This window comes from Azospirillum sp. B510, from assembly GCF_000010725.1.
GTDB lineage: Bacteria > Pseudomonadota > Alphaproteobacteria > Azospirillales > Azospirillaceae > Azospirillum > Azospirillum lipoferum_B.
The window spans coordinates 1,992,340-2,220,905 of the sequence record NC_013854.1; the positions used below are offsets into that span (position 1 = coordinate 1,992,340).

At 67.9% G+C, this 228,566-nt stretch carries 210 protein-coding genes, 3 tRNA genes, 1 other RNA gene and 2 pseudogenes (2 of these 216 only partly in view); 103 read left to right on the top strand and 113 right to left on the bottom strand.

Annotated features, from left to right (window positions below; translation table 11 throughout):
• Together AZL_RS09230 and fumC are read right to left on the bottom strand one after the other, a co-directional pair.
• On the bottom strand, positions 1-98 hold the beginning of the coding sequence (locus AZL_RS09230) for a ribbon-helix-helix domain-containing protein (protein WP_042442868.1). It extends 109 nt beyond the left edge of the window; the window shows 98 of its 207 coding nt (coding positions 1-98); it begins with the start codon at positions 96-98; the stop codon falls past the left edge of the window.
• A gap of 72 nt (positions 99-170) precedes the next feature.
• The gene (fumC, locus tag AZL_RS09235) at positions 171-1,562 is read right to left on the bottom strand and encodes a class II fumarate hydratase (protein ID WP_042442870.1); all 1,392 of its coding nucleotides are present in this window, start codon (positions 1,560-1,562) and stop codon (positions 171-173) included.
• A 281-nt stretch (positions 1,563-1,843) separates the two neighbouring features.
• Between fumC and AZL_RS09240 the strand changes: the two genes are divergently transcribed.
• On the top strand, positions 1,844-2,092 hold the full coding sequence (locus tag AZL_RS09240) for a hypothetical protein (protein ID WP_042442872.1): 249 nt from the start codon (positions 1,844-1,846) through the stop codon (positions 2,090-2,092).
• A 383-nt stretch (positions 2,093-2,475) separates the two neighbouring features.
• A complete protein-coding gene (locus tag AZL_RS09245; protein ID WP_148219267.1) occupies positions 2,476-2,691 on the top strand; it encodes a hypothetical protein in 216 nt (71 codons plus the stop codon).
• A gap of 56 nt (positions 2,692-2,747) precedes the next feature.
• Here AZL_RS09245 and AZL_RS09250 read toward each other — a convergent pair whose 3' ends face one another.
• Together AZL_RS09250 and AZL_RS09255 are read right to left on the bottom strand one after the other, a co-directional pair.
• The gene (locus AZL_RS09250) at positions 2,748-3,242 is read right to left on the bottom strand and encodes a GNAT family N-acetyltransferase (protein WP_012974366.1); all 495 of its coding nucleotides are present in this window, start codon (positions 3,240-3,242) and stop codon (positions 2,748-2,750) included.
• 141 nt (positions 3,243-3,383) lie between these two features.
• Positions 3,384-4,451, bottom strand: a complete 1,068-nt coding sequence (locus AZL_RS09255; protein WP_012974367.1) for a glycosyltransferase family protein — start codon at positions 4,449-4,451, stop codon at positions 3,384-3,386.
• A 286-nt stretch (positions 4,452-4,737) separates the two neighbouring features.
• Between AZL_RS09255 and AZL_RS09260 the strand changes: the two genes are divergently transcribed.
• Entirely contained in the window at positions 4,738-6,015 is a 1,278-nt protein-coding gene (locus tag AZL_RS09260; RefSeq protein ID WP_012974368.1) for a lytic murein transglycosylase, read from the top strand.
• Between the two features lie 54 nt (positions 6,016-6,069).
• Here AZL_RS09260 and AZL_RS09265 read toward each other — a convergent pair whose 3' ends face one another.
• Complete coding sequence (locus AZL_RS09265) at positions 6,070-6,729, bottom strand: hypothetical protein (RefSeq protein WP_012974369.1); 660 nt, start codon at positions 6,727-6,729, stop codon at positions 6,070-6,072.
• 279 nt (positions 6,730-7,008) lie between these two features.
• Between AZL_RS09265 and AZL_RS09270 the strand changes: the two genes are divergently transcribed.
• Both AZL_RS09270 and AZL_RS09275 read left to right on the top strand, forming a co-directional pair.
• Positions 7,009-8,001: a response regulator gene (locus AZL_RS09270; protein WP_012974370.1), complete on the top strand. Its 993-nt coding sequence runs from the start codon at positions 7,009-7,011 to the stop codon at positions 7,999-8,001.
• A 272-nt stretch (positions 8,002-8,273) separates the two neighbouring features.
• Positions 8,274-11,792 carry an indolepyruvate ferredoxin oxidoreductase family protein gene (locus AZL_RS09275; RefSeq protein ID WP_012974371.1) on the top strand — a complete coding sequence of 1,173 codons (3,519 nt, stop codon included), beginning with the start codon at positions 8,274-8,276 and terminating at the stop codon, positions 11,790-11,792.
• 82 nt (positions 11,793-11,874) lie between these two features.
• On the opposite strand, the gene AZL_RS09280 is transcribed toward AZL_RS09275, so the two are convergent.
• Positions 11,875-12,087: a hypothetical protein gene (locus tag AZL_RS09280; RefSeq protein ID WP_042442875.1), complete on the bottom strand. Its 213-nt coding sequence runs from the start codon at positions 12,085-12,087 to the stop codon at positions 11,875-11,877.
• Positions 12,088-12,362: 275 nt separating this feature from the next.
• Positions 12,363-14,342 (bottom strand): PAS-domain containing protein, encoded by a 1,980-nt coding sequence (locus AZL_RS09285; RefSeq protein ID WP_247894184.1) that lies wholly within the window; start codon positions 14,340-14,342, stop codon positions 12,363-12,365.
• 391 nt (positions 14,343-14,733) lie between these two features.
• On the opposite strand from AZL_RS09285, the gene AZL_RS09290 reads away from it, so the two are divergent.
• Positions 14,734-15,162, top strand: coding sequence for a hypothetical protein (locus AZL_RS09290; protein ID WP_012974374.1), 429 nt, complete (start codon positions 14,734-14,736; stop codon positions 15,160-15,162).
• Positions 15,163-15,227: 65 nt separating this feature from the next.
• On the opposite strand, the gene AZL_RS09295 is transcribed toward AZL_RS09290, so the two are convergent.
• The 24 genes from AZL_RS09295 to AZL_RS09410 form a co-directional block, all read right to left on the bottom strand.
• A complete protein-coding gene (locus AZL_RS09295) occupies positions 15,228-18,362 on the bottom strand; it encodes an efflux RND transporter permease subunit (RefSeq protein WP_012974375.1) in 3,135 nt (1,044 codons plus the stop codon).
• Positions 18,359-19,654, bottom strand: a complete 1,296-nt coding sequence (locus AZL_RS09300; RefSeq protein ID WP_012974376.1) for an efflux RND transporter periplasmic adaptor subunit — start codon at positions 19,652-19,654, stop codon at positions 18,359-18,361. Before AZL_RS09300 ends, AZL_RS09295 begins: the two co-directional genes overlap by 4 nt.
• A 42-nt stretch (positions 19,655-19,696) precedes the next feature.
• On the bottom strand, positions 19,697-20,305 hold the full coding sequence (locus AZL_RS09305; RefSeq protein ID WP_012974377.1) for a TetR/AcrR family transcriptional regulator: 609 nt from the start codon (positions 20,303-20,305) through the stop codon (positions 19,697-19,699).
• A gap of 358 nt (positions 20,306-20,663) precedes the next feature.
• Positions 20,664-21,629: a TRAP transporter substrate-binding protein gene (locus tag AZL_RS09310; RefSeq protein ID WP_012974378.1), complete on the bottom strand. Its 966-nt coding sequence runs from the start codon at positions 21,627-21,629 to the stop codon at positions 20,664-20,666.
• A gap of 46 nt (positions 21,630-21,675) precedes the next feature.
• Positions 21,676-23,676 carry a methyl-accepting chemotaxis protein gene (locus tag AZL_RS09315; RefSeq protein WP_012974379.1) on the bottom strand — a complete coding sequence of 667 codons (2,001 nt, stop codon included), beginning with the start codon at positions 23,674-23,676 and terminating at the stop codon, positions 21,676-21,678.
• Between the two features lie 447 nt (positions 23,677-24,123).
• Entirely contained in the window at positions 24,124-25,377 is a 1,254-nt protein-coding gene (locus AZL_RS09320) for a BON domain-containing protein (RefSeq protein ID WP_012974380.1), read from the bottom strand.
• A gap of 268 nt (positions 25,378-25,645) precedes the next feature.
• Positions 25,646-26,032, bottom strand: a complete 387-nt coding sequence (locus AZL_RS09325) for a response regulator (RefSeq protein ID WP_042442879.1) — start codon at positions 26,030-26,032, stop codon at positions 25,646-25,648.
• Positions 26,033-26,127: 95 nt separating this feature from the next.
• A complete protein-coding gene (locus AZL_RS09330) occupies positions 26,128-26,466 on the bottom strand; it encodes an STAS domain-containing protein (RefSeq protein ID WP_012974382.1) in 339 nt (112 codons plus the stop codon).
• A gap of 34 nt (positions 26,467-26,500) precedes the next feature.
• Positions 26,501-28,753, bottom strand: coding sequence for a PP2C family protein-serine/threonine phosphatase (locus AZL_RS09335; RefSeq protein ID WP_012974383.1), 2,253 nt, complete (start codon positions 28,751-28,753; stop codon positions 26,501-26,503).
• A 9-nt stretch (positions 28,754-28,762) separates the two neighbouring features.
• Positions 28,763-30,208 carry a HAMP domain-containing protein gene (locus AZL_RS09340; protein WP_063828222.1) on the bottom strand — a complete coding sequence of 482 codons (1,446 nt, stop codon included), beginning with the start codon at positions 30,206-30,208 and terminating at the stop codon, positions 28,763-28,765.
• On the bottom strand, positions 30,205-31,050 hold the full coding sequence (locus tag AZL_RS09345; RefSeq protein ID WP_148219270.1) for a hypothetical protein: 846 nt from the start codon (positions 31,048-31,050) through the stop codon (positions 30,205-30,207). The genes AZL_RS09340 and AZL_RS09345 overlap by 4 nt, the downstream gene beginning before the upstream one ends.
• A gap of 28 nt (positions 31,051-31,078) precedes the next feature.
• Entirely contained in the window at positions 31,079-31,936 is an 858-nt protein-coding gene (locus AZL_RS09350; RefSeq protein ID WP_012974386.1) for a GNAT family N-acetyltransferase, read from the bottom strand.
• Between the two features lie 10 nt (positions 31,937-31,946).
• The gene (locus AZL_RS09355; RefSeq protein ID WP_012974387.1) at positions 31,947-33,014 is read right to left on the bottom strand and encodes an ABC transporter substrate-binding protein; all 1,068 of its coding nucleotides are present in this window, start codon (positions 33,012-33,014) and stop codon (positions 31,947-31,949) included.
• Between the two features lie 5 nt (positions 33,015-33,019).
• On the bottom strand, positions 33,020-35,191 hold the full coding sequence (locus tag AZL_RS37395) for an MFS transporter (protein WP_012974388.1): 2,172 nt from the start codon (positions 35,189-35,191) through the stop codon (positions 33,020-33,022).
• Positions 35,188-35,961, bottom strand: coding sequence for a hypothetical protein (locus AZL_RS09365; RefSeq protein ID WP_012974389.1), 774 nt, complete (start codon positions 35,959-35,961; stop codon positions 35,188-35,190). The genes AZL_RS37395 and AZL_RS09365 overlap by 4 nt, the downstream gene beginning before the upstream one ends.
• A gap of 30 nt (positions 35,962-35,991) precedes the next feature.
• Positions 35,992-37,326: a type VI secretion system baseplate subunit TssK gene (tssK, locus tag AZL_RS09370; RefSeq protein WP_012974390.1), complete on the bottom strand. Its 1,335-nt coding sequence runs from the start codon at positions 37,324-37,326 to the stop codon at positions 35,992-35,994.
• Positions 37,327-37,370: 44 nt separating this feature from the next.
• Entirely contained in the window at positions 37,371-38,537 is a 1,167-nt protein-coding gene (locus tag AZL_RS09375; protein ID WP_012974391.1) for a type VI secretion system-associated FHA domain protein, read from the bottom strand.
• A 4-nt stretch (positions 38,538-38,541) separates the two neighbouring features.
• Positions 38,542-39,126, bottom strand: a complete 585-nt coding sequence (locus tag AZL_RS09380) for a DUF6931 family protein (RefSeq protein WP_012974392.1) — start codon at positions 39,124-39,126, stop codon at positions 38,542-38,544.
• A gap of 60 nt (positions 39,127-39,186) precedes the next feature.
• Entirely contained in the window at positions 39,187-41,307 is a 2,121-nt protein-coding gene (locus tag AZL_RS09385) for a type VI secretion system Vgr family protein (protein WP_012974393.1), read from the bottom strand.
• Between the two features lie 122 nt (positions 41,308-41,429).
• Positions 41,430-41,906 carry an Hcp family type VI secretion system effector gene (locus tag AZL_RS09390; protein WP_012974394.1) on the bottom strand — a complete coding sequence of 159 codons (477 nt, stop codon included), beginning with the start codon at positions 41,904-41,906 and terminating at the stop codon, positions 41,430-41,432.
• A gap of 170 nt (positions 41,907-42,076) precedes the next feature.
• The gene (gene tssH / locus AZL_RS09395; RefSeq protein WP_012974395.1) at positions 42,077-44,764 is read right to left on the bottom strand and encodes a type VI secretion system ATPase TssH; all 2,688 of its coding nucleotides are present in this window, start codon (positions 44,762-44,764) and stop codon (positions 42,077-42,079) included.
• A gap of 190 nt (positions 44,765-44,954) precedes the next feature.
• The gene (locus AZL_RS09400; RefSeq protein ID WP_012974396.1) at positions 44,955-46,022 is read right to left on the bottom strand and encodes a methyltransferase domain-containing protein; all 1,068 of its coding nucleotides are present in this window, start codon (positions 46,020-46,022) and stop codon (positions 44,955-44,957) included.
• Positions 46,023-46,026: 4 nt separating this feature from the next.
• Positions 46,027-46,410, bottom strand: a complete 384-nt coding sequence (locus AZL_RS09405; RefSeq protein WP_012974397.1) for a PAAR domain-containing protein — start codon at positions 46,408-46,410, stop codon at positions 46,027-46,029.
• 19 nt (positions 46,411-46,429) lie between these two features.
• Complete coding sequence (locus AZL_RS09410) at positions 46,430-46,645, bottom strand: hypothetical protein (RefSeq protein WP_042442883.1); 216 nt, start codon at positions 46,643-46,645, stop codon at positions 46,430-46,432.
• Between the two features lie 332 nt (positions 46,646-46,977).
• Between AZL_RS09410 and tssA the strand changes: the two genes are divergently transcribed.
• From tssA to AZL_RS09455, 9 genes are all read left to right on the top strand, one after another.
• Positions 46,978-48,111 (top strand): type VI secretion system protein TssA, encoded by a 1,134-nt coding sequence (gene tssA / locus AZL_RS09415; protein WP_012974399.1) that lies wholly within the window; start codon positions 46,978-46,980, stop codon positions 48,109-48,111.
• 44 nt (positions 48,112-48,155) lie between these two features.
• Positions 48,156-48,662, top strand: coding sequence for a type VI secretion system contractile sheath small subunit (tssB, locus tag AZL_RS09420; RefSeq protein ID WP_012974400.1), 507 nt, complete (start codon positions 48,156-48,158; stop codon positions 48,660-48,662).
• A gap of 4 nt (positions 48,663-48,666) precedes the next feature.
• The gene (gene tssC / locus AZL_RS09425; protein ID WP_012974401.1) at positions 48,667-50,160 is read left to right on the top strand and encodes a type VI secretion system contractile sheath large subunit; all 1,494 of its coding nucleotides are present in this window, start codon (positions 48,667-48,669) and stop codon (positions 50,158-50,160) included.
• 21 nt (positions 50,161-50,181) lie between these two features.
• Positions 50,182-51,738: a type VI secretion system contractile sheath large subunit gene (gene tssC, locus AZL_RS09430; RefSeq protein WP_012974402.1), complete on the top strand. Its 1,557-nt coding sequence runs from the start codon at positions 50,182-50,184 to the stop codon at positions 51,736-51,738.
• A gap of 37 nt (positions 51,739-51,775) precedes the next feature.
• On the top strand, positions 51,776-52,573 hold the full coding sequence (locus tag AZL_RS09435) for a type VI secretion system accessory protein TagJ (protein WP_012974403.1): 798 nt from the start codon (positions 51,776-51,778) through the stop codon (positions 52,571-52,573).
• A gap of 87 nt (positions 52,574-52,660) precedes the next feature.
• The gene (gene tssE, locus AZL_RS09440; RefSeq protein ID WP_012974404.1) at positions 52,661-53,137 is read left to right on the top strand and encodes a type VI secretion system baseplate subunit TssE; all 477 of its coding nucleotides are present in this window, start codon (positions 52,661-52,663) and stop codon (positions 53,135-53,137) included.
• Positions 53,130-54,962: a type VI secretion system baseplate subunit TssF gene (tssF, locus tag AZL_RS09445; protein ID WP_012974405.1), complete on the top strand. Its 1,833-nt coding sequence runs from the start codon at positions 53,130-53,132 to the stop codon at positions 54,960-54,962. Before tssE ends, tssF begins: the two co-directional genes overlap by 8 nt.
• Positions 54,926-56,011 (top strand): type VI secretion system baseplate subunit TssG, encoded by a 1,086-nt coding sequence (gene tssG / locus AZL_RS09450; protein ID WP_012974406.1) that lies wholly within the window; start codon positions 54,926-54,928, stop codon positions 56,009-56,011. The genes tssF and tssG overlap by 37 nt, the downstream gene beginning before the upstream one ends.
• A 41-nt stretch (positions 56,012-56,052) precedes the next feature.
• Complete coding sequence (locus tag AZL_RS09455) at positions 56,053-57,594, top strand: class I SAM-dependent methyltransferase (protein WP_012974407.1); 1,542 nt, start codon at positions 56,053-56,055, stop codon at positions 57,592-57,594.
• 37 nt (positions 57,595-57,631) lie between these two features.
• Here the strand turns inward: AZL_RS09455 and AZL_RS09460 are convergent, their stop codons facing one another.
• Positions 57,632-58,372, bottom strand: a complete 741-nt coding sequence (locus tag AZL_RS09460) for a tetratricopeptide repeat protein (RefSeq protein ID WP_042442885.1) — start codon at positions 58,370-58,372, stop codon at positions 57,632-57,634.
• Positions 58,373-58,648: 276 nt separating this feature from the next.
• Between AZL_RS09460 and tssJ the strand changes: the two genes are divergently transcribed.
• The 6 genes from tssJ to AZL_RS37400 all read left to right on the top strand — a co-directional run bounded on the left by tssJ (position 58,649) and on the right by AZL_RS37400 (position 67,542).
• On the top strand, positions 58,649-59,275 hold the full coding sequence (gene tssJ / locus AZL_RS09465) for a type VI secretion system lipoprotein TssJ (RefSeq protein ID WP_012974409.1): 627 nt from the start codon (positions 58,649-58,651) through the stop codon (positions 59,273-59,275).
• On the top strand, positions 59,272-60,780 hold the full coding sequence (gene icmH / locus AZL_RS09470) for a type IVB secretion system protein IcmH/DotU (RefSeq protein WP_012974410.1): 1,509 nt from the start codon (positions 59,272-59,274) through the stop codon (positions 60,778-60,780). Before tssJ ends, icmH begins: the two co-directional genes overlap by 4 nt.
• A gap of 3 nt (positions 60,781-60,783) precedes the next feature.
• Positions 60,784-64,470, top strand: a complete 3,687-nt coding sequence (gene tssM / locus AZL_RS09475) for a type VI secretion system membrane subunit TssM (protein ID WP_012974411.1) — start codon at positions 60,784-60,786, stop codon at positions 64,468-64,470.
• Positions 64,452-66,497, top strand: coding sequence for a serine/threonine-protein kinase (locus tag AZL_RS09480; protein ID WP_012974412.1), 2,046 nt, complete (start codon positions 64,452-64,454; stop codon positions 66,495-66,497). The genes tssM and AZL_RS09480 overlap by 19 nt, the downstream gene beginning before the upstream one ends.
• Positions 66,498-66,540: 43 nt before the next feature.
• Positions 66,541-66,972 (top strand): ATP-binding protein, encoded by a 432-nt coding sequence (locus tag AZL_RS09485; protein WP_158305971.1) that lies wholly within the window; start codon positions 66,541-66,543, stop codon positions 66,970-66,972.
• Between the two features lie 438 nt (positions 66,973-67,410).
• Entirely contained in the window at positions 67,411-67,542 is a 132-nt protein-coding gene (locus tag AZL_RS37400) for a hypothetical protein (protein WP_256373220.1), read from the top strand.
• 85 nt (positions 67,543-67,627) lie between these two features.
• Here AZL_RS37400 and AZL_RS33345 read toward each other — a convergent pair whose 3' ends face one another.
• The 7 genes from AZL_RS33345 to betB all read right to left on the bottom strand — a co-directional run bounded on the left by AZL_RS33345 (position 67,628) and on the right by betB (position 77,624).
• Positions 67,628-69,520, bottom strand: a complete 1,893-nt coding sequence (locus AZL_RS33345) for a response regulator (protein ID WP_247894186.1) — start codon at positions 69,518-69,520, stop codon at positions 67,628-67,630.
• 50 nt (positions 69,521-69,570) lie between these two features.
• On the bottom strand, positions 69,571-71,781 hold the full coding sequence (locus AZL_RS09500; protein ID WP_012974416.1) for a response regulator: 2,211 nt from the start codon (positions 71,779-71,781) through the stop codon (positions 69,571-69,573).
• Positions 71,782-71,906: 125 nt separating this feature from the next.
• Positions 71,907-72,419, bottom strand: coding sequence for a hypothetical protein (locus AZL_RS09505; RefSeq protein ID WP_012974417.1), 513 nt, complete (start codon positions 72,417-72,419; stop codon positions 71,907-71,909).
• Between the two features lie 172 nt (positions 72,420-72,591).
• Positions 72,592-73,014: a nucleoside-diphosphate kinase gene (gene ndk, locus AZL_RS09510; RefSeq protein WP_012974418.1), complete on the bottom strand. Its 423-nt coding sequence runs from the start codon at positions 73,012-73,014 to the stop codon at positions 72,592-72,594.
• 239 nt (positions 73,015-73,253) lie between these two features.
• A complete protein-coding gene (locus AZL_RS09515) occupies positions 73,254-74,261 on the bottom strand; it encodes a choline ABC transporter substrate-binding protein (RefSeq protein WP_012974419.1) in 1,008 nt (335 codons plus the stop codon).
• Between the two features lie 73 nt (positions 74,262-74,334).
• Positions 74,335-76,047 (bottom strand): choline dehydrogenase, encoded by a 1,713-nt coding sequence (gene betA / locus AZL_RS09520; RefSeq protein ID WP_012974420.1) that lies wholly within the window; start codon positions 76,045-76,047, stop codon positions 74,335-74,337.
• Between the two features lie 107 nt (positions 76,048-76,154).
• Positions 76,155-77,624 carry a betaine-aldehyde dehydrogenase gene (gene betB, locus AZL_RS09525; protein ID WP_012974421.1) on the bottom strand — a complete coding sequence of 490 codons (1,470 nt, stop codon included), beginning with the start codon at positions 77,622-77,624 and terminating at the stop codon, positions 76,155-76,157.
• Positions 77,625-77,924: 300 nt separating this feature from the next.
• Here betB and AZL_RS09530 point away from each other — a divergent pair, with 300 nt between their 5' ends.
• The 12 genes from AZL_RS09530 (at position 77,925) to AZL_RS09585 (ending at position 89,924) form a co-directional block, all read left to right on the top strand.
• Complete coding sequence (locus AZL_RS09530) at positions 77,925-79,820, top strand: ABC-F family ATP-binding cassette domain-containing protein (protein ID WP_012974422.1); 1,896 nt, start codon at positions 77,925-77,927, stop codon at positions 79,818-79,820.
• Complete coding sequence (locus tag AZL_RS09535) at positions 79,817-80,551, top strand: exopolysaccharide biosynthesis protein (protein ID WP_247894187.1); 735 nt, start codon at positions 79,817-79,819, stop codon at positions 80,549-80,551. The genes AZL_RS09530 and AZL_RS09535 overlap by 4 nt, the downstream gene beginning before the upstream one ends.
• A gap of 55 nt (positions 80,552-80,606) precedes the next feature.
• Positions 80,607-81,203 carry a class I SAM-dependent methyltransferase gene (locus tag AZL_RS09540; protein WP_012974424.1) on the top strand — a complete coding sequence of 199 codons (597 nt, stop codon included), beginning with the start codon at positions 80,607-80,609 and terminating at the stop codon, positions 81,201-81,203.
• A 42-nt stretch (positions 81,204-81,245) separates the two neighbouring features.
• Positions 81,246-81,638: a VOC family protein gene (locus AZL_RS09545; RefSeq protein WP_012974425.1), complete on the top strand. Its 393-nt coding sequence runs from the start codon at positions 81,246-81,248 to the stop codon at positions 81,636-81,638.
• Between the two features lie 59 nt (positions 81,639-81,697).
• Positions 81,698-82,492, top strand: a complete 795-nt coding sequence (locus tag AZL_RS09550) for a YdcF family protein (RefSeq protein WP_012974426.1) — start codon at positions 81,698-81,700, stop codon at positions 82,490-82,492.
• 130 nt (positions 82,493-82,622) lie between these two features.
• Positions 82,623-83,606, top strand: coding sequence for a septal ring lytic transglycosylase RlpA family protein (locus AZL_RS09555; RefSeq protein WP_042442892.1), 984 nt, complete (start codon positions 82,623-82,625; stop codon positions 83,604-83,606).
• 89 nt (positions 83,607-83,695) lie between these two features.
• Positions 83,696-84,886, top strand: coding sequence for a D-alanyl-D-alanine carboxypeptidase family protein (locus tag AZL_RS09560; protein ID WP_012974428.1), 1,191 nt, complete (start codon positions 83,696-83,698; stop codon positions 84,884-84,886).
• Between the two features lie 11 nt (positions 84,887-84,897).
• Positions 84,898-85,587, top strand: a complete 690-nt coding sequence (gene tmk, locus AZL_RS09565; RefSeq protein WP_012974429.1) for a dTMP kinase — start codon at positions 84,898-84,900, stop codon at positions 85,585-85,587.
• Positions 85,584-86,714 (top strand): DNA polymerase III subunit delta', encoded by a 1,131-nt coding sequence (locus AZL_RS09570; RefSeq protein WP_012974430.1) that lies wholly within the window; start codon positions 85,584-85,586, stop codon positions 86,712-86,714. The genes tmk and AZL_RS09570 overlap by 4 nt, the downstream gene beginning before the upstream one ends.
• A gap of 49 nt (positions 86,715-86,763) precedes the next feature.
• Positions 86,764-88,314 (top strand): methionine--tRNA ligase, encoded by a 1,551-nt coding sequence (gene metG / locus AZL_RS09575; RefSeq protein ID WP_042442894.1) that lies wholly within the window; start codon positions 86,764-86,766, stop codon positions 88,312-88,314.
• Positions 88,315-88,323: 9 nt separating this feature from the next.
• Positions 88,324-89,118 (top strand): TatD family hydrolase, encoded by a 795-nt coding sequence (locus AZL_RS09580; RefSeq protein WP_012974432.1) that lies wholly within the window; start codon positions 88,324-88,326, stop codon positions 89,116-89,118.
• The gene (locus tag AZL_RS09585) at positions 89,115-89,924 is read left to right on the top strand and encodes an MBL fold metallo-hydrolase (protein ID WP_012974433.1); all 810 of its coding nucleotides are present in this window, start codon (positions 89,115-89,117) and stop codon (positions 89,922-89,924) included. The genes AZL_RS09580 and AZL_RS09585 overlap by 4 nt, the downstream gene beginning before the upstream one ends.
• A gap of 37 nt (positions 89,925-89,961) precedes the next feature.
• Here AZL_RS09585 and AZL_RS09590 read toward each other — a convergent pair whose 3' ends face one another.
• Positions 89,962-91,059, bottom strand: coding sequence for a TRAP transporter substrate-binding protein (locus AZL_RS09590; RefSeq protein ID WP_012974434.1), 1,098 nt, complete (start codon positions 91,057-91,059; stop codon positions 89,962-89,964).
• Positions 91,060-91,658: 599 nt separating this feature from the next.
• Between AZL_RS09590 and AZL_RS09595 the strand changes: the two genes are divergently transcribed.
• Genes AZL_RS09595 through AZL_RS09605 form a run of 3 tightly spaced genes read left to right on the top strand, consistent with a single transcriptional unit; the run spans position 91,659 to position 94,459 of the window.
• Entirely contained in the window at positions 91,659-92,837 is a 1,179-nt protein-coding gene (locus AZL_RS09595) for an OpgC family protein (protein ID WP_012974435.1), read from the top strand.
• Between the two features lie 30 nt (positions 92,838-92,867).
• Entirely contained in the window at positions 92,868-93,665 is a 798-nt protein-coding gene (locus tag AZL_RS09600) for a hypothetical protein (protein ID WP_052293654.1), read from the top strand.
• Positions 93,662-94,459: an SGNH/GDSL hydrolase family protein gene (locus AZL_RS09605; protein WP_158305972.1), complete on the top strand. Its 798-nt coding sequence runs from the start codon at positions 93,662-93,664 to the stop codon at positions 94,457-94,459. The genes AZL_RS09600 and AZL_RS09605 overlap by 4 nt, the downstream gene beginning before the upstream one ends.
• A 50-nt stretch (positions 94,460-94,509) precedes the next feature.
• On the opposite strand, the gene AZL_RS09610 is transcribed toward AZL_RS09605, so the two are convergent.
• Both AZL_RS09610 and AZL_RS09615 read right to left on the bottom strand, forming a co-directional pair.
• Complete coding sequence (locus AZL_RS09610; RefSeq protein WP_012974438.1) at positions 94,510-94,893, bottom strand: hypothetical protein; 384 nt, start codon at positions 94,891-94,893, stop codon at positions 94,510-94,512.
• Positions 94,894-94,928: 35 nt separating this feature from the next.
• On the bottom strand, positions 94,929-97,451 hold the full coding sequence (locus AZL_RS09615; protein ID WP_042442896.1) for a sensor domain-containing protein: 2,523 nt from the start codon (positions 97,449-97,451) through the stop codon (positions 94,929-94,931).
• Positions 97,452-97,683: 232 nt separating this feature from the next.
• Between AZL_RS09615 and recO the strand changes: the two genes are divergently transcribed.
• A complete protein-coding gene (gene recO / locus AZL_RS09620) occupies positions 97,684-98,406 on the top strand; it encodes a DNA repair protein RecO (protein WP_012974440.1) in 723 nt (240 codons plus the stop codon).
• 20 nt (positions 98,407-98,426) lie between these two features.
• Complete coding sequence (gene parC / locus AZL_RS09625; protein ID WP_012974441.1) at positions 98,427-100,652, top strand: DNA topoisomerase IV subunit A; 2,226 nt, start codon at positions 98,427-98,429, stop codon at positions 100,650-100,652.
• 64 nt (positions 100,653-100,716) lie between these two features.
• On the opposite strand, the gene AZL_RS09630 is transcribed toward parC, so the two are convergent.
• From AZL_RS09630 to AZL_RS09650, 4 genes are read right to left on the bottom strand one after another with little or no spacing between them, the layout of a single operon-like run.
• Positions 100,717-101,694: a MotE family protein gene (locus AZL_RS09630; RefSeq protein WP_012974442.1), complete on the bottom strand. Its 978-nt coding sequence runs from the start codon at positions 101,692-101,694 to the stop codon at positions 100,717-100,719.
• Positions 101,691-102,323, bottom strand: coding sequence for a DUF6468 domain-containing protein (locus AZL_RS33350; protein ID WP_012974443.1), 633 nt, complete (start codon positions 102,321-102,323; stop codon positions 101,691-101,693). Before AZL_RS33350 ends, AZL_RS09630 begins: the two co-directional genes overlap by 4 nt.
• A complete protein-coding gene (gene fliM, locus AZL_RS09645; protein ID WP_012974444.1) occupies positions 102,320-103,393 on the bottom strand; it encodes a flagellar motor switch protein FliM in 1,074 nt (357 codons plus the stop codon). The genes AZL_RS33350 and fliM overlap by 4 nt, the downstream gene beginning before the upstream one ends.
• A gap of 28 nt (positions 103,394-103,421) precedes the next feature.
• Positions 103,422-103,979 (bottom strand): flagellar basal body-associated FliL family protein, encoded by a 558-nt coding sequence (locus tag AZL_RS09650; RefSeq protein ID WP_012974445.1) that lies wholly within the window; start codon positions 103,977-103,979, stop codon positions 103,422-103,424.
• Positions 103,980-104,512: 533 nt separating this feature from the next.
• On the opposite strand from AZL_RS09650, the gene flgF reads away from it, so the two are divergent.
• The 5 genes from flgF to AZL_RS09675 all read left to right on the top strand — a co-directional run bounded on the left by flgF (position 104,513) and on the right by AZL_RS09675 (position 108,149).
• The gene (gene flgF, locus AZL_RS09655) at positions 104,513-105,235 is read left to right on the top strand and encodes a flagellar basal-body rod protein FlgF (protein ID WP_012974446.1); all 723 of its coding nucleotides are present in this window, start codon (positions 104,513-104,515) and stop codon (positions 105,233-105,235) included.
• Positions 105,236-105,266: 31 nt separating this feature from the next.
• On the top strand, positions 105,267-106,052 hold the full coding sequence (gene flgG / locus AZL_RS09660; RefSeq protein WP_012974447.1) for a flagellar basal-body rod protein FlgG: 786 nt from the start codon (positions 105,267-105,269) through the stop codon (positions 106,050-106,052).
• 48 nt (positions 106,053-106,100) lie between these two features.
• Entirely contained in the window at positions 106,101-106,880 is a 780-nt protein-coding gene (gene flgA, locus AZL_RS09665; RefSeq protein WP_012974448.1) for a flagellar basal body P-ring formation chaperone FlgA, read from the top strand.
• Positions 106,881-106,893: 13 nt separating this feature from the next.
• Positions 106,894-107,661 (top strand): flagellar basal body L-ring protein FlgH, encoded by a 768-nt coding sequence (gene flgH, locus AZL_RS09670; protein ID WP_012974449.1) that lies wholly within the window; start codon positions 106,894-106,896, stop codon positions 107,659-107,661.
• Positions 107,662-107,954: 293 nt separating this feature from the next.
• Positions 107,955-108,149: a hypothetical protein gene (locus AZL_RS09675; protein ID WP_042442902.1), complete on the top strand. Its 195-nt coding sequence runs from the start codon at positions 107,955-107,957 to the stop codon at positions 108,147-108,149.
• 544 nt (positions 108,150-108,693) lie between these two features.
• Here the strand turns inward: AZL_RS09675 and dksA are convergent.
• Together dksA and AZL_RS09685 are read right to left on the bottom strand one after the other, a co-directional pair.
• Positions 108,694-109,113: an RNA polymerase-binding protein DksA gene (dksA, locus tag AZL_RS09680; protein WP_012974451.1), complete on the bottom strand. Its 420-nt coding sequence runs from the start codon at positions 109,111-109,113 to the stop codon at positions 108,694-108,696.
• Between the two features lie 247 nt (positions 109,114-109,360).
• On the bottom strand, positions 109,361-109,786 hold the full coding sequence (locus AZL_RS09685; protein ID WP_012974452.1) for a flagellar assembly protein FliX: 426 nt from the start codon (positions 109,784-109,786) through the stop codon (positions 109,361-109,363).
• A 231-nt stretch (positions 109,787-110,017) separates the two neighbouring features.
• On the opposite strand from AZL_RS09685, the gene AZL_RS09690 reads away from it, so the two are divergent.
• The 6 genes from AZL_RS09690 to AZL_RS09715 all read left to right on the top strand — a co-directional run bounded on the left by AZL_RS09690 (position 110,018) and on the right by AZL_RS09715 (position 115,649).
• The gene (locus AZL_RS09690; RefSeq protein ID WP_012974453.1) at positions 110,018-111,160 is read left to right on the top strand and encodes a flagellar basal body P-ring protein FlgI; all 1,143 of its coding nucleotides are present in this window, start codon (positions 110,018-110,020) and stop codon (positions 111,158-111,160) included.
• Positions 111,160-111,549 (top strand): rod-binding protein, encoded by a 390-nt coding sequence (locus tag AZL_RS09695; protein WP_012974454.1) that lies wholly within the window; start codon positions 111,160-111,162, stop codon positions 111,547-111,549. The genes AZL_RS09690 and AZL_RS09695 overlap by 1 nt, the downstream gene beginning before the upstream one ends.
• Complete coding sequence (locus AZL_RS09700; protein ID WP_012974455.1) at positions 111,542-112,051, top strand: hypothetical protein; 510 nt, start codon at positions 111,542-111,544, stop codon at positions 112,049-112,051. The genes AZL_RS09695 and AZL_RS09700 overlap by 8 nt, the downstream gene beginning before the upstream one ends.
• A gap of 307 nt (positions 112,052-112,358) precedes the next feature.
• Complete coding sequence (locus AZL_RS09705) at positions 112,359-114,299, top strand: flagellar hook-length control protein FliK (protein WP_148219273.1); 1,941 nt, start codon at positions 112,359-112,361, stop codon at positions 114,297-114,299.
• An 83-nt stretch (positions 114,300-114,382) separates the two neighbouring features.
• Positions 114,383-115,138, top strand: coding sequence for a flagellar hook assembly protein FlgD (locus AZL_RS09710; protein ID WP_012974457.1), 756 nt, complete (start codon positions 114,383-114,385; stop codon positions 115,136-115,138).
• A gap of 184 nt (positions 115,139-115,322) precedes the next feature.
• Positions 115,323-115,649 (top strand): DUF1153 domain-containing protein, encoded by a 327-nt coding sequence (locus AZL_RS09715; RefSeq protein ID WP_012974458.1) that lies wholly within the window; start codon positions 115,323-115,325, stop codon positions 115,647-115,649.
• 89 nt (positions 115,650-115,738) lie between these two features.
• On the opposite strand, the gene AZL_RS09720 is transcribed toward AZL_RS09715, so the two are convergent.
• Positions 115,739-116,347: a TetR/AcrR family transcriptional regulator gene (locus tag AZL_RS09720; RefSeq protein WP_148219274.1), complete on the bottom strand. Its 609-nt coding sequence runs from the start codon at positions 116,345-116,347 to the stop codon at positions 115,739-115,741.
• Between the two features lie 145 nt (positions 116,348-116,492).
• Between AZL_RS09720 and AZL_RS09725 the strand changes: the two genes are divergently transcribed.
• Positions 116,493-116,936 (top strand): MaoC family dehydratase, encoded by a 444-nt coding sequence (locus AZL_RS09725; protein WP_012974460.1) that lies wholly within the window; start codon positions 116,493-116,495, stop codon positions 116,934-116,936.
• Between the two features lie 108 nt (positions 116,937-117,044).
• Here AZL_RS09725 and AZL_RS09730 read toward each other — a convergent pair whose 3' ends face one another.
• Together AZL_RS09730 and AZL_RS09735 are read right to left on the bottom strand one after the other, a co-directional pair.
• A complete protein-coding gene (locus AZL_RS09730) occupies positions 117,045-117,968 on the bottom strand; it encodes an S-methyl-5'-thioadenosine phosphorylase (RefSeq protein WP_012974461.1) in 924 nt (307 codons plus the stop codon).
• Between the two features lie 64 nt (positions 117,969-118,032).
• A complete protein-coding gene (locus AZL_RS09735) occupies positions 118,033-118,734 on the bottom strand; it encodes a rhomboid family intramembrane serine protease (protein ID WP_012974462.1) in 702 nt (233 codons plus the stop codon).
• A 221-nt stretch (positions 118,735-118,955) separates the two neighbouring features.
• Between AZL_RS09735 and AZL_RS09740 the strand changes: the two genes are divergently transcribed.
• On the top strand, positions 118,956-119,753 hold the full coding sequence (locus AZL_RS09740) for an oxepin-CoA hydrolase, alternative type (protein WP_012974463.1): 798 nt from the start codon (positions 118,956-118,958) through the stop codon (positions 119,751-119,753).
• Between the two features lie 49 nt (positions 119,754-119,802).
• Here the strand turns inward: AZL_RS09740 and AZL_RS09745 are convergent, their stop codons facing one another.
• Entirely contained in the window at positions 119,803-121,281 is a 1,479-nt protein-coding gene (locus AZL_RS09745; protein ID WP_042442905.1) for a methyl-accepting chemotaxis protein, read from the bottom strand.
• Positions 121,282-121,647: 366 nt separating this feature from the next.
• Here AZL_RS09745 and dprA point away from each other — a divergent pair, with 366 nt between their 5' ends.
• The 5 genes from dprA (at position 121,648) to AZL_RS09770 (ending at position 128,543) form a co-directional block, all read left to right on the top strand.
• Positions 121,648-122,784 carry a DNA-processing protein DprA gene (dprA, locus tag AZL_RS09750; RefSeq protein ID WP_012974465.1) on the top strand — a complete coding sequence of 379 codons (1,137 nt, stop codon included), beginning with the start codon at positions 121,648-121,650 and terminating at the stop codon, positions 122,782-122,784.
• Positions 122,785-122,830: 46 nt separating this feature from the next.
• Complete coding sequence (gene topA / locus AZL_RS09755; RefSeq protein ID WP_012974466.1) at positions 122,831-125,629, top strand: type I DNA topoisomerase; 2,799 nt, start codon at positions 122,831-122,833, stop codon at positions 125,627-125,629.
• 251 nt (positions 125,630-125,880) lie between these two features.
• Positions 125,881-126,699: an enoyl-CoA hydratase gene (locus AZL_RS09760; RefSeq protein ID WP_012974467.1), complete on the top strand. Its 819-nt coding sequence runs from the start codon at positions 125,881-125,883 to the stop codon at positions 126,697-126,699.
• On the top strand, positions 126,696-127,226 hold the full coding sequence (locus tag AZL_RS09765) for a CoA-binding protein (protein ID WP_012974468.1): 531 nt from the start codon (positions 126,696-126,698) through the stop codon (positions 127,224-127,226). The genes AZL_RS09760 and AZL_RS09765 overlap by 4 nt, the downstream gene beginning before the upstream one ends.
• A gap of 21 nt (positions 127,227-127,247) precedes the next feature.
• Positions 127,248-128,543, top strand: coding sequence for an O-acetylhomoserine aminocarboxypropyltransferase (locus AZL_RS09770; RefSeq protein WP_012974469.1), 1,296 nt, complete (start codon positions 127,248-127,250; stop codon positions 128,541-128,543).
• A 22-nt stretch (positions 128,544-128,565) separates the two neighbouring features.
• Here the strand turns inward: AZL_RS09770 and AZL_RS09775 are convergent, their stop codons facing one another.
• Entirely contained in the window at positions 128,566-129,807 is a 1,242-nt protein-coding gene (locus AZL_RS09775) for an MFS transporter (RefSeq protein WP_012974470.1), read from the bottom strand.
• A 266-nt stretch (positions 129,808-130,073) separates the two neighbouring features.
• Between AZL_RS09775 and AZL_RS09780 the strand changes: the two genes are divergently transcribed.
• On the top strand, positions 130,074-130,850 hold the full coding sequence (locus AZL_RS09780) for an SDR family NAD(P)-dependent oxidoreductase (protein ID WP_012974471.1): 777 nt from the start codon (positions 130,074-130,076) through the stop codon (positions 130,848-130,850).
• A 7-nt stretch (positions 130,851-130,857) separates the two neighbouring features.
• Here AZL_RS09780 and arfB read toward each other — a convergent pair whose 3' ends face one another.
• The 5 genes from arfB to AZL_RS09805 all read right to left on the bottom strand — a co-directional run bounded on the left by arfB (position 130,858) and on the right by AZL_RS09805 (position 134,212).
• Positions 130,858-131,280 carry an alternative ribosome rescue aminoacyl-tRNA hydrolase ArfB gene (arfB, locus tag AZL_RS09785; RefSeq protein WP_012974472.1) on the bottom strand — a complete coding sequence of 141 codons (423 nt, stop codon included), beginning with the start codon at positions 131,278-131,280 and terminating at the stop codon, positions 130,858-130,860.
• Positions 131,277-132,197 (bottom strand): 16S rRNA (adenine(1518)-N(6)/adenine(1519)-N(6))-dimethyltransferase RsmA, encoded by a 921-nt coding sequence (gene rsmA, locus AZL_RS09790; protein WP_086935354.1) that lies wholly within the window; start codon positions 132,195-132,197, stop codon positions 131,277-131,279. The genes arfB and rsmA overlap by 4 nt, the downstream gene beginning before the upstream one ends.
• A 72-nt stretch (positions 132,198-132,269) precedes the next feature.
• Positions 132,270-132,578: an AzlD family protein gene (locus AZL_RS09795; protein WP_012974474.1), complete on the bottom strand. Its 309-nt coding sequence runs from the start codon at positions 132,576-132,578 to the stop codon at positions 132,270-132,272.
• On the bottom strand, positions 132,571-133,305 hold the full coding sequence (locus tag AZL_RS09800; protein ID WP_012974475.1) for an AzlC family ABC transporter permease: 735 nt from the start codon (positions 133,303-133,305) through the stop codon (positions 132,571-132,573). Before AZL_RS09800 ends, AZL_RS09795 begins: the two co-directional genes overlap by 8 nt.
• 10 nt (positions 133,306-133,315) lie before the next feature.
• Positions 133,316-134,212, bottom strand: coding sequence for an AraC family transcriptional regulator (locus AZL_RS09805; protein ID WP_012974476.1), 897 nt, complete (start codon positions 134,210-134,212; stop codon positions 133,316-133,318).
• Between the two features lie 194 nt (positions 134,213-134,406).
• Here AZL_RS09805 and AZL_RS09810 point away from each other — a divergent pair, with 194 nt between their 5' ends.
• Positions 134,407-134,961 (top strand): DUF4405 domain-containing protein, encoded by a 555-nt coding sequence (locus AZL_RS09810; protein ID WP_012974477.1) that lies wholly within the window; start codon positions 134,407-134,409, stop codon positions 134,959-134,961.
• Positions 134,962-135,115: 154 nt separating this feature from the next.
• Here AZL_RS09810 and AZL_RS35400 read toward each other — a convergent pair whose 3' ends face one another.
• From AZL_RS35400 to AZL_RS09845, 8 genes are all read right to left on the bottom strand, one after another.
• Positions 135,116-135,796 (bottom strand): hypothetical protein, encoded by a 681-nt coding sequence (locus AZL_RS35400; RefSeq protein WP_148219276.1) that lies wholly within the window; start codon positions 135,794-135,796, stop codon positions 135,116-135,118.
• Positions 135,793-136,347: a zeta toxin family protein gene (locus tag AZL_RS09815; RefSeq protein WP_012974478.1), complete on the bottom strand. Its 555-nt coding sequence runs from the start codon at positions 136,345-136,347 to the stop codon at positions 135,793-135,795. The genes AZL_RS35400 and AZL_RS09815 overlap by 4 nt, the downstream gene beginning before the upstream one ends.
• A 413-nt stretch (positions 136,348-136,760) precedes the next feature.
• Positions 136,761-140,243, bottom strand: coding sequence for a DEAD/DEAH box helicase (locus tag AZL_RS09820; protein WP_012974479.1), 3,483 nt, complete (start codon positions 140,241-140,243; stop codon positions 136,761-136,763).
• Between the two features lie 189 nt (positions 140,244-140,432).
• On the bottom strand, positions 140,433-141,098 hold the full coding sequence (locus tag AZL_RS09825; RefSeq protein ID WP_148219277.1) for a phosphatase PAP2 family protein: 666 nt from the start codon (positions 141,096-141,098) through the stop codon (positions 140,433-140,435).
• A gap of 100 nt (positions 141,099-141,198) precedes the next feature.
• Positions 141,199-142,593 carry a PleD family two-component system response regulator gene (locus tag AZL_RS09830; protein ID WP_012974481.1) on the bottom strand — a complete coding sequence of 465 codons (1,395 nt, stop codon included), beginning with the start codon at positions 142,591-142,593 and terminating at the stop codon, positions 141,199-141,201.
• A 41-nt stretch (positions 142,594-142,634) separates the two neighbouring features.
• Positions 142,635-143,042 carry a response regulator gene (locus tag AZL_RS09835; RefSeq protein ID WP_012974482.1) on the bottom strand — a complete coding sequence of 136 codons (408 nt, stop codon included), beginning with the start codon at positions 143,040-143,042 and terminating at the stop codon, positions 142,635-142,637.
• Between the two features lie 264 nt (positions 143,043-143,306).
• On the bottom strand, positions 143,307-144,023 hold the full coding sequence (locus AZL_RS09840) for a GGDEF domain-containing protein (RefSeq protein WP_012974483.1): 717 nt from the start codon (positions 144,021-144,023) through the stop codon (positions 143,307-143,309).
• Positions 144,024-144,237: 214 nt separating this feature from the next.
• The gene (locus AZL_RS09845) at positions 144,238-145,254 is read right to left on the bottom strand and encodes a 2-hydroxyacid dehydrogenase (protein WP_148219278.1); all 1,017 of its coding nucleotides are present in this window, start codon (positions 145,252-145,254) and stop codon (positions 144,238-144,240) included.
• Between the two features lie 109 nt (positions 145,255-145,363).
• Here AZL_RS09845 and AZL_RS09850 point away from each other — a divergent pair, with 109 nt between their 5' ends.
• Both AZL_RS09850 and AZL_RS09855 read left to right on the top strand, forming a co-directional pair.
• Positions 145,364-146,236, top strand: a complete 873-nt coding sequence (locus AZL_RS09850) for a cell envelope integrity EipB family protein (RefSeq protein ID WP_148219279.1) — start codon at positions 145,364-145,366, stop codon at positions 146,234-146,236.
• Positions 146,237-146,427: 191 nt separating this feature from the next.
• Positions 146,428-146,655 carry a hypothetical protein gene (locus AZL_RS09855; RefSeq protein ID WP_042442910.1) on the top strand — a complete coding sequence of 76 codons (228 nt, stop codon included), beginning with the start codon at positions 146,428-146,430 and terminating at the stop codon, positions 146,653-146,655.
• Positions 146,656-146,700: 45 nt separating this feature from the next.
• Here the strand turns inward: AZL_RS09855 and AZL_RS09860 are convergent, their stop codons facing one another.
• A complete protein-coding gene (locus AZL_RS09860; protein ID WP_012974486.1) occupies positions 146,701-148,020 on the bottom strand; it encodes a replication-associated recombination protein A in 1,320 nt (439 codons plus the stop codon).
• A gap of 7 nt (positions 148,021-148,027) precedes the next feature.
• The gene (locus tag AZL_RS09865) at positions 148,028-148,396 is read right to left on the bottom strand and encodes a hypothetical protein (protein WP_042442912.1); all 369 of its coding nucleotides are present in this window, start codon (positions 148,394-148,396) and stop codon (positions 148,028-148,030) included.
• Between the two features lie 125 nt (positions 148,397-148,521).
• Between AZL_RS09865 and AZL_RS09870 the strand changes: the two genes are divergently transcribed.
• The gene (locus tag AZL_RS09870) at positions 148,522-148,782 is read left to right on the top strand and encodes a hypothetical protein (RefSeq protein WP_042442914.1); all 261 of its coding nucleotides are present in this window, start codon (positions 148,522-148,524) and stop codon (positions 148,780-148,782) included.
• A gap of 10 nt (positions 148,783-148,792) precedes the next feature.
• On the opposite strand, the gene AZL_RS09875 is transcribed toward AZL_RS09870, so the two are convergent.
• The 9 genes from AZL_RS09875 to AZL_RS09915 form a co-directional block, all read right to left on the bottom strand.
• The gene (locus AZL_RS09875) at positions 148,793-149,371 is read right to left on the bottom strand and encodes a YqaA family protein (protein WP_012974487.1); all 579 of its coding nucleotides are present in this window, start codon (positions 149,369-149,371) and stop codon (positions 148,793-148,795) included.
• Positions 149,372-149,527: 156 nt separating this feature from the next.
• On the bottom strand, positions 149,528-149,950 hold the full coding sequence (gene rplQ, locus AZL_RS09880) for a 50S ribosomal protein L17 (RefSeq protein WP_012974488.1): 423 nt from the start codon (positions 149,948-149,950) through the stop codon (positions 149,528-149,530).
• Positions 149,951-150,112: 162 nt separating this feature from the next.
• Positions 150,113-151,129, bottom strand: a complete 1,017-nt coding sequence (locus AZL_RS09885; protein ID WP_012974489.1) for a DNA-directed RNA polymerase subunit alpha — start codon at positions 151,127-151,129, stop codon at positions 150,113-150,115.
• Positions 151,130-151,265: 136 nt separating this feature from the next.
• Positions 151,266-151,664, bottom strand: coding sequence for a 30S ribosomal protein S11 (gene rpsK, locus AZL_RS09890; RefSeq protein WP_012974490.1), 399 nt, complete (start codon positions 151,662-151,664; stop codon positions 151,266-151,268).
• Positions 151,665-151,679: 15 nt separating this feature from the next.
• Entirely contained in the window at positions 151,680-152,048 is a 369-nt protein-coding gene (rpsM, locus tag AZL_RS09895; protein ID WP_012974491.1) for a 30S ribosomal protein S13, read from the bottom strand.
• 210 nt (positions 152,049-152,258) lie between these two features.
• Complete coding sequence (locus AZL_RS09900) at positions 152,259-152,786, bottom strand: tetratricopeptide repeat protein (protein WP_247894331.1); 528 nt, start codon at positions 152,784-152,786, stop codon at positions 152,259-152,261.
• A gap of 273 nt (positions 152,787-153,059) precedes the next feature.
• Positions 153,060-155,201, bottom strand: a complete 2,142-nt coding sequence (fusA, locus tag AZL_RS09905) for an elongation factor G (protein WP_012974493.1) — start codon at positions 155,199-155,201, stop codon at positions 153,060-153,062.
• Between the two features lie 229 nt (positions 155,202-155,430).
• Positions 155,431-155,778 carry a RidA family protein gene (locus AZL_RS09910; protein ID WP_012974494.1) on the bottom strand — a complete coding sequence of 116 codons (348 nt, stop codon included), beginning with the start codon at positions 155,776-155,778 and terminating at the stop codon, positions 155,431-155,433.
• Positions 155,779-155,875: 97 nt separating this feature from the next.
• A complete protein-coding gene (locus tag AZL_RS09915; protein ID WP_247894188.1) occupies positions 155,876-156,685 on the bottom strand; it encodes a trypsin-like serine peptidase in 810 nt (269 codons plus the stop codon).
• A gap of 18 nt (positions 156,686-156,703) precedes the next feature.
• Here AZL_RS09915 and AZL_RS09920 point away from each other — a divergent pair, with 18 nt between their 5' ends.
• The 4 genes and pseudogenes from AZL_RS09920 to AZL_RS09930 all read left to right on the top strand — a co-directional run bounded on the left by AZL_RS09920 (position 156,704) and on the right by AZL_RS09930 (position 160,337).
• Complete coding sequence (locus AZL_RS09920) at positions 156,704-158,986, top strand: DNA topoisomerase (protein WP_012974496.1); 2,283 nt, start codon at positions 156,704-156,706, stop codon at positions 158,984-158,986.
• 92 nt (positions 158,987-159,078) lie between these two features.
• A pseudogene (locus AZL_RS34140) lies at positions 159,079-159,801 on the top strand (IS5 family transposase).
• 49 nt (positions 159,802-159,850) lie between these two features.
• Positions 159,851-160,105: a cyclic nucleotide-binding domain-containing protein gene (locus AZL_RS09925; protein ID WP_042442917.1), complete on the top strand. Its 255-nt coding sequence runs from the start codon at positions 159,851-159,853 to the stop codon at positions 160,103-160,105.
• On the top strand, positions 160,080-160,337 hold the full coding sequence (locus tag AZL_RS09930) for a helix-turn-helix domain-containing protein (RefSeq protein WP_012974499.1): 258 nt from the start codon (positions 160,080-160,082) through the stop codon (positions 160,335-160,337). Before AZL_RS09925 ends, AZL_RS09930 begins: the two co-directional genes overlap by 26 nt.
• On the opposite strand, the gene AZL_RS37610 is transcribed toward AZL_RS09930, so the two are convergent.
• The 5 genes from AZL_RS37610 to AZL_RS35405 form a co-directional block, all read right to left on the bottom strand.
• On the bottom strand, positions 160,276-160,935 hold the full coding sequence (locus AZL_RS37610) for a LuxR C-terminal-related transcriptional regulator (protein WP_086935355.1): 660 nt from the start codon (positions 160,933-160,935) through the stop codon (positions 160,276-160,278). The two genes, AZL_RS09930 and AZL_RS37610, sit on opposite strands and share 62 nt — an antisense overlap.
• A gap of 96 nt (positions 160,936-161,031) precedes the next feature.
• On the bottom strand, positions 161,032-161,484 hold the full coding sequence (locus AZL_RS09935; protein WP_148219280.1) for a hypothetical protein: 453 nt from the start codon (positions 161,482-161,484) through the stop codon (positions 161,032-161,034).
• Between the two features lie 17 nt (positions 161,485-161,501).
• Positions 161,502-162,566, bottom strand: coding sequence for a helix-turn-helix transcriptional regulator (locus tag AZL_RS09940; protein WP_012974500.1), 1,065 nt, complete (start codon positions 162,564-162,566; stop codon positions 161,502-161,504).
• 228 nt (positions 162,567-162,794) lie between these two features.
• The gene (locus AZL_RS09945; protein WP_012974501.1) at positions 162,795-163,685 is read right to left on the bottom strand and encodes a DMT family transporter; all 891 of its coding nucleotides are present in this window, start codon (positions 163,683-163,685) and stop codon (positions 162,795-162,797) included.
• The gene (locus tag AZL_RS35405; RefSeq protein WP_012974502.1) at positions 163,678-163,923 is read right to left on the bottom strand and encodes a helix-turn-helix domain-containing protein; all 246 of its coding nucleotides are present in this window, start codon (positions 163,921-163,923) and stop codon (positions 163,678-163,680) included. Before AZL_RS35405 ends, AZL_RS09945 begins: the two co-directional genes overlap by 8 nt.
• A gap of 442 nt (positions 163,924-164,365) precedes the next feature.
• Between AZL_RS35405 and AZL_RS09955 the strand changes: the two genes are divergently transcribed.
• The 7 genes from AZL_RS09955 to AZL_RS35415 all read left to right on the top strand — a co-directional run bounded on the left by AZL_RS09955 (position 164,366) and on the right by AZL_RS35415 (position 169,091).
• Positions 164,366-165,238, top strand: coding sequence for an IS5 family transposase (locus tag AZL_RS09955; RefSeq protein WP_042442921.1), 873 nt, complete (start codon positions 164,366-164,368; stop codon positions 165,236-165,238).
• A 332-nt stretch (positions 165,239-165,570) separates the two neighbouring features.
• On the top strand, positions 165,571-165,930 hold the full coding sequence (locus AZL_RS36735) for an Arm DNA-binding domain-containing protein (protein WP_197540134.1): 360 nt from the start codon (positions 165,571-165,573) through the stop codon (positions 165,928-165,930).
• Entirely contained in the window at positions 165,882-166,787 is a 906-nt protein-coding gene (locus tag AZL_RS09965) for a tyrosine-type recombinase/integrase (protein ID WP_012974504.1), read from the top strand. The genes AZL_RS36735 and AZL_RS09965 overlap by 49 nt, the downstream gene beginning before the upstream one ends.
• Before the next feature lie 258 nt (positions 166,788-167,045).
• Positions 167,046-167,369 carry a helix-turn-helix domain-containing protein gene (locus AZL_RS09970; protein ID WP_042442923.1) on the top strand — a complete coding sequence of 108 codons (324 nt, stop codon included), beginning with the start codon at positions 167,046-167,048 and terminating at the stop codon, positions 167,367-167,369.
• Positions 167,366-167,788, top strand: a complete 423-nt coding sequence (locus AZL_RS09975) for a hypothetical protein (RefSeq protein ID WP_012974505.1) — start codon at positions 167,366-167,368, stop codon at positions 167,786-167,788. Before AZL_RS09970 ends, AZL_RS09975 begins: the two co-directional genes overlap by 4 nt.
• A 3-nt stretch (positions 167,789-167,791) precedes the next feature.
• On the top strand, positions 167,792-168,481 hold the full coding sequence (locus AZL_RS35410) for a hypothetical protein (protein WP_012974506.1): 690 nt from the start codon (positions 167,792-167,794) through the stop codon (positions 168,479-168,481).
• Positions 168,482-168,659: 178 nt separating this feature from the next.
• Positions 168,660-169,091: a hypothetical protein gene (locus AZL_RS35415; RefSeq protein ID WP_148219281.1), complete on the top strand. Its 432-nt coding sequence runs from the start codon at positions 168,660-168,662 to the stop codon at positions 169,089-169,091.
• 142 nt (positions 169,092-169,233) lie between these two features.
• Here AZL_RS35415 and AZL_RS34160 read toward each other — a convergent pair.
• Positions 169,234-169,991 (bottom strand): IS5-like element ISAzs9 family transposase gene (locus tag AZL_RS34160; protein ID WP_148219282.1). Its coding sequence is split into 2 segments (ribosomal slippage): positions 169,234-169,664 and positions 169,664-169,991, totalling 759 coding nucleotides; the frame shifts between segments, so codons are not numbered across the junction.
• Between the two features lie 83 nt (positions 169,992-170,074).
• Here AZL_RS34160 and AZL_RS36280 point away from each other — a divergent pair.
• The 8 genes from AZL_RS36280 to AZL_RS10035 all read left to right on the top strand — a co-directional run bounded on the left by AZL_RS36280 (position 170,075) and on the right by AZL_RS10035 (position 176,152).
• Positions 170,075-170,293 carry a hypothetical protein gene (locus AZL_RS36280; protein ID WP_042442929.1) on the top strand — a complete coding sequence of 73 codons (219 nt, stop codon included), beginning with the start codon at positions 170,075-170,077 and terminating at the stop codon, positions 170,291-170,293.
• A gap of 257 nt (positions 170,294-170,550) precedes the next feature.
• Positions 170,551-171,891, top strand: coding sequence for an IS1380-like element ISAzs3 family transposase (locus tag AZL_RS10000; protein ID WP_012974508.1), 1,341 nt, complete (start codon positions 170,551-170,553; stop codon positions 171,889-171,891).
• Positions 171,892-172,129: 238 nt separating this feature from the next.
• Positions 172,130-172,615, top strand: coding sequence for a hypothetical protein (locus tag AZL_RS10005; RefSeq protein WP_012974509.1), 486 nt, complete (start codon positions 172,130-172,132; stop codon positions 172,613-172,615).
• A gap of 259 nt (positions 172,616-172,874) precedes the next feature.
• A protein-coding gene (locus AZL_RS34170; protein ID WP_148219284.1) for an IS630-like element ISAzs14 family transposase occupies positions 172,875-173,971 on the top strand; the annotation gives its coding sequence in 2 pieces (ribosomal slippage) (positions 172,875-173,391 and positions 173,391-173,971; 1,098 coding nt in all).
• A 10-nt stretch (positions 173,972-173,981) separates the two neighbouring features.
• Positions 173,982-174,842, top strand: coding sequence for a hypothetical protein (locus AZL_RS10020; RefSeq protein ID WP_012974512.1), 861 nt, complete (start codon positions 173,982-173,984; stop codon positions 174,840-174,842).
• Between the two features lie 2 nt (positions 174,843-174,844).
• Positions 174,845-175,060, top strand: a complete 216-nt coding sequence (locus AZL_RS10025; protein WP_012974513.1) for a phage head-tail joining protein — start codon at positions 174,845-174,847, stop codon at positions 175,058-175,060.
• A gap of 1 nt (position 175,061) precedes the next feature.
• A complete protein-coding gene (locus AZL_RS10030; RefSeq protein ID WP_012974514.1) occupies positions 175,062-175,406 on the top strand; it encodes a DUF2190 family protein in 345 nt (114 codons plus the stop codon).
• A gap of 161 nt (positions 175,407-175,567) precedes the next feature.
• Positions 175,568-176,152, top strand: a complete 585-nt coding sequence (locus AZL_RS10035; RefSeq protein WP_042442931.1) for a hypothetical protein — start codon at positions 175,568-175,570, stop codon at positions 176,150-176,152.
• Between the two features lie 499 nt (positions 176,153-176,651).
• Here the strand turns inward: AZL_RS10035 and AZL_RS10040 are convergent, their stop codons facing one another.
• Positions 176,652-177,728 (bottom strand): IS5-like element ISAzs10 family transposase, encoded by a 1,077-nt coding sequence (locus AZL_RS10040; protein WP_012973766.1) that lies wholly within the window; start codon positions 177,726-177,728, stop codon positions 176,652-176,654.
• Between the two features lie 20 nt (positions 177,729-177,748).
• Here AZL_RS10040 and AZL_RS10045 point away from each other — a divergent pair, with 20 nt between their 5' ends.
• Complete coding sequence (locus AZL_RS10045) at positions 177,749-179,956, top strand: phage tail length tape measure family protein (protein ID WP_086935357.1); 2,208 nt, start codon at positions 177,749-177,751, stop codon at positions 179,954-179,956.
• A 46-nt stretch (positions 179,957-180,002) separates the two neighbouring features.
• On the opposite strand, the gene AZL_RS10050 is transcribed toward AZL_RS10045, so the two are convergent.
• On the bottom strand, positions 180,003-180,824 hold the full coding sequence (locus AZL_RS10050) for an IS5-like element ISAli1 family transposase (protein ID WP_012976163.1): 822 nt from the start codon (positions 180,822-180,824) through the stop codon (positions 180,003-180,005).
• Between the two features lie 256 nt (positions 180,825-181,080).
• Here AZL_RS10050 and AZL_RS10055 point away from each other — a divergent pair, with 256 nt between their 5' ends.
• The 5 genes and pseudogenes from AZL_RS10055 to AZL_RS34175 all read left to right on the top strand — a co-directional run bounded on the left by AZL_RS10055 (position 181,081) and on the right by AZL_RS34175 (position 183,590).
• A complete protein-coding gene (locus AZL_RS10055; RefSeq protein ID WP_042442933.1) occupies positions 181,081-181,332 on the top strand; it encodes a hypothetical protein in 252 nt (83 codons plus the stop codon).
• The gene (locus tag AZL_RS10060) at positions 181,329-181,703 is read left to right on the top strand and encodes a hypothetical protein (protein ID WP_012974518.1); all 375 of its coding nucleotides are present in this window, start codon (positions 181,329-181,331) and stop codon (positions 181,701-181,703) included. Before AZL_RS10055 ends, AZL_RS10060 begins: the two co-directional genes overlap by 4 nt.
• A complete protein-coding gene (locus AZL_RS10065; protein ID WP_042442935.1) occupies positions 181,700-182,245 on the top strand; it encodes a hypothetical protein in 546 nt (181 codons plus the stop codon). Before AZL_RS10060 ends, AZL_RS10065 begins: the two co-directional genes overlap by 4 nt.
• Before the next feature lie 23 nt (positions 182,246-182,268).
• On the top strand, positions 182,269-182,694 hold the full coding sequence (locus tag AZL_RS10070) for a hypothetical protein (RefSeq protein ID WP_012974519.1): 426 nt from the start codon (positions 182,269-182,271) through the stop codon (positions 182,692-182,694).
• A 208-nt stretch (positions 182,695-182,902) separates the two neighbouring features.
• Positions 182,903-183,590, top strand: a pseudogene (locus AZL_RS34175) (IS5 family transposase).
• Positions 183,591-184,528: 938 nt separating this feature from the next.
• Here the strand turns inward: AZL_RS34175 and AZL_RS34180 are convergent.
• The 12 genes from AZL_RS34180 to AZL_RS10130 all read right to left on the bottom strand — a co-directional run bounded on the left by AZL_RS34180 (position 184,529) and on the right by AZL_RS10130 (position 198,096).
• Positions 184,529-184,798, bottom strand: a complete 270-nt coding sequence (locus AZL_RS34180) for a type II toxin-antitoxin system RelE/ParE family toxin (protein WP_012974522.1) — start codon at positions 184,796-184,798, stop codon at positions 184,529-184,531.
• A gap of 319 nt (positions 184,799-185,117) precedes the next feature.
• Positions 185,118-185,192: transfer RNA gene (locus AZL_RS10080), tRNA-Val, on the bottom strand.
• A gap of 102 nt (positions 185,193-185,294) precedes the next feature.
• On the bottom strand, positions 185,295-185,567 hold the full coding sequence (locus AZL_RS10085) for an HU family DNA-binding protein (protein ID WP_012974523.1): 273 nt from the start codon (positions 185,565-185,567) through the stop codon (positions 185,295-185,297).
• A gap of 187 nt (positions 185,568-185,754) precedes the next feature.
• Entirely contained in the window at positions 185,755-188,169 is a 2,415-nt protein-coding gene (gene lon / locus AZL_RS10090; protein ID WP_012974524.1) for an endopeptidase La, read from the bottom strand.
• A 228-nt stretch (positions 188,170-188,397) separates the two neighbouring features.
• Entirely contained in the window at positions 188,398-190,470 is a 2,073-nt protein-coding gene (locus AZL_RS33360; protein ID WP_012974525.1) for a methyl-accepting chemotaxis protein, read from the bottom strand.
• A 309-nt stretch (positions 190,471-190,779) separates the two neighbouring features.
• Positions 190,780-192,042 carry an ATP-dependent Clp protease ATP-binding subunit ClpX gene (gene clpX / locus AZL_RS10100; RefSeq protein ID WP_012974526.1) on the bottom strand — a complete coding sequence of 421 codons (1,263 nt, stop codon included), beginning with the start codon at positions 192,040-192,042 and terminating at the stop codon, positions 190,780-190,782.
• A gap of 256 nt (positions 192,043-192,298) precedes the next feature.
• Positions 192,299-192,925, bottom strand: a complete 627-nt coding sequence (gene clpP / locus AZL_RS10105; protein WP_012974527.1) for an ATP-dependent Clp endopeptidase proteolytic subunit ClpP — start codon at positions 192,923-192,925, stop codon at positions 192,299-192,301.
• 112 nt (positions 192,926-193,037) lie between these two features.
• Entirely contained in the window at positions 193,038-194,369 is a 1,332-nt protein-coding gene (tig, locus tag AZL_RS10110; protein ID WP_012974528.1) for a trigger factor, read from the bottom strand.
• 91 nt (positions 194,370-194,460) lie between these two features.
• Positions 194,461-194,545: transfer RNA gene (locus AZL_RS10115), tRNA-Leu, on the bottom strand.
• A 137-nt stretch (positions 194,546-194,682) separates the two neighbouring features.
• Positions 194,683-196,233 carry a malonyl-CoA decarboxylase gene (locus tag AZL_RS10120; protein ID WP_012974529.1) on the bottom strand — a complete coding sequence of 517 codons (1,551 nt, stop codon included), beginning with the start codon at positions 196,231-196,233 and terminating at the stop codon, positions 194,683-194,685.
• Between the two features lie 92 nt (positions 196,234-196,325).
• Positions 196,326-197,813 (bottom strand): bifunctional ADP-dependent NAD(P)H-hydrate dehydratase/NAD(P)H-hydrate epimerase, encoded by a 1,488-nt coding sequence (locus AZL_RS10125; protein WP_012974530.1) that lies wholly within the window; start codon positions 197,811-197,813, stop codon positions 196,326-196,328.
• 207 nt (positions 197,814-198,020) lie between these two features.
• Positions 198,021-198,096, bottom strand: a tRNA-His gene (locus tag AZL_RS10130).
• Between the two features lie 368 nt (positions 198,097-198,464).
• Between AZL_RS10130 and AZL_RS10135 the strand changes: the two genes are divergently transcribed.
• Together AZL_RS10135 and glnA are read left to right on the top strand one after the other, a co-directional pair.
• Complete coding sequence (locus tag AZL_RS10135; RefSeq protein WP_012974531.1) at positions 198,465-198,803, top strand: P-II family nitrogen regulator; 339 nt, start codon at positions 198,465-198,467, stop codon at positions 198,801-198,803.
• Positions 198,804-199,105: 302 nt separating this feature from the next.
• A complete protein-coding gene (glnA, locus tag AZL_RS10140) occupies positions 199,106-200,515 on the top strand; it encodes a type I glutamate--ammonia ligase (protein WP_012974532.1) in 1,410 nt (469 codons plus the stop codon).
• A gap of 212 nt (positions 200,516-200,727) precedes the next feature.
• Here the strand turns inward: glnA and AZL_RS33365 are convergent, their stop codons facing one another.
• A complete protein-coding gene (locus AZL_RS33365) occupies positions 200,728-201,192 on the bottom strand; it encodes a response regulator (protein ID WP_052293657.1) in 465 nt (154 codons plus the stop codon).
• Positions 201,193-201,504: 312 nt separating this feature from the next.
• Positions 201,505-201,798 (bottom strand): hypothetical protein, encoded by a 294-nt coding sequence (locus AZL_RS10150; protein ID WP_042442938.1) that lies wholly within the window; start codon positions 201,796-201,798, stop codon positions 201,505-201,507.
• 199 nt (positions 201,799-201,997) lie between these two features.
• Here AZL_RS10150 and AZL_RS10155 point away from each other — a divergent pair, with 199 nt between their 5' ends.
• Positions 201,998-202,207 (top strand): hypothetical protein, encoded by a 210-nt coding sequence (locus tag AZL_RS10155; protein WP_042442940.1) that lies wholly within the window; start codon positions 201,998-202,000, stop codon positions 202,205-202,207.
• Between the two features lie 60 nt (positions 202,208-202,267).
• Entirely contained in the window at positions 202,268-202,453 is a 186-nt protein-coding gene (locus AZL_RS10160) for a hypothetical protein (RefSeq protein WP_042442942.1), read from the top strand.
• Positions 202,454-202,544: 91 nt separating this feature from the next.
• On the opposite strand, the gene gatA is transcribed toward AZL_RS10160, so the two are convergent.
• From gatA to AZL_RS10180, 4 genes are all read right to left on the bottom strand, one after another.
• Positions 202,545-204,026 carry an Asp-tRNA(Asn)/Glu-tRNA(Gln) amidotransferase subunit GatA gene (gene gatA, locus AZL_RS10165; RefSeq protein ID WP_012974535.1) on the bottom strand — a complete coding sequence of 494 codons (1,482 nt, stop codon included), beginning with the start codon at positions 204,024-204,026 and terminating at the stop codon, positions 202,545-202,547.
• Positions 204,026-204,313: an Asp-tRNA(Asn)/Glu-tRNA(Gln) amidotransferase subunit GatC gene (gene gatC / locus AZL_RS10170; RefSeq protein WP_012974536.1), complete on the bottom strand. Its 288-nt coding sequence runs from the start codon at positions 204,311-204,313 to the stop codon at positions 204,026-204,028. Before gatC ends, gatA begins: the two co-directional genes overlap by 1 nt.
• Positions 204,314-204,401: 88 nt before the next feature.
• Positions 204,402-204,728: a hypothetical protein gene (locus AZL_RS10175; RefSeq protein ID WP_148219285.1), complete on the bottom strand. Its 327-nt coding sequence runs from the start codon at positions 204,726-204,728 to the stop codon at positions 204,402-204,404.
• Between the two features lie 137 nt (positions 204,729-204,865).
• Entirely contained in the window at positions 204,866-205,408 is a 543-nt protein-coding gene (locus AZL_RS10180) for a GNAT family N-acetyltransferase (RefSeq protein WP_042442944.1), read from the bottom strand.
• A 76-nt stretch (positions 205,409-205,484) separates the two neighbouring features.
• Here AZL_RS10180 and ruvX point away from each other — a divergent pair, with 76 nt between their 5' ends.
• Positions 205,485-206,021: a Holliday junction resolvase RuvX gene (ruvX, locus tag AZL_RS10185; RefSeq protein WP_012974539.1), complete on the top strand. Its 537-nt coding sequence runs from the start codon at positions 205,485-205,487 to the stop codon at positions 206,019-206,021.
• A 42-nt stretch (positions 206,022-206,063) separates the two neighbouring features.
• Here ruvX and AZL_RS10190 read toward each other — a convergent pair whose 3' ends face one another.
• Both AZL_RS10190 and thyX read right to left on the bottom strand, forming a co-directional pair.
• The gene (locus AZL_RS10190) at positions 206,064-207,959 is read right to left on the bottom strand and encodes a tetratricopeptide repeat protein (RefSeq protein ID WP_148219286.1); all 1,896 of its coding nucleotides are present in this window, start codon (positions 207,957-207,959) and stop codon (positions 206,064-206,066) included.
• 46 nt (positions 207,960-208,005) lie between these two features.
• Complete coding sequence (gene thyX, locus AZL_RS10195) at positions 208,006-208,944, bottom strand: FAD-dependent thymidylate synthase (RefSeq protein WP_012974541.1); 939 nt, start codon at positions 208,942-208,944, stop codon at positions 208,006-208,008.
• Between the two features lie 116 nt (positions 208,945-209,060).
• On the opposite strand from thyX, the gene ssrA reads away from it, so the two are divergent.
• The 3 genes from ssrA (at position 209,061) to AZL_RS10205 (ending at position 210,411) form a co-directional block, all read left to right on the top strand.
• Positions 209,061-209,421, top strand: a transfer-messenger RNA (tmRNA) gene (gene ssrA / locus AZL_RS33850).
• Positions 209,422-209,497: 76 nt separating this feature from the next.
• On the top strand, positions 209,498-209,995 hold the full coding sequence (locus tag AZL_RS10200; RefSeq protein WP_012974542.1) for an SspB family protein: 498 nt from the start codon (positions 209,498-209,500) through the stop codon (positions 209,993-209,995).
• Positions 209,996-210,042: 47 nt separating this feature from the next.
• Positions 210,043-210,411 (top strand): TfoX/Sxy family protein, encoded by a 369-nt coding sequence (locus AZL_RS10205; RefSeq protein ID WP_012974543.1) that lies wholly within the window; start codon positions 210,043-210,045, stop codon positions 210,409-210,411.
• 26 nt (positions 210,412-210,437) lie between these two features.
• Here AZL_RS10205 and AZL_RS10210 read toward each other — a convergent pair whose 3' ends face one another.
• Together AZL_RS10210 and def are read right to left on the bottom strand one after the other, a co-directional pair.
• A complete protein-coding gene (locus AZL_RS10210; protein WP_012974544.1) occupies positions 210,438-211,133 on the bottom strand; it encodes a COQ9 family protein in 696 nt (231 codons plus the stop codon).
• 24 nt (positions 211,134-211,157) lie between these two features.
• Positions 211,158-211,730 (bottom strand): peptide deformylase, encoded by a 573-nt coding sequence (gene def / locus AZL_RS10215; protein WP_012974545.1) that lies wholly within the window; start codon positions 211,728-211,730, stop codon positions 211,158-211,160.
• A gap of 192 nt (positions 211,731-211,922) precedes the next feature.
• Between def and rpsU the strand changes: the two genes are divergently transcribed.
• From rpsU to AZL_RS10250, 7 genes are all read left to right on the top strand, one after another.
• Positions 211,923-212,126, top strand: a complete 204-nt coding sequence (rpsU, locus tag AZL_RS10220) for a 30S ribosomal protein S21 (RefSeq protein WP_012974546.1) — start codon at positions 211,923-211,925, stop codon at positions 212,124-212,126.
• A gap of 243 nt (positions 212,127-212,369) precedes the next feature.
• Entirely contained in the window at positions 212,370-213,200 is an 831-nt protein-coding gene (gene panB / locus AZL_RS10225) for a 3-methyl-2-oxobutanoate hydroxymethyltransferase (RefSeq protein WP_012974547.1), read from the top strand.
• A gap of 62 nt (positions 213,201-213,262) precedes the next feature.
• Positions 213,263-215,749, top strand: a complete 2,487-nt coding sequence (locus tag AZL_RS10230) for a ligase-associated DNA damage response DEXH box helicase (protein ID WP_012974548.1) — start codon at positions 213,263-213,265, stop codon at positions 215,747-215,749.
• Positions 215,749-216,456 (top strand): ligase-associated DNA damage response endonuclease PdeM, encoded by a 708-nt coding sequence (pdeM, locus tag AZL_RS10235; protein ID WP_042442947.1) that lies wholly within the window; start codon positions 215,749-215,751, stop codon positions 216,454-216,456. Before AZL_RS10230 ends, pdeM begins: the two co-directional genes overlap by 1 nt.
• A 68-nt stretch (positions 216,457-216,524) precedes the next feature.
• Entirely contained in the window at positions 216,525-218,006 is a 1,482-nt protein-coding gene (locus AZL_RS10240) for a cryptochrome/photolyase family protein (protein ID WP_042442949.1), read from the top strand.
• Positions 218,007-218,361: 355 nt separating this feature from the next.
• On the top strand, positions 218,362-218,832 hold the full coding sequence (locus tag AZL_RS10245; RefSeq protein WP_012974551.1) for a Fur family transcriptional regulator: 471 nt from the start codon (positions 218,362-218,364) through the stop codon (positions 218,830-218,832).
• Positions 218,802-219,992, top strand: coding sequence for a CobW family GTP-binding protein (locus AZL_RS10250; RefSeq protein ID WP_012974552.1), 1,191 nt, complete (start codon positions 218,802-218,804; stop codon positions 219,990-219,992). The genes AZL_RS10245 and AZL_RS10250 overlap by 31 nt, the downstream gene beginning before the upstream one ends.
• Positions 219,993-220,041: 49 nt before the next feature.
• On the opposite strand, the gene AZL_RS10255 is transcribed toward AZL_RS10250, so the two are convergent.
• Complete coding sequence (locus AZL_RS10255; RefSeq protein ID WP_247894190.1) at positions 220,042-222,036, bottom strand: M1 family metallopeptidase; 1,995 nt, start codon at positions 222,034-222,036, stop codon at positions 220,042-220,044.
• Between the two features lie 63 nt (positions 222,037-222,099).
• Positions 222,100-222,705, bottom strand: coding sequence for a gamma-glutamylcyclotransferase (locus tag AZL_RS10260; protein ID WP_012974554.1), 606 nt, complete (start codon positions 222,703-222,705; stop codon positions 222,100-222,102).
• A gap of 120 nt (positions 222,706-222,825) precedes the next feature.
• On the opposite strand from AZL_RS10260, the gene AZL_RS10265 reads away from it, so the two are divergent.
• Positions 222,826-223,890: a DUF2125 domain-containing protein gene (locus AZL_RS10265; protein ID WP_012974555.1), complete on the top strand. Its 1,065-nt coding sequence runs from the start codon at positions 222,826-222,828 to the stop codon at positions 223,888-223,890.
• A gap of 137 nt (positions 223,891-224,027) precedes the next feature.
• The gene (locus tag AZL_RS10270; RefSeq protein WP_012974556.1) at positions 224,028-224,795 is read left to right on the top strand and encodes a class II glutamine amidotransferase; all 768 of its coding nucleotides are present in this window, start codon (positions 224,028-224,030) and stop codon (positions 224,793-224,795) included.
• Positions 224,796-224,823: 28 nt separating this feature from the next.
• Here the strand turns inward: AZL_RS10270 and AZL_RS10275 are convergent, their stop codons facing one another.
• The 4 genes from AZL_RS10275 to AZL_RS10290 form a co-directional block, all read right to left on the bottom strand.
• Positions 224,824-226,041: an ATP-binding response regulator gene (locus AZL_RS10275; protein WP_042443724.1), complete on the bottom strand. Its 1,218-nt coding sequence runs from the start codon at positions 226,039-226,041 to the stop codon at positions 224,824-224,826.
• A 136-nt stretch (positions 226,042-226,177) separates the two neighbouring features.
• On the bottom strand, positions 226,178-226,627 hold the full coding sequence (locus AZL_RS10280) for a DNA polymerase III subunit chi (protein ID WP_012974558.1): 450 nt from the start codon (positions 226,625-226,627) through the stop codon (positions 226,178-226,180).
• A 22-nt stretch (positions 226,628-226,649) separates the two neighbouring features.
• Positions 226,650-228,158: a leucyl aminopeptidase gene (locus AZL_RS10285; protein WP_012974559.1), complete on the bottom strand. Its 1,509-nt coding sequence runs from the start codon at positions 228,156-228,158 to the stop codon at positions 226,650-226,652.
• A 156-nt stretch (positions 228,159-228,314) separates the two neighbouring features.
• Positions 228,315-228,566, bottom strand: the end of a protein-coding gene (locus AZL_RS10290; protein WP_042442951.1) for an RsmB/NOP family class I SAM-dependent RNA methyltransferase. Its footprint extends 1,146 nt past the window's final position; the window shows 252 of its 1,398 coding nt (coding positions 1,147-1,398); the start codon falls outside the window, past its right edge; the stop codon is at positions 228,315-228,317.

Sequence of the window (228,566 nt, forward strand, 5' to 3'; positions counted from 1 at the left end):
CCACGGGCTTGCGCCACACCCTTCAGGGCGTCCCAGAACTCCTCCTCCAGCGAAACGCTGGTGGGGTGGCCGGCGATGAGGACCGAACGCTTCTTCATGCTCACTCGACGCGGCTCTTGTGGAGGCAAGGGGGAGGCCCGCAACGGCCGAGCCCCACCCTAACCGCAAGCTCAGCCGGGACCAACCATCCGTTCGGGACGAACCCATTGATCGAATTGCTCATCCGTCAGGAGTCCGAGATCCCGCCCGGCCTCCTTCAGACTGGTCCCTTCCTTGTGGGCCTTCTTGGCGATCTTCGCCGCATTGTCATAACCGATATGGGGATTGAGCGCCGTCACCAGCATCAGGCTGTCGGAGACCAGCCTGGCGATGCGCTCGCGGTTGGCCTCGATGCCGACGACGCAATTGTCGGTGAAGCTGCGCGCCGCATCGGCCAGCAGGCGGATCGATTGCAGGACATTGAAGGCGATCACCGGCTTGAACACATTCAGCTCGAAATGGCCGGTGGCGCCGGCCACCGTCACGGTGGTGTGGTTGCCCATCACCTGGGCGCAGACCATCGTCATCGCCTCCGACTGGGTCGGATTGACCTTGCCGGGCATGATCGAGGATCCGGGCTCGTTCTCCGGCAGCGACAGCTCGCCGATGCCCGAGCGCGGGCCGGAGCCCAACAGGCGGATGTCGTTGGCGATCTTCATCAGCGACACCGCCAGCGTGTTCAGATGGCCATGCACGTCCACCAGCGAATCATGGGTCGCCAGCGCCTCGAACTTGTTCTCCGCCGTGACGAAGGGCAGCCCGGTGAAGGCCGCCACCTCCCCGGCGAAGGCCTCGGCGAAGCCGGGTTGGGCGTTCAGCCCGGTGCCGACGGCGGTGCCGCCCTGGGCCAGCCGGTAGAGCTGCGGCAAGGCCCCCCTGACCCGGCCGATGCCGTAGGAGACCTGGGCGGCATAGCCGGAGAACTCCTGCCCCAGCGTCAGCGGGGTGGCGTCCTGGAGATGGGTGCGGCCGATCTTGACGATGTCGTCGAAGGCGGCGGCCTTGGCGTCCAGCGCGGTGCGCAGATGCTCCAGCGCCGGGATCAGGCCGCCGACGATCTCGTCGGCCGCCGCGATGTGCATGGCGGTGGGAAAGCTGTCGTTGGACGACTGCCCCATGTTGACATGGTCGTTGGGATGGATCGGCGTCTTCGATCCCAGCACCCCGCCCAGTTGTTCGATGGCGCGGTTGGCGATCACCTCGTTGGCGTTCATGTTGGTCTGGGTACCGGAGCCGGTCTGCCAGACCACCAGCGGGAAATGATCGGCCAGCCGGCCGTCGACCACCTCGTCCGCCGCCGCCATGATGGCGGCGCCCAGCCCGGCATCGAGCACGCCCAGCCTGATGTTGGCCGCGGCGGCGGCGCGCTTCTGGATGCCCAGCGCGCGCACCAGCGGCGCCGGCATGCGTTCCCCGCCGATGCGGAAATTCTGGAGCGAGCGCTGGGTCTGCGCCCCCCAGTAACGGTCGGCCGGAACATCGATGGGGCCGAAGCTGTCGGTCTCGGTGCGGACACCGCTCATGGCTGAACCTTTCCTGATCGCCATTTCTGGTCACTCTTTCCAGTCTGGAGGCGGGACGGGTTGCAAACACCGCCGCCCCGCCTGATCTTTGCGGTGGAGACCCGAACGGCAAGGGCCGCGCAAGCGCAAGCGTGAGCGATGGACCGGCGGGAGGACGGGAATCCTCGGTGATCGCCGAATTTGTTCTTGTTGTGTTCGATTTTCTTCCGTAGGCTTTTTCCCAAGTGGGCCGGCGATCCGCCACCAACCCGACGGATGCCGACAGCGATTGGAGGAACAGGATGGACGATCCGGCACCCGACCATATCCGCGCCTTCATTGCCCGGACGCGCGTCGCCGAAATGAAGGGGCGCGGCTGGCGCGTTCTCGGTCCGGGAGAGGAAGGCTCCATCCTGATGGAGGGCCCGATGCCGGCCGGACGGTCCGCCATGCCGGAGGCGCCGATCGGCGGGCTGTTCGACGACCTCGTCGCCCGCGCGCTGGAGCGCGCCGATGCCCGTGATCGCATGGCCGCCCGCCGCGCCGCCTGACCGGCGACCGGCGACCGGCGACCGGACCCGCCATAAAGGATGAGCATTTTCAGGGAACCGGCATCGTCCAAGCGGGTGGCCGAAACCGCACCCTTTGGTGGTCCATCCCTCCAATTCCCTGGGATCGGCTGAGCAACCAGAGACGGCGGTGCGCGTTGTCCTATCGCAGGCCCCCCGCCAGGCATCCGGCGGGCAGCGGCGCGGCGGACCGGAAAAGGCCGGTCCGGTCATTCGGGGTAACTCTTCCGGGAGAGCGAAGGACCCGTCCCGGATCGGAAGTACCCCCGAAGATACCAGCCGCCGCCCGCCCCTGTTAGGAAGTCATTAACTGGCCCGGTGGCTTGATGACGTCATCGGAAACGCTCAGGCCAAGGGAGTTTTACATGATCGGTGCCGTCAATGTGAAGAAGATCAGCGCCTCCTCAGCGGCACATATCGCGCTTCTCGACCGATTCATTCAATTGACCGAGGACAGCATCGTCGACCAGGACGATGCGTTCGTCCGCGACAGCCTGGTCGATCTTCTGTCCAATCTGCGCGGCGAGCGCGCCGATTACGCCGAGATCATCGGCGCGTCCGCCTTGAACCGCGCCGTCTGACCGCGTTTCCGAGCATCAGGTCCCGGCACCAGCCGTCTCCCCGACCCCGAGGCCGGTCAAGACGCCTCCGGCTCCGACGCCGCCAGGTCCAGCAGGGCGTCACCGGTCAGCCGGTAGGGAAGCCACTCCTTCATCTGACGGAAGCCGACGCGGTCATAGAAGCCGCGCGCCGGGTTCCAGTCGAGGACGGCCAGATCGACCCGGCGATAGCCGCGCTCCACCGCGCGCTTCGCCACCGCGGTCAGCAGCTTGCGGCCGACGCCATAGCGCCGGGCGTCGGGCGTGACATAGAGATCCTCGACATAGAGGCCGGGCCGCCCCTCCCAGGTCGAGAAATTGCGGAAGGTCAGGGCGAAGCCGACCGGCGCGCCATCCAGTTCGGCGATCAGCGCCTCGAACACCGGCTGCGGCCCCCAGCCGTCGCGGCGGAAATCCTCCTCGGTCGCCTTCACCGCATCGGACTCGCGCTCGAACTCCGCCAATTCACGGACGAAACGCAGGATGGTGGAGCAATCCGCCTCGACGGCGGGACGGATGGTGACGGTCGGCATCGGCGGCGGACTCCCTCGGCAGGGCGAAAAACAATGGGGAGCGGACCATAGCCCGCTCCCCGCGTTCGCGCATCCCCGTTGGCAATCCCGCTGGCAATCCCGCTGCCAATCCCGCTGGCAATCCCGCTGATCGGGAAACCGTCAATCGTCGCCGCCGCCTTTCAGATCCAGCAGGCCGCGCAGTTCCTGCACCCGGCGCTCGGCGCTGTGTTCGGCCAGCACCCGCTTGCGCGCCCGGCGGCCGAGATCGCTCAGATGATTGCGCGGCAGCATCATCGCGGTGGTGACGTCGTCGGTCTGGGCCGCCACCAGAATCTCCCGGCCGGGCTCGAAGAAGCTGTCCAGCCCCTCCCAGCGGTCGGCGACGATGGCGGCGCCGCAGGCCGCGGCCAGGAACAGCCGGTCGGACGGGCACCAGCCGATCCGGCGCTCGTCGTCGCGGGCCAGCGTCAGCGCCAGATTGGCCGAGGCCAGGACGTCCGGCCGCAGCGCCGGATCGAGATCGGGAAAGGTCAGGATGTTGGGCGCGCGCGGCACCCCGTCCGGCAGGTCGGCGCCGACCAGCGCGAAGCGGCGGCGGGTCAACCGCTGGGCCGGGCCGATGAAGAAGCTGTCCAGCCCCTCGCGGATGCCGTCCGGCCCGTCGACGATGCAGCAGAGGTCGGCCAGATACTCCCGCTTGAAGTCGCCGGGCTTGTCGGCCTCCGGCACGATCCAGGGATAGAGCGGCGCCACCGACTCCGCGCCGGCCTTGGCGCGGTAACGGTCGAGCGCCGGCCCGCCGCAGGAGGCGAGCACGAGGTCGAAGCCGGCCAGCCCGTCGGCCGGCAGATGGGCCGCCACCTCCCCCGCCTCCAGCGCGGTGAGGCTGAGCGGGGCCTCGGGATCGTAGAGCACGCGGCGCGGCGCCCTCGACCGGCGGACGAGGTCGGCGGCGCGGCGGGCGTCCGGCCCGTGCGCCACCACCAGCGCGACGCCGGCATCGTCGGCCTGCGACACCGCCGCCGACGCGACATCGTCCCAGGCGGCGTAGGACAGCACCTCGCCACCGGGAATGCTCCAGGCGGTCGGCGCGGCGGGGCCGGCGCGTTCGACCGCCACCACGCGATGGCCGCGGATCGCCAGCGCCTGGATCAGCGCACGCCAGCGCGCCCGGTGCCCGCCATCGCCGCGATGGCCGTTGGTCAAGCCGAAGATCACGATTTTCATGGCGGCGGCACCTTTGGTGGCGTTCCGTGACGGAGGGTGGGCTCTTCGTCGAAGCGCTTCCGGATCAACGCGATCGAAGACGCATACGTTCCGGCCGGACCCGGCGCGGGTGGGCGTTGCGGAAGCGATGTCATGGACTCTGATATGGACCATCCCGATGGTCGTGCAAGCGCACCCAGGCCGCAATAGGGGATTCCTCACCACACCCGCCTATTTGCCGGTTGAGCCTTGCCGCCGGCGGCCTTAGGGTCACGGCCCGGCTTCCCTTCCGATCACGGTCGAGCGCATGCGAGTTCCGTTCCGTCATCCCGCCCGCCTCCTTCTCGCCACCCTGCTGATGGCCGGCTGCCAGAGCACCGGCGCCACCACCCCGGCGCCGTCCGGCGCCGCGCCGGCCGCGGCCCAACCCGGCAGCGCGGCCCAGCCGGTGGCCCAGCAACCCGCCTCCTTCCCCGAATGGCTGGCGGCGTTGCGTGTCGAGGCGCTGGGCCAGGGCATCCGTCCGCAGACCTTCGACCGCGCCTTCCAGCGGGTGAAGCTGTCCGACCGCGTCGTCGAGCTGGATTCGTCCCAGCCGGAATTCACCCGTCAGGTGTGGCAGTATCTCGACAGCGCCGTGAACGAGAAGCGCGTCCAGGACGGCCGCCAGAAATTGCAGGAACAAGGGGCGTTGCTGTCCCGCATCAGCCGGCGCACCGGCGTGCCGGGGGAAATCCTGGTCGCCTTCTGGGGGGTGGAATCGGATTTCGGTAAGTCCACCGGCAATTTCCCGGTCATCGACGCGCTGACGACGCTGGCCTTCGAGGGCCGCCGCGCCGCCTATTTCCGCTCCGAACTGCTGGCGGCATTGCGCATCCTCGACTCCGGCGACATCGCGCCGGAACGCATGACCGGCTCCTGGGCCGGCGCCATGGGCCAGACCCAGTTCATGCCCACCGTCTTCCTGCGCAACGCGGTGGACGAGGATGGCGACGGCCACCGCGACATCTGGGGCAGCATGCCCGACGTGCTGGCCTCGACCGCCAAGTTCGTGCTGGCCAACGGCTGGCGGCCGGGCGAGCCCTGGGGCCAGGAGGTGAGCTTGCCCGACGGCTTCCCCTATGACCAGGCCGAGTTGAGCGTCACCAAGCCGCTGTCGGAGTGGCGCCGGCTGGGCGTGCGCCCGCTCGACGGCGGCGAGCTGGCCGGCGACGCCCCGGCGTCGGTGCTGGTGCTGGCCGGGCATCGCGGACCGGCCTTCCTGGTGCGCGACAATTTCCGCGCCATCATGCGCTACAACCCCTCGACCAGCTATTCGCTGGCGGTCGCCCTGCTGGCCGACCGCATGACCGGCAAGCCCGGCGTGCGCGGAAGCTGGCCGCGCGAGGAGCAGGCGCTGAGCAAGGACGAGCGCATCGACCTGCAACAGCGTCTGGCGGCGCTGGGCATGGAGCCGGGAACCGCCGACGGCATCGTCGGGGCGAACACGCGCAACGCGGTGCGCCGCTTCCAGGCGTCGGTCGGCGAGATCCCGGACGGCTTCGCCACCAAGGCGTTGTTGGACCGGCTGCGCCAGCGGTCGTGACCTGAAGGGCGCCGGAGGCGACGGACGCCCCCCGGCGCACCCCCTTCCCGCGTTTCAGCGGCGGAGGGGGGAGGAGAATCGTCCGCCGCGCAGCAGGCCCCAGGCGTTCCCCAGCAGCAGCGCCGCCACCCCGGCGCCGGCCAGCGCGTCGGGGGCGCCGTCGAGCAGAAGCCAGCTCGCCGCCAGACCGGCCAGACCGGCGCCGAGCGGCAGCACATCCTTGCGCGAACAGAGCCAGATCGCCCGCAAGCCGAGTTTGCCGCGCCGGCCGGCGAACAGCAGGGTCGCGGCCGCCACCGTCACCCCGACGGCCAGCAGCAGGGCGAGGCTCGCCAGCGGCACATCGGGGATCGCCATGCCGGCGATGCCGCGCCCCGCCGTCACCACCAGCGCCAGCGCGGCGACGGCCAGCGCCGCCCCGTGCAGCATCGGCAAGTGCCGACACCAGTCCGGGCGCCAGAAATCCGGGCGCCCGCCCAGCCCGGCCAGCGTCACCGCATGGCCGGCGGCACGGTCCAGCACCAGCAGGGCCGCCGCCCACAGTGAAACCGCCTGCGTCGCGTCGGCGGTGGCGAGCAGCAGGGCGCCGAGCAGCCCATTCACCACCATCGCCATCCGCAGCGTCTGTTTCAGGTCGCCCGCCCCGCCGGTCGCCCCGCCGGCCGGACGCGGAGACCCGCCGCCGCAGGACCCGCCACAGCATCCGCCCTCCATCGCACCGCCCCTTCCCGAAAACTCGAACGGCGCAGATCATAGGAGGGGCGCAGCCGCGCGTCCACGGCCATCAGATTTTCCTGATATGAAAAGCCCTCCGCCTTATCGAAAGGGCTGGCCTGACGGGATGGCCACCCTTTCGAACGGCTTTGGGGATAACCCGGCACACCCAACGGCGCACAACCTGTCTCATTGGTCGGTCACCCGTCCACCTCCATGAAAAGGAGGGGAGCGAGGCGGATATGGGGAGGACAGCAGCGGCATCACCGGACCCCCTCCATGACGAAGCGCTTGCCCTCCCCCCTCAAGATCCTGATCGCCGACGACAATCCGCTGTTGCAGCGGGCGTTGAAGGACATGCTGGGACTGTGGGGCGTCGGCCAGATCATCACGGTCGCCAACGGGCAGGAGGCCAAGGAGGCCCTGCGGCGCGAGCTGTTCGACCTAATGGTGACCGACTGGGTGATGGAGCCGGTCGGCGGCGCGCAGTTGATCCGCTGGATCCGCCAGTCGCCGGAAAGCCTGCGGCCGAAGATGCCGATCATCGTGCTGACCGCCAATGCCGACCTCGCCACGGTGCGCAGCGCCTGGGATGCCGGCGCCGATTCCGTGCTGGCCAAGCCGGTACCGGCCGCCACGCTGGCGCGGCGCATCGACGCGGTGCTGACCCGGCGCGAGGCGGCCGTCCGCGGCGGCGGCGACGACGGCGCGGGCCCGGCCGGGCCACGGCCGGAGAGCGCCCGCCCGCCGTCCGGCGCCCTGTCAGGGATATCGCCACCCGGCGGCACGGCAAGGCTGCCGCCGCCCACCCTCCCCCTGGCCGCCGGCCCGCCCGACCGCGATGCCGCAACCCCGCGCAGCGACGATCCGCAGCGGCTGCGGCTGATGCTGGCGCTCGACCGGCTGGAAGCGGCCATCGACCGGCCCGACCCGATCGGCAGCCGGCTGCGCCATGCGCTGTCCGACTTGCAGGTCGCCACCGCCGGCGAATCCGCCGCGTCCTCCATCGTCGCCTCGCTGTCGACCTGCGTCACCTGGGTGGAACCGGATGTCGAGGGCTATGCCGACGCCCTCCAGGCCCATGCCGCCGCGTTGCGCTGGCTGGCGGGATCGGATGGCGGCGCCCAGGCGATGGCGGTGGCGCTGTGCCTGATCCGCACGCTGCGCGCCAGCGTCCGCACGCTGGCCGCCCGTGGCCAGGGTGATTTTGGCGGCTGGCCGGAAGGCGGCAACCCGCCGCCTCCGGGCAAATCCCCCCTGACCGGCCGCTGAGTCCGCCCCCATATCCTCGGAAGAGGGTCTGGGCGAAAGGGTTGGGCGAGAGGGCGGCGGAGCGGGAATTTCCGCAAGGCAAGGCATTCCATACGCTCCGTTACGGAAGACCTGCGGTTGCCGCGCCGTTCCTTGCTTTTTGCGGGGCGGGCCGCGGCGGGCGTTGCAGGATAAGACAGCCTTCATTACCTTTTTGCCCAGCGAACAAATCGGCTCCCCAGCACTCCGCCATGGACGTTGCCAGGCTGCCGACCGATGGGAGGAAATGAAGAATGGCGGTCTCAACCGTGCCTCTGGCGAATGTGTCGCTTGAAGACAAATACGCGCTCGAACGGGGGCGCGTGTATCTCACCGGCACCCAGGCGCTGGTGAGGTTGCCGATGATGCAGCGCCAGCGCGACCTCGCCGCCGGGCTGAACACCGGCTGCTTCATTTCCGGCTATCGCGGCTCGCCGCTGGGCGGCTTCGACCAGAATCTGTGGAACGCCCGCAAGTTCCTGGAAAGGAACCACATCCGCTTCCAGCCCGGCGTGAACGAGGAGCTGGGCGCCACCGCCGTCTGGGGCAGCCAGCAGGTCGGCATGTTCAAGGGCGCCAAATATGACGGCGTCTTCGCCATGTGGTACGGCAAGGGGCCGGGCGTCGACCGCTCCGGCGACGTGTTCAAGCATGCCAACGCGGCGGGCACGTCCAGGCACGGCGGCGTGCTGGTGCTGACCGGCGACGACCACAACTGCAAATCCTCCACCTTCCCGCACCAGTCCGAACACGCCTACATGCACGCGATGATCCCGGTGCTGAACCCGTCGGGGGTGCAGGAGATCCTGGATTACGGCCTGATCGGCTGGCAGATGAGCCGCTGGTCGGGCTGCTGGATCGCCATGAAGACCATCGCCGAGACGGTGGACAGCTCGGCGTCCGTCCATATCGACCCTCAGCGCGTCTCCCCGGTGATCCCCGCCGATTTCCCGATGCCGCCGGGCGGCCTGAACATCCGCTGGCCCGACCCGCCGCTGGAGCAGGAATACCGGCTGATGAAGCACAAGCTGTACGCCGCCCTGGCGTTCGCGCGTGCCAACAGGCTGGACCGGGTGGTGATGGGAAGCCCGCGCCCGCGCTTCGGCATCGTCACCACCGGCAAGAGCTATCTCGACGTCCGTCAGGCCTTCGACGAGCTGGGCATCGGCGAGGAGATGGCGGCCGACTGGGGCATCACCGTCTACAAGGTCGGCATGCCCTGGCCGCTGGAGCGCGACGGCGTGCGCCATTTCGCCGAGGGGCTGGAAGAGATCGTCGTGGTCGAGGAGAAGCGCGCGGTCATCGAGAACCAGCTCAAGGAACAGCTCTACAACTGGCACCCCGACGTCCGTCCGAAGGTGGTCGGCAAATTCGACGAGCAGGGCGAGTGGATCCTGCCCAGCGCCGGGGAGCTGTCGCCGGCCCAGATCGCCGTGGTGATCGGCCGCCGCCTGCAACGCTTCATCGACAATGAGAATCTCGCCCGCCGCATCGCCTTCCTCGACGCGCAGGAGAAGCAGAAGGCCCATGTGGCGCGCGTGGTGCGCAAGCCGACCTTCTGTTCCGGCTGCCCGCACAACAGCTCCACCGTGGTGCCGCAGGGCAGCCGGGCGCTGGGCGGCATCGGCTGCCATTACATGGCGACGTGGCTCGACCGCTCGACCGACACCTTCACCCAGATGGGCGGCGAAGGTGTGCCCTGGGTCGGCCAGGCGCCCTTCACCGAGGAAAAGCACATCTTCGCCAATCTCGGCGACGGCACCTATTTCCATTCCGGCGTGCTGGCGATCCGGCAGGCCATCGCCGCCAAGGTGAACATCACCTACAAGATCCTGTTCAACGACGCGGTCGCCATGACCGGCGGCCAGCCCTTCGACGGCACGCTGACCGTGCAGTCCATCGCCCATGTCCTGCGGGCGGAAGGCGTGCAGCGCATCACCGTCGTCAGCGACGAGCCGGAGAAATACGGCATCGGCAACGGCCTGCCGCAATATACCGGCGTCGAGCATCGCGACGACCTCGACCGCGTGCAGAAGGAGATGCGCGAGGTCCCCGGCGTCAGCGTGCTGATCTATGACCAGACCTGCGCCACCGAGAAGCGCCGCCGCCGCAAGCGCGGCAGGATGGCCGACCCGGCCAAGCGCGTGGTGATCAACGAGCTGGTGTGCGAGGGCTGCGGCGACTGTTCCACCAAATCCTCCTGCGTGTCGGTGATCCCGCAGGAGACCGAGTTCGGCCGCAAGCGGCGGATCGACCAGTCGAGCTGCAACAAGGATTATTCCTGCACCAAGGGCTTCTGCCCCAGCTTCGTGACGGTGGAGGGCGGGCAGCTGCGCAAGCCGAAGCCGGCGGCGGCGAACCCGGCGGCGGACGGTGGGACGTTGCCCGCCCCCGTTTTGCCCGCTTTCGACCGGACCTGGAGCCTGTATGTCACCGGCGTCGGCGGCACCGGCGTCGTCACCATCGGCGCCCTGCTGGGCATGGCCGCCCATATCGAGGGCAAGGGTGTCGGCGTGCTCGACATGACCGGGCTGGCGCAGAAGGGTGGCGCCGTCACCAGCCATATCCGCATCGCCGGCACGCCGGAGGACATCCATTCCGTCCGCATCGCCGCCGGCGGGGCCGACGCGGTTCTGGGCTGCGACCTGATCGTCGCGGCGGCGGGCGACGGCCTGTCGAAGATGACCGCAGGCCGCACCCGCGCCGTCATCAACACCCATGACAGCATCACCGCCGATTTCATCAAGAAGCCCGACATGGTGATCCCGGTGCGCGACCTCGTCGGCGACATCCGCAAGGCCTGCGGCGACGGCAATGTCGATGCCTTCGACGCGACGACGCTGGCCACCGCGCTGTTGGGCGACAGCCTGTTCGCCAATCCCTTCCTGATGGGCTATGCGTGGCAGAAGGGCCTGATCCCGCTGAGCGAGTCCTCGATCCTGAAGGCCATCGAGCTGAACGGCGTGGCGGTGGCGCTGAACCTCGACGCCTTCCGCTGGGGCCGCCGCGCCGCCATCGACCTGGCCTCGGTGGAGGCCGCCGCGAAACCGCGGGAGGTGACGGAGGCCACGCCGTCGCTGCTGCTCGACCAGCGCCGTCCTTCCACCGGCCTGGACGAGGTGATCGAACGCCGCCGCCGTTTCCTGGTCGATTACCAGGACGCCGCCTATGCCGCCCGCTATCACGCGCTGGTCGATTGGACCCGGCGGACCGAGCAGCAGAAGATCCCCGGCTCCACCGCCCTGACCGAGGCGGTCGCCCGCGCCCATTTCAAGCTGATGGCCTACAAGGACGAGTATGAGGTGGCGCGGCTCTACACCGACAGCGGCTTCGTCGAGAACATCGCGCGCCTGTTCGAGGGCGACTGGAAACTGACCTTCCACATGGCGCCGCCGGTGTTGGGCGAGGCCGAAGCGGATGGCGGTGAGCCTAAGAAGAAGAGCTTCGGCCCGTGGATGCTGCCGGTGCTGCGCCTGCTGGCCAAGGGCAAGCGGCTGCGCGGCACGCGGCTCGACCCGTTCGGCCGCACCGCCGAGCGCCGCCAGGAACGCCGGTTGATCGCCGAGTATGAGGCGGTGGTGGGCGAGCTGCTGACCGGCCTGACGGCCGAGAGGCTGGATCTGGCGGTGGAGATCGCGGCGCTGCCGATGGAGATGCGCGGCTATGGCCCGGTGAAGGCCCGCAATGTCGCGGCGGCGAAGGCGAAGGAGGCCCGGCTGCTGTCCGGCTTCCGCGCCCCGATCACCGCCCCGCAGCCGCTGGCGGCGGAGTGAACGGCTCGGGGACATAAGGTGAGCTGAGGTGACCGATGGCGCCCTCTCCGCCGGCTGCGGGGAGGGCGCCATTCTTTCGCCGTCAATGCCGCTTGGCTCCGGCGGTCATCATCCAGATGGCGACGAAGAACAGGGCGGTGCCGAGCAGGGCGGCATAGAGGATGATCGCCGGGTGGAAGAGGAAGCCGATGGGCAGGATCAGCAGCATCAGGGCGGCCGCGAGCAGCCCGAGCAGGAAGATGCCCAGGTTGAAATGCTCATGGATGGGGGCGTTCGGATCGTTGTGGGTCGTCATCGCATGGGCTCCGGTCCGGTGCCGCCGGTGCGGCGGCGGGGGTTGAACATGAGCGCAGGCTAATGAGGCGGAGAGCCGGCGACATTGCGAATCCGCAACGGTCCGGCGCTTTGCGGTCGGGTTGATGGCGAACGCGGCTATCGCCCAACACTGGATCGCGGAATGGCGAAGCACCCCGGCATGTCGGTGCTGACCAAGCCCTTCGCCATGGACGTGCTGGCGGCGCGAATCCGGGAGCTGATCGCGGGGTGAGGAGGGTTTGCGACGCGGCGGGCCTACCCCATCGGAAAGCGCAGCAGGAAGCGCGCGCCCCGTTCCTCCCCCTCGCCATTCCGGTCCAGCGCGATGCTGCCGCGCATGGTGGCGGTCATGATATTGGCGCAGATGCTCAATCCCAAGCCGCTGGCGCCCAGGCCGCGCCGGGTGGTGAAGAAGGGCTCGAAGATGCGGGAGCGGATGGCCTCCGGGATGCCCTTGCCGTCGTCGGCATAGCGCATCTCGATCCAGCCCTCCGGCTCCTCGCGGGCCGACAGACGGATGAGGCCGCTCTCCCCCTCGTCGAAGGCATGGACCAGGGCGTTGATGACCAGGTTGGACAGCACCTGGGCGAAGGCGCCGGGATAGCCGTCGATGATCAGGCCGGCGGGGATGTCCAGCTCAACCACCACCCGCGTGCGGCGCAGGCTGGGGCGCAGGCTGAGCAGCACCTCGTCGACATAGGCGGCGAGATCGAAGGGACGGCGCTCGCCGCTGGCCTGATCGGCGGCGACCTGCTTGAAGCTCTGGATCAGGCCGGTGGCGCGCTCGACATTCGTCATGATCATCCGCGTCGATTCCCACGCCACGTCGAGGAATTCCTGGAAATCGCGGCGGCGGATGCGGTTCTCCTCGAACAGGGCGCGGATGCGGGCGACCTCCTCGCCCAGATGGGAAATGGCGGTCAGGGTGACGCCGATGGGGGTGTTCACCTCATGCGCCACGCCGGCGACCAGTTGGGCGAGCGACGACAGCTTCTCCGCCTGGATCAGGCTGGCCTGGGCGTCGCGCAGCTCCGCCTCCGCCCGTTTGCGCGCGGTGATGTCCAGCGCCACCGTGACGATGTGGGTGACCTCGCCGCCCTCGTCGGTCAGCGGCATCTTGGTGGTCAGCCAGTCGCGCGGAACACCGCAGCCATCGGGCGCGCGATCCTCGTGGAAGGGAACGCCCTGGCCGCTGTCCACCACCAGCCGGTCCAAGGCGGCGGCCCGGTCGGCCGCCTCGCCCGGCGGCGGGACGACCGCGGGGCCATAGGTCTCGCGGTAGAAGCGGTTGGTCAGCCGCACGGTGCCGTCGCGATCCTTCACATCGATCAGCGCCGGGATGGCGTCGATCACGCCGGTCAGGATCTCCCGGCCCTGGCGCAACGCCTCGTCGGCGATGACCCGATTGGTGATGTCGGTGAAGGTCCGCACCTGTCCGCCATCGGGCAGCGGCACCACCCGCACCTCGATGAAACGGCCGTCCCCCTGGGGCCGGGCATAGACGAACTCGCGCTCCGGACGGCCGATCCGCTCCATCAGATAGGCGGTCTTGGCGTCGAGATCATCGCCGAAATCCGGCGATCCCGCCGGAAGCCCGACCAGACCGCTGGCGATCTGATGGCGCGCCACATCGACCAGCGACGGATTGGCCCGCATCACCTCCTCGGTCATGCCGAACAGTTGCAGCGCGTTGCTGTTCCAGGCCATGTAATGCAGGTCGCGGTCGAGCAGGACGATGCCCTGCCCCATATTCTCCAGCGTCAGGCGCAGCAGATGGCGCTGCGTCGCCAGCTCATCCTCCGCCCGGCGACGCTCGGTCACGTCGGAGTAGGTGCGGACGAAACCGCCGCCGGAGGTTTGCCGGGTCCGCACCTCCAGCACCCGGCCATCGGGACGGCGATGCTCGTAGAGCGGCGGATCGGCGCGACGCGCCCGCTCCATATGGCGGGCGGCGATGGCTTCGGGATCCCCGGGGCCGTATTCGCCGCGACGGGCGAGAAACTGGATGATGCCGAAACAGTCGTCACCGGGCAGATAGCCGCGCGGCACGTCGAACAGGTCGTACAGCCGGCTGTTGATGATCCGCACCGTCAGGGCGGCATCGACCAATATGACGCCCTGGTCCATCTGCTCCAGCGCCAGCATGGCGAGATCGTCGCCGGCCAGCGGCTGCTGTCCAGGCGCGTCAACCGGAGCGGGGCGGTTCGTCGGGTGGTCGGGGTTCCGGGCTGGCAAGATCGGCGCGCCATCCATCGTTACGAAGGTCCGCAATCGAACGCCCCACTGTAACAGCCACGCCGGGTCCTGCCGAGCCTTCGTCTGCGCCACGGCGTCGCAATCCTGGCGTCTTTCCGATGCTTATCAAAGCTTCGGAGAGACTCTAATCTTTTGATCTTTCGCGCGATTCGCGTTTCCGACGATTCCGTTCGAACCGATCGCGCTCCAGGACATTTGTGTAACATTTTAAGTATTTCGGAAGGATTGCCGCTCTACCCTGTTCCGAAAGGCGGGGCTGTTGTGCAAGATCATCGGATGCGCGATGATCGCCATTCCCCGCATTTCCCCGCCCGCCTGAGGTAACCGCCCCTTGTCCGGACTGGCCGCCTTACCCGCACCGACCAGCGCGATGCCCAGTTCGGGCATCGGCAAGCTGCGTCAGATGCTGGCCAGCGACGCCGCGGCGGTTCAGCCGGTCCGCCGCATCCCCGGCGAGGAGGAGCGCAAGCGCGCCAAGGAGGGGACGGAGGCGACCGGCGACGCCTTGCAGGGCAGCGGCCGGACCGATGCCGACTCGACGGCGGCGGCACGGTCGCGGGCGGGCACCGGTTCGGCGGGCGCCTTCGCCATCGGCGACGCCGCCGGTGGGTCCGGCCCGGTCAATGGCGGCGCCGTCCCCCTGAACGCCCTGCCCAATGCCGGCTATGTCGCCCAGAGCATCTATCAGGAAGCCATCGGCAGCGGCCTGACCATCGAGCCCTGGTCGGAGGCCATCGACGCCTACCGCCGCGCCGACGCCGGGGTCAACACGCCGCTGGTCACCCAGATCGCGGTATAGCGACATCCCCTCCCTCCGCAGGGGAGTGAGGGGATGGGTCGACTCACCCCCTCACGCTTCGATGCTCAATCGTCGCCGCCCGCCGGCATCGGGCCTTGTGGGGGAACATGGGGAAGGTCGGCCTTGCGGCCGCCGAACAGGTTGCCGACGAACCGGCCGAAATCCTCCATGTAGAGGTAGAGCGACGGGGTGATGTAGAGCGTCAGCACCTGCGACACGCACAGGCCGCCGACCACGGCGAGGCCCAGCGGCTGGCGCAGTTCGGCGGCGGCGCCCTGGGCGATGGCGATGGGCAGTGTGCCCATGATCGCCGCCATCGTCGTCATGATGATCGGACGGAAGCGCAGCAGGCATGCCTGTTCGATGGCGTCGCGCGCCGACATGCCGTTGCGCCGGGCCTCGACCGCGAAGTCGATCATCATGATCGCGTTCTTCTTCACGATGCCGATCAGCATCAGGATGCCGATGATGGCGATGACGCTGAGTTCGACGTCGAACAGCATCAGCGTCGCCAGCGCCCCGATCGCCGCCGAGGGCAGGCCGGACAGGATGGTCAGCGGGTGGATGAAGCTCTCGTACAGCACGCCCAGCACGATGTAGATCACCAGCACCGCCGCCGACAGCAGCAGCGCCTGACCGGCCTGTGCGTCCTGGAACACCTGGGCGGTGCCGGCGAAGCCGGTGGTGATGGTGGGCGGCAGTCCCATCTCGCGCTCCGACACGCGGATCATGTCGACCGCCTGCCCCAGCGAGGCGCCGGGCGTCAGGTTGAAGGACAGCGTCACCGCCGGAAGCTGGCCCTGGTGGTTGACCGCCAGCGCCCCGGCGGTGCGCTCCACCCGCGCGAAGGCGTCGAGCGGCACCAGCTTGCCGGTGGTGGCGGAGCGGACATAGACGCGCGACAGCGAACTGTCGTCGCTCTGGTATTTCGGCTCCAGCTCGATCAGCACCTGATAGTCGTTGCTGGGGGTGTAGATGGTCGAGACCTGACGCTGGCCGAAGGCGCTGTAGAGGGTCGAGCGCACCTGATCGACGCCGACGCCCAGCGTCGCCGCCTTTTCGCGGTCGATGTGGACATAGGCCTGCGGGTTGTTCAGCTGAAGATCGCTGGTGACGTCCTGCAGGATGGGGATGCCGCGCAGGGTCTGCTCCAGCCGGCCCGACCATTGGTAAAGCTCGGCCAGATCGAGACCCTGGATGGTGTACTGGTAGAGGCTCTTGGACGACCGGCCGCCGATGCGCAGATTCTGCACCGGCTGCATGTAGACGGCCATGCCGGGGATGCCGTTGACCTGCCGGCGCAGCTGCTGGATCACCTCGGTCGCCGGCGGGCGCTGGTCACGCGGCTTCAGGGTGATGAACATGCGGCCCTGGTTGCCGGTGCTGCCGCCGACGCCGACGGAGGAGATGACGTCGACCACCGCCGGGTTGGCCTTCATGATGGCGGCGACCTGCTGCTGGAGTTCGGCCATCGACGGGAAGGCGATGTCGGCCCGCGCCTCCGTCGTCACCTGGATCTGGCCGATGTCCTCGGTCGGGAAGAAGCCCTTGGGAATCGCCTGGTACAGCATGGCCGTGCCGATCACGGTGCCGATCATCACCAGCCCCATCAACGGCCGGTGGCGCAGGGTCCAGCGCAGGGTCCGGGCATAGCCGTTGAGAATGGCGGAAAAACCGGCCTCCAGCGTGCGGCCGAACCAGCCCTCCTCATGGCCGTGGGGCTGGTGGACGAGGAAGCGGGAGCACATCATCGGCGTCAGCGTCAGCGACACGAAGGCCGAGGCGCCGATCGACATGGTGACCACCATGGCGAATTCGTGGAACAGCCGCCCGACCACGCCGCCCATCAGCAGGATGGGGATGAAGACGGCGACCAGCGACAGGGTGATCGACAGGATGGTGAAGCCGATCTCGCGCGCGCCCTTGATCGCCGCCTCGAACGGCTTCATCCCCTCTTCGACATAGCGGACGATGTTCTCCATCATCACGATGGCGTCGTCCACCACCAGCCCGACCGCCAGCGTCAGCGCCATCAGCGAGATGTTGTCGATGGAAAAGCCCATGACATGCATGCCGCCGGCCGTCGCGATCAGCGAGATCGGCACGGCCAGCGCCGGGATCAGCGTCGCCGACAGCCGGCGCAGGAACAGGAAGATGACCAGCACGACCAGGACGATGGTCAGGCCGAGCGTGAACTGCACGTCCTCCACCGCCTGCCGGATCGATTCCGAACGGTCGTTCACCACCTTGATGTCGGCGGCGGCCGGAAGCTGGGTCTTGAAGATCGGCACCAGGGCGCGCACGCGGTCGACCACCTCGACCGTGTTGGCGTCGGGCTGGCGCTGGATCGCCAGCATGATGCTGCGCGTGCCGTTCAGCCAGCTGGCGGTGCGGGTGTTCTCGACGCTGTCCAGCACCTGGGCCACGTCGCCCAGCCGCACGGGGGCGTTGTTGCGATAGGCGACGATCAGCTTGCGGAAGGCGTCGGCGTCGGGAAGCTGCGGGTTGGCGGCGATGACAAGCTGCTGCTGCTGCCCGGTCAGGGTGCCCACGGGAGTGTTGGCGTTGGCGGCCGTCATCGCCTTCTGCAACTCGTCGATGCCGATGCCGCGCAGGGCCAGCGCGTTGGGGTTGATCTGCACCCGCACCGCGAATTTCTGCGAGCCGTAGATCTGGACCTGGGCCACGCCCGGCAGGGTCGCCACCTTGGGCTGGATCAGCGTCTCGGCGATGTCGTTCAGCTTGGCCAGCGGCAGGGTCGGCGAGTTCAGCGACAGGAACAGCACCGGCTGGTCGGCCGGATTGACCTTGCGGTAGCTGGGCGGCGTCGTCATCTCCGCCGGCAGGCTGCGCTGGCTGCGGGCGATGGCCGCCTGGACGTCGGCCGCCGCCGCGTCGATGTCGCGGTCCAGCACGAACTGGATGATGATGCTGCTGTTGCCGAGCGTGCTGTTCGAGGTGATGGTGTCGATGCCGGCGATGGTGGAGAACTCACGCTCCAGCGGGCCGGCGACGGAGGCCGCCATCGTCTCCGGCGAGGCGCCGGGAAGCGTCGCGGTGACGCTGACGACCGGAAAATCAACCCGCGGCAGCGCCGCCGTCGGCAGTTGGCGATAGGCCGCCAGACCGCTGAGGATCAGGGCCGCCGTCAGGAGAATGGTCATCACCGGACGGCGGATGCAGAGTTCCGAAAGGTTCACGTGGCACCCCCTGCGCTCGGAACCTGGCTGACCGCGCCGCGCGCCGCCGCCTTCCGGGCGCCGTCATCGGCGGCGGAGCCCTGCCGGTTGCCGCCTTCCGCGGTCGCCGCTCCCGCCGGGGCCGCGGGCTTGGCGCCGGGCTTCTCGGTGATCTTGGCGCCGGGGAACAGGCGCGACTGGCCGTCCACCACCACGCGCTCGCCATTCTCCAGGCCCGAAGAGATCACGGCGAGACCGCCATGGACCCGCTCCACCGTCACCGGCCGGACCTCGACCGTCTCGTCGGCCTTGACGACATAGACGAAGCGGCCCTTCTGCCCGGTCTGCACCGCCAGATCGGCGACGGTCAGGGCGTTCTGTTCGATGCGCAGGGTCAGGGTGGTGTCGACGAACTGGCCCGGCCACAGCCGGGTGTCGGCGTTGGGAAACTCGCCCTTCACCAGGATGGTGCCGGTCTGCTGGTCGACCTGGCTGTCGACGAAGGACAGCCTGCCCTCCGCCTTCTCGCCCCCCGGATTTTGGCCATGCCCGCCGGCGATGCTGGCCGTGACGGGAAGCGAACCGGTGGCCATCGCGGCGCGGATCGCCGGCAGATGCTTCTCCGGAACGTTGAAGGAGACGTTGATCGGGCGCAGCTGGGTCAGGGTGACCAGCGGGTTGCTGTCGGCGGCGCGGACCATGGCCCCGACCTTGGCGGCGACGGTGCCGGTGCGGCCATCCATCGGCGCGGTGATGCGGGTGAAGCTGAGCGAGACCTTCGCCGCCTCGATCGCCGCGAGGTCGGCCTTGACCGTCCCCTCCAGCGCGTCGGCGGTGGCGACGGCGGCGTCATAGGTGGTGCGCGAGATGGCGCTGGTGCGCACCAGTTCGGCATAGCGCTTCACGTCGCCCTTGGCCTTTTCCAGATTGGCGCGGTCGCGTTCCAGATTGGCCTGGGCCTGACGGAGCTGGGCGTCGAGCGAGCGGCTGTCCAGGGTGAACAGGGTGTCGCCGGCCTTGACCTCCTGCCCCTCGGTGAAGGCGACGGTCTCGACCGCGCTGTCGACGCGCGGCTTGATGGCGATGGCGGCGATCGGCTGGACGCTGCCGATGGTGACGATCTGTTCCGGCACCGCCTGGACGGCGGCCAGCTGCGTCACCACGGGCACGGCGCGGGGCCCCTGGGGCGGCGCCTTGGCGCCTTCCGCGGCGGCGGTTTTGCCGCCCGCCCCGGCCGTGTGGGACGCATACCAATAGTACCCGCCACCGCCGATCATCGCGGCAACCAGCAGGACCAGAAAAAACCGTCTCATCCGATGGGACTCCAAACGCCGGAGCCAGGGGCCGGCATAGGCTTAGATGAAGGGTGGTAGATTTGTGATGCCGGACATCAGGATATCGATGACGGAACGCTCGAGAGCCTCGCGCGGACGGTCGCCCAGTTGCATGATCCCGCCACGGACCATGCCGATGATCAGCAGCGGCACGATCTCCAGATCGACCCTGCGGAACTCGCCGGACGCCATGCCGTCGGCCAGAACCTGCTGCAAGGCGCTGGCGGTGCGCTGGCTGCGGCGGCGCAGGATGCGGCGGGTGCGGTCGGCCAGATCGGACTGGTCGCCGCCCAGCAGCTTCAGCGTCTGCAACTGCTCGCTCAGCGTGTCCACCAGGGCGGACACCATCGCCGACAGGCGGACGGAGGCGGGAACCTGCCGCGGCGCCAGTTCGGCGTTCAGCTTGTGCTCCAGCCCGCCGAGCGCGCGCTCCAGCGATTCCAGATACAACTCCTCCTTGGAGGGGAAGTAGCGGTACAGCGTGGCCTTGCCGACGCCGGCCCGCTTCGCCACCTCCTCCACCTGGACGGAGGCGTAGTCGCGGCCGGCGAACAGCTCCGCCGCGGCATTGAGGATCACCTCGCGCCGCTTGGCGCGCCAGTCGGGTATCTCTTCCGCATCGAGAGGCATGAATGGAACTCACGGGTTTCAAAAACTGACGATAGTCGAGTTCCTTAGAGTGTCAAGGAACCTGTTTCCAATAAAAATGAATTCGGCGTCATCTGCGGAAAGACGTTCCATTCACCGCCCCGAGAGCATATCCATCCTCATTCCCACCAGCCCAGGCCCGCGAGCGGGACGGCCGCGAGGCAACCGTCAGCGCCGCCGCCTCGGACGCGATCATGAGCGGCCCGTCCGCACCTCCGTTGTCTTTGACCGAATCGCCATCCGCCTCAGACGCCGGGCTCCGCTTCGGTCCCTTCCCCCGTTCATGGAATCCCTTGCTGGAGAGGGGGCGCCGCGGTGTGGCCGCGGCTTCCCTTTGCGGTCACTTCACGTCGCGGATGCGCTTGGCGATGGCGGCCAGCGCGGGATCAATCCCTTCATAGACCGGTTGCACGGCCTTGACGAACGAGTCTCGGTCGGTGATCTCCGACACCTCCATGCCCTTGGAGCGCAGGAACTCCACGGATTCCGTATTCGCCTTGTCGACGTAATCACGCATCGCCTTGCCGCCGGCCTTGGCCGCCGCGATGAAGGCGGGCTTGTCGCCATCCGGCACTTCCGCCCAGAACTCGCCGGAGATCACGAGCACGCCCGACGAATAGATGTGGTTCGAAACTGTCAGATATTTCTGCACCTCATGAAGCTTCGCCGCGACCACGGTCGGGGCGGGGTTCTCCTGTCCATCGATGCGGCCGTTCTGCAACGCGGGATAGACCTCCGGCCAAGGCATCGGGGTGACGTCGGCGCCCAGGGCCTTGAAGGTCGCCACATAGATGGGGCTCTGCGGCGTCCGCAGCTTGATGCCCTTCAGGTCCTCCAGGCCGCGGATGGGCTTCTTCGCGTTGGTGATCTGGCGCATGCCCTGTTCGCCCCAGGCGAGGCCGACCAGACCGTATTTCGGGAACGCCGCCAGGATCTCGGCTCCGATCGGTCCATCGAGAACGGCCCGCGCATGCGCGCTGTCTCGGAACAGGAACGGCAGATCGGTCACCGTCACTTCGGGTACGACGGTGCTGATCGCGCCACCGCCGCCGACGATGGTCATTTCGATCGTGCCGAGTTGCAGGCCCTTCAGAACGTCGGCGTCGCCACCCAGCTTGGAGCCCGGCTGGTCGTCGACGCGGTACTTCCCCGGCAGAGCCTTGTTCAGCTCGGCGGTGAAGGCGCGCGCCCCCGCCCCCATCATCGAGTCCGGCGGCAAGGTGTAGCCGAGCTTGACGACCGCCTCGGCGTGCGCCTGGGATGCCAGCAGGATGCAAGCGGCGGCGAAGGTGGGCAGCAGTTTCATGAACGACCTCCATTTGACGGATGGAATTTATTGGCTCTGCGTTGTGTCAGCCGACGCGGATTCGCCCGATGAAACTGTCGGTCTGCGTGTTCAGCTCGGTCGATGTCTGGGAGAGGATCTTGGAATCCTGGAGCACCCGGGCGGCCGCCTTGCCGGCGGAGGCGACCACCTCGGTGACGCTCGCGATGTTGGCGAGGACCTCGGCCGTACCGGTCGCCGCGAGATCCGCGCTGCGTGCGATTTCGCGCGTGGCGTCCATCTGCCGTTCGACGGCGGAGGCGATGACCGCCGACACCTTGCCGATCTCGCCGATGGTCGAACCGATCTCGCGGATCGCCTCCACCGCCTGTGCGGTCACCTGCTGGATGGCGCCCACCTGACCGCTGATCTCGTCCGTGGCGCGCGCCGTCTGGCTGGCGAGGTTCTTGACCTCGCCGGCCACCACGGCAAACCCCCTGCCCATCTCGCCGGCCCGGGCCGCCTCGATGGTGGCGTTGAGCGCCAGCATGTTGGTCTGTCCGGCGATGCCGCTGATCATGCTGACGATCTCGCCGATCCGCTGGGCGGCGTCGGCGAGGCTGCGGACGATGGTGTCGGTCTGCGCCGCCCGGTTGGCCGCGCCGACGGCGGTGGCGTTGGCTCGGCTGACGTGACGGCCGATCTCGGCGGTCGAGGAATTCAGCTCCTCGGTGGCGGCGGCCACCGTGCGGACGTTGTCAGAGGCCTTTTCGGCGGCGACAGCGACGGTGGCGACCTGATTCGTCGCCTGTTCCGACATCGAGGCCATCGACAGCGAGGTTTCACCCATTTCCCGCGCCGCAGTGCCGACCAGATGCACCACGCCGCTCACATGCGATTGGAAGTCCTCGGCCAGCGCGTCCATCGTCAGGCGCCGCTCGCGGGCGGCGCGCATCTCGGCCTCCGCCTGCTCGGCGCGGAAATGATTCACGGCCTGGGCGTTTTCCTTGAAGACCTGGACGGCCCGCGCCATCCGGCCGATCTCGTCGCCGCGATCCAGGGCCGGCACCTCGACGCTCAGTTCGTTGTGGGCGAGCCGGTGCATGACCGTGGTCATCCGGATGATGGGTACGGTGATCGAACGTCCACCCAACCACCCCATCAGGGCGCCGATCAGGGTCAGCCCGACGATGACGACGATGACGACGGTTTCCATCAGGCTCTGGGCCGCCTGGGTTTCCCCGATGGCCGCGCCGCGCCGCTCGTTCAAATCGTCCGCTTCCGCCTTGGCGGCGCCGCGCAGCCGGCCAAGAGCCTCGGACAGCGCCCTGGCCGCGCTGGCGCGCTCGGCCGAGCTGGTGATCAGCTCGGCCGTGACCAGCGGCAGCGCCTTGATGTCCTCGGCAAGCGCCGCGATGAAGCGCTTCGTCCGCGGCGTCGGCGGCGTCATCGCCGATGCTTCGGCGTAAGCGGTCTTCAGCTTGGTGGCTTCCGCCTCCGCAAGGCCGGAGTCCGCCGGGGAATTGGTCATGACGAAGCGAACGATCAGGAAACGGCTGTTGTCGACCATCGTGCGCACACGCGAAGCCGCCGAGGCGAAAGCCGCATCGCCGGCCCCCGCGGCCTGGGTATCGAGCGCCTCGGCGGTCGTACCCATGTCAATTCCCATGGCAAGGAGCTTGTCCAGCAACTGCCGGCGGCGTTCGATCGTGGCGATGACGCGGTTGAATTCGGCGCTGACGGCGTTCAGCGCGTCGTTGACGACGCCCCCCCGTCCCGCCGCCGCGGCGTTGGCGAGAATGCCCTCGATCGCATGCCGAAGCTCGGCGAGACCGGCGCGGGCACCGTCGATATCCCTCACCAGTCCGGTGCCCATCGCCGTTTGCGCCGATGCTTCGACCTGGCTGGTCAGGGTGCGCAGCTCGGCGAAGTCGGCCGCGACCTGGTTGATGACCACCAGATCCCGCATGCGGTTTTCGGTGGAGCTGAGGCCACTGATCGTTACACCTCCCAATGTAAAGAACAGCCCCATCAGAACCGCGAATCCGCCGAAGATCCGCTTCGACATGCTGAGGTTATTGAGATGCATGTGTTTTCTCCGGATGGGCCGGTCCGCAAGCTCGGAACGCCTGTAGCGTTGCAAATTTGATTTAAAATGCTAGCTCTTAGAGCATTAGGGTTTGCTCTTATTCTCTTTTCGGAAGACATCCCTGGTGGGGGGGGGACGGGTCGAGGAGCGGATCGCACCCTCGCCGCTGTTCGATGACGTCGGCGAGTATCCGCTGTGCCCTTACCCCTCCATCCGACCGGACCCGGATGCCGTCCGAGAAGAACTTCAATCGGATGACTTGGTTGTGATTGAAGTTTGCGAAAACCCGTATACCGCTTCCCGCCTCCGAGGAGGAGAGGGGGATATCCCCGATGCCCTCCCAGACGAAAGGCGCGGCGCCCGGCCTCCGGCGGCGGAAATGCCGGGGAGACAGGACGTCGCGCCTTTGCCCAGCCTTGCCCTTTGGCAATTTGCTCCCGGCGGCGATCAGCTCCGCGTGGTGGGGGAGCGGCCGGTGCCGGTGGAGCCGGTTTCCCCGGTGGTCGAACCGGTCATCGAACCGGTTCCGGCCGAGGCGGCGGCCGGACCACCGCTGGTGCCGGCGCCGGTTCCGGTGGCCGAGGGGGCGCTGGAGCCGGTGTTGGCGCCGGTACCGGCTCCCAGCCCGCCGGTGGTTCCGCCGGCGCCCGCCATGGCCGAGGCCCCGGCGCCGGTGGAACTGCCCCAACCGGTCGCGCCTTGGCCCGCGGCCTGAGCCCGAATGCGCAGGTTGTTCTGCACATGGGAAACACCCGATACCGATTCGGCGACATCCTCGGCCCGCCGCTTGGTCCGGCGGTCGGGAACCATGCCGGTCAGCGTCACCTCGCCACCGCTGACCGTCACCTCGATCTCGGAGGCGTCGATGTAGGCGTCGTCGGTCAGCCGGTCGCTGACATCCTCGCGCACCCGGTCATCGGACCGGCTGTAGCCACGCGGGCCGCGCCCGCGATGCTGGGCGGCCCGCCGTTCGTCCTCATGGCGGCGGCGCTCGGCATCATCATCGCCGAACCAGGAGGCGATCTCGTCGCCGGCCTGTTCCCAGAAGCCGCGCGACCGCCCCCGGTAGCGGTCATCGCCACGGCCGCCATAGTTGCCCTGGTAGCCGCCCTGGTAACCACCCTCATAGCCGCCATGGCCGGCGAAGGCGCCGCCACGGTCATCCTGGCCATAGGGGCGGACGCCGTAATCACGGTCGCGATACTCGCCGCCGCCGACATCGCGGCCGGCATAGTTGCCCTCGGTACCGGCAGTGCCGGCGCCGGCATAACCGCCATAGCCGCTGGACCCGGACCGGCCGCCATAGCCGGCGCCATAGCCGCCGCGGGCGATGTCCCGGCCGCCACCGAAGCCGCGGCCGTACATCCGTTCCATCTCACGGGAGCTGTCGTCACGCTGATCGCCGCGGCCGTAATCGAAGTCGCGGCCATAACCACCCGACTCGTTGCCGACCCGCCCGCCATAGCCGGTGTCGCGGTAGCGGCGGCCCTGCTCGTCCTGGTGGAGATGGGACTGCGGACGATACAGGCTCTCGTGCCGACCGGCCTCGTCCGGATCATACTGTCCGGCGCGGCGCGGCGCCTCGCCCCAGTCACGATGCCGGTTCGGCTCCCGGTCGTCGTCGCGCCAGTCGCGACCCTCGCCCCGCCATCCCTCGTCACGCCGTCCCTCGTCCCTCCAACGATTCTCGTACTGTGCCATGGTGGTCCGCTCCCTCTTGTCAGGATTCTTGGATCGGCGGGTGGCACGCCATACTCGGCGCAAGCCCCCCGCCCGTGTCCCGAACAACAGGAGTGGTCAAACGGCGTTCCGGATTTTCAGACTCGGTTCCCGGTCAATTCCGGGAGGTCTGGCATGATGCTTGCGTGGTGATCTGTGGTTGGTTCCACGCTTCACTTGCGGCCTCGGCGTTTTCGCGCCGGGGCCGTTTTCTTTTTCGCCCCATTATTGGGCAGATGCCGCGAACTGCTTAATTTGGCAGCGCCTGGTCGAGCAGACGGGCGACCGCCGCCCCCAACTCCTCATTGAGGAAGGGCTTGTAGATGATCTCATCCGCATTGAACATGCGGGTCATCTTCAACAGATAGCCGGCCGGCATGTTGGGGGCACCGCCGGACATGGCGAGGATCTTCACATCGGGCTGGGCGCTGCGGGCGACCTTGATCACTTCGATCCCATCGACCTCCGGCATCAGCACGTCGGTGACGATCAGGTCGAAGCTGCGGCGGTCGAGCGCGCGGATGGCGGCTCGGCCATTCTCGGCCTCGGTCACGTCGAACCCGCGCCCCTCCAAATAGCCGGCGACGGAGAGCCGCACGGCCGGGGAGTCCTCGACAACCAGGATGTTTGACGGCATGGCAGTTTCCATCATGCATCCGGTCCCCCTTCTGGGGACCGCCTTATCGAAAAGCCGACCTCAGCCCGCCTCCGCTCTCCTCCCAGCCCCCCGGATCAGCCACCCAGCGCGGCCACCGCCGCCGCCGCGTCGGCATGGATCTCGAACAGCGACGAGAAGCCGCTGACATCGAACACCTCGCGGATGTGCGGCGCCATGGCGGACAGGGCGATCGACCCGCGCTTGACCCGCGCCGCCTTGGCGGCGACCAGCAGGCAACGAAGCCCGGCCGAACTGATGTAGGAAAGCTGGGCCATATCGACAACAAGCCGTGTGCCCTCGGTCCCGATGGCCGCCAGCAAAGCCGCCTCGAACCCGCTGGCATTGCCGCTGTCGATCCGTCCGTCGGCCCGCAGCACGGTCACGCCGTTGACCGACTGTTCGGTGATGTTCATACCCTAACCTCGCCTTATCCACAACGTTCGGGGGTTATAACATGCCGGCGTGCGCCGGACGATCCATTCGAGGTCCTGAGTCCATTCGAGGCACGGCGGCGCTTCCCCCGCCCTCGTCTCCTCCGCTCCCGCGCCAGCGCAGGACCAGGCAGGTGATGTCGTCGGACTGCGGCGCCCCGGCGGTGAAGCGGGAAAGGTCGGCCAGCACCCCGTCCAGCCCGTCGCGGGCCGACGCGCTGGCCTGACCGGCGACCGCGGCGGCCAGCCGGGGATCGCCATACATCACCTCCTCGCCGTCGAAGGCCTCGGTCACGCCGTCGGTGAACAGGACGACCATCTCGCCGGTATCCAGCGTCACGCTCCTCTCGCCGAACGGCATGTCGGGCATGGCGGCGAGCGCGATGCCGGGAATGCGCTCCAGCTCCCGCACCGCTCCAGACGCGGTCATGCGCAGCGGCGGGTTGTGGCCGCCGTTGGAATAGCAGAGGACGCCGGTGCGCAGGTCCAGCTCGCCATAGAAGACGGTGACGAACATCATCTGCTCGTTCTCCGCCGCCAGCAGATTGTTGACCCGGCGCAGGGTCTCGGCCGGGCCGACGCCGGATTCGGCGATGGCGCGCAGCATGGTGCGGGTGATCAGCATGAAGAAGGCGGCCGGGATGCCCTTGCCCGACACGTCGGCGATGACGAGGGCCACCTTGCTGTCGGAGATCGGGAAGAAATCGTAGAAGTCGCCGCCGACCTCCTTGGCCGGGATCATGCGGGCGGCGATGTCCAGCTCCGGCAGGTCGGGAAAGACCTGGGGCAGGATGGTCAGCTGCATGGTGCGGGCGATCTCCAGCTCCTGTTGCAGGCTGATCAGCCGCCGCTTGTCGGCCAACGCCTCGCGCAGGTCGCGCACCATCCGGGTCAACTGCACCTGCTGGGAGCCGACCCGCGTCGCCAGACGGGAGAATCCCAGCGCCAGCAGCCCCAGCTCGTCGCCCACCCCCTTGGACTGGGAGGACTGGGCGTCATAGGTTTCCGCCTCGATCTGGCGCAGCTCCTCCAGCAGGGTCTGGCGGGCATCCTCCTCCAGCGTGACGGCCAGCGCCTCCATCTGGCGGCGGATGAAGCGCTGCTGGCGGCGCAGGCGGCGTTCGCGCTGGCCGGCGCTGCGCTCGATCTCGCGCATGACGCCGCTGAAGACCTCCACCGCGCCGGCGATGCGGCCGATCTCGTCATTGCCGGCCGGCAGTTCGACATAGCCCATGGCCCGGCCATGGGAGAGATCCTGCAACGCCTTCACCGCGACGTCGAGCGTCGAGAAGTTGCGCCGCAGGAAGCCATAGAGCAGCCCCAGCGCGCCGAGCAGCACCAGCCCGACCGCGGCGACATAGGCGACCGACCACAGCGCCCGCTCCTCCACCTCCTGCGTCTCGTCGGTGGCGATCAGCACGGTGGCGACGCGCCCGCCGGCGAGGTCGGCGACCGGCAGGCTGGCCAGCCTGTAGCGGTGAAGGCCGCCAAGATCATGGGTGACGGTGAAATCGCCGATGCTGCGCTCGGCCGGCCGGACCAGCGGCTGGACCGCCGGCCACAGCGGATCGCTGGCGCCGTCCAGCACCTCGCCGCCGCGCGACACGGCGAAGATCCGCCCGCCCGTGTTCCGCCGCAGACCGTCGAGTGCCGCGGCGATGTCCAGCCCGGCCACCGCGGCGCCGGTGACGCCGGCCCCGCTGCCCGCTCCGCCGCCGGACCCGGTCCCGGCATAGATCGGCACCCCGGCCACCACCACCAGGCGCTCGCCATTCACCAGATGGACGCCACGCGCCAGCTTCTGCCCGGACAGGATGGCGTCGAGCGCCCCCCGGTTCAGCAGCGGCGACGGATCGAGCGACGGATCGGTGCTGTAGAGCAGGTCGCCCGACTTCGACAGCAGGTTGATGTCGCTGATCCCGCCGCTGACGGCGAGGGTGGCCGGAGCTTGAATCGGAGCCGGAGCGGTGGCGGCCGGCGCCGGGAGGATCCCCAGCGCCGCGACCCGGCGGTCGAGCGCGCCGCGATCCTCCGCCTCCACCGCGCGGGCGATCTCGGCATCGCCGGCCAGCCGGCCGAGCCCCTGGTCGATGCGGCCGACGGCGCCCGCGACGGCGAGCTGCCAGGCGGTCTCCAGCCGGGCCAGCTCCAGCTCGCGCGCCCGGTGGTCGGCGGCATCCTCGCGCAGGGCGGCGAAACCGAGGAGAAGGCCAGCCACCACGGTGACGGTGGCGAGCACGAACAGGATGATGCGGGTCTGGAGCAGCATGGGGGCCTCTCAGCGCCGCGGATCGACGATGGGCCGCGCCAGCGGCAGCGCCAGTCCGGCGGACAGCAGGGCCGACACGGCGAGGATCCCGCCATCCCAGCCGAGGGCGGTTCCCCAGAGCGCGGCCGCGGACACGCCGATCCCCAGCGCCCGCAAGAGCGGCAGGACACCGGCGCCGCCGCACTGCCGCCGCACATAGGACAAGGCCACCCCGGCGGCGGCCCCACCGGCCAGCGCGGCCGAAACGGCGACGACGATACCCGCCGGCGACAGCGATCCGAAGGGAAGGATCAGGAGGGCGGCGGCGAGGCCGAGCAGAAGCAGGGCGGTCAGCGACGCGACCGGCCGGCGCCAGCCGGCGGGAACGGCATAACCGGCGGCGGCACCGCCGACCGCGCCAACGGCGGCGACCGCGACGGTCCCGGCGGGCATCGGCAGGCCGCCGCCCGCCGCCGCCAGCATCGCCGCGGCGGACAGGGCGAGCAGGGCGAAGCCGTGGACATCGTCGGGCCGGGGCTCGCTCTCGCGGCGGGGGGCCGCCTCCAGGCCGCGGCCGAGCGCCTCCAGCGCGGAGCGACGGGTGCGTTCGACCGCCTCGGCGACCTGCGGATCGAACACCGCCGCGCGCACCTCCTCGGCATGGGCGGCGAAGCGCTGGCGGCGGGCGTGCAGGCCGAAGACGACGGCGTTGAAGGACAGCAGCAGCCGGCCGACCTGATCGCGCGGGCGGCGGCCCAGCAGCGTGGCGAAGCGCCCGGCCGCGGCCTCCTCCATCGCGCGGGCCAGCCGGCGCAGCGGCACGCCGACGCTGGCGCGGACCAGCAGGGCGGCCAGTTCCGCCAGCGGCAGCAGAAGCGCCAGCGCGCCCAGCGCCACCGTCGCCAGCTCGCCGGCGATCTGGCCGCGCACCTGCTCCGGCCGCACGGCGACCAGCACATGGCCGGCCGGCGGCCGGCTCGCCCCGCCGCCACCGCCTTCCGAGGACAGGCGGTCGATGCGGACCGGCAGGCGCAGGATGAGGAAGCCGCCGCGCTCGACCGGCTCGAGGGTCGCGGCACGGGTCTCCGGGGTCGGCAGGCCGCGGAGCGAGGCGGCCAGCGCCTCCAGCCCCTTGCGGTCGAGGGGGGAGCCGGGGGCCGCCGCCCCCTGGAGCAGGGCGCCGTCGCCACCGGTCAGCGCCAGGAACCCGATGTCGGGGTTGCGGCCGGCGATGCCCTGGAGGAAGACGTCCACCCCTTCGATCCGGGCAAGCGGAATGCCGTGGCCGATGGCGCGTTCGAGATCATGCTGCACCGCCTGCGCCACGGCGGCGGCCTTGGCGGCGCGGGCCTCGGCCAGCTGTTCCTGCGCCAGCCGGGTGCCGAGCAGCCCGACCCCGGCGATGGCGAGCGCCGCCGCCAGCAGGACGAGGGCGGGAAGCCCGAGGGTGAAGGAACGATGCCGACCGGAAATCATGCGAGTTCGTCCAGGCGGGCGACCTCGCGCTCCGCCTCCTTCAGGATGGCCAGCCGCCGCCGCACCGCCTCGGTGAAGGCGGCGGCCGGCAGGCCGAGAGCCGCGGCGGCCGCGGCTGCCGGCGGAGCGGGACCGGGTCCGCCGGGAGCGGGCGACGCGCCGGGCGCCGTCTCCTCCTCCTCCAGCCGCTCCAGCGCGGCGGCGAGGCCGGCGAGCGACCGGCGCGGTCCGGCGGCCAGCCGCAGGCCCGCCAGCCAGCCGACCAGGAGCAGCGGCAGCGCGATCAGCACCGCGCCGATGGACAGGGTCAGGACATAATGGCGCATCGGCTCCGCCATCGCGCTGGGCGGCATGCGCACCAGGACGCTGCCGGCGGTGGTGTCGAAGCTGGTGGAAAGCCCGACGCCATAGATGCGCTCGGTCTCGCGCTCCTCCGACCAGAAGCCATCGCGCCCGTCGGCGCGACCATCGGCGCGACCATCGGCGGGACCGGCCGGATGATGGACCGGCAGTTCCTCCCCCACCTCGACCGCGTTGGTGGAGAACAGGATGATGCCGTCCTCGTCCAGGACGGCGACGGACTGGATGCCGGGCAGGGCGATGCGGGCGCGGGCCAGCAGCGCGTCGACCTGCGGCAGGTCGCCCAGCGCCAGCCCGAGATTGAGCTGGGTCTCGAGCGACGCCTTGGCCTCGCTCAGCACGAAATCGACCTGGGAGGTCACGGCCTCGTCCAGGCGGCGCGCCTGTTCGCGCGTCCACAGCACGACGGCGGACAGGCTGGCGACGAACACCGCCACCGCCATGAACGCCGCCAGCCGCGCCGCGAAACCGCCCGTTCCCATCCCGTCCATCCCCCCAAGCGACAGCCGGTCAGCGCAAATCCCGATCCAAATCGGTCCGCTCCCGGCCGCACAGCGCGTACCAACGCAACGTGGCTCCCTCACCCGCCCCCTGGCCCGCCCCCTGGCCCGCCCCCTGGCCCGCCCCCTGGTGGCCGGCAGAGACGCGCGCCCAGACATGGCCGCGCTCGAACACGTCCCAGCGGGCCGCCAGCTCCTCCACCGCCACCAGCTCGGCGCTGGCGGGGTCGAAGACGGGATCGGCGGCGAAATCGCGGTGGACCAGCAGCCGCACCAGATCACCGCCGACCCGGACCAGCCGCTTTGGATAGATGCCGTGGCGGGCAAGATGGCCCCAGCTGCGGTGGTTGCGCGTGCTGACCGTGGTGACGAGATGCCGGCGGCCCAGCGCCTCCGTCACCTCGATCCGCCAGTCGATCAGGCGGTGATGCAGGCCGCGCCCGCGCTCCGACGGGTCCACCATCGCCGACGACATATGCGCCACCCAGGGCAGCTCCGCCTCCGGCAGATCGAGGTCACGGCCCCGGTTGGGCTCGTCTCCCGACGGCAGGCCGAGCGCGCCATAGGCGACCAGCCTGCCCTTGCGGAAGATGCCGGCGGTCAGGCCACGGTCGCCCAGATGGTCGGCGACGAAATTGCCCACCTCGCCCACCATGCGGTAATGGTCGGGATCCTCCAGCATCGCCACCACCCGGACGCGGAAGTCGGCCAGCAGGCCGGAATCGTCCAGATCCATCAGGCGGACCGTCAGTCCGTCCGGCAGATCGGCGGCCAGCGCCTTCAGCCGGAGGGCGGCCACCGCCCGCGCGGCGTCGCCACGCGGGGGAAACGCGCCGCAGGACAGGACGACGGGGGGCGGGACACTCATGACAGGCCACTCATGATTCGATGATTTCCGCGAAGTTCAGCAGGCCGATGGGCGGGTAATATTCCAGCGACCGCACCGTCGCCATGTTGATGATGACGGAGAAGCGTTTCAGCGTTTCCACCGGAATCCCGGCCGGGCTGGTGCCGTCGAGCAGGATCTGCGCCGCCTTGAAGGCGGTGAAGCGGCCGATGCCGTAGGCGCTGCTCGCCAGCGCCAGCATCGCCCTGTCGGTGCGCACGATCAGCTCCGTCACCGAGAAGGTCGGCAGGCGCAGGCGCAGCGCCTCCGCCGCGACGACGGCGCGGTTGTGGAAGGCGATGAAGGTGTCCGGGCCGATATACAGAACCTCGGCCCCGCGCCGCGCCACCCGCGCCAGCGCGTCGGGCACGGCGGCGGCGATCGGCTCGCCGCGGTCGTTCAGCGGCACCGGCTCCTCGATCAGCTCCAGCCCGCGCAGCGCCGATTCCGCCCGCAGCCCCTCGATGGTGAGGATCGAGTTGCGCTCCTGCGGATTGTAGACGATGCCCAGCCGCTTGATCGGGCGATAGGCCTGGATGGTGTTCAGCTGCACCGCGATCGGCGCGATGTGGATGGTGCCGGTGACATTGCGCCCGGGATGGCCGAGATCGGGCACGATCCGCGCGTCCACCGGTGCCGCGACGAAGGTGAAGACGACCGGGATGTCGGTGATGAACTTGCGCGGGTCGGCGTCGTCATAGGGGCCGACGAGGCCGCGGGTCTGCGGCGTGCCCCAGCTGTAGATCAGATCGGGCCGGGTATCCCGGATCTCCTCGATGATGCCGGGCAGCTTGGCGGTGTCGCCGCCGGTGTTGCGGATGGTGTAGTCGACCTTCAGGCCGCGGCGGGCCAGATAGTCCTTGAAGCCGAATTCATTGTCGCTCTCGCCGCGCCCCAGCACCATGGTGATGCGGAAGGTCCGGTCGGGAACGGCGGCGGCGAGCGCCCCGCCGGCAAGGGACAGCCCCGGCAAGGCGAGGGCGCCGCCGGCGGCCAGCCGCAGGAGCGAGCGGCGCCGGATGCGGGGAAGGGGGTCGTCGTCGAAGAGGGGCGCGGTCATCGCGGTCATGCCTCCTGCGGACGGGCCGCGGGTGCGGACGGCCGGCGGGGTCGGAAGAGGATCCAGAACAGCAGGGCGCTCGCCCCGCACAAGAGGCCGATGCCGAGCATCGCCTCGCGGTAGGAGGTGGCGACCGCCACCGCCATGGCGGTGACGGGGCCGAGCGCCCCGCCCAGCCGCTCGACCAGCCGGTACCAGCCGATGGCCGCCGTCTCGGGCAGGCCGCCCTCGCGGGCGATCTGCGAGACCAGCGTCAGCTGCGGCGCCCCCACCAGCGCCTGGGACAGGCCGAACAGGGCGATGGCCAGCGGCGGTCCCCACAGCGCCTGGGTGGCGACGATGGGCAGGCAGCTCGCCAGCGTGCCGAGGCCGCCGGCGGCGATGAAGCCGCGCCGCGCCTGCCAGCGGTCGGACAGGCTGGCGGCCAGCGGCGACACCAGGATGAAGGCGACGAAATACATCATCTGCACCCGGCCGATCTCGGCCTTGCTGGAGCCGTCGGCGGTCAGCAGGAGCGGAACGAGGCAGAAGAGGAAGGCGGTGGAGGCGATCTTGGTCGGAATCGCGCTGAGCAGCATCAGGGCGGAGAAGCGGAAATCGCCGAACAGGGCGCGGAACAGGCGCCAGCCGCCGGCCATGACGGGAGCCTGGCCGGTGGCCGCCGCCGGGCGGGCCGCGGCGCGGCCGCGCAGCAGCAGCAGGCTGACCGACAGCCCGGACCCCAGCGCCAGCGCCGACCCCAGCAGGAAGGTGGCGCGGAACCCGACCTGATCGGCGATGATGCCGCCGCCGACCGGGCCGCAGACCCCGGCGGCCAGCAGGGCGCCGATGAACATCGCCATGCCGGCGGCGCGGTTGCGCGGCGTGCTGTGGTCGACGACGATGCCCTGGGCGGTGATCAGCACCAGCCCATAGCCGAGCGCGGTCAGGCAGCGCCACGCCAGCAGCTCGAACAGCGACCCGGCCGACGCGGTCAACGCCAGCCCGACGGCGCCCAGAAGCGCCCCGATGGTGAAGGAGCGCGCCCGGCCCCAGCGTTCGGAGAAGCGGGCGCCGCCCGGCTGCGACAGCGCCCAGATCAGCATGAACAGCGTGATCGGCAGGCCGACCACCAGGTCGGGCGTCAGCCACGGCACGGCGCCGGCGAAGGATTTGGCATAGGCCGGCAGGAAGGGGCGCGACAGCTCCTCCGACAGGCAGAACAGGAAGACGGGAAGCCGCAGGAAGACCAGGTTCAACGGCGCCGGCGCGACCTCCCCCGGATCGCGGAAACGGAAACGCCGGCCGAGCGCGGCCAGCCCGGCCTCCGCCCGGCCGACGCGCGGGTCGTCGGCGCCCAGCCGGCGCCGCAACCGCGCCACCCGCGCGGCGAGGCCGGCATGGCGGACATTCACGCCGTCGAGCGCGTCGCGCACCCCGGCCTCCAGCGCGCGATCGTCGGTGACGGCGACGGCGGTGGCGGCGGCGGTGGAGGTGGTGGGGACGGCCGGCAGCGTGGCGCGGAAATCGCCCTCCTCCGCCCGGTCGGCCAGCAGCCGCAGGGTCAGCACCCGCCGCATGGCGAGATTGACGACCAGTTGCAGCACTTCGAAGATCAGCAGGACGGAGACGATGACCACCGACAGCACGTCCAGCGCCAGATCGGTCGACGCCTTGGCCAGGAAGGCGCTGTCCACGCCGATATGCAGCGCGCCGGCGGCGCCGACCTTGCCGCCGCCGAGCGGGCGTTCGATGTCGACGAAGCCGTCCACCAGCCGTCCGTCGTCCGCTCCGGCCAACCGGTCGGGCGGCACCGCGGCGACCCCGGCGGCGAGCCCGGCAAGCGGCCTGCCCGCCGCGGCCACGACATGGCCGGCGGGATCGGTGACCGCGATGTAGGCGATGTCGGCGTGACGCTGCACCTCGGCCGCCAGCAGGGAATCGAGACCGGCCATGCGGTTCAGCGGAATGCGCACGCCGAGCCCGCGGTCGATCTGCGCCGCCAGCAGGTCGCCGACCGTCCGCGCCTTGCGCGCCAGTTCCGGCTGGAACAGCGGGTCGAAGCTGCGCAGCGACAGCCAGGAGGCGGCCCCCGCCGCCAGCAGCAGAACCGCCACCGTGACGATGGTCAGCCGGAGCACCAGGGCGGCGATCGGGTCGCGCCGCCGGTCCGCCGCCCGCTGTGCAGCGCCGGTCATGCCACCCCCCGCGACACCATGGGTGCCATGGCGTCCAGTTCGCGCTCCAACTCCTCCATGGCGAGATCGGCGTCGGCGATGCCCCGGGTCAGGCGGTCGCGCACGATGTCCAGGCTGCCCTGGCCGCCCCGGCCGCCGGCCCCGCCCCCACCCGGCCCGGTGGTGGGCCCGGTGGACCGCAGGCCGCCCCGGCGCACCACGAGGAAGACGGCGGCCAGCGTCGCCAGCGCGGCGACGCCGACCAGCGCCAGCGTGCCGGCATGCAGCCCGCCCTCGACCGCCGCCACCCGCTCGCGCAGGCCGGCGAGGGAGGAGCGCAGGATCACCTCGCCAACCGTCTGGCCGAAGCTGTTGCGCACCCCGGTGCCGACGATCAGGACATCGCCGGCGATCCGCTGGCGCAGGCCGTCGCCGGCATCGCCGGTCCAGCGGTCCGGGCCGGGATGGCCGACGGCGCCGCGGTCGGAGGCGAACAGCACGGTGCCGCGCTCGTCCACCACCTCGACGCCGAGGATGTCCTCACCGGTGGCGGCCCGTTCGGCCTGGGCCTGGAGATCGACCAGTTCGGACAGGTCAAGCCCCAGCGTCAGGCCATATTCGACCCGGCGCCGCATCTCGTCGGCCACCACCGTCAGGCGGGAGGCCGAGATCTCGCGCAGCTTCTGTTCGAACTTCAGTTCGGAAAGGGCGACCGACAGCAGCACGGCGGTCGCGACCGTCGCCGCGATGACCGCGCCGGTTCGCAGGGCCAGGACCCCGCCGAGCCTCATCGCGCCCCCGCATGGCGGAATGGTGATCTGTCAGCCACGGATCGCCCAAAGCTCCATCGTCACCTGGGGGAAATCACCTGCCAGATGAACCGCGATTCCGCCGGACGTTGCAAGCTGTTTCCAAATCGGGCTACCGCGTTCGAGCTCGAAATACACGGCGCCGGCATGGTAGGGCAGCTGGCGCGGCGCGACCGGCAGCGGCCTTACTCGGATACCGGGAAGCTGTACATTGACCAGTTCGCGGATTTGTTCGACCGGACCGATCTTCACCAGCGCCGGGAAGTTGCGGCGCAGGGTCTCGCCCGGCATGTCCGCCCGCACCGCCAGCACGAAGGTCGCGGTGGTGATCAACGTGCGGTCGGCGATGGTGCCGACGCGGATGCCATATTTGCGCTCCTGAAGATCGATGGGAACCGCCGTCTGCTCCAGCACCGCGCTGAGCGAGCGGCGAACCTCCGCCATCACCGGTTCCAGCGTGCCCTGGAGGTCGTCGTGCCGATAGGGCGGGAAGGCGGGCGGACGCTTGTTCAGCGCGGTGAAGGTGGCCAGTTCGCCGGCCAGCGACAGCATCATGCCGTGCAGCCGTTCGGGATGGATGTCGGGCATGCGGGCGATGTTGGCGAACAGCGGCTCGCTGCGGTTGGCGACCTGGAGCATCAGGAAGTCGGCCATCTCGCCGGCGCCGCGCCCGTTGGACCCGCCGACGCGGGCGGCCAGCGCTTCGGCCCGGCTGTTCAGCAGTCCCTGGATTTCGGTGACGAAGCCGGCCAGCGGCGCCAGCGCCTGGACATTGAGGGCAGGCGGGATGTAGCGCTCGTCCAGCGTGGCGCGGCGGTCCGACCGCACCTCCTGGATGCGGGCGAGGCCCAGGCAGTGGTAGCCGGCCCGTTCCTGCCGCTCCAGCCGGTAGCGCAGCCGCAACCGCCCGGTGCGGATGCGCGACACGCTGGCCGAACCGGCGACGGCGTCGACCGTCTCGCCCTCCTCGCCGACATAGCGGGTGGCGGTGTCGGCGCTCTCGCCCACCTCGAACTCGACGCCGCCGCGCTGGCGCACCGGCAATGCCAGATAGACGATGCTGTTCGCCAGCGTTTCGGGCAGGTCGAGCGGCGGCGGCGGATCGTCGTCGTCGGGGATGTTGATCGGCGTCCCGTCCTCCAGGATGCCCTTGCAGCGCAGCACGGCGAATTTGCCGACCGCCAGAAGCTCGCGGTTGACCGTCAGCTCGCTGATGCCCCAGGCGAAGGGACGCAGGCCGGCGACCCGGCCGCGCACCAGCCGTTCGACATAGCGGTCCTGCTGCTGGAAATGCTGCGCCCGCAGGAACATGCCTTCGGACCAGATGACCTTGTCGTCCCAACTCATGGGCGCTTTTCCTCTTGCGGGCGGGTGTGCGTCGTCATCGGGGATCAGCCGCCGAGCGCATGGCGGTGGACCGGCAGAAGCCGACGGTAGAGCGCGGCCAGCCGCGCACCGCCATCGGCGGTCTCCCCGGCCAGCTCGCGCACCGCCGCCAGCAGCGCCGACTGGTGGGCGATGGCGGCGGACGCGGCGGAGCGGAGCAGCGCCTCGGCCTCGGCCGGCGGCAGGGCGCGCAGACGGGCCAGCGCGTCGGCGCCATCGGCGGCCCGCAGCAGCGGGGAGTCGCCCAGAGCACGCGTCTCCTCCGGATCAAGGCCGAGCAGGGAGTCCAGCGCCGCCTGCTGGCGGACCAGCGACAGCACCACGTCGGCCAGCGCCCGCGCCAACGGGTCGGCGGCCGGGGCCGGTGTCGGACGGTTGCCGAAGGCCGGCGGCACCAGCGGCGCGTCCGCCCAGTCGTCGGGCAAATGGGCGGAGCCCACCGACGGGATCGCTGGCGGCGGAAAGGGCGGCGTGTCGAGCGGCTCGTCCAGCCAATCCTCGGGAATCGTCATGCCGCCGGCACCGGCGGCGGAGCCGAAGCCGGGCGACTCCGCCGCCACCCGGATGGTGCCGAGACTGTCGGGGGCGAAGTCGGGCTGCGCCGAGCCGGGCCAGTCGGCATCGCGTCCATCGGCGGCAGCGGTGGGCTGCCAGCCGCCCGACGTTCCGCCGCTCCTGCGGTCGCCGGCCCGGCCGAACAGATCCTCGTCGTCCGGGATCGGCATCACCGGCACCGGACCGCGGCCGAAGGCCGGCGGGGCGAAGGGGTCGTCCTCCGCCACGGCCGGACGGGCCGGCGCGTCGGCGCCGCGCAGCACCGCCAGGAACGGATCGTTGGCGGGCGGCGCCTCCTCGGCGGCGAAGCCGGCGCGCATGACGAAGCCGCCCATGCGCAGCCGGTCGCCCTCCCCCACCACCGCGGAGTTGCCGCGGCCGATGGCGGTCGGCGACTCGTTCAGGAAGACGCCGTTGGTCGAGCTGTCGATGACGACATAGACGCCGCCCTTGAACTCCACCATGCAGTGGGTCTTGGACAGCGTGCGGTCCGGGTCGTGCAGCACCCAGTCGCAGTCGGGACCGCGGCCGATCACCAGCCGGCCGCCGCCGAGGTCGCGGGCGATGTCGCCGCCCTGCGACGGCGGGCATTGGACCAGGGTCAGGCGCAGCTTCATCGCCTCATCCCCCGACCTTGCCGCTGCCGCCATTGGCGATGTCGAGCGCCTGGACCAGGGCGGCGCGATGGCGGGCCTTGATCTCCTTCGGTACGGATGCCGCGGCGAGCAGCACGGCGGCGGATGCCGCGGTGCCGGTCAGCCCGTCGCCCGGCGGCACCACCACCGGCGCATCCGGCGGGGCGAGGCTGCCGCCCGACCAGAAGGCGGCCATGGCGGCATAGGCGCAGGCGGTCTCGAAATTCATCGCCTCGGCCGGGGCGAAGCAGGCACGGCGGTTCTCCTCCGTCGGGCGGAAGACCCAGGCCTCCGCCGCCTCCAGCGCCGCGCCGTCGGCGGGGGCGGGATCCGGCGGCAAGGCGCCGCGGGCGGCCAGACAGCCCCACCACACCGCCTCGCGCCGCGGCAGGGCGATGGCCAGCAGGCGGATGGCGTCGGCGTGCAGGTCGGCGTCGATCAGCGCCTTGAGGAAGGCCGCCGTCGGGGCGTTGGGCGCGAGCAGCGCCTTGGCCTCCTCCGACAGATCCAGCCCCGCGACCGCTTCGGCCGCGCGGGCGAAGCGCAACTTCGGCAACAACCCGATGTCCACCGTCCCACTCCCCCGTCCCAACCCCGCCATAAGCACCGCCCCGCCGCGGGCGGCGGTTCGTCAATTGATGGTTACCACGCCGCCCTTGACCTGGACCATCCCATCGCCGTTCAGCTGGGTCATCGCGCCCTTGATCTGGACCTGGGCGTCGCCGGTGACCTTGACCATGGTGCCCTTGATGGTGACGCCGCTCTGATCGATCTTGACGCTGTTGGCGCCGACCTTCAACTCGATGGCGGTGGTGGCCTCCAGGGTGATCTTGCCGGTGCCGGCCTTCACCGACACGTCGCCGAGGCCGAGCTTCAGCGCATAATCGCCGTTCTTCACGTCGATCAGCATGTTGCCCTGTCCGACGGTCAGGCTGTCGTTGCCCTGCCCGACCTTCACCGTCCGGTTGCCCTGGCCGACGGTGTGGGTGTCGTCGCCCTGGCTGACGGTGACGCTGCGGTCGCCCTGCCCGACCGTCAGCGACTGGTTCCCCTTGCTGACCTCGTGGCTGTCGTCGCCCTCCGACACGGTGACGCTGCGTTTGCCTTTGGATATCGTGATCGTCTCGTTGCCTTCCGACACCGTTTCGGTGCGGTCGTTCTTGATGGTGATGGTCTGGTCGTGATCGACCTGGAGGCTGTCGTCATTCTCCACCACCCGCTTGAAGTCCTTCTGAGCGTGGACATAGATCTCCTCGGCGTCCTTCTTGTCCTCGAAGCGCAGCTCGTTGAAGGCCGTCGCGTCGCCGCCCTTGCTGGAGCGGGTCTTGATGCCGCTCTGCGTCTTGTTGTCGGGCAGCGTGTAGGGCGGCATGTTCTCGCCGTTATAGACGCAGCCGACGATCAGCGGCCGGTCGGGGTCGCCGCCGATATAGTCGACCAGCACCTCCATGCCGACGCGCGGGGTGAACAGGGTGCCCCAGTTCCTGCCGGCCATGGCCTGGGCGACGCGCAGCCAGACGAAGCTCTTCTCGTCATTGGCGCCCTTGCGGTCCCAATGGAACTGCACCCGGACCCGGCCATACTTGTCGCAATAGATCTCCTCGCCGCTGGGGCCGACCACAGTCGCGGTGTCCGGCCCATGGGTGCGCGGGCGCGGCACCGGCGGCGGGCGGAACACCGTGGCGTCGGGAATCGCGGTGAAACGGCAGGAGAAGCCGGGCGTGCCGCCGGCATTGCCGAGATGGCTCTCGTCATGGGCGCTCAGCGCCAGGTCGGTCAGGACATAACCCTTGCCGACCTCCGCCGCCACGGCATGGGCGGTCAGGGATATCTTGCCGCCGGCGAACAGGCCGCGATAGGTCGCCGACGCCTCCACCCGCTCATAGCCGGTCTCCGTCTCCTCCATGCGCAGACGGGACAGATCGGTGCCGTCGGCCTTGACCATATGGCCGGCATGATGGTCGAACCGTTCGTGCGGCTTGAAGGCGGACACCCCCAGCACGGTGGCGGTGCTGGCGGTCAGGTCGGCGCCGGGGGTTTCGAAATTATAGTCCGTCAACGTCCATTTGCCGGACACGTAGGATTGCGCGTGCGACCAGCCCTCGATCGCCAGCATGCTGCCCTGGGCCGAGGCGGCATGGACGACCTCCTTGTCCAGGCAATCGGTGTAGCCCGACGCGCTGTCGCTCAGGATCAGCGTATGCTTGCCGGCCTCGTGCTGGAAATAGAAATAGATGCCCTCGTCCCGCAGCAGGCGGGCGATGAAGTCGTAATGGGTCTCGCGGTACTGGACGCAGACCGGCCGGGCGTTGTGGGTGCCGGACAGGCCCTGCCTCCTCACCTCGGTCACGCCGCAGTCGGACAGGACGGCATCGACGATCTGGACGACGCTCTTCTCCTGGAAGACCCGGCAGTCGGAGCGCAGGGTGGCCAGCCACAGGCTCGGAACGATCTCCACCGTGTATTGGCGGTGGCCGCGCAGGGCCAGCGGCCCGGCGGAAAAGCCGCTGACGATGCCGTTGACGACACGCGGATCGCCGCCCTTGCGGGCGATGGACAAGGTCAGCGACTTGCCCAGCATGTCGGCCGGGGCGATGGTCATCCGTGGGGAGACCAGTGTGATGGTGTAGCGGAACAGGCGCGACAGCCCCTCCTCCCCCTCGACGGCCACCGGGATCAGCACGTCCGCGCCGAGCGGCGAGGTCAGCGACAGAAGCCGGCCGGTCTGCGAGAGGGTGGGCGCATCCGACATGCGGGCTTGGTCCTATGGGTGGAAACCGATGGTGGGGAAAGGACCCGCCCCGCTCCCTCCCCTCCCCCGGCGGGCGGGCGGGGGTGGGGAGGGAGCGGGGCGGGTCCGGCGACGGGGCCTTATCAGGCGCTCTTGGTCGTCGACAGGTCGTAGGAGACCGAGATCGGCGTGCCGGCCTTGTTCTTGTCGTCGTAGGGGATGAACTTGTACTCCATCTTGGTGAAGCTGATGGAGATCGACTCCGACGGACGGTCACCGCCGGACGACATCGAATAGGACGAGACCAGGGCGTTGGTCAGGGTGTATTCGGCGTAGGTGTTGCCCGGGTTGCCGGTGGTGACGAGGTGGATCTGCACCTTCTTGCCGATGGCGCCGGTGCAGGACTCGACGAAGAACTTCGGCGAGGAGCTGTCCATCATCTTGCTGATGGTCACTTCCGACACCGACGGCTCCGACGCCTCGCGGTTGGCGGTCGAGCCCGACGGGGTGCTGATGGCGCGGCCGACGCCCCACTGGAGCGAACCGACGTCGAGCCACTTCTTGTGGGACTCGTGCGTCGCCTCACCGTCGATGCCGTCATACTTTACATAGATCGCCATGTTGGTCTCCTCGCTCTCTTGAAGGTCGGTCTTAACGGGAAAGGGTTAACGGTATTTTATGGTTACGAAAGACTTGAGACGGCCGCGGTGACGGGCATCACGGCCCGCCGCTTTCCCCGGCCGCCCCCGGCTCTCCCGCGTCGGGCTCCGCCATGTCGGGCCGCGCCATGTCAGGCGATGTCGTAGATGAAGCGGTCCTCGCCATCGACGGCGACATGGACGCGGGTGATCGGCTCGCCGTCGCCCATGCGGGCGAGGATGCGCGACGACATCTCCGGCAGAAGCGTGCGGTTCAGGATGGTCTCGATGTTGCGGGCGCCGCTGGAGACCTCCCGGCAACGGTCGACGATGCCCTGGACCAGATCGTCGGAATAGGAGAAGGCCGCCTTGTAATTCCGCGCCACCCGCCGGGCGATGCGGTTCAGTTGCAGCACGACGATCTTCTTCAGATTCTCGTCGGACAGCTGGAAATAGGGAATGACGGTGCAGCGGCCGAGAAAGGCCGGCTTGAAGCTCTTCTGCAACTCCGGATGCAGCGCCTCCAGCAGCCCGTCGGCGTCCGGCGCGGTCTCCGGGTCGGCGCACAGCTTGTGGATCAGGTCGGTGCCGGCGTTCGACGTCATGATGATGACGGTGTTCTTGAAGTCGATGTCGCGGCCTTCGCCGTCCTTGATCGTGCCCTTGTCGAACAGCTGGAAGAAGATGTCCTGCACGCCGGGATGGGCCTTCTCCAGCTCGTCCAGCAGCACGACGCTGTAGGGCCGGCGCCGCACCGCCTCGGTCAGCACGCCGCCCTCGCCGAAGCCGACATAGCCGGGAGGAGAGCCCAGCAGAAGCGAGACCTTATGCTCCTCCTTGTATTCGGTCATGTTGATGGTGGTGACGTTCTGCTCGCCGCCATAGATCAGCTCGGCCAGCGTCAGCGCCGTCTCGGTCTTGCCGACGCCGGACGTGCCGACCATCAGGAAGACGCCGATCGGCTTGCGCGGGTCGGTCAGCTTGGCCCGGCTGGTCCACATCGCCTGGGCGATGGCGTCCAGCGCATGGTCCTGGCCGATGATCCGCTCCTTCATGCGGTCGGCCAGCGACAGGATGGTCCTGATCTCGTTCGACACCATGCGGCCGACCGGGACGCCGGTCCAGTTGGCGACCACCTCGGCCACCGCCTGCCCGTCCACCGCCACCTTGACCAGCGGATCCTCGCCCTGCACCGCCGAAAGCTCGGCGGTCAGCGCCGAAAGCCGGGCGGCCAGCGCTTCGGCGTCAGGCGGTTCGGCCGTGGCGGCGCCCTCGGCGCCCCGCGCCTTCGCCCGCTCGTGCGCGGCGACCAGCTGATCGCGCGTGCCGTTGATCGCCTTGACCAGCTCCAGCTCCCTGGTCCAGCGCGCCTCCAGCGCCGCCAGATCGGCCTCGGTGGCGGCGATCCTGTCCTTCAGCGCCGCCACCTGCTCGGCATGGTCGATGCCGATGGCCTGCTCGCGCTCCAGGATCGCCAGCTCGGTCCCGGTCAGCTGGATGGTGCGGCGGCGGTCCTCGATGGCCGGCGGGGTGGCGGTCTGGCTCATCGCCACGCGGGCGCAGGCGGTGTCGAGCAGGCTGACCGCCTTGTCGGGAAGCTGGCGCGCCGGGATGTAGCGGCTCGACAGCCGGACCGCTTCGATCAGCCCCTCGGTCACGATGCGGACCTTGTGGTGCTTCTCCAGCGTCGCGGTCAGGCCCCGCATCATGTCGACGGCGACCGGCTCCGCCGGCTCCTCCACCTTCACCACCTGGAAGCGGCGGGTCAGCGCCGGGTCCTTCTCGAAATATTTCTTGTACTCGGCCCAGGTGGTGGCGGCGACGGTGCGCATCTCGCCACGCGCCAGCGCCGGCTTCAGCAGGTTGGCGGCGTCGTTCTGCCCGGCCTGCCCGCCGGCGCCGATCAGGGTGTGCGCCTCGTCGATGAACAGGATGATCGGCTGGCTCGACCCCTTCACCTCGTCGATCACGCCCTTCAGCCGGTTCTCGAACTCGCCCTTCATGCCGGCGCCGGCCTGGAGCAGCCCGAGGTCGAGCGACAGCAGGCGGACGTTGCGCAGGTCGGGCGGCACGTCGCCCGCGGCGATGCGCAGCGCGAAGCCCTCCACCACCGCCGTCTTGCCGACGCCGGCCTCGCCGGTCAGGATCGGGTTGTTCTGGCGGCGGCGGGTCAGCACGTCGATGATCTGGCGGATCTCGGCGTCGCGGCCGAGCACCGGGTCGATCCCGCCGGCCTTCGCCCGCTCGGTCAGGTCGATGGTGTACTGGTCGAGGTTGGGGGTCGCCCCGCCGGCCTTCGCGGCACCGCCCGCGGCGCCACCGCCTCCGGCCGCGGCCGCGGCGGCCGCGGCGCCGGTCCGCGCCTCCGCCGTGTCGGCGACGATCCCGGGCAGGTCGCGGCGCAGCGCCTCGGCGCTGATCCTGGCGAACTGGCCCGACATGTCGCGGGCCTGGGCCGACAGCGAGTCGTCCGACAGCAGCGCGGCCAGCAGATGGCCGGAGCGGATCGCCCCCTCGCCATATTGCAGGGAGGCCAGGACCCAGGCCTCGCGCATCAGCTGGACGAGGGCGGGCGAAAGGGCCGGCGCCCGGCTGTTGCCGGTCTTCAGCTTGTCCAGAACCCGCGTCAGGTCGGCCGACAGACGCCCGGCGTCGATCTCGTAGACACGCAGGATGGCGCAAACGTCACCGTCGGCGGCGCCGATCAGCTGGAGAAGCCAGTGCTCGATCTCGCAATTGTAATGCGTGCGCGACAGCGTCTGACCCGCAGCAGCCTCCAGAGACCGCCGGCAAACCGGATGCAGACGCGAAATCAGGCCCTGAAGATCGACAGACACCATCGCTCAAACCCCCTTCGTGCAACCTTTGTTTCGTGGGCCTTCGGCAGCCCTTGCCATCCCCGACTGTCCCCGCCGGTTCACATGCGGAAAACCTGCCCCGCAATTGCAAGGAGAACTGTGATCAAGCCATTTCGAAAAATCCACCATGATGCTTCAAAAACTCTCAAATTCCGTACGAATACTTCAAGTCTTACGCACGCAACATCCTGAGATGCGTGCGGTACTGCATCGATGCACGCTCATGCATGCGGACCGTCCAGGGAAAATCGATGGGCTCGCCTTGCGCGTGCAGCCTTGCCACCGATTGCGGATGGGCGCCCGGCGTCAGCAGCCGGGCCAGCACCGCCTCGCAGCGGCCGGAATCGTCGCCGCGTTGGGAGTGGCCGCCGAGCCACGCCTCCACCGCCGTCGCCTGGGTCGACCAGTCGAAGGGCGTCGCCAGCAGGGCGCCGCCGCCGTCCGCCACCGCGCAGTCAATGGCGCGCAGCAGGGCCGGCGGCGAGGCCACGCAGTCCAGCACATTCATCGCCGCGACCAGCGCGAAGCCACGCGGGGCGAAGGGCGGGACCTGCGCGTCGGCGATCCAGAAATCGACCCGCTCCGCCGCGGCGAAGCGGGCTTCCACCCGGCAGCGGTCATAGGCGATGCCGGAACGCCGCAGCGGAAACACCGCCTCGCCCCGCTCCATCACCCGCCGGGCCAGCATCAGCAGCGGCCAATGCAGATCTAGGCCGATCACCAGGCCGCCGGTCCGTTCGGCCAGCTCGAAACTGGTCCGGCCGGCAGCGCAGCCGAGATCGAGCACCGGCCCGGCCGGCAGCGCCCCCAAACGCTCCAGCCCGGCTTCGAGGCAGCGCGCCACCGATCCGGCCCGGCCGGCCGGCGTGGCGGGATCGAGGTCGGCGTAATGGTCCCAGCCATAGCTCGACAGATGCTGGCGGGTGGCGTTGAAGGCGCTGTCGGGGCCGAAGCCGTCGCCCAGAACCCCCTCCATCGCCGCGGGGATGTCGGCCCGCATGGTCAGCAGATGGGCGTTGCCCGCCATCCAGCCGCGCAGGTCGGGCACCAGGACCGGCACGCCGTCGATGACCGGATATTCCATCGCGCAGGCCGGATCGCCGCAGACCAGGGTTCCCCAGCGCAGGTCCGCCGCCGTCGCCTGCTCGACGAGGCCGATCGTCAGCGGAACCGTGGCGCCGCGGTTGGCGAGGCAGCGCGGACAGACCGGACGCAGGCTTTCGAAATGTCCCAGGCGCATGCGGTCAGCCGCCGATGATGACGGTGGGGCAGCCGGGCGGCAGCACCTTGCCGACCGGTGACGGGATGGGGGCGACGCAGCTGGTGTGCGCGGTCATGTCGTTGATCCGCGCCGCCGGCAGATTGTTGATCAGCACGGTTCCCGACCCCTGGGAAATCATGCCGGGACCGGCCGGGACGCAGCCGGGCAGCATGCAGGGCGCCGAGATGTCGGTCAGCCGCGCCGCCGGCGCCTTGCCGATCAGTACCGTCGGGCTGCCCAGCACGATGGCCAGCGGCAGGCCCGGATGGGGCGCCGGCGCCGGCACCGGGGCCGGCGGGTGGATCGGCGCATGGCAATGCGGCGCGTCCTGCTTGATGAGATCGCCGAGGCGGGCGGCGGGCGGCATGCTTCGCGTCTCCGGCCGGTCAGAACGGCGCGTCGCCGGTGGCCGTCAGGCCACCGGACGGGAATGGCGACATCTCCGCGCCGGGGTCCGGAAGAACCGGACGGCCGGCATGGAAGGTCATGCGCGACACCACCGTCTCCCCGTCCTCCGCATAGAAGACGCAAGGCCCCTCCAGCATGCCCGCGGCCATGCCGACCCGCGCCACCAGCCGGCCGGCGGCGTCACGTTTTTCCATCGGTAGGGGCTCTGCCGCGCTGCCACACGTTGGAAGGGTGCTTGCGTCAGGAGTCATCGTGAAAATGGATTCCGAAGGTCTGCGTTCCGACGTCACGGCTTAGCATTCATTCGCAATTACGTTTCGTCAAGCTTGTCGGGTTAGTCCAACGGATGCCGTTACGCATTTGCAATATTTCGTTTAACCGTGACGGACGCCACGAATAGCCTTGTCGAACTGATATAAGTAACGCTATCAATTTTTTCGGCCCGAACGTTTCCCCCATATGGGTCGAGGTTTGACGGTGGGTTTCGACTTTCCTCATATGAGCGCTTACAAAGGTATTGTCCTTCATGCCGACACCGCAGATTTTCGATATTGAAGACCTGCTGCAACCGCTCGATGGCGAGTCCGAATCCGGGATCGATCTGCGCGAGAACGCATCGGCCGACTATTATACGGTGAAGGATGCCCGCAGCGCCGCCCGTGCCGCCGAACGATCCATGGATGTGGAGGATGACGCCGGCGGGCTTCTGCCGGAATGGCGCGTCATCCTGGAGGTCTGCCCGCGTATCCTGCGCACCCAGGCGAAGGATCTGGAGGTCACCGCCTGGTTCATCGAGGCGCTGCTGCGGGCGGAGGGATATGCCGGCCTGCGCGACGGCTTCGCCCTGGCGCGCGGCCTGGTCGAGCGCTTCTGGGACGGGCTCTATCCGGCACCGGACGAGGATGGCATCGCCACCCGCGTCGGCCCGCTGACCGGCCTGAACGGCGAATCCGCCGACGGCACGCTGATCCAGCCGATCCGCAAGGTGCCGCTGACCGGCGGCGACGTCGCCTATTCGCTGTGGCAGTACGAACAGGCGGTGGAACTGGCGAAGATCACCGACGAGGCGCGCCGGCAGACCCGCATCGACAACGGCGCCGTCACCTGGGACCAGTTCGAGCAGAGCGTGCGGGAAACCCCGGCGTCCGCGTTCGGGACGCTGGTCGGGGACATCCAGGGCGCCATCGACGAATTCGAGGCGCTGGGCAAGGCGCTGTACGACAAGGCCGGCTACGACGCGCCGCCCGCCGGCAACATCCGCTCCGTGCTGACCGCCGCGCTCGACGCGGTGAATTACGCCGCGCGCGACCGTCTGGCCACCCTGGCCGGCGACGAGCCGGCGGCGATGGACAGCGCGCCGGAGACGGCGGAAGCGGCGGCGGCCGGCGGTTCCGTGCCGGCCACGGCGAAAATCCAGGCCAGCGGCGCCGTGACCAACCGCGAGGACGCCTTCAAGGTTCTCTTGCAGGTCGCCGATTTCTTCCGCAAGACGGAACCCCATTCGCCCATCTCCTACACCTTGGAGGAGGTGGTGCGCCGCGGCCGCATGTCGTTGCAGGAGCTTTTGCAGGAACTGATCACCGACGAGGAGACGCGGAGGCAGTTCTTCATCGCGTCGGGCGCCAAGGCGCCGCCGCCGGCCGAACAATCCGGGTATTGACGATCATCGCCTATCCTACGGCGTGAGCAGGGAGGTCCGATCACATGGCAAGTATCCACCAGAAGCTGGATCGCGTGCGCAAACCCCGCGTCCACATCACCTACGACGTCGAGACCGAAGGCGCGACCGTCGTCAAGGAGCTGCCCTTCGTCGTCGGCGTGCTCGGCGATTTCTCGGGTGATCCGACCGAACCGCTGAAGCCGCTGAAGGACCGCAAGTTCATCCAGATCGACCGCGACAACTTCAACGACGTCATGGCCCGCATGACGCCGGGCCTGAAGATGAAGGTCGAGAACACGCTGGCCGACGACGGCACCGAGATGGCCGTCGACCTCTCCTTCAAGTCGATGGAGGATTTCGAGCCGGGCCGCGTCGTCCAGCAGGTCGAGCCGCTGCGCAAGCTGCTGGAGACCCGCAACCAGCTGCGCGACCTGCTGAGCAAGGCCGACCGCTCGGAAGAGCTGGAAGGGCTGCTGGAGCGCGTGCTGCAAAACACCGACGAGCTGAAGGCGCTGAGCGGCGAGCTTGGCAACGAGACCAAGGAGGGTTGATCCGATGAGCGACGCACAGACCCAGGGCGCCACCGCCGCCGGCGCCGCCGCCGAGGGCACCGGCCTGTCGATCCTCGATCAGGCCATCGCCGCGACCAAGCAGACCGAGCCGGACCGCGCGCAGGAGCTGTTGCGCACCCTGACCCAGGAAGCGCTGGCCGGCACGGTCACCTTCAACAAGAATCTGGGCCAGACGATCAGCAAGGCGATCGCCGAGATCGACGCGAAGATCAGCAAGCAGCTGAACGCGATCATGCACCACGAGAAGTTCCAGAAGCTGGAAGGTTCGTGGCGCGGCCTGAATTATCTGGTCATGAACTCGGAAACGGGCTCCACGCTCAAGATCCGCGTCATGAACTGCCCGAAGAAGGACCTGTACAAGGACATCTCCAAGGCGGTCGAGTTCGACCAGAGCAACCTGTTCAAGAAGATCTACGAGAACGAGTTCGGCATCGCCGGCGGCGAACCCTATGGCGCGCTGATCGGCGATTACGAGTTCACCAGCCACCCCGAGGATGTCGAGCTGCTGAGCGGCGTGTCGAACGTCGCAGCCGCCGCCTTCGCGCCCTTCATCTCCGCCGCCAGCCCCAAGCTGTTCGGCTTCGAGGACATGACCGAGCTGTCGAAGCCACGCGACCTGGAGAAGATCTTCGACAGCGTCGAATACGCCAAGTGGCGCAGCTTCCGTGAAAGCGACGACAGCCGCTTCGTCACGTTGACCATGCCGCGCGTGCTGGCCCGCCTGCCCTATGGCGCCAGCACCAAGCCGATCGAGGAGTTCGAGTATGAGGAGGCGCCGTTCGATGGCGGCGTCGCCCGTCCGATGCGGCACGGCGACTATTGCTGGATGAACGCCGCCTACGCGATGGGCGAGCGCCTGACCAGCGCCTTCTCGCAATATGGCTGGTGCACCGCCATCCGCGGCGCCGAGGGCGGCGGCAAGGTCGAGAATCTGCCCTTCCACACCTTCACCTCGGACGACGGCGACAGCGACGCCAAGTGCCCGACCGAGATCGGCATCACCGACCGCCGCGAGGCTGAGCTGTCGAAACTGGGCTTCCTGCCGCTCTGCCATTACAAGAACCAGGACTACGCCGTCTTCTTCGGCGCCCAGACCACCCAGAAGGCCAAGAAGTACGACCGGCCGGAGGCGACCGCCAACGCCGCGATCTCCGCCCGCCTGCCCTACATCATGGCGACCTCGCGTTTCGCCCATTACCTGAAGATCATGGCGCGCGACAAGATCGGCTCCTTCATGGAGGCGAGCGACTGCGAGGCGTGGCTGAACCGCTGGATCCTGAACTACGTCAACGGCAACGCCGACGCCGGCCAGGAGATGAAGGCGAAGTACCCGCTGGCCGAGGCCAAGGTGCAGGTGAAGGAGATTCCGGGCAAGCCCGGTTCCTACAACGCCGTCGCCTGGATGCGCCCGTGGCTGCAGATGGAGGAGCTGACCACCTCCATGCGCATGGTCGCCCGCATCCCGCAGGCCGGCTGACAACCGCGTGGACCAGCGGGCATGACCGGAGCCGCGGCCGATCCGCCTGACGACGATGCCGAGGCGACGGTCCTTGAACGGCCGTTGCGTCTGCGGGCGGTCGACATGGCGCTCGGCCGCGACCGCCCCGGACCGCTCGACGCCTTTCTGGCGGCGACAGGACCGGGCGAGGCGTTGCGCCTGTGGTTCGGCGTCACCCTGCCCGTCCATGACAGCCTGGACAAGCTGCGCGCCGCCCTCGACCGCGACATCGCGGCGATCGACGCGCTGCTGTCCGAGCAGGTCAACGCCATCCTGCATCACCGACGCTTCCAGGCGCTGGAGGCGTCGTGGCGCGGGGTGCGCACGCTGGTGACGCAGGCGCAGTCCAGCGAGAGCGTGGTGCTGCGCTTGTTGACCCTGACCTGGGCCGAGCTTTGCCGCGACCAGGAACGGGCGATCGAGTTCGACCAGAGCCAGCTGTTCAACAAGATCTACAGCGACGAGTTCGGCATGCCGGGCGGGCGCCCGTTCGGCGTGCTGCTGTGCGATTACGCGGTGCAGCACCGTCCGACGAGGGAACGGCCGACCGACGATGTGTCCGGCCTGAAGGGGCTGGCCCAGGTCGCCGCCGCCGCCTTCGCCCCGGCCATCGTCGGGGCGGCGCCCGAGCTGTTCGGGCTGGAGACCTTCCACGAGCTTGGCTTGCCGCTGGACTTGAAATCGGTGCTGCGACAGGCGGAATACCAACGCTGGCAACGCTTCCAGGAGACCGAGGATGCGCGCTTCCTCGGCGTGGCGCTGCCGCGCGTGCTGATGCGCGCGCCCCATGGCGACGACCCGCAGGCCCGCCACGGCTTCCGCTTCCGCGAGGAGTCGGTGGGCGGGGATGAGGGCGGCGGCCTCCGGCTGGAGGATCATTGCTGGGGCAACGCGGTCTATGGCTTCGGCACCGTTCTGATCCGCTCCTTCCTCGCCCATGGCTGGTTCGCCGACATCCGCGGCGCCCAGCGCGATGTGATCGGCGGCGGTTTGGTGACGGAGCTGGTGGTGCCGGACTTCGCCACCGACGCCGCGAGGGTGGCGCGGAAATTCGCGGTCGAGGTCTCGATCTCCGACCATCTGGAGCGGGATCTCGACGATCTCGGCTTCATTCCGGTCAGCCGCTGCAAGGACACGCCCTATCTGGTCTTTTCCGGCAACCAGTCGGTGCAGCGGGTCGGTCAATACGGCAACGCCACGGCGATCGCCAACGCCCGGCTGTCGGCCATGCTGCGCTACATGTTCTGCGTGGCGCGCTTCGCCCATTTCCTGAAGGTGATGGTGCGCGACCGCGTCGGCAGCTTCATCACGCCGGAGGATTGCGAGCGCGACCTGCAAAGCTGGCTGCACGGCTATTGCCTGGGCAACGACGACGCCAGCCTGGACCAGAAGGCGCGCTATCCCTTGCGCGAGGGCAGCATCCAGGTCCGCGCCATTCCGGGCAAGCCCGGCAGCTATCAATGCGTCATCCATCTGCGGCCACACTTCCAGCTCGACCAGGTCTTCTCGACCTTCAAGCTGGTGACCGAACTGGCCCACACCGGCGGGGCGGCGTGACCGGCGTCCGCCGCTCCATCCAGGGGAGAAACCGACCATGAGCGAAACCGCAGCCCAGCTTTTCCAGGGCGGCCGCCTCGACGAGGCGATCGCCGCGCTGAACGCCGAAATCCGCAAGAAGCCGACCGACCTCGACCGCCGGGTCTTCCTGGCCGAGCTGCTGAGCTTCGCCGGCAATCTGGAGCGCGCCGACCTGCAACTGGACACCATCGGCACGCAGGAGCCGCAGGTCGCCGTCACCATGGCGCTGTTCCGCCAGCTGGTGCGGGCCGAACAGGCGCGGGTCCAGCTTTTCGCCGACGGCCGCCTGCCGGAATTCATCAACCAGCCGGCCGAGCATCTGCGCCTGCATCTGGAGGCGCTGGTGGCTCTACGCGCCGGCGACGCCGCCGCCGCGGTGGCGACGCTGGCCCGGGCGGAGGAGCTGCGTCCGCCGGTGTCGGGCAGCCATGACGGCGCCGCGTTCGACGATTTCCGCGACCTGGACGATCTGACCGGCGGCTTCTTCGAGGTCTACACCAGCACCGGCAAATATTTCTGGATCGCCACCGAGACGGTGGAGCTGGTGGAGTTCCGCGCGCCGCAGCGCCCGCGCGACCTGCTGTGGCGCCCGGCCCACATGGTGGTGCGCGGCGGCCCCGACGGCGAGGTTTATCTGCCGGCGATCTATGGCGGCGCCCCGGCCGATGCCGAAGCCGGGCTGAAGCTGGGCCGGGTGACGGACTGGTCGGAGGATGAGCCGGTGCGCGGGACCGGCCAGCGCTGCTTCCTCGTCGGCGAGGAGAGCGTCCCGATGATGCAGCTCGGCACGCTGGAGTTCTCCGGCGCGGTATGAGGTCTTTCCTCCGGCCCCCCTGACCCTCCCCCGCTCTCGCGGGGGAAGGTCAGGGGGGTGCCCGGCTAAGCACCTGCAAAGGCCATCATGGATCGCGACCAGCCCATCACCCTGTCCGTCCTCGACCGTCTGCTCGACGACACGCCGGAGCATGCGGCGCCACGCCCGCACACCGTGGCGGATCTGCGGGCGGCGATCCGGCGCGACCTGGAGAACCTGCTGAACACCCGGCGGCGGGTGATCGGCTGGCCGGACGACCTGACCGAGCTGGCGGATTCGATCCTCGGCTATGGCTGCCATGATCTGCTGGTGGAGAATATCGCCACCGAAGCGCGCCGGCGCGAGGTGGTGACACGGATCGAGGCGGCGATCCGGCTCTGGGAGCCGCGCTTCGCCCAGCTGGCGGTCACCATGATCGACAACGGCGACCCGGCCGACCGCAGCCTGCGCTTCCGGATCGAGGCGCTGATCCACGCCGACCCGGCGCCGGAGCCGATGATCTTCGATTCGGTCGTCGATCCCACCTCCAACATGGTCTCCGTGACGAGCAAGGCCCGTGGCTGACGAACTCCTTCCCTACTACAACCGCGAGCTGACCTATCTGCGCCGGATGGCGGCGGAATTCTCGGAGGCGCACCCGAAGATCGCCGGCCGGCTGCGGCTGAGCGCCGACGCGGTGGAGGATCCCCATGTCGCCCGGCTGCTGGAAGGCGTCGCCTTTCTCAACGCCCGCATCAGCCGCAAGCTGGACGACGAGTATCCGGAGCTGGTGGACACGCTGCTCGACGTGCTCTACCCGCATTATCTGGCGCCCATCCCGTCGATGGCGGTGGTGCAGATGAAGAGCAGCCCGGACCTGACCGGCGCCCACACCGTGCCCAAGGGAACCGAGCTGGAGACCGAGGCGCTGCGCGGGGAAAGCTGCCGCTTCCGCACGGTCTACCCCACCACCCTGTGGCCGGTGGAGCTGGACCAGGCGGTGTTGGCCGGACGGCCGCTGATGGCCCCGGCCAACCCACGGGCCGGCGACGCGGTGGCGGCGCTGCGGCTCGGCCTGCGCTGCCGCGTCGCCGAGATGAGCTTCACCGAGTTGGGACCGGACAGCCTGCGCGTCTTCCTGCGCGGCCAGCCGCAGCAGGTCTATGCTCTGCACGAGCTGATCTTCAACAACACGGTCTCGGTGGCGCTTGCCGACGACGCGAACGACCCGGATCCGGTGATCCTCGGCCCCGACGCCATCCGCCCGGTGGGATTCGGCGAGGAGGAGGGCATGCTGCCCTACCCCGCCCGCTCCCAGGGCGGCTACCGGCTGCTGACCGAATATTTCGCCTTTCCCGAGAAATTCCTGTTCTTCGACCTGACCCTGTCGCCGAAGGTGCTGCGCCGGGCCGGCAACCGGATGGAGGTCTTCCTTTATCTGAACAGCACCGACGGCGACCTGGAGCGCGCGGTGTCCAGGGAGAATTTCGCGCTGGGCTGCACCCCGGTGGTCAATCTGTTCCGCCAGCGGGCGGAGCCGGTGGCGCTGACCCAGACCCAGCACGAGCACCGCGTGGTTCCCGACGCCCGCCGCCCCGGCGCGCTGGAGGTCTATTCGGTCGACGGCGTGCTCGCCACCGATCCCAGCGGCGGCCAGCGGCGCTTCCTGCCCTTCTACGGCCTGCGCCATGGCGGGGTAGAGGCGGCCAGCCGCACCTATTACACCGCCAGCCGCCGCCCGGCCGGCGGGCGCGATCCGGGGACGGAGGTGCATCTGGCGCTGGTCGATCTCGATTTCGACCCGTCGAGCCCGGCGGATTCGGTGCTGTCGGTGGAGACCACTTGCCTGAACCGCGACCTGCCGTCGCAGTTGCCCTATGGCGGCGGCCATCCGCATCTGAAGCTGACGGAAGGGATGGCGGCGGTGGCCGGTGTGGCCTGCCTGACGCCGCCGACCCCGACCCTGCGCATCGCCGAGCGCAAGGGCCACCGCTGGCGCCTCGTCTCCCATCTGCTGCTGAACCATCTGTCGATCTCCGGCGGAGCGGAGGGAACCGAAGCGTTGCGCGAGATCCTGCGGCTCTATGATTTCCGCGATTCCGCCGAGACGCGCGGCATCGCCGACGGCATCGTCACGGTGACGACCAGGCGCGGCACCGCGCGGGCGCCGTCGCGGCCGGGCGATGTCGCCTGGGGCGACGCCATGTGCCGGGGCATCGATGTCGGCATCGAATTCGACCCGCAGCGCTTCAGCGGCAACGGCCTGTTCCTGCTGGCGATGATTCTCGACCATTTCCTGGGGCTGTACTGCTCGATCAATTCCTTCACGCGGCTGACCGCCACGGTCAAGGGCCGCACCGGAGTGCTCCGCACATGGCCCGCCCGCGCCGGCAACCGCCCGCTTCTGTGATCGACCGGCTGTTCCGCGCCCCGCACCGCTTCGATTTCTTCCAGGCGGTGCGGGTGCTGGAATGGCAGGCCCGGCGTGATGCGCGCGACCCGCGCAACGCCCGCCGCCACGCCGTCGGCCATGACCATGACCCGCGCGAGGAGGTGGTGCGGCTGCGCGCCGAGACCTCGCTGACCTTCCCCGGCAATCAGGTGGCGGGGGCGGAGCCGGGGCAGGACGGACGGCCACCCACGCTGGTCGGCGCCTTCCTGGGGCTGGTCGGGCCGCTGGGCGTCCTGCCGCAGCATTACACCGAGATGATGATCCGCAGCTTGCGCGAGCGGAACCGGGCGCTGCGCGATTTCCTCGATGTCTTCCACCACCGCAGCTTCTCGCTGTTCTACCGCGCCTGGGCCAAATACCGGCTGCCGGTGTCCTACGAGCGCGGCCAGGGCGCGCGGGAGCCGGATCCGGTCACCGCCACCCTGTCCAGCGTCGTCGGCATCGCCCAGCCCGCGCTCGCCAAGCGGCTGACGGTGGAGGACGAGACCCTTCTGCATTATTCCGGCCTGCTGTCGCGCGGCCCGCGCTCCGCCACCGACCTGCAGGAGATGCTGTCGGAGTTTCTCGGCCGGCCGGTGACGGTGGAGAGCTTCGTCGGCGGCTGGCTGCCGATCGCGGCGGACGGACAGACCCGGCTTCCCGGCCCGCCGGCCCCCGACGGCCAGCATTGCCGGCTGGGCATCGACGCGCTGGCCGGCGAACGCGCCTGGGATGTCCAGGGCAAGTTCCGCCTGCGCATCGGCCCGCTGACGCATGACCAGTTCCGCGACTTCATGCCGGAGGGCCGCGAGTTCGGGAAGCTGCGGGATCTGGTCCGCATGTATGTCGGACCGGAGCTGGATTTCGAGCTTCAGGTGAGCCTGGGGGCGCCGGAGGTGCCGGCCGCCCGGCTGGCCGCCGGGGAGGATGACCGCGACGCCACGCGGCTGGGCTGGAACGGCTGGGTGCTGCACGCGCCGAGCCCGGTCGAGCGCAAGGACGCGGTGTTTCCGATGCAGGATTTGTGAGGCGTGCCGGCGCGGCACCGCCAGAGAAGGACGAGGATCCCATGAGCGACTGGAGCGCCGGCTATGTGTCGGACATCGAATATCTGCCGGGCTTCTACCGTGAACAGGGGCCGGCGCATCTGACGCTGAGCTGCCTGATCAACGGCATCGCCCCGCCCGCGACGGCGAACGGGTTCGATTACTGCGAGCTCGGTTGCGGCCACGGCACCACGGTGGCGCTGTTCGCGGCGGCCAACCCGCAGGGGCGCTTCCATGCGGTGGATTTCCACCCCGCCCACATCGCCCGCGCCCGCGACGCCGCCGAGGCCGCCGGCCTGACCAACATCGCCTTCCACGAGGCCAGCTTCGCCGAGCTGGCCGACGGCGAGGGGCCGGATTTGCCGGAGTTCGACTTCGTCACCCTGCACGGCGTCTACAGCTGGGTCAGCCCGATGAACCGCGGCGCCATCGCGCGCTTCCTGGCGAAGAAGCTGAAGCCGGGCGGGCTGGTCTATGTCAGCTACAACGCCATGCCGGGCTGGGCGCCGATGATGCCGCTGCAACGGCTGCTCTATGAATATTCCGGTCTGGTCCACCAGCGCAGCGACGTGCAGGTCAAGGCCGGGCTGGACTTCGCCGAACAGCTCCACAAGGCCGGCGCCAAGATCCTGGGCGACGAGGCGATGTTCGCCAAGCTGCGCGGCGAGACCAAGGCCAAGAACAGCACCGAACAGTCGGTCTATCTGGCCCATGAATATCTGAACGGCAGCTGGCAGCCGCTTTACCATGTCGATGTCGCGCGCGAACTGGGCGAGGCGAAGCTGACCTATGCCGGCTCCGCCACCCTGTTCGAGAATTATCCGGACCTGTCGCTGACGCCCGAGCAGCGTCAGGCGCTGGACGCCATCGGCGTGCCCAGCCTGCGCGAGACCTTCAAGGATTATTGCGTCGGCCGCCCCTTCCGCCGCGACGTCTTCGTGCGCGGCGCCCGGCGCATCAGCGTGGGCCGGCGCGACGCCATGCTGAGGGAAACGGCGATGACGCTGATCATTCCGCGCGCCGACGCCCGGACCACCATCCAGGTGCCGCTGGGCGAGGCGACGCTTGAGGCCAGGCATTACGAGCCGATCTTCGACGCGCTGGCGGACGGGCCGCGCCGGATCGGTGACCTGATGGAGTTGCCGGAGGTGCGGAAGGCCGGGGGCAACCTGTCGGCGGTGGAGATCGCCGGCATGCTGACCGGCTCCAGCCAGGCCATCCCGGTGCCGAACCCGTCGGAACGGGTGACGCCACTGCCGGCCGTGCTGGCCCACAACCGCGCCGCCGCCAACGAACTGGCCGCCAGCGAGGGGCGCAAGAGCACGGCGCTGGCCGCCTCGGCCGGCGGCTCCGGCCTGCATGTCAGCACGATGGAGGCCCTGCTCTATGACGGGCTCGCCAGCGGGGTGCCGGAGACGCTGGACACGCTGGTCGCCCACGCGATGCGCCGGCTGGACGCGCCGGAGAATGCCGACGACGCCAGCCGCCGGGCCATCGCCGACAGCATGGACTGGTGCCTGCGCAACAGCCTGCCGGTCTGGCGCAAGCTGGGCGTGATCGGATGAGCGGCCCCCGCCCCGGCCGCCCTCACCCAGGCCGCCGTCACCCCGGCGGCATCGCCTCGGCATGGACGCTCCGCATGGGGCGCCGCTCCACCTGATGCCGCCACTCCATCGCGTCCTCTTCCCCCTCCCCGTCGCCGGCCCCCTCCCCGTCGCCGGTCCGGAGCGGCGGCGTGGTCTGGCGCAGCTCTGCCAGCGCCGTCAGCGCCTCGCGGTCGCCGGCCGCCGCCGCGGCCTGGAGCCACAGGGCGGCCTCGGCCGGATCGCGGTCGATGCCGACACCTTCGCGCAGGCAGAGGCCGAGGCGGAACTGGGCGGCGGGATGGCCCTGCTCGGCGGCGGCGCGCAGCCAGCGCACCGCCTCGGCCTCGTCACGGTCGACGCCGCGCCCGTCCAGCAGCAGCAGGGCGAGGTTGACCTGGGCCGGAGCCGAGTGCTGGAGGGCGGCAAGCCGGTACCACAGCGCCGCCTTGGCCGGGTCGCAGGGCACGCCGGCGCCATGTTCATGCATGAAACCCAGATTGTTCTGCGCGCCGACATCGCCCTTGGCGGCGGCGCGACGGTACCAGGACACCGCCCGGCGCGGGTCGGGCGGCACGCCGATGCCATTGGCGAGCAGGAAGGCCAGCATGGTCTGCGCCGCGACATGGCCCTGACGGGCCGCGCGCCGGTACCAGGGTACGGCGGCGGCGACATCCACCGGCCGCAGCCGCTCGGCCATCCGGAACTGGGCGTCGCTGTCGCCCAGTTCGGCTCTCATCCGGGTCCAAAGCGTGGGCATGGCATTGGCACCTTCGTCAATTGTCCCCAAGGGGTCCGCCCCACCAACAGCGCGCGCACCGGCCTTATTCCGGCGGCACCCCGTCATGGTCCATCCCCACGCCCCGACTCTGTGCCGCCGATGCCCCGCGTTCAACCTCTCCAGCCGGCGGTCGAGGAATTGTCACGCCGATTCCTTCGGCCGATTCCTTTGGTTGAGGGTGACCATCCATCCGTGCCCTGCTATATCCGAAGGGATGAGGGGAAAGATGTGGTGATGCAGAGGATTGCCGGCTGGATGCGGATCCGGAAGACGATTTGGTCCGCCGCCACCCTGGCCGCGGCGCTGGCGCTGCCCGCCTGTTCCTCAGCGCCGCCGGCGCCGACCACGATCAGCCTGACGGTGGCGGGGGCGACGGCGCTGAACCCCGACCCCAGCGGCCGTGCCTCGCCGGTGATGCTGCGCCTCTATCAGCTCGGCCCCAGCGACGCCTTCGCCAACGCCGACTTCTTCCAGGTCATCGACCAGGACAAGGCGACGCTCGGCCCGACCCTGCTCGACCGGCAGGAGATGGCGGTGCAACCCGGCAGCCGCCAGACCGTCACCATCCAGCCCAAGCCGGACGTCAGGATCCTGGCCGTCGCCGCCGCCTTCCGCGCCTATGAGGAGGCGGGCTGGCGCGCCATGCTGGCGGTCGAGCCGAACAAGGCCAACCGCTTCGTCCTGACCGCCAAGGCCAGCGCCATCACGCTGACCCGCCGGGGCGAGGACGACGACGAGAGCGGCGACACGGCGGCGGAAACGCCCGACGGTAACAAGCCTGAAGGCGACAAGCCCGAAGGCGGCAAGCCGAAGACGGAAGGCGCCAAACCGGACCAACAGCCTGCCGCCAAACACAATCTGATCGTGAAGGGGCCGTCATGAGCGTCCGGCCGCCGTCCGACAAGAATCCGTTCGAGGAGATGGACGACATCGACGCCACGGTGATGCAGCCGATGGCGTTCCAGCGTCCCGCGGCGCCGAGCGCGACCCCCGCCGGGGTCGTGCCGCCCGCCTTCGGGCAGGGCGCCCCCCCGTCCGCGACCGTGCCGCCCGCCTTCGCTCCGCCGGCCTTCGCATCCGCCCTCCGGCCCGCCGCCGCCCCGGTCGGCGCGGCCGCCCCCGCCCCGCTCTCCCCCGGCTTCCGGCCGCTGGACGACGCGGCGCTGACGGCGCTGGCCGCGGTCAGCGACAACCCGCTGGTCATCGCCGCCGCCCCCATCCTGGCGATGGTGGTGCGGGTGCGCGACCTGCCCCAGCACCGCGATGTCGAATCGCTGCGCGAACGGGTGATCGCCGAGATGCAGCGGTTCGAGACGGCGACGCTGCGCGCCGGCCTGTCCAACACCCAGATCCGCAACGCCGGCTATGCGCTCTGCGCCACGGTGGACGATGTGGTGCTGGCGACCCCCTGGGGCGGCCAGAGCCTGTGGGCGCACAAGAGCATGGTCTCCACCATCCAGACGGAGACCTGGGGCGGTGAGCGCTTCTTCGACCTGCTGGACCAGATGGCCGACACGCCCGACCGCCACCTGATGGAGCTGGAGCTGTTCTACCTCTGCCTCTCGCTGGGGTTCGAGGGCAAATACCGGGTCATGCCGCGCGGCCACAGCGAACTGGCCAAGCTGCGCGATCGTCTGTACCGCGTCATCCGCAAGCAGCGCGGCGAGGCGGAGCGCGACCTGTCACCCCGTTGGCGCGGCCAGGCCGACGGCTTTCGCCCGCTGGCCGCCTCGGTGCCGCTGTGGCTGCCGGCTGCCCTCGTCGTCGTCCTGCTGGCGGCGCTCTATGCCTGGTTCGTCTATGCCCTGGCCGACCAGTCCGACGCCGCCCGGCGGCGGCTTGCCGCGCTGATCCCGGACAAGCCGGTGCAGATCGCCCGGATAGAACCGCCGGCGACCCTGCCCACCCCGCCGCCGGGCAGCGTTGTGGCGGGCAGGACGGTGGTGGAGCGCGTCACCCTCGCGCTCGCCGCCGACATCCGGGCGGGGCTGGTGGAGGTGAGCGGCGGCACCGACGGACGCGTGCTGGTCCGCACCCGGCTGAACGTCTTCGCGTCGGGCAGCGACCGCATCGAGCCGCGCTATGTCGAGCTGTTCCGCCATGTCGCCGAGGCGCTGCGCCCGGAACAGGGCCGGATTTCGGTGATCGGCAACACCGACTCCGTCGCCATCCGCTCGACGCGCTACCGCTCCAACCAGGAGTTGTCGGAGGCGCGGGCGTTCCGGGTGCAGAGGCTGATGACCGACATCCTCGGCAAGGATGCGGGGAGGGATGGCGGAAGCCGGCTCAGCGCCGAAGGGCGCGGCGACGGCGACCCCATCGCCCCCAACACGACGGCGGAGGGCCGGCAGGCCAACCGGCGCGTCGACATCGTGCTGGTGCCCTGAGCGATGCTGAAACCGATCCTGTCCGCCCTGACCTCCCTATGGTTCCTGACGCTGGCGGCGGCGCTGTCGCTGGGCGCGCTGGTCTGGTTCGTCGGGCCGCTGATCGCGGTGGCCGGCGCCTTCCCGCTGGCCGACGCGACCGTCCGGCTCGGGGTTGCGGCCGGCATCCTGCTGGTCTGGGCACTGGCGATGCAATGGTCGCTCTACCGCCACCGCAGCGCCAACGACCGCATGGTGCAGGCGTTGAGCAAGGCGACGCCGGCCACCGCCGCCGGTGCCGCCAACGGGGCCGATCCGCAGGCCGAGGCCGTCGGCCAGGAGACCGCCCTGCTGCGCACCCGGCTGCGCGACGCGCTCGACCAGCTGCGCAAGGCGCGGTTCGGCGGCAAATGGGGGCAGCGCTACCTCTACCAACTGCCCTGGTATCTGCTGATCGGCGCGCCGGGGGCCGGCAAGACGACGGCGCTGGCCAATTCCGGCCTGCGCTTCCCGCTCGCCGCCGAGATGGGGCATGCGGCGCTGCGCGATGTCGGTGGCACCCGCAATTGCGACTGGTGGTTCACCGACGAGGCGGTGCTGATCGACACCGCCGGGCGCTACGTCACCCAGGACAGCCAGCCGGCCGTCGACGGCAGGGTTTGGAAGAATTTCATCGCCCTGCTGAAGCGCCACCGCCCGCGCCAGCCGGTGAACGGCATCCTGCTGGCCGTCAGCCTCGCCGATCTCACGGTGTGGAGCGAGGCGGAGCGCCGGAGCCATGCCGAACAGCTGAAGCTGCGGCTGAAGGAGCTGCGCGGGCAGGTCGGGTCGCGCGTGCCGGTCTATGTGCTGTTGACCAAGGCCGACCTGATCGCCGGCTTCGCCGAATTCTTCGACGATCTCAGCCGCGAGGAACGCGAGCAGGTCTGGGGCGTCACCTTCCCGCTCGATGACGGCAAATCGGGGGACGACGCCCCGGTCCACCGCTTCGGCGCCGAGTTCGACGCGCTGACCGGGCGCATCGCCCGCCGGGTGCTCGACCGCGTCCATGGCGAATCCGACATCCAGCGCCGGTCGCTCGACACCCTGTTCCCGGCGCAGATGGCGGCGCTGAAGCCGGCCATCGCCGACCTGCTGGCGGTCATCTTCGAGCCCAACCGCTATGAGGAGCGCCCGCTGCTGCGCGGCGTCTACCTGACCAGCGGCACCCAGACCGGCGCGCCGGTGGACCGGCTGGCGGAGATGGTCGCCGGCTCCTTCGGGCTGGAGCGGCCGGTGCTGCCGGCGGCCAGCGGCGGGCGCAGCTATTTCCTGACCCGAACCCTGCGCGAGGTGGTGTTCGCCGAGGCCGGGCTGGTCGGCACCGACGGCGGGATGGAGCGCCGCCGTCGCCTGCTGCGCGGCGGGGCGATGGCGGCGATGCTGCTGGCCGGGCTGGCGGTCGCCGCCTTCTGGGCCAACAGCTTCACCGGCAACGCCGCCCTGGTCGCCGGGGTCGATGCCGCCGCCGCCAAGGCGCAGGCCGAGCTGGCGCCGCTCGCCACCGCGCCGCGCTCGCTGACCAGGGTGGACGACACCGATTTCGCCGCCATCGTGCCGCCGCTGAACACGCTGCGCGCCATCCCCGCCGGATGGACCGAGCCGCCACCGCCGGAGATGACCGGCGGCCTCTATCAGGGCGGCCGGCTGGGGCGGCAAGGGGCCGATATCTATGCCCGCGCGCTCGACACCGTGCTGCTGCCCCGCGTCTTCCTGCGGATGGAGGAGCAGCTTCGCCGCGAGCGCGCCCGGCCCGACTATCTGTTCCAGGCGCTGAAGGTCTATCTGATGCTGGCCGGCAAGGGGCCGCTCGACAAGGCGCTGGTGTCGGAGTGGATGGCGCTGGAATGGATGGCCTCGCTGCCCGGCCCGGCCTATGACGGGGTGCGGCGCGACCTGCGCGGCCATCTCGATACCCTGCTGGCCAATCCGCTGCCCGGCCTGCCGCTGGACGAGGCGCTGGTGGAGGAGGCGCGGCAGAGCCTGACCCGCTATCCGCTGGCCGAGCGCGGCTTCACCATCCTGCGCGACCGGCCGGAAATCCAGGATCTGGACGATTGGCGGCTGGTCGACAATGCCGGGCCGCTGGCCGGGCGGGTGCTGGTCCGCCCGTCGGGCAAGCCGCTGTCGGAGGGGGTGCCCGGCCTCTACAGCTATGACGGCTTCCACAAGGCGGTGCTGCCGGCACTGCCCAAGGTGGCCAAGGCGCTGGTGGACGAGAATTGGGTGCTGGGCCAGCCGAGCAGCGGCCCGCAGGCGCTCGCCAGCGCCCGGCAGCTCGAACGCGGCATCCTCGCCGTCTATCTCGACCGCTATGCCCGCCAATGGGACGAAATGCTGGGCGACGTGGTGATCGTGCCGCTGCGCAGCCTGTCCCAGGCCGCCGACGTGCTGAATACTTTGTCCGGCCCGCAATCGCCGCTGAAGCTGTGGCTGACCGCCATGGTGCGCCAGACCACGCTCGTCCCCGGCCCGACCGACAAGCCGGCCGACGGCAAGGGACCGGCTGCCGGGGGACCGGTTGCCGGAGGGCCGCTGGCCGGGGCGGCGCAGCAGGCGCAGGCGGCCGGGAAGGCGGTGGAGTCGACCGGCGCCAACGCCGCCTATCTGGCGCGGCTGGCCGGCGTGTCGCTGCAACCGGAGGGGCCGCCGCCGGGCCAGCCGATCAACGACCATTTCAAGGCGCTGCGCGCGCTGGTCCAGGGCGAGGGCGGCGCGCCGCCCAAGCTGGACGAGTCGCTGAAGCTGCTGGGCGACCTTTATCAGCAGATCGCGCGGGCGGCCAACGCGCCCGACCAGAACGGCGCCCTTCTGGCCGGGCTGGCCGGCACCGCCGGGGCCGGTGACGGCAAGGGGGCGGTGGCGGCGCAGCTGCGCACGCTCGCCCGCGACCTGCCCGATCCGGTCGGCGGCATGGTGGCCGGCGTGGCGCAGAATGCGGCGACGGTCAGCGCCGGCGGGGCCAGGGCACAGATCAACAAGGCGTGGCAATCCACCGTCCTGCCCTTCTGCCGGGCGGCGCTCGACAACCGCTTCCCGATGGTGGCGGGCAGTCCGGTGGATGTGACCGCGGCCGATTTCGCCAAGCTGTTCGCCCCGGGCGGCATGATCGACCAGTTCTTCAACACCAACCTGCGCCCCTTCGTCGACATGACGGTCAGCCCCTGGGCCTGGCAGAAGGTCGATCAGGTCGATCTCGGCATCCCGCCGGCGGTGCTCGACCAGTTCGAGCGGGCGGCCCGCATCCGCGACAGCCTGTTCCCGGCCGGGGCCGCCGCCGCCAAGGTGGTGTTCGAGATCACGCCGGTGGAGCTGGACGCCAAGGCGACCCAGGTGGCGATGGACATCGACGGCCAGACGCTGATCTACCAGCATGGGCCGCCCCGTCCGCAGGTGATGAAATGGCCGGGGGCGGAAGGCACCAGCAGCGTGCGGCTCGGCTTCGGCCCGCCGCTGCCGGGCGAGCCCGCCGGCCTGTCGCGCCAGGGACCATGGGCCTTGTTCCATTTCCTCGCCGACGGCAAGCTGGAGCCGACGCCGCAGCCCGACCGCTTCACCTTCGCGGTGACGGTCGGCACCCGCAAGGCGGTCTTCGCCCTGCGCGCCGACAGCGTGAACAACCCCTTCGGCAAGAATCTGCTCGAGAGCTTCCGATGCCCGACGGCGCTGTAGGCGTCCTTCATCCCGACAGCATCGGCCCCTACCGGGTCGAAGGGGTGCTGGGCCAGGGCGCGATGAGCGTGGTGTACCGCGCCACCGACGGGCGCACCGGCCTGCCGGTGGCGCTGAAGCTGCTGCGCGGCGAGCTGCTGGCGGCGGCGGAACACGATGCCGTGCTCGCCCGCTTCGGGCGGGAGGCGCGGATCGGGCTGAAGCTGGACCATCCCAACATCGTCCGGGTGCATGACCATGGCACGCTGGACGTCATGCCGGGCCGGGCGCTGGGGGGCGCGCCCTATCTGGCGATGGAACTGGTCCGCGGCCGCGAGCTGAAACAGCATCTGGACTCGGACACCCCGCTGACCGTGCGGCAGGGCGGCGCCCTGATGGCGGCGGTGCTGGACGCGCTGGCCTTCGCCCATGCCCAGGGCGTCATCCACCGCGACATCAAGCCGGCCAACATTCTCGTGCAGGAGGATCTGACGCCGAAGCTGGCCGATTTCGGCATCGCCCAGATCGCCGCGTCGGACCTGACCCAGACCGGCGACCTGCTGGGCACCCCCGCCTACATGGCGCCGGAGATCCTGCGCGGGGAGAAGGCCGACGCCCGCAGCGACCTGTTCTCCGCCGGGGTGGTGCTCTATTGCCTGCTGGCGCGGCGGCGGCCCTTCTCCGGCTCCGTCGCCACGGTGATGCAGCAGATCCTGTTCGTCGAGCCGCCGCCGCCGTCCCACGGCAACCCCGACCTGCCGGCCCCCTTCGACCGGGTGATCCTGAAGGCGCTGGCGAAGGCGCCGGCCGACCGCTACGCCTGCGCCGGGGAGTTCGCCGAGGCGCTGCGCCGGGCGCTGGCCGCCGCCGACAGCGGAAGGGCGGGGACGCCGGCCGCTGAGCTGACGCTGGTCACCGCCAACCGTCCGGCCGCCGCGTCGGCGCGCGACCGCGCCGCGCTGGCCGTGGCGCTGGAGGCCGCCCTGCGCGCCATTCCCGGCCAGCCGCTCGACGCCCGCCGGCTGGGAGAGCTGCTCGATTTGCTGGAAGGGTGGGAGACGGGCCATGGCGGCGATGTCCGGCGCTGGCAATCGGTCATACTCGATGCCGGACTCGAGCCGCTGGCCGGTCTGATCACCGCCGCGACCCCGGCGCCACGCGCCGCCGCGGCCAACCTGCGGCGCGACTGGATGCCGCTGGTCCGGCTGTTCGCCGCCCTGTCCCGCGCCCTGTCCCGCGCATTGACCCGCGCGCCGGTCGGCACGGCCGGTGCGGAACGGGCGAGGATGGCGGCGGCGCGCATCGCCTTCGACCTGTCCGGCCGCTTCTTCCTCTATTCGGGCGAGTTGAACCGGGTGCTGATGGACGGCGACAACCCGGACATCCAGATGCTGTCGCTCGACTTCCTGCGGCTGGAGATCCTCCAGCACGCGCTGGAGGAGCTGGGGGCCGAGGCCGAGCTGGCGCAGAGCCGCGGCGCCATGCTGATGTTCGCCGTGCAGGTCATCCGCAAGGTGACTCAGATCCTGCGCGCCTGCACCGACGGCAATGACGGGCTGGCCCGATTCGGCGTCGCCATCATCCTCGCCAACATTGAGGAGCTGATCGTGATGGCACAGCGCCTGTTCGAGACCGGCGGACAGGCCACCGGCGGCCTGCCCCAGGACGCGGTGGCTGAGTTCATCGCCGCCGCCGGCCGCTTCGCCACCCTGTCGGTGGAGGAGCTGCGCGGCGAGATCGCCGCGGGAGGCGCCGGCACGGCGGAGAGCTTCGCCGCCCGGCTGCGCGGCCTCGGACAGCTCTATCTGTTCGCCAGCCGGCTGACGGCGCCGGACTGCGCGGCGTCGATGCACAGCCTGTCGACCATGCTCCACGACCTCGTCACCGGGCTGGCGGGCGATCTGGGCAACGCGCCGGTCAGCGACACCGGCGCCCGCGCCCGGCTGACCGCGCTGGCGGAAATGGCGGGCGGGCTGGGGTGGAGCGAGGTGGAACGGATCGCCCTGACGGCCCTGCGCCGTTGGGCGATGGCCGGCGTGGCGGCTTAACCAGGATGGGGCAAGGCGGATGACAAGGCCGATGGACGACAGCGTGACAAATCGCCTGGACATGGTCCTGCGCAACGACCTGTCCGAACTGGAACGGCTAGCCGCCGCGGTGGACGATTTCGTCGAGCGCAACGCGCTGCCGCCGGATATCGCCTTCAAGGTCAATCTGTGCTGCGACGAACTGATCACCAACACCGTCACCTATGGCTATGGTGGTGCCGGCGGCGATGCCGGGCCGCGCGAGATCCGGGTGCGGCTGGAAATCGACGGGGCCGAATTGCGGGTGGAGCTGGAGGACGACGCCGACGCCTTCGATCCCTTCGCCGAAGCGCCGCCACCGGATCTGACCGGCGATCTGGACGACCGCCAGGTCGGCGGGCTGGGCGTCTTCCTGGTCCGGCAGATGATGGACCGCATGAGCCACCGCCGCGAGAACGGCCGCAACCTGACCAGCCTCGCCAAAAGGCTGGACTGAACGGCCGCCGTGCCCTGCAACCCCAAGCGGCGGCGACCCAAGGCGCGAAGAGCAGGACATTTTGTCATAGAGGCGGTGCCGGGCCGGCGCCGCACCCCGACAACGATCCGCCGCCCGAAATCGATTCTTCGGGAAAAACCTTGTGGATCAAAGGGCGAAAATCTCCGGAATTTTCCGAAAATATCATTGGATTTTCCGCTATGATAACTCGGCAAAGCAGGGCGTTTCGCTCTGCAACAAACCGACACATGACAAGCCCGGCAATTTCTTGCACTATTATGGGTAGCCCTCGGTTTTCAACCGGGAGACCCCGCTGTATCATTCAGGAGCGGTCCAAAGGCAGGGCCAACCATGGCGAACGCTAACGTGTGGAGTCGACGCATCATGACCGGGTCGCAGTGCCAAGAAGCACGCCTGCGCCTTGGCTGGTCGACACGGATGCTGGCGAACAAGGCCGGCGTTCCGTGGTACGCGGTGATGAATCTCGATTACGGCACGGGTGACGTCGACCCGGCCATCGTCGACGCGCTGGCCCGCGCCTTCAGACAGGCGGGGCTGGAGCTGCGCTGAGCGTTCCGCTGAAGCGCCCGTTTCCCGAAGCCCCCATTCCCGAAGCCCCCATTCCCGAAGAACCACGGCGCCGCCCTATCGCCCCCTACCCCCCATCCTTCTGCGCCAGGACCAGCAGGATCTTCTCCTCCAGCTGTTCCGGGGTGAAGGGCTTGGCGATATAGCCGCTGACCTGATGGGCCAGCGCCTTCCTCACCGCCTCCAGCGTGGCCAGCGCCGTGACCATCAGGAAGGGCAGGTCACCGGACAGGCCGCGCACGCGCTTCAGCAGATCGAGACCGCTCAAGCGCGGCATCATCCAGTCGCAGATGATGAGATCATAGGCCGAGACATCGGCCTGTAGCCGCTCCAGCGCCTCCTGGCCGTCGACGGCGCCATCGACGGTGCCGATGCCAAGCTCCCGCAGGACCGAGGTGACGAAGGCGCGCGGCCCCGCCTCGTCATCCACCACCAGCACGCGCTGGGCGGCGAGGTCGATGAAGGGCACGCCGACCATCGCCAGCGACTGGCGCAGCCAGCCGGCCCGCGCCGCCCGCTCCTTCGCCCCCGGCGCGTTCAACAGCAGGTGGCGGATGAAGCGCGGCCGATGACAGTGGCGGTAGAGCAGGCGGGCCACCGCCAGCCGGCTCTTGCCGTTGCAGATCGCCCCCTCCCCCGCCAGCCGGACGATGTCGAGCACGGCGTCGGCCGGCGCATCCTCCTTGGCCTGGATCAGCGGGGCGAGCACGCGCTGGGTGCGCAGGAAGGTGTTTTGCAGGTCGTCGAGCCGCCCGGCGAGCCGGTCGCGCTCCTCCTCCGGCAGCGTGCTGGACAGCACCAGGCGCTGGACCTCCGCCAACCCCTTCAGCTTCTCGTTCCGCTCCTTCCAGCAATCCAGCAGCCGGCCGGCGAAGTCGCGGCTGTCGAAGAAGCCGCGCAGGTAGTCGGTGACCGCCTTGGTGGCGCTGGGCGACAGCGGCATCCTTTGCAGCACGAACAGGATGCGCAGCTTCTGCATGAAATTGCGGCCGCGGGTGATTTCCGGGACGGTGTCCTCATTGACCAGCAGGGCGGAGCGCCGCTGCAACGCCGCCTCCGTGCGGGCGCCGCCGGCATAGGCGCCGGCACGGTCGCGCAGGCGGGCGGACAGGTCGCTCAACGCCAGGATCTCGCGCTGCACCGCGTCGATGCCGAACATGTCGCCGGCGCTGGCGATGGTGAAGCAGGCGGGCTTGGCCATCTCGCGGCGGAAGGCGGCGGCCAGCGCGTCGCGCAGAGCCGGCATCGGCACCCGCCCCATCAGCACCGCCAGCCGGCGGAACACCGGCGGCGCGTCCTCCGCCATCGGCCGGTCGGCGGCGATCAGCGTCACGATCAGGTCGATCAGCGGGGCGAAGGGCGCATCCCGCGCACAGGACGCGGTGCCGGCGTCGCTCAGCAGGATTTCACCCAGCAGCCGCTCCAGCGGCGCCAGCGCGTCGGGATGCGCGGTGCTCTCCGCCAGGTCCAGCAGCGCGCCGGCCTTGTCGGCGAAGCTGCGGCAGGAGGCGATGCGCTGGACGATGGCGGCGTCCAGTTGGAAGCGCCCGAGGAAGCCGCCGCCGGACAGCAGCTCCGCCGCCCTGCCGGGATAGGCGGCGGGCGAAAGCTCGGTCGGCGGCGCCTCCTTCAGCCGCTCGCGCGTCAGGCGGGCGATCTCGTTGACCAGCGGCGCCAGGGCGCCCTGGCGCTCCATCGCGCGTTCGGCCTGGGCCAGGATGGCGACGAAGGTGGCGGTGTTGGACAGGGCGGTCTGATGGCGCGGGTGGTGCAGCAGCTCCGTCGCGGTCAGCGCATTCTCATCGAGGAAGCGGCGGCAGAAACGGCCGACGCCGTCCCGCCCGGCCGGCGTGTAGAAATCCGCCGGCTCGCGGCAGACCGGCGGCGCGGCGCCCTCCACCGCCTCGTCCATGACCGCCGCCTCGACCGACGCCAACTCCTTGACGGAAGGCCCCTTCACGGAAGGCCCCTTGACGGGAGGCTCCGGGTGGGAAATGTCCATCGCCACCCTCACCCCACCAGAAGCGCGCGGAGCGCGTCCAGCAGACGCTCCGGCGTCACCGGCTTCATCACGATCTCCCGCCCCTCCCGCGCCGTCAGCCCGGCCGCCATCCCGCGCGAGGCGTAGCCGGTCAGGAACAGGATGGGCAGATGCGGGTTCAACGCCTCCAGCGCGCGGGCGAGATCCGGCCCGTTCATCCGCGGCATCGACACGTCGCTGACCACCGCGTCGAACAGGCCGCCGGCCTCGTCGTAACGCTCCAGCGCCTCCCGCCCGTCCGCCGCCTCCACCACGACGCAGCCGGCCTCCTCCAGGACGAGCCGCAGATAGCGGCGCACCGACTCCTCGTCATCGACCAGCAGGATGACCGCCCCCTCCCCCTCCGCGACCCGCAGCGGGTCGTTTGCGCGAGCCGTCGCGGGCGGATCGATCGCCGGCAGATAGAGGGCGAAGCTGGCGCCGCGGCCGTCCTCCCCGCCTTCCAGCTCCACCGCGCCGCCGGATTGCTGGGCGGTGCCATAGACCATCCACAGGCCGAGCCCGGTGCCCTTCCCCGGCTCCTTGGTGGTGAAGAAGGGCTCCCAGATGCGGTCGCGGATCGCCACCGGCACGCCCGGCCCCTGGTCGCTGACGCGGATCACCACATGGCGGCCCGGCTTCAGCCCATGATGGCGGGCGAAGAAGGAGTCGGCCGGGGTCTCCACCGTCACGGAGATGGTCAGAAGGCCGCCGTCGGGCATGGCGTCGCGGCCGTTCAGCGCCAGATTCAGCAGGGCCTGGTTCAGGGTGACCGGGTTGACCAGGGCATAGGCCTCCTCCTCCTCCGCCCGGATCGCGACCTCGATGCCGGCGCTGAGCAGCGGCTTCAGGAAGACGCGCAGGTCGCGCGCCAGCGGGGCGATGGCCACCACCTCCCGCTCGTCGCTGACCCGCCGGTGGGAGAAGTCCAGAAGCTGCCCGGTCAGCGCCGCCGCCCGGTCCGACGCCTTGGCGATCTCCCCCACGCAGGTCAGCACGCGGTCGCGGTCGGCGGGATCGCGCTCCGCCAGCCGGGCGAAACCGCCGATGGCGGTCAGCATATTGTTGAATTCATGGGCGATGCCGCCGGCCATGCGGCCCACCGCCTCCATTTTCTGGGCGCGCCGCAACTCGCCCTCGACCCGGCGGCGGTCGGTGATGTCGTTCAGCACCAGCAACACCGCCGGCCCGCCGCCATGGAGCACCGGGCTGGCCGCCACCTCCAGCCGGCGGCGCTCGCCGGTCGGGCGCACGGCGTCGCATTCCAGCCGTCGCCCATCTCCGTCCGCCGCCGCGGCCGTGGCGAAGCCCGCCTCCAGCGTGCCGCCATCCTCGAGGAAGCCGGCCAGCGCACGCCCCTCCAACGCATCGGCCGCCACCCCGAGGATCGCGGCGGCGGCGCCGTTGGCGAAACGGATGGCCTCGCGGTCCCAGATGACGATGCCGTAGGGCGCCAGCTCCACCAGCTGGCGGTAGCGCAGTTCGCTTTCGCCCAGGGCCTCGACGGTCCGGCTCAGCCGGGCGGTCTGTCCGGCCAGCTCCTCCTCCCGCATCTTCAGCTCGGTGATGTCCATCAGGATCTTCACCACGCCGCCGCCGCCGGTGGCATGCTCGCTGATCCGGTACCAGCGCCCGTCGGACAGGCGGCCATCGACAGGGGCCGAATGCTCCAGATGGCGGGTCAGCCGCTTTTCCACCCAGGCGCCGATGCCGTCCTCTCCCTCGCCCGCAGAGTCATAACCGCCGCGCTCGGCCGCCACGCGCAGGATCTCGGCGAAGCCGCGGCCGGGGGTCAGCATGTCGGCGATGGTTGGGTAGGCGCGGCGGTAGCGCTCGTTGCAGATCAGCAGCCGGCCGTCGGCATTGAACAGGACGAAGCCTTCCGACACGCTGTCGATGGCGCCGCGCAACCCCTCCAGCTCGTCGCGCACCGGGCGCAGGGCCGCGTCGGACCGCGCCAGCGCCGTCGCGGCGGCAGCGGCGGCCCGCCGGGCTCCCCACAACGACAGCGCGCCGGCAACAGCCAGGGCTCCCGCCGCCGGCCAGCCGATCTCGCCGGCGGCGGCAAGCCCGACAAGCGCGCCGATGGAGGTCAGCCCGGCCAACAGGGAGGGAAGCGAGGCGGAAAGACGCGACGGCCCGGACCCCAACTCGTCGGCACCCGCAACACGGAGCGGTTGCCCGGCGTTTGCAACGTCCACGAAGCCTCCGTCGGTCCGGAAGGGGGTGAGCCGGCGGCATACCCGCCGATGCCTCCCGTCTTAGAAGGTCAGTCGTTAAAAGAAGCTTTAGGATCTAAGCTTTCACCCGCATGCGACGCCCGCGCTCAAACCCCGATGTCGATGTCGATCTCGCCATCGTCTTCCGGAGCGCGGCCCAGCAGCAGGTCGGCGGCGTCGAGGGTCAGCGCCTCGACCTCCTCGTTCCGCTCCTCGTCGGGCAGGCGCAGCGCGTGCATCACCTGGGTCGCCAGATGGATCAGCATGGCGCGGACGCAATCATCCTCCGGATACTCCAGCGCCACCACGTCCTTCAGGAAGGCGCCGAGCTGGTCCGGGCTGTTCCACGGGTGGGTGATGACGGTGTCGAAGCCGCTGGTGCCGAGAAAGACGGAGTTGAGCGCGGTGGCCTGGCGGTTGATGCCGTCGATCGCCTCGTCCTGGTCCAGCTTGCCCTGGAGCACCTGGTTGAAGGCGTCCAGGCTGAGGTCGATGAACTGGCGGGTCAGCAATCGCACGACGGATTCGTCGGACAGGTCGTTGCGGGCCTGCGGCTGGGTCAGGACCGGCAGCGGTTGCAGCAGCGCCGCGATGATCGGCTTTGCGGATTGGGATTCCATCGCGGGCAACTCCTGTCGGGATCGACCCCGGCATCTGCGGGGTGAGGATGGGCGGGGTGAAAGGTTCACGGTTCCCGATACTGCCAGAGCCTGACGCAAAACGCAAAAAAGGCCGCCTCCTCGCGGAGGCGGCCTTTTCGCCGGGCCTGACGGACGGTCAGGCCCCTTGGGATCAGCCCACCAGCTCGATGCCGGCGAAGAAGAAGGCGATCTCCTGGGCGGCGGTCTCCGGAGCGTCCGAACCATGGACCGAGTTGGCCTCGATCGACTCGGCGAACTCCTTGCGGATGGTGCCCTCGGCGGCGTTGGCCGGGTTGGTGGCGCCCATGATCTCGCGGTTGCGGGCGATGGCGTTCTCGCCTTCCAGAACCTGGAGGACCACCGGGCCGGAGATCATGAAGGAGACCAGATCGCCGAAGAACGGACGCTCGCGGTGCACGCCATAGAACTGCTCGGCCTGGGCCTTGGACAGCTGGACGCGCTTCTGGGCAACGATGCGCAGGCCGCCGTCCTCGAACTTGGCGTTGATCTTGCCGGTCAGGTTGCGGCGGGTGGCGTCGGGCTTGATGATCGAGAGGGTCCGTTCGACGGCCATGCTGGTGACTCCTGCGGGACTGGGGCTTTGCGCCGATTGAAGAACTCGCAGGCGCCGCCGGAGGACCGGGGCGCCGGATGGGCGGCTTTATAGAGGCGCTTTCGCGGCGCGGCAAGGTGTTCGTTGGCGCCTGCGCCGGAACGGACACTCCGGAAAAAATTGCGGCCAAAAAAATCCCGGCCGCGACGGCATCCCGCCGCGGCCGGAGTCGAGGAGGCTTATCGAAACAAGGCGTCAGGTCAGGACTTGAGCGCCGCCAGCTTCGCCTGGGCGGCGGCCAGACCGTCCTTGCCGTCCAGCGTGGTGACGCCGGACAGCCAGGTCTTCAGGACGGCGGGGTTCTTCTTCAGCCAGTCGGCGGCCACCGCTTCCGGCTTGCGGCCGCCGTTCATGATGCCGTCCATCACCGCATTCTCCATGTCCACGGTGAAGACCAGATTGGACAGGAACTTGCCGAGATTCGGGCATTCGGCGGCGTAGCCCTTGCGCACGTTGGTGCTGACGGTGGCGCCGCCGAAATCCGGGCCGAACCAGTCGTCGCCATCGGCCAGATAGGTGATGTCCATCGTCTTGTTCATCGGATGCGGCGCCCAGCCCAGGAAGGCGATCCATTTCTTGGCCCGGACCGCCCGCTTGACCTCGGCCAGCATGCCGGCCTCGCTGGACTCCACCATCTTGAAGTCCTTCAGCCCGAAGGCGTCGGCCTTCAGCATCTTCTCGATGATCAGGTTGCCGTCGTTGCCGGCCTCGATGCCATAGATCTTGCCGTCCAGCTTGTCCTTGAACTTCGCCAGATCCTTGAAGCTCTTCAGCCCGGCCTCGGCGGCATAGGTGGGGACGGCCAGCGTGTATTTGGCGCCTTCCAGGTTGACGCGCGTCACCTCGACCGAGCCGTCCTCCAGCACCGGCTTGATGAAGGTCTCCATGGTGGGCATCCAGTTGCCGAGGAAGACGTCCAGCGACTTGGTCTTCAGCCCGAGATAGACGACCGGCACCGACGAGACACTGGTGGTCGGCTTGTAGCCCAGCGCGTCCAGCGTGACGGAGGCGAGCGCCGTCGTCGCCGCGATGTCGGTCCATCCCACATCGCCGAACCGCACCGACTTGCAGGATGCCGGATCGGCGGCCCGCGCCGTTCCCGCCGGCAGGACGGCGGCGCCGGCCGCCAGCATCAGGCCGACGGCGAGGGTGGAGAGTTTGGCGGTGGAGAATTTGCCGGCGGAGAATTTACCGAATGTCTTGGCCATGTCCCTGTTCTCCTTGCTTATGGTTGTCGTTGCGGTTTTCGCTGTGGGCCGTTTTCACCGTGGGGCCGCAGGTTCATGCCCGCAGCCGCTGGTCCTTCATCGACTCCTTCCGGCCGAGGGCGGCGTCTGCGACATGATAGGACACGTCGGCGCGCGGCAGCGGCGGACGGCCGCGCACCGCGTCGGCCAGCTTCTCCGCCATCATGATGGTGGGCGCGTTCAGGTTGCCGGTGACGATGCGCGGCATGATCGAGGCGTCGATGACGCGCAAGGACTCCAGCCCATGCACCCGGCCCTGGCCATCCACCACCGCGCCCTCGTCGGTCCCCATCCGGCAGGTGCCACAGGGGTGATAGGCGGTCTCGGCGTGATGGCGGACGAAGGCGTCGAGGTCGGTGTCGGTGACGCACTCGGCGCCGGGGCTGATCTCCTCACCGCGATAGGGAGCCAGCGCGCGCTGGCGCATGATGTCGCGGGTGATGCGGATACCGGCCCGGAACTCCCGCCAGTCCTGCGGATCGGCCATGTAGTTGAACAGGATGCTCGGCGCCCGCCCCGGATCGCGCGAGCGAGCATGGACGCGCCCCTTGCTGGGCGAGCGCATCGAACCGACATGGGCCTGGAAGCCGTGCGCCTCCACCGCGTTGGTGCCGTTGTAGCTGATCGCCACGGGCAGGAAGTGATACTGGATGTTGGGCCAGGGCACATCGTCGCCGGTGCGGATGAAGCCGCCGGCCTCGAACTGGTTGCTGGCGCCGATGCCGGTGCCGCGGAACAGCCATTCGGCGCCGATGGCCGGCTGGTTCCACCATTTCAGCGCCGGATAGAGCGATACCGGCTGGCGGCAATGATACTGGATGTACATCTCCAGATGGTCCTGGAGATCGCCGCCGACCCCCGGCAGGTCGAGCACCGTCTCCACCCCCAGCTCGCGCAGCAGCGGCGAGGGCCCCACCCCCGACCGTTGCAGGATCGCCGGCGAGGCGATGGCCCCGGCGCACAGCAGCACCTCCCGCCGCGCCCGCGCCGTCACCGGCGTGCCGTTGCGCAGATAGGCGACGCCGGCGGCGCGGCGCCCATCGAACAGGATACGGTCGGTCAGCGCATGGGTGACGATGGTCAGCCCCGGCCGGCCGCGCGCCTGATCCAGATAGCCGCGCGCCGTGCTGCACCGCCGCCCCTGCGCCGTCACCGTGCGGTCCATCGGGCCGAAGCCCTCCTGGCGGTAGCCGTTCAGGTCGGCGGTACGGGCATAGCCGGCCTGCACCCCGGCCTCCACCATCGCCTCGTAGAGCGGGTTGACGCCCGGCTTGGCGGTGGTGACGAACAGCGGGCCGGTGCCGCCATGATAGGCGTCGGGACCGATGTCGCGCGTCTCCGCCTTGCGGAAATAGGGCAGGCAGTCGAGATAGCTCCAGTCCTCCAGACCCGGAAGCTCCGACCAGCCGTCATAGTCCAGCGCGTTGCCGCGGATGTAGCACATGCCGTTGATCAGCGACGACCCGCCCAGCCCCTTGCCGCGCCCGCACTCCATCCGGCGGTTGTCCATGTGCGGCTCGGGTTCGGTCTCATAGGCCCAGTTGTAGCGGCGGCCTTGCAGCGGAAAGGCCAGGGCCGCCGGCATCTGGGTGCGGTAGTCCAGCCGGTGGTCGGGTCCGCCGGCCTCCAGCAGCAGGACGCTGACGCCGGCATCCTCGGTCAGGCGGCAGGCCAGCACATTGCCGGCCGACCCGGCGCCGACGATGATGTAATCATACTCGCGCGCCGCAGGGGCGATTGCAGGCATGGCGGAGGGCATGGCGGCGCCGTTCTCCGGCGCGGCGGCTCCGGAGGTCGGTTGATTCGACATCGAACACCCCTTCTTTAAAAAGCGGCCTTCTCTGAAAAGCGGGCTCAGAACACCGACGAATAAGTCCCCAGTTCGACCTGAACCGATTTGACGCGGGTGTAATGGTCGAGCGTCTCGACCCCGTTCTCGCGGCCGACGCCCGACTGCTTGTAGCCGCCGACCGGCATCTCGGGCGGCGATTCGCCCCAGCCGTTGATCCAGCAGATGCCGGCCTCCAGCCGGTGGATCACCCGGTGGGCGCGGGCCAGATCGCTGGTGACCAACCCGGCGGCGAGGCCATAGAGGGTGGCGTTGGCCCGCCGGATCACCTCCTCCTCCTCGTCGAAGGTCAGCAGCGACAGGACCGGGCCGAAGATCTCCTCGCGAACGATGGACATGCCATCGTGGCAATCGGTGAAGACCGTGGGCTCGACATAGGCGCCGCGCGCGAAGGCGGCCCCCTCCGGAACGCCGCCGCCGGCCAGCAGCCGGGCGCCCTCCGCCTTGCCGGCCGCGATGAAGCGCAGCACCTTGTCGCGGTGGGGAAAGCTGGCGAGCGGACCGAAATTGGTGTCGGGATCGAGCGGGTCGCCGATGCGGATGCGGCGCACGCGGGCCAGCAGCCGCTCCTCGAACGCCGCCGCGACGCCGCGCTGGACGAACACGCGGGTGCCGTTGGTGCAGACCTGGCCGGAGCTGTAGAAATTCGCCATCATGGCGATGTCGGCGGCACGGTCGAGGTCGGCGTCGGCGAAGACGATCAGCGGCGATTTCCCGCCCAGCTCCATCGTCACCTCCTTCAGGGTCGATCCGCCCGCCGCGGCCATCACCCGCTTGCCGGTCTCCACCCCGCCGGTGAAGGACAGCTTTTCGATGCCGGGATGGGCGGCGAGCAGGGCGCCGACCCGGCCGTCGCCCTGCACGACGTTGAACACGCCGTCGGGCAGCCCGGCCTCGCCGTAGATCGCCGCCAGATGCAGGGCGGTCAGCGGCGTCACCTCGCTCGGCTTGAAGATCATGGCGTTGCCGGCGGCCAGCGCCGGGGCCGATTTCCACAGGGCGATCTGGATCGGATAGTTCCAGGCGCCGATCCCGGCCACCACCCCCAGCGGCTCGCGCCGGGTATAGACGAAGGAGGTCGGACGCAGCGGGATCTGGCGCCCTTCCAGCGCCGGGGCGAGGCCGGCGTAATATTCCAGCACGTCGGCGCCGGTGGCGATGTCGACCGCGCGGGTCTCGCTCAGCGGCTTGCCGGTGTCGAGCGTTTCGATTTCGGCCAGCGCGTCGTTGCGCTCGCGCAGCAGGGACACCGCCCGGCGCAGCACCCGCGCCCGCTCCATCGCCGTCATGGCACCCCACACCGCCTGACCGGCGTGGGCACTGTCGACCGCGCGGTCCACATCGGCGGATGTCGCCCGCGCGACCTCGGCCAGCGTCTCGCCGGTCGCCGGGTTGACGGTGGCGAAGCGTTCCCGCCCCTCGCCCTCCACGGGGCGGCCGTGGATGTAATGGGCCTGCCGTCCGAACCGCATCATGTCCCGTCTCCCCGATCCCAGGCCCAAGGGTGGTCCGCATCCCGCAATTTGATTTCAGGAGACAGCGTGATTTTTATTGAATGAACGTTCAATAAAAAAAAGGCGGGTGGCGGTTCCGTTCTCCAACTTGGTCGCGTTCAAACAAACCGGAAATCCGCCCCCGCCCCCCGGACCTGGATCCGGGCCGGGGGGCGGGAGCCGGCGCATGGCACCCCGCGCGGGACAAAGCCGTGCCATTCGCGGGCCATCCACCCTGCCCCGCTTCAAATCGGCGCCCCCGCGTGCTACATCCTCCGCGCTATGCTGCACATCAATGACCTGACCTTCCGCTTCGGCGGCCGAGTGTTGTTCGACCATGCGACGGCGGTGGTGCCCAAGGGGCACCGCGTGGCGCTGGTCGGGCGCAACGGCACCGGGAAATCGACCCTGCTGAAACTGATCTCGGGCCAGTTGCAAACCGACGCCGGCGCCGTCACCCTGCCGGCCGGCATGCGGATGGGCATGGTGGCGCAGGAGGCTCCGAGCGGCCCGACCACCCTGATCGACGCCGTGCTGGCCGCCGACACCGAGCGCACCGCCCTGCTGGCGGAGGCCGAGACGGCGACCGACCCGATGCGCATCGGCGAAGTCCACGCAAGGCTCGCCGACATCGAGGCCCATTCCGCCCCGTCGCGCGCGGCCCAGGTGCTGTCCGGCCTGGGTTTCGACGCCGAGGCGCAACAGCGCCCCTGTTCCGACTTCTCCGGCGGCTGGCGGATGCGCGTGGCGCTGGCCGGCGTGCTGTTCTCCCGCCCCGACCTGCTGCTGCTCGACGAGCCGACCAACCACCTCGACCTCGAAGCCACCATCTGGCTCGAGGGCTATCTGAAGAACTATCCGCACACCATCCTTCTGGTCAGCCACGACCGCGAGCTGCTGAACGCGGTGCCGACGACGACGATCCACATCGACAACGGCAAGCTCGTCACCTACAGCGGCAATTACGACCAGTTCCTGGCGCAGCGCCGCGCCAACCAGGAGCGCCTCGCCTCGATGGCCGCCAAGCAGGAGGCGCGGCGCAAGCACATGATGTCCTATGTCGACCGCTTCCGCTTCAAGGCCAGCAAGGCCCGTCAGGCGCAAAGCCGCCTGAAGCTGCTGGAGAAGATGGAATCGATCACGCTGATGGAGGACGATCCCGAGGTCGTCTTCAACTTCCCCCCGCCCGACGAGTTGGCGCCGCCGCTGATCGCGCTGGAAGGGGTCAGCATCGGTTATGGCGACAAGGTCATCCTGCGGCGGGTCAACCTGCGCATCGACATGGAGGACCGCATCGGCCTGCTCGGCGCCAACGGCAACGGCAAGTCGACGCTGGTCAAGCTGCTGGCCAACCGCTTGCAGCCGATGGCCGGCGAGATGCGGCGCCCGCCCAAGCTGCGCATCGGCTATTTCGCCCAGCATCAGGCCGAGGAACTGGACCTGTCGCTGACGCCGATCCAGCAGACCCAGCGCATCATGCCGCTGGCGCTGGAGGAGAAGGTGCGCGCCCATCTCGGCCGCTTCGGCTTCCCCCAGGTGAAGGCGGAAACCAAGATCGCCAGCCTGTCGGGCGGCGAGAAGGCGCGGCTGCTGCTGGCGCTGATGAGCCGGGAAGTCCCGCACATCCTGATGCTGGACGAACCGACCAACCATCTGGACATCGACAGCCGCGAGGCGCTGATCGAGGCGATCAACGACTTCCCCGGCGCCGTCATCATCATCAGCCACGATCCCCACCTGATCGAGATGACGGTGGACCGGCTGCTGCTGGTCGCCGACGGCACGGTGCAGGCCTATGACGGCGACCTCGACGATTACCGCCGCTATCTGCTCGACCGCGCCAAGGCGGAACGGGCGGTCTCCAAGGGAGGGGCGGAGCGCGACGCCGGCCCGAACAAGAAGGACCAGCGCCGGGCGGCGGCCGAGGCGCGCACCGCGCTGGCGCCGCTGAAGCGCAAGGCCACCGATGCCGAGGCGCTGGTGACCAAGCTTGCCGAGGAGAAGCGCAAGATCGAGGGGAGGATGGCCGACCCCGCCCTCTACACCGGCCCGTCCGACAAGCTGACCAAGCTCCAGATCGAGCTGGGCACGGTCGAGAAGAAGCTGGCGAGCGCCGAGGAGACCTGGCTGGAGGCGCTGGAGTCGTACGAGAGCGCCGCGGCGGAGGCGGGCGTTTGACCGCCGGCCGGCACATCGACGGCGCCGGGGCCGACTCCGCCGCCGAACTGGAGCGGGCGGAGATGGAGCGGAAGGCCACCGAGCCGGACGGCACCATCGCCCCGCCCGCCCTCCGCGATGCGGAGGAGGAGGAGCGGACGTCCGACGTGCTGGCCCGCTTCCGCGCCAACCTGCCGCCGGGGCGGGTCACGTTGGGCGACCTGATCCGGGCGCTGGGCGACCGCTCGCTCGGCACCATCCTGCTGGCGCTGTCGCTGCCGACCATCGCCCCGGTGCCGCTGGGGGTCTCCTGCCTGTTCGACCTGCCCATCCTGCTCTACACCGCCCAGCTCGCCTTCGGCCGGCGCGGGGCGGGGCTGCCCGACTGGTTGCTGCGCCGCTCCGTCGGGACGGGGCTGGCGGCGCGGACGCTGGACGCCGCCATGCCGCGTCTGGTGTGGATCGAACGGATGCTGAAACCGCGCCTGCACCGTCTCGCCCGCATCGACCAGGAACGCTGGTTCGGGCTGCTGCTGTTCCTGCTGACGCTGACCTGCATCGTGCCGCTGCCGCTGACCGGCTGGCTGCCGGGATTCGCCCTGGTGCTGATCTCGCTGGGGCTGATCGAGCGCGACGGCGGCGCCATCGGCGTCGGGCTGGGGCTGACGGCGGCGGCGCTGGTGTTTTTCGGGCTGGTGGCGAGCAGCCTGTCATACGCCGGTCACCAACTTCTGGCAGCTACTCTGCGGTAGGGCGGCCGCATCAGGACATTGGACAACGGGCCGCCCCACTCCAGGGAGGCCCCCGATGACCCAGACCACCGAAACGGCGTCCGCTTCGCTGTCCGAATCCTGGCTGTTCTTCCGCCGCTGGCTGGCCGATCCCTGGGCGATGGGCTCCATCGCCCCCTCCTCCCAGGCGCTGCGCCGCCGCATCACCCGCGAAATCCGCCGCGAACCGGACGAGGCGGTGGTGGAGTTCGGCGGCGGCACCGGGCCGATCACCGCGGCGATCCTGGAGTCCGGCGTCCCGGCCGACCGGCTCTACAGCTTCGAGATCGACGGGAATCTCGCCAGCCACCTGCGCGCCCGCTGCCCGGCGGTGACCGTCATCGCCGACGACTGCCGCAAGGCGCCGGAGCTGCTGGGCGAGGCGCTGTGCGGCAAGGTCGGCACCGTGGTGATCGGCATCCCGATGATCACCTTCCCGCTGGAGTTCCAGCGCGAGGTGCTGGACGCCACCTTCCGCATCCTGCGGCCGGGCGGGCGCTTCCTGCTCTACAGCTTCATGCCGCATTCGCCGCTGAACCGCGCGGCGCTGGGGCTGAAGGGGGAGCGGCTGGGCTTCACCCTGCGCAACCTGCCGCCGGCCTCGGTCTGGGGATACGCGCGCGCCGGAGAGTGATAGAGTCCGCCGCCCGGCCCACTCACCCCGCGAGACCATTCCATGAAGTTCGGCTACACCATCCTCCATGTTCCCGACGTCGCGGCGTCGCTGGCGTTCTTCGAACAGGCGTTCGGGCTGGGCCGCCGCTTCCTCGCCGAAACGGGCGACTATGGCGAGCTGGACACCGGCGCCACCACCCTGTCCTTCGCCAGCCAGGATCTCGCCTTGTCGCACCACCCCGCCGGCTATGTGTTCGCGAACGAAAGCGACAAGCCGCTGGGCGTCGAAATCGCCCTGGTGACGGGCGACGTGGAGGCGGCGCATGCCAGGGCGCTGGCGGCCGGCGCCGCCGAACTGGCGCCGCCGAGGGCCATGCCCTGGGGACAGACGGTGTCCTTCCTCCGCTGCCCGGACGGCACCCTGGTGGAGCTGTGCACGCCGGTCGGAGGCTGATGCCCGGCTCACCCTAAGCCCTCTCCGCCACCGCCACCGCCACCGCCGAGGATGCGCCAGTGCTGTCCTTCATCCTGTCGAAGCTGCTGTGGGGCGTCCTGGCGCCCGGCAACGCGCTGGTGCTGATGCTGGCACTGGGGGCGGCGATGCTGCGAATGCGGCGCTGGCAGCGCGCCGGACGGCGGCTGGTGACGCTCGCCACGGTTCTGCTTCTGCTGGTCATGTATACCGGGCTGGGGGCGCTGGTCGCCCTGCCGCTGGAGAACCGCTTTCCCCGCAGCGAGCCGGAGGGGCGGATCGACGGCATCATCATGCTGGGCGGCGCCGTCAACCCGCCGATCACCGCCGATCGCGGCGATCCCTCGCTGAACGAGGCGGCCGAGCGCATCCTCGGCTTCGCCGATCTCGTCCGCCGCCATCCGGAGGCCAAGGCCGTCTTCACCGGCGGTTCCGGACAATTGCTGGCGCCCGACCTGAAGGAGGACGTCACCGCCCGTGCCGCCCTGGCCCAGGCCGGCATTCCCGCCGACCGCGTGCTTTATGAGGCGGAGTCCCGCAACACCTGGGAAAACGCGGTCTTCAGCAAGGAGATGGTCAGGCCGCGGCCGGGGGAACGCTGGATCCTGATCACGTCGGCCATGCACATGCCGCGCTCGGTCGGCATCTTCCGGGAGGTCGGATGGCCGGTGGAGCCCTATCCCGTCGATTACCGCACCCGCCATGACGCCCGCCCCATCCTGCGCTTCCAGCTCGACCAGAATCTGGTGATCCTGGACGACGCGGTGCGGGAATGGATCGGGCTGGCCGCCTATTGGGCGATGGGCCGGACCGACAGCCTGTTCCCGGCCCCCTGATCGGCTCCGCCCCGCCCGGCTGTGTCATCATGCTGCTGCCGCGTTCGAGGCATTGGCGCGGCGATGCCACTCCGCTAGAGTGCCGCCGCCCGGCGGTCGGGCCGGATTCGGGACGGAAGGAAATTGGCGGATGCGTCGCTGGCGCGGGGTGAGCAGGGTCGTCGTGCTGGTCGGCGTGGCAACGCTCGCCGCCTGCGCGCAGAAACCCGCCGGCACCGGCTCGGGCCTTCCGACCAGCGGCATCTACAAGGTTGGGAAGCCCTATCAGATCAACGGCGTCTGGTATTATCCCAAGGAGGATTTCAGCTACGACGAGACCGGCATCGCCTCGTGGTACGGTCCGGGCTTCCATGAGAGGAATACCGCCAACGGCGAGATCTACGACCAGAACGAGCTGACCGCCGCGCACAAGACCTTGCCGATGCCGAGCCTGGTGCGGGTCACCAACCTCGACAACGGCCGCTCCATCGTCGTGCGCATCAACGATCGCGGCCCCTACGCCAACGGACGCATCATCGACATGTCGCGCCGCGGCGCCCAGCTGCTGGGCTTCGACGGTCCCGGCACCGCCAAGGTGCGCGTGCAGATCCTGGCGGAGGAAAGCCGCGCCATCGCCGCCGCCGCGCGCCAGGGCACGCCCGCCCCGCTGCTGGCCGAAGTCGATGGCCCGCCGCCGAAGGCCGCCCCGCGCGGCCGGATCGAGGTGACGGGACCGTCCGGTCCGGCGACGACGATCGGCGCCTCCGCCAGCCCCTCCACCGGCGCGCCGCGTCCGGCGGTGGTCGGCGCCCCCGTCCCGCCGCCGACCACCGTCGCCGGCAGCATGGCGGAAGGGCGTTTCGTGCCGGCGCCGGTCGTCGCCCAGTTGCCGGTCAAGGCGCATGAGGCCATCTATGTCCAGGTCGGCGCCTTCGGCAGCGAGGAGAATGTGGCGAAGGCCCGCGCCCGCCTGTCCGCCATCGGCCAGCGCGCCAGCGTCAGCCAGACGCGGTCGGCCGGCATGACCCTGCACCGCGTCCGCGTCGGTCCGCTGGACAGCGTGGACCGGGCGGACAGCCTGCTGAACCAGATCATCCAGGCCGGCCTTACGGAGGCCAAAATCGTGGTGGATTGATCCGGAGCCACCCGAACCCCATCCCGGCCGCTCCGCCCGAGCGGCAATGACCGAATGCCTGTACCGAGTGTCCTTGGAGGATTGTTGCCATGAACGCTGATGTCGTCCGCCTGTGTGCCGTTTTCGGCCGTTCCGTCGCTGTCGCGGCCGGAATTGCGATGGCCGGGGCCACGATTGGCGCCGGCTTCACCGCGGTTCCGGTCCAGGCCGCGACCATCGACACCATCGCCAAGCAGGCGATCCTGGTCGACCTGACCTCGAACACCGTGCTGTTCGAGAAGAACGCCGACGAGCGGATGGCGCCGTCGTCGATGAGCAAGATCATGACCGCCTACATGGTGTTCGAGGCGATCAAGGCCGGCCGCCTGACGCTGGAGAGCACGCTGCCGGTCAGCGAGCGGGCCTGGCGGATGCAGGGCTCCAAGATGTTCGTGGAGCTTCACAACAACATCAAGGTCGACGACCTGCTGAAGGGCATGATCGTCCAGTCCGGCAACGACGCCTGCATCGTCCTGGCCGAGGGGCTGGCCGGATCGGAGCAGTCCTTCGCCGAGCAGGCGACCAAGCGGGCGAAGGAGCTGGGGCTGAAGAGCAGCAACTTCGTCAACGCCACCGGCTGGCCCGACCCCAACCACTATATGACCGCCCGCGACCTGGCGATCCTGGCCGAACGGCTGATCAAGGACTTCCCCGAATTCTACAAGTACGATTCGATCCGGGAGTTCAAGTATCACGGCATCACCCAGGGCAACCGCAATCCGCTGCTCTACCGCAACATGAATGTCGACGGGTTGAAGACCGGCCACACCGACGCCGGCGGCTATGGCCTGACCGCGTCGGGCGAGCGCGACGGGCGCCGGCTGCTGCTGGTGGTCAACGGCCTGCCCAGCATGCAGGCGCGTGCCGACGAATCGGCCCGGCTGATCGAATGGGGCTTCCGCGAATTCGCCTCCTACACGCTCTACAAGGGCGGCGAGACCATCGAACAGGTGCCGGTCTGGCAGGGCGAACAGGACATGGTGCCGGTCACCGTGCCGCAGAATCTGAGCGTCACCATGGCCCGCACCGACCGCCCCGGCATGAAGGTGTCTCTGGTCAGCAGCGCGCCCGTCGCCGCCCCGCTCAAGAAGGGCGACCCGGTGGGCAAGCTGGTGATCTCCGCCCCAGGCTTCCCCGGCAAGGAGGTGCCGGTGGTGGCCGCCCAGGACGTGCCGAAGGCCGGCTTCGTCGGCCGCGCCTTCGCCGCCGCCAAATATCTCGTCTTCGGCAACAGCCTGTGACCGTGACGACGATGGCGGGTCCCGCCACCTCCCCCGCTCGCGGCCGCCTCATCACGCTCGAAGGCGGCGAAGGGGCCGGCAAGTCGACGCAGCTGCGCCGGCTGGCCGGGCGCCTGCGGGAAACACTGCGCGCCCGCGGTGCCGGGCTGGTGACGACGCGCGAGCCGGGAGGATCGCCGGGGGCGGAGGAGATCCGCGCCCTGCTGGTGACCGGCGAGACCGGGCGCTGGAGCCCGGTGACGGAGGCCCTGCTGCACAGCGCCGCCCGCCGCGACCATCTGGAGCGGACGGTGTGGCCGGCGCTGGAGACGGGGGACTGGGTCCTGTGCGACCGCTTCCTCGACAGCACCATGGCCTATCAGGGCTACGGGCTGGGGCTGGGGCGCGCGCTGGTGGAGACGGTGCAGCGCGCGGCACTCGGCGATTTCCGCCCCGACCTGACGCTGATCCTCGACATCGAGGTGGAGAAGGGCCTGCGCCGCGCGGTGGCCCGCCATGGCGGCGAGGACCGTTATGAGCGGATGGACATCGGCTTTCACCAGCGCTTGCGCGACGGCTTCCTCGACATCGCCCGGCGCGAGCCGGACCGCTGCGCCGTGGTCGATGCCGACGCCGATCCCGACACCGTGCAGGCCCGCGTCTGGGATGCGGTGTCGGGCCGGCTGGGGCTCGGCCCTTCCGACCGGGCGGGAGATCCATGAGCAAGGCGCGCCCCCCCGCCCCCGCCGCGCCGGCCACGGAGGAGGCGCTCGCCCCGCGCCGCAATCCCGACCTCGTCGGGCATGACGAGGCGGAACGGCTGCTGCTGGAGGCCTGGAATTCCGGCCGGCTGCCGCATGCCTGGCTGATCGGCGGCACGCCCGGCATCGGCAAGGCGACGCTGGCCTTCCGCTTCGCCCGCTTCGTCCTGGCCCAGGAGCCCCCCGGCGACAGCCTGTTCGGCGACTCCCTGGGGGGCGCGGCGCCGGTAACCTCGCTGCACATCGGCCCAGACCATCCGGTGTTCCGCCGGGTGGCGTCGGGCGGTCATGCCGATCTGCTGACCATCGAGCGCCAGCGCGATGAGAAGAAGGGCCGGCTGAAGCGCGACATCGCGGTGGATGACGTGCGCAGGATCGGCCCGTTCCTGCGTCGCACCTCGGCGGAAGGCGGCTGGCGCGTCGCGGTGATCGACGGCGCCGACCGCATGAATCTGAGCGGGCTGAACGCCATCCTGAAGATCCTGGAGGAGCCGCCGCCCGGCGCCCTGCTGCTGCTGGTCAGCGACAATCCCGGCGGCATGCTGCCGACCATCCGCTCGCGCTGCCGCAAGCTGACGCTGAAGCCGCTGGCGGAGGAGACGGTCATCGACCTGCTGGGACGGCATCGCCCCGACATCGCCGCCGACGACCGTCCGGCGCTGGCCCGCCTGTCGGAAGGCAGCGTCGGCCGCGCCATCGATCTGGCCGACGCCGGGGGTCTGGCGCTCTACCGCGAGATGGTCGGGCTGCTGTCCGACCTGCCGCGCATCGACATCGTCGCGGCGCACGCCTTCGGCGACAAGCTGACCCGCAAACAGGACGACGGGATGTTCGAGACGGCGACCGAGCTGCTGGTCTGGTGGCTGGCCCGCTTCGCCCGCTCGCTCGCCCGCGGCTCCTGGCCGGCGGAGGTGGTGCCGGGCGAGGCCGCCCTGATGACCCGGCTGGCGAATGCCCGCGGCCTTGAACGTTGGGTGGAGGTGTGGGAAAAGGTTCAGCGTCTTTTCGCGCGCGCGGAATCCGCGAACCTGGACCGCAAGCAGGTGGTCCTCAACGCGCTGGCGGCGCTGGAAACGGCGGCCGCCTAGGGTTGTTTCAGAACCTGCCGGGTAAACCTACTGGAAGAAAGTGCCGCAAATGGCCGGGCCGAAGACCTTCTATCTGACGACGCCGATTTATTACGTGAACGACGTGCCGCACATCGGCCACGCCTACACGACGCTTGCCTGCGACGTCCTCGCCCGGTTCATGCGGCTCGACGGCTATGACGTGAAGTTCCTGACCGGCACCGACGAGCATGGCCAGAAGGTCGAGAAATCGGCGGAGAAGGCCGGCATCGCGCCGCAGGACTTCACCGACCGGGTGTCGCGGAATTTCCGCGATCTCGTGTCGCTGATGAACTATTCAAACGACGACTTCATCCGCACCACCGAGCCGCGCCACGTCAAGTCGGTGCAGGCGCTGTGGACGCTGCTGAAGGATCGCGGCGAGATCTATCTCGGCTCCTATGCCGGCTGGTATTCGGTCCGCGACGAGGCCTTCTATGGCGAGGACGAGCTGACCACCAATCCCGAGGGCAAGAAGATCGCCCCGACCGGCGCGGAGTGCGAATGGGTCGAGGAGCCGTCCTATTTCTTCAAGCTCTCGGCCTGGCAGGACCGGCTGATCGAGTTCTACGAGCGGAACCCCGATTTCATCGCGCCGGCCGGCAAGCGCAACGAGGTGATGGCCTTCGTCAAGTCGGGCCTGAAGGATCTTTCGGTCAGCCGCACCACCTTCAAGTGGGGCATCCCGGTGCCGGGCGACGACGCCCACATCATGTATGTCTGGCTCGACGCGCTGGCGAACTACATCACCGCCGTCGGCTATCCCGACACCACGGGCGACTATGCCAAATACTGGCCGGCCGATCTGCACATGGTCGGCAAGGACATCCTGCGCTTCCACGCTGTCTATTGGCCGGCCTTCCTGATGGCCGCCGGCCTCCAGCCGCCGAAGAGGGTCTTCGCCCATGGCTGGTGGACGATCGAAGGCCAGAAGATGTCGAAGTCGCTCGGCAACGTCATCGCGCCGGAAACCCTGGTCACCACCTACGGGCTCGACCAGACCCGCTATTTCCTGCTGCGCGAGGTGCCGTTCGGCAATGACGGCGACTTCTCTCACAAGCAGATGGTCAACCGGATCAACGGCAACCTCGCCAATGATTACGGCAATCTGGTGCAGCGCGTCCTGTCGATGATCGGCAAGAATTGCGCCGCCGCCGTGCCGACGCCGGGCGCCTTCACCGAGGCCGACCAGGCGCTGCTCGGCCCGGCTTACGGCCTTCTCGACGTGGTGCGGGCGGAGATCAGGGCGCAGGCCTTCCACAAGGCGCTGGACGCCATCTGGGCCGTGGTCGGCGACGCCAACCGCTATGTCGACGAACAGGCGCCGTGGGCGCTGAAGAAGACCGACCCGGCGCGCATGGCCACCGTGCTGTATGTGTTGGCCGAGACGATCCGTCATCTGGCGATCCTGACCCAGCCGGTGATGCCGGACGCCTCCGCCCGCATCCTCGACCTGCTGGCGCTGGGGCCGGATGCCCGCGGCTTCGGCACGCTGGGGCCGTCGGGAGCGCTGGTCGCCGGCACGCCGCTGCCGACGCCGCAAGGCGTCTTCCCGCGCTATGTCGAAGAACCGAAGGCCTGAGTTTCCCCGATGCTCGTCGACAGCCATTGCCATCTCGACTTCCCCGATTTCACCGAAGAGCTGGACGCGGTCGTTGACCGCGCCCGGCAGGCCGGAATCGGGCGGATGGTCACCATCTGCACCTATATCAGCCGGTTCGACCGCATCCTGGCGGTGGCGGAGCGCTATGACGACATCCTGTGCACGGTGGGGGTCCATCCCCATCAGGCGCAGGAGGAGTTCGCCATCACCACCGTGGAAAAGCTGGTCGAGCTGTCACGCCATCCCAAGGTGATCGGGTTGGGCGAGACCGGCCTCGATTACTTCTATGACAAGAGCCCGCGCGACCAGCAGCAGGAGTGCTTCCGCCGGCACATCCGCGCCAGCCTGGAGACCGGACTGCCGCTGATCATCCACACCCGCGACGCCGACGACGACACCATGCGCATCGTCAAGGAGGAGGCGGCCGGGCAAAGGGTGAAGGGGTTGCTGCACTGCTTCAGCTCCGGCCGCGCCCTGGCGGAGGAGGCGGTGGAGTACGGCTTCACCCTGTCGCTGTCGGGGATCGTCACCTTCAAGAAGTCGGAGGCGCTGCGCGCCATCGTCAAGGACGTGCCGCTCGACCGCATCCTGGTGGAGACCGACGCGCCCTATCTGGCCCCCATCCCCTTCCGCGGCAAGCGCAACGAGCCGGCCTATGTCGCCCACACCGCGGCTTGCGTGGCCGAGGTGAAGGGCGTGCCGGCGGAGGAGCTGGCCCGCGTCACCACCGACAATTTCTTCCGCCTGTTCGACAAGGCGGTTGCGGACACGGCGGCGGCATGAGCGAAGCCGGCGCATCGACCGGCGCGTTGCGCGTGACCGTCCTTGGCTGCGGCGGATCGCGCGGCGTGCCGGCGGTCGCCGGTGTTCCCGGCGGCCAGTGGGGCCGCTGCGATCCCGCCAATCCGAAGAACCGGCGCATGCGCCCGTCGGTGCTGGTGGAGCGCGACGGCGTCTCGGTTCTGGTCGACAGCTCCCCCGACCTGCGCCAGCAGTTGCTCGACAGCGGCTGTTCGCGGCTGGACGCCGTGCTGTGGACGCACCAGCATGCCGACCATTGCCACGGCATCGACGAGCTGCGCGAGATTTGCCGGCAGATGCATGCGCCGATCGACGCCTATGGCTGGGACGAACATCTGCGCGACATCGAGACGCGCTTCCCCTATTGTTTCGCGCCGCTGCCCGACGGTTATCCCTTCTATCGGCCGGTGCTGAAGACGCATCGGATCGACGGGCCGTTCACCGTGAAGGGGCTGGAGGTCACGCCGTTCGAGCAGGACCACGGCTATATGCGGACGGTCGGCTACCGGTTCGGCGGCTTCGCCTATTCGACCGACGTGGTGCGACTGGACGACCGGGCGTTCGCGGCGCTGGCCGGGGTCGACACCTGGATGGTCGATTGCGGCCGGATCGAGCCGCCCCACCCGGTGCATGCGCATCTGGCGCTGACGCTGACATGGATCGAACGGGTACGGCCGCGCCGGGCCTATCTGACCCACATGGACAACACGATGGACTATGACAGCCTGCGGCGGATCCTGCCGGCGGGGGTCGAGCCGGCTTATGACGGGATGGTGATCGCGGTGTGAGGGTGGGGGCGTTCGAAGCCGACGCCCCCGGAACTCCTTACTTCTTCTTTTCAAGCGGCGGGGCGGCGTAGACGAAGCGGTCGAAGCTGTATTCGGCGACGCGGAACCACAGATACTCCTCCTCGCGGAACTTCTTCCACGACTCATAGACCTTGCGGAACTTCTCGTTCTTCGCCGCCTCGTCGTCATAGACCTCGATGGCGGCCTGATAGCAGGCCTGCATCACCTCGTTCGGGAAGGGGCGGAGCTGGGTGCCGCCGGCGACCAGACGTTTCAGCGCGGTCATGTTCTGGACGTCGTACTTGCCCAGCATGTCGAGCGTCGCCTCGGCGCAGGCCGCCTGCAACGCCGCCTTGTAGGTCGGCGGCAGCGATTCGTACTTCTCCTTGCCGAACAGCATGGAAACCTGCGGGCCGCCCTCCCACCAGCCGGGGTAGTAATAGTATTTGGCGACCTTCTGGAAGCCGAGCTTCTCGTCGTCATAGGGGCCGACGAACTCGGCGCCGTCGATGGTGCCCTTTTCCAGCGCCGGATAGATGTCGCCGCCGCCGATCTGCTGCGGCACGACGCCCAGCTTGGCCATGATGGTGCCGGCATAGCCGCCGATGCGGAACTTCAGGCCCTTCAGATCCTCGACGGTCTTGATCTCCTTGCGGAACCAGCCGCCCATCTGGGTGCCGGTGTTGCCGGCGCCGATGGAGACGAGGTTGTGGCCGGCGAAGAACTCCGCCATCAGCTCCTTGCCGCCGCCATGGCTCATCCAGGCGTTCTGCTGGCGGGCGTTCAGGCCGAAGGGTATCGCCGCGTCGAAGGCGAAGGTCGGATCCTTGCCGACATAATAGTAGGAGACGGTGTGGCCGCACTCGATCGTGCCGTCCTTGACCGCGTCCAGAACCTGGAGCGCCGGAACGATCTCGCCGGCCGCGAAGACGCGGATCTGGAACTTGCCGTCCGTCAGCTCGGCCACGCGCTTGGCGACGAACTCCGCACCGCCATAGATGGTGTCGAGGCTCTTGGGGAAGCTGGAGGCGCAGCGCCACTTGATCTCGGGCGCGGACTGGGCGATGGCGGGGGCGGCCAGCGTGCTGGCGGCGACGCCCACGCCGGCGGAGGTCAGAAATGCACGACGTTTCATCCGGAAGCTCCCTTGTCCATTCTCTGTTATGCGTTGTTTTTCGGTGGGCTTTTTAGTCGGCCTTTTCGGTGGACCGGCGGATGTCCCGCGCGAGGATGACCGGCCCGCCCCCGGCCAAGCCCGATTCCTCACGGAACCGGATGAAACCGGGCGAGCGGGAAAAGCGGGAATGATTGGGATGCACGCTCGACCGACCCGGGCACATCATCGCGGGGAGGCCGCGGAACCGGAGGTCGCCAGCGCGCTTGCGCCATCCGCCCGGTCCCGCGGCCTTCCGACGTGTGCGTTTCCTCCCATCCATCCGGGTTTGCCGCCGGCCTTCCGGCCGATCCGCCCCAGCTTTCTTTCGCTGTCCGGATTATGCAGGAACCAAACCGTCGGGATCAAGCGCGAACCGGAATTGAAGACTGTATTTCAGTGGTTTAACGCTGCGGCGCGACGCCGCGGTTTCGATTTGGTGACGATCCGGGGGTGGGCTGGCGGGTGTTCGGCGTGAATGCCGCTCGAATCGATCGACGGAAACCCCATCTTCAGCGAGGATCATGAGGGACAGCGGGATGCGGATGGCGGCGGAGCGGACAGTTGCGGGTTGAACGGCCATGAAGGATGCGGCGGCGGCGACGGACGGCGGCAGGGAAGCGGCGGCGGCGCGCGATCTGCGTCTCGACTTCTTCCGTGGCCTGGCGCTGTGGTTCATCTTCGTGAACCACATCCCGGCCAACCAGATCTCCTGGGCGACCCCGCGCAATTTCGGCCTGAGCGACGCCACCGAGATCTTCGTCTTCATCTCCGGCTACACCGCGGCCCTGGTCTATGGCCGGACCCTTGAGGGACAGGGGATGGCGATGGCGGCGGCCCAGGTGCTGCACCGCTGCTGGACGCTGTATGTCACCTACATCATCCTGTTCTTCGGCTTCACCACCCAGATCGCCTACACCGCCCGCGCCTTCGACAGCCCGCTGTTCGCGGAGGAGATGGGCATCGCCGGCTATTTCCAGGACCCCGTCACCGCCCTGACCCAGGCCATCCTGCTGAAGTTCCGTCCGGCGAACCTGGATGTGCTGCCGCTCTATATCGTGCTTCTGCTCGGTTTTCCCCTGCTGCTGCCGGCCCTGCGCCGCCGGCCGCTCGGCGTCATGGCCGGCTCGGCGGCCCTCTATCTCGCCGCGCGGCAATGGGACTGGAACCTGCCGACCTATCCGGACGGCGGCGTCTGGTACTTCAACCCCTTCACCTGGCAGTTCCTGTTCGTCCTGGGGGCTTCGCTTCAGCACCAGCCGGCGCTGCGGCGCGATCTGACCCGCTTCCGGCGCCCGGTGGCGGTGGCGGCCGGCGCGGTCCTGCTCGCCGGCCTGTTCCTGACCCTGTCCTGGAAATTCGCTCCCCTGCACGCGCTGATCCCGGCATGGCTGACCGAGATCCTCTATCCCATCAGCAAGACCGACCTCGACCCGCTGCGCCTGCTGCATTTCTTCGCGCTCGCCTATCTGGTCCTCCGCCTGGTGCCGGCGGGGTCGTCCTGGCTGCGCGGGCCGCTCGCCTCTCCCGTGCTGGCCTGCGGGCGGCAGTCGCTGCCGGTGTTCTGCCTGGGCGTGCTGCTGTCCTTCGCCGGACAGACGGTTCTGGTCCATGTCAGCGGCTCGCTTTCGGCGCAGTTCCTTGTTACCGTGCTCGGCATCGCCGCCATGGTTCTGCTTGCGCGCTTCCTGAACTGGTACCAGTCGGCGGAGCGGGCGCGCCGCCACCGGGTGGCCGCCACCACCAAGATCGGCGCGTGAGGGGTGCATGACGCGGGCGGAGTGCGACGGATGCTGAGGGGCGCGGCCTTGCCGCTGGCGGTCCTGCTGCTCCTTTCCCCGGGTCACGCCTCGGCCGGTCCGAAGCTGGTCGGCCCGTCGGTCGATGCCGCGTGCGCCGTGCCGGACTCCATCCTCGCCCCCGGACTCGCCCCTGGCGGCGGGCTGCCCCAGGTCTCGGCGCAACTGGCCGCCGGGCGCCCGCTGTCGGTCCTGATCGTGCATTCCGGCAAGTCCGCGGCGAAGCCGGGCATCGTCGGCTATCCGGCCCGGCTGGAAAGCGAGCTGGCGCGGCGCCTGCCCGGACAGGAGGTCCGCACCACCGTGCTGAGCTTGGCCGGCGAAGCCGCCCCCGCCATGGTCGCTCCGCTGAGCCGGGCGGTGGAGGAACGGAAGCCGGCGCTGGTCATCTGGCAGACCGGCACGGTCGACGCCATGCGCGGCCTGGATCTGGAGAGTTTCGGCGCCGCCCTGCAATCGGGCATCGCCGATGTCCAGCGCCGCGGCGCCGACATCATCATCATGGACATGCAGTACAGCATGCACACGGCGCAGCTGATCGATTTCGCGCCCTACATGTCCTACATGTCCTGGCTGGCGCAAAGCTCCAACGTCTTCCACTTCCCCCGCTACGACATCATGCGGCATTGGGTGGAGGATGGCCGGGTCGATTTCGCCGACGAATCGGATGGGGCGAAGCAGCGTGCTTATGAATTCGTTCACCGTTGCATCGGACAATTGCTGGCGGAAAGCGTCGCCACGATGATCGACCCCCTGTCGGTCAACCGGCGCCCCGGAGTGAGCAATTGACCGCTGGTCCGTCCTACGCCGTCCGCCTCCTGTCGCTGATCGTCGCCCTGGGCGTCTGCGCACCCACGGTCCGCGCCCCGGCCTTCGCCGCGGAACCGGTCGCGTCCGCCGCCTGCCAGTTGCCGCGCGGCGAGACGGCCCTGTCGGTGCCCCTGCCGCACCTGTCGCAGCGCATCGCGGCCGGCCTGCCGGTCCGGATCGTCGCCATCGGTTCCTCCTCCACCGCCGGGGCGGGGGCGAGCGCGCCGGACAGGGCCTATCCCGCCCGCCTCGCCCATTACCTGGGGGAGCGCTTCCGCAACGCCGAGGTCATGGTGCTGAACCGCGGCATCAATGGCGAGACCGACGACCAGACGGAACGGCGCCTCGATGCCGACGCGCTAAGCGCCAAGCCCGATCTGGTGATCTGGCAGGTCGGCGCCAACACCGCCCTGCGCGACGGCGACCAGGAGCTAAGCGAGCGCTCCGTCCGCCAGGGCGTGGCGCGGCTGCGCGCCGCCGGGGTCGATGTGGCGCTGATGGATCTGCAATACGCCCCGAGGATGCTGGAAAAGGCCGGCGCCGCACCGATGCTGGCCCGCATCGCCGGGATCGCCGCCGACCAGCATGTCGGGCTGTTCCGCCGCTTCGACGCCATGCGGTCGCTGGTGGAAAAGCGGGGCATGGCGATGACGGACCTGATCGGGCCGGACGGCGTCCATCAGAATGACGGCGGCTACGACTGCGTCGCCCGTCTGCTGGCGGCCGGGATCGAGGACGCCGTCAGCATCCACAACAGCGGGCTTGGCCGCTAAGGGAAGGACGATAGGGAAGGACGATAAGGGAAGCGGAAGGCCCGCCCCCCTCACCGCTGCATCATCGCGCTTTCCTTGCCGCAGAGGAAGAACACCTTCGAATAGACCTTCAGCAGCGCGTCGGTCAGGGCCTGCACCTCGGGGCTGCCCATGGCGCGCGGCTTGGCCGGATCGACATGCAGGACGCAGCTGTCCTTGACGTCGTTGAAGGCGGCCAGCGCATGGATGCGGTCCGGGCGGAACTCGTCGGGGAAATTCTCGTCCATCAGCCAGAAACACTGGAAGTTCCGGCAGGATTGCGGCCGCTCCTCGTAGATCGAGCAGCCCTTGCCCTGGTCGCAGGACGCGCACCATTTGGCCGAGGGCTTCTTCAGTTCCGGCACACCCATCAGCTTGCAGCACAGGGTGCATTCACCGCAGTCGCGGTCCGACATCGGGCAAACTCCAAACAGCTTTGGCTCGTGACGGCTCAGGCCGTCGCTGGCGAGGCAAGGGGATCGCCCTCGGCGGCCAGCAGACGCTCCACCGCCTCGGGCGGGGCGGGTCGGGCGAAGTGATAGCCTTGGGCGTACTTGCACAGACCGCGCAGATACACCGCTTCCTCGGCGGTTTCCACCCCTTCCGCCACCGCGTCCAACCGCAAAATGGTGGCGAGGCCGGCGATGACCTGGACGATGGCGGCGTTGCCCTCCCCCGTCGACAGGGCGCGGACGAAGCTGCGGTCGATCTTCAGCACATTCACCGGCAGCTTGTGCAGATAGGCCAGCGACGAATAGCCGGTGCCGAAATCGTCGATCGACAGCCGCACCCCCATGTCGCGCAGGCTCTGCAACAGCATCCGGCATTCGTCCGGATCCTGGACCAGCAGGCTTTCCGTCAGTTCCAGCTTCAGGCTGGAGGGCGGGATCGGCACGGCGTCCAGCAGGTCGCGCACGGCGCCGACGATGTCGTCGTCGCGGAACTGCCGGATGGAGACGTTGACGCTCATGAACAGCGGCACGGGCCGCGGGAAGCGCGCCTGCCACGCCGCCAGCTGCCGCACCGCCTGTTCCAGCGCCCAGCGGCCCATCGGCGCGATCAGGCCGGTCTCCTCGGCCAGCGGGATGAACTCCGCCGGGGGGACGAGACCGCGGTCGGGATGGTTCCAGCGCATCAGCGCCTCGAAGCCGGCGATGGCGCCGGTCTCCAGGAGGACGATGGGCTGGTAATGCAGGCAGAGATGCCCCTGCTCCACGGCGCCGCGCAGGTCGGCCTCCATCCGCATGGCGGTCATCGCCTGCCGGCGCAGGTTGGCGTCGAACAGGTCGATGCGCGCCCGCCCGCCGCTCTTGGCGCGGTACATGGCGAGGCTGGCGTCGCGCAGCATGTCCTCCGCCCGGTCATAGCCGGTCTGGCTCAGCGCCACGCCGATCGAGGCGGTCAGCACCACATCGCGCCCCTCCTCCAGCATGACGGGCCGCGAGATGGCGCGCGCCATCCGTTCCGCCGCCGCCAGCGCCTCGCCGGCGTCGTCCAGATCGTCCACCAGCACCGCGAACTCGTCGGCCGAAAGGCGGGCCAGCGTGTCGCCGACGCGGCGGCTGGCATCCAGCCGCTTGGCGACGATCCGCAGCACGCGATCGCCGGCGCTGGTGCCCAGCGCGTCGTTGATCGCCTTGAAGCGGTCCAGGTCGAGGATGATGGCGGCGAAGGGGCGGGCGCCGGCGCGGCGGTTGCGGTCCAACGCCTGGCCGATACGATCCAGCATAAGGGTGCGGTTGGGCAGCCCGGTCATGCTGTCATGGACGGCGTCGAACAGGATCTGCTGTTCGGCCTTCTTGCCCGCGGTGATGTCGGTCATCGAGCCGGCCATGCGGACGGCGCCGCCCCGGTCGTCGCGTACCGCCAAACCGCGCACCAGCATCCACAACTCCAGACCGGCCTTGTCGCGGATGCGGAATTCATGTTGCAGATGCGGACGCTCGCCGCTCAGATGGAGGTCGATGGCGGTGCGCAGCCCGGCGAGGTCGCCCGGCACCACCCGCTGGAACCATTCCTCGATCGAGCCGGCGATCTCCGCCTCGCCGAAGCCCAGCATCGCCTTCCAGCGCGGCGAGTAATAGACCTCGCCGCTCTCGATGTACCAGTCCCATAGCCCGTCGGCCGCCCCGGCGGCGGCCAGCGCATAGCGTTCCTCGCTCTGGCGCAGGCGCTGTTCGGCGGTCTTGCGATCGGTCACGTCGGCCTGGCTGCCGACCAGCCGGATCGCCTTGCCGGCGGCGTCCAGCACCGCGATGCCGCGGCAGGCCATCCAGCGGATCGCCCCGGCGGCGTTGCGCATGCGGTATTCGACCTGGAAGGCCGCGTTGGGATCGCCTCCCTCCGCACCGAGAAAGGCCATGGCGTCGGTCAGGATCCCCCGGTCGGCCGGCAGGATGCGGCCCAGCCATTCCTGCGGATGGTCGGTCAGCTCGGCCGGCGACAGCCCGAGCAGGGAAGCCCAGCGCGGCGAGTAATAGACCCGGTCGGTGACCAGATCCCAGTCATAGAGCCCGTCATTGCTGGCGGCGGCGGCAAGGGCGTAGCGCTCCTCGCTGCGGCGCAGCTCCTGTTCGGCATGCTTGAGGTCGGTGATGTCGGCGACGGAGCCGACCAGCCGGACGGGTTCCCCCGCATCGTCCATCACCGCCATGCCGCGGCAGACCAGCCAGCGCCACCGCGGCTTGCCGCCGGCGGCCTGCCCGGATCCCGCCCTGCAAACGCGGTGTTCGATCTGGAAGGGGACGGACAGCCCGACCATCTGCGCCTCGAACGAGGCGTGCAGCCAGTCGATGTCCTCCGGGTGGACCCGCGACAGCCAGTCGTTCGGCCGGTTGGAGTTGCCCGGCGGCAATCCGAGAAAATCCTTGAAGCGGGGAGAGAGATACAGCGTGTCGTTGCGCAGATCCCAATCCCAGACACCCTCGGTTCCGGCCTTTTCGGCCAGCAGATATCGGTCGATGTTGGTGCTCAAGACCCCTCGTCAGACCCCTCGTCCAGACCCAGTGGCGCGGGCCCGTCGGCGGTCCGCGATTGGTGGGGTCCTCCACCGTTGAGGTGGCCGATCATATGGGCGTTTTTGTGAAGAAACCATAAATGCTTCAAACATGTGACCGCCACCGGCGACAAAGGGTTCCCTGGGCGGAGATTTTTTCCTATATTAGGATAGCGTACCAACGCCCGCCCTCCTCCAGCGAACGACACCGATGGATTGGTCCGATCAGGGAATCGTTCTGTCCGCCCGCCCCCAGGGGGAAGGGTCAGCCGTCGCGACCCTGCTGACGCGCGGCCACGGCCGCCATGCCGGCATGGTGATGGGTGGACGCTCCGCCCGTCAGCGCGGCACGCTGGAGCCGGGCACCCTGGTCCACGCCCGCTGGCGCGGGCGGCTGCCAGAGCATCTTGGCCATTTCACGCTGGAACCGGTGAGGGGCTATGCGGCCGGCTTCTTCGACGACGCCCAGGCGCTGGCCGCCCTGACCAGCGCCTGCGCGCTGGTGGAGGCCGCCCTGCCGGAACGGGAGGCCCACCCCGCCCTGTTCGACGGGCTGCTGGTCCTGTTCGGCCTGCTGGACAGCCCGGCCTGGGCCGAGACCTATGTGCGGTGGGAGGTCGGGTTGCTGGCGGAGCTCGGATTCGGCCTCGACCTCGACCGCTGCGCGGTGTCGGGGGCCAACGACTATCTCGCCTATGTCAGCCCGCGCACCGGGCGCGCGGTGACCGCGTCGGTCGGCGAACCCTACCGTGACCGGCTGCTGCCTTTGCCCGATTTCCTGGCCGGACGCGGCGGCGGCGGGCCGGCGGCGGTGGCGGACGGGCTGCGGCTGACCGCGCATTTCCTGGAACGCCACCTGCTGAACGGGCCGCTGCCGCCCGCGCGTGAGCGCTTGCGGGAACGTTACGCGAACGCGGTAGCGCGGTCCGTCTGAAACTGCTAGACCCCATCATCATGAAGCCGCAAAACCCCGCCTCCGAAATCCTGGAAAAGCCGCTGGCCGATGCGCTCGGCGAGCGGTATCTCAGCTACGCGCTGTCCACCATCATGTCCCGGTCGCTGCCCGACGTGCGCGACGGGCTGAAGCCGGTGCACCGACGCCTGCTGTTCGCCATGAGCCAGCTCCGGCTGGAACCGACGACACCGCCCAAGAAGTCGGCCCGCGTCGTCGGCGACGTGATCGGTAAATTCCACCCGCACGGCGACAGCTCCGTCTATGACGCGCTGGTGCGATTGGCACAGGATTTCTCCGTCCGCTATCCGCTGGTCGACGGCCAGGGCAATTTCGGCAATATCGACGGCGATAACGCCGCGGCGATGCGCTACACCGAGGCCCGGCTGACCGAGGTCGCCAAGGCCCTGCTGGAGGGCATCGACGAGGACGCCGTCGATTTCCGCCCGACCTATGACGGCGACGGCGAGGAGCCGGCGGTCCTGCCCGCCAACTTTCCCAACCTGCTGGCCAACGGGTCGAGCGGCATCGCGGTCGGCATGGCGACCAACATCCCGCCGCACAATGTCGGCGAGATCTGCGACGCGCTGCGCCATCTGATCAAACACCGCGACGCCCCGATCGAGACGCTGGTCGGCTTCATGCCCGGCCCGGATTTCCCCACCGGCGGCGTGCTGGTCGAATCGCGGCAGAATGTGGTCGAGGCCTACCGCACCGGCCGCGGCGCCTTCCGGCTGCGCGCCCGCTGGGAGGTGGAGAAGCTGGCCCAGGGCACCTGGCAGATCGTCGTCACCGAGATGCCCTATCAGGTGCAGAAGGCCCGGCTGGTCGAGAAGATCGCCGAGCTGCTGCTGGCCAAGAAGCTGATCCTGCTAGATGACGTGCGCGACGAGTCGGCGGAGGATGTCCGCCTCGTCCTGGTGCCGAAGAGCCGGAACGTGGATCCCGAGGTGCTGATGGCCTCGCTGTTCCAGGCGACCGACCTGGAGATCCGCTTCTCGCTGAACATGAATGTGCTGGGCGCCGACCATGTGCCGCGGGTGATGAACCTGCGCGAGGTGCTGCAAGCCTTCCTCGACCACCGTCACGAGGTGCTGGTCCGCCGTTCCAACCATCGCCTGACGCAGATCGACCACCGGCTGGAGGTTCTCGGCGGCTATCTCGCCGCCTATCTGAACCTCGACGAGGTCATCCGCATCATCCGCGAGGAGGACGAGCCCAAGCAGGAGCTGATCCGGGCCTTCACCCTGACCGACGTGCAGGCCGACGCCATCCTCAACATGCGGCTGCGCAACCTGCGCAAGCTGGAGGAGATGGAGATCCGGCGCGAGCACGAGGCGCTGACCGGCGAGAAGAACGGCCTGCTGGAGTTGCTGGGCGACGAGGCCCTGCGCTGGAAGCGCATCGCCGAGGGGGTGGCCGAGATCAAGAAGAAGTTCGGGACCGGCGCGCTCGGCAAGCGGCGCACCGACGTCGCCGACGCCCCCGCCGTGATCGAGGTGCCGCTCGACGCCCTGGTCGAGCGCGAGCCGGTGACGGTCATCTGCTCCGCCAAGGGCTGGATCCGCACGGTGCGCGGCCATCTGACCGACGCCGAAGCGGAGGATGTCAAGTACAAGGACGGCGACGAGCGCGGCTTCGTCGAGCGCTGCGAGACGACCGACAAGCTTCTGGTCTTCGCCAGCAACGGCAAGTTCTTCACCATCGGCGTCGACAAGCTGCCGCGCGGGCGCGGTTTCGGCGAGCCGGTGCGGCTGATGATCGACCTTGGCAACGATGTCGACATCGTCGACCTGTTCCGCCACCAGCCCGGCCGCACCCTGCTGGTGGTGTCGGAGGACGGTCGCGGCTTCCGCGTCGAGGAGGCGGAGGTGCTGGCCCAGACCCGCAGCGGCAAGCAGGTCTTGAACCTGGAGGATGGCAAGTCCGCCCGCATCTGCCAGCCGGTGAGCGGCGACACCGTCGCCATCATCGGCAACAACCGAAAGATGCTGGTCTTCCCGCTGGACCAGGTGCCGGTGATGACGCGCGGCAAGGGCGTCCAGCTTCAGAAATACAAGGACGCCAGCGTCGCCGACGTGAAGACCTTCACGCTGGCCGAGGGGTTGAGCTGGAAGAATGGCGAGCGCAACTTCAACGTGACCGACCTGACCGGCTGGATGGGCGACCGCGCCGGCCAGGGCAAGATGCCGCCGAACGGCTTCCCGAAGAACAACCGGTTCATGTGATGGCTGGGGGGGGCAGTTTGGCCCCCCAGCTGATCTCCCCCGCTCTCGCGGGGGAGGGGGCAAATCACTTCGGCGCCGTGACCGTCGCCGTCAGCGGCACGCGCCGCTCGACCAGGGCGGCGGTGACCTCCTTGGCCTTGACCGGGTCCATCGCCGCCAGGATCGGCGCGGTCTTCTGTTCCTTCATCTTCTGGATGACGCCCAGCAGCACCGGCATGTCGAGCTCCTCGAAGATGCGCGCCGCCTCCTTCGGCTTCATCGTCTCGTAGATCTTCACCAGACTGTCGAGCTGGGCCGACTGCTGCTGGTCACCCTGCGACATCAGCTTCTGGATGTCGGCCTTGGTCTTCTCCATCTCCGCGACCTTCTGGTCGATCCGCTTCTCGGCGGCGGCCAGCAGGGCTTCACGCTGCTCCATCTCCTTGGTGCGGCGCTCGATCTCGGCGCGGCGCTCGGCGAAATGCTGGAGCAGCTCCTGGTTGTCGATGGGGCCGAGCGGTGCCGGCGGCGCGTTGGCCGCCGGAGCGTTCGCCGAACCGCTCGACCCGCCGGGAGCCGGCGGCGGCTCCTTGCCGGCCGGCTTGGTGGTCGCGGCGGGAGCCTGACCCGGTGGCGTCGCCGGGGTCGAACTCTGCGGTCCCTGGGCGAGGGTGACCGGGAAGTCCGGCAGGCGGGCGTCGTGGGTGGCGAGCCGCCACAGGTCGCCGACCCGCACACCCAGCATCATCACCGCGACGAAGATGGTCAGCGGCAGCAGACGGAAACGGAAGCCGCGCATCCGCGCCCGCAGCCGCTCGGTCAAGGGAACGCGCGGCGTCGCCGGCTTGCGCGCCGTCCTGGCCTTCGCCTTGCCCGTCTTCGCCGGAGCCTTCCTGGCGCCCCCCGGCCGGACCGCCGGCAGTTGCGCCTGCTGGGCCTGCTGGGCGGCCAAGGTGGGAGAGGTGCGGACACCGGTCGGTGCGGCGCCGGCCGGCCGGATCACGACCTTCGGCTCCTGGGACGCCCCCGCCATGGGCTTGCCGTCACTGCTGCGCATGCTCATCCAAGCCCCTTGCCGGCGTTCTCGATCGCCTGAAGCAGTTCACGTTCGGCCCGGGACAGGCTCTCGCCATCGCGGGTGATGGGGTCGCGCGCCTCGGCCGGCGGTTCGGCCCGCGCGGCGGCGCGGCGCGGCGGCGCGTCCAGCCGGGCCGGCGGCGGGGCATGATCGTCATGATCCTCCTCGGCCGGCAGGCTGCGCAGGGCCGGGCGCGGCGCCACCAGCGGCGCCCTGGTCGGATTACGCGCGGCCAGCGCCGGCGCCACCGCGGTGGAGCGGCCGGCATCGCGGGCGCTCTCCCGCCGGGCGTCCCGCTCGCCGACGCCACCCAGCCGATTGGCCAGCGCGTCGGCCGCCTCGATCATGAATTCCAGCTCGTCGCGCAGGGTCTGCGCCTTGTTCACCGTGCGCTGGAGATCCTCGCCGGTGTCGCTGGCCGCCTTCTTCAGCGTGCGCACGCCGCTTTCCGCCCGCCCCATCGCGTCGTTCAGTCCCTGGATCAGTTCGGCCATCTCGCCGCGGCTCTCGCGCAGCGCGATGATCTGCCGGTTCAGGATGATCGCATAGGCGATGGTCGCGGCCAGCAGGCCGACCATCACGACGTCGATGATGATGGAGACCAGCGGACTCATAGCCTCATGACCTCCTGCTTGGGCAGTTCCTTTTCCAGGCGGACGGCGATGTGTCCGCCCTTGCGCCCCATCCGCCCCTGGAACATCGACACGTCGCCACAGCGCAGCTCGATGGCGCCGTCGGGGGTGGCGTTCAGCAGGATTCGGGTGCCGACGCGCCAGTTCAGCACGTCGTGCAGGGTCATCGTCACCTCGTCCAGCACGGCCGACAGGTCGACGTCGGTCACCATCAGCTCGGACGCCAGGTGGGTTTCCCAGATCGAGTCACGGCCGAACTTCTCACCCATGAACATCTGGAGCAGCAGCTCACGCACCGGCTCCAGCGTCGCGTAGGGGATCATCAGCTCCAGCCGGCCGCCGCGATCCTCCATGTCGATGCGAAGCTTGACCAGCACGGCGGCGTTGGCGGGCCGCGCGATGGTGGCGAAGCGCGGGTTGGTCTCCAACCGGTCGAAACGGAAGGTGACGGGCGACAGCGGGTCGAAGGCGGCGGACAGGTCGGACAGCACCACATGGACCATGCGTTCCACGAGGTTGCGTTCGATGGTGGTGTAGGGGCGGCCTTCGATGCGCATCGCCGCCGTGCCGCGCCGGCCGCCCAGCAGCACGTCGACGATGGAATAGATCAGCGCGGAATCGACGACCATCAGGCCGTAATTGTCCCACTCCTCCGCCTTGAAGACCGACAGCATCGCCGGCAGCGGGATGGAGTTCAGGTAATCGCCGAAACGCACCGAGGAAATCTGGTCGAGGCTGACCTCGACATTGTCGGAGGTGAAGTTGCGCAAGCTGGTGGACATCATGCGGACGAGGCGGTCGAAGACCACCTCCAGCATCGGCAGGCGTTCGTAATTGACCAGCGCCGAGTTGACCAGCGCCATGATGCCGGAGTTGTCGCCGTCGCCGGCACCGCCCTGGTCGAAGCCCAGCAGGCTGTCGATCTCGTCCTGGTTGAGGACGCGCGTCGAGCCGCCGCCGCCGACCTCGCCGACATCGCCGCTGTCCTCGGCCAACGCCGCCCATTCCGCGGCAAGCCGTTCCTCTTCGCTCAGTTCACCGGTGTCGCTCATCGGCCCCCATCCCCACCTGACCGGGCCCTCACTGGACCAGCATTTCCTTGAACAGCACGTCCTTCACCTTCACCGGATAGGCGGCGGCGGTGATGCGCAGAAGCAGCTCCTGGCGCAGCCGGTACATGCCGGCCGATCCGCGCAGATCCTCCAGCCGCAGCTCGCGCAGATAGACCTGGAAATTGTCGATGATGCGCGGCAGCACATGCTCCACCGCCCCGACATCCTCCGGCTTCGACAGCTGGATGGATATCTTGATCTTCAGGAAGGCCGGGCGCTTGTTGCCGGTGTTCAGGTTCACCAGCATGTCCGGCAGATCATAGAAGATCGGCGCGGCGTGCGCGGCGTCGCCCTTGCCGGCCTCGGCCCCATGGTCCCCTTCCTTGGCCGCGGCCTGCTCCCCCTCCTCCGCCGGCTTCTCCTTGCCGAGCAGCCCGTCGAGCAGGCCGGAGAAATAGACGCCGGCACCGGCGCCGATCAGCAGGACCAGGGGAAGAACGACGAACAGGACCAGCTTCTTGCCACTGAATTTCTTCCGCGGCAGGCCTTCGGTCGAAAGTTCGCCGGCGTCGGATTCGGCAGCCATGACATCCTGATCGTTCGAGACATGAGACGGCCCAGGCATGCGGCGCCTGACCCTGACAAAGCTACTTTTGGGATAGTTAATAACTCCTTTCGAGGGACGGTTGGACCGTTCCGGACGGATAGGTTTCCGTCCCCTGTCACCATTTCGGCACGCTTCTTGATTGGGACTGCCCGGCAATCCGTGCCCGAGCCGCGTCCGTCCCGCACCCGTCAGGCGGCGACGGCCGCCATCAGGCCCGGACTCCGCCCCAGGCGACGCCGTTCCCCCGGACCGGCGGAGCCGCATCCCACGACCCCGCCGCGCCCGCCGCGCGGCGGGAACGGGAAGACTTGCCCGGTCCAGCCCGGCAAGGAACGCCCCCGTCCCGGCAGATTCTGCCCGGCATCCCCTGCCCCAGCGGGCGGGACCGCCCCCGTCTTGCCCGGACCGACGGGATTTCCCGGCTTTCCGGGAATTGGCACGCCGCCTGCATTACCCTTTTCGCCGGTCGGACGCTGTCGCCCGATCCGTTCGCAAGGTGAAGAGGCCGCAAGATGGAAAATTCGATCTACGTCGCCATGTCGCGCCAGATGGCGCTGCAACGCCAGCTGGACGTTACGTCGAACAACATCGCGAACATGAACACGACCGGCTACAAGAACCAGCGGATGCTGTTCACCGAATTCCTGGAAAAGCCCGGCCTGCATGAGAAGGTCAGCTTCGTCCAGGACCGCGCGGTGGTGCGCGACCTGTCCAACGGCGCCATGACCCAGACCGGCAACCCGCTGGATCTGGCGCTGACCGGTCAGGGCTATTTCACCGTCGATACCGCCAGCGGCCCGCGTTACACCCGCGCCGGCAATTTCCGCATGAATGACCAGCGCCAGCTGGTGGATGCCGGCGGCCTGCCGGTGCTGTCCAACAACGGCCAGCCCATCACCCTGCCGGCCGGCACCAGCGACGTGAAGGTCAGCGGCGACGGCACCGTCGCCACCGAGCTGGGCCCGGTCGCCAAGCTGAACATCGTCACCTTCAAGAACGAGCAGCTGATGACCGAGGTCGGCAACGGCCTGTACGTCACCGACGAGCAGCCCCAGCCCGCCCCGGCCGAGACGAAAGTGGCACAGGGATTGCTTGAGGGTTCCAACGTGAAGCCCGTGGTCGAGATGACGCAGATGATCGACATCCAGCGTCAATACATGTCGGCTCAGAAGATGATCGACAACGAACACGAGCGTATCCGCACGATGATCCAGCGTCTGGGCCGCACCGCCTGAACCAGACCGACGACGAGAGGAGAAGACCACAATGCGCAGCCTCGCCATCGGCGCCACCGGCATGATCGCCCAGCAGCTCAACGTCGAGACGATCTCCAACAACATCGCCAACTCGACCACCACCGGCTACAAGAAGCAGCGGGCGGAATTCCAGGATCTGCTTTACCAGAATTTCCGCCGCATCGGCTCGACCTCGTCGGATGCCGGCACCGTGGTGCCGACCGGCGTGCAGGTGGGGGCCGGCGTGCGCGTCGCCGCGGTGGCCCGGGTGCTGGAACAGGGCAACCTGAACATCACCGACAACAAGCTGGACGTCGCCATCAACGGGTCCGGCTATTTCCAGATCACGCTGCCCAGCGGCGACACCTCCTACACCCGCGCCGGCAATTTCAAGCTGTCGCCGCAGGGCGTGATCGTCACCGCCGACGGCTACACGGTCCAGCCGAACATCACCATCCCGACCAACGCGGTGGACATCTCCATCAACTCGTCGGGGGAGGTCCTGGTGAAGCTGGACGGCCAGACGGCGACGCAGAATGTCGGCCAGATCCAGCTCGCCACCTTCGCCAACGCCGCCGGCCTGGAAGCCACCGGCGACAATCTGTTCATGGAGACCGCCGCGTCGGGCCAGCCGGTGACCGGCAACCCCGGCGCCCCCGGCTTCGGCCGCGTCACCCAGGGCGCGCTGGAGACCTCCAACGTCAACGTGGTGCAGGAGATCACGACGCTGATCACCGCCCAGCGCGCATACGAGATGAACTCCAAGGTCATCAAGACCACCGACGAGATGATGCAGCAGGCAAGTCAGATGAGGTAACGGCGGCGCCGTCGCCTCCCTTCAGCCTTCACCTCGGGACTTTCCGCCATGATCCGCACCCTCGCCCCCCGCCGCCTGCCCGCCCTGCTTCTTGGCGCCGCCCTGCTGACCGCTCCCGTCACGGGTCCGGCGGAGGCCCTGGCCGCCTCGGCGGCCGGCGCGTCGATGCCGGCCCCGGCGCCCGACGTCGTCTATGGCATGCCGCATGTCGAGGCGGTGCTGTCGGACGCGCTGTCGCGGGTGATCACCGCCGGCCGGTTGCAGATGGAGCTGGACAGCCGGGCGCTCGAGCTGCGCGCGCCCCAGGGCGCCGGCGGGCTGGCGGTGGAAAACCTCTATTACAGCCCGGTCCAGGGCCGCTTCGCCGCCGAGATCGTGGTGACCGGCAGCCAGGTCCGCCTGCCGGTGTCGGGCCGCGCCTTCGGCGTGGTGCAAATCCCGGTGCTGTCCCGCCGCATCATCCCCGGCGACGTGATCGGCCCGGGCGACATCGACTGGCAGGACGTGCGCGCCGACCAGACCACCAGCGACACCGCCGCCACCGACGCCCAGCTGATCGGCATGACGCCGAAGCGCGGCGTGTCGACCAACCAGCCCGTCCGCCTGCGCGACCTGCAATCGCCGCGCATGATCGACAAGGGCGCCATGGTGACCATCACCCTGACCACCCCCTCGATGACGCTGACCACCCAGGGCAAGGCCCTGCAGGATGGCGGCAAGGGCGAGGTCATCCGCGTCGTGAACACCCAATCCAACCGCATCGTCGAAGCGACGGTCGCCGGCCCCAACGTCGTCGCCGTGGCAAAGCCCGGCCTCATCGCGCAGTGAGGAGAAAGCTCCAATGACCGCCACCATCATGACCGCCCGCCTGATCCGCTTCGCGATGATCGCCACAGCCGCCACCTCGCTGACCGCCTGCGGCGCCGCCTCGCGCATCGCCGACATCGGCAAGGCGCCGGAGATGAGCAACATCCAGGATCCGCAGGCTAAGCCGGGCTACCAGCCGGTCAGCCTGCCGATGCCGACCCCGCTGCCGACGGAGCGCAACCCGAACTCGCTGTGGCGGACCGGCGCCAAAGCCTTCTTCAAGGACCAGCGCGCCGGCAAGGTCGGCGACATCCTGACCATCAACATCTCGATCGCCGACCAGGCCAAGCTGTCGAACGAGAGCAAGCGGGCGCGCGCCAACACCGAAAAGGCGGGCATCCCCAACCTGTTCGGCATGGAAGGTGACACGCTGAACCGCATTCTGCCGACGGGCGCCTCGGCGACGAACCTCGTCAACATGAACAGCAACACCAACAACGACGGCAAGGGCTCGGTCGACCGCAACGAGAAGATCGAGCTGAAGGTGGCGGCGCTGGTGACCCAGACCCTGCCCAACGGCAATCTGGTCATCCAGGGGCGCCAGGAGGTCCGGGTGAATTACGAACTGCGCGACCTGCAGATCCACGGCGTGATCCGTCCCGAGGACATCACCGCGCAGAACACCATCAGCTACGAGAAGATCGCCGAGGCCCGCATCTCCTACGGCGGCCGCGGCCAGATCACCGACGTCCAACAGCCGCGCTACGGCCAGCAGCTGTACGACATCATCATGCCGTTCTGAGGAATTTCCGCAGGCTGAACGATAGGGACGCGCGCCCTGTCCCATGGGAAATTGCTGCCGCCTGGTGGCTTGTGCCGAGCCGATGTTGCCGAGCCACCATCCCTTCCGAAAGCAACGTCCCGCACAGGCACGACAAGGCCGATGGCGGAATGCGCCCGGCGAAAGCGTGACCATCAACCGAAGCGGGTTCGCGCGGAGCCAAGCCGATCAGGGTGATTCCCTATGCCATAAGGCATGAGACCTTAGTGCCATTTCATGATGATGCATCTGAACCAATCGGAAAGGTGCCCGGCATGAAAGTCATCCTCTCCCCCTGCGCGCCCTGCGGAATCCCAGGCAAGCTCCGAAACGCCAGCCCGCTACTGGAAATCGCGCAGGCGATCTCCGACGATTGCAAGGATGGCGTGACGGTGGAGGTACTCGATGATTGCGGCAAAACGGCCGCGGTGTTCGGCGAACGAAAGGATGACGACGTCGAGCTGTTCTGATCGATTGCAGCCGGGCCGCAGGGAGGCACCGGCCAGCTGATCGGGCGCGGGGATGCCCGCCAACCGCACGCAAAGCCGCCTGCGCGGTCTATTGTCCGCTCATGGCGGCATTTCCCGGTCGCGCGACGTCCTCAGCTGGCCGCAGGGGACGTCCCACCCTGGCCGCCGCGGCTTTCATCGCGATCCTCTGGGCCATCCTCTGGGCGGTCCAGGGCCGCGTTGATCTGGTCCAGCGTACGGCCGCATCCGGTACAGACATCACCATCGATGGCACACATGCCAAGGCAATCGGGGTCGTCGCTCATCGCAATCTGGCTTGCCTGACGGTTGGGGGAAGCGGCGCCATCCCTGACGGCGGCGCGGGTTCAAACTGGAGGATGGTGGGAAAGCGACGAAGGCGCCGGTCAGGGACCGGCGCCTTCGCTGTGTCTGACGGCGCTCTTTCCGATACCAGCGCCCCCCGCACCTGCGCTGTCTCCGGCGACCGGGACCGGGGAAAGCGTTGGTGTGGGGAAAGCCGGCGCGATATCGGGCGATGGCGATGTCAGTCGTCGCGCTGGGTCCTCTCCATCCGCTCGTGACGCTCCTGGGCCTCCAGGCTCAGCGTCGCGATCGGCCGGGCATCCAGCCGGCGCACCGAGATGGGATCGCCCGTCTCCTCGCAATAGCCGTAGCTGCCGTCGACCAGACGCTCCAGCGCGGCGTCGATCTTGGAGATCAGCTTGCGTTCGCGATCGCGCGTCCGCAACTCCAGCGCGCGATCGGTCTCCGCCGAAGCGCGGTCGGCGATATCCGGTTCCTGGATACCACCCTCCTGGAGACTGTTCAGCGTGCCGGTGGATTCCGCAAGCAGTTCCGCGCGCCAGCGCAGCAGCTTCTGGCGGAAATATTCCCGCATGATCGGGTTCATGAACTCCTCGTCTTCCGACGGGGAATAGTTCTGGGGCAGAAGCGGCGACGTCATCCGAAAGCATCCAGCGAAAAAGGGGTGATCCGGGCGGCGCGGAGTATAGGCACGCCACGGCGGGACCGCAACCCTATGGTTTGCCCCAACAACGACCAAACAAGCCCTTGGAATAAAAAAGATTTGTCAGCGTGGCACATTCGCCGCGCCATGCGCAGGGATAGATCCCGGCGCATCCGGGGGGCGTCCCGCTCCGCCGGCGTTACCACCGGCGCTCCCGCCCGCAAGTCCGGGCGGCACATGGATTTCAGGAGGTGAGCTTCGCCAGTTCGACCTGCGCCCGCAGATCGATCTCATCCAGAATTTCCGCCAGCCCCGGATCGTCGACATGGGCGCGGCGCGTCTGCACCACCTTGGCCAGGTCGATCAGCTTCTGCGCGGACAGGGTGCCCGACAACAGGCCGTGCTGGATTTCCTCCAGCCGGTCCAGCATCTCCTCCGCCCGCATCTTGCCGCGCGAGGCGCGGGCGGTGGCGTCATCGGTCGCATCGACCTCCTGCAAGGCCAGAACGCCCGAAACCCCACCCGTCGCGGCGGTGCCGCTGACGCCATGGGCGGACCCGGCCTCTCCCACCAATTGCTTGGAAAAGGCTGCGCCGGACGAGCCTTCGGCCTTGCCGGTGCGGCGTACCGACCCACTGCCGCGTATTTTTCCGGAGCCTTCGACTTTCATGATCCGTGCAACCGTTTGCAGTAAAGGATGCGTAAACGCGCGCACTGTAGATGGATCAACCTTAACATCCGGTCAAGCCTTGCCGCAATCGGGCAAAAATTGCCGGGCCGGCTGTGACCGAAAGGCGCCATTTTCCGGGCATTCTTCAGGATGGGGGCGGAATGCCGCCGCGCGGCGCGTCTGGCACGGGGTTTGTATAGAAGCGGGCACGAGTACAGGAGTGTCCGCGTCATGATCGCCACCGCCCTTCACCTTCTGCGCCGCCACGCCGTTCCGGCCCTGCTGACCGCCCTGCTGGCGTTCGGCGTCCCGGCGGCACCGGCGGTCGCCGCCTCCGCCCGCATCAAGGACATCGTCGATGTCGAGGGCGTGCGCGACAACATGCTGATCGGCTACGGGCTGGTGGTGGGCCTGAACGGCACCGGCGACAGCCTGAACAACTCCCCCTTCACCGAGCAGAGCCTGACCGGCATGCTGGAGCGGATGGGGGTGAACACCCGCGGCACCAACCTGCGCACCAAGAATGTGGCGGCGGTGATGGTGACGGCGACGCTGAACGCCTATGCCGCCCAGGGCACGCGCATCGACGTCACCGTCTCGGCGATGGGCGATTCAAAGAGCCTGCTGGGCGGCACCCTGCTGGTCACCCCGATGATGGGTGCCGACGGCGAGGTCTATGCCGTGGCGCAGGGGCCGATCGCGGTGTCGGGCTTCACCGCCCAGGGCCAGGGCGCCAGCGTCACCCGTGGTGTGCCGACCTCCGGCCGCATCTCCTCCGGCGCCATCGTGGAACGGGAGATCCAGTTCTCGCTGGCCGAGCTGCCGGTGCTGCGCCTGTCCCTGCGCAACCCGGACTTCACCACCGCCCAGCGGGTGGCGACCGCCATCAACATCCAGCTGCGCGGCAACCGCGCCCAGGCGACCGATCCGGCCTCCGTCCTGATCAATGTGCCGGAAGCACGGCGCGGCGACGTGGTTGGGCTGGTGACGGAGATCGAGCAGCTTCGCATCACCCCCGATCAGGTCGCCCGCGTCGTGGTGGACGAGAAGTCCGGCGTCATCGTGATGGGCGAGAATGTGCGCATCTCCACCGTCGCCATCGCCCAGGGCAACCTGACCATCCGCATCACCGAGACGCCGCAGGTCAGCCAGCCCGGCCCCTTCAGCCAGGGCCAGACCGCGGTGGTACCGCGCACCGACATCCAGGTCGACGACCAGTCCAACAACCGCCTCGCCGTGATGAATTCCGGGGTGACGCTTCAGGAGTTGGTACAATCCTTGAATGCGCTTGGGGTGGGACCGCGGGACATGATCGCCATTCTCCAGTCGATCAAGGCCGCCGGCGCCCTGCAAGCCGAGATCGAGGTGATCTGATGTCCCTGAGCCCCGCCCTTTCCACCGCTTCGGCCCCGCGCGGCGCCTCGCCCACCTCTTCACTGGTGGAGCGCGCCCAGGCCGCCGGATACGGCGTGCGCACCCTGACGAAGATTTCCGACATCGAGGCCAAGACCGACCCGGCAAAGCTTGCCCAGCTGCGCAAGTCGGCCGGCGAGTTCGAAAGCCAGTTCGTCTCGCAGATGCTGGGCCCGATGTTCGAGGGGATCGGAACCGACGAAACCTTCGGCGGCGGCCGCGGCGAGGAGATGTTCCGGCCGATGCTGATCGAGCAGTTCGGAAAACAGATCACCCAGCGCGGCGGCTTCGGCATCGCCAAGCAGGTTTACGACGAGCTTCTTCGCGCCCAGGAGGCCAGCCATGGATAAGGTCGACGTCCGTTTCCCCCAGCCGGCCAAGCCGGCCGCCAACCTGCCGAAGAACGCCGAGGAGCGCGCGGTGGCGCTGGTCGAGCTGATGGGGCGCCTGACCAGCTTGCTGGAGCGCGAGGCCGCCGCCGTCCGCGCCCGCCGCCCGGCCAGGGAACTGGCCCAGATCGTCAAGGACAAGCAGCCGATGACGCTGGTCTATGAGGAGATCAGCCGCCTGCTGCGCGTCGACCGCGAGGGGCTGATTGCCCTGTCCCCGGAGTTGAAGACGGCGTTGAGGGAGGGCACCGGCAGACTCTATGCCGCCACCGCCGACAATGCCGAGGCTCTGCGCGTCGGCGGTGAGGCGCAGAAGGTGATGGTCGACACCGTGGTCGGCGCCATCACCCGCCAGCAGAAGGCGCCGACCACCGCCTATGCCGCGCATATGGGCGGCGGCCGCGGCTATTCCCCGCCGCCCAGCGGGCCACGGACGTCGGCGGCGCTGAACACCAGGCTTTGAAGGGCCGGCTCCGCACCGACCTCATCCGTGACCGCCGGACCCCTTCGGACGGCCGCCCCTCGCCGGGCGGCCATTTCCGTTGCGGCCGGGCCGTCTTCGCGACCATGACCGCCACGGCAAGAAAGACCCCGCACCCGGCGGATTTTGCCGGTCCCTTTTGCCGGTTCGGAGCGTGGCATGCGGCGGGAACCGCCGCCCCGCCCCCCGCAGAAGCGCTCCCCGGCGGGATTCGGCGGTTGGCCCGTCCATTGCATTGATCCCGCGACACCGCCACCGGCGCATTCCGCCGTTTTTGAGAGGCCGTTCCATGGAAGTCCAATCGAACAACATCGCCGCGTCCTTGTTCGACGGTCTCGCCCAGTCCCAGCAGACGCAGGGGACGGGGACGAAGAACGACCTCTTCTCCAAGATGATGGACCGCATGCTGGCCGACGCCGCCGCGCGCAAGCGCGAGCAGACCGATGCCGCCGCGCGCGACTCCGCCAAGGAGGCGGCGAACAACGCCGCAAGGGACGCGGCAAGGGAGGCAAGGGAAGCCCGCGACGCCAGGGCGGAGGCCCAACGCCGGCAGCCGCTACGGGCGGAACCCAGACCCGATCCGAAGCGGGCCGACGCCGCCCAGACCGCGCGTTCCGATGCGGACGCGGCCCGCGCGGCGGAGAAGGCCGGCAAGACGGACGGCGGCGACCGCCCCGTCGAGGCCAAGCGTGAGGACCGCCAGCCGCCCAAGGCCGAGAAGCCGGTGAAGGGCACGGCGAAGGCCGATGCGGCGAAAACGACCGCCGACAAGAGCGGAGCGGCGAAGAGCGGCGAGGCCGCCGGCGCCGATGCCGGCGAGACAGACGCCACGACCGAAAATGCCGGCGCCACGGCTGTCGATGCCGCCAGCGATGACGCTTCCTCCGCCCAGGACGCCGCGGCGGGGGACCAGGACACGGCCCAGGCCGACGACCAGGCCAAGGACCCAACCAAGGACCAGGCCGTCGACCAGACGGCCCTCGCGCAGCCGGTTCCGCCGCAGCCGGTGCCACAGGCCAGCGACCTGATTCTGGCCGGGCTGATGCGGAGCGGACAGGCGACGAAGACCACAGCGGATGGAAATGCCGATGGCGGGGACGGCATTGCCACCGCAGGAGCGGGCGGAACCGGGACGGCCGATGTCCTCACCCCCGTCGCCGCCCAGCTTGCCCAGGCCCAGGCCCAGGCCCAAGCCATGGCTGGCGCGGCGGCCGGCGGCCCGGCGGGAGCCGCCGCCGGGACCGTCACCGGTGCCGCTGCTGGTGCCGCCACTGGTGCCGCCACTGGTGCCGATGCGAAGGCGGCCGGCAAAGGCGGCGACGCAGCCCAGACGGCGGATGCGGCGACGGGCGCGGCGGCGGACACCGCCAAGGCCGATGCCCTGCCGACCGACGAGGACGCGGCGCTTCCCGACCGCTTCGCCGATCTGCTGGCCGCCGCCAAGGCGAAGTCCGGCGAGACCAAGCAGACCGGCAAACAGGCCGGTGGCGAAAGCGGGAACCGGAACGACGCCCAGCCACAGCCGCAGGCGATGCCGACGCCCCAGCCGCCGGCCCCGGCCGCCGCTCCGGCCGCTCCGGTGGCACACGCCATCGCGACCGCCGCGACCGATACGGCCACCAAGGCGCTGGAGGGGGTCGATGCGACCGGGAACGCCGGTTCCGCCGGCTCCTCCGCCGCCGCCAACCCGCATCTCCACCCGGCGCTGGCCGCGATGGAGGGCGCCCATGGCGGCATGCCCGGCATCGACCAGCCGCAGGCGGCCGCGACGCTCCGCCCGTCGCGCGGTACCGGCATGCCGATGGGGGTGCAGGACCAGATCGCCGTCCACATCAAGAAGCATGTCGGCGAGGAGACCGATCAGTTCACCATCAACCTGCACCCTGCCGAGCTGGGCCGGATCGACATCAAGCTGGACATCGGCGCCGATGGCCGGGTCAACGCGATGGTCGCGGTGGAAAAAGCGCAGACGCTCGAGCTTCTGCAACGCGACAGCCGGGGATTGGAACGCGCCTTGCAGGATGCCGGACTGCAAACGGACTCCAACAGCCTGAACTTCAGCCTGCGCGGCGAAGGCAACCCCTTCGCCGGCAACGGCCAGGGCGATGGCAAGGGCACCGGAGCGGGACGGCGCGGCCGCGGCTTCGGCGGGGGCGGCGACGATGACGGGGCCGACGGCGCCGTCTATACCGCCACGCTCGGCAACGGGCGCGTCGACATCCGCGCCTGACGCAACGCCTCGCCGCGGCCCCCGAAGGGATCACGGCGGCAGATCACAGATTTCGGCCGGAAAGGCCACAAAGGAAGACCGCCATGGCCACGACCACCAGCACCACCAACAACACCCCGACCATCAACCAGTTCGGCACCTTCTCGGGCGGCAAGTCCACCGGTTCCAAAACGGCGGACGAGACGTCGAAGACCCCGCAGACCGATGCCCAGAAGACCGCGTCGGCCACCAAGGGGCTGGGCGACAATTTCCAGACGTTCCTCACCATGCTGACCACGCAGATGAAGAACCAGGATCCCCTGAAGCCGCTCGACACCAACGACATGACCAAGCAGCTGGTCGACTTCGCGAACGTCGAGCAGAACATCGGCACCAACAGCCGCCTGGACAAGCTGGTGCAGTTGCAGTCGGCCGGCACCGCCTCTACCAACCTCGCCTATCTCGGCCGCACCGTCGCCTTCCAGGGCGATACCTTCCAATACACGCAGGGCATGACCCAGGCCCCGCTGGGCTATGAGCTGGCGACCTCGGCCAAGTCGGTGCGCGTCGACATCCTGGACGCCAACAGCAACATCGTCCGCACGATGCAGGGCGACACCACCGCCGGTGTCAAGCATGCGGTCGCCTGGGACTTCAAGGACAACAACGGCAACGCGGTGCAACCCGGCACCTATCGCCTGAACATCGCTCCGATGTCGGAGAACAAGGACGACACCATCAAGACGACCACCTACACCTTCGGCACCGTCTCGGGCATCGGCAACAACAAGGATGGCGAGACGGTGCTGAATGTCGGCCCGAGCGAAGTGCCGCTGTCGAAGTTGACCACCGTGTATTGACCGGGGCCGGTCGCATGAACCGACCGCCGCCATCCCAGGACGGCCGGGACGCCGCCCCGGCCGTCCGGGGAGCCGGCTACCACCCGATAAAATGTTAACCCTTTCGTTTAGGCATTTGTTAAGTGCCGGCGCCTACAGTACCCCGAAATCGTGGAATCCACAGTTTGGGTTGGAGCGTCCGCGCATGGCACTCATAGAACTCGACACCGGCGATGATTCGGCAGCCGGTGCATCGGTCATTGGTCCTGAGGGGCGTCCCATGACCGAAAATGATCTTCCCCCGCCCGACACCAAGCGTTGGGTGATGCGCCGCAAGGCCGAGGTCGTCGCCGGCGTCCGTTCGGGCCTGATAAGCCTGGAGGAGGCCTGCCGCCGCTACACCCTGTCGGTGGAGGAATTCCTGTCCTGGCAGCGGTTGATCGACAGCCACGGCATGCGCGGCCTGCGCGCCACCCGTCTGCAAGACTACCGCCCCGGCCAGTCGGTCCGCGAGCGGATCACCGCGGACTGACGACCCGCGCGTCTTCTTCGCCACAACGCCGCAGGTCCGCCCTGCGGCGTTTTCGCATTCGGGGCGGGGGATAAGCGCGACCTCCCAACCTATTCCCGAAGCTTTCCACAGGCCAAATCGATCAGCGCCGCCGCCGTGCTCGCCACCGACGCGTTGCCCGGCCCCAGATCCAGCACCCGGCCGGCGGCATAGGCGCCTTCCATCAGCAACTGCAACTGCGCGCATAGCTGGTCCGGATCAGCGGCACCGGCCGCCAGCGCCAGCGCGCGCAGACGGTCACGCACCATGCGCTTGTGGGCCAGCGCCAAGACGCGGGCGGGATTGGCGGGGTCGCGAAGCTCGGCCGCCGCGGTCGTGAAGGGACAGCCCTGGAATTTCGGATGGGCGATCCAATGGCTGAGCGACAGGAACAGCGCCTTCATCTGGGTGCGTGGGTCGCCGGGATGACGGGCGGTCACCCGCTCCCACCACGCCGCATGCCAGACCATGTTGCGTTCCAGATAGGCGCAGACCAGATCATCCTTCGAAGCGAAATTCCGGTACAGGCTCATCTTGGCGACGCCGGAACAGGCGATGATCATGTCGATGCCGACCGCGCGGATGCCGTCGCGGTAGAACAGTTCCGCCGCGGTGTCGAGAATCCGGTCGCGCGCCGGCTTGCGTGCGACCGCCGTCGCGGCTCCCTCGATCCTCGGCATCCCTGATCCCATCCGTTGCGAACGGCCAGGGCCAAGCCCGGCATTGACAATGATACAGACCTGTCTCTACCATCGCAAGAGAGAGACAGGTCTGTATCATCGGCTGACCGGCCTTTGCTCACCCCAACGAATGGAGTTCCGGGAGATGCGCTATTTCGAAGACATCGCGGTGGGCGACCGTTTCACCAGCGGGCCGCTGACGGTCGAGGCGACGGAGATCGTCGCCTTCGCCGAGAGGTTCGACCCGCAGCCCTTTCATCTGGACGCCGAGGCGGCGAAGGACACGCTGTTCCGCGGGCTGGCGGCCAGCGGCTGGCACACCGCCGGGCTGACCATGCGGATGATCGTCGGCAGCGATGCGAGGCTGGCCGGCGGCTATATCGGCATGGGGGTGGACGAGATCGGCTGGCCGCGCCCGACCCGGCCCGGCGACGTGCTGCGCATCGAGATGGAGGTGCTGGAGGCCCGCCGCTCGACCAAACGGCCCGGCCAGGGCGTGCTGCGGGTAAAGACCACCACCTTCAACCAGAAGGATGAGGTGGTGCAGACGATGACCGCCAACCTGCTGGCACCCGGCCGCCCCGCCTGAAATTGGAAAGCCCCCGCTTTCATTCAGCGGGATGAGTCGATGAAGGGCGGGAGGAGTGGTGATGCCGGCTGGCGGCACAGCCCCATCCCCCCTTCCCATCCCCCCTTCTTATCCGAGGGCGCGCTTCACGATCAGCGACAGCTTATCCAGCATCGCCGGGTCGCGGTGGGCGGGTGCCGTCATGATGGCGTTGTCGAGCGCGGTGTGGCAGCCCTGGACGCACAGCCCCTGGCGCCGCGCCATCTTCGGCGCCAGCGCCGCCACCAGCGCGCGCGCCTTGCCGGCATTGGCGACCACCACCTTGATCACCGCATCGACCGACACATGGTCGTGATCCTCATGCCAGCAATCGTAATCGGTGACCATGGCGACGGTCGCGTAGCACATCTCCGCCTCGCGGGCGAGCTTGGCCTCCGGCATGTTGGTCATGCCGATGACGTCGCAGCCCCAGCCGCGGTACAGGTTCGATTCGGCGACGGTGGAGAATTGCGGCCCCTCCATCACCATATAGGTGCCGCGCCGCTGGCGCGGGATGTCCAGTTCGGCCAGCGACTCCTCGATCAGGTCGCCCAGCCGGCCGCAGACCGGATGACCGAACCCGACATGGGCGACCAGCCCGCTGCCGAAGAAGGTCTTGGCGCGGGCGAAGCTGCGGTCGATGAACTGGTCGATCACCACGAAGGTGCCCGGCGGCAGATCTTCCTTCAACGAACCGACCGCCGACACCGACAGGATTTCCGTCACGCCCAGCTGCTTCAGCGCATGGATGTTGGCGCGGAAATTCAGCTCGGACGGCGGGATGCGGTGGCCACGGCCGTGGCGTGGCAGGAAGACCAGCTTCCGCCCCGCCAGCTCGCCGGTCAGCAACTCGTCCGACGGCTCGCCGAAGGGCGTCGTCACCTTGACCCAGCGGGTGTTCTCCAACCCGTCGATGTCGTACAGGCCGCTACCGCCGATCACCCCCAGAATCGCCTCGCCAATCGCCTCGCCAATCGCCTCGCCAGCCGTTCCGCCGCTCGCACCGTCGCCCATGAACCGTCGCCTCCCACTCAAAGGACGCGCGAGTATTTCGGTCGCGCAGGGCAATTGCAACCGCTCAGGCGGCGCCGGAAGCACGGCCGCGCCGAGACGGGCGGCGCAGCAGGGCACCCAGCAGCAGCCCGGCGCCGACCCCGCCGGCATGGGCGCCCCAGCCGACCTCGGCCAGTGGCGAGTCCGCTCCGACCGGCACCAGCATCATCGCCGCGTTCAGGAACGCGAAGACCAGGATCGCCCCCTGCACCAGCCGCCGGGGCCAGAACCGCGACAGCGGTCCGAACCGCGGCCGCATCGACAGGAAGGCGCCCATCAGCGCGCAGATCGCCCCGCTCGACCCGATCAGCGGCGCCATCCGGTCGGTGGTCAGCAGCCCCTCGGTCAGCGCCGCCGCGACCGTGCCCATCAGGAAGACCAGAAGGTAGCGGAGATGACCGGCCTCCCGCTCCACCACGTCGCCGAGCAGCCAAAGAACCGCCATGTTGGACAGCAGATGGGTCAGGTCGCCATGGATCAGCACATGGCCGAACAGGCCCCGCCACAGCGCCCCGGTTGGCAGCGGCCCCGCCAGTTCGACCGTTCCGAAGAAATAGGCGGGAACGAAGGCGAAGGATTCGGGCGGCAGCCGCAGGACGAAGGCCAGCACGCAGACAAGGATCACGATCCGGTTGGCATAGGGAGGACTGGGCGCCTGGGTGGCGGGCCCGCCCCCAATCTTCCGGCCTCCCGGCTTCCGGTCCTGCCGGTGCAGCGCCAGCGCCATTCCCCGCCCTCGCCATTCGTCGTCCGGAGCCGCCCCGCGCGGCGATAGGTCTCACCCCAATGTAGGAAGGGGGGATGTTGAAAACAGCCGTTTCCGGCGCCATCCGACCTTCCTCTATACCGGTCGGAGGGATTGGAGCGCCGCCCTCACGCTGGCACAGTGTTACCACCATCCGGCGAGGGCGCCTTCGCCGGACAACGACAACCGGGGAAGAAACAACCATGAACGAACGTCAGGATACCGGCAGCATGACGGTGGAACGCCAGGGCCGCGTCATGGTGCTGACCATGAGCGACGCCGGCACCCGCAACGCGCTGGGTTTGAAGATGATGGGGGCCGGCCGCGACGCGCTGGACGAGGCGACGCATGATCCCGGCATCGGCGCCATCGTGCTGACCGGGGCCGACGGCGCCTTCAGCTCCGGCGGGCACCTGACCAATCTCTATCACCATGGCAGCCGTTCGCGGTCCGAGAACCGGGACGGGATCGAGCGCTTCCATGGCTGGGTCCGCGCCATGCGCGAATGCCCCAAGCCGATCATCGCCGCGGTCGAGGGGCCGGCGGCGGGCGCCGGCTTCTCGCTGGCGTTGGCCTGCGACCTGATCGTCGCGGCGGAGGACGCGGAATTCCTGACCGCCTATGTCAAGGTCGGGTTGACGGCCGACGGCGGCGCCTCCGCCTCGCTCGCCCGCGCCCTGCCGCCGCAGCTCTATGCGGAGCTGATGCTGACCGGCGGTCCGGTCGACGCGACCCGCCTGCATGCGGCCGGGGTCGTCAACCGCGTCACCGCGACCGGCCGCGCGCTCACCGAGGCGATCACCTGGGCGCAGACCATCGCCGACGGACCCGCCGGCGCCATGGGCCGGGCCAAGAAACTGATGGAGCTGGCCTATGGCAGCTTCGCCACCCAGCTGGCCCGCGAGAGCGACCTGTTCGTCGAGGCTCTGCACCATGGCGAGGCGAAGGAGGGGATCACCGCCTTCTTCGAGAAACGCCCGCCGGTGTTCCACAAGCGCTGACGGGGATGGACGGCCGGGTGTCGCGGACAGCGCGCCGCCCGGCCATCCATCAGCGAACCAGCACGTGCGCCGCCTCCTTGGTCCGTTCGACCGCACCAGCCACCTGATTGACCGCGGCGGAGATGGCGGCGATGTTGGACGTCACCGTCTCCACGGCGGCGGAGGCCGTTTGCATGCTCGACGACATGCTCTGGGTGACCGCGCTCTGTTCCTCGACGGCGGACGCGGTGCCGGTCACATGCTCCCGCACCACCGACACGGCCTCGCGGATGGCGTTCAGCGCGGTGGCGACCTCGGTCGAGGTCGACTGGATGCCTTCGATCTCGGCCGAAATCTGTTCGGTCGCCTTGCCCGCCTGATTGGCGAGATTCTTCACCTCCGACGCGACGACGGCGAAGCCCTTCCCCGCCTCGCCGGCACGGGCCGCCTCGATGGTGGCGTTCAGCGCCAGCAGGTTGATCTGGCCGGCGATGCTGTTGATCAGCCCGACGATGCCGTTCATCGCCTGGGCGGCGGCGGCCAGCCGATCGGTGCTTTCCCCGACGGCGACGGTGCGGTCGAAGGCGCCGTCGGTCGCCGCCCGGGCGCGCGTCATGCTTTGGGAAATCTCGGCGATGGAGGAGACCAGCTCCTCGGCGCTCGCCGCCACCGCCTGCACGCTGGCCGAGGTCGAGCCGGCGGCGTTGTTGGCGGAATCCGCCTCGCCCACCGACTCGTGAAGCGCCTGCTCGATCTCGCCGAAATTCTTGTCGATCATCACCTTCAGGTTGTTCAGCAGGGTGATCTGAGGGGTGATATCCACCGCGAACTTCACGACCTTGGTGACCTTGCCCTTCTCGTCGAAGATCGGGTTGTAGGCGCCTTCGATCCAGACCGGCTTGCCTGATTTGCCGATCCGCTTGTACTGGGCCGCCTGGAATTCGCCGCGGCGCAGCGTGTCCCAGAAGCGGGCATAGTCGGCGCTTTGGCGGTAATTGGACTCGACGAACATGCTGTGATGCTTGCCGACGACCTCGTCCAGGCGATAGCCCATCACCTTCAGGAAATTGTCGTTCGCCTTGGTGATGATGCCGTCGGTGGTGAACTCGATCACCGCCTGCGACCGGCTGATCGCCGCCATCTGCGTGGCGTAGTCGAGATTCTCCAGCCGCTCCTTGGCGTCGGCCCATTCGACGACGAAGCCGATGCGCTGGCCATCCTCCGTCAACGGCGTGACCAGCAGGTCGAACTGGTGCCCGCCCACCTTGATGGTGGCTCCATAGGGCTTGGTCAGCGCCGCCAGCAGCGAGCGCTGGTGGCTGGGGTTCTTATGGAAGACGTCGATGTTGCTGCCGACAAGGCGGTTGACATCCAGACGCGGCAATTCCTTGCGCAGGTCGCCTTCGACTTCACGCAGAAGTGCCGTCACCGCCGGGTTGACATGGACGATGTTCAAATTCTCATCGGCCACCATGACCTTCGCCCTTAAGGCGTCCAGCGCCGACATCTTACGTTGAAGCGCCCGGTTGTTCTTCCCACGTCCAAACATTCCCCACCCCACCCGAGTACACTGTTATGACTCAGATCATACCGACACTGAAATTAGCCGCCATAGGGGATTCTCCGCAGTTTTGCGTCCGAATCCGGCGAATTTCCTTAAGGTTATCACCCGCAACAACACGACCGTCACATTGGCCGGATGTCGCATCCGGACGATGCCCAGGCGGCCGATCAATCAATCCAAAGCTGAAAACAGGCCCTTATCATACCGAACGCCTCACGCCTCTTCCCTCCGGTCACTTCAGATGGCCCCCCTCTCCGAACGGATTGGACGCGGGAAAATGATCTCCTTCATTCGTCACAGCATCCGAATGCATGTTGAACACGGAGATGATGGGTTGTAAATGTTTTGAACATGACGCAACCAAGACACCCTTTGACCGACTCCGAGCGGCTTGACTGGATCCGGCTGATCCGCAGCGAGAATGTCGGCCCCATCACCTTCCACCGCCTGCTGGAACACTATGGCGGCGCCGGCAAGGCGCTGGATGCCCTGCCCGACCTGGCGCGGCGGGGCGGCCGGGCCAAGCCGCTGCGAATCGCCGCCAAGGCCGAGGCGGAACGGGAGATGGAGGCCAACCGGCGCTTCGGCGCCCGGCTGCTGTGCGCCTGCGAGCCAGACTATCCGGAAGCCCTGGCGGCGATCGACGACGCGCCGCCGGTGATCTCGGCCGGCGGACACGCCCATCTCTTGCGGCGGCGCGCGGTCGCCATCGTCGGCGCGCGCAACGCCTCGCTGAACGGCAAGAAATTCGCCGAATCGCTGGCGCGCGATCTTGGGGAGGCCGGGCTGCTGGTGGTGTCCGGCCTTGCCCGCGGCATCGACACCGCCGCCCATGCCGGATCGCTCGGCAGCGGCACCGCCGCGGTGCTGGCCGGCGGCATCGACGTGGTCTATCCGCCGGAGAACGAGGCCCTGTACCGCGACATCCTGGCGCAGGGCGTGATCGTGGCGGAGAGCGCCATCGGCACCCAGCCGCAGGCCCGCCATTTCCCCCGCCGCAACCGCCTGATCTCCGGCCTGTCGCTGGGCGTGCTGGTGGTCGAGGCGGCACCGCGTTCCGGCTCGCTGATCACCGCGCGGATGGCGCTGGAACAGGGGCGGGAGGTGATGGCGGTGCCGGGCTCCCCGCTCGACCCGCGTTGCCACGGCACCAACAACCTGCTGCGCCAGGGCGCCACGCTGGTGGAACGGGCCGACGACGTGCTGCGCGCCATCGAGACCCTGCGCGCGCCGACGCTGGCGGAACGGCGGCGCGACCTGTTCAGCGCAGCGATCCACCCCCCCGGCAAGGCGGCCGAACCGGACGAATCCGACCTCGCAAGGGCGCGCGCCCTGGTGCTGGAAAACCTCGGCCACTCGCCCGTCACCATTGACGAACTCGTCCGCGGGTGCCAATTGTCCGCTCCGGTGGTGCTGACCGTGGTTCTGGAACTCGAGCTTGCCGGCCGAGTCCAGCGTCTTCCCGGTCATCAGGTCTCTCTCGCCTGATCGGCATCCCCGTGGTTTGGGTGGGCATACGCGAAGGGCTGGTTTCTTGCCGGGCAGCAACGTCGTCATCGTCGAATCGCCGGCCAAGGCGAAGACCATCAACAAATATCTGGGCGACGACTATACCGTCATCGCCAGCTTCGGCCATGTCCGCGACCTGCCGGCGCGCGACGGCTCGGTGCGCCCGGATGAGGATTTCGCGATGGAGTGGGAGCTGGGCGACCGCTCCAAACGCCACATCGACGAGATCGCCAAGGCGGTGAAGTCGGCCGACCGCATCTATCTCGCAACCGATCCGGATCGCGAGGGAGAGGCCATCGCCTGGCACCTGTCCGAACTCCTTCGCGAAAAGCATCTGTCCGACAACCGCGACGTCCAGCGCGTCACCTTCAACGAGATCACCAAGTCGGCCGTCCAGACCGCCATGGCCAACCCGCGCGCCGTGTCGCAGGAATTGGTCGACGCCTATCTGGCGCGCCGGGCGCTCGACTATCTGGTCGGCTTCACCCTGTCGCCGGTGCTGTGGCGCAAGCTGCCCGGTTCCAAGTCGGCCGGCCGCGTGCAGTCGGTGGCGCTGCGCCTGATCTGCGAACGCGAGTCGGAGATCGAGGTCTTCAAGCCGCAGGAATACTGGTCGATCGCGGTCGGCTTCACCACGCCGTCGGGCTCCGCCTTCACCGCGTCGCTGACCCAGCTGGACGGCAAGCGCCTCGACAAGTTCGGCCTGCCCAACCGCGAGGCCGCCGAGGCCGCGGTGGCGAAGATCCTGCCACGGAGCTTCGCAGTCTCGTCGGTCGAGCGCAAGCAGAGCCGGCGCAATCCGTCGCCGCCCTTCACCACCTCCACCCTTCAACAGGAGGCCTCGCGCAAGCTGGGCTTCGGCGCGACCCGCACCATGCGCACGGCGCAGAAGCTGTATGAGGGCGTTGATATCGGCGGCGAGACGGTCGGCCTGATCACCTACATGCGAACCGACGGCGTCAGCCTGTCGCAGGAGGCCATCGACGGCGCCCGCGGCCTGATCGGCTCGCATTACGGCGAGCGCTATGTCCCGGACCAGCCACGCGTCTACAAGACCGCCGCCAAGAACGCCCAGGAGGCGCACGAGGCCATCCGGCCGACCGACCTGCACCGCCGGCCCGAAACGGTCGCCGCCTATCTGGAGCAGGACGAGCTGCGGCTCTATGAGCTGATCTGGAAGCGCACGCTGGCCAGCCAGATGGAAAGCGCCGTTCTGGATCAGGTGGCGGTGGACATCGCCAGCCCCTCCGACAACGGGGCCAAGGCGGTGGTCCTGCGCGCCACCGGCTCCATCGTCGTGTTCGACGGCTTCCTGAAGGTCTATCAGGAGGACCGCGACGACGCGGCCGAGGACGAGCAGCAGGAACGCCGCCTGCCGGCGATGGACCAGGGCGACGCTCTCGCCCGCGGCGACATCGCCCAGGACCAGCATTTCACCCAGCCGCCGCCGCGCTATTCCGAAGCCAGCCTCGTCAAGAAGCTGGAGGAGCTGGGCATCGGCCGCCCCTCCACCTATGCCTCGATCCTTCAGGTCCTGCAGGACCGCAACTATGTCCGGCTCGACAAGCGGCGCTTCATCCCGGAGGATCGCGGCCGGCTGGTCACCGCCTTCCTGGAGAATTTCTTCCACCGCTATGTGGAGTACAACTTCACGGCGGAGCTGGAAAACCAGCTGGACGAAATCTCCGATGGCAAGATCGATTGGAAGACCGTCCTGCGCGACTTCTGGACCGCCTTCGACGTGGCGGTGAACGGCACCAAGGACCTGACGATCACCCAGGTGCTGACCACGCTCGACAACGAACTGGGCGCGCATTTCTTCCCCGCCGCCACCGAGGGCGGCCATGACCCGCGCGTCTGCCCGGTCTGCCGCGAGGGCCGGCTGGGGCTGAAGCTCGGCAAGATGGGCGCCTTCATCGGCTGCTCGCGCTATCCCGACTGCCGCTACACCCGGCCGCTGGCCGTCGCCAACGACGAGAATGGCGAGGCGCAGGAAGGCCCGCGCGAACTGGGCAACGATCCGGAGACCGGCCTGCCGGTGACGGTGCGCCGCGGCCCGTTCGGCGCCTACATCCAGCTCGGCCCGGCGCCGGCCGCCGCCACCCCGCCGGAGGAGCCGGCGGCGGAAGAGCCGGCGGCCGACGGCAAGAAGCCGAAGGCGAAGAAAAAGAAGAAGGACGAGGCGCCGAAGCCCAAGCGGGTGTCGCTGCCCAAGGGCATGGCCGCCGCCGATGTCGACCTCGACACCGCGCTGAGGCTGTTGGCGCTGCCGCGCGCCATCGGCAACCATCCGGAGACCGGCGAGGAGATCAGCGCCGGCATCGGCCGCTTCGGTCCCTATCTGAAGCATGGCAGCGTCTACAAGTCGCTGACGGCGGACGACGACGTGCTGACGATCGGCATCAACCGCGCCGTCGATCTGCTGGCCGGCGCGGCGAAGAAGGCGTCGGCCCCGGCCAAGACGCTGGGCGACCACCCCAAGACCGGCAAGCCGATCACCATGGGCTCCGGCCGCTTCGGCCCCTATGTGAAGCATGCCAGCGTCTATGCCTCGATCCCCAAGGGGACCGAGCCGGACAGCGTCACGCTGGAGCAGGCGCTGGAGCTGATCGAGGCCAAGGTCGCCAAGGACGCCGCCAAGAAGGGCAAGGCCCCGAAGGACGCCGAGCCGGCCAAGGCCGAGGGCGCCGAGGCGGAGAAGCCCGCCAAGGCGAAGGTTCCCGCGAAAAAACCCGCCGCCAAGAAGGCGACCAAGGCGAAGGCCGCCAAGGACGCTCCCGCCGAAACCGCCGCCCCGAAGAAGAAGACCGTCAAGGCGTCGTAACCCCCTGTCCCACCCGGCCTCGGATACCCCCCTCTCCTCCTTGAGGAGAGGGAGGATTTCGCTCTGTTGCAATCCTAATTTCCTATTAAAAAAATAGATTTTATTTCCGTTCAAACATGCTTCCCCGTTGAATTCCCCTGCTACCTGTCGTCTCATTCCTCCCGGCCGACAGCTTCCCCGTGTTGTCCGCGAGCCCGGCGCGTTAAGCTGCCTGCGCTGCGCAACCGAAGAAGCACGGGAGGACAACGACCATGAGCGCCGCGGTTTCCACACATGACCCCCATGCCACGCCGGATGTCCCGCTGGTCTTGCGCCAGGACTGCAATGGGGTCGCCACGCTGACGCTGAACCGGCCGAAGGCGCGCAACGCGCTGTCGGTCGGGCTGATGGCGGCGTTGCAGGACGCGCTCGACGCCATCGACGAGGACGGCACCGTGCGTGCCGTGGTGCTGGCCGGGGCCGGCGGCGCCTTCTGCGCCGGGCATGACCTGAAGGAGATGCGCGCCGCTCCCTCGCGCGCGCTGTACGAGGCGCTGTTCACCCAATGCTCGCGCCTGATGCTGACGATCAGCCGCATCCGCCAGCCGGTGATCGCCAAGGTGCGCGGCGTGGCGACGGCGGCCGGCTGCCAGCTGGTGGCGAGCTGCGACCTCGCCTATTGCGCGGAGGACGCGCGCTTCGCCACGCCGGGCGTGAACATCGGACTGTTCTGTTCGACGCCGATGGTGGCGCTGACCCGCGCGGTCGGGCGCAAGGCGGCGATGGAGATGCTGCTGCTCGGCGACCTGATCGATGCGGAGGACGCCGAGCGCATCGGCCTCGTCAACCGCGCGGTGCCGGCCGACCAGCTGGACGAGGTGGTCGATGGCATCGCCGCCAAGATCGCGTCCAAGTCGCCGCTGACGCTCGCCACCGGCAAGGAGGCCTTCTACCGCCAGATCGAGCTGGATGCCGAGGGCGCCTATGCCTACGCCGCCAGGGTGATGACCGAGAACATGATGGCCGAGGACGCCGCCGAGGGCATCGACGCCTTCCTGGGCAAGCGCACGCCGGTGTGGTGCGGCCGATGAGCGAGGCCCGAACCGCCGAAATCACGGATCCGGCCGCCTACACCGACGCCTTCCTGCGCGGCGTTCTGGAAAGCGTGAAGAGCATCGCCGTGGTGGGCGCCAGCGCCGATCCGGTGAAGGCCAGCTTCTTCGTGATGAAGTATCTGCGCGACAAGGGCTATCGGGTCATCCCGATCAACCCGAAGCTGGCGGGGCGGACCATCCTCGGCCTGCCGGTCTACGCCAGCCTGAAGGATTTGCCGGAGCCGCCGGACATGGTCGATGTCTTCCGCAACGCCACCGCCGCCGCCGGGGTGACGGACGAGGCCATCGCGGCGGGCGCCAAGGTGGTGTGGATGCAGCTCGGCGTCCGCAACGACGAGGCGGCGGCGCGGGCGCAGGCCGCCGGGCTGACCGTGGTGATGGACCGCTGTCCAAAGATGGAGTTCCAGCGCCTCTATGGCGAGATCGGCCGGATCGGCGTCAATTCCAACCTTCTGGTGACGCGCCGCCGGGCGCCGACGAAATCGTTCAAGAAACTGATCTGAAAAATTGGGGGAATCACACTGATGACTGAGCAGAAGAGCTTCGGCTTCGAGACCCGCGCCATCCATGCCGGCGCCGCTCCCGATCCGGCGACCGGCGCGCGCCAGACGCCGATCTACCAGACCACCAGCTTCGTCTTCGAGGATGTCGACGACGCCGCCTCGCTGTTCAACCTGCAAAAGGTCGGCTTCATCTATTCCCGCCTGACCAACCCGACGGTGGCGGTGCTGGAGGAGCGGCTGGCCAATCTGGAGGGCGGTGCCGGCGCCACCGCGACCGCGTCGGGCCATGCCGCCCAGCTGCTGGCGCTGTTCCCGCTGATGGCGCCGGGCGACCACATCGTCGCCTCGAAGAAGCTCTATGGCGGCTCGCTGAACCAGCTCGGCATCAGCTTCCCGCGCGCCTTCGGCTGGCAGCCCAGCTTCGTCGACACGGATGACGTCGAGACCGTCAAGGTGGCGCTGACCGAGAAGACCAAGGCGATCTTCGTCGAGAGCCTCGCCAACCCCGGCGGCGTGGTGACCGACATCGAGGCCATCGCGAAGATCGCCGACGAGGCCGGCATCCCGCTGATCGTCGACAACACGCTGGCCACCCCCTACCTGATCAACCCGATCGACTGGGGCGCCACGCTGGTGGTGCATTCGACCACCAAGTTCCTGTCCGGCAACGGCACCTCGGTCGGCGGCGTGGTGGTGGACAGCGGCAAGTTCGACTGGAGCAAGTCCGGCAAGTTCCCGGCGCTGAGCGAGCCCGACCCCGGCTATCACGGCCTGCGCTTCCACGAGACCTTCGGCCATCTGGCTTTCACCATCCATGGCCATGCCGTCGGCCTGCGCGACCTCGGGCCGAGCCAGGCGCCGATGAACGCCTTCCTGACGCTGAACGGCATCGAGACGCTGCCGCTGCGCATGCAGCGCCACGCCGACAGCGCGCTCAAGGTGGCGCGGTTCCTGGAAAGCCATCCGGCGGTGAGCTGGGTCAGCTATGCCGGGCTGGAGTCGTCGAAGTATAACGCGCTGGCGCGGAAGTACCTGCCGCGCGGCGCCGGTGCCGTCTTGACCTTCGGCGTCAAGGGCGGCTTCGAGGCCGGCGTGAAAATGGTGGAGAGCGTCGAGCTGTTCAGCCACCTCGCCAACATCGGCGACGCGCGGTCGCTGATCATCCACCCCTCCTCGACCACCCACCGCCAGCTCTCGGCGGAAGCCCAGGCCTCGGCCGGCGCCGGTCCCGAGGTGATCCGCCTGTCGATCGGGCTGGAGACGCCGGAGGACATCATCGCCGACCTCGATCAGGCGCTGTCCAAGACGCTGGCGTAAGGTTTGCTGAACCGGCGGCGGGTCACTCCGCCGCCGGCAGCGGCTCGGCCACCGGTTCGGCCTTCCGGCGGTCGTCGGGCAGCAGCAGGGCGGCGGTGAAGGCCATGGCGGCCAGCGCCGACAGGGTCAGGTAGAGCATGGTGAACTCGCCGGTACGCTCATAGACCCAGGCGACCAGCTGCACCGCCAGCGGGCCGGCGCCGAAGGACAGGATGTATTTGGCGCCAAAGGCCAGCCCGCGGTGCTTGTCCGGGGTATAGCGGGCCAGAAGCAGGTTTTCCGCCGGGATCTGCGTCTGCGAGGCGATCACGACCAGTGCGGCGGCGGCGACCAGCGGCAGGTTGGCCAGAAAGGCGACCGCGGCCATCATCGGAATCTGGACCAGTAGGCAGAGCGTGTAGACCCTTTTGAGCGAATGGCGGTCGGCCAGCACGCCGCCGATCATCTGCGGCAGGGCGGAGATCAGATAGACCACCGTCACCAGCCCGCCGACCCCCAGCGTGCCGCCGCCCAGCCAGCCGCCCAGCCGCGCCTCGAACAGCTTGGGCAGCACCACCTGCATGGCGTTGAAGATCAGACCGGCGCAGACCATGGTCAGCGACAGCACGAAGAAGGCGCGCATCACGTCGCCGCGCGACGGCTTGGGCTGCGGCTTCACGTCGGCATGCCGGTCCTGGACGATGCCGGTCAGCAGCAGCAGGGCCAGAACGATGCCCAGGGCCACGCAGATCGCGCCGGGAATGATGAAGGCCATGCGCCAGTTCAGCCACTGCGTCAGGCTGCCGGCCACCACCGCGGCGGTGGCGACGCCGAAGGTGCCGAACAGCCCGAGCCAGCCCATCGCCTTGCCGCGATTCTCGGCGTTCGCCATCATCCAGGCCATCCCGACCGGGTGGTAGATCGACGCCCCCAGCCCGAGCAGGGCGAGCGCCCACAACAGCATTTCCGGCCCGTCCGACAGCCCGGCCAGCACCGCCCCGCCGCCGGTCATCAGATAGAAGACGGCGATCATGCCGGCCGAACTCCAGCGGTCGCCCAGCCATCCCGCCAGCGGCGCCCCCAGCCCGATCATGAAGGCGCCCAGCGTCCACAGCCGGATCAGCTCGTCATAGGAAAGCTTCCATTCGGTCTCCAGCGCCAGGACGATGGTGAGGAACAGCGCCGACACGATGTGCATCAACGTGTGCCCGACCCAGGCGAAGCCGACGGACAGCCGGGCCGAGGTCGGCGACGGCAGGACGGCGCTGGCGGATGGATGGCTCATCGAACGTCTCCGGCCCCGGATTTGTCTTCACGGGGACTGTTTAACGGGTAAGCGGATGACGAGGCTGGCACGGGATGGGTGACCCGTCCAATGCGCCGGCCTCATGGCGGACATGTTCGGCGGCGGCGTCCGGACGATGCTACCGGCCCGGGGCCGCGTCCGCCCAGGCCCCGTCTGCCGACGGAGGCGAAATGCCGGCGATTGACGATCGCCCCCATCGCGCCGGACAATCCCGCACGGGAAAAACTCTTTGGAGCGGGCAACCCATGCGCAAGGACGATCAAGGGAACGCGCCGGCCATTCTCGTCACCGGCTCACGCGGTGGCGTCGGGTCAGCGCTTTGCCGGCGGTTGCTGGCGATGGGCGACCGGGTCGTCGGGCTCGACGTGGTGGAGGGCGGTCCGGCTGACGATGCGCACGGGGCCGGGCACGGAGGCGCCATGCGCGGGGGCGGCATGCGCCATTACCGGCTTGCCGGCCATGGCGAGGATGCCATCGTCCCGCTCATGACCGACATCGTCGCCACCGTCGGCCGGCCGGCCGGCATCGTCTTCTGTGCCGGGATCTACCCGTGCAAGCCGCTATCCGACTATTCCGCCGCCGGAATGACGGAGGTCTTCGCCAGCAACCTGATCGATTCCCTGCTGATGCTGAAGATCCTCATGGGGCTGCCGCCGGAAAACGCGAGCCAGCCGGCGCCGCTTCGCGTGGTGTTCGTCGGCAGCCAGGCGACGGTGGCGGGAACCGGCGACCCGATCTACACCGCCTCCAAAGCGGCGATCGTCGGCGCGATGAAGAGCCTGACCATGACCCACTCCAACGAGGATCTGCTGTTCAACTGCGTCAGCCTGGGGCCGACGCGGACGCCGATGCTGGACCGCATCCGGCCGGAACGGATGGCCGAACATTTGAAGCGGATCCCGCTCGGCCGCGCCGTGGAGCCGGACGAGGTGGCGGACACCATCACGTGGCTGCTGCATGCCGCCCCGGCGGCGATCAACGGATCGGTCATCGACATCGATGGCGGGCTGTCGCGGCGGTAGGGAAAGGCTAATCCCCGGCCGGCGAGCGCCGCCCCTGCTTCACCTCCGACCGCTTGGCCTTGCCCTCCAGCCGCCGCTCCTTCGATCCCTTGGTCGGCTTGGTCGGGCGGCGGGGCGGTGGCGGTGGAGCGGCGGCGTCGCGGATCAGGTCGATCAGCCGCTCGCGGGCGTCCTCGCGGTTGCGCATCTGCGAGCGGTGGCGGTCGGCGACCAGGATCAGGACGCCGTCCTGGGTCAGGCGCGACCCGGCCAGCCGCTCCAACCGGTAGCGCACCGGGTCCGGCAGGTTGGGCGAGCGCCGCACGTCGAAACGCAGCTGCACCGCCGTTTCGGTCTTGTTGACGTGCTGCCCGCCGGGGCCGGAGGCGCGGACGAACTCCTCCTGCAACTCGCTTTCATCCAGGCTGATGCGGGGCGTGACCCGGATCATGCGGCCCCCTCGGCAGCCCCCTCCGGGGACGGCGCCGCCGGGGTCCAGGACCGGAAGGCGCGGGCCAGGGCCGCGAAGCCGGCGACATCGATCTCCTCCGCCCGCGCGGTCGGGGCGATGCCGGTCTCCTCCAGCAGCGCCTCGGCATTGCCCAGGGATTTCAGGCTCTGGCGCAGCATCTTGCGGCGCTGGCCGAAGGCGGCGGCGGTGACCTGCTCCAGCGCCCGCCAGTCGGCCGGCTCCGGATTGGCGCGCGGGGTCAGATGGACGACCGTCGATTCGACCTTGGGCGGCGGGGTGAAGGCGCGCGGCGGCAGGTTGAACAGCACGCGGGCGTCGGAGCGCCATTGCGTGATCACCGACAGCCGGCCATAGGCCTTGCTGCCCGGCTTGGCGACCAGCCGGTCGGCGACCTCCTTCTGGAACATCAGGGTCAGGCTGACATAGGCGTCGATGCGAGCCAGCCAGCCGAGCAGGAGCGGTGTGGCGACATTGTAGGGCAGATTGGCGACGATGGCGCGCGGAGCGGGCGCCAACTCCTCCGGGTCCACCGTCAGCGCGTCGGCCTCGACGATGGACAGCCGGCCCTGGGCGGCCTCGATGACGTCCTGCAACGCTTCGATGAAGCGGCGGTCGCGTTCGATGGCGATCACCTTGACCGCGTTGGTCGCCAGCAGGGCGCGGGTCAGGCCACCGGGACCGGGACCAACCTCGATCGCGGTGGTGCCGGCCGGCAGATTGGCCGAGCGGGCGATCCGCCCCGTCAGATTGAGGTCGAGCAGGAAATTCTGCCCCAGCGCCTTGCGCGCCTCCAGCCCGAAGCGCGCGATCACATCGCGCAGCGGCGGCAGGGCGTGCGGGTCGAAGGCCACAGCGGCGGCGGCGGGAGCGGCGGGGGCGGAGATCGGATCGGTCATCCCCGACTTATAGGCATCCCCCGCCCGCTTCACCAGACGGCAGTTCGCCCCGATCCGCAGTTTGATGCGGCGCTACAGCAGCCGGCGCAACAGCACGACGGCGACCACCCCGGCCGCCACCGCGACCACCATCGGCACCCGCCGGGCGATCAGGCAGACGAAGGCGGCGGCGATCGCGTCGGACGGGCGCGACAGGGCGGCGGGCGTCACCAGCGCCACCAGCACCGCGCCCGGCGTCGCCTCCAGCGCGGCACTCGCCGCCGGACCGGGCCGCAGCCGCGCGATCAGCCACGGTCCGCCGATCCGCGTCATCCAGGTGACCAGCGCCCCGCCCAGCACGACGGCGAAGACACCCCAGTCCAGACGCAGCGACTCAAGCATGACGCGCCCTCCCCCGCCCCCTGGCTTGCAAGGCGGCGACCGCTCCGCCGGCCAACGCGCCGGCCAGGATGTGCCAAGTGCCGCCCGGCGACAGCGCATGGACGGCCAGGGCGGCGGCGGCGCTCGCCAGCCAGGGCGGCAGGGAGCCCGCCCCGCGCCAGAATCCCGCGAGCAGGCAGAGGAAGACGGCGATGAAAGTGAAATCCAGCCCCCAGGCGGCGGGATCGGCAACCAGCGCGCCGGCCAGCGTCCCAGCCACCGTGCTGGCGAGCCAGGCCAGATAGAGCGTCACCGCCACCCCGTACCAGTAGGCCATCGTCAGTCCGGCACCGCGGCGCAGCGCCAGCGCCCATTGCTCGTCGGTCATGAAGAACAGCGCCAACCCGGCCCGCGCGCGGGAGATGTCCCGGAAACGCGGCTCCAGCGTCGCCCCCATCAGCAGATGGCGCAGGTTGACCAGCAGAATCGCCCCCACCACCGCCAGCCCGGCGCCGCCCCCGGCGCCACCCTTGTCCAGCAGTTCGACGGCGACGAATTGGGAACTGCCAGCGAAGACCAGCGCGCTCATCAGCCCCATGTCGAGCGCCGACAATCCGGCCTTGGCGGCAAGGCTGCCCAGCAGGAAGCCGAAGGGGATGGCGCCGGCCACGACGGGCAGGGAATGGAGGACACCCGACGCGAACTCCTGCCGCAGGGATGCCGGTATGGGGAGGCTGTCAATGCTCATGGGCCGCAAGCTAGGCGGCGGTGGCGGCCGCGTCTTGGACGGGATTGCTGCCGCGCCGGTATTGGCCGGGGGAGACGCCGACCCGACCCTTGAATACCCGGTTGAAATGCGCCTGGTCGCAGAAACCGCAGGCCAGCGCCACCTCGGCGAGCGGCAAGGGTCCGGCGAGCAGCCGCTTGGCCTGGACGACGCGCCGGTCGGTCAGGTAACCGTGCGGGGTCGTTCCCACCGCCGCCCGGAAGACCCGCAGCAGATGGAAACGGCTGAGACCCGCCGCGGCCGCCAGATCGGCCAGTTCGACCGGGCAGTCGAGATGGGCGTCGAGATACGCGCGCGCCCGGCGGACCGCCGCCGGCTCATGCCCCGGTCCGCGCGGGCGCGCCGTCAGGTCGCCATGGCGCAGGGCCAGCGCGGTAAAGGCGCGCAACGCGTCGGTCTCGGTACGCAGCGCCTCGCGATACGGCCCCTCCAGCCCATGATGCAGGCCGCGCAGGGCCAGGAACAGCTCCGGGTCATCCAGTTCCATGGCGGTGAAATGGGGCAGCGCCGGGCGGCCCAGCGCGTCGGCCATCGCCTGTTCGAACAGCGCCACCGGGGGATAGAACATGCGGTAGGCGTAACCATCCTCGGCCGGCCGCCCGTCATGCAGGATCTCCGGGTCGAGCACCACCACCTGACCGGCCCGCGCCACCCGTTCGGCTCCGCGGCAGCGGTACAGTTCGGTCCCGGCGGTGATGACGCCGACCACATAGGTCTCGTGGGTGTGGGGGGCGTAGCTGTGGCGCTGGAAACGGGCGTTCAGGCATTCCATGCCGTCGAAACGCGCCTCCCGCCACAGCCGGGCGAAGTCGCCGCCACCGGCCGGCGTCCTGGGCAATGAGGGGTTCAGGGCTGATCGCTGGTCCATGCCGCAGTCTAACAGGCCGGCACGGCGACCGTCTTGGACAGGATTGCGGGGGGCTTCACCTCCACCACGACATCTCCTTCTTCTACCTATGGTTACAAACTGATACAAGTCAGACATCCGACGGTTATCAGGCGGTTACAATCCGGCGCGATCCTTCCGGAAAAATCGGGACACCAACCGGAAAGACGACAGCCATGACCAGCATCGACACATCAGCCCGGACCGCCGCGAAAAGCGGGGCTTCCGTCTCCAGGACCATGACCCGCGACGTGGTGACGCCGGTCACCATCGTCACCTTCGCCGTGTCCACCGTGACCGGCATCATGCTGCTCGGGCATTGGAACGCCGGGCTGGTGCGGTTCTCACATGAATGGCTGAGCGTGGCCTTCTCCGCCATCGCGCTGTGGCATCTGGTGAAGAACTGGCGCGCCTTCACCGGCCACCTCAAGCGGCGTGCGGCGCAGGCGGCCTTCGCCACCAGTCTGATCGTCTCGGTGGCCTTCACCGGCCTGACCGGCGGCACGGGCGGCGGGGGGGCCAATCCGGCGGCCGTGTTCGGCGCCTTGTCGGCCGCGAAGCTGGAAACCGCCGCCCCGGCGCTGGGCCTGATGTCCGACAAGGCGGTGGAGGTGCTGAAGGCCGCCGGCATCGTCGCCGCACCGGACGAGACCCTGACGGCCATCGGCGAGCGCGCCGGCAAAAGCGGTGCCGCGGTCGCCAGCCTGCTGGTCGGCAAGCGAAATCAGTGATCTCAAGCAGGAGGTCACGCCATAGAACCGCCACCCGGTGACCCAAGCTTACGCAAAAACACAAATATTAAGGGGCGGAATTTACTCCGCCCCCTCGAGGATAATTCACGATTTATCATCAATCGCATTGAATTCTTGAGAAGAGATAGACTATTTACCGTCCATTCTCCACGCTCTTCACTTCATTTCTTTCGCTTTCAGGGCTTTCTTTTTCATTAACCAAACGCACTTCAGCATGATCGGTGATCACGTGACTCCAATGAACCTGCTTGTTCATCCAGGCCCTCAACACATTCTGTAAATTTTTAACTCTCATATTATTATATTTGCGCTCGATATCTTTGTTTTTATTGCGAGCGCCACCAGCCACGAGAGATACCCCGGACTTCACAACCCCTTTCGGCAACATGGCATGGCTAAGATCCTCACCCGGTTCTCCTGAAGAAGATTTCAGGGCGGAGAAATTTATCGCCTTGGCTTTTAAATACTCCAGCCTTGACCTTCTTTTCCTCCTATTTTTCTTTCTTTCTTCTTTTGCCGCGACCAGCTTCACCATGAAATCATTGAATTGCCGACTAGGGGCGGATGAAAGGGAAACATCATACGCCTCCCGATTTATCTCGACAGCAACCGTCGACGTGACATTGCTCTTCTGAATGGCGCTGTTCGCATCTGACGCTTGGCTCGAAGCCAGCGCTGCGGCTTCAGCCTTCTTCTTTGCAATCAAATCTTGCAGATATTGCGGAATTTTGATCGGATTTTGTGGATCGGAAGCCGGGCGGCAATCAAAGCCGTCGTACCTCTCGATTTGCTCAGCCGTCAGCTTGTGGCTCATTCCACTTTCTCCGAGATCAATTTGGGCGGCTGCCCCGAAGGCACGTCGTTATCGCGAAAGCTCCAGGCATCCGCCGAATCCTTAACAGCGTCAAACGACGCTTCGTTCCGTGTGTTCAACAATATCACCTCAGGCGGAACGAAGCGACCCGACTTTCCAAGGAAGCGGTTGACCGCCCTTTGGATCGCCGTTTTCCTCGATAAATACATATAGTGCAGTTCAACGCGATAACCAGCATCCTTGAAACGCTTGATCAGCGCCACCGCCTTGTCTGTCGTCTTCAGCGTTGCGTCGTGAACAAGGTTCAGCCCAAGATCGAACGCGGCATCCGTAAGCCTGTCAAACAGCTCGGAAGATTCGTCATGAAAGAGGTAGGCATTCCACCCCTCATACCCCGGCAGCATCTCCTTGATGGTGTCGGCGTCAAGGACGATGTAATGGTCCGGATCATAGACTTTGCCTTTGAACCAACTCTTTCCCGATCCCCCGCGCCCCCGAGCATGATGAATGTAGGGGGCCGGCCTTTTTCCGGTTTGGCTTTTTCGATCCACTCATCGGAGAAGACAGCCGAAAAAATTAAATCATGTAAAGCTTGTCGATCCTGGGAGTATTCCCCTTCTGTTTTAAATATCTCTATTGTTAATTTTCCAGCTTCAACTTTTTTCTCCGCTTCCTCTATGAGAATTCCGGTGCCCGGCGGAAATTCTTTAAGAGCATCGTCGGCCGTAAGGCCCGACTCGTCGCGTTCCGTGTAGTAGTCGACCGCCGAAAAAAGGTCTGGTGGCATCATCATTCAGACCATCCCGGGCCTGAAGCGGGAAGAGCGCTTCCACGAGTCCGGTTTAACCGATCTTTTGCCGCACACGATCACGCCCCCACCATAAACGAGCAATGCCAAAGCGTTTTGCATATTTGAAGAGGTGTGGCAACGGTCAAATTTCAGGAAAGCGGCAGATCTCGCTCTCTACTCCTCCTCACCGTCACCGAGCAGATAGTCGATGTCGCCACCGTCGAGCGCGCTGACCAGACCCTTGCCCTCGATGGTGGCGGCCGACAGGCTGCCCTTGCGGCGCTGGAGGTCGAGGATGCGCTCCTCCACCGTGTTGGCGGCGATCAGCTTGTAGACGAAGACCGGCTTGTCCTGGCCGATGCGATAGGCGCGGTCGGTGGCCTGATCCTCCGCCGCCGGATTCCACCAGGGATCGTAATGGATCACCGTGTCGGCGGCGGTCAGATTCAGGCCGCGCCCGCCGGCCTTCAGGCTGATCAGGAAGACCGGAACCTCGCGGTTCTGGAAGCGGTTCACCGGCAGGGCCCGGTCCAGCGTGCGGCCGGTCAGCTCGACATAGGGTATGGCCGCCTTCTCCAGCTCCAGCTTGATCAGGTCGAGCATGGTGGTGAATTGCGAGAAGATCAGGATGCGCCGGCCTTCCGGCACCATCTCCTTCACCATCCCGGTCAGGGCGTGCAGCTTGGCGCTCGGCCGCGCCTTGCCGCCCAGGGCGGCGATCGATTTCAGCAGGCGCGGGTCGCAGCAGACCTGACGCAGCTTCAGGAGCGCGTCGATCACCGCGATGGTGTTCTGGCCCAGCCCCCTGCCGCTGGCGGCCAGCGCCGCGCGCACCGTCTCGTTCACCGACAGGCGGATGGTCTCGTAGAGGTCGCGCTGGTCGCGCTCCAGGTCGATGCGCACCACCACCTCGGTCTTCGGCGGCAGCTCCTTGGCCACCGCCTCCTTGGTGCGACGGAGCAGGAAGGGACGGATGCGGCGCATCAACAGATTGGCGCGGGTGTTGTCGCCGCGCTTCTCGATCGGCACGCGATAGCGTTTGCCGAACTCCTTGCGGTCGCCCAGCAGACCCGGCATCAGGAAGGCGAACTGGCTCCACAGCTCGCCCAGATTGTTCTCCACCGGGGTGCCGGACAGGCAGAGCCGGTGCCGCGCCGGCAGGGCCGCCACCGCGCGGGTCGCCTTGCCGTCGGGGTTCTTGATAGCCTGCGCCTCGTCCAGCACGATCATGTGCCAGGTCAGGCGCTTCAACAGGTCAAGGTCGCGCGCCACCACGCCATAGGTGGTCACGACGATGTGGGCGCGGTCGATCTCGGCCAACTTGCCGTGACGGTCGACGCCATGCAGCACCACCACCCGCAGATGCGGGGTGAAGCGCTCGGCCTCCGCCGTCCAGTTGGGCACCAGGCTGGTCGGCACCACGACCAGGCAGGGCTCGGTCAGGCGGCCCTCATGCTCCTCCATGGCGATATGGGCCAGGGTCTGGGCGGTCTTGCCCAGCCCCATGTCGTCGGCCAGGATGCCGGCGACGTTGTTGGCCCGCAGGCTCTGCATCCAGGCGAGGCCGGCGCGCTGATAATCGCGCAGCTCGCCCCGGAAGCCAGGCGGCGGCGTCATGTCGCCCGGCATCTCGTCGGCGCGCAGGCGCTGGAGATAGCCGTCGATCTGCGCCGCCCCGTCGCCGCGCCGGGCGATCAGGTCGTCGATGTCCAGCAGCGAGTCGGCCTCGGCCAGCGGCACCTTCAACCGGTCGCCGCTGCTGCGCCCGCTGTCCAGCATGGCTTCCAGAACGCTGAGCAGCCGTTCGATGCGCTCGGCCGGCAGGGCCAGGACGTTGCCGTCGTCGAGAACGATGTGGGCCCGGCCATCGATGACCCGCGTGCTCGACAAGCCGCCCTTTTCCACCAGCCGGGCCAGGATCGGCAGCAACGGCTGGCGCTCGCCGTCGATCTCGACGCCGACATCCAGGTCGAACCAGCCGTCACCGGCATCGCGCACCGCGACGTCGACCTCGGCCCCCGGTTCGATCACCCTGGTGCCGAAATCGGCGCCGACCTCGACGATCCAGCCGGCCCTGGTCAGGGCGGGAATCTCGTTGGTGAGGAAATGCTGCCAGCGCTCCTCGACATCGCGACCGGTCAACCAATGGACGCGGGCACCGCGGGCGTTCAAAGCCCCCTTGGGCGGCTCGATCCTCGCCTGGGCGAAGCCGAGGCCGGACAGCCGGTCCAGCGCCCCCTGCTCGTCCGCCTTGTCGCGGCGGACGAAGACGACCTCGCCGAACTCGTCCTCGTAACGGGCGAACTGGCGCTGGTCGTCGGGCTCGATCTCCACCGGACAGCCATCCTCGCCATAGTCGAAGGACAGCCGCAGCACGTCGACCAGCCCGTCGGCCGGCGTCACCACCCGGCCCAGCCGCGCGATGATCCGCGGGGAACGATCGACGATGGCCGCCGCATCGGCCGCCCCGCTGCGCACGCCGGGAATGGCATTGTCGCGGAAGCCGGGAGCTGTGATCGAGGGTGGCGGCGGAGTGATGCGCGGCATCGCGGCGACACCGCCGCGCGCGGGGGCGAACAGGCGGGACGGCGTCGCCTTGGACGGCACCGGCGGCGGAAGCGGCGCGGGCGGCACCGGCTTGGCCTTCGGCACCTCCACGACCTGGAGATCGACGGGAAAGACGGTGCCGGTGGCGCTGTCGACGCACCAATAGGACTGGCCCTTCAGCAGGATGCCGCGTTCCGGCAGGCCGGTCGGGCGCAGCTTGCGGGTGGCGGGGTCGCGGAAGGTACGGACGGTGCGGCCCGGCGCTTCGGCCAGCGGGGTGCCGTCGCGCCAGCGCAGCCGCCCGGTGGAGAGCAGGCGGCGCAGCAGGCGGTCCACCGCCTCGCCCCGGCTCTTGGCGACGGGGGTGCGCTCGGTGCCGCCGCCGCCGAGCAGACGGGCGATGGCGCGGTCGGCATCGCCGTCCAGCGAGCGCGGCGCCTTGGCCAGCACGTCGCGCGGGGTGGCCGGGCTGATGTCGGCGGTTCCGTCCGTCACGAATTCCGCCAGGATGTAGCAGGCGACATCGCCCTGCCCCGGCTCCAGCGTCCAGCGCAGGCCGCGCACCGGCTCCGGCGCCGACGGGGGAGGCGGCGGGGCAAGCCGCGGGACCGGCGGATGGACGGCTGGCGGATGGATGGCCGGCGGACGGACCAGGGTGAGCGGCGGTTTGGGCGCGGGTGGCCCCGCCACCGTCGGCGGGCCGGCGACGGGCGGCGTGGGAAGAGGCGGCGGCGCCAGCGGCGCCTTGACGTCGGCCACATCGAACAGGGAGGCGCGGCGCCACTCCGGCCGGCTTTCCAGCGCCAGCATCGCCGCCGCCGCCATATGGGCGCAGGCGTTGCGGCCACAGCTACAGGTCCGCTCCAGCACGACGCCGCGCTTGCCCTGCACCGGGATCACCGTCACCGCCAGCCGGCGGCCGAGATCGCTGACCTCCGCCTCGATGCGGTCGCCACCGGGAGAGCCCAGCGTGACGGCCCCCGTCATCATCAGCGTGCGGCCACGCTGCAACGTCTTGGCGTCGAAGACGCGCGTCAGCTCCTCCTGACCGAAGGGGATGGCGGCGCCCCTCGACGAAGGGCCACGCGGCAAGGCATCGAAAAGCGACATGCGGTGCTGAGCTGCCCAGACCAAAGCGGAACGGAACGGAACGGAAACGCGGCGCCGGTATAGAATCTTGCGCAGCGCGACGCAAGTCCTTGACTCATGCGGCAACGCCGATGGCGCCGCGTCGGCGAAACCGCGCGCGGCCGTCCGTCATAACACAGGATGCCGCCGGCTTCACCCGGCTTGGTGGGTTTATCCGCCGAAGCCCGGCAGCACCCGCCCCACCAGCGCGCACAGCTCCGCCCCGCGGCCCAGCAGATGGGCCGCCCAGCGGATCGTCCGCTCGACGAAGGATGGATCGCCGGCGTGGACCAGCAGGGCCAACCCAAGCGCCAGCGCGCCCAGCAGCCAGGGCGAGGGGCGCAGGCGCGGGACCGCGTCCTTGCGGCTGCTCCACAGGAACAGCAGAACCGACAGCGTGCCGATCATCAACCCGGCCGTCACCTCGGCCCAGGAATGGGCTGAGATGGCGACGCGCGAGGCGCCGATGGCCAGCACCAGCGCCACCGCCGCCAGCGGCAATCCGATCCTGAGCCAGCGGGAGCCGGCGGTGCGCGCCGCCAACGCCGACACCGACCCGTAGAAGACGGCGGAGAAGGCGGCGTGCCCGCTGGGGCTGACGAAACGGTCCCCGGCGAACAGCGATGGAAACAAAGGAAATTCCGGCAGGCCACAGCCATGGCCAACCAGCTTCAGAACCACCATGACACCAAGACAGAAGGCCAATGCCAGCAGCCAGCGCAGAGCCAGCGGCGCCGAATTATGGCGCCACAGCGCCGTGGCATAGACGGCGGAAAGCGGAACGAGAAGGCTGCTGCTCCCCAGATGGGTGATGGCGCCGCTGGTGGTGGCGAACATCGGTCCCCCATGGATGCCGGTTGAAGGAATGGCTCTGGCACATGGTGCGACGCAGCAGGACCGGCAAGATGACAAAAAAGAGGGAGCCTTTCCGTCCCTCCTACCCATCCATCTGATCGGCGCGCGCGTCGGCGATGACACAGTTGCGGCCCGACCGTTTGGCCTCGTACAGCGCCTCGTCGGCGCGACGGATCAGCCCCTCGGCGGTGTCGCCCAGCCGGCCGCCGATCGATATCCCGATCGAGACCGTCACATTGATCTCCCCACGCTCGGACGATACGGCGAAGGGGGTGTCGGCGATGCGCGAGCGCAGACGCTCGGCGACGATCAGCGCCGCCTCCCCGTCGGTGTCCGGCAGGATGACGATGAACTCCTCGCCGCCGAGCCGGGCGACGAGATCGAAGGTGCGGAGATTGCGGCTGGAACGGGCGGACACCTCGCGCAGAACCTCGTCGCCGATGGCGTGGCCGTAGGTGTCGTTGACCACCTTGAAATGGTCGATGTCGAACATCAGCACCGACACCGGCTTGTGGCTGTCGATGGCGCGTTCCAGCAGCCGGGGCAGATGGGCGTTGACATAGCGGCGGTTGAAGACGCCGGTCAGGCTGTCGGTCAGCGCCATCGAAAGGCTCTGCTCGTAATTGGAGCGCAGCCGTTCCTGATAGCGCTTGCGCCGGATCTGGGTGCGGGCGCGGGCCAGCAGCTCGTTGCGGTCGACCGGCTTGACGACATAGTCGTTGGCGCCGAGCTCCAGCCCCTTGGCCACCTGCCCCAGGTCGCCGTCATCCACCATCAGAAGGATCGGCACCTGCCGCGTGCGCTCGTGAGAGCGCAGTTGCGAGCAGAGCCGCAGCCCGTCCTCGTTCAGCAGGGTCAGGCTGACCACCACCAGATCCAGCGAACCGCCCAACGCCCGCTCCAGCGCCTTGGCACAGGTATCGGCCGACATCACCGTGTTGTGGTCGCGTTGCAGGGTCTCCGTCACCTTCTCCAGGTCGAGGACGGAGTCCTCCAGCACCAGCACGCTGGCGCGCTCGAAGGATTCGCTCAGCATGGTGCCGCTGCGCTCGATGACGCCGAACTGGCCCGACGTGCTTTCGCGCAGGCGCCATTCATCCATCATCATCTTCAGCCGCACCAGCGAGCGGACGCGCGCGAACAGCGCGATGTCGTTCACCGGCTTGGTCAGGAAGTCATCCGCCCCCGCCTCCAGGCCACGGACACGGTCGGCGATGTCCGACAGCGCCGTGACCATCACCACCGGGATGTGCATGGTGGCGGGGTCGGACCGGATCTTCTCGCAAACCTCGAATCCGTCCATGCCCGGCATCATCACGTCCAGCAGGACGATGTCCGGCGATTCCGTCCGCACCATCTCCAGCGCGTCCGGTCCGTTGGAGGCCGTCAGCACGTTGAAGTACTCGCGCGTCAGCTTCGCCGCGAGCAGCTTCACATTGGGCAGAACGTCATCGACAACCAGAACACGCGCGGACATCGGAATGAAAATCCTGCAGTATTGCCACAAAGAAAAACGACTTAACCGAGAAACTTCTTAACCGTTTCCAGAAACTTCACGACGGATATGGGCTTCGCCACATAATCCTCGCAGCCGCCCTGACGGATTTTCTCTTCGTCGCCCTTCATGGCAAAGGCGGTGACGGCGACGACCGGGATGCTCTTCAACTCCGGATCGTCCTTGATCCAGCGGGTGACCTCCAATCCGGAAACTTCCGGCAACTGGATGTCCATCAGGATCAGGTCGGGACGGTGTTCGCGGGCCAACCGCATCGCCTCCACACCTTCGCGGGTCTGCAGCGTGCCATAGCCGTGGGCTTCGAGCAGATCATGAAAGAGCTTCATGTTCAGCTCGTTGTCCTCGACGATGAGGACGGTCTTGGTCGGCTTACCACCGGTCGACAGGCGACCGTCCGGCTCCGCTGACATGCATCCTCCCTGGGTCCGAACCCCCGCGTTCACGCCGCCTCCCGACCGATCGGGCAAAGACGCGTTCGCCGGATCGCAATTCCGGTATACCCTCTTTCTGATTAGGTCGCGACGGTTAAATAGTCGTTACCGGACAGCTGGCGGACATCCCCAAGCGACCGCGACCGCCCTGTCGGAAAAGGGAAAACCGCCCGCGGCAAGTGCGGGCGGTTCCGGTTGGGCGGGCTGGATTGTCCCCGACGGCAATTCGCGGCGAATGGCCGGTCAGGCCGCCCGCTTCGTCTTGCGCTTGGCGTCGCGCCGGCGCGCTCCCTTGGCGCCATACATCATGGCATCGGCACGGCGCATCACCTCGTCCTCGTTGTCCCCGGCGCCATAGGGCTGGGTGCCGACGGAGAAGCGCACCGGCAGGGTCTCCCCGCCCCATTCGACATGGGTGGCGTCGGCGATGGCGGCGAGCTGGCGGGCGCGGGCGAGGCCGCTGGCGGTGTCGGTGTTGGTCAGCAGCACGGCGAACTCGTCGCCGCCCAGCCGGGCCACGACATCCTCCTGCCTGACATTGCCGACGATCATGCGCGCCACCTGGCGCAGATAGGCATCGCCGGCGATATGGCCATGGGTGTCGTTGATGGCCTTGAAGCCATCGAGGTCGATCATGACCAGCAGGCCGCCGGCGCTGCCGTTGCGGCGGGCCGACGCCAGCTCGCGCCGGAAGTGGCTGTAGAAGCCACGGCGGTTCAGCAGGCCGGTCAGCTCGTCCGTCATCGTCAGGCTTTCAAGGTAGGCGATGCGCTCCTGCAATTCGGCGATCGTCTCCTTGGCCTCCGCGAGCAGGGAGATCGTCTCGTCCAGCGACTGACGCTCGGTCCCCCGCAGAAGCGCGACGCGCGAAGCCAGCGCGACCGGCGACCAACCGACCGGCGCATCGAAACGGTCGGAGGCATGGTGCTTCAGGTCCAGGGCGGCGACGAAGGCGTTCATGGGGTCGGCTCCTCAGATGAAGGTCGGAACACTTCGGCCATACCCAAGCAACCAGCGTGCCAACCCGCCGCACCCGCGGATATCACGCATTTTATGCATTTTTGAACGATTGCGCCGCCGGATCACCCGGCGGGGAGGAACCTCTTTCCCACCCCGCCCGGAATCTTCTGCCCACCCCATCCGTTCGGGGCAGGAAATCACTGCCGGGCCGGCATCAAACGACGCGGTCGGGCGCCGGCCGGCCCGCCATCACCGCGTCGATGTTGTCGAGCGCCCTGAACCCCATGGCGTTGCGCGTCTCCACCGTGGCGCTGCCCAGATGCGGCAGCAGGAAGGCGTTGGGAAGATCACGATAGCCCGGATGCAGGTTCGGCTCGTTCTCGAACACGTCGAGCCCGGCGGCGGCCAGCCGACCGCACTTCAGCGCGTCGATCAGCGCGGCGTCGTCCACCACACTACCGCGCGCGGTGTTGACCAGAATGGCCCCCGGCGGCAGCCGCCCGATCCGGTCGGCGTTCAGCCAATGCCGGGTTTCCGCCGTGGCCGGGAAATGGAGCGACAGGACATCGCAGACCGGCAGCATCGCCTCGGGATCGGCGTGATGGGTGGCGCCCAGTTCCTGGTCCGGCGGCAGGCGGCGGCGGTTGCTGTAATGGATGGTCATGCCGAAGGCGCGGGCGCGCGCCGCCACCGCCTGGCCGATGCGGCCCATGCCGATGATGCCCAGCCGCTTGCCTCCGACATGGGTGCCCATCAGTTGGGTCGGGGTCCAGCCGGTCCAGGCGCCGGCGCGGATCATCCGCTCCCCCTCCGACGCGCGGCGCGCGGCCCCCAGCAGCAGCAGCAGGGCGATGTCGGCGGTGGCGTCGGTCAGGACGTCGGGCGTGTTGGTCACGGTCAGGCCACGGGCCCGCGCCGCCTCCAGGTCGATATGGTCGGTCCCGACGGAGAAGGTCGCCAGCACCCGGACCCGCGGCGGCAGGGCCGCGATGGCGGCGGCGTCCAGCCGGTCACCGGCGCAGCAGAGCACGGCATCGGCCCCGGTGGCCGCGGCACGGTCGGCGATCTCCCGCCCGCCGAGCGCCTGGTCCTGAGGATTCAGCACCGCCCGGTAATCGCGCGCCGCCCGCGCCTCCACCGCATCGGGAAGGTGGCGGGTCAGCAACAGCACCGGGCGGGATGCTGGACTGTCCGACTGCGCCGCAAGCGGCATCTCGGCGGGGCTTGTCATTCCGGCGGTTCCCTTCCATTGATTAGGACATTCGGGTGGCGGGCCTTTCGGACCGCGGGAAAAACACCCATACTTCACCCAGTGCCGTCAATCACCTGTGGATCCCGCCTTGCTCGAGCGTCTTTCCGCCTTTCCGGCAACCATTGGCCCGGCAACCGTTGGCGCGGTCCTCGCAGCCGCCATCTCCACCGGCGCCTTCCTCGCGGCCTCCCCCGCCCTGGCACAGCCTGCGGCGACCTCGTTGGCGGCGATGTCGGCCAGGATCCAGCCGCACCGCGCGATCTACACCATGGCGCTGGCCTCGGCGCGCAACGGGTCGAAGGTCAGCGACGTCCGCGGACGCATGATGTTCGAATGGGCCGACGCCTGCGATGGCTGGACGACGGAGCAGCGTTTCCAGTTGCGCTTCGTCTATAGCGAAGGCGACGACATGGCGATGAACACCAACTACACGACCTGGGAGGCGAAGAACGGCCTGCGCTACCGCTTCAATGTCCGCAAGCTGGTCAACGGCGAGGTGGACGAGGAGGTGCGCGGCGAGGCGAACCTCAACGCCGACGGCGCCGGCACCGCCCAGTTCACCAAGCCGGAGCCGCAGGAGATGGATCTGCCGGCCCGCACCATGTTCCCCACCGCCCACACGCTGGCGATCCTGGACCATGCGGAACGGGGCGAGCCCTTCTTCTCGCGCACCATCTTCGACGGTTCCGACGCCGAGGGTCCGACCGAGGTGTCGACCGTGGTCGGCAAGCCCGGCACGCCGAAGGATGAGGCGAAGAGCCCGCTGTTGAAGGTGGGCAAGGCCTGGCCGGTGCGCATGGCCTTCTTCCCGCTCCAGAGCGATTCGGCCCAGCCGGAATATGAGATGAGCCTGAATCTTCTGGAGAACGGCATCGCCGAATCCATGCTGATCGACTATGGCGACTTCACCGTCAATGCGGTGCTGGAGAAGATCGAGGCGCTGCCGAAATCCGGTTGCTGACCGGCACGGCGGGCGCCGGACGCCCGCGTCCGTGATATTTCAGGCCCGGCCGCCGGACCGCCGCCGCCGGACCGCCGATGTCACGGCCGTTTCCCTGTTGATCGCGACTCGCCGCTGCGCTTAACTGTCGATTGAAATTTGGCGCAACAGGCCGGCCCGATCGGTCGCCGGCCGTCCGAGGGCATTCCGTCATGAGCAAGAAGCATGTCCAGATCGGACAGGTTTTCCAGGCGATCGGCAGCGCCGGTGGCCGCGGTTGGCGGGTAACGGCGACGGTCAACCTGCTGGGCATTCCCCATGCCCGCGTCGTCTGCACCGAAGACGATGGCGTGTTCAAGACCCTGAGCTGTTCGGTCCTCGCCGACACCAGCCACTACCGTCTCATCGCCTCGGCCCCGGCGGACGGGATGGCGGCCTGAGCCGTAATCCCGGAAGTCGCCGGCCGGTACCCCCAACCGGACGGCCTACTCCTCTCCGCGCCGCTCGCGCAGCTTGGCCCAGTAATCCAGGCGCTTGCGCAGATCGCGCTCGAAACCGCGCTCGACGGGCTGATAGAACGCGCGCCGCGCCATCCCCTCGGGGAAGTAGTTCTGGCCGGAAAAGCCCTCCGCCGTGTCGTGGTCGTACTCGTACCCCTTGCCGTAGCCGATGCTCTTCATCAGCTTGGTCGGCGCGTTCAGGATATGCTTGGGCGGCATCAGGGAGCCGGTTTCCTTCGCCGCGCGCACCGCCGCTTTGTAGGCCGTGTAGCCCGCATTCGACTTGGGCGCCGTCCCCAGATAGATGACCAGCTGCGCCAGGGCCAGTTCGCCCTCCGGGCTGCCCAGCCTTTCATAGGCCTCCCAGGCGGCGATCGCCTGGGTCAGGGCGTTGGGGTCGGCCAGACCGACATCCTCCACCGCGAAACGGGTCAGGCGCCGCGCGATGTAGCGCGGATCCTCGCCGCCATCCAGCATGCGGCTGTACCAGTAGAGCGCCGCATCGGTGTCGGACCCGCGCAACGACTTGTGCAGGGCACTGATCAGATTGTAATGCCCCTCCTGCGCCTTGTCATAGAGCGGGGCGCGGCGCTGGATGGTGGCGGCGAGCGCGTTGGTGTCCAGCACCGCGGCACCCGGCAAGGCGAAGAGCTCCTCGCACAGGTTGAGGCAGAAGCGGCCGTCGCCATCGGCCATCGCCTTCACCGCGGCGCGGGCGTCGGCGTCCAGCGGCAGCGGCCTCCCCATCTCCGCCTCGGCCCGCGACAGCAGCTTTTCCAGCGCCGCATCGTCCAGCCGGTTCAGGACGAAGACCTGCGCCCGCGACAGCAAGGCGGCGTTCAACTCGAAGGATGGATTCTCGGTGGTGGCGCCCACCAGCGTGACGGTGCCGTCCTCGACGAAGGGCAGGAAGCCGTCCTGCTGGGAACGGTTGAAACGATGGATCTCGTCGATGAACAGCAGCGTGCCCTGCCCCGCCGCCCGGCGGGCGCGGGCGGCGTCGAAGACCTTGCGCAGATCGGCGACGCCGGAGAAGACCGCCGACAGCGGTTCGAAATGCAGGTCGGTGCTGTGGGCCAGCAGGCGGGCGATGGTGGTCTTGCCGCAGCCGGGCGGCCCCCACAGGATCATGGAGGCCAGCCGCCGCGCCGCCACCATGCGGCCCAGCGGCCCGTCGGGCTTCAACAGATGATCCTGCCCGACCACCTCGTCCAGCGTGCGCGGGCGCAACCGGTCGGCGAGCGGGCGGGGAGCCGCCGACTCGAACAGCCCGGCATCACCGCCCGACTCGCCGCGTTTCGCCATCTCCGCCTCAGCGCACCGAGTTGCAGCGCTGATAGCACTGTTTCAGCTGGAAACCGCAATTGTCGGTCGGGCTGAAGGGGGTCGATTCGGTGCGGTCGATGCCACCGAGGGTGCGCGCCGCCACCGAATCCATGCAGGCATTGTGGCTGCGCTCGCACTGGGCCTGACAGGAACCGCCGGCGCCGGTGCCGCCATCGATCCGCAGCGACTGGTCGTCGGCACCGCCACGCGGCGTGGAGGGGCCGGGGACCACGGTGACGGTGGGGGCCGGGCCGTTGGCCGGACGCCCCCCCGACTGGTCGGCGCAGGCCGACAGGCCGATCAGAACCACGGCCAGAAGCGGGGCGATGAGATGGACCGGACGGAACTTAGCCACGACGGCTCCTATTCTTCTTGTTGCGAGGAGGGCCTTTGGGCATGACGGAATGCCACACCCCTCTGGACCATCCCCCATTCGGCCCCCACTATGCCGATAACCACCACAAGAAGGGAATGACTGAAATGACATCGAAACCGGAGGGCGGGCAACCGCGTCACCGCTCCTGGCGGTTGCTGCTGGCTCTGCTCCTCCTCGGCCTCGTCATGCTGGCCTCGCGCGCGTTGGCTCTGCCCAATGTCGGCATGGCCGAGATGATCGTCCCGCTTCTGGGCGGCCTGTTCGTGGCCGTCGCCATCGTCCTGATCGTGCGCCGCGACCGCGCCGACCGCGACGCCCTGCCGCCGTCCCGGCGCGACCGCCCGGACCAGGGCATGCCGGACTGACCCGTCCCGGTCAGACGAACTTGAAGCTGAGCAGGCCGCCGACCACCACGACCAGAAGGACGGTGGCCACCAGCATCAGACGCTTCTCGATGATCCGCTGAACCTGCGGCCCGTAGAAGTGCATCAGGATCGCGATCATGTAGAAGCGGGAGAAACGGGCGACGATCGAACAGAGGACGAAGACCGTCAGGTCGAGATGGGCGAATCCGGCGGTGATCGTCAGTAGCTTGTAGGGGATCGGCGTAACCCCCTTCAGGATCAGGAACCAGGGGCCGAATTCGGCGAACATCTCCTGGAAATGCTGGAACGACTCCTGCGCGTTGTAGAAGTCGATGATCATCCGCCCGACGCTCTCGAACAGATAGAAGCCCAGCGCGTAGCCGAGCAGGCCGCCCAGCAGCGACGCGAGCGCACAGATGTTGGTATAGAACCAAAGTCGCTTCGGCTTCTCCAGGCACATCGGCACCAGCATCACGTCCGGTGGCAATGGGAAGAAGGAGCTTTCGGCGAAGGAGATCGCCGACATCCACCAGACGGCATCGTCGCGGGCGGACAGGCGCTGTAGGCGCGTGTAAAGAGAACGCAACATTCGACCGGCCACATATGAGAAAACCCTTCCCTCGGGGCTTGGCCCGAAGGAAGGGTCTTGGATAATGCCAATGTAGGCGGTTCCGTCCCGTACGACAAGAAGTCCTGAGACCCGATGCCGCACGGTCCGGACGGCCAGCACGCAAGGCCGGCACGCTTACTCGGCGGTCTCGACCTCGGCGGTCTCCTGGGTCGGGCCGGAGTTCTGGCCCTTGGCCGAAACATCGCGGTCGACCAGCTCGAACACGGCCATGTCGGCGGCGTCGCCATAGCGGAAGCCGGCCTTCAGGACGCGGCTGTAGCCACCCTGACGGTCCTTGTAGCGGTCGGCCAGGACGGTGAACAGCTTGGTCACCGTGTCGTTGTCGCGCAGTTGGGCGAAAGCCAGGCGACGGTTGGCAAGGCCACCCTTCTTGCCGAGCGTGATCAGCTTGTCGACGATCGGACGCAGGTCCTTCGCCTTCGGCAGGGTGGTGGTGATCTGCTCGTGCTTGATCACCGCATTCGCCATGTTCGAGAACATGGCCTTGCGGTGGCTGCTGGTCTTGCTGAACTTACGTCCCGAAACGCCGTGACGCATGGCGGTCCTCCTTCATGGCGTGGCCCCCCTCGGGGAGCCGATCGTGAACCCCGCCGCCCAGTCATAGCGCTGGTACGGCTTGCGGGTCGGGCCGTGGCGGCCCTGGGAAAAGCGCCCTCCCCGCCTGACGGCGGAAAGGGCGCGGGCAAAAAAGCGAGATGCTTAGTACGGCTCTTCCAGACGCTTGGCCAGCTCTTCGATGTTCTCCGGCGGCCAGTTCGGGATTTCCATACCGAGGTGCAGGCCCATCTGGGACAGCACTTCCTTGATCTCGTTCAGCGACTTGCGGCCGAAGTTCGGGGTGCGGAGCATTTCCGCCTCGGTCTTCTGCACCAGATCGCCGATGTAGACGATATTGTCGTTCTTGAGGCAGTTGGCCGAACGCACCGACAGTTCCAGCTCGTCCACCTTGCGGAGCAGGTTCTTGTTGAACGGAACCTCCTCGTGCTTCTCCTCGGAGACGGCGTGCGTCGGCTCCTCGAAGTTGATGAACAGCTGCAGCTGGTCCTGCATGATGCGGGCGGCGAGCGCCACCGCGTCATCCGGCTTGACCGAGCCGTTGGTCTCCACCGTCATCGACAGGCGGTCATAGTCGGTGACCTGCCCGACGCGGGCGTTGTCGACCTTGTAGGACACCTTGCGGACCGGGGAGAACAGGGCGTCGATCGGGATCAGGCCGATGGGCGCGTCTTCCGGACGGTTCTGGCTGGCCGGGACATAGCCCTTGCCGGTCTCGACCGTCAGTTCCATGTTCAGCCGCGCGCCGTTGTCCAGCGTGCAGATGACCAGTTCCGGATCCATGACCTGGATGTCGGGACCGGTCTCGATCATGCCGGCCTTGACCTCGCCCGGGCCTTCGGCGCGCAGGCGCATGCGCTTCGGGCCGTCGCCGCCCATGCGCAGACCCATCGTCTTGATGTTCAGGACGATGTCGGTCACATCCTCGCGGACGCCGGGGATGGACGAGAACTCGTGCAGCACGCCGTCGATGTGGATCGAGGTGACGGCGGCACCCTGCAACGAGGAGAGCAGGATGCGGCGCAGCGCGTTGCCGAGCGTCAGGCCGAAGCCGCGTTCCAGCGGCTCGGCGACCACGGTCGCGAAGCGGTCGGCGTCGTCACCGGGCTGGATCTCCAGCTTGCTCGGCTTAATCAGTTCCTGCCAGTTCTTCTGAAGCACGGATCGACCTCAAGATGCCATCGGGTGAATACGAACCCGCAGGGTCCGAACCATTCCCATGCTGAGGAGGCCGCGATGGCGGCGGCCCCCTGCCCCGGAATGGCCGGTCCCCGCGGGTGCGGAAACGATACTGACCTTAGACGCGACGCTTCTTCGGCGGGCGAACGCCGTTGTGCGGGATCGGCGTGACGTCGCGGATCGAGGTGATCTGGAAGCCGATCGACTGAAGGGCGCGCAGGGCGGACTCACGCCCCGAACCCGGACCCTTCACTTCGACTTCCAGGGTCTTCATGCCGTGTTCCTGAGCCTTGCGGCCGGCATCCTCGGCAGCGACCTGGGCGGCGTAGGGGGTCGACTTGCGCGAACCCTTGAAGCCCATGGTGCCCGACGACGACCAGGCGATGGTGTTGCCCTGCGCGTCGGTGATGGTGATCATCGTGTTGTTGAACGAGGCGTTCACATGAGCGACGCCGGCGGTGATGTTCTTGCGCTCGCGACGACGCAGGCGCTGAGAAGCGGCGGAGGGCTTGGCCATTTTGCGTTCGTCCTCTTACTTCTTCTTGCCGGCGATCGGCTTGGCCGGGCCCTTGCGGGTGCGGGCATTGGTGTGCGTGCGCTGGCCGCGGACCGGCAGGCCCTTGCGGTGACGCAGGCCGCGGTAGCAGCCCAGGTCCATCAGACGCTTGATGTTCATGGCGACTTCACGACGAAGATCGCCCTCGACGCGGTAGTCGGCGTCGATGGTCTCGCGGATCTTCAGGACTTCGTCGTCCGTCAGCTCGTTCACGCGACGCTCGGCCGGGATCTCCAGCTTCGCGCAGATTTCCTTGGCCTTGAAGGGGCCGATGCCATGGATGTAGGTCAACCCGATCTCCACGCGCTTTTGCGCGGGGATGTTGACGCCAGCGATACGCGCCACGCTGCTCTCCTTGATCTCGATATCTCAACGGCAGCCCGTCGGGCCGCCTACACACCGAGCAAATCCCGTCCGGCGTGACGCCGGAAGCGGGAACGCACAATGTTTCCCGCTGCCCCGGCGGGGCGGCGAGAGGGTGCGACTATAGAAAAACTCCAGGACTTGTCAAGACCGATTGCGGCGCGAAAGCGGTGTCCGCGCGGGTCGGACGGGCTAAAGCGCCACCCCCACGCCGCGCGACCGGATCGCGTCGGCCTGGGCGCGGACCCGGTCGAGATGCGGGTTGATCGCCAAAGCCGCATCGAAGGCCCGCAAAGCCGGCTGGTCGTCGCCGAGCGCCAGATAGACCAGCCCGAGCTCGACCAGCGCGCCGAAATGGCGGGGCTCCAGCGACAGCGCGCGACGCAGGTCGAGCATGGCGGCGCGGTAGTCGCCCAGCATGTAATGGGCGGCGGCCCGCTTGTTCCACCCTTCGGCATAGGACGGGTCGCGCGCGACCACCGAATCGAAGGCCCGGAGCGCCGACTCATAGTCATCGTGACTGAGGTCGGCCACCCCGGCCCGCATGTCGCGCGTCATCGCCGGATCAGGATGAGCCAGCCAGAAATCCCAGATATGCTCCTCCACCGATTCGGCATAGGCCGCGTCGGTGGTGGCATGCAAAGCCTGGAAAAGTCTGTCGAGACGCAGGTTTCCCTGACCCGCTCCGGCCGGCACGCCGAGGGTCAGCGACAAAAGCACAGTCAAGGGAAAGAAGCGTCGAATCGTCATGTACCAAATTTGTGCACGGATTCGTCGCGCTGCCAACTATTTTTTTGTTGCAAAACGCTAACAAATCCGGCAAGGGCGCCACCGCCGGCCTTCGGACCACCGGCCTACGCCCCTTATACCCTCGGTTCAGGCTGGAGAGCGGCTCCTGCCCGGATCCGGATATCCTCCAAACGGCGAACGGCCGGCGGATCGCTCCGCCGGCCGTCAGCTTTACCGGATGTGCCCCGATTGTCCGAAGGACGATCAGGCGGCCTTGTTGCGGCCGGCCACGATTTCGTCGGTGACGTTGCGCGGCACCGGCTCGTAGTGGCTGAACTCCATCGAGTAGGACGCACGGCCCGAGGTCATGCCGCGCAGCTGGCCGATGTAGCCGAACATCTCGTTCAGCGGGACATTGGCCTCGACGGCGATGTTCGACCCACGCTCCAGCTGGCCCAGGACGGTGCCGCGACGGCGGTTCACGTCGCCGATGACGTCGCCCAGATAATCGTCGGGGGTGACGATCTCGACCTTCATCACCGGCTCGAGCAGGATCGGGCCGGCCTTCGGCAGGGCCTCGCGGAAGCAGGCCTTGGCGGCGATTTCGAAGGTCAGGGCGTTCGAGTCGACGTCGTGGTACTTGCCGTCCACCAGGCGGGCGCTGAAGTCCACAGTCGGGTAGCCGGCGAGGACGCCGTCCTCCTTCTGCATTTCCAGGCCCTTCTTGACCGACGGAACATATTCGCGCGGAACCGTGCCGCCGACCGTCTCGTCGAGGAACTCGAAGCCTTCGCCCCGCTCGCGCGGCGCGAAGATGATCTTCACCTCGGCGAACTGGCCCGAACCACCGGTCTGCTTCTTGTGGGTGTAGGTGTATTCGACCGGCTTGGTGATCGTCTCGCGGTAGGCGACCTGGGGCTTGCCCATGTTGCCTTCCACGCCGAACTCGGTGCGCATGCGGTCGAGGGTCACTTCCAGGTGCAGCTCGCCCATGCCGCGCAGGATGGTCTGGCCGGTTTCACGGTCGGTCTCCAGGCGGAGCGACGGATCGGCGCGGACCATCTTGCCGAGCGCGATCGAGAACTTCTCCTGCTCGCCCTTGGTCTTCGGCTCGACCGAGACGCTGATGACGGGGTCGGGGAAGCGCATGCGCTCCAGGATGACCGGCGCGGAGGCGTCGCAGAGCGTATCACCGGTCTCGGTCTCCTGCAGGGAGACGAGCGCGATGATGTCGCCGGCGCGGGCTTCCTCGATCGGGTTGGCGTCCTTCGCGTACATCTCGACCATGCGGCCGATCTTCTCGCGCTTGCCGCGGGTCGAGTTCAGGATCGACATGCCCTTGGTCAGCACGCCCGAATAGACGCGGACGAAGGTCATCGAGCCGTAGGTGTCGTTCAGCACCTTGAAGGCCAGCGCCGAGAAGGGCGCGTCGTCGGAGCTGAGACGCTCGCCGTTCGGGTTGCCGTCCTCGTCCACCGTCTTGATCGCCTCGACGTCGGTCGGGGCCGGCAGCAGATCGACGACCGCGTCCAGAACCTGCTGGACGCCCTTGTTCTTGTAGGACGAGCCGCAGAGCACGGGCGTGAAGGCGCTGGTGATGGTGCCTTTGCGCAGGCAGGCGCGCAGCACCTCGGCCGACGGCTCCTCACCGGTCTCCAGATAGGCTTCCATCGCCGCGTCGTCCTGCTCCAGCGCGGTGTCGACCAGTTCGGCGCGCAGCGTCGGGATCAGGGCGATGTTGTCGAGGTCTTCCTTGACCGACAGGTTGAGCTTCTGGGCGAGATCGTCGGTGACCTCCCAGATCTCCCACTTGGCGTCCTTGTCGTCGGAGAACCAGACATAGGCCTTCATCTCGACGAGGTCGACCATGCCGCGGAAGTTGTCTTCCGAACCGAGCGGAACCTGGATGCAGACCGGACGGGCGTTCAGGCGCGTGCGGATCATGCCGACGCAGCGCTGGAAGTTGGCGCCCGAGCGGTCCATCTTGTTGACGTAGCAGATGCGCGGAACGTTGTAGTTGTCCGCCAGACGCCAGTTGGTCTCCGACTGCGGCTCCACGCCGGCGACGCCGTCGAACACCACGACCGCGCCGTCGAGCACGCGCAGGCTGCGGTTCACCTCGATGGTGAAGTCGACGTGGCCCGGGGTGTCGATGACGTTGATCTTCTTCTCGCGCCAGAAGGCCGAAACCGCGGCGGACTGAATGGTGATGCCGCGCTTCTGCTCCTGCTCCATGTAGTCGGTCGTCGTCGACGTCTTGAGATCCTTCGTCTCGTGGACGTCGATGATCGTGTGCTTGCGACCGGTGTAGTACAGAATACGCTCGGTGGTCGTCGTCTTGCCCGCGTCGACGTGGGCGATGATGCCGATGTTCCGAATGTCAGACAGTGGCGTTTGGCGCGGCATGTTGCGGTTCCATTGCAGTAACGCGGCAACCGAAGCGCGACCGTCAGGGTCGTCCGCTTCGGCGGCAGAGGTTGGTCGGGGTTTTACGGGCGATCTGTTAAGGCGTCATTAACATTCCGTAAACCGACAAGCATTTTGTCGGGTTATTGAAGCGCGCGGCCCTCACAGCGTTCGGGCCACGCCGGCATACCCCAACCGAGGCTGCCGGGTCGCCCCGGTTTCCACCGCCTTATTTGGCGGCGGTGACCTGAATTTCAACGAGATACTGGGGGGCGGCCAGCTTGGCCTCCACCGTGGCGCGGGCCGGGGTGTTGGCCGGGTCGACCCAGGCCTCCCAGGCCTTGTTCATCGCGCCGAAGCTGGCGATGTCCACCAGATAGATGGTGGCCGACAGCAGCTTGCTCTTGTCGCTGCCCGCTTCCGCCAGCAGGGCATCGATCTGCGCCAGGATCTGGGCGGTCTGGCGCTCGACGTCGGGCGTCGGCTCGTCGGCGACCTGACCGGCGAGATAGACCGTGTCCTTGTGGACGACCATCTGGCTCATGCGCGGTCCGGTGTGGAAGCGCTGGATCGACATGACGGAAAGACTCCGGGTTCCGAGGGGGATCAAAAAGACGCGGGTACGTCTATGCCATTCGGGGCCGCGCGCGAAGAAAAAAATGCGCTCCCGCCGCTCAGGGCCGACCCGCGACGGCATCCTTGGCCAAAGCCGCGGCGAAGCGCGCGGACGGAACCGCGAAGTTGCGCACGGTCGGCGCCAGCCCGGCGGCGACACCGACTCCGGCGACCGCCCATCCGGCGCCGGTCGCCGCCCTCGCCAGCAGAGGCCCGCCGCTGGTGCCGCGCGTGGCATCGCAGTCATGCACCAGCAGCCCGGCGCTCTCGCCCAGCACATGGCAATCGCGGTCGGCCATCAGGATCTGCGCACGGTCCTGGCTGTAGCCGCCGAGCATCACCGGGCTGCCGGCCCGCGGCGGTTCGGTGCCGACGGGGAGCGCCGGCACCGACTCCGGCGCCGGTTCGGACAGGGTCAGGACCGCCCAGTCGGCGGCGGCCACCGGGGTCGCGGCGGCGGGGTCATAAGCCGGATCGGTCGCCACCCGCGCCACGGTGACATGACGGGTGAAGGCGCCGCGATCATAGCCGAACAGCACATGCAGCGAGGATGCCGGCAGGAAACGCCGCGTGCGCGGATTGAACAGGCAATGTCCGGCGGTCACCACCGTGCGGCGGCCGACCAGCGCGCCGGTGCAGCGGCCGGCCAGATTGGTCTGGACCCTGACGATGCTGCGCCAGGGATCCGCATCCGCCTCCACCGGCGTCCGCCGGTCGCCCGGCCCGACGCCGGGCAGCAGCGGACGTTCGGCATGGGCGGCGGCCGCGCCGGCCAGGATCGCGGAGGCAAGGGAAAGCGCGGCCGCGGCCAGGACGCCGAGGCGGAAACCGCGCCCATCGCGCGCATGTTCTTGCTCCGTTTCCCTCAATACCCTATCCTCCCACTCATGGCGACGCTGATCATCACCGAGAAATCCAGCCAGGCGAAAGACCTGCGCGCGGCCCTGGGCGACCGCTTCGGCCGCATCCTGCCGGCCGAGGGTCATCTGTTGCGGCTGGCCGAGCCGGACGAGGTCGATCCCGCCTGGAAGCGCTGGTCGCCCACCCTGCTGAAACCGGACGGTCTCTACCCCACCCGCCCCGACCAGGGCGGCAACAAGGCGGCGAAGCTACAGGCGATCACGACGGCTCTGCGCGCCTGCGACGAGGTGATCCTCGCCACCGACTGCGACCGCGAGGGCCAACTGATCGGGCAGGAGATCCTGGAGCATGTCGGCTATCGCGGCAAGGTGCGGCGCGCGCTTTTCACCGCCCAGGACCCGAAGACCTTGCGCGACGCCTTCGCCGCGCTGAAGCCCAACGACAGCATGCGGCCGCTCTACGAGGCGGCGGTGGCGCGCCAGCAGGCCGACCAGATCTACAACCTGTCGCTGACCCGCACGGCGACCAAGACCCTGCTCGCTCCCGGCACCCGCGGCGTCATCGGCATCGGCCGGGTGAAGACCCCGACCCTCGCCATCGTCTGCCTGCGCGAGCTGGAAATCCGCGACTTCAAGCCCGAGGATTATTTCGAGGTGGTGGCGACCGCCAACGTGGCGGAGGGCCGCTTCCTGATGCGCCACGCCCCGGCGCCGAAGGACCGCATCAAGGACCGCGCCACCGCCGAAGCCATCGCCCGCGCCGCCGACCAGCACCGCGGCCCGCTGACGGTGACGGTGGAGGAGAAGCGGCAGGCGCCGCCCAGGCTGTACGACCTGCCCTCTCTACAGAAGACCTGCGGGCAGCGCTGGGGCTGGACCGCCGACCGCACGCTGGCGGTGGCGCAGGAACTGTATGACGGCGACGGCAAGAAGCTGATCACCTATCCGCGCGCCGAGGCGCGATACCTGTCGGAGAACCAGATCGGCGACGCGCCGGCCATCGTCGGCGCCCTGACCCGGTTGCGCGGCTTCGCCCATCTGGGCGAGCATATGGATGTCCGGCGCCCGGTGATCCGCAAGGGCAAGTCCGGCCATTTCTGCGACAAGGCGCTGGAGGGCGTGTCGCACCATGCGGTGATCCCCAACGTCAATGTGCTGGATGACCTCGAATCACGGCTGGGCCGCCTGTCCGACGACGAGAAGCGGCTGTTCGCGCTGATCTGCCGCTCCTACCTCGCGGCGGTGATGCCGGATTACGAATACCGCCAGACCGGCGTGACCATGCCGGTGCCGGTGCCGCCTCCAGAGGGAGCGAGGACCGAGGGAGCGAAGCCGGTCGCCTTCCGCGCCGTCGGCCGCATTCCGCTGAAGCTGGGCTGGAAGGCCGCCTTCGGTTCCGCCGAGACCGAGGACCGCTCCGGCGGCAAGCCGGAGGAGGAAGCCGAACAGACCCTGCCGCCGCTGCGCGACGGCGAGCCGGCGACCCTGACCGATCCCAAGGTCGAGGCCAAACGCACCCAGGCGCCGCCACGCTACAATGAAGGCACGCTGGTCGACGCCATGCAGAACGCCTGGCGTTTCGTGGAGGATCCGGCGTTGCGCGACCGGCTGAAGGAGGCCAAGGGCATCGGCACGCCGGCCACCCGCGCCGAGGTCATCAAGGGACTGCGCAAACAGAATTTGCTGGGCGCAGACGGCAAATGGCTGGTGCCGACGCCGGCCGGTCTGCATCTGTTCGAGACGCTGCGCGCCGCCGCCCCGACCCTGGTCGATCCCGGCACCACCGCCCTGTGGGAGATGAAGCTGGACGAGGTGGTGACCGGGCGCGCCGATTTCCGCGGTGTGATCGACGCCATCGCCGGCGAGGCGGACCGGCTGATCGGCGCGCTGCTCGGCCAGCGCGGCACGATGCTCGATCTCGGGCAGCCCGCGGCCAAGACGCGCTTCACCCGCCGCAGGACCGGGGCCACCCGCGCCGCGTCCGCCCAAACGGGAGCCCCCGCTGCGCCGAAGGGCCGGCGAACCCGCAAGGCGACCGTCGTTCCCGCCGACGGCGCAGCCATGCCGCCGAAGCCGCGCCGCACCCGCAAGGCCAAGGAAGCGGCTGTTGCGCCCCCTGTTACCGGAAGCGCGGTCGCCCAGCCGATGGAAAGCCAAGCCGGTCCGGAGGCGCGGCGGCGACGCGAGCCGACCGAGCGCATGGTCGCCTTCGCCCGCAGCCTGGCCGAACGCAAGGGCATCGCCCTGCCCGATCCCTGCCTGCGCGACTTCGAGCGTTGCCGCAGCTTCCTGGACGAGCATGCCCGCTAAGGCGTTCTTGGCTAGGGGCGAAACCCAATCAGAAGGTTGATTTTGCGTAATGAATGTGATTCCAAGGCGTTATGGTCGCGTTGGAGGGTGGTGTGCGGGAGATGTTCTGGCTGGATGATGATGCCGGGGCGGCGATCGAGCCACAGCTTCCATCGAACCAACCGGGTGCTCGTCGGATGGACGACCGTCGGATCATCAGTGGCATCATCCATGTTCTGAAAAGCGGCTGGCGCTGGAAGGACTGTCCGCCGGAATACGGCCCCCCGACGACGGTCTACAACCGCTTCAACCTTTGGTCGCGGCGCAATCACTGGCGCAAGATCCTGGATGCGCTGGTGGCGGGCCAATGGATCACCACCGCCGTGGCGATGGACGGCAGCTATATGAAAGCGCACCGGTGCGCCCACGGCGGAAAAGGGGGCCAAAAATCAGGCCATCGGCCTTTCTCGGGGCGGCCAAACCACGTAAATCCACGCCCTGAGCGACGCGCTCGGGCGTCCGATCATTCTCAAGGTAACGGCTGGCAACGTGTCGGACATTTCCATGGCCGAAGCCCTTTTGGCCGACAAGGCTATGATTCGGATAAGTTGCGAAGCGTGATCGGCGACAAGGGGGCCAAGCCGGTCATTCCAGGCCGGAAATCACGCAAGCGGAAGATCCGCTTCGATAAGATGCGTTACAAATCCCGATGGATGGTGGAGGCCGTGTTCGGGCGGCTCAAGGATTTCCGCCGCGTTGCCACGCGCCACGACAAGCTCGCCAGAAACCATATGTCATCACCAATGATTGCAACCATAGGGGCGCATTGGCTCTGATTGAGTCTGGAGCCTTGCTGTGCGGCATATTGACGCGCGACAAACTATCATGCGGAAGGGTGACCATTCCGACGAGCTGTTCGTGATCGTGTTTGGACAGGCCGGGGTTTACGCCGCCCATGGCCAGAAGCTGCGGCGGCTCGGCACCCTGGAACGGCCGGCGGCGGTCGGGGAGATAGGCGTGATCGACGGCGGGGACCGCACAGCCACGGTGGTCGCTGACACGCCGATGCAGGTCCTGGTCGTGCCGATGCAGGAGTTGGAGAGCGCGCTGGACAATGGCCCGCAATGTCGCCGAGAATGAGGCCGACCTGTTGCGCGACCTGCGGGGCCGGATCGCGCGGAAGCTGCTTCAGTTGGCGGACCCCAAAACGGGCGCGGTCGGCGTCACCCAACGCGAGCTGGCCGAGTTCGTGGGAACCACCCGCAGCGCAATCATCCCGCACCTGACCTATTTCCGCCAGCGCGGGATAATCACCGAGGTCGGGCCAATAGTCCTTCTCCGCCGCACCGCTCTTCAGGAAGAGGCTCGGTAGCCAGAGCGGCCGTCGCGCGCTTGAGTGTCTTCGCCCGCAATTCGCATCGCTCGGCGTCATTGAGCATCATGGCGGCAGCCGAGATCAAGCCGCTTCGAATGGCGCGTTGGGCATCCTCCCGATCGCATTGAGCACGATCGAGGAGCTGCTGCCGCGTCAGCTGGTCTATCCGAGACCGGTGCCCCAAGTCCGGCGATTGACCAATGGCCGTAACGGCGGCGAGGGCGGTACGGAGCGCGACACTGCCTTGTGGGCGGTCGGTACCTTCGAGGGATGCCGCGGCCGACGCAAGCCCCCAGAGTCGGCCAAGGTCGAATAGTGTCTGACATCCCGTCTTGCGCATGATCTGGGCGCGGTGGCACTCGACGGTCTTGGGGCTGATGGCCAAGTCAACGGCAATCTCCTTTGTCGATTGGTTGCTGGCAATGCAATGCAATACCTCCGTTTCGCGCCGTGAGAGGTTCGCGAGGCGTGCGGCGGCCTGAATGCCATTGGCGAACCCGGCGCCGCCGCGCCGCCGCAGGCTCGGCATCTCGGGACTTGGGGTGCAAGGGTCCTTGCACCCGCCATTTATGGCGGTATGCTCATGTTTGATCATCGTTGCTTCCTACGGCTACGGGTGATCGTCTGGCTGGGTGACCGGCTTAGGCGGGGTGCCTGCCTGTTGGCGCAGGCAGGCACCCATTAGGCGCGGTTAGGCGGCCTTTCTGATTATTGGATCCTCGGGGTTCTCGCCCGGCTCTTGCGGGGCGCGACGGTAACAATCCGCTCCAGCCATCTCGTCGTTGGCATATGGCTGTTCGGGCATCGAGGCACCGAACGACGCCAGCGCCCTCGTCTCAGCGTATGCTGACTCATATTCGACTGTTCCCGTCACGCCGGGCGTATGGTCGATTACTTCACCAAAGGCCAGCATGCAGTCCTGGTGATACTTCTTCGGGCGGCACATGTGAGCGTGCCACGCCATATCGATCAATTTGGTGGGGACGATGGTGGCGGTCGGGTGGAGCGCGACGGCCGCCAAGAACTCCCGATAGAGGAAAACGGCGCGCTCCGCTTGCGTGAAATCCATGCCGGACCGCGCGAGATCCGAGACGACAACAGATAGGTCCAAGCCCTGAATTAGAGCAATTTTCGTTACTGTCACGCAATCATACCTTCTAGTTAATGGTCGCGCCGCCGGGAGGCGCCCGTGATCGCCGCAAGCATTGACACCCAGCGTGTCAAGGCTGATTGCCCGCTTACGGGAATGCTCTTTTCGGCCAATTTCCGGTAAACGGATTTCATCATGGTCCTGCCGCTGCCTGCCGTTTTCCCCAGCGCCTCCGCAGCTGCGGAGGTTTCCTGCCCGGCCCCGACCATGGCCGCCAGCTTTGCCTCGGTTGCAGTGAGGTCGTATTCTTGGCGGAGGACATCGATAACGGAAGCAGTGCCCATCGTGGGCAGTGCCACTGCAATTACCGCCGTATCCTCGAGTCGACCAGGGCCGCGGGATATGGATGCCATATACGGCGCCGGGTCGCCGGGTCGCTGCAGCCGGATTGTTGTCGTGGGCGAGGGAGCGGCGCCGGTCGCTGCCGCAGAGATGAGGCGAGCAAGACCATGTGTAGAAGCGCCGCCGTCGAAATGCAGACGCCCCGCCTCATCCACCCACCAGCCAATTTCGCTAGAAATGGCCGCGCTCATCGCCGCGTTCTTGTACCGGACCTTCCCGTCGCAGGCGACGACAGCGACGCCTATCTCCAGGCAGTCCAGAGCGGCGGCACGCAAGGCAGCTGCCTCGCGCTCTCGAATGATCTCCGTCAGCCCCATGGTGGGTAGATCGGCCATGAAGAAATGGTCCAGCCCTGCTCTGGCAGGCTCCACTCGAAGCTGGGCGTTCCACCCGGAAGAAATACGGGCGTGTGAACACAGCAGTTTGGTCGGGACGTGCTTTGTGAACTCAAGGCGATCACGCAACCGCCGACGCTTTGTATCTTGGAGTTCATCTTCAGCCCCAACAGCGCCCAGCCGGCCCATTGCGACGCCATGTTCCCAGGACTTCATGAACATCTGGTCGAAGGTCATCGGAGCCGAAAAATCGCAGAAGGAATAGATCTGCCGCTTTCTTGGACTGACGTACCTGACGCAATCCTTCTCGTCGAACACCACCATCGTGGCATCCAAGCGAGACGCCAGCACGGCCATATCTTCGAAGGGGCGAGGAATGTCGGATGGCAATGCGAGCATTTAGCAATATCGTTATGCGTAGGTTTAGAGCTGAACCAACCCTAACAGGGTTCCTATTGCGTTACACCTCCCTTTAGTGAGGGAGCTATGCCCTGAATAGCCCGGTATGCGAGATCTTGCCAACGGCCTTCGCGCACATATCAGCGTAATCACTGACGACAACAATCGGGCGCGACACATCCATGCCGCGCACCGATGCTTAGAAACATAACCTTTTTTGAGTGGGGTTTAAGCCGCGACTCCGACCCGACTCGGGCGCCAGTGCGTCATGGATGTAACATAGGCCGCCGCCGCGATGATGATGACCGCCCCCGCCACCGCATTGACGCCCGGCACCTCGCCGAACAGCAGATAGCCGGTCGCCAGCGCCACCGGGACATCAACCAGGGTGATGGGCATCAGCACAGCCGGACTGGCGTGCTTGTACCCGCGGACGGTCGCCCACTGCGCGCAGGCCGACAGCAGCCCGATCCCGATCAGCCAGGGCAGATCGCCGGTCGGCGGCTCCACCATCACCGTGGACGCCGGCACCGCTATGACGGCGCTGACGAGGATGGCGGAGATCGCAACCACCACCGAGGCGGGGTTCGTCCTGGCAAGCCGCCGCATGGCGATCTGGCTCCCGGCCCCGGCGAAGGCTGCCACCACCAGGGAAGCGACAGCCCAATCCCAATGCGGAGTGCCGATCGACATCAGGCGCGGCCACAATGCGACCAGGGCGCCGACGACGCCGATCCCGGCGGCGATCCATACCCGCTGGTCCGTGCGCTCCCCGAGGAAGATCCGCTGCATCGGGATGACCAGCAGGACGCGCGTGTACATGAAGGCCGTCACCAGGGCGACCGGAAGCGCCGGCGAGCTGTAGGCATGGACCAGGGCCATCAGGGACACCGCGCCCACACCAGCGCGGATCAGGTGCCCCTTGGGGTCCTGAAGCTGACGCAGATGCAGGAAGGCCCGCCACGCCACCACGGCCAGGATGATGCCGCCGACCGAGCGGAACAGGGCCATCTCCAGGGCTGGGAGCTTGGTGGAAAGGTGCTTGATGAGGAGGTTGGCCGCCATGAAGCTGAAGGCGGATGCCAGAGTCCAGTGGGCGCCCTTGGTCGCGTTACCCATGGTCGGAGTCCTTGGTGTCCTTGGTCGGCGGCAAAGGCCGCCATTCGTCCAGGCCCTGGGCCAGGGCTGCGCAGGCCAACCCGATGTGTCGCGGGATCACGACAGGCCGTCCGTCGTCCTTCCGGCGGCCCAGCTCGTAAAGCTCGACGGTGCTGCGCGAGATCCCGAGAGCTTCAGCAGCCTCTCGCACGGACAGCCCCACCTGAGACCTCCAGGCCTTGAACTCATCGGCGGTCATGCTAACCTCTCGCTTCAGGAGGTGACGCGCTTGCGTCCATCTGGGAGGTGGAGCCGGTTTCCCGGCCCCACCCTTCGGCCTTTGGTCCTTTTCCCTGGTGTCCAGTTCAATCTCGGCCGTCAACCTGATCTTGAACCTGACTTTCGGGAAGAGGCCCTCCAGCCACTCCAGAATGTTCACTGCGCGTCACCTCCTTTCGGTTTTGTGCCCGGCGCCAGTGCCGTTCATAAATCCATTCACAAATCCATTTTGTCGTACTGAGGATGACAGAGCAAGAGAGTTTGTCGTTCTAAGGACGACATTTACGCGCACATAGTGCTTCCCTCGACTGTCTCCCGACTCACGCCGCCAGCCCCATAAGAGGCTGTCCGGTAAAATATTGACGAGATTGGGCTCGAATTTTTTGCGGGCAACGGGGCGTTGCCGGGAGTGTTGATCCGATATCCCTTTACGGTGGTGGAGGCCTGTCAGGCCATACCCACACGATCCCTATCCGTCTGACCTCAGCGACGATGAATGGGAAGTCGTCGCACCTCTCTTTTCCAAGAGCGAAAGGCGGGGACGGAAGCCGATCTATGATCTGCGCCGGATCTTGGACGGCTGCTTCTATGTTTTGCGCGGCGGAATTGCTTGGCGGATGATGCCGCATGACTTGCCGCCGTGGCGCGTAGTCTACGATCACTTCAGCCAATGGCGCAAGACTGGCAAGTGGGAGCGGATCAAAGAGGCCTTACGTGAGCGTTACCGCGTGAGTCAGGGGCGTGATCCCCAGCCGTCGGCCGCCGTCATCGACAGCCAATCGGTCAAGACGACCCAAATCGGCGGACCGCGCGGCTACGATGGCGGCAAGAAGGTCACAGGCCGCAAGCGCCAGATCCTGGTCGACACCGAGGGCAGTCTACTCAAGGTCGCGGTTCACTCCGCTGATCTCCACGATAAGGCGGGCGGGATGCTCCTGCTCGCTTGGCTCCACCTCCTGTTCCCGCGGCTCGTTCTGGTGTGGTCCGACACCCATTATCAAGGCTTGAAGGCGTGGGCAAAAGGTCACCTCGGCTGGACGATTGAAGTCGTCAAGCATTGGTGGACCGGCGTTCGTGGCTTCTGGTGTGCACCCGGCCAGGAACCACCCGAAGTTCCCGCTGGCTTTCACGTGTTGCCGCGGCGTTGGGTTGTTGAGCGATGCTTTGCTTGGTTGTTGACAAACCGGCGCCTCGTCGTCGATTACGAACGCCTACCGAAAACAGACGAAGCTTCTATTTATATGGCGATGGGGCGAATTTTACTCCGCCGCCTCGCAAAAACCCTCCCAAATTAGCCAAAAACTCGATCCACCTTTTACGGGACAGCTTCTTACAGTGCACTTATGGGCCGGGCGCGGAGGAGGCAGGCACCGCTAAGTCATTGAAAGGATTGGTGGGCGATGAGGGGATCGAACCCCCGACATTCTCGGTGTAACCGAGATGATTTACTGAATTTCCCCGAACCAGCAAGCACCACCAGAAACCTTATTACCATTTAATTTCAATGCTTTGACTGAAGCATAATTGTGCTGTTGTGCCCGAAGGTTCGACGCGGTACAGTGATCTTGCACTTACAGCGCACTTACAGCACCGCATCTCGGTCGTACTTATCGGGGATTCGCCGGTCGTGAATTCGGTCATTTCGAACAGCTTGGTCGCCAACCTGAAGCCTGCGGAGAAGCCCTATGAAGTGCGCGACACCCGCCTGAAGGGGCTGCTGCTGCGGGTCCAGCCCAGCGGGGTCATGGCGTACTATGTAGAGTATGAGCGCGGGAAGCGGATCAACCTCGGGCGAGCCGATGCCGTGACGCCGTCCCAGGCGCGCGAGCAGGCCAAAGCCATCCTGGCCGACGCCTACAAGGGACAGGATCCCGCAGCGGCGCGCAAAGCCACCAAGGACCACACTCTGCGCAGCTTTATCGAAGAATTGTACGAGCCGTGGGCACGGGCCACATCCGCACCCACAAGACGACGGTGCAGAGCCTGAAGGTCTGCTTCGCCGACCTCGTCGACCGCAAGCTCGACGATGTCACGCCGCTGGACGTCGAACGGTGGCGGACCCAGCGCCTTAACGACGGACTGAAGCCGTCCAGCGTCAATCGTCAGCTTGACGACCTAAAGTCGGCGATGACCAAGGCGGAAACCTGGATCAAGGGCTTCTCCAGCCCGATCGCCGGGGTGAAGCGGGTCAAGGTCGACTCGAACCGGCGCGTCCGCTTCCTGTCGGATGAAGAAGAGACCAGCCTCCGCCGCGCCCTCGACGAACGGGAGGAACGGCTCCGCCAGGGGCGGGACAACGCCAACGTCTGGCGCCGCGAGCGGGACTACGAACTCCTCCCCGACCTGCGGCTACTGGCCTATGCCGACCATCTGAAGCCATTGGTGCTGCTGAGCCTCAACACCGGGATGCGACAGGGCGAGGTGTTCGCCCTGCGCTGGTCCGATGTGGACCCGCAACGCCGCGAGGTCACGGTGGCCGGCACCACCGCCAAGTCGGGCCAGACCCGCCACATCCCGATGAACGACGAGGCACACAAGGTACTGTCCCGCTGGCGGACGCAGTCGGGCGGGACCGGGCTGGTGTTCCCCGGCCGGGACGGAAGCAAGATGAACAACGTGCGTACATCCTGGGAAGGCGTGCTGGAGACTGCGGAGATCTCCGATTTCCGCTGGCACGACCTGCGGCACACCTTCGCCAGCAAACTCGTCATGGCCGGAGTGGACCTGAACACCGTCCGCGAGTTGCTGGGGCATTCCGACATCAAGATGACGTTGAGGTATGCGCACCTCGCGCCCGAGCACAAGGCGGCAGCGGTGGCGAAGCTGTGCAAATCGCAATTTTGATATGCGATATTTGCAATTTAATCAATTGCATCAACCGAACAACCCATATCTGTATATGGTTAATGCATCATATAAGATACATTATGTCTCATAAAAGCGTCATGCTGCCTCATATAACTTACAAATCAAAATCTGCCATAGCTTTTTCCCATCAAGAGAAAATCGGATTTTCTCTTGATGACCCAAAAACAAAATCTTGAGCAACCCCGTCTCTATCGACATCATCCCTCCAGGAACAGCAATATCCGAGGAGGTACAATGACCACACAGCACGATCCGGGGCCGACGCTCGACACCGAAGGCGTATCCCAATACACCGGAATATCCGTCAGCACGCTGAGACAACAGCGGGTTAAGGGCGGCCCGGACTCCATCCCCTACATCAAGATCGGTCGCAGCGTCCGCTACCTGCGCTCCGATCTCGACGCCTACATGGCGGCCCGCCGTGTCACCTCGACCATTGAAGCGCGTGCCAAGGCCCGGCAGGAACCTATGCAGTTCCCCGGTCAACTTGTGGAAATCTCGCCGGAGATGATGGCCCAGAGGCCCCCCAAAACTGCGAAGCGGGGGGCCGGCCGATGACCACCGAATGCCCCACGCACGAGGAGATCGCCGCGATAACCTTCGACGGCAGAACCTTCGACATGCACGAAGTGGCGACGTCGCTTCATCGCCTGTTCGGCGATGCCAGCATCTTTGCGCGCGTTGCCTACATAATTTTGGGAAAAAGTGACAAAAAAGTAGAAGAGATGGCGCGGCGCGACGTGACAGTTACTATTGACACGCTAGAGAATATCATCGAGATCGGTAAACGCCTGAACGCGTTGACGGAAATTCTCAACACAGCGGAGTGTCGACTGCATGTCGGGCTCGCGAGAGTTGCCGTCACCTACGAAACTCTGATCGAGCACCAATGTCGGAAGACCGACAAACCAAACGCGGAGGTCGATGGAGACACGACTCGCGAATTGCCGGACAGTTTGCCATCAGCGAAACAATGAGTCATGGCGGATCGCAAACCCCGGCACGCCCGGCCGAACGCGACCGGTAGGAACGAAACGGCGCGTTTCGTGATGTTGCCGCACTACCTGCTCAAGTCCGCAGCCTGGATGACCATGTCGCCGAATGCGAAGGCGCTCCTGATTGATATCTGGCGCCGACACAACGGCGTGAATAACGGTGAAATCGCTTACGCCGTGCGAGAGGCCACGGCGATCGGCCTTTCGAAAGATCAAGCGAACCGAGCGTTTGATGTTCTGATCGAACGCGGCTTCCTTCGCGTCCGCCGCGAATCCAGCTTCAACGTCAAGGCCCGCGAGGCGCGGTTATGGGAACTCACGGCGGAGCGCTGCGGTGACGCAAGGGCGACGAAGGAGTTCATTACCTGGACCGAGCCCAAAGAAAAATCACGGTCGCACAGGCGCGACACACAGTCTCGCCAGCGCGACTGTGAGGCCACCGACGAAATAAAGTTGCCGCCCACAGTCTCGCCAGCGCGACCGTCGGGAGCGGAATCGGCTCCCCCACAGTCGCGTGAGCGCGACACTTCTAAATACCATATGGGCAGTCTTCTGGGGACACCGGCCCCCGCACCAGCTGCACCGGTCCTGCCGCTCCAGCGCTCCCGCAAGACGCCGGACGAGCGATCCCCATCGGCTGCGGTCCCGACTTCAGCTCGGAGGAAACAGGCATGACGACCTGCCCGGCCGACACCGGCATAGACGCCCTGCCCGACCATCACGAACTGGCTCCCGAGGGGCGCCTGATCATGGGGTCGTTCCCACTCGCACGACGATTCGCCCCACCACCGCGTCGCCGGCACCGCCGGTCAACCACGGTACAGTTGAAACTCATTTTCACAGAGGACAAGCAATGACCAGAAAATCAAAAGAGACCTTATCTGACAGCGCAGAACTTCTCTATTGCCTTACCAAGGCCTCCGAGGCCGTTACGGGCATTGGTCTTATAGCGAAGTCGCGCCAGACTGAAGATCCAGAAATCTGTGCCGCCGCTGAAAGAACTCTTGCCCAACTTCAGGGGATGAACCGAATTATTCAGCAGCTCATCAAATCAGCATCGATCGACGGCATCAGCGCAGAACGTGAAGGGCTGGACGACCATGGAAAAGCGCTCCAGCACATTAAGACACTGGCGGAATCTGCCTATCCGACGGATCAGGATTTGAAGCTGGCGATCGAGCGCGCCATCGCGACTGCGCCGGCGGCGCCGGAACCGGACTCGCCCTTCGAACTGCCCTCGATTATGCCCGTATGGGGCGAGCGCATCGTCGGGGAGCGGGGGTGAGGATGGGGAAGCGAGACGACATGGCCCGGCGTGCCTTCCAGCGCCAGAGGGCCGGCCAGCGTGAGATAAAGACGCAGGAACAACTGGTCGACCTGAGCACGAAGGTGGTCGCGGGCTTGAGGGGACTAGGGCCTGTTGACATTCATCGTGTTACCAAGACGGTAGCGACGAGGTTAATGGCAGCAGCGAAGCTTGTATCAGTTTTGTCGTATCGTGTGGCGATGCGTCGGAATTCTTTGATTTTGCAGAAGAAGTTCTCGACCAGATGGCGCCATTTGTACATCTCGGCGTCGTGGGGAATCGGGGGAGATCGGTTGGCCTTGGACGGAATGACGGCGACCGCGCCTCGCTCGGCGATCAAGATACGGATGGCGTTGCTGTCGAAGGCTTTGTCAGCCAGGAAGGCGGAGAATTCGATACCGTCCAGCACCGGTTCGACGCCGACGCTGTCATGTCGCTGGCCCGGCAGCAGGATGAAGCGCCCAAGGTTCCCCAACGCATCGACGACGGCCAGGATCTTGGTCGTCAGCCCGCCACGAGAGCGACCGATGGCCTGAGCCTGAGTCCCCCCCTTGCGCCGGTACCGTGCTGATGCACCCGGACAATCGTGCCATCAATGATCGCGTACTCGAAGTCCGCGTCGCTCGATAAAGCGGCGAAGACCTCGTCGAAGACACCGGCCTTGGCCCATCGGCGATAGCGCTGGAACACCGAGTTCCAATTGCCGAACGCTGCAGGCAAGTCCCGCCAGGGCGCTCCAACGCGGACGATCCACAGGACCGCCTCCAAAAACAGGCGATTGTCCGCTGCCGAGCGGCCAGGGTCGCCCACTTTGCCGGGAAGAAGCGGCGCTATCCGCTCCCACTGATCATCTCGCAATACAATCCGATCCAAGGCCACCTCCCTTTTGGTAGCCTTGAATCAAATTTCTACGACCACCGGAAGCCTCTTCTCAACGCGAATGTCAACAGGCCCTAGCCGACTTGGTCGGCGAATTGCCCAACGTCGAGGATGAGGAAGTAGAGCAGGTCATCGACCTGATCGGCCGTCTCACCACGGCGGCAGTGTTCTTGAGCCGCGCCACCATGGCCGCGCGCGATGGCCTGCCCTTGCCCAGGCCGGACCTTGTCGACCAGTCGGCGCTCCAGGCTCTCGGCGCGCTGGAGCAGCGGTTCGCCGCCGGCTCCGATCCGCTGGCGTGAATGGCCCCGCCCCTCGCCCTGCCCCCTGCCTCGCCGTCGCGGGCAGGTGAAGGGGCGGCAGGGGGATGGCAGCCCATGCGCCTCATGCATGGCGACGGGTCCCTCCATGCGCTGGAGAGCCGGGGGTTGCCCCAGCCCCGTGACGTCCCTAGCCGGGAAAATTCATGAGGGTTGGCGGGTGTAGCGGCATCCGTTGAGCGGCCGTAGGATTTGGGTGCTGACGCCAACTCCTGCCGTTTCCGGAGCGCCCACCCGCCATGGTTGATCATACCCTGCCGCTGCCCGGCCTGTCACCCGTTGCTGGAAAGCCGGTGATCGGGCGCTTTGATGGCGGCCGCCTGTCCTCCGATGGCGGGCTGCTGGTGCTGCGGGAGGTGGCGAAGCGGCTGCGGATTGCCGATCGGCTGGCCGCCTGTATTGAGGACCCGCGCGATCCAACGCGCACCGTGCATTCGCTGGCCGACATCATCGGCTTTCGCCTGCTGGCCATCGCGGCGGGCTACGAGGACGGCAACGACGCCGGCAGCCTACGCTCCGACCCGCTGTTCAAGATGGCCCTGGAACGCCTGCCGTCCGAGCGTGACCTTTGCTCGCAAGCCACCATCTCGCGCCTGGAGAACCTGCCGGATACCCGCGCACTGCTGCGCATGGGCCGAGCCATGGTCGATCTCTACTGCGCGTCCTTTCGCCAGGTGCCCAAGCGCATCGTGCTGGATGTAGACGACACCTTCGACACGGTGCATGGCGGTCAGCAGTTGCGCCTGTTCAACGCCCATTACGACGAGTACGGCTTCCAGCCCATCGTTGTCTTCGACGGCAGCGGCCGCTTTGTCACCGCTGTGCTGCGCCCAGCCAAGCGGCCCAAGGGGACGGAGATCCGGACCTTCCTGCGTCGCCTGCTCCGCGCCATTCGGGCAAACTGGCCCAAGACCGAGATCCTGCTGCGCGCCGACGGCCATTACGCCTGCCCGGAGGTGCTGGACTGGTGCGAGGCGGAGGGGCTCGACTACGTGCTCGGTCTGCCGACCAGCAGCACACTGCGCCGTCACGTCACCACGCTGGAGGCCAGCACCGCGGCGCGCTTCCAGGCCATGCCCGGAGCCGACAAGGTGCGCCGCTTCAAGGAATTCTATGACGGGGCCAGCACCTGGAGCCGGGTCCGCCGCATCGTCGCGCGCGTCGAGGCAGGAGACCAGGGCACCGACAGCCGCTTCATCGTCACCAACCTACGCCACGGCACGGGTCGCTGGCTGTATGCCGGCCTGTATTGCGCGAGGGGACAGGCGGAAAATCATATAAAAGCCTGGAAATCCCACCTTGCCGCAGACCGGACCTCCTGCACCAAGGCGACGGCCAACCAGTTCCGCCTGTTCCTGCACGCCGGGGCGTACTGGCTGCTGTGGAGCCTGCGCTCGCTGATGCCGAAACGCTCCCGCTGGCGCACGGTGCAATTCGACACCTTGCGGCTGCGCTTGGTGAAGACCGCCGCGCGTATCGTGGAGATGAAGACGCAGATCAAGGTGCACCTGCCGACCAGCGCGCCTGATCAGGCGATCATCCACCTCGCCCTCGGCCGCATGCCCCGGCTCATCTGCTGAGCACCGGGGCAGCGTGCCCCAGCCGTCACCCAATCCCCTCCACCACCAACTCCGACACCGTCACGCCGCCGTCAGCGCGGCGGCCGACGACGCGCGCCCATACAGCCCAACGTTGATCATCTCAACGCGGCGACCAGACCGCTCGCCACCCTGGTGAATAAAGGCGGCTAGGCATCACCCCCTAAAGGGGGTTCCGGTTCCGCATATACTGCGATAAAAGTCCTATCGAGGTGATTGGATGGCGACTCAGCAAGAGGTTGGGAGGCATCTGGATCTGTCGGAACGCAGCGTGAGGGACCTTCTCGACCGCAGCGTATTGCCTGCCGCCCGCCGTGGTGCGCTTGACCTCGACACCTGCCGTGCCGCCTATATCAAGCACCTCCGCGCCGTCGCGGCCGGCCGCTCCCTGGGGCCGGCCGGGGACGACCTGACGACGGAGCGCGCCCGGCTGGCGCGCGAACAGGCGGACGCGGTCGCGATCCGCAACGCCGTATCCAGGCGGGAGCTCCTGCCCAGAAGCGACGTCACGCGCGCTGTGGTTGGCGCCTTCACAATCGTGCGGGACCGGCTCAGCGCCTTGCCGGCGCGGCTTGCCGGCTCACTCGCCGCCACGACCGATCCTGCCGACGCCCGGGCACGACTAGAGACTGCCATCGCCGACGTACTGGCCGAATTGGCTGAGACGCGCGTCGTCACCGTTGAGGAACCCGCCGATGCAGCTTGACGTGCCCGTTTCCGAGTTGGTGGCGGAGGTGGCGACCGGTTGGTTCGCCTCACTGCGCCCGCCGCCGCGCCTTTCACTGGCGGAATGGGCAGAACGGCACGCCCGGCTGTATGATGGATCGGTCTTCCGCCCCTATCCCTACCAAGTCGCCCCCTTGAATGCGATGGCTGATCCGTCCGTTCGCCAAGTAATACCAGAGCCGGAAACTTCTGACTCGCCGGGTCTGTGGCTTGCGGTTCAGCGCCGGTAGTGATTCCCTGTGCCAGGTCTCACCATTGAGCGAAGCACAGCCATGTCCGCCCTGCCGATCCGCCCCGACCTGAGCTCGGAAGACCTGCGCCGCCTCGCCCGCGGCGAGAGCGATGGGCGGGTGTGCCGGCGCCTGCTGGCGATCGCCATGGCGCTGGACGGCGTCAGCCGGGCGGAAGCGGCGCGGCAAGCCGGCATGGACCGGCAAGCGCTGCGCGACTGGGTCGTGCGCTACAACGCCGAAGGGGTGGACGGCTTGCGGGATCGGGCGCGCTGCGGCCGGCCGCCGCTGCTCGCCGACGCCCTGGAGCCGGAATTGGCTGACCTGATCGCCGCCGGCCCCGAGGTCGAACGGGACGGCGTCGTCGAGTACCGGGTTCGCCACATCCGCGACTTGGCCCTGCGGCATTTCGGGGCGGACTACAGCCGCACCGGCATGCAGGACCGCTTGCACCGCATGAAGCTGTCCTTCCTGACGCCGCGCCCGATCCATCCCAAGGCCGACGCACCGGCCCAGGAGGCGTTTAAAAAAACTTCGCCGAACGCCTCGCCGCCATCGGAGAGGACCACCCCGAGGCGAGCGCCGTGGAGGTCTGGTTCCAGGACGAGGCCCGCATCGGCCAGAAAGGCACCCTGACCCGGCGCTGGGCGCCGCGCGGCAGCCGGCCGCGCGCCGTGCGCGATCATCGTTTCAAGTCGGCCTATCTCTTCGGCGCGGTCTGTCCTGAGCGCGACACCGGAGCCGCCATCGTCATGACGCGCGCCAACACCGAGGCGATGAACCTCATGCTGGAGGAGATCAGCCGCACCGTCACCCCCGGCGCCCATGCCGCCGTGGTGATCGACGGGGCGGGATGGCACACCAGCGGCGATCTCGCCGTGCCGGCCAACATCACCCTCGTGCCGCTCCCGCCCTACAGCCCGGAACTCAACGCCATCGAAAGGCTCTGGCAGGTCATGCGCGACACCCTGCTGTCCCACCGGCTCTTCACCGACCTCAACGCCATCCTCGACGTCTGCTGTCGCGTCTGGAACCGCATCCTCGCCGAACCCGGCCGCATCCGCTCCACATGCGGTTACCCGTGGGCCTTACAGGTCAAAATTTAACGGCTTTGGTATGACCACCGGCGACTTCCCGGTTCTGCTGGCGAACGCGGCCAACAAGACCCTGTTGCCGGCTTATCAGGCGGCGGCGCCGACCTACCGCCGGTTCTTCGCCCGGCGCGACTTCCGTGACTTCAAGCCCGCGTCCTTCGCCCGCGTCGGCGACTTTCCCGTGCCGATGGCGGTAGGGGAGAACGGCGAATATAAGCACGGCGCCATCTCCGAAAGCGGCGAGACGGTCACTCTGGGCGAGTATGGCCGGGTGGTGATGTTCTCGCGCAAGGCCCTGATCAACGACGACCTGGGCGCCTTCTCCGACCTGCCGACCAAGGCGGCGCTCCGCTGCGCCGATTGGGAAAATTCAGTGGCCTGGGCGCTGGTGGTGAGCAACCCCGTCCTGTCCGACGGCAAGACCCTGTTCCACGCTGCGCACGGCAACCTCGCCACCGCCGGCGCGGTGATCGACCTCGAAAGCGTGTCGGCGGGTGAGGCCGCCATGATGAAACAGACGAGCCTCGACGGCCTGAAGCTGAACCTTCATCCCGCCGTGCTGGCGACCGGGCCGGACCAGTTCACCGCGGCCCGCCAGTTCACCAGCACGGCGGTCGCGCCAACCACCGCCGCCGCGGTCAACCCGCTGGCCGGCAAGCTGGATCCGGTGGGCGACGCCAACATTCCCGGTCCCGGCTGGTACCTCATGGCGGAACCGGCGGCACTCGAAACCTTCATCTACGGCTACCTTCAGGGCCAGTCCGGGCCGGTCATCACGCCCGAACCGGGCTTCGATGTCGCTGGCGTGAAGGTCAAGCTCACCATCGATTTCGCCGTCGGCGCGGTGGACTACCGCGGGGCTTACTACAACCCCAGCCCCTGACCATGGCGACGCCGGCCGAACTGATCGGGATGCGGGACGCGCTGGAGGCCGCCCGCTACAGCGGCAACCGGCGGGTCCGCGTGGGCGGAACCGAAATCGAGTTCCGGTCCGATGCCGAGATGAAGGCGGCGCTTCTGGATCTGAACCGGAAGATCGCCGCCGCCAGCGGTTCGGCCGGCTCGCCCTTCGTGACCTTCACGACCTCAAAAGGACTCTGACATGCGGAATTTCGTTTGCGAGGGCTGCCATCTCAACCTCACCGCGCCGCGGGCTCTCGCGTCCGGAGAGGGCTTTGTCGTGGGCTCGATCTTCGCGGTGGCCAGCACCACCGCCGCCAGCGGCACCGCTCTTGTCGGCGTGACCGAGGGGGTGTTCGACCTGCCGAAGAAGAGCACCACCGCCTTTGCCGTGGGGGATCGGGTGTCCTGGGAGAACACCAACCATTACTGCGACGCGCCCGGAACCGGCCTGTATCCGGTGGGTGTCGCGGTGGCCGCCGCCGGTGCCGGCGCAGCGACGGTGCGGGTGAAGCTGGCGGAGGTGCCGACGGCGCCGGCCGCCTGATGATTTCGGCCGGCGCCGACACGCCGGCCCGACGCGACATGTCGGCGCATGAAGAAGGGCGCGCCGCCCGTCCTGAACCGGAAAGCCATCTGCCCGCCGGCGTGTTGGAGGGGTGAAGGGGCTCAAGGTGGCAAGGCGGCACCATCCACGGGGTGAAGCAAATGAAGCTGACCTATTCGGATAGAACAGTCGACCTACTGATCGAGGGTGCAGACGACACCATCCGGCAAGTGTTCGTCGCAGAAGCGCAGCGCCAGCTTGCCGCGGCGAAAGAGGAGTCCCAGCCGGATGGCGTAGTCCAGTACGTCGACGGTGCGCGCGGCGCGCCCCTGGAAAGCGTGAAGATGAACGGCGGCGTACTGTTCGAGTTCTATTACACGACCAGCATCGTCAAGCGGGCGATTGAGACACTGGAGAATACAAGCCCTCTGGATACTGGAAATTATATCAATCACCACGAAGTCTTCGTCGATGGCGCTCTGGTGACGGATCTCGAATCGCTGAGAACAGTCCGCCGCGTCGTCATCGCGAACACCATGAATTATTCCCGGATCATTGAGCGGGGAATGGGAAAACATGTTCCCTGGTCGAAGCAACCACAGGTGCCTGCCGAGGGCGTTTACACCGCAGCGGCCAAGACGTTGACGCGCGAGTTCGGGCAGATCGCGGATATTGCTCTGACCTGGGTCGAGATCGACGGGCAGTCCGGGAGAACTCCGGCTCTCGCAATCGAACGGAGGCAGTAAATCATGGCCGGATCAAAAGTAACTCTGGCCGAACTCGAAGTCCGCATGAGCGGGCTATCGGCCATCGAACGATATAACGCGCTGATGCAGGGCGCCGGTTCTGCAACCGAAATCGCAGCGAAACAGTTCGAAGCGCTTGACCGCCAGCAACAGGCGGTCGCCGCAAGCGCCACGAGGACAACAGCCCGGCTGCGCGAGACCGATCGGGAATGGAAGAGCCTCGAACGATCCATTCCCGGAACAACCGCGGCGATGGAGAGGTTCGCCCGAGTGAGCGGCCAAGCCGACGCCGCCCTTGCCGCCGGCCGCATCACCGTCGAACAACACGCCGCCGCCGTCGCGAAGCTTAACAGGACGCGGAAAAAGGCTCGTGTATGGCGTCCTTGCCTCTGCGGAGGCTCGAAATTTGGGCCTTTTGCACCCGCTTTGGTCGAAATCAGCGGGTGCACCCCCGGCCTGGAGCGCCCAAGGCCGCCTTTTGGGCGGACTCCGGGCGTGATTATGCCGCCGCCAGTAGCTTTGGCAGGCGGATCAGGTTGTAGGCGGCGGCGGTCAGGGTGAACATCCAGCCGACACGGGCCGTGCCGCGATGGCGGGTCTTGCGTAGCCCGGCCCCTTTGATCCAGCCGAACACCTCCTCGATGCGCTTGCGGATTCGTAGGCTGACTGCATAGCCGGGGTGGCGGGTGGTTCGGCCGTCGATGGCCGAGCGGCGGTTGCGGGTGTTCTGGGCGACGTGCGGGGCGGCGCCCAACTCGCGCATGTTCGCCACGAAATCCTTGGTGTCGTAGGCCTTGTCGGCGCCCACCGTGATGCGGTGGCGGCCGGGGATGGCCTCGACCATGGACACCGCCGCCTCGCGCTCGGCCAAGCCGGTCGCCGCGGTGAGCCGGACATTGACCACCAGGGCGTTCCGGTTCTCCATCAACGCATGACCCATGAAGGCCAGCTTCGCCGGCTGCCCGTTGCCCTTGCGGTACAGCCGCGCCTCGGGGTCGCTGGTCGAGGCATGGGTCTCGTTGGACCGCTTCTCGCCGTGAAAGTCGCGTTCGCCGTTGCGTCCCGGCCCCGGCGGCTCACCGCTGCCATCTTTGGGCCGGAAGCTCTTCACGCTGGCCCAGGCTTCGATCAGCGTCCCGTCCACCGAGAAGTGCTCGTCCGACAGCAGCGCTTTCACCTTCGGCTGGCCCAGCACGGTGGCCAGGAACTTGGCCGCCACATCCCCGGCCAGCAGACGCTCCCGGTTCTTGGTGAACACCGTCACGTCCCACACCGGAGCGTCCATCGACAAGCCGACGAACCAGCGGAACAGCAGGTTATAGTCGAGCTGTTCCATCAGCTGGCGTTCCGAGCGCACCGAGTAGAAGGCCTGGAGCAGCAGCGCCCGCAGCAGCTTTTCCGGCGGGATCGACGGCCGGCCGATCTTGGAGTACAGCCCCTCGAACGCCGGTGACATCACCTCCAGCGCTTCGTCCACGATGGCCCGGATCGGCCGCAATGGATGGGTCGCCGGAACCCGTGCCTCGCAGCTCACGTAGCTGAAAAGACCCTCGCTGCGTTCGTCCGAGCCCCGCATCATTCCCTCAACGGTCGCCTTTGCCCTCACTGGAGGGAATCACGACACGACAGCCGTGCACAGCCCTTTTTCCGCGGCCTGTTAAAGCCCGATATGTCGAAGCCGCCGAATCCGCGCCCAAGCTCGTTGCTGCAAACGAAAATGCCGCAAAGTCGACCAAGCTGGCAGCACACGAGGTCACGAATCTCAGCTACCAGCTCCAGAATGCGGCGGTGCAGTTGACGGGTGGCCAGTCGCCCTTCCTGGTGCTCATGCAGCAGGGTCCACAGGCAACAGGCGCGGTTGGGGGTGTCGGCCGTGCAGTGGCGCTGTTGATGTCACCGATCGGGCTGGCCGTAACCGGCGCCGCGGCACTCGTGGGCGGCATTGCCCTAATCGGAAACCGGGCAGCCTCGACGGAGGGGCAAATCCGCAGCCTAACCGTCCAGGCAAAGGCATTCGGTACCGAGATGCAGGCCAGCGCCGAACAGTTGCGCGGCATCGCCAAGGGGCTTTACGCGGACGGGTTGGGCCGGGACGAGGCGTCTGCGGTCGCTGGTGTACTGGCGACCACACGGGGCATCACCGGCACTTTGACGAAGGAGTTCGCCACGCTCGGCAGTGACATGGCCGCCGGCATCGGTAAGGGCGCCGACGAAGCCGTGAAGTCCCTCTCCGCCATGGCGACAGATGGATACCCAGCCATCAAGAAGCTCCAGGACGAAATCGGCTTCCTGACGACTGACGAGATGAAAGCCGTCCGCGTCATGGCCGAGCATGGCGACCAGTCCGGAGCACTGGCCACCGCCATCGCCGCCCTGCATCGCCGCTTCGATGGGCTCCGTCAGGAGTCGATGGGGCCAGCGGAGAAGGCTTTCCACGACATGGGGGTGGGCTGGAACTCGTTCATCGATGCCGTCGCCGCCAGCCGGCCGGTGATGGATACGATCGCCACCGTTTCCGGGGCGGTGCAGCGGATGGCCGCCGCCGTGACCAGCACACCGAAACAGCAGGTGGCCGACCTTGAAGACCGGGCGGCGGAAGTCCGCAAGAGCATCGCCATGCGCGACGCCGCGAAGAGCAGCGGCGAGACCTACCTGAATCTGAACCTTTGGAGCCTCATCACCGGCGCAACCGACGGCGCGGATCTCGATCGCCAGCTTGCGCAGATCGAACAGCAGCTGCGGGCCGCCCGTGGTCGCGTGGTGGCGGAGGTGTCCAAGAACCCGATCCGCATGGCCGGTACGTCGGCCGGCGCCGCAAGTTCCGGTTTCAAGCCGGATGAGCGCTCGATTGCCTATGTCGACGAACAGACAGCCGCCTATGACCGCTTGGCCAAGGCAGTGGAAGGCAATGCTGGGCAACGCGCGCTGAACATGGCCGCGATGAAAGCGGAAGACGAGATCCGGGAAAAGCATCTGTCCGGGTTGGAGGCCGAAAATATCCACATCCTACGCCGCAACGAGGCCATGTTGCAGATGGGTGTTGCTGCCGGCGATGAACTGCGCAATCTGGCGCTGACCGCCCAAGGCCACCTCGATCTCGCAAAGGCCTACGGCATCTCGGAAGCCGCCGCGATCCGCCAGAAGGCTGCAAACGACGCCCTTGCCACCGCGGCCGGCAATGCGGCCGTGAACGTTTCGGAACTGACACAGGCCAATGTTCGAGCTGCCGCCGGGGCAGCAGCCGCTGATCTGGCGAAACAGGCGACCGATCTTGCGCGGATGGCCGAACTTCAGTTGCGTGTCGCCCACGCGGCCGGCATCAGCGGCGCGGCTCAGCAGGAAGCCCAACGCCAAGTCGACGTCTACCGCGCTACCGCGCCTGCAATTGCCGCCGCACAGGCCGCCGAAGCGCAAGGAAACTTCGACCTGGCGCAACGGCTCCACGATCTGGCCAGCGCCTACAACATCGCGTCGCAGGCCAAGGAACATGCAGACGCGGTAACCCCTGTCCAAGAGTTTCCCGCCGAGTTCCTCGAATCTGAAGAGGCAATGACCACCGTTCTGGAGGTGCTGGGAAGACCGTCGTCAACGTTCATGTGTCCGAACAGGCAATCAATATACTGTCTGACACCCTGGTCTATAATGGCGAAAAGCCGATGGCATTATGCAAAACGAAATGCGATGTCATTGGCGACAGCGTCGCCGCGATTTCCTGTCGTGGGCAGACCAAGATCGCGCGAATGCACCGGGAGTTGTTTTCTGATATCGCCAAATTTGACGATTATGTTGGCAACCTCCACCTGATCCTGGCCGACTCTCAGAGTCCGACTCGGAATCGGCAAAGCTGTGTCTATGTTCGAGCCACCCGTCTTGAGAGCAGTTTGACGCTGGCGATGAAGACCCATGCGACGGCACTCTCGACGGTGGCCTCGAAGTCCTTGGCGAGGCGGCGATTGCGGTTAAGCCAAGCGATTGTACGCTCAACGACCCACCGCCGAGGCAGCAGTTCAAAGCCTTTGGCGGCGTCGGACCGCTTGACGATCTCCAGAGTCCATGTCCCGATCTGAGCCAAAGCGGTTTCCAGCTTGGGTCCAGCGTAGCCGCCGTCCGCGAAGACGTGGCGAAGCCAGGGGAAGAGCGTGCGAACGGAGGCGAGGAGCGCCGGGGCGCCATCACGGTCCTGGATGTCGGCGGCATGAACGATGGCGGCGACCAGCAAGCCATTGGTGTCGGTCAACACATGCCGCTTGCGCCCCTTGATGCACTTGCCCGCGTCGTAGCCACGGGGGCCACCTGCTTCCGTCGTCTTGACCGACTGGCTGTCGATCACCCCCGCTGTCGGGCTGGCCTCCCGTCCCATGCTTTCCCGAACCATCGCCACCAAGGCGTGATTGATCGTCTCCCAGGTCCCATCGTCGCGCCAGCGGTAGAAATAGCGCTGGACCGTCGTCATCGGCGGGAAATCCTTCGGCAGTTGCCGCCACTGGCACCCGGAGGTCGCCAGAAAGAGGATGCCGTTCACGATCTCGCGCACGTTGACCGTTCGCGGCCGTCCCAAGCGTCGAGCCGCCGGGAGGAGTGGTTCGAGCACCGCCCACTCCGCGTCCGTCGTGTCGCTTGAATACCTCAATCCTTTTCGCTGATACTGCGCTCGGGTGATTTCAGTCCACATTGTCTTGTCATTCGTCATGCTTCGCAACATCGATCGAATCACAAGAGACTGAAATCACTCAATTCTTTTCGGGTCAGGCTCTGAGGCCAGTGGCGTCATTAACGAAGATGGGCATGAAATCACCATCGCGGGGTACTCAGCCGCTCGCCAGAGGCTGGTCGCGGTCCAAGGTGTTGTGGCTCCTGAAACGCGCCAAGTCACGGTGAACGAGCTTGGAGCGGGCTGGCACCTCAGCCCTGACCTTGGGACAGGCATCATGGCGCGTGTCCCAACCGGCTACACCGATGATCTGGCGCAGCGTCTGACCCTGGCGCAGTTCAAGCTCAGCCAGACCGCTGGGTGGAACTTCTGCATCGGTGGCGTCATGACGTTGACGTCGATCACCAGCACGGCCATCGCCCGACGCATCGGCGGCTCATATCCGGATTACGAGCGGCATCGGGAACTCTTTGGCGATCCGAACGAAGGTTTCGCCGCAGATATTTCAACGCAGAAGGTGGCGGCATGACAACGCCCATCGACGCCATGCTGGACGCCTATGCGGCCGAAATCGAGCGCTTCGAGACCGAATTGCGGCCATTTGAGGAGCGTTTCTGGCGCCGAGATAGCACGCGGGCGGAACGGGCGGAAATCAGAACCAAGACGGACGCCCTGCTGGCGGCACACGAAAACGCACTGGCGCGCGTCACCTCCGCCGAATCGAAAGCGCCCCGTAACGCCCGCCGGCGGCTTCGCGCGTTGGCCGATGAGCGCATCGCCGCCTTACGGTCAAAACTGCGAAAGCGCGACGACTGGGCGAAGAGCAGATTCGCATTCGCCGAAACAGCGGACGACTTTTTGGTCGCTGAGCTGACTGACATCTTGGAACCGAAACAATGACATCGCCAATTCTCGCCGACTTGTCCGTCCGCGTCGCCACCGCCATGCGCCCGCTGGCCGCGCCCGCCATCTATCGCCTCGTCACAACCTTCCAGGCCAAGGCCACAGCGCCCGCAGCGGCCGGCGCCACGACGCTTCAGATCACCCCGCCGGCCGGGATGGGCGGTGTGATCGCGGGGGACTCCTTCACGGTGGGCGGCCCGGCTGTGAAGACCGTCACCATGTCGGCGCCGATGACCAACGGCACGATCACGCTCACCTTCGCGCCCCTGCTGACCGCCCCCATCGCCGCCGGCGCGGTGGTGCCGCTGGCGCGTTCCACCGATTCGCCGATCCTGGCTTGGATGGAGGCGGTCGAGGTCGCCCGCCTGACCGGCACGCTGATCGGCGCCGCCGATGTTTTTGTGAACGTGCTGGGCCATACCCTACCTGACGAGCCCATGCCCGGTGCGACGATCCTGATTGGAGGGCGGACGCTCACGGTCAAGAGCGCGCAACTCGATGGCGCCGGCGCGGTCTGGCGCATCTTGGCGGGGACCTGACCATGGTGGGCTAGGCCTGGGCCATGGGCCAGATCGTCGACCGGCTCCGGCAGTCCTGGGCCGAGACCGACCTCGTCTTCGCCGGGGAACCCTTCCCCGAACCGAACCCGGCGCGCCCTTTCGTGATGGTGGAGGTCGAAGGCGGAACGGTCGAACCGAAGGGATGGGCGGATGGGGGGCGCATCTACGAGCGCCAACCCATTAAGATTCGGATCAATGCCTTCGCCCCGGTTGCCGAAGGTCCGGCCCGCCCGGTTGAACTTGCCGAAGCCGCTGGCGGCTTGTTGGCCCGCCTTCGCCGCTTGGCCGGCACCGCGGGTCCGTTCCTGAATCTGGCCGATGCGTCGGTCACTGGACCGTGGCCGGCCCGCGGCACCGCGGGCTATCTGAACGCGCGGGCCGAGGTCGAGGGGCACATCGATGGCTGGAGCCTGCCCAATGACGGATGAGCACCTGACACCGGAGGGACTCCGCAACCGGCTTGCCGAGCTGAACCTGCGGCCGGCCGATCTAGGGCCTGTTGACATTCGCGTTGAGAAGAGGCTTCCGGTGGTCGTAGAAATTTGATTCAAGGCTACCAAAAGGGAGGTGGCCTTGGATCGGATTGTATTGCGAGATGATCAGTGGGAGCGGATAGCGCCGCTTCTTCCCGGCAAAGTGGGCGACCCTGGCCGCTCGGCAGCGGACAATCGCCTGTTTTTGGAGGCGGTCCTGTGGATCGTCCGCGTTGGAGCGCCCTGGCGGGACTTGCCTGCAGCGTTCGGCAATTGGAACTCGGTGTTCCAGCGCTATCGCCGATGGGCCAAGGCCGGTGTCTTCGACGAGGTCTTCGCCGCTTTATCGAGCGACGCGGACTTCGAGTACGCGATCATTGATGGCACGATTGTCCGGGTGCATCAGCACGGTACCGGCGCAAGGGGGGACTCAGGCTCAGGCCATCGGTCGCTCTCGTGGCGGGCTGACGACCAAGATCCTGGCCGTCGTCGATGCGTTGGGGAACCTTGGGCGCTTCATCCTGCTGCCGGGCCAGCGACATGACAGCGTCGGCGTCGAACCGGTGCTGGACGGCATCGAATTCTCCGCCTTGCTGGCTGACAAAGCCTTCGACAGCAACGCCATCCGTATCTTGATCGCCGAGCGAGGCGCGGTCGCCGTCATTCCGTCCAAGGCCAACCGATCTCCCCCGATTCCCCACGACGCCGAGATGTACAAATGGCGCCATCTGGTCGAGAACTTCTTCTGCAAAATCAAAGAATTCCGACGCATCGCCACACGATACGACAAAACTGATACAAGCTTCGCCGCTGCCATTAACCTCGTCGCTACCGTCTTGGTAACACGATGAATGTCAACAGGCCCTAGCCCGGCTGGTTGGGCGCTCACCGGCGGCGGTCAGCCTCTGGCTTTCGGGAAAGCGCCGCATCCCCGTTTACGTCGTCCGGTTCCTCGACCAGCACGCGGAGCTTCGCTCACACCGCGCCGCAGCTTGGCGCCGTGCAGCCTCCGAAGCCGGTGCATCGCTGGAGGCGCGGTAGGGGGGCAGCACGTTCCGGGGGGCAGTTGGTGCCGGGAGGAACGAGGCGCCCCCTATGGGGGCAGTTGGCGCCCCCCTGACCGGCCGGCGGGGTTTCGGTCAAGCTCTTGTGTTGCAACGATTCCTGACCGGCCAATCCGCATGCAGACGCGCCGCAGTTCGCGTGCAGTCCGTTAATCTCGAACGAATGGGTCCCAGCGGCCGCTCGCAAGGTGGGCGGAACGGAAGCACCCGCAACGCAGCGTGGTACTCCCTGACGGGAGCCGTCGCGCAAAACGTCCGGAACGCATGCAGGCGCTTCCATCAATACGCTGCAAGAGCATCGGAAGCCTGACAAGTCCCATTTACGTTATCAGCACATCAGGGATGGCGATGGCCTGATACCTATCGCGACTCGGCACAGCAACCGAGACCAGAACTCGCGAGCGTCGGGACCACCACTCACGCAATGAATTACAAGGAATATCAGTCTATTATTGTGGAACCAAGACCACAGAAGGACCGCTTCAGGACCGTGAACGGGACCACAGGAAGCGGCACAGCAGCGTTGGGAAAGTTCGGGATGATGGATGGCGACCGGGGAGGGAAACACGCCCCGCGGACCCGAAGGCTACCCGGCATCCCTGACTTGCCTCGCCACCATATTCACCTTGATTGAGACCGTGCGGGAAAACAACGGCACTGAAAGCGGCTTGGAACTTCCCTGCGCCACCGCTGCCACCGAACTTTCCCGACGGGTCGCCCGAACATCACTCCGGCGCTCGTGCCCCATGTCGTACCCGCAGAATTACGACATGTTCATCGGCGATCCGATATCGGATGACATAGGGCCACACAGCGGTCAGTTCACGGCGCCCGCGCCCTATCGAGCGTCCCCGCTCCGGAAAGCTGTCCAAACTGTTGGCGGCTTCAATCAGCCGGCCCGCCATGCGACGAGCTGCCGACGGATTGAAATGCCCTATGTACGACCGGATCCGCTCAAGATCGGTCAGGGCGGCTTCCGTCCACCTTACTTGCACCGCGGCCTAGGCATCTCATTGGGGGTACCCCAGCTTTCCAGCCATCGCACCACCTCGTCGTGACCAACCACCCGACCAGCGGCCAAATCCGCTTCGGCTTCGAGCAGGGCACGCTCTTCCGTGTCCCAATCATCCGTGTCAAACAGGGGAGCAGGCTTCATCATGGGCTGATCATACCTGAGACGAGCGGACTGACGCCACCCGAATCCAAACAGCTCACAAACGGTCTTCCGGCATACATCGACCGGAACACTGCACTTACAGTGCACTTACAGGTCGGGCGCGGAGGAGACAGGCACCGCTAAGTCATTGAAAAGTTTGGTGGGCGATGAGGGGATCGAACCCCCGACATTCTCGGTGTAAACGAGACGCTCTACCGCTGAGCTAATCGCCCGACCGTTCGGGCCGGCAAATGAACCGGCACATCGAACGCAAGCCGGCCGGGTCGATGCCCGGCCGGCCACACTATGCCCCGGGTGGAGCGGAAACTTCAAGCTCAGTTCAGAGCATCCTTGAGGGTCTTGCCCGCCTTGAACTTCGGCTGCTTGGACGCCGGGATGTCGATCTTCTCGCCGGTACGCGGGTTGCGGCCTTCGGTCGCGGGGCGCTCGGCCACCGCGAAGGTGCCGAAACCGACCAGACGAACCTCATCGCCATTCTTCAAGGACTCGGCGATGCTGTCGAACACGGCGTCGACGGCCTTCGTGGCGTCGGTCTTGGACAAACCCGACGCCTCGGCAACATGCGCCACGAGATCGTTCTTGTTCACGCAATCCCCCTTCGAAATTCAGAAAATACCGCAAGACAAAAGCCGCCCCAGGACTTGCCGTCCACGACTTTTTGGAGGCAGAGGATAATCACAGCGTTTGCGGCCCGTCAATTCCCGACAGGCCGCAAAGCTCTCCCTGCCCCAAAAGTCACGGTTCCCGGTCCGTTGGAAGCCATTCGGCTCCGGCTCAGTGACGCAGCGCCTCGCCGTCCGCCGCCTTCTCCTGGGCCTTCGCCGCGGCCGCATCGACCTCCGGTTCGGTCCATTCGATCGGTTCCAGCGGACGGACAAGCGCGTTGCGCAGCACCTCGTCCACCGTGCCGACGGGAATGATCTCCAGTCCGCGCTTCACGTTGTCCGGGATATCGGCGAGGTCCTTCTCATTGTCCTTCGGGATCAGCACATGCTTGATGCCGCCACGCAGGGCCGCCAGCAGCTTCTCCTTCAGACCGCCGATCGGCAGCACCCGGCCGCGCAGCGTGATCTCGCCGGTCATCGCCACGTCCTTGCGCACCGGAATGCCGGTCAGCACCGAGACGATGGAGGTGGCCATGGCGACACCGGCCGACGGGCCGTCCTTCGGCGTGGCGCCCTCGGGAACATGGACGTGAATGTCCTTCTTCTCGAACAGCGTCGGCTTGATGCCGAAGGCGGCGGCGCGCGACTTGACGTAGCTCTCGGCCGCCTGGACCGATTCCTTCATCACGTCACCCAGCTTGCCGGTTGTGGTGACGCGCCCCTTGCCGGGCAGACCGACCGCCTCGATCGACAGCAGCTCGCCACCGACCTCCGTCCAGGCCAGACCGGTGGTGACGCCCACCAGATCCTCCAGCTCCGCCTCGCCATAGTGGAAGCGGCGGACGCCGGCATATTTGTCGAGGTTGCGGCGGGTGACCGCGACCTTGGCGTTGCCGCCCGACTTCAGCAGGATTTCCTTGACCGCCTTGCGGCAGAGATTGGCGATCTCGCGTTCCAGCGAGCGGACACCGGCCTCCCGCGTGTAGTAGCGGACCAGATCGCGCAGCGCATCGTCGGAGATGGTGAACTCGCCCTTCTTCAGGCCGTTCGCCTCGATCTGCTTCTCGATCAGGTGGCGCTTGGAGATCTCCACCTTCTCGTCCTCGGTGTAGCCGGCGACGCGGATGATCTCCATACGGTCCAGCAGCGGCTGCGGCATGCGCATCGTGTTGGCCGTGCAGACGAACATCACGTCGGACAGGTCGTAATCGACCTCCAGGTAATGGTCGTTGAAGGTGCCGTTCTGCTCCGGATCCAGCACCTCCAGCAGGGCGGACGACGGGTCGCCGCGCCAGTCGGCACCGAGCTTGTCGATCTCGTCCAGCAGGAAGAGCGGGTTGGAGGATTTGGCCTTCTTCATGCCCTGGATGACCTTGCCGGGCATCGAGCCGATATAGGTGCGGCGATGGCCGCGCACCTCGGCCTCGTCCCGCACACCGCCCAGCGACATGCGGACGAAGTTGCGCCCCGTCGACTTGGCGATCGACTTGCCGAGCGAGGTCTTGCCGACGCCGGGCGGGCCGACAAGGCAGAGGATCGGACCCTTGACCTTGTTCATCCGGTTCTGGACGGCGAGATATTCAAGGATACGCTCCTTGACCTTCTCCAGACCATAATGGTCGGCGTCCAGCACCTTCTGGGCCAGCTTCAGGTCGCGCTTCACCTTGGTGCGCTTCTTCCACGGAATGGACAGCATCCAATCCAGATAGTTGCGGACCACGGTGGCTTCCGCCGACATCGGGCTCATCGACCGCAGCTTCTTCAGCTCGGCGAGCGCCTTCTCGCGGGCTTCCTTGGAGAAGCGGGTCTTGTTGATCTTCTCTTCCAGCTCGGCCGACTCGTCGCGGCCATCCTCGGTCTCGCCGAGCTCCTTCTGGATCGCCTTCAGCTGCTCGTTCAGATAATATTCGCGCTGGGTCTTCTCCATCTGCCGCTTGACACGGTTGCGGATGCGCTTTTCCACCTGGAGAACACCGATCTCGCCTTCCATGAAGGCATAGACCCGCTCCAGACGCTCCGACACCGTCGCGCATTCCAGAAGCTGCTGCTTTTCCGGAATCTTCAGCGCCAGATGCGAAGCGACGGTGTCGGCCAGCTTGCCGGCCTCCTCGATCTGGTTGATCGAGACCAGCACCTCAGGCGGGATCTTCTTGTTCAGCTTGATGTATTGCTCGAACTGGGAGACGACGGCGCGGCTCAGCGCCTCCAGCTCCTGATTCTCGCCGGTCTTTTCCTCGACCAGTTCGGCCTGGGCCTGGAAGAACTCCTCATTGTCGGCGAACTTGGTGATGGCGGCGCGCTGGCCGCCTTCCACCAGCACCTTGACGGTCCCGTCCGGCAGCTTCAGCAACTGCAACACGGTGCCGACGGTGCCGACGCTGTAGATGTCGGCCGGAGTCGGATCGTCCTGCGCGGCGTTCTTCTGGGTGACCAGCAGGATCTGCTTGTCATCCTTCATCACGTCTTCCAGCGCGCGCACGGACTTCTCGCGCCCGACGAACAGCGGCACGATCATGTGGGGGAAGACCACGATGTCGCGCAGCGGCAGGACCGGGTAGAGGGCACCACGGGAGAGTTCGATCATCGGCAGGGCCTCAATGAATGGATCGCCGCCAGCCCGGAATGGGCCTGACACGGCTCCCGCCTCGGGTTGAGCGCGGAAATCGCCTACGGCACCCGTCTAACGTGGCACACGGCCATGCGCCCTTCAAGGGGCTGCAACCGACGACTAGCGGTTTCCATGCCGGTTTCACGCCGGTTTCCAGCCGCGACCCGGCTGGAAACCGGCGCCACCCCACCCCTTTTCGCCGCATCAGGCGGTTTTAAGACTGCTCACATAGTCTTCGACGGTGCTTCGCAGGGATCCGGCCTCGTCGGACAGCCCGCGTGAGGCCGTCAGCAGTTCTCCCGACGCGATCCGCGTGCTTTCCGCCGTGCCCGCCACCTTGCCGATGCTGCCGGACACCTCGACCGTGCCCTGGGCGGCGGCGTTGATGTTGCGGGCGATCTCGCGCGTCGCGGCATTCTGCTCCTCGACCGCGGCGGCGACGGCGGACGCCGCCTCGCTGATCGCGACGACCGTGCGGCTGATCGCGTCGATGGCGGAAACGGCGCTGCCGCTGACCTCGCGGATCTCACCGACGCGGACCTGGATGTCCTCGGTCGCCTTCGCCGTCTGGCCGGCGAGATTCTTCACCTCGCTCGCCACCACGGCGAACCCCTTGCCGGCCTCCCCGGCCCGCGCCGCCTCGATGGTGGCGTTCAACGCCAGCAGGTTCGTCTGAGAGGCGATGGAGTTGATCATGTCGACCACCGACCCGATCCCGGCCGCGCGCTCGGCCAGGGTAGCGACGATGCCTGCGGTGCTGCCCGCCTCGCGCACCGCGCCCTGGGCGATCCTGGAGGCGTCGTCGATGCGCTGGCTGATCTCGCCGATCGACGCCTGCAACTGCTCCGCCGCCGCCGCCACCGTCTGGATGTTGCCGTTGGCATGTTCCGAGGCCGCGGCGACGGAGGAGGATAGCGAAGACACGTTCTCCGCGTTGGCCGTCACCCGCTCGGAATTGCCGCGCACCGATTGGGCGGTGGCGGAGAGATGGGTGACGATCCCTTCCAGCCGGGTCACGAACCGCTGGGTCGTCTGTTCGAAGGAGTGGCGGCGACGGTCGCGCTCCTCCTGCTCGGACCGGCGCCGAGCCTCCGCTTCGTCGGCGGCGCGGGCACCGGATTGCAGGATGTCGATGGCTCCTGCCATTTCGCCGATCTCGTCGGCCCGGCCGGCATGGGGTACGGCAAGATCACGACGGCCACCGGCGATGGCGCCGATCACGCCGGCCAGTTCCACGATGGGGCCGGAAGCCCGGCGGTTGATGGCGATGGCGCCCACCACCAGCGCGGCGATGGAAATGACCGCCAGAACGATGGCCACCAACAGGCGCCGCAAAGCGGCGGCATGATGGTCGTCCGCCATCCTGCGCGCCTCGATCACCGCGGCGTCGCGGATCGCCAGGATATGCTGCAAAAGCGGCGATGCCGATTTGCGCCATTCGGCGACGTCGAGATCATAGGGCTTGCCGGACAGCGACGCATCAAGCACCCGCTTCTTGAAGGCACCGAACTGCTCGATATAGCCGGTGCGGGCGGCCTGCAACGCCGCCTTCAACCCGGCCTCCATGTCGCCGCCGACGATGTCGTCGTCCAGCCCGGCGAACGCCTCGTCGATCTTGCCTTCGATGGTCAGGGTCTGGCTCAGCAGTTCCGGATTCATCGGCTTACCCGAGCCCAGCGCCCGCAGGAACAACACCGACTGCTGGGCGGCGCGCTCGCGCAAGGTGGAGGATCGGACGGCCAGGTCGGCGCGATCACCGACGCGGGAATCCAGGTCGTCCAATTCATGGCCCAGTCGGATCACGGCTTTCTGGATCGGAGTCGTGATCCTGGCCACCGACTCGAAATAGCGGGCCGTCACCTCGGCGGGACGGCCGGCGGGCTCCTTGCCCAGCCAATCATCGAGTTGGGCGCGCACGGTGGAGATGATGCCGCCCAACCCCTCGGCATCCAGGAGCGCCTGGGCATCGCCGCTGTTCCTGACCGTGGCGACATAGCGGGCAAGCGCCTGATCGACCTGCTGGCGCCCCTTGGCCAGAGCCTCCCGCCCGGCCTGATCCATGACCGTCTTCGCGGACAATGGCTGATTCGCCATGCCACGCTCCAGCGCCACCAGTTCTCCCAGGCTTGACGCGCTGGCGACGACCTCGACGATCGCCTTGGCGGATGCGGATTGAGTGGCCGCCCGATATTCCTGAACCGCGAGCCAACCGGCCGGAACGCTGGTGACGACACCGACGCAAGTCAGGCAGACATACAAAAAATTCCGTATTTTCATTGCTCTGCGCTCATAACGTATTTCTTGCTTTTCCCGCGGAATGCAAAGAGCGTCCCGAGGGAAAGCGGCGATATCGCAACCCAATCCTTGGGAGCATCTGAGAAACCGTAGAGACGTTATTTCATAAAGTCCACAATATTGACGAGGATACGCCACGATGATTGAAGGAGTCTTTAAGAATGCTATAAAAGTGCGGTCTCCTGACGGAGGACAATATCGCAAAATGAAAAAGGAGCGCCGAAGCGCTCCTTTTCCACAGTCTCTCCGATGGTAGCCAACAACCAGCCACCGTCGATCAGATCTCTCCAATCACGCCCCAGGTGCCTCGCTGCGCCGTTCGGCATGGACGTAGAGCGGCTTGGCGCGGCCCTCGACCACCTCCTTGTTGACCAGGATGCTCTCGATGCCGGTCAGGCCCGGCAGGTCGAACATCGGGTCGAGCAGGATGGCCTCCATGATGGAGCGCAGGCCGCGGGCACCGGTCTTGCGGGCAATCGCCTTGTGGGCGATGGCCCGCATGGCGTCCTCGGAGAATTCCAGATGGACGTCCTCCATCTCGAACAGGCGCTGGTACTGCTTGACCAGGGCGTTCTTCGGCTTGCTCAGGATCTCGACCAGCGCCGCCTCGTCCAGGTCGGACAGGGTGGCCAGCACCGGCAGACGGCCGATGAATTCGGGAATCAGGCCGAATTTCAGCAGATCCTCGGGCTCGACCTCGTGCAGGATCTCGCCGGTGGCGCGTTCGTCGGCGGAGCGGACATCGGCACCGAAGCCGATGCTGGTGCCCTTGCCGCGCTGGGCGATGATCTTGTCCAGGCCGGCGAAGGCGCCGCCGCAGATGAACAGGATGTTGCTGGTATCGACCTGCAGGAATTCCTGCTGCGGATGCTTGCGCCCGCCCTGCGGCGGCACGGAGGCGACGGTACCCTCCATGATCTTCAGCAGGGCCTGCTGCACACCCTCGCCCGACACGTCGCGGGTGATCGACGGGTTGTCGGACTTGCGGCTGATCTTGTCGACCTCGTCGATGTAGACGATGCCGCGCTGCGCCCGTTCGACATTGTAATCGGCGGCCTGAAGCAGCTTGAGGATGATGTTCTCGACATCCTCGCCGACGTAACCGGCCTCGGTCAGCGTCGTCGCGTCGGCCATGGTGAAGGGAACATCGATGATGCGGGCCAGGGTCTGGGCCAGCAGCGTCTTGCCGCAGCCGGTCGGGCCGATCAGCAGGATGTTCGACTTCGCCAGTTCGACATCGTTGTGCTTCGTCCCGTGGGCGAGGCGCTTGTAATGATTATGGACCGCCACCGACAGCACGCGCTTGGCGTAGGACTGTCCGATGACGTAATCGTCGAGCACCGCATGAATGTCGCGCGGAGTCGGAACCCCGTCGCGGGACTTCACGAGGGTCGTCTTGTTCTCCTCGCGAATGATATCCATGCACAGTTCGACGCATTCATCGCAGATGAACACCGTCGGACCGGCAATCAGCTTGCGGACCTCGTGCTGGCTCTTGCCGCAGAAGGAGCAGTAGAGCGTATTCTTCGAATCGCCGCTGCTGGACTTGCTCATCGGTACTCCGTCATCTCGCGGGAGGCGTGACCCCGTGGGCCATGCCCGTTCGCGGCGCCCCCCGACGCCGGTCCTACTCAGGTTATCGCGGACGACGCCCGCGACAAGGTCATGCGCCGTTTTGGCGACGCATCACGATCGACACAGCCGGCGGGCCCTTTGCGGGGCCACCGTATGACCGGATCGTGTCACCGCCATTCAACAACAGCGCCACGACCCGATCAACCCTTTGTTGGGAGGGCTCGCGACCGGCGACTCACGAATGGTGGTCGGCGCCCGGACGCTTCTCCACCACCTCGTCGATCAGGCCAAAGGCCTTCGCCTCTTCCGGCGACATGAACTTGTCGCGCTCCATGGCGGTCTCGATGGTGTCGAGATCCTGCCCGGTGTGCTTGACATAGATGTCGTTCAGACGCGAGCGCAGCTTCAGGATCTCCTGCGCCTGGATCTCGATGTCCGAGGCCTGGCCCTGGGCGCCGCCCGACGGCTGGTGGATCATGATGCGGCTGTTCGGCAGCGAGAAGCGCTTGCCCGGCGCGCCGGCGGCCAGCAGCAGCGAGCCCATCGAAGCGGCCTGACCCATGCACACCGTCGACACCTGCGGACGGATGTACTGCATGGTGTCGTAGATGGCGAGGCCGGCCGAGACGTAGCCGCCCGGCGAATTGATGTAGAGCGCGATGTCCTTGTTCGGGTTCTCCGACTCAAGGAACAGCAGCTGCGAGCAGATCAGGCTGGCGACGGCGTCGTTCACTCCGCCGATCAGGAAGATGATCCGCTCCTTCAGCAGGCGCGAATAGATGTCGTACGCGCGCTCGCCCCGGTTGGTCTGTTCGATGACCATCGGGACCAGAGCATTCATCTTCGGCTCGAAGTCGTACATGTGTTCTTCCCTGCCCCCGCAGTTGGCTGAACCGGTGATCGTTGCCGGTACGGAACCACATATAGGAACCTTTGGGGGCGGATGGTAGTCCGCCCCCACTCCTTTTGGGAGTTTAGGCCGCCTCGGCCTCGTCCTCGTCCTTCGTCAGCTCTTCGACGCTGACGGTCTTCTCGGTGACCTTGGCCTGATCCAGGATGTGATCGACGACCTTGTCCTCGAAGATCGGGGCGCGGAGATTCTCGAGCGCCTGCTGGTTCTGCTTGAAGAACTCGAACACCTGACGCTCCTGACCGGGGAAGCGGCGGGCTTCGTTGATCAGGGCACGGTTCACCTCGTCCTGGGTGACCTGGATGTTGTTGCGGCGGCCGACTTCCGACAGCAGCAGGCCCAGGCGGACGCGGCGCTCGGCGATGGCGCGGTACTCGGTCTTCAGCTCGTCCTCGGACTTGCCGGCGTCCTCACCGGCGGTGCCGTTCTTGATCTCCTCCTGGAGGCGCTCCCAGATGCCGCCGAACTCGATCTCGACCATGCCGGCGGGCACCTCGAAGGAGTGGGCCTCGGCCAGCTTGTCGAGCAGCTGGCGCTTCACGCGCAGGCGCGACAAGTTGCCATACTCGCCCTTGATGCGGTCGCGGACGGCTTCGCGCATCTTCTCCAGGCTCTCCATGCCGAACTCCTTGGCGAGTTCGTCATTGACCTCGGCCGGGACGTTCTTGCGCAGCTCCTTGACGTCGACCTCGAAGACGGTCGCGGCCCCCTTCAGGCGCTCGTGCGGGTAGTCCTCCGGGAAGGTGACGTTGACGGTGCGGTGCTCGCCGGCCTTGACGCCGACCAGCTGCTCCTCGAAGCCCGGCACGAAGCGGCCGGCGCCCAGCTCCAGCGGATAGTCCTTGCCGTCCATGCCCGGCAGGGCCTCGCCGTCCACCGTGCCGGCGAAGTCGATGACGGCGATGTCGCCGGTCTCGGCGGCGCGGTCCTCGGTGACCGGAGCCTGGGTCGAATGGGACGAGGCCAGACGGGCCAGCGCCTCTTCCACCGACTCCTCGGTGACCTCGGCGACCGGCTTCTCCAGCTCGATGCCGCTGAGGTCGCCCGGCTCGACGTCCGGCAGCAGCTCGACCGCCATCTTGTAGGTCAGGTCGCCGCCATCCTCGTACTTCTCGACCTCGATCTTCGGCTGCAGGGCGACGCGCAGGCCGCGGTCGTTCAGCGCCTGGCGCGAGCTGTCGGAGATGGCGTCCTCCAGCACCTCGGACAGCACGCCGCCGAAATAGCGCTGCTTGATGACGGTGACCGGCACCTTGCCCGGACGGAAGCCCGGCAGCTGGACCGTGCGGCGCAGCTCTTCCAGCTTGCCGTTCACCTTCTCTTCGATGTCCTTGGCGGAAATGACGACCTGAAATTCGCGCTTGAGGCCGTCGGTGCTGGTCTCGGTGATGTTCATCGGAACGAAAGCCTATCTCGTTGGTCCGGCCCGGCGGCGCCCGTCCGGGCGGCCCGAATCCGTGTTGTCCATGCGGTCCAAGGTGTTGCCATGGTGCGGGCGAAGGGACTTGAACCCATACGACCGAAGTCACTGGAACCTAAATCCAGCGCGTCTACCAATTCCGCCACGCCCGCGTTCATGGCAAAGGCAGCCGCGACGGGTGCGCAAACACCCGCCGGACCGCCGGCGAAGTCCGGTCTATAGCACAGCGCGCCGGAAGCAAACAGGCAAAATGGACCGATCCGAGAGAGTGAGGCCCCGTCTCTTCGCGTCAGCCGCCGGCCTTTCCCCCCGCCCTGTCCAGGGAGCGCACGGCGGACGAGGTGACGATGCGCCCCTCGCCGGTGTAGGCCTCGTGGTTGGCGTCGATCTCGCCCAGCCGGTAGCGGTAGTTGATCATCATGCCCAGCGACTGCGCCAACCCCTTGGCCGAGCGGTCGGCCAGCCAGTTCAGCCGCTCCATGCGGGCGCCGTTGGTCAGGTGGAAATGCGCCACCGGATCCAGCGCCCTGGCGCGGGCATGCCCCCTCGCCTCCTGCACAATGGTCAGGTAATGGACGCACATCCGCGTCAGCGGGCCGCGCAGGCGCTTCTGCATCTCGTCATCCGCCGCCCAGCCGGGCCGGGCGAGGGCACGGGCGAGCAGCGGCGACTCGTCATCGACGGCGCCGCCGCGGCCGTCCCCGGCCGGCGCGTCGCCATCGTCGGCCCGCTCCAGCTCGCCCAGCCGTTCGGCGATGCGCTCCGCCTCGGTGTTGGTCAGCAGGGCGTCGCCGTCGCGCTCCAGAATCCGCTCGAACCAGCGGCGGAATCCCGGAATCGGCGACAGGGTGGCATAGCACTTGATGTTGGGAAACTCGGTCGCCAGCCCGTCGACCACCCGCTTGATCAGGAAATTGCCGAAACTGATGCCGGCAAGCCCGACCTGCGCGTTGGAGATCGAATAGAAGATGGCGCTGTCGGCGCTCTTCGGGTCGCAGACCGGCGCCGTCGGATCGAGCAGGGCCTGGACGTTGTCCGACATGCCCTGGACCAGCGCCACCTCGACGAAGATCAGCGGCTCGTGCGGCATGCGCGGATGGAAGAAGGCGAAGCAGCGGCGATCGGAATCGAGCCGATCCTTCAGATCCTGCCAGCCGCGGATCTCATGGACCGCCTCATATTTGATCAGCTTCTCCAGCAGCGAGGCCGGGCTGTCCCAGGTGATGCGGTGCATCTCCAGAAAGCCGACGTCGAACCAGGCGCGCAGCAGATTCTTCAGATCGTCTTCCAGCGCCTGAAGCAACGGCTCGCCCCGCGCCATCTCCATCAGCTCGGCGCGCAGGTCGACCAGGAACTTCACCCCCTCCGGCAAGGCGTTGAACTGGGTCAGCAGCCGCAGGCGCGGCGGCTCCAGCGCCCGGCGCAGCGCCCGTTCGGCATGGCCGCGCGCCACCGGGTCGGCCGCCGCCTGGAAGGTCGCCATGGCGTCCATCACCGCGTCGCGGTCGACGTCGAAGTCGCGCGCGAGCATCATAAGGAAATTGCGCCGTCCCTGCGGCTCCAGGGCGAGATAGGTGCGGCCGAGCTGGGCGGCGCGGGCGCGGGCCGACACCTCGCCGCCACGCGAATCCAGGCAGGCCTCGATCTGCCCCTTCAGACGCTCGGCGTCCTCCTTGGGCAGATGGGTGCGCGGCGGCGCGCCGACGGCGCCACGGGCCGACGCGGCGATCTCGCGCCAGCGGCTGCGCAGATTGTCCAGCGCGCGGTCGAGGAAGGTCGGCTGCGCCGCCGGGACGGGCGGCACGGGATCCGGGATGAGGGTATCGGGGGCATCGCTCATACCCCGGAGTCTGGTCCTGCCAGGCCGGTCCCGCAAGGGGGCGCGCGGACGCGACCGTCAGCGGTACCGCCGACGCCCCCCTTGCCAGGGCGTCAACCCTGCGTCCTCAGCGCCTTCAGCACGCCGGGCAGCGCCCCGGCCAGATCGTCCGAGATCAGGCCGGGGCCGAGGGCGCGTCCGGCCTCGCCATGCAGCCAGACCGCCGTGCAGGCGGCCTCGAACCCGTCCATCCCCTGCGCCAGCAGGCCGAGGGCGATGCCGGCCAGCATGTCGCCGGAACCGGCGGTCGCCAGATCGGGCGGCGCGTTCATGTTGACCACCGCCCGGCCGTCGGGGGCGGCGACCACGGTGTCGGCGCCCTTCAGCACGACGACCGCGCCCGACCGCGCGGCGGCGGCCCGCACCCGCGACAGCTTGTCGCCATCCATGCCGACCGAATCGCCGAACAGCCGGGCGAACTCCCCCTCATGCGGGGTGAGGACGCAACGCCTGTCGAGCAGGTCGAACAGCTCGTCGGCCGACTCGGCGAAGCTGGTCAGCGCATCGGCATCGAGCACGCAGGCCCGGCGGGCGTCCGAAACACCGGTCCGGCGGCCGTCCAGCACCGTCATCACGGCGCTTCGCGTCGGCGCGCCCCGCCCCGCCCCCGGCCCGATCAGCACGGCGTTCCGGCGCGGATCCGCGAGCAGCCGGGCGAAGGCGCCCTCATCCTCCAGCGGATCGACGATCACGCTGGCGCAGCCGGCGGCATAGACGGGAAAAGCCTCCGGCGGACAGGCGATGGTGACCAGGCCGGCCCCCGCCCGCAGCGCCGCGACCGAGGCCAGACGCGCCGCCCCGGTCATCCGCGCCCCGCCCAGCACCAGCGCATGGCCGCGCGCGTATTTGTGGCCGTCCAGCGCCGGCCAGGGGAAACGGTGGCGCCACAGCGACGGCTCGTTGACCGCGGTCTGCGGCGCGATGGTGTCCAGCACCCGCTCGGGAATGCCGATGTCGGCCACCACCACCTCGCCGCACAGGCTGCGGCCCGGCAACAGGACATGGCCGGGTTTGCGGCGGAAGAAGGTGACGGTCAGCGCCGCCTGGGGAGCGGCGCCCAGCACCCGGCCGCTGTCGCCATGCAGGCCGCTCGGCACATCGACGGCGACGACGGTGCGCCCCTCCATCGCCTCGACGATGGAGCGGGCGAGGCCGTCGAGCGGCCGGGACAGGCCGGCGCCGAACAGGGCGTCGATCACCAGGGGATTGCCGCGCAGGATGTAGGGATCGGCCGCCTCGATCGGGCCGGGCCAGCGCTCGGCCGCGATCGCGGCGGCGCCGGTCAGGGCGGAGCGGCTGCCGAGCAGGGCCAGCCGCACCGGCCAGCCGGCCTCCAGCAGCAGCCGGGCGATGACGAAACCATCGCCGCCATTGTTGCCGGGACCGCACAGCACGGCGGTGGGGTGCGGCGCCCAGCGCTCGCACACCGCGCGGACCACCGCGGCGCCGGCCGCCTCCATCAGGGCGGAGCCGGGCACGCCGGCGGCGATGGCCAGCTGGTCGGCCCGATACATCTCCGCGACGGACAGAAGCTCATCCATCCCCCACTCCCCCCGATCCCGGCCTGTCCTGCCATTTTTATGAGCGGGCGAAGAGGCGAACGCCCACTCTACCCGTAGGCGGTCCCCTCACCCGAAGCAAACAATGCGGACAAAAACGATACGGACAAGCATAAACGTCCGCGAAACGGCGGGCCAGCCGTGCGGACGTTTATAAAACCGGAATTTTCCAAGACGCCAGGAAGAAGATGGGGCGATGGATGGGACTCGAACCCACGACCGCTCGGACCACAACCGAGAGCTCTACCAACTGAGCTACCACCGCCGCCGTCAGCGTTTCCGCCGTCGGGAGCCGCGTTATGCTCCACCCCGGCTTTGCGGTCAAGCGCCTTTTTCGCGAAAAGTGAAAAAACGTCTTTCGAGGGTGGAGGACACCTCTTTCGCCCGGCCGGAGAGGCCGAATTGGCCTGCGCGACGCGGGGTGCTTGCGCCATATGCACAAATATTGTTCACTTCGCCGAATCCTTCGGCAGCGCCCTGCCCCATCGGACGGCATCGGGCCGTCTTATGGCCAGCGTCGATGCCGCCGGACCGGATCGGCCGAATGTGGCACGCTCCATGCTTACCGTCGTCGCTGTCGGCAGTGCCGTGGACGGTGCCTGCCGGCGTTGGCACCTCGTACACGAGAGACCCATGAAGAAGATCGAAGCCATCATCAAGCCGTTCAAGCTCGACGAGGTGAAGGAGGCCCTTCACGAAGTCGGGATCAAGGGGATCACCGTTACCGAAGCCAAGGGCTTCGGCCGTCAGAAGGGCCACACCGAGCTTTACCGCGGCGCGGAATATGTCGTGGACTTCCTGCCGAAGGTGAAGATCGAGGTGGTGATGGAAGACTCCCTGGTGGAACGGGCGATCGAGGCGATCCAGCAGGCCGCCCATACCGGCCGCATCGGCGACGGCAAGATCTTCGTCACGCCCGTGGAGGAGGTGGTCCGCATCCGCACCGGGGAGAAGGGCGCCGACGCGATCTGATCGCGTCCCGTCCGAACCCTTCCGGCAGGTTCTCCGCGACCGGCCCCCTTCCGACCAGCATCCGCCAACATGCGCCCATTTCCCCATCCCCTTCCGCCGGCCCCGGCCGCGGCGTCCGTCAAGCGGCACAAGGCCGCGCATGGCGGCCGTGCGACTTTTTGGGTTGGCGCGTTGTGCGGGGAGAAAAGGCGTGAGATAACGTCCGCCGCGAGCGCCGCCCACCGCCGCCGCAGCCCCGAAGGGGCCTGGGCAGCGGCTTGACGCAGCGGGATCCAACCCTCTTAAAGCGTGGAAAAAGAGACATGTCCGACATCAGCAAGGTCTTCGACCTGATCAAGGAACACGACGTCAAGTACGTGGACCTGCGCTTCACCGACCCGCGCGGCAAGCTGCACCACACCGCTCAGCACGTCTCGACCATCGATGAAGACGTGTTCGAAGACGGCATCATGTTCGACGGTTCCTCGATCGCCGGCTGGAAGGGCATCGAAGAGTCGGACATGATCCTGAACCTGGACCCGACGACGGCCGTGATGGATCCGTTCGCCGCCCAGCCGACGCTGAACATCCTGTGCGACGTCTATGATCCGGGCACCGGCGGCGCCTATGCCCGCTGCCCGCGCGGCATCGCCAAGGCCGCCGAGAAGTACACCGCGTCGGCCGGCATCGGCGACACCGTCTTCTTCGGTCCGGAAGCCGAGTTCTTCGTGTTCGACGACGTCAAGTATTCCGTCGACATGAACAAGGTGTCCTACGAGTTCGCCTCGGACGAGGGCGCCTACGCCTCGGGCAAGGATTACGAGGACGGCAACCTGGGCCACCGTCCGGGCACCAAGGGCGGCTATTTCCCGGTCGCTCCGGTCGACAGCTGCAACGACCTGCGCGCCGAGATGCTGAGCGTCCTGGCCGAGATGGGCGTTCCGGTCGAGAAGCACCACCACGAGGTGGCCGCCGCCCAGCATGAGCTGGGCATCAAGTTCGACACGCTGGTCCGCACCGCGGACAACATGCAGTACTACAAGTACGTCGTGCACAACGTCGCGCATGCCTATGGCAAGACCGCGACCTTCATGCCGAAGCCGGTGTTCGGCGACAACGGCTCGGGCATGCACTGCCACCAGTCGATCTGGAAGGACGGCCAGCCGCTGTTCGCCGGCAACCAGTATGCCGACCTGTCGGAGCTGGCGCTGTACTACATCGGCGGCATCATCAAGCACGCCAAGGCGCTGAACGCCTTCACCAACCCGTCGACCAACAGCTACAAGCGCCTGGTCCCGGGCTATGAGGCCCCGGTTCTGCTGGCCTATTCGGCCCGCAACCGTTCGGCGTCCTGCCGCATCCCGTATGTCGCCTCGCCGAAGGGCAAGCGCGTCGAGGTCCGCTTCCCGGATCCGTCGGCCAACCCGTACCTGGCCTTCGCCGCCATGCTGATGGCCGGCCTGGACGGCATCCAGAACAAGATCCATCCGGGCGACGCGATGGACAAGAACCTGTACGACCTGCCGCCGGAAGAGCTGGCCAAGGTCCCGACCGTCTGCGGCTCGCTGCGCGAGGCCCTGAACTCGCTCCGCGAGGACAACGAGTTCCTGAAGAAGGGCGACGTCTTCACCGCCGACATGATCGAGGGCTACATCGACCTCCGCACGGAAGAGATGATGGCCTTCGAGACCATGCCGCACCCGATCGAGTACAAGATGTATTACTCGGTCTGATTTAGTCCTTGGAAACACTGGGCGGTTCATCACTCCGGAAACGGAGTGGTGTGCCGGCCCGGTGCAGCCGGTCAAGAGGCTCCCTGGGAAACCGGGGGGCCTTTTTATTTGCCTATTCCGTCCTACGGTCCCGGAAGGGGCACAGGCCACGCTCGATATTTGAATTCACGCCGAAACAGCGAGATTCAAGATATTCGTAAATTCAGAGTGCCCTATCTCTGCGCCATCTCCCGCATTGCCAGCTTCGGCAACGTGCTGTTGCATGTCTTGGCAATCAGAGATACCAGCTTTTGCGGAACAATTGGCTTCACAAGATATCCATTTGCGCCAACCCTTATCGAGGCCATAACGAGCGTCTGCTCTGAGTGAGCCGTCAGCATGATGATAGGGGTATTCTTTTTCGCAAAAAGGGACGCGCACCCTCCCCGGACTTCTTTTGTGAATTGCAGACCGCTCATTCCATTCATGACGATATCACAAATGATGACATCGATATGGTTGGAAGCCAGACACCCCAACGCGGATTCGCCACTGGTCTCAAGAAATATTTCCGAAATTCCATAGGCAACAAGAATTTTTCTCACCAAATCCGCAGTGAATTTGCTGTCATCGACAACCATAGCGGTTAGAAGCTTATGATCGATCACTTGGATTTTGCCTTCCATATTCTCCTGCATTTTATGAAAATTCCAAAAATGCGGATTGTTAACCTCGATATTGATCGGCGGAAATCCTGCTCAATTAGGTGTAACCACAATATATTATTTTTTTCTAATGCCAAGAGTACATCGCTGATCCTCATGCAAAAACGAAGTCCATATGTTTGCTTCGCAATGATCGAAAAGACGACTTTCCAGCGAATGAGCGGGAGCTGTAGGGCAAGGACTCCGCGTGCCGCGGCAGCCGCCGGGAACACGACATCCGCGGATCGCACCGGTGATCTATGTTTCCCAAGGCATACGGCAATGACTGCCCCAACCGCCTTCGCATCATTCGAACGCCGACCCCGGTTCGCGCCGGGGGCGGTTTCCCTTTCTCGCAAGCTCGATCCAGACGCCGACATCGGGCGGAGCGCAGCCCGTCCGTTCCGCACAGTCCGCCTTCGCGCAAGCGCAGGCCGGAAACAGGCAGCCGTCGCCGTTCAGGTCGGTCGCCCGCACCGCAAGGTCATAGCGGACGCCGCGCATGATCGCCGGGCCGGCGCTGCTGTGGCGCTCGTAATGCTCGACGACGTGGCGCACGCGGGTGAGCAGGTCGCGCCGTTGATCACGCCCAGGGTCCATGCCTTCGCCCCCAATCGCCAAGACTGCCGACATCGACAGGGACGCCGGAAAGCAGCCTTCTGTTCCGCCATCCAAGCGCAGTACGGCGCATGGGCGAAGACATCGCGGCAACCATGCGCCGGTCCGGCTGTTGCCACGGCAGGGATCACGCCCGGTGATCATGATGGGTGATCCTGATCAGTGACCATGACGGGAGAGCATGATGGATCGCGATCGGCTGAACCACGTCGCCAAGGCGCTCGGCGATGTCCGCCTCTACGAGAAGCACCACACCGGTGAACTCGTCACCATGCGCCTGCGCGATTCGCTGGCCGACACTCCGGGCTATGACGCGGAGGAGGTGGAGAGGAAGCTGCTGGATCTGGCGCGAGTGGCGCTGGAGGCGGCCGACCAGCGGGGCGGATGGTGAGGAAGCGGCGGGTGGCCTGTTGACGGGGATGAAGCAAGCCACCGGAGGGAGACAGCCGCCATGCCCGAAGAAAAGACATCCGACCTGCCGCAAAGCGACCGCCCGGCGACCAAGCCGGTCCCGGTGAAGCCGGCGGTCGAGCCGATGAGCGACAAGGACGAAGCGCCGCCGGGCACGCCGGGGACCGGCGAGGCCATCGATCCGAAGACCGGCGAGAGTTATGTGCAGGGGATTGGCGGAGCGTGACAAGTGGGCGTCGGCGGCATGCCACGCCAACCGCGCAAACGAAAAGGGCCGGCTCCCACGAGCCGGCCCTTTCGGTGTCAGGTCACCCGCGTCACGCCACGAAGGGCGGCAGCGCGGTGACGTTGGCGGCCCTCTCGACGACCTGGCCGACGCGCAGCAGCGTCTCCTCGTCGAACGGGCGGCCGATCAGCTGAAGGCCGAGCGGCAGGCCATCGGCGCCGAGACCGGCCGGAACCGACATCGCCGGCAGGCCGGCGAGGTTGACCGGCACGGTGAAGACGTCGATCAGGTACATCTGCACCGGATCGTCCATCTTCTCGCCGATGGCGAAGGGCGTGCTGGGGGCGGTCGGCGTCAGGATGACGTCGCAGCTCTTGAACGCCTCGTCGAAGTCCTGCTTGATGCGCGTGCGCACCTGGCGGGCCTTGTTGTAATAGGCGTCGTAATAGCCGGCCGACAGCACATAGGTGCCGATCAGGATGCGGCGCCGCACCTCCGGGCCGAAGCCGGCGCCGCGGGTGTTCTCGTACATCTCCTTGAGGTTGCCGCCCTCGACCCGCAGGCCGTAGCGCACGCCGTCATAGCGCGCGAGGTTGGACGACGCCTCGGCCGGCGCGATGATGTAATAGGCGGCCAGCGCGTATTTGGTGTGCGGCAGGCTGATCTCGACCGGCTCGGCGCCGGCGTCCTTCAGCCAGGCGATGCCCTGGTCCCACAGCGCGGCGATCTCGGCCGACAGGCCCTCCGCCCGGTATTCCTTGGGAATGCCGACGCGCAGGCCGCGGATGTCGCCGGTCAGCGCGGCGCGGAAGTCCGGCACCGGCAGGTTGACCGAGGTCGAATCCTTCGGATCGAAACCGCACATCGAGCGCAGCATGATCGCCGCGTCCTCGACCGTGCGGGTCATCGGCCCGGCCTGATCCAGCGAGGAGGCGTAGGCGACGATGCCCCAGCGCGAGCAGCGGCCGTAGGTCGGCTTGATGCCGACGGTGCCGGTGTAGCCGGCCGGCTGGCGGATCGAACCGCCGGTGTCGGTCCCGGTGGCGCCCAATGCTGCGCGCGCGGCGATCACCGCGGCCGATCCGCCCGACGAACCGCCGGCGACGATCCTCCGGTCCCAGGCGCCCGGCGCGCCGGGGCTCCACGGGCTGACCGTCTCGCCCTGGTGGGCGGTGATGGTGGCGGAGCCCATGGCGAACTCGTCCAGGTTCACCTTGCCCAGCATGACGGCGCCGTCGCGCCACAGCTGTGAGGTCACCGTCGATTCATACTCCGGCTTGAAGCCGTCCAGGATGCGGCTGCCGGCGGTGGTGGCGACACCCTTGGTGCAGAACAGATCCTTCACCGCGATCGGCAGGCCGTCCATCGGCCCGGCCTCGCCCTTGGCGCGGCGCTCGTCGCTGGCCTTGGCCATCGCCAGGGCGGCGTCCGGGGTCTCGGTGATGAAGATGTTGAAGGGCCGCACGGCCTCGACCGCGCGCACATGCGCCTCGGCCAGTTCGACCGCGGTGAAGTCCTTCTTGGCGAGGCCGTCGAGGGCCCCGGCCATCGTCAGATGCGTGAGCGCCGTCATCACTCGACCACCTTGGGCACGACAAAGAAGCCTTCGGCCGTTTCCGGACCGTTCGACAGGACCTGCGCGGCGTATCCGCCGTCGGTGACCTCGTCCTTGCGGCGGCGCAGCTTCTGCGCGGCGACGCTGGTCATCGGCGGCACGTCCTTCGTGTCGACCTCGTTGAGCTGTTCCACGAAGGTCAGAATCCGGCTCAGTTCCCCGGCCAGGGATTCCAGTTCCTCGTCCGGCACCTTGATGCGGGCCAGATGCGCGATCTTGGCCACCGTGGCCTTGTCGAGCGACATGCCTCTACTCTCTTCCAAAACATTGGAAATCGGCCGCGAAGCTAGCACCCGCCGGCTTCATCCGCAACGATTGCGGCCATTCCGCCGTTCAGAAGGCGCCGTTGCCGCCCTTGGGGAAGCCGGCGGTCAGCGCCAGCGGGCAGCCGCAGGCCGGGCATTGCGTCCGCTGCAACACCTCGACCACCCGCGCATCCGGCAGGACGGCGCCGAGCGCGCTCTCCACCGCGGCGATCTGGCGCTTGTGGTCGGCGCTGGCGCCGCAGGCGGCGTCCAGCATGGCGCCGTAATCCGAACTGGACTGGGCGGTGATGGCCTGCGCCCCTCCCGCCGCGAACAGCCCGGCACCGCCGGAGACCAGCCCGGCCAAGCCGGCCAGCACCGCGCGCCGGTTCGCACCCGTCATCATCCCGCTCATCCGTCCGCTCCGTCGATCCACGGGCAACACCGCCCAGGAGGCAGCCGCCGCCTTCCAGGCCATCAACTATACGCCGCCCGCCGAAGCCCCGATCATTAAAAAGCGGACATCGTCCAAGCGGCCCATCAGGCGGCCCATCAGGCGGCGATGGGTGATGCCGCTTGCCGGCTGGCCCGGTCGATCCGCAGCTTGAACAGCGCGATCGGCTCGCCCCAGGGCGTCACCCGCGTCTCCAGCGCGATCGGCGCCATGCCGAGCTTGGCATAGAGCAGCAGGGCCGGGGTGTTGGTGTTGAAGCAATAGAGCGTCAGTTCGGGCAGATGATGATGGTCGAAGGCACGGTCGATCATCGTCCGCACCAGATATTCGGCGATGCCGCGACGGCGCAGCGCCGGATCGACGCTGACATTGCCGATGCTGGCGGTGCGCTCCTCCTCGAAGGTGGCGTAGTTGGCATAGCCGACCACCCGCTCCCGTCCGTCCTCGCGCAGGACGGCCACGGTGGGATCCCGGCGGATCGCCAGGGTCGCCCGCACCTGATCGGGGGTCAGCGGCCAGCTGGCGCGCGGGAACAGGAAATACAGCTCCTCCGCGCCGCGGGGGAACCCGCAGATCGTCGGGATGTCGGCGTCGGCCAGCGGCCGGTGCGACAGGGCGGATCCGGAAAGGGCGCTGCTCATACTTAGAAGTCTAAGCTTTTTCGCGGACAACTCAAGCGACCTTGCGGCCATGGGGCGGCGGCCCTATGGTCGGACGATGATCCATACCCTTGAAGATCTCGCGGCCCGGCTGGGCAGAAACCAACGCCTGCTTGGCCTCGACGTCGGCACCAAGACCGTCGGGCTGGCGGTCGCCGATCCCGGACTGATCGTCGCATCCCCCATCGGCACGCTGAAACGCACCAAATTCACCCAGGACGCGCGCGAGCTGGGCAAGACCATCCGCGATTACGGCATCGGCGGTCTGGTGGTCGGGCTGCCGCTGAACATGGACGGCAGCGAGGGACCGCGCGCCGAGTCGGTGCGCGCCTTCGCCAACAATCTGCTGGAGCGCTCCGACCTGCTGGGCTGGGAGGCGGAGATCGCCTTCTGGGACGAGCGGCTGTCGACCTCCGCCGTCGAGCGCTTCATGATCGGCGAGGCCGACATGACCCGCAAGCGGCGGGACGAGGTGGTCGACAAGATGGCCGCCGCCTACATCCTCCAGGGCGCGCTCGACATGCTGGCCAACCAGCGCCGCCTGGCCGCGGAGGCGGACGGGGACGGGGAGGGGATGGAAGACGGCCGGGACTGACGGCGGCCGGGACGGCCGGGCGCCGTCTCCATCAAGGCCGTCTCAGTCGAAGTTGAGCGCGAAGGACGCCCGCCCCTGCCCCGCCGCCGCGCGCTGCCACATGGCGCCGAAGGCGGCCTCCAACGCGCGGGTAAAGCGCACGCCGTCCAGCGCCGGCGAGGTGGCCAGACGGTCGCGCAACCGGCCGCGGATGCTCGCCAGCCCGTCCGGATCCGACACCAGGGCGGCGGCCATGGCGACATAGGCCTCCTCCCCCTCCACCGCCAGGGCCGGCAGCCCGGCGGAGGTCAGGTGGGTGACCGAATGGCGGGCGCAGAAGCGGTCGCCGCCCAGCGTCACCACCGGCACGCCCATCCACAACGCCTCCAGCGTCGTCAGCCCGCCCGAATAGGGAAAGGGATCGAGCGCGACGTCGATCTCGCCATAGGTCGCCAGGAATTCGGCGTGCGGTGCGGCGCCGCGCAGCTCGATGCGCGCGGGGTCGGCGCCGGCCGCCTCGAACAGGGCCAGCGTACGCGCCCGCAGGGCGGGATCGTCCAGACCCGGCGTGCGCAGCAGCAGCCGCGCCCCCGGCACGGCGGCGAGCAGCCGGCTCCACAGCGCGGCGACCGGCGCGTTCAGCTTCGGCAAGGCGTTCAGGCACCCGAAGGTCGGGGCGCCACGCGCGATCATCGGCAGCGGCGCCACCGCCGGGGCATCGGCCGGCGGCACCCAGGGCACATAGGCGTCGGGCATGCGGACGATGCCCTCGATGGCCCAGCCGTCGGCCCCCTCCGGGCTCTGCCTGGGGTCGGAAATCAGATAGTCCATCGCCGGCAGGCCGGTGGTGCCGACATAGCCGGCCCAGGTCACCTGCACCGGGGCCGCCCGCCGGGCGAAGACGCCCAGCCGGTTGCCCAACGTGTGACCGGCGAGATCGACCAGGATATGGATGCCGTCGGCGCGGATGCGCTCCAGCAGCGCGGCGTCGTCCAGGCCGGCGCAATCGACCCAGCCGTCGGCAAGCCCGCGCAGCCGCGCCGTCACCGCATCCGGGTTGGCGGTGTTGGAATAGCAGATCGCCTCGATGCCGCCGCGATCATGGGCGGCCAGCACCGGCTCCAGGAAATACCCCACCGGATGGGCGCGGAAATCGGCGGAGACATAGCCGACGCGCAGCCGGGGCGACGGCGCCGCGACGGGAGCGGCCGGACGATCGGGATAGCGGGCGCCCCAATCGGCATGCGCCTGGGCGATCCGCGGCATGGCCGGCGCCGGATCATACTGCATCAGGAAAAGCCGGGCGCTGTGCAGCGAATCGGCGCCGGGCGACAGCCGCAGGGCGCGATCGAGCGCCGCGAGCGCCTCGCCGATGCGCGCCTGGGGGGCGAGCGACAGGCCGGCGCGGTTGGCCCACAGCTCCACCCGCGACGGCTCCAGGCACAGGCCGGCGCGAAAGGCGCGGTCGGCCTCGTCCGGCCGGTTCATTTCGGCCAGGGCGTTGCCGGTGTTGTAGAACGGAATCCAGCTGTCCGGCTGAAGGATCGCGGCGCGGCGATTGAGCCCGATGGAGTCGGCGCGGCGGGCCTGGGCCCGCAGCAGATTGCCGGCATTCACCAGCGCGGCCAGCGTGGCGGGGGCGAGCGCCAGGGCGCGGCGGTAACAGCCCTCCGCCAGATCGGCGCGGCCGCCCTTGGCCAGCGTCTCCGCCATCACCAGCAGCCCGTCCATCGCCATGGCAAGCCCGCCGTCGAGGTTAAGCGCCCCGGCATAGGCCTGCGCCGCCCCCAGCGGGTCGCCCCGGCTTTCCAGCACCAGCCCGTAATTGGCCCACCAGACGGCCACGCCGGGCCGGGCGGTGATGGCTCGGGCGAGAAGGTCCCCCGCCTCGGCCCAGCGGCCGGCCTGCGCGGCGATCAGGCCCTGGCGATAGGTGCTTTCGGCCTGATCCGGCGTCATCGGCGTCATTCCTGCTTGTTGGGGGCCGCCTTAATTCGGACCCGCCTTATTCGGGGCGGCCGAGCTGGTCCATCAGTTCGCGCCATTCGCGCTTGGACAGGCCGCTGGCCTCCTGGGTCACCGGCTCGCCGGCCAGCAGGCGCTTCACCACGTCCAGCCCGGTGCGCGACAGATGGGCGCCGCCCATGCGGTATTCGCTGAAGGACTCGTAGACCGCCGGAACCCAGCGCTTCACCACGTCCAGCATCGCCTCGGCATAGACGCGGATCTCATACTGGGCATGGCTGTCGGCGCGCAGCGACAGGAAATGGAGAAGGTTGTGGAGATCGACCTTCCAGTACCACTGCGTGTAGTAGTTCAGCGACAGGTTCATCCGCGCCAGTTCACGCGCCAGACCCTGGCGGGACGGGTCGATGACCGTGCCGTCCTCGCGCTGGTTCAGCATCTCCTCGTAATGGCCGTAGGCGCGTTCGGAATCCTCGCGCAGCAGCCGCATGACGCTGGCGGCCTCCTCGCCCTCCAGCACGTCGCCGCGGCCCTGGCGGTTGACCACGGCCTGGGCGCCAAGCTGCTCCGGCGCCGGCACGTAGAACTCGCGGTCGAGGATGGAGTAGCGCGCCGAATATTCGTTCACGTTCGCGGTGCGGTGGCGGATCCACTGGCGGGCGACGAAGATCGGCAGCTTCACATGGAACTTGATCTCGCACATCTCGAACGGGGTCGAGTGGCGGTGGCGCATCAGATACTTGATGAGGCCGGAATCCTCGCTGACCTTCTTGGTGCCCTTGCCATAGGACACGCGCGCCGCCTGCACGACCGCCGCATCGTCGCCCATATAGTCGATGACGCGGACGAAGCCGTGGTCCAGCACCTCCAGCGGCTGATAGAGGATATCCTCCAGGGCCGGGACGGTGGCGCGGCGGGTGGTGGCGGTGACGGCGCGCAGGCGATCGATTTCGTCGCGCTGCTCGGGCGTGATCGGCATGGTGACTCCGGGGTTACGATGCCGGCTGTCTTATCAGACCGCGCGCGGATCGGGAACGATGAACGCACGGCGTCGCCCGCGTCACCGCAACGCATTCGGGCGATCGCCTCACGCTCCCCCTTCCCTTGCCGGGCGGGAGTGCCTATATTCGCCACGTCGGTTCGCCGACTATGGCGATAAACGCCTTGTGGAATAAGCGTTGTGGACCCGGGGGCGGTACCCGGCGCCTCCACCAACCAAACACCGGACTCGTTGACCGGGGTCGTTGGGGGCGAAACAGGATCGACACGCGTGGTAAAGGCATGGTTTTCGCTCGGCATGGTTCCGCCGTTATCGGGCCGTTGCAATAGTTGCCAACGACAACGTTGCTCAGGCTCGCCTCGCTGCCTAACGGCGGCTGGTAGCCTAAACCTAATCCCCGCGGGTTAGCGCCCAAGGGTGGGGCCGTGGGCCGCCTAGCAACAGAAGGCCCACACCTCTTTTCCCAGCGATCCCCCCGGCCCGCCCGGAGACAGGACGCTGGCCGACGTGTAATCCAGGGACCCGTCCAAGCATGCCCAAAGAGCAGCTCCGCTATGACCGCATGGTCGAGACCGCGTTGCGCGGCGTTGTCCGCGACGCGCTGACCGAGGTTGCCGAGCGCGGCTTGCCGGGCAATCACCATTTCTACCTGACCTTCCGCACCGGCTACCCTGGTGTCGATATCCCGGACTATCTGGCGGGCCAGTATCCGAACGAGATGACCATCGTCCTCCAGTTCCAGTATTACGGCCTGGACGTGACGGACGATCATTTCGAGGTGACGCTGAGCTTCAACAACGTGCATGAGCGTCTGGTGATCCCGTTCGGCGCCATCACCACCTTCGCCGACCCGTCGGTGAATTTCGCCCTGCAATTCCAGCCGCTGGCCGCCACCGAGTCGGCGGAGGTCGCGACCATGCCGCCCCGTGCCGCCGCCGAGCGCGTCGAGGAAAAGGTGGAGGAAGCCGCGCCGGCCGAGGAGCCGAAGCGCGGCGAGGTCGTGGCGCTGGACGCCTTCCGCAAGAAATAACCGTCCCAAGAAATAACCGTCCCAAGAAATAACCGTCCAAGGACCGGATGCCGGCCAAGCCGCCCAGCGAGTATGTCGCCAGCCTCTGCGAGATGCTGGCGCCGCTGGGCGATATCCGCGTGCGCCGCATGTTCGGCGGCTACGGCCTGTCAATCGATGGCTCGACCTTCGCGCTGATCGCCGACGAGATTTTGTATATCAAGGCGGACGATGTGAACCGCGCCGCCTTCACGGAGCTGGGCCTGGAGCCCTTCCGGCCGATGCCCGACAAGCCGACCACCCTGTCCTACTATCCGCCCCCCGACCAGGCGCTCGACGACGGCGGAGAGCTGTTGCCCTGGGCGCGGTCCGGATTCGAGGCGGCGCTGCGGGCGGCGGCCAAGAAGGCGAAGAAGGCGGGGCGGAAGAAAACGTAAAGCGCCGTCTCCCGCCCACACGCCCCTCAGATATTGTCCGCCATGTGGACGGTCGCGTTGCTGGCCTGGGCGCTGGTGGTGCGCTGGCGGATCTGGCGGGCGAAGCGCAGCGGGTTGGGAAGGATGTTCAGCATCGACCCCAGCTTGCCGACCGACGAGGTCGCCTTGCCCACCGCCATCACATCGGCCAGACGCCGGTCGATGAAGGCGCGAGTCTCGACATGGTCGTCCGACTTGTCATCCAGCCAATAGAAGGTGGAGGAGCTGACCACCGCGGCCAGCAGCGCCCGCTTGGTGTAGTGGTTGTAGTCGGTCGAGCTGTCGCCCGCGGCGAACCACATCGCATCCACCGTGCGGTAGAGCAGCCGCAGGCCGAGCGCCACATTCTGCGGCATCGCCAGATAGGAGAGCTGCCGGCGCTTGGCCTCGCGATAGGGCTCCAGCACGTCGAAATAGGTGCGGACGGCGAGCGAGACGCGCTCGCGCACCTTCATCTCGGCCAGCGGCTGGGCCTCCAGCCGGTCGAGCGTCTGGCGGTCGGCCCAGTCGGCGAAATGCTCCACCGCGTCGGTGACGCCGCCGGGAAAGGCGCGCAGCAACGCCGACGGCTGGTGCCCCGCCATCTCGGCGCCGTCGCGCAGGGCCTGTAGGCTCCAACCGTCGAAGACGACGTTGGGCAGGCTCGCCACCAGGATCTCGTCGCGAAGCGTGTCGATGCTCATAGCCAACTCTCCCTGCGCCCGCTCTCAGATCCGGGCCGGCGCGTCGGTGACATGGTCGGTGACATGGGTCGCCGCGGCCAGCGCGGCGTTGATGTGATGCATCTCCTCGGTGCAGACCAGGAGACGCAGATCGTCCATGCGATCAAGATAGAGCACGCCGTCGAGGTGGTCGACCTCGTGCTGGACCACGCGGGCGTGGAATCCCGACGCCTCCCGCTCGATGCGGGCGCCATCCAGGCCGTGGCCGCGGTAGCGGATGCGCGTGTGGCGCGGCACCAGACCGCGCAGGCCGGGAATCGACAGGCAGCCTTCCCAGCCCAGCGCCATGTCGTCGGTCAGCGGCTCGATCACCGGATTGACCAGCACGGTGTTCGCCACCTCCTCCCCCTCGCCACGGTCGGCGGGAACGCGGAAGACGATGATCCGGCACGACTCCGACACCTGGGGTGCCGCCAGACCGACTCCGGGAGCATCCAGCATGGTGGCGATCATGTCGGCCGCCAGCCGGGCGATGGCCGGATCGGTCGGGTCGGCGATCGGCTGCGCGATCTGGCGGAGTATGGGATTGCCCATCCGGGCGATTGGAAGCACTGGCATGACGCTATATCTGGAGTGTGGAGGCCGCCGGGGCAACCGATTCCTGCGCCGCTGCCGCTTGACGGCGAAGACTCCCCTTCACAAAGCCGATCGAGCGTGCTACACACTGCGCCCACACAAGGGGTGCGCCGTCGCGCATGCCTATTTGTTGCCTTCGCGCAACATGCTTCACTTGGAAGGGTGACGGTTAACGTGCAAGTTCTGGTCCGAGATAACAACGTCGATCAGGCCCTCCGCGCGCTCAAGAAGAAGATGCAGCGCGAGGGCATTTTCCGTGAAATGAAGCTGCGTCGCAACTACGAGAAGCCCTCGGAGAAGCGCGCGCGTGAGAAGGCTGAAGCGGTGCGTCGCACCCGCAAGCTGCTCCGCAAGCGGATGGAACGCGAGGGCTACTAATCGTCTGTCGCGCTCAGCGACCGCGATGGGCGCGTATGATGCGCGCCCAAGACCCCTTGTGTCTTGCACCCGACCGTCCCGCGAACCTCGCGTGGGCGGTTTTGGTGTATCGGCATCCTGTCATTTTGGCGGAATTGTGCGTCGGTCAAGCGTATTGAATGGCCAGCCAACCGCCGGCACGCCAACCGGCCGCAAGCCCCAATTGGCCACCCCACTTGGCCGCCCCTCTGGAAAGGCCCGATCATGAGCGCCTCCAACCTCACCGCCCGCCAATCGGTCCCGGCGCTGCGCGCCCGCAAGGGCGGCGAGCCCATCGTCTGCCTGACCGCCTATACCGCCCCGGTGGCCCGGCTGCTCGATCCGCATGTCGATGTCCTGCTGGTCGGCGATTCGCTGGGCATGGTGGTCTATGGGCTGGACAGCACGCTGCCTGTGACGCTCGACATGATGATCGCCCATGGCGCCGCCGTGGTCCGCGCGTCGGAACGGGCCTGCGTCGTCGTCGACCTGCCCTTCGGCAGCTATCAGGAGAGCAGGGAGGCCGCCTTCCGCGCCTCGGCCCGGGTGATGGCGGAGACCGGCGCCCAGGCGGTCAAGCTGGAGGGCGGGCTCGAGATGGCGGAGACGGTGGCCTTCCTGACCGCCCGCGGCATCCCGGTGATGGGCCATGTCGGGCTGACGCCGCAATCGGTGAACACGCTCGGCGGCTACAAGGCGGTCGGCCGCGACGCCGAGGCGGCGGAACGGATCGCCGCCGACGCCCGCGCCATCGCCGAGGCCGGCGCCTTCACCCTGGTGATCGAGGGCACGATGGAGCCGCTTGCCCGCCGCATCACCGAAGAGGTGGCGATTCCCACCATCGGCATCGGCGGTTCGCCGGCCTGCGACGGACAGGTTCTGGTCACCGATGACATGCTGGGCCTGTTCGGCGCCTTCCAGCCGAAATTCGTCAAGCGCTACGCCAACCTGGGCGAGACGGTGAGCGAAGCGGCGGCAGCCTACGCCGCCGAGGTGCGGACCCGCGCCTTCCCGGGGCCGGAGCACTGCTTCGGGGTGAGGAAGGCGGCGGTTTGACGCCTTCCCCGCTCCACTTCGTTCTTCCTCCGTTCTGGGCGATCCGCTAAAGTCCGTCCGCAATGGATGCGCCCTCCCCCGCCCTGATTCCCCCCAACGTCGCCGCATGGTTCCGGTCGCGCGGCTGGGCGCCGCACCCGCATCAGGTCGCGATGGTCGAGGCGGCGGACCGGGGGGAGAGCGCGCTGCTGATCGCGCCGACCGGCGGCGGCAAGACGCTGGCCGGCTTCCTGCCCTCGCTGATCGAGCTGGCCGAACGGCCGCGCGACGGGCTGCACACCCTTTACATCTCGCCGCTGAAGGCGCTGGCGGTCGATATCCAGCGCAATCTGGAACAGCCGATCGCCGAGATGCGGCTGCCGATCCGGGCGGAAACCCGCACCGGCGACACGCCGGAGGCCAAGCGCAAGCGCCAGCGCAGCCACCCGCCGCACATGCTGATGACGACGCCGGAAAGCCTGGCGCTGTTGCTGTCCTACACCGACGCCGACCGGCTGTTCCGCGCCCTGCGCTGCGTCATCATCGACGAGCTGCATGCGCTGGCGGGATCCAAGCGCGGCGATCTGCTGGCGCTCGGGCTGGCCCGGCTGTCGCGGCTGGCCCCCGCCGCCCGGCGGGTCGGGCTGTCGGCCACGGTGGCGGAGCCGGAACGGCTGCTGGCCTGGCTGTCGCGCCGCGGCCGCCATGACGGAACCGGGACCGATGATGTCCGCCTCGTGCTGGGCCGCTCCGGCGCCCAGGCGGAGGTCGAGATCCTGACCTCGCGGGAGCGTGTTCCCTGGGCCGGTCACATGGCGATGCACGCCATGAAGGAGGTCTATGAGCGCGTCCGCCGCCAGCGCACCACCCTGCTGTTCGTCAACACCCGCGCCCAGGCCGAGCTGGTGTTCCAGGCGCTGTGGCGGGTCAATGACGACAATTTGCCGATCGCGCTCCACCACGGCTCGCTGGCGGTGGAGCAGCGCCGCAAGGTCGAGGCCGCGATGGCGCGCGGCGAATTGCGGGCGGTGGTCGCCACCTCCTCGCTCGATCTCGGCATCGACTGGGCGGCGGTCGATCTGGTGGTGCAGATCGGCGCGCCCAAGGGGTCGAGCCGGCTGGTCCAGCGCATCGGCCGCGCCAACCACCGGCTCGACGAGCCGAGCCGCGCCCTGCTGGTCCCCGCCAACCGCTTCGAGGTGCTGGAATGCCGCGCCGCGCTGGAGGCCGTCCACGACCACACGCTGGACGGCGAGGCGCCACGGCCGGGCGGGCTCGACGTGCTGGCCCAGCATCTGCTCGGCATGGCCTGCGCCGCCCCCATCCTGGCCGACGATCTCTATGAGGAGGTGGTCTCCGCCGCCCCCTATGCCTCGATGACGCGCGACGAGTTCGACGATGTGCTCGATTTCGTCGCCACCGGCGGCTACGCGCTCGGCGCCTATGAACGGTTCCGGCGCCTGAAGCCGCGCGAGGATGGGCGGATCGTGGTGGCCGGACCGGCGGTGGCGCGGCAATACCGCATGAATGTCGGCACCATCACCCAGGAGGCGCTGCTGCGCGTCCGGCTGAACCGCGGCCCGGTGCTGGGCGAGGTCGAGGAATATTTCATCCAGGGGCTGACCCCCGGCGACACCTTCCTGTTCGCCGGCCAGTTGCTGAAATTCCTCGGTGTGCGCGAGATGGAGGCCCAGGTCGCCAAGGGCGGCACCGGCGACCCGAAGGTTCCGGCCTATGCCGGCGGGCGGCTGCCGCTGACCACCCATCTGGCCGAGCGCGTGCGCGCCATGCTGGCCGATCCGCGCCGGTGGGACGGGCTGCCGGAGGATGTGCGGGAATGGCTGCGCTTGCAGCGCCACCGCTCGGTCCTGCCCGACCGCGACGGGCTGCTGGTGGAGACCTTCCCCAAGGCCGGCAAGCGCTTCCTCGTCGCCTACGCCTTCGAGGGACGGAACGCGCACCAGACCCTGGGCATGCTGCTGACCCGGCGGATGGAGCGCTTCGGGCTGGGGCCGCTGGGCTTCGTCGCCACCGACTATGTGCTGGCGGTGTGGTCGCTGCGATCGCCTGGAGATATGGACGCGCTGTTCGACCAGGACATGCTGGGCGACGACCTGGAGGCCTGGATGGATGAGTCGTCGATGCTGCGGCGGACCTTCCGCAATGTGGCGCTGATCGCCGGGGTCATCGACCGCCGCCATCCGGGACAGGAGAAGACCGGACGGCAGGTCACCTTCTCCTCCGACCTGATCTATGACGTGCTGCGCAGGCATGATCCCGGCCATGTGCTGCTGCGGGCGACGCGGGCCGACGCGGCGGGCGGGCTGACCGACATCCGCCGCCTCTCCGATTTCCTGGCGCGGGTGCGCGGGCGCATCACCCACAAGGATCTCGACCGCATCTCCCCGCTGGCGGTGCCGGTGATCCTGGAGATCGGGCGCGAGCGGGTGGAGGGCAGCGCCACCGACGAGCTGCTCGCCGCCGCCGAGGCCGAGCTCCTGGCGGAGGCGATGCCCGAACTGGCCTCTCCCGAACCTGCCGAGCCGCGACAGGGCCGATTGATCCTGTGATGAACCGCATCGAGACCATAGGCCGCGCGGCGCTGACCCTGTGCGGCGCCGAGCTGCTGGCCGATCCGTCGGGCGCGCTGCTGTGGCCGGCGGCGGGCGTCCTCGCCGTCGCCGACCTGCATCTGGAGAAGGGCTCCGCCTTCGCCGCGCGCGGCCGGATGCTGCCGCCCTATGACACGCGGGCGACGCTGGACCGGCTGGCGGCGCTGGTCGCGATGGCGCGCCCGGCGCGGGTGCTGTGCCTGGGCGACAGCTTCCACGACCGCCGCGCCGCCGAACGGATGGACCCGGCCGATGCGGAGCGGCTGCGCGCCCTGACCGCCGCCGTCACCGACTGGGTGTGGATCACCGGCAACCACGATCCCGACCCGCCGCGGGGCCTCGGTGGCCGGGCGGTGGCGGAGCTGTCCGTCGGCCCGCTGACCTTCCGGCACGAGGCCCGGCCGGGAGCGGTGGGCGAGCTGTCGGGGCACCTGCATCCCGCCGCCGCGGTGGCGCTGGCCGGGCGGCGGGTGCGCGAGCGCTGCTTCGCCCATGACGGCGCCAAGCTGATCCTGCCGTCCTTCGGCAGCTTCACCGGCGGGCTGAATGTGCTGGATCCCGCCTTCGACGGGCTGCTGGCGCCGGAGTTCGAAGTGCTGATGACGGCGCGCGGCCGGGTCTACCGCTTCCCCTGCGCCCGTTTGTCGCCGGACCGGGCGCGCTGAGCCGCTGGCGGAAGCGGGAGCACGGCCTATATCCGGTGGGTCCGGAGACGACCGATAGAGCGCAGCGTATGTCCACCGCCATCGCCCCCCCTATTATCGTCTGGTTCCGCAACGACCTGCGTCTGGCCGACAACCCGGCGCTGACCGCCGCCGCGCAGATGGCCGGCGAGCGCGGCGGCGCCGTCATCCCGCTCTATATCCTGGAGGAGGAGACCGGCGATCCCTGGACGCTGGGCGGGGCGCAGCGCTGGTGGCTGCATGGCAGCCTGGAACGGCTCGCCACCTGCTGCGCCCGCCACGGCTCGCCGCTGGTGCTGCGCCGGGGCGAGCCTGCCGCCGTGCTCGATGCGCTGATCGCCGAGACCGGGGCGGGCTGCGTTCTGTGGAACCGCCGCTACGCCCCCGCCCAGACCGCCCGCGACGCGGCGATCAAGCAGGGGCTGAAGGCGCGCGGCATCGATGCCCGCAGCTTCAATGCCGGCCTGCTGGCCGAACCCTGGACCGTCCGCAACAAGAGCGGCGGCTCCTTCAAGGTCTTCACCCCCTTCTGGCGCCACCTGTCGGCGACGCTGACCCCGCCGCCGCCGACCCGCGCCCCCGCCGCCCTGAAAGCGCCGGCGACCGCCCCGGCCGGCGACGCGCTCGAAGGCTGGGGCCTGCCGCCGACCGCCCCCGACTGGGCCGCCGGCCTGCGCAAGCGCTGGGTTCCGGGCGAGACGGCGGCGCTCTCCCACCTCGCCGACTTCCTCGACGGGCCGGTCGGGGTCTATGCGACGGAGCGCGACCGGCCGGATCGCCATGGCACCTCCACCCTCTCCCCCCATCTGGCCTTCGGCGAGATCGGGCCGCGTCAAGTCTGGCACGCCGCCCGCCACGCCGCCGAGGCCCGGCCCGAACTCGCCGCCGGCATCGACTTCTTCCTGCGCGAGGTCGGCTGGCGCGAGTTCCAATATCACCTGCTGCACCACGCGCCGGAGTTGCCCGAACGGCCGCTCGATCCCCGCTTCGCCGATTTCCCCTGGCGCGAGGATGCCGCCGGCTTGCAGGCGTGGCGGCGCGGACGCACCGGCTATCCCATCGTCGATGCCGGCATGCGCCAGCTGTGGGAGACCGGCTGGATGCACAACCGGGTGCGGATGATCGTCGCCTCCTTCCTGGTCAAGGATCTGCTGTTGCCGTGGCAGGAGGGGGAACGCTGGTTCTGGGACACGCTGGTCGATGCCGATCTGGCCCAGAATGCCGGCAACTGGCAGTGGGTGGCCGGCTGCGGCGCCGATGCCGCCCCCTTCTTCCGCGTGTTCAATCCCGTCCTGCAAGGCGAGAAGTTCGACCCCGACGGCGATTACGTCCGCCGATACGTGCCCGAACTGGACCGGCTGCCGCCGCGCTGGATTCATCAGCCCTGGACCGCCCCGACCGAAATCCTGCGCCAAGCCGGCATCCGGCTCGGCGCCGACTACCCGCGGCCGATCCTCGACCATGGCGCCGCACGCGACCGCGCGCTCGCCCTCTACAACGAGCGCAAGGCAAAGGCCGGGGCTGCGCCGTGACCGAGGATGTCCACCAACGCCGTCCGCCGGCGCCGTCCGCCGACGCTCTTCATCGAACAGTCACCGCCACGCCCGCAAACGGTCACGCCGGCTTGTTATTCTGCCCTTGGCGGCCCGGTGCGGCCGCCCTCCTGCCTCGTCCAGCCTCTCGGGTCAGTACGGCAAGGACACCGACCGCTCCCCCGCCGTCGGCACATGTCCAGGTTTGGAAAAGCCCGACCCCAAGAAGAACAATCGCCACTTGGCAAGGCGGCTCCGGTCCATCCGGGGCCGCCCTTTCCATGTTCCGGCGTCGCGTCGCATCGGCATCGCGGCACGGTTGCACCGGGCAACCGGATGTTATAAAGTAACATCCATGTCCGCGCTTCACGACCATACCCACTGCATCGCCGATGCCCTGACCCGTGCCGACGCGCTGTGCGCCGAGCGCGGCGCCCGGCTGACCGCGCTGCGCCGCCGCGTGCTGGAGCTGGTGTGGTCCAGCCACCGCCCGCGCGGCGCCTACGCGATCCTGGAGGATCTGAGCCAGCGGGACGGTAAGGCGGCGGCGCCGCTGACCGTCTACCGCGCGCTGGAATTCCTGGTCGAACAGGGGCTGGTCCACCGCATCGAATCGCTGAACGCCTATGTCGGCTGCGCCGCTCCCGGGGATGTCCATTCCGGACAGTTCCTGGTGTGCGAGGCTTGCGGCGACGCCGCCGAGATCGACGATCCCGGCGTCGGCGCCGCCATCGCCACGGCGGCGGCCGGACGCGGCTTCCGTGTCCAGCGCCCCACCGTCGAGGTGCGCGGCCTGTGCAAATCCTGTCAGGAGAAACCCCGTTGAGCGCTCCCGCCCGTCTACCCGTGTCGGTGCTGACCGGCTTCCTCGGCAGCGGCAAGACCACGCTGCTACAGGCGCTGCTGCGCAACCCGGCCATGGCCCGCACCGCCATCGTCATCAACGAGTTCGGCGAGGTCGGGCTGGACCATCTGCTGGTCGCCAAGGCGTCGGAGAACATGGTGCTGATGGATAGCGGCTGCCTGTGCTGCACCATCCGCGGCGATCTGGTCGACACGCTGCGCGACCTGTTCCTGAAGCGGGTGAAGGGGGAAATCCCCGATTTCGACCGGGTGGTGGTGGAGACGACCGGGCTGGCCGACCCCGCCCCGATCATCCACACCCTGATGTCGGACCCGCTGCTGGCCGCCCGCTTCCGCCTGGACGGCGTCATCGCCACGGTGGACGCGGCGCACGGCTCGCTCCAGCTCGACCGCCAGCCGGAGAGCGTCAAGCAGGCCGCCGTCGCCGACCGCATCGTCCTGACCAAGACCGACGTCGCCACCCCGGCGGCGACGGCGGCCCTGATGCAGCGCCTCGCCACCATCAACCCGGCCGCCCCCATCCTCCCCGCCGCCCATGGCGAGGTCGATCCGGCCGGGCTGTTCGACGCCGGGCTGTACAACCCGGAAACCAAGAGCCCGGACGTCGTCCGCTGGCTGCGCGAGGAGGCCTATCGCGACGAGCAGGCCAAGGCGCATGAGCGGCATGATCATCACGGCCATGACCATCATGACCACGGCCATCATGATCACGACCATGGGCATGACCACCACCATGAGCATGGCGACCATTGCGGTCCCGACTGCGGCCATGATCATCTCCACCATGACGCCAACCGCCATGACGACCATATCCGCGCCTTCTGCATGGTGATGGACCGGCCGGTTCCCTGGAACGGCTTCGTCGACTTCATGGAGGCGCTGATCGCCCAGGCCGGCGAGAACCTGCTGCGCGTCAAGGGGCTGCTGAACGTTCAGGAAAGCGAGCTGCCGGTGGTCGTCCATGGCGTGCAGCACATGTTCCACCCCCCGGTGCGGCTGGAGGATTGGCCGAGCGACGACCACCGCACCAAGCTGGTCTTCATCACCCGCGACGTCGGCCAGCCGGTGATCGAGCCGCTGTTCAACAATCTGGTCTGGGGAGAGGGCAGAACCGACGAGTGACCGGCTGGGGTGGGGAGCGTCCATGATCGCCGGATGCTCCCCACTCCCCTCACCGCTCCACCACCCGCCGCAGCGGACTGTCGCCCACCGGCCACAGCCCGCGTTCCACCGCCTTGGCCCCGTCGAAGACCAGCCAGCTCTGCCGCCCGTAATGCGGCAGCGGCCGCAGCAGCGCCCGCAACGCCTCGGCGTCGGCCCCCGACACCACCAGCACCGCCCGACCATCCGCCGTGCGCGACACCCAGGCCCGCGCGCTGCCGCGCCCGGCCACCTCGTCCGGCGCCGGCGGCAGCCCGCGCACCGACAGTTCGCGCGACACCAGCGCATCGGTCCCGACCAGCAGAAGGGGAAAGCTTCCACCGCCGCCATTGCCGCCGCCATTGCCGCCACCATCGCGCGGGGCCCCGTCCATCAGCCTGCCGGCCAGCGCCCGCGCCGCGTCCGCCGCCTCGCCATCGGCGGCGATCACCCGTTCGGCGCCGGGGGTGAGCGTGACGTCACGCAGGATCGGCGGCGCCTCCCCCGGCGCCAGCCGGCGGAACAGGTCGAAATCGGGATCGACCGAGACCGCCAGCACCGACGCCACCGACGACACCGGCACGCGCAGCGTCGCCTGTCCGCTGTCGAAACGGACAACCCGCTCCTCCACCCCGGTCGCCGTCTCCAGCCGCACCGGCACTCTCAGGGCATAGGGCGCGTCGCCCTCCTGGCGCAGGGTCAGCCGCAAGCCGCCACCATCGCCATCGCCGTCGGCACGGGCATCCAGCAGCGCCAGCAGCGGCGCCCCGTGCCGCTCACGCCACTGGGCGAAGAAGCCACCCAGGTCACGGCCGGATGCGGCTTCGAAGGCATGGCGCAACTCGGACCAGCCGGCGGCGCGGAGGGCATGCGCCTTCCAGAAGCGCCGGATGCCGGCGTCGAAGGCGTCGCGCCCGATCTCCGCCTCCAGCATGTGGAACAGCATCGCCGCCTTGCCATAGCCGACGATCTGCGAGGCGTCATGCGTCCTGGACAGGAACTCCGTCAGCGGACGGTCGCGGTCCGCCGGCAGGGCGGCATAGTCGCGCAGCCAGTCCAGCCGCATCGACCGCGCCGCGTCGGTGCCACGCGCCCCGGCGGCGGCGTAATCGGCCATGTAGGTGGTCAGCCCTTCCGCCCAGTTGCCGCCCTCGCCAACCCGCACGCCATTGCCCCACCAATTGTGCATGATCTCGTGGGTCAGCGACTGGCCCCGGATGAAGGGCAGCGGCAGGACGGCGCGGCCGATGGCGGTCAGGCCGGGAAATCCCAGCCCCACCGGCGGCGGAACCGAGACGATGCTGAAGCCATCGAAAGGATAGGCGCCGATGCGGGCGGAGCCGGCGGCGATCGCCTGCTCCGACAGGCGGAGATAGTCGTCGGCCAGCCCGGCCTGTTCGGGATGGCGGTAGAACCGCAGGCGCAGGCTCCCCGTCCGTCTTTCGTCGACGATCCAGGGGCCGGCGAAGACCGACGGCTCCTCGACGCCCCGGTTCTCCTCGAACACGGCGCGGTAGCCGACGTCATCGCGCCCCTCCTCCACCAGCCGGCCGGTGGCGACGGCGATGTAGGGTGCCGGCACCCGTACCGACAGGCGCCAACTCGGCGGCTCCTCATCGGCCATGTTGGGATCGGTGTCGGGATCGGTGTCCGGATCGGGCAGCCAGCCGGCATCCCCCGGCAGAAAGGCGCCCTCCGCGTCCAGGGCAAGCCCGGCACCGGCGGAAAAGCCCGGCAGCCGGCCGGCGTAGCGGACGGTCAGCGGCCCGGCCGCCTCCGGTGCCACCAGTCGCAGCCTGTCGCCGCGCCGCTCGACCGGAATGTCGCGGTCGCCGACGCGCAGTTCCTCCAGCGTCAGCGCCGGGTCCAGCCGCAACGACCGGACAGCGGCCGGCAACGTCAGCCGGTCCACCGCCTCGATCCGCCCGGTGGCGGGATCGAGCGTCAGGTCGATGTCGTGATGCGGCGATGCCGCTCCGGCCTGACCTGCCAGCCCCAGCACCAGCATCGCCCCCGCCACGGTCATGATCCGGATCCGGCTCCGCAGAGTCATCATGCGCCCCCGATTGGGCGCCGGGCCGGGCGGTCCTCAGCCCGGATGGCCGCGCACCCGCTCATAGAGCTTCGACAGTCGGGCATCGTGAATCCCCAGATCCTCCAGATGGCGGACCGTGTTGGCGAGATATTCGATATTCGGGCCGCGCTGACCGCGACAACCGGCGATGCGGCAGACGACCGCCGACTCGTCCAGGCCGGGGCAATATTGCGGGTGGTCACGGTCGACGATGAAACAGCAGGCGCGCACATTGTCCAATCCACCCTCGGACCGGCCGTCGCGCAGCCGGACGCGCAGCATCCTCGGCCGATAGACCCGGTTGACCATCTCCCGGTCCCACAGATAGTCGAGCGCCGACGGCACGTCCGCCGCGGCGACCCGGAAGACCAGCCCCCGGCAGGCCCCGCCCCGGTCGAGCCCCAGCACCAGCCCCGGCCGCTCCGGCGTCCCCCGGTAGCGGTGCGAGGCGACGCAGAAGCTGCGGTGGTATCCCGGCAGGGTCGCCCCAAGGCGCTCCACATAGGGGAAACCGGGATCCCACATCAGCGAGCCATAGCCGAAGACCCAGAGATCGGCACCGGGTTCGATGGCGATGTCGTCGATCCAGGCGGCGGGCGGAAGCGGTGAGTCGGGGGCCATTTGGGTCGCGGAAGGGGGCGCTGGAAGGAAATGTCGGGAAACAGCGGAACCGAATCGATGAAGCCGAAACCTAGCATGCGGGGTCCGGGGCCGCTATAAGGGGACGGAGATGGAACGGACATGCCACCGATGCACCCCACCCCGACAGCCTCCGCACCGCGCCGCCTGCTGACCGGGCGCCGGATCGCCAGCATCCTGGTGCTGATGGTCCTGCTGCTGCCGGCCATCGCCTATTCGCTATGGTGGTGGCAGGCCGCCCGCACCGTGCGGCAGGGGGTGGAAGGCTGGGTCGCCGACCAGCGCGCCAACGGCGCCGTGGTGGAGCATGGCGGACTGACGGTCGGCGGCTTCCCCTTCACCTTGCGGGCCGAGATGGCGGCGCCCCATCTGGCGACGCGCGGCGCCGAATGGCGGGGCGCGCGTCTGGTGGCGGAGGCGGCTCCCTGGACCCCCGGCCACATCCTGCTGTCCCTGCCGGGCGAACAGCGCCTGTCGGTGGCGCAGCCGGGCCAGCCGCCGATCGACATCCTGGCGCCGCAGGGCGGCGGCGGCGACGTCACCATGCGGATGTCGGGCACGCTGGAACGGCTCGCCCTGCGCTTCACCGGCCTGACCGCGCAGGTCGCCGGGCAGACGATGCCGGTCGCGGCACTGGATGTCGGCGCCGCCCAGCCGGACCAGCCGCCGGCCGAACGCGGCGCCGCCGGACTGACCCTGACCCTGACCGCCGACGGGCTGACCCTGCCCGACGGCATGCCGCCCTCCCTGGGGCGCGAGGTCAAGCGGACCGAACTGACCCTGCGCGTCATGGGAAACCCGCCCCGGCCGGAGCCGGCCAGCCTGTCGGCCTGGAGCCGCAACGGCGGCACGGTGAAGGTCGACCGGCTGGCGCTCGACTGGGGACCGCTGGGGGCGGTGATGTCGGGCACGCTGGCGCTGGACGCCCAATTGCAGCCGCAGGCGGCGCTGACCGCCGAGATCCGCGGCGCCCCCGCCGTTCTCGACGCGATGAAGCCGATGATGCGGCCGAACGAAGCCGCCATCGCCAAGACCGTCCTGACCATGCTGGCCCGTCCGACCGGCCCCAACGGCGAACCGGTGGTCACCGCTCCGGTGACGGTGCAGGACCGCTCCCTGTTCGTCGGCCCGCTGCGTGTCGCCGCCCTGCCCAAGCTCGTCTGGTGACGAAAAGGGCAAGGCCGGCGGAAATGCAACACTCGACCGGCCGCATGACTGTTCTGTGACCGCGACCTCTTGTTTCACACGGGGCATAGGGTCAAATTGACGCAGTCCCTGTCGCGGCTGCCATGGTGCGTCGGTCGATGTGTCGGTTTCTTGCCTATTGCGGCGAGCCTGTGTTCCTGGAAACGCTGGTCTGTACGCCTTGCCATTCCCTGATCGAACAGTCGATGCACGCCGAAGAGGCGAAGACGGAAACCAACGGTGACGGTTTCGGCGTCGGCTGGTACAGCGAGCGGACCGAACCCGGCCGCTATTGCGAGATCCGCCCGGCCTGGTCGGACGAGAACCTGCAATCGATTTGCAGCCATGTCCGCTCCCGCCTGTTCTTCGCCCATGTGCGGGCGGCCACCGGCACGGCGGTGAGCCGGGCCAACTGCCATCCGTTCAAGGCCGGCCGCTTCCTGTTCATGCACAACGGGCAGGTCGGCGACTGGCCGCGCCTGCGCCGCCCTGTCGAGGCGATGATCCCGGACGACCTCTACAGCACCCGCACCGGAACCACCGACAGCGAGGCGATCTTCCTCGCGGCGCTGGGCCAGGGGCTGGAGCGTGACTCGGTCGGCGCCTTCCGGCGCGTGCTGCATGCCATCCGCGACGAGATGCGGGCGCTGGACATCACGGCACCGCTGCGCTTCACCGCCACCTGGACCGACGGTGACCGGGTGTGGGCGGTGCGCTGGGCGTCGGACGACAGGCCGCCGAGCCTCTACTGGCGCCTTGGCGACAACGGCCTGACGGTGGTGTCGGAACCGGTGGACGCCCAGCGCGACCAGTGGCGCCCGGTGCCGCCGAGCGGCGGGCTGGTGGCGCGCGTTGGCGCCGCGCCGGAGATGTTCACCTTCCACTGAGGGAGAATCGCGGCGATCGCCGCGCCCCTCACACCTCCAGCAACCGCTCCTTCGGCAGCAGGATCGTCACCATCGTTCCGCGCCCCGGCGCGCTGTCCAGCTCCACCCCGCCGCCATGCAGTTCGGCGAAACGGCGGACGATGGGCAGCCCGAGCCCGACCCCCTCATGCCGGCGGACCAGCGAATGTTCGGCCTGGGTGAAGGGGTTGAAGATGCGCCCCATCAGGTCGCCGGGAATGCCGGGGCCGTCGTCGCGCACGGTCAGGCCGACGAAGGCGCCGCGATCCTCCACCGCCACCGTGACGGTGCCGCCGGGCTGGGTGAATTTGACCGCGTTGTCCAGCAGGTTCAGCACCATCTCGCGCAGGCGGCGGCGATCGACGCGCATCCGGAAGGCCGGACAGGGACGGACGGCCAGCGCCAGCCCTTTCCCCGCCGCCTTCGGCGCCAGCATGTCGGCGCAGCCGGTCAGCAGCTGGGGGATGTTGACGTCGCTGTCCTGGATCTCGATCGAGCCGGTGGATCCCCGCGTATAGTCCAGGATGTTGTTGACCATGGTCAGCAGCGAGCGGCCGCTTTCCTCGATCAGCTTCACATATTCCAGGTAATCGGGGTGGCCCAGCTTGCCCATCCCCTCGCCCGCCAGCACGTCGGCGAAGCCGATGATGGAGTTCAGCGGCGTGCGCAGCTCGTGGCTCATCACCGCCAGGAAATCCAGCTTGGCGCGGTCGGCCTTGCGCGCCGCCTCCAGCGCGTCCGACAGTTCGGCGGTGCGCGCCGACACCCGGCATTCAAGCTCCCGGTTCTGTTCGGCGGCGCGGCGGTAGAGCTTGCGGATCTCCACCATGTTGCGGACGCGATGCAGCAGTTCCCAGGCGATGAACGGCTTGGTCAGGAAGTCGTTGGCGCCCAGCTCCAGCGATTTGCGCCGGGTCTCCTGGTCGGTCTGGGCGGTCAGCACCAGGACCGGCACGTAATCGTCGCCGAGAACCGGCTTCAGCCGCTCCATCAGGTCGAAGCCGCTCATGTGCGGCATGCGGATGTCGATCAGCAGCAGGTCGAACGGTTCCGCCGCGCAGAGGTCCGGCACCTTGCGCGGGTCGGTCTCGCCGCGCACCCGGCTGTAGCCGTCATGGCTCAGGATTTCCCGCAGCAGTTCGACGTTGGACGGGTTGTCGTCCACGATCAGGATGCTGGCGTCCTTCACCTGCTGGGCGAGCACCGGGTCGATCTGGCTCCTGTTCATCGGGACCATGCACCTTCGGACCATCCGCGCGGACGAATAGATTCAGCCCCGAATGGATAGAATGCAATGGAAATGAACAGGGAACTGATCGGACCGATAAATCGTGACACGGCAAGGGCTTGGGATGCGCCGCCGGTCAGGCCCGCTTTTCCCAGCCGCCGCGGTCGGTCTGCTGCCAATAGGTCAGGCTGTGCCCGGCCGCCTTGCACGCCTTCCAGCGCTGGCGGGCGGCCAGCACCGCCTCGTCGTCGTTGCCGTCGAACAGGTCGCAGACCAGCGCGTACCCGTCCATCCGGTCGCTGACGCAACCGTCCACCGTGACCAGCACGGTGGCGCCGTTGGGGTTCTCGTCGGCATCGGTCAGCCACACCGGCTGGCGCTCGGCGAAGCCGTCGCGCGCCGCCCCGTGCGGCAGGAAGGAGCCGGGATCGTAGGTCCACAGATGCTGGTTCAGCATGTCCACCCGCTCCGGCGAGCCGGCCAGCACGACGGCGCGCCAGTTCCGCTCAAGAACCTTCTCCAGGATCTTGGGCAGCGCCTGCTCCATCGTGCGCCGTTGCAGGTGGTAGAAGCGGACTTCGGTCATGGCTCCTTCACGCCCCGAACCATCAAGCCTCGTGGTGTTCGGCCACGAAGCGGTCGAGCAGGCGCACGCCGAAGGCCGACGCCCCCTTCGGAACCGTGGCGCCGTCCTTCTTGGCCCAGGCGACGCCGGCGATATCGATGTGCGCCCACGGCACGTCGTTGACGAAGCGCTTCAGGAACTGCGCGCCGACGATGCTGCCGGCGCCGCCGCCCGACCCGGTGTTCTTCATGTCGGCGGCCGGCGATTCGATCTCCTTGTCATAGGCGTCGCCCAGCGGCAGGCGCCACAGCGGCTGGCCGACCTTCAGGCCGGCGGCCGTCAGGTTCATGGCGAGGTCGTCGTCATTGGCGAACAGGCCGGCATGCTCATGGCCGAGCGCCACGATGATGGCGCCGGTCAGGGTGGCGAGGTCGATCATCAGCTTGGGCTTGTAGGCGTCCTGCGCGTACCACAGGCAATCGGCCAGCACCAGACGGCCCTCGGCGTCGGTGTTGATGACCTCGATGGTCTGGCCCGAGGCGGAGGTGACGATGTCACCCGGACGCTGCGCCGTGCCGGACGGCATGTTCTCCACCAGACCGACGATGCCGACGGCGTTCACCTTGGCCTTGCGGGCGGCGAGCGCGTACAGGGTGCCGATCACGGTGGCGGAGCCGCCCATGTCCCACTTCATGTCCTCCATGCCGGCCGCACCCTTGATCGAGATGCCGCCGCTGTCGAAGGTCACGCCCTTGCCGATGAAGGCGACCGGGCGCTTGTCCTCGGCCTCGGGATTGCCGTTCCAGCGCATGACGACGACGCGCGGCTCGTTGGCGCTGCCCTGGGCGACGCCCAGCAGGGCGCCCATGCCGAGCTTTCTCAGCTTCTTCTGGTCGAGGATCTCGACCTCGACGCCGAACTGCTCCAGCTCCCTGGTCTTCTCGGCCAGGCTTTCCGGATAGATGACGTTGGCCGGCTCCGACACCAGATCGCGGGTGAAGCGGATGGCGTCGGCCAGCGTGTCCAGCTTCTTGAAGGCCGACTTGGCGGCGCCGTCCTCCTCGACCAGCAGCGTCAGCTTGCGCAGGCTGGGCTTCGGCTCCTTCTTGTCGGCCTTCCTGTCGTTGGTGCGGTACTTGTCGAACTTGTAGCCACGCAACTGCGCGCCGAAGGCGATCTCGGCGGCGGCGGCGGCCGGCGACAGGCTGGCACCCTCGGGCAGCTCGACCAGCAGCGCCGCCTCGTCGGCGGCCTTGTCGAGCGCCACGGCGATGGCGCCGCCGGCGCCCTGGAGGACCAGATCGGTCAGGTCGGCGGCCTTGCCGATGCCGACCAGCAGGAGACGGTCAAGCTCGGTCCCGGCCGGGGCGAGCAGCGTCAGCGTCTCGTCCTTCTTGCCGTTGAAGCGGGCGGCGGCCATGGCGCGGGCCAGCGCGCCGCCGGTCTTCTGGTCCAGCTCCTGACCGATCGGGCCGAGGCTGCGGTCGGCGGCGACGGTCACGGCGAGCACGCCGGAGGACGGCAGGGACGGCTTGGCGAAGGAGAACTTCATCTGGTCCTCTTGAGGGATTGGGCGGATGTGCCCGGATGAGATCGGAGGCGGAAAGCCTACCCCACCGATAAGGAGCGCGCCACCCCGGCTGTCAAGGGTGGGGAAGGTTGGCGATCATCGCCCTCTCCCGGCGCGGGAGAGGGACCTGACCTCAACTCACGCATCGATCGCCTTGCCCAGCTCGACCGGATCGACCTCGCCCTGCTCCAGCGCGACATCGGGCACGGTCTCTTCAGCCACCGTCTCCTCGCCGCGGCGCTCCAGCACGGCGGCGAAGAAGCCGTCGGTGTCGTGGCGGGCGGGGGTCAGGCGCAGATACGGGCCTTCGACCGGCGGCGGACCGGCCTCCTCCTCCGCCCACACCTCGGCGATGGGCTTGACGATGAAGTCATGGTGGGTTTGCAGGAA

Coding starts and splice junctions, on each gene's coding strand:
- fumC (WP_042442870.1), bottom strand. CDS start 1,562: ATGAGCGGTGTCCGCACCGAGACCGACAGCTTCGGCCCCATCGATGTT.
- AZL_RS09240 (WP_042442872.1), top strand. CDS start 1,844: ATGGACGATCCGGCACCCGACCATATCCGCGCCTTCATTGCCCGGACG.
- AZL_RS09245 (WP_148219267.1), top strand. CDS start 2,476: ATGATCGGTGCCGTCAATGTGAAGAAGATCAGCGCCTCCTCAGCGGCA.
- AZL_RS09250 (WP_012974366.1), bottom strand. CDS start 3,242: ATGCCGACCGTCACCATCCGTCCCGCCGTCGAGGCGGATTGCTCCACC.
- AZL_RS09255 (WP_012974367.1), bottom strand. CDS start 4,451: ATGAAAATCGTGATCTTCGGCTTGACCAACGGCCATCGCGGCGATGGC.
- AZL_RS09260 (WP_012974368.1), top strand. CDS start 4,738: ATGCGAGTTCCGTTCCGTCATCCCGCCCGCCTCCTTCTCGCCACCCTG.
- AZL_RS09265 (WP_012974369.1), bottom strand. CDS start 6,729: ATGGAGGGCGGATGCTGTGGCGGGTCCTGCGGCGGCGGGTCTCCGCGT.
- AZL_RS09270 (WP_012974370.1), top strand. CDS start 7,009: ATGACGAAGCGCTTGCCCTCCCCCCTCAAGATCCTGATCGCCGACGAC.
- AZL_RS09275 (WP_012974371.1), top strand. CDS start 8,274: ATGGCGGTCTCAACCGTGCCTCTGGCGAATGTGTCGCTTGAAGACAAA.
- AZL_RS09280 (WP_042442875.1), bottom strand. CDS start 12,087: ATGACGACCCACAACGATCCGAACGCCCCCATCCATGAGCATTTCAAC.
- AZL_RS09290 (WP_012974374.1), top strand. CDS start 14,734: ATGCCCAGTTCGGGCATCGGCAAGCTGCGTCAGATGCTGGCCAGCGAC.
- AZL_RS09300 (WP_012974376.1), bottom strand. CDS start 19,654: ATGAGACGGTTTTTTCTGGTCCTGCTGGTTGCCGCGATGATCGGCGGT.
- AZL_RS09305 (WP_012974377.1), bottom strand. CDS start 20,305: ATGCCTCTCGATGCGGAAGAGATACCCGACTGGCGCGCCAAGCGGCGC.
- AZL_RS09310 (WP_012974378.1), bottom strand. CDS start 21,629: ATGAAACTGCTGCCCACCTTCGCCGCCGCTTGCATCCTGCTGGCATCC.
- AZL_RS09315 (WP_012974379.1), bottom strand. CDS start 23,676: ATGCATCTCAATAACCTCAGCATGTCGAAGCGGATCTTCGGCGGATTC.
- AZL_RS09320 (WP_012974380.1), bottom strand. CDS start 25,377: ATGGCACAGTACGAGAATCGTTGGAGGGACGAGGGACGGCGTGACGAG.
- AZL_RS09325 (WP_042442879.1), bottom strand. CDS start 26,032: ATGCCGTCAAACATCCTGGTTGTCGAGGACTCCCCGGCCGTGCGGCTC.
- AZL_RS09330 (WP_012974382.1), bottom strand. CDS start 26,466: ATGAACATCACCGAACAGTCGGTCAACGGCGTGACCGTGCTGCGGGCC.
- AZL_RS09335 (WP_012974383.1), bottom strand. CDS start 28,753: ATGCTGCTCCAGACCCGCATCATCCTGTTCGTGCTCGCCACCGTCACC.
- AZL_RS09340 (WP_063828222.1), bottom strand. CDS start 30,208: ATGATTTCCGGTCGGCATCGTTCCTTCACCCTCGGGCTTCCCGCCCTC.
- AZL_RS09345 (WP_148219270.1), bottom strand. CDS start 31,050: ATGGGAACGGGCGGTTTCGCGGCGCGGCTGGCGGCGTTCATGGCGGTG.
- AZL_RS09350 (WP_012974386.1), bottom strand. CDS start 31,936: ATGAGTGTCCCGCCCCCCGTCGTCCTGTCCTGCGGCGCGTTTCCCCCG.
- AZL_RS09355 (WP_012974387.1), bottom strand. CDS start 33,014: ATGACCGCGCCCCTCTTCGACGACGACCCCCTTCCCCGCATCCGGCGC.
- AZL_RS37395 (WP_012974388.1), bottom strand. CDS start 35,191: ATGACCGGCGCTGCACAGCGGGCGGCGGACCGGCGGCGCGACCCGATC.
- AZL_RS09365 (WP_012974389.1), bottom strand. CDS start 35,961: ATGAGGCTCGGCGGGGTCCTGGCCCTGCGAACCGGCGCGGTCATCGCG.
- tssK (WP_012974390.1), bottom strand. CDS start 37,326: ATGAGTTGGGACGACAAGGTCATCTGGTCCGAAGGCATGTTCCTGCGG.
- AZL_RS09375 (WP_012974391.1), bottom strand. CDS start 38,537: ATGAAGCTGCGCCTGACCCTGGTCCAATGCCCGCCGTCGCAGGGCGGC.
- AZL_RS09385 (WP_012974393.1), bottom strand. CDS start 41,307: ATGTCGGATGCGCCCACCCTCTCGCAGACCGGCCGGCTTCTGTCGCTG.
- AZL_RS09390 (WP_012974394.1), bottom strand. CDS start 41,906: ATGGCGATCTATGTAAAGTATGACGGCATCGACGGTGAGGCGACGCAC.
- tssH (WP_012974395.1), bottom strand. CDS start 44,764: ATGGTGTCTGTCGATCTTCAGGGCCTGATTTCGCGTCTGCATCCGGTT.
- AZL_RS09400 (WP_012974396.1), bottom strand. CDS start 46,022: ATGCGCCTGGGACATTTCGAAAGCCTGCGTCCGGTCTGTCCGCGCTGC.
- AZL_RS09405 (WP_012974397.1), bottom strand. CDS start 46,410: ATGCCGCCCGCCGCCCGCCTCGGCGATCTCATCAAGCAGGACGCGCCG.
- AZL_RS09410 (WP_042442883.1), bottom strand. CDS start 46,645: ATGGAAAAACGTGACGCCGCCGGCCGGCTGGTGGCGCGGGTCGGCATG.
- tssA (WP_012974399.1), top strand. CDS start 46,978: ATGCCGACACCGCAGATTTTCGATATTGAAGACCTGCTGCAACCGCTC.
- tssB (WP_012974400.1), top strand. CDS start 48,156: ATGGCAAGTATCCACCAGAAGCTGGATCGCGTGCGCAAACCCCGCGTC.
- tssC (WP_012974401.1), top strand. CDS start 48,667: ATGAGCGACGCACAGACCCAGGGCGCCACCGCCGCCGGCGCCGCCGCC.
- tssC (WP_012974402.1), top strand. CDS start 50,182: ATGACCGGAGCCGCGGCCGATCCGCCTGACGACGATGCCGAGGCGACG.
- AZL_RS09435 (WP_012974403.1), top strand. CDS start 51,776: ATGAGCGAAACCGCAGCCCAGCTTTTCCAGGGCGGCCGCCTCGACGAG.
- tssE (WP_012974404.1), top strand. CDS start 52,661: ATGGATCGCGACCAGCCCATCACCCTGTCCGTCCTCGACCGTCTGCTC.
- tssG (WP_012974406.1), top strand. CDS start 54,926: ATGGCCCGCCCGCGCCGGCAACCGCCCGCTTCTGTGATCGACCGGCTG.
- AZL_RS09455 (WP_012974407.1), top strand. CDS start 56,053: ATGAGCGACTGGAGCGCCGGCTATGTGTCGGACATCGAATATCTGCCG.
- AZL_RS09460 (WP_042442885.1), bottom strand. CDS start 58,372: ATGCCCACGCTTTGGACCCGGATGAGAGCCGAACTGGGCGACAGCGAC.
- tssJ (WP_012974409.1), top strand. CDS start 58,649: ATGCGGATCCGGAAGACGATTTGGTCCGCCGCCACCCTGGCCGCGGCG.
- icmH (WP_012974410.1), top strand. CDS start 59,272: ATGAGCGTCCGGCCGCCGTCCGACAAGAATCCGTTCGAGGAGATGGAC.
- tssM (WP_012974411.1), top strand. CDS start 60,784: ATGCTGAAACCGATCCTGTCCGCCCTGACCTCCCTATGGTTCCTGACG.
- AZL_RS09480 (WP_012974412.1), top strand. CDS start 64,452: ATGCCCGACGGCGCTGTAGGCGTCCTTCATCCCGACAGCATCGGCCCC.
- AZL_RS37400 (WP_256373220.1), top strand. CDS start 67,411: ATGCTGGCGAACAAGGCCGGCGTTCCGTGGTACGCGGTGATGAATCTC.
- AZL_RS09505 (WP_012974417.1), bottom strand. CDS start 72,419: ATGGAATCCCAATCCGCAAAGCCGATCATCGCGGCGCTGCTGCAACCG.
- ndk (WP_012974418.1), bottom strand. CDS start 73,014: ATGGCCGTCGAACGGACCCTCTCGATCATCAAGCCCGACGCCACCCGC.
- AZL_RS09515 (WP_012974419.1), bottom strand. CDS start 74,261: ATGGCCAAGACATTCGGTAAATTCTCCGCCGGCAAATTCTCCACCGCC.
- betA (WP_012974420.1), bottom strand. CDS start 76,047: ATGCCTGCAATCGCCCCTGCGGCGCGCGAGTATGATTACATCATCGTC.
- betB (WP_012974421.1), bottom strand. CDS start 77,624: ATGATGCGGTTCGGACGGCAGGCCCATTACATCCACGGCCGCCCCGTG.
- AZL_RS09530 (WP_012974422.1), top strand. CDS start 77,925: ATGCTGCACATCAATGACCTGACCTTCCGCTTCGGCGGCCGAGTGTTG.
- AZL_RS09540 (WP_012974424.1), top strand. CDS start 80,607: ATGACCCAGACCACCGAAACGGCGTCCGCTTCGCTGTCCGAATCCTGG.
- AZL_RS09545 (WP_012974425.1), top strand. CDS start 81,246: ATGAAGTTCGGCTACACCATCCTCCATGTTCCCGACGTCGCGGCGTCG.
- AZL_RS09555 (WP_042442892.1), top strand. CDS start 82,623: ATGCGTCGCTGGCGCGGGGTGAGCAGGGTCGTCGTGCTGGTCGGCGTG.
- AZL_RS09560 (WP_012974428.1), top strand. CDS start 83,696: ATGAACGCTGATGTCGTCCGCCTGTGTGCCGTTTTCGGCCGTTCCGTC.
- tmk (WP_012974429.1), top strand. CDS start 84,898: ATGGCGGGTCCCGCCACCTCCCCCGCTCGCGGCCGCCTCATCACGCTC.
- AZL_RS09570 (WP_012974430.1), top strand. CDS start 85,584: ATGAGCAAGGCGCGCCCCCCCGCCCCCGCCGCGCCGGCCACGGAGGAG.
- metG (WP_042442894.1), top strand. CDS start 86,764: ATGGCCGGGCCGAAGACCTTCTATCTGACGACGCCGATTTATTACGTG.
- AZL_RS09580 (WP_012974432.1), top strand. CDS start 88,324: ATGCTCGTCGACAGCCATTGCCATCTCGACTTCCCCGATTTCACCGAA.
- AZL_RS09585 (WP_012974433.1), top strand. CDS start 89,115: ATGAGCGAAGCCGGCGCATCGACCGGCGCGTTGCGCGTGACCGTCCTT.
- AZL_RS09590 (WP_012974434.1), bottom strand. CDS start 91,059: ATGAAACGTCGTGCATTTCTGACCTCCGCCGGCGTGGGCGTCGCCGCC.
- AZL_RS09595 (WP_012974435.1), top strand. CDS start 91,659: ATGAAGGATGCGGCGGCGGCGACGGACGGCGGCAGGGAAGCGGCGGCG.
- AZL_RS09600 (WP_052293654.1), top strand. CDS start 92,868: ATGCTGAGGGGCGCGGCCTTGCCGCTGGCGGTCCTGCTGCTCCTTTCC.
- AZL_RS09610 (WP_012974438.1), bottom strand. CDS start 94,893: ATGTCGGACCGCGACTGCGGTGAATGCACCCTGTGCTGCAAGCTGATG.
- recO (WP_012974440.1), top strand. CDS start 97,684: ATGGATTGGTCCGATCAGGGAATCGTTCTGTCCGCCCGCCCCCAGGGG.
- parC (WP_012974441.1), top strand. CDS start 98,427: ATGAAGCCGCAAAACCCCGCCTCCGAAATCCTGGAAAAGCCGCTGGCC.
- AZL_RS09630 (WP_012974442.1), bottom strand. CDS start 101,694: ATGAGCATGCGCAGCAGTGACGGCAAGCCCATGGCGGGGGCGTCCCAG.
- AZL_RS33350 (WP_012974443.1), bottom strand. CDS start 102,323: ATGAGTCCGCTGGTCTCCATCATCATCGACGTCGTGATGGTCGGCCTG.
- fliM (WP_012974444.1), bottom strand. CDS start 103,393: ATGAGCGACACCGGTGAACTGAGCGAAGAGGAACGGCTTGCCGCGGAA.
- AZL_RS09650 (WP_012974445.1), bottom strand. CDS start 103,979: ATGGCTGCCGAATCCGACGCCGGCGAACTTTCGACCGAAGGCCTGCCG.
- flgF (WP_012974446.1), top strand. CDS start 104,513: ATGGAAAATTCGATCTACGTCGCCATGTCGCGCCAGATGGCGCTGCAA.
- flgG (WP_012974447.1), top strand. CDS start 105,267: ATGCGCAGCCTCGCCATCGGCGCCACCGGCATGATCGCCCAGCAGCTC.
- flgA (WP_012974448.1), top strand. CDS start 106,101: ATGATCCGCACCCTCGCCCCCCGCCGCCTGCCCGCCCTGCTTCTTGGC.
- flgH (WP_012974449.1), top strand. CDS start 106,894: ATGACCGCCACCATCATGACCGCCCGCCTGATCCGCTTCGCGATGATC.
- AZL_RS09675 (WP_042442902.1), top strand. CDS start 107,955: ATGAAAGTCATCCTCTCCCCCTGCGCGCCCTGCGGAATCCCAGGCAAG.
- dksA (WP_012974451.1), bottom strand. CDS start 109,113: ATGACGTCGCCGCTTCTGCCCCAGAACTATTCCCCGTCGGAAGACGAG.
- AZL_RS09685 (WP_012974452.1), bottom strand. CDS start 109,786: ATGAAAGTCGAAGGCTCCGGAAAAATACGCGGCAGTGGGTCGGTACGC.
- AZL_RS09690 (WP_012974453.1), top strand. CDS start 110,018: ATGATCGCCACCGCCCTTCACCTTCTGCGCCGCCACGCCGTTCCGGCC.
- AZL_RS09695 (WP_012974454.1), top strand. CDS start 111,160: ATGTCCCTGAGCCCCGCCCTTTCCACCGCTTCGGCCCCGCGCGGCGCC.
- AZL_RS09700 (WP_012974455.1), top strand. CDS start 111,542: ATGGATAAGGTCGACGTCCGTTTCCCCCAGCCGGCCAAGCCGGCCGCC.
- AZL_RS09705 (WP_148219273.1), top strand. CDS start 112,359: ATGGAAGTCCAATCGAACAACATCGCCGCGTCCTTGTTCGACGGTCTC.
- AZL_RS09710 (WP_012974457.1), top strand. CDS start 114,383: ATGGCCACGACCACCAGCACCACCAACAACACCCCGACCATCAACCAG.
- AZL_RS09715 (WP_012974458.1), top strand. CDS start 115,323: ATGGCACTCATAGAACTCGACACCGGCGATGATTCGGCAGCCGGTGCA.
- AZL_RS09720 (WP_148219274.1), bottom strand. CDS start 116,347: ATGCCGAGGATCGAGGGAGCCGCGACGGCGGTCGCACGCAAGCCGGCG.
- AZL_RS09725 (WP_012974460.1), top strand. CDS start 116,493: ATGCGCTATTTCGAAGACATCGCGGTGGGCGACCGTTTCACCAGCGGG.
- AZL_RS09730 (WP_012974461.1), bottom strand. CDS start 117,968: ATGGGCGACGGTGCGAGCGGCGGAACGGCTGGCGAGGCGATTGGCGAG.
- AZL_RS09735 (WP_012974462.1), bottom strand. CDS start 118,734: ATGGCGCTGGCGCTGCACCGGCAGGACCGGAAGCCGGGAGGCCGGAAG.
- AZL_RS09740 (WP_012974463.1), top strand. CDS start 118,956: ATGAACGAACGTCAGGATACCGGCAGCATGACGGTGGAACGCCAGGGC.
- AZL_RS09745 (WP_042442905.1), bottom strand. CDS start 121,281: ATGTTTGGACGTGGGAAGAACAACCGGGCGCTTCAACGTAAGATGTCG.
- dprA (WP_012974465.1), top strand. CDS start 121,648: ATGACGCAACCAAGACACCCTTTGACCGACTCCGAGCGGCTTGACTGG.
- AZL_RS09760 (WP_012974467.1), top strand. CDS start 125,881: ATGAGCGCCGCGGTTTCCACACATGACCCCCATGCCACGCCGGATGTC.
- AZL_RS09765 (WP_012974468.1), top strand. CDS start 126,696: ATGAGCGAGGCCCGAACCGCCGAAATCACGGATCCGGCCGCCTACACC.
- AZL_RS09770 (WP_012974469.1), top strand. CDS start 127,248: ATGACTGAGCAGAAGAGCTTCGGCTTCGAGACCCGCGCCATCCATGCC.
- AZL_RS09775 (WP_012974470.1), bottom strand. CDS start 129,807: ATGAGCCATCCATCCGCCAGCGCCGTCCTGCCGTCGCCGACCTCGGCC.
- AZL_RS09780 (WP_012974471.1), top strand. CDS start 130,074: ATGCGCAAGGACGATCAAGGGAACGCGCCGGCCATTCTCGTCACCGGC.
- arfB (WP_012974472.1), bottom strand. CDS start 131,280: ATGATCCGGGTCACGCCCCGCATCAGCCTGGATGAAAGCGAGTTGCAG.
- rsmA (WP_086935354.1), bottom strand. CDS start 132,197: ATGACCGATCCGATCTCCGCCCCCGCCGCTCCCGCCGCCGCCGCTGTG.
- AZL_RS09795 (WP_012974474.1), bottom strand. CDS start 132,578: ATGCTTGAGTCGCTGCGTCTGGACTGGGGTGTCTTCGCCGTCGTGCTG.
- AZL_RS09800 (WP_012974475.1), bottom strand. CDS start 133,305: ATGAGCATTGACAGCCTCCCCATACCGGCATCCCTGCGGCAGGAGTTC.
- AZL_RS09805 (WP_012974476.1), bottom strand. CDS start 134,212: ATGGACCAGCGATCAGCCCTGAACCCCTCATTGCCCAGGACGCCGGCC.
- AZL_RS09810 (WP_012974477.1), top strand. CDS start 134,407: ATGACCAGCATCGACACATCAGCCCGGACCGCCGCGAAAAGCGGGGCT.
- AZL_RS35400 (WP_148219276.1), bottom strand. CDS start 135,796: ATGAGCCACAAGCTGACGGCTGAGCAAATCGAGAGGTACGACGGCTTT.
- AZL_RS09820 (WP_012974479.1), bottom strand. CDS start 140,243: ATGTCGCTTTTCGATGCCTTGCCGCGTGGCCCTTCGTCGAGGGGCGCC.
- AZL_RS09825 (WP_148219277.1), bottom strand. CDS start 141,098: ATGTTCGCCACCACCAGCGGCGCCATCACCCATCTGGGGAGCAGCAGC.
- AZL_RS09830 (WP_012974481.1), bottom strand. CDS start 142,593: ATGTCCGCGCGTGTTCTGGTTGTCGATGACGTTCTGCCCAATGTGAAG.
- AZL_RS09835 (WP_012974482.1), bottom strand. CDS start 143,042: ATGTCAGCGGAGCCGGACGGTCGCCTGTCGACCGGTGGTAAGCCGACC.
- AZL_RS09840 (WP_012974483.1), bottom strand. CDS start 144,023: ATGAACGCCTTCGTCGCCGCCCTGGACCTGAAGCACCATGCCTCCGAC.
- AZL_RS09845 (WP_148219278.1), bottom strand. CDS start 145,254: ATGACAAGCCCCGCCGAGATGCCGCTTGCGGCGCAGTCGGACAGTCCA.
- AZL_RS09855 (WP_042442910.1), top strand. CDS start 146,428: ATGAGCAAGAAGCATGTCCAGATCGGACAGGTTTTCCAGGCGATCGGC.
- AZL_RS09860 (WP_012974486.1), bottom strand. CDS start 148,020: ATGGCGAAACGCGGCGAGTCGGGCGGTGATGCCGGGCTGTTCGAGTCG.
- AZL_RS09870 (WP_042442914.1), top strand. CDS start 148,522: ATGACATCGAAACCGGAGGGCGGGCAACCGCGTCACCGCTCCTGGCGG.
- AZL_RS09875 (WP_012974487.1), bottom strand. CDS start 149,371: ATGTTGCGTTCTCTTTACACGCGCCTACAGCGCCTGTCCGCCCGCGAC.
- rplQ (WP_012974488.1), bottom strand. CDS start 149,950: ATGCGTCACGGCGTTTCGGGACGTAAGTTCAGCAAGACCAGCAGCCAC.
- rpsK (WP_012974490.1), bottom strand. CDS start 151,664: ATGGCCAAGCCCTCCGCCGCTTCTCAGCGCCTGCGTCGTCGCGAGCGC.
- fusA (WP_012974493.1), bottom strand. CDS start 155,201: ATGCCGCGCCAAACGCCACTGTCTGACATTCGGAACATCGGCATCATC.
- AZL_RS09910 (WP_012974494.1), bottom strand. CDS start 155,778: ATGTCGATCCAGCGCTTCCACACCGGACCGCGCATGAGCCAGATGGTC.
- AZL_RS09920 (WP_012974496.1), top strand. CDS start 156,704: ATGGCGACGCTGATCATCACCGAGAAATCCAGCCAGGCGAAAGACCTG.
- AZL_RS09925 (WP_042442917.1), top strand. CDS start 159,851: ATGCGGAAGGGTGACCATTCCGACGAGCTGTTCGTGATCGTGTTTGGA.
- AZL_RS09930 (WP_012974499.1), top strand. CDS start 160,080: ATGGCCCGCAATGTCGCCGAGAATGAGGCCGACCTGTTGCGCGACCTG.
- AZL_RS37610 (WP_086935355.1), bottom strand. CDS start 160,935: ATGATCAAACATGAGCATACCGCCATAAATGGCGGGTGCAAGGACCCT.
- AZL_RS09940 (WP_012974500.1), bottom strand. CDS start 162,566: ATGCTCGCATTGCCATCCGACATTCCTCGCCCCTTCGAAGATATGGCC.
- AZL_RS09945 (WP_012974501.1), bottom strand. CDS start 163,685: ATGGGTAACGCGACCAAGGGCGCCCACTGGACTCTGGCATCCGCCTTC.
- AZL_RS35405 (WP_012974502.1), bottom strand. CDS start 163,923: ATGACCGCCGATGAGTTCAAGGCCTGGAGGTCTCAGGTGGGGCTGTCC.
- AZL_RS09970 (WP_042442923.1), top strand. CDS start 167,046: ATGACCACACAGCACGATCCGGGGCCGACGCTCGACACCGAAGGCGTA.
- AZL_RS09975 (WP_012974505.1), top strand. CDS start 167,366: ATGACCACCGAATGCCCCACGCACGAGGAGATCGCCGCGATAACCTTC.
- AZL_RS35410 (WP_012974506.1), top strand. CDS start 167,792: ATGGCGGATCGCAAACCCCGGCACGCCCGGCCGAACGCGACCGGTAGG.
- AZL_RS35415 (WP_148219281.1), top strand. CDS start 168,660: ATGACCAGAAAATCAAAAGAGACCTTATCTGACAGCGCAGAACTTCTC.
- AZL_RS10000 (WP_012974508.1), top strand. CDS start 170,551: ATGGTTGATCATACCCTGCCGCTGCCCGGCCTGTCACCCGTTGCTGGA.
- AZL_RS10005 (WP_012974509.1), top strand. CDS start 172,130: ATGGCGACTCAGCAAGAGGTTGGGAGGCATCTGGATCTGTCGGAACGC.
- AZL_RS10020 (WP_012974512.1), top strand. CDS start 173,982: ATGACCACCGGCGACTTCCCGGTTCTGCTGGCGAACGCGGCCAACAAG.
- AZL_RS10025 (WP_012974513.1), top strand. CDS start 174,845: ATGGCGACGCCGGCCGAACTGATCGGGATGCGGGACGCGCTGGAGGCC.
- AZL_RS10030 (WP_012974514.1), top strand. CDS start 175,062: ATGCGGAATTTCGTTTGCGAGGGCTGCCATCTCAACCTCACCGCGCCG.
- AZL_RS10035 (WP_042442931.1), top strand. CDS start 175,568: ATGAAGCTGACCTATTCGGATAGAACAGTCGACCTACTGATCGAGGGT.
- AZL_RS10040 (WP_012973766.1), bottom strand. CDS start 177,728: ATGCGGGGCTCGGACGAACGCAGCGAGGGTCTTTTCAGCTACGTGAGC.
- AZL_RS10050 (WP_012976163.1), bottom strand. CDS start 180,824: ATGTGGACTGAAATCACCCGAGCGCAGTATCAGCGAAAAGGATTGAGG.
- AZL_RS10055 (WP_042442933.1), top strand. CDS start 181,081: ATGGCGCGTGTCCCAACCGGCTACACCGATGATCTGGCGCAGCGTCTG.
- AZL_RS10060 (WP_012974518.1), top strand. CDS start 181,329: ATGACAACGCCCATCGACGCCATGCTGGACGCCTATGCGGCCGAAATC.
- AZL_RS10065 (WP_042442935.1), top strand. CDS start 181,700: ATGACATCGCCAATTCTCGCCGACTTGTCCGTCCGCGTCGCCACCGCC.
- AZL_RS10070 (WP_012974519.1), top strand. CDS start 182,269: ATGGGCCAGATCGTCGACCGGCTCCGGCAGTCCTGGGCCGAGACCGAC.
- lon (WP_012974524.1), bottom strand. CDS start 188,169: ATGATCGAACTCTCCCGTGGTGCCCTCTACCCGGTCCTGCCGCTGCGC.
- AZL_RS33360 (WP_012974525.1), bottom strand. CDS start 190,470: ATGAAAATACGGAATTTTTTGTATGTCTGCCTGACTTGCGTCGGTGTC.
- clpX (WP_012974526.1), bottom strand. CDS start 192,042: ATGAGCAAGTCCAGCAGCGGCGATTCGAAGAATACGCTCTACTGCTCC.
- clpP (WP_012974527.1), bottom strand. CDS start 192,925: ATGTACGACTTCGAGCCGAAGATGAATGCTCTGGTCCCGATGGTCATC.
- tig (WP_012974528.1), bottom strand. CDS start 194,369: ATGAACATCACCGAGACCAGCACCGACGGCCTCAAGCGCGAATTTCAG.
- AZL_RS10120 (WP_012974529.1), bottom strand. CDS start 196,233: ATGAGCGATGCCCCCGATACCCTCATCCCGGATCCCGTGCCGCCCGTC.
- AZL_RS10125 (WP_012974530.1), bottom strand. CDS start 197,813: ATGGATGAGCTTCTGTCCGTCGCGGAGATGTATCGGGCCGACCAGCTG.
- AZL_RS10135 (WP_012974531.1), top strand. CDS start 198,465: ATGAAGAAGATCGAAGCCATCATCAAGCCGTTCAAGCTCGACGAGGTG.
- glnA (WP_012974532.1), top strand. CDS start 199,106: ATGTCCGACATCAGCAAGGTCTTCGACCTGATCAAGGAACACGACGTC.
- AZL_RS33365 (WP_052293657.1), bottom strand. CDS start 201,192: ATGCAGGAGAATATGGAAGGCAAAATCCAAGTGATCGATCATAAGCTT.
- AZL_RS10150 (WP_042442938.1), bottom strand. CDS start 201,798: ATGGACCCTGGGCGTGATCAACGGCGCGACCTGCTCACCCGCGTGCGC.
- AZL_RS10155 (WP_042442940.1), top strand. CDS start 201,998: ATGATGGATCGCGATCGGCTGAACCACGTCGCCAAGGCGCTCGGCGAT.
- AZL_RS10160 (WP_042442942.1), top strand. CDS start 202,268: ATGCCCGAAGAAAAGACATCCGACCTGCCGCAAAGCGACCGCCCGGCG.
- gatA (WP_012974535.1), bottom strand. CDS start 204,026: ATGACGGCGCTCACGCATCTGACGATGGCCGGGGCCCTCGACGGCCTC.
- gatC (WP_012974536.1), bottom strand. CDS start 204,313: ATGTCGCTCGACAAGGCCACGGTGGCCAAGATCGCGCATCTGGCCCGC.
- AZL_RS10175 (WP_148219285.1), bottom strand. CDS start 204,728: ATGAGCGGGATGATGACGGGTGCGAACCGGCGCGCGGTGCTGGCCGGC.
- AZL_RS10180 (WP_042442944.1), bottom strand. CDS start 205,408: ATGAGCAGCGCCCTTTCCGGATCCGCCCTGTCGCACCGGCCGCTGGCC.
- ruvX (WP_012974539.1), top strand. CDS start 205,485: ATGATCCATACCCTTGAAGATCTCGCGGCCCGGCTGGGCAGAAACCAA.
- AZL_RS10190 (WP_148219286.1), bottom strand. CDS start 207,959: ATGACGCCGGATCAGGCCGAAAGCACCTATCGCCAGGGCCTGATCGCC.
- thyX (WP_012974541.1), bottom strand. CDS start 208,944: ATGCCGATCACGCCCGAGCAGCGCGACGAAATCGATCGCCTGCGCGCC.
- AZL_RS10200 (WP_012974542.1), top strand. CDS start 209,498: ATGCCCAAAGAGCAGCTCCGCTATGACCGCATGGTCGAGACCGCGTTG.
- AZL_RS10205 (WP_012974543.1), top strand. CDS start 210,043: ATGCCGGCCAAGCCGCCCAGCGAGTATGTCGCCAGCCTCTGCGAGATG.
- AZL_RS10210 (WP_012974544.1), bottom strand. CDS start 211,133: ATGAGCATCGACACGCTTCGCGACGAGATCCTGGTGGCGAGCCTGCCC.
- def (WP_012974545.1), bottom strand. CDS start 211,730: ATGCCAGTGCTTCCAATCGCCCGGATGGGCAATCCCATACTCCGCCAG.
- panB (WP_012974547.1), top strand. CDS start 212,370: ATGAGCGCCTCCAACCTCACCGCCCGCCAATCGGTCCCGGCGCTGCGC.
- AZL_RS10230 (WP_012974548.1), top strand. CDS start 213,263: ATGGATGCGCCCTCCCCCGCCCTGATTCCCCCCAACGTCGCCGCATGG.
- pdeM (WP_042442947.1), top strand. CDS start 215,749: ATGAACCGCATCGAGACCATAGGCCGCGCGGCGCTGACCCTGTGCGGC.
- AZL_RS10240 (WP_042442949.1), top strand. CDS start 216,525: ATGTCCACCGCCATCGCCCCCCCTATTATCGTCTGGTTCCGCAACGAC.
- AZL_RS10245 (WP_012974551.1), top strand. CDS start 218,362: ATGTCCGCGCTTCACGACCATACCCACTGCATCGCCGATGCCCTGACC.
- AZL_RS10255 (WP_247894190.1), bottom strand. CDS start 222,036: ATGACCGTGGCGGGGGCGATGCTGGTGCTGGGGCTGGCAGGTCAGGCC.
- AZL_RS10260 (WP_012974554.1), bottom strand. CDS start 222,705: ATGGCCCCCGACTCACCGCTTCCGCCCGCCGCCTGGATCGACGACATC.
- AZL_RS10265 (WP_012974555.1), top strand. CDS start 222,826: ATGCCACCGATGCACCCCACCCCGACAGCCTCCGCACCGCGCCGCCTG.
- AZL_RS10270 (WP_012974556.1), top strand. CDS start 224,028: ATGTGTCGGTTTCTTGCCTATTGCGGCGAGCCTGTGTTCCTGGAAACG.
- AZL_RS10275 (WP_042443724.1), bottom strand. CDS start 226,041: ATGAACAGGAGCCAGATCGACCCGGTGCTCGCCCAGCAGGTGAAGGAC.
- AZL_RS10280 (WP_012974558.1), bottom strand. CDS start 226,627: ATGACCGAAGTCCGCTTCTACCACCTGCAACGGCGCACGATGGAGCAG.
- AZL_RS10285 (WP_012974559.1), bottom strand. CDS start 228,158: ATGAAGTTCTCCTTCGCCAAGCCGTCCCTGCCGTCCTCCGGCGTGCTC.